At 57.8% G+C, this 226,610-nt stretch carries 220 protein-coding genes and 6 tRNA genes (2 of these 226 running past the window's edge); 123 read left to right on the top strand and 103 right to left on the bottom strand.

Annotated features, from left to right (window positions below; genetic code table 11):
- Both ACR0LN_RS05235 and ACR0LN_RS05230 read left to right on the top strand, forming a co-directional pair.
- Positions 1-1,038 carry the 3' portion of a VWA domain-containing protein gene (locus ACR0LN_RS05235; RefSeq protein ID WP_480428207.1) on the top strand. It extends 315 nt beyond the left edge of the window, so only the last 1,038 of its 1,353 coding nucleotides appear in the window; its start codon lies off the left edge, out of view; it ends in the stop codon at positions 1,036-1,038.
- Positions 1,035-2,267 carry a hypothetical protein gene (locus ACR0LN_RS05230; RefSeq protein ID WP_480428206.1) on the top strand — a complete coding sequence of 411 codons (1,233 nt, stop codon included), beginning with the start codon at positions 1,035-1,037 and terminating at the stop codon, positions 2,265-2,267. The genes ACR0LN_RS05235 and ACR0LN_RS05230 overlap by 4 nt, the downstream gene beginning before the upstream one ends.
- Before the next feature lie 3 nt (positions 2,268-2,270).
- Here ACR0LN_RS05230 and ACR0LN_RS05225 read toward each other — a convergent pair whose 3' ends face one another.
- Entirely contained in the window at positions 2,271-2,951 is a 681-nt protein-coding gene (locus tag ACR0LN_RS05225; RefSeq protein ID WP_480428204.1) for a Crp/Fnr family transcriptional regulator, read from the bottom strand.
- 200 nt (positions 2,952-3,151) lie between these two features.
- Here ACR0LN_RS05225 and ACR0LN_RS05220 point away from each other — a divergent pair, with 200 nt between their 5' ends.
- From ACR0LN_RS05220 to cls, 3 genes are all read left to right on the top strand, one after another.
- Entirely contained in the window at positions 3,152-4,762 is a 1,611-nt protein-coding gene (locus tag ACR0LN_RS05220; protein ID WP_480428202.1) for an arylsulfatase, read from the top strand.
- A gap of 68 nt (positions 4,763-4,830) precedes the next feature.
- A complete protein-coding gene (locus ACR0LN_RS05215) occupies positions 4,831-5,805 on the top strand; it encodes an HAD family hydrolase (protein ID WP_480428200.1) in 975 nt (324 codons plus the stop codon).
- Positions 5,806-5,828: 23 nt separating this feature from the next.
- The gene (gene cls, locus ACR0LN_RS05210) at positions 5,829-7,241 is read left to right on the top strand and encodes a cardiolipin synthase (RefSeq protein WP_480428199.1); all 1,413 of its coding nucleotides are present in this window, start codon (positions 5,829-5,831) and stop codon (positions 7,239-7,241) included.
- Here the strand turns inward: cls and ACR0LN_RS05205 are convergent.
- Positions 7,238-7,672 (bottom strand): ion channel, encoded by a 435-nt coding sequence (locus ACR0LN_RS05205; protein WP_480428197.1) that lies wholly within the window; start codon positions 7,670-7,672, stop codon positions 7,238-7,240. The two genes, cls and ACR0LN_RS05205, sit on opposite strands and share 4 nt — an antisense overlap.
- Positions 7,673-7,824: 152 nt before the next feature.
- On the opposite strand from ACR0LN_RS05205, the gene ACR0LN_RS05200 reads away from it, so the two are divergent.
- The 3 genes from ACR0LN_RS05200 to ACR0LN_RS05190 are packed head-to-tail and all read left to right on the top strand — an operon-like array spanning position 7,825 to position 11,913.
- On the top strand, positions 7,825-8,472 hold the full coding sequence (locus tag ACR0LN_RS05200) for an ABC transporter ATP-binding protein (protein WP_480428196.1): 648 nt from the start codon (positions 7,825-7,827) through the stop codon (positions 8,470-8,472).
- On the top strand, positions 8,469-10,883 hold the full coding sequence (locus ACR0LN_RS05195; protein WP_480428195.1) for an FtsX-like permease family protein: 2,415 nt from the start codon (positions 8,469-8,471) through the stop codon (positions 10,881-10,883). The genes ACR0LN_RS05200 and ACR0LN_RS05195 overlap by 4 nt, the downstream gene beginning before the upstream one ends.
- The gene (locus ACR0LN_RS05190; protein WP_480428194.1) at positions 10,873-11,913 is read left to right on the top strand and encodes a lipocalin-like domain-containing protein; all 1,041 of its coding nucleotides are present in this window, start codon (positions 10,873-10,875) and stop codon (positions 11,911-11,913) included. The genes ACR0LN_RS05195 and ACR0LN_RS05190 overlap by 11 nt, the downstream gene beginning before the upstream one ends.
- Before the next feature lie 2 nt (positions 11,914-11,915).
- On the opposite strand, the gene ACR0LN_RS05185 is transcribed toward ACR0LN_RS05190, so the two are convergent.
- The 3 genes from ACR0LN_RS05185 to ACR0LN_RS05175 form a co-directional block, all read right to left on the bottom strand.
- Entirely contained in the window at positions 11,916-12,347 is a 432-nt protein-coding gene (locus ACR0LN_RS05185) for a universal stress protein (protein ID WP_480428193.1), read from the bottom strand.
- Positions 12,344-14,953 (bottom strand): TRAP transporter permease, encoded by a 2,610-nt coding sequence (locus tag ACR0LN_RS05180; protein ID WP_480428192.1) that lies wholly within the window; start codon positions 14,951-14,953, stop codon positions 12,344-12,346. Before ACR0LN_RS05180 ends, ACR0LN_RS05185 begins: the two co-directional genes overlap by 4 nt.
- A 100-nt stretch (positions 14,954-15,053) precedes the next feature.
- Positions 15,054-16,022, bottom strand: coding sequence for a TAXI family TRAP transporter solute-binding subunit (locus ACR0LN_RS05175; protein WP_480428191.1), 969 nt, complete (start codon positions 16,020-16,022; stop codon positions 15,054-15,056).
- Between the two features lie 375 nt (positions 16,023-16,397).
- Between ACR0LN_RS05175 and ACR0LN_RS05170 the strand changes: the two genes are divergently transcribed.
- Entirely contained in the window at positions 16,398-17,891 is a 1,494-nt protein-coding gene (locus tag ACR0LN_RS05170) for a BCCT family transporter (RefSeq protein ID WP_480428190.1), read from the top strand.
- Positions 17,892-18,011: 120 nt separating this feature from the next.
- Here ACR0LN_RS05170 and ACR0LN_RS05165 read toward each other — a convergent pair.
- A tRNA-Leu gene (locus ACR0LN_RS05165) sits at positions 18,012-18,097 on the bottom strand.
- Positions 18,098-18,242: 145 nt separating this feature from the next.
- On the opposite strand from ACR0LN_RS05165, the gene ACR0LN_RS05160 reads away from it, so the two are divergent.
- Positions 18,243-18,821 (top strand): YqaA family protein, encoded by a 579-nt coding sequence (locus ACR0LN_RS05160; RefSeq protein ID WP_480428188.1) that lies wholly within the window; start codon positions 18,243-18,245, stop codon positions 18,819-18,821.
- Positions 18,818-19,285 (top strand): disulfide bond formation protein B, encoded by a 468-nt coding sequence (locus ACR0LN_RS05155; protein WP_480428187.1) that lies wholly within the window; start codon positions 18,818-18,820, stop codon positions 19,283-19,285. The genes ACR0LN_RS05160 and ACR0LN_RS05155 overlap by 4 nt, the downstream gene beginning before the upstream one ends.
- Here ACR0LN_RS05155 and ACR0LN_RS05150 read toward each other — a convergent pair.
- Positions 19,282-19,869, bottom strand: a complete 588-nt coding sequence (locus ACR0LN_RS05150) for an HNH endonuclease (protein WP_480428185.1) — start codon at positions 19,867-19,869, stop codon at positions 19,282-19,284. The genes ACR0LN_RS05155 and ACR0LN_RS05150 overlap by 4 nt on opposite strands.
- 213 nt (positions 19,870-20,082) lie before the next feature.
- Between ACR0LN_RS05150 and ACR0LN_RS05145 the strand changes: the two genes are divergently transcribed.
- Together ACR0LN_RS05145 and ACR0LN_RS05140 are read left to right on the top strand one after the other, a co-directional pair.
- A complete protein-coding gene (locus tag ACR0LN_RS05145) occupies positions 20,083-20,688 on the top strand; it encodes an rRNA large subunit pseudouridine synthase E (protein WP_480428184.1) in 606 nt (201 codons plus the stop codon).
- A gap of 31 nt (positions 20,689-20,719) precedes the next feature.
- A complete protein-coding gene (locus ACR0LN_RS05140; protein WP_480428183.1) occupies positions 20,720-21,145 on the top strand; it encodes a VOC family protein in 426 nt (141 codons plus the stop codon).
- A 4-nt stretch (positions 21,146-21,149) separates the two neighbouring features.
- Here the strand turns inward: ACR0LN_RS05140 and ACR0LN_RS05135 are convergent, their stop codons facing one another.
- Genes ACR0LN_RS05135 through ACR0LN_RS05125 form a run of 3 tightly spaced genes read right to left on the bottom strand, consistent with a single transcriptional unit; the run spans position 21,150 to position 22,949 of the window.
- The gene (locus tag ACR0LN_RS05135; RefSeq protein WP_480428182.1) at positions 21,150-21,653 is read right to left on the bottom strand and encodes an N-acetyltransferase family protein; all 504 of its coding nucleotides are present in this window, start codon (positions 21,651-21,653) and stop codon (positions 21,150-21,152) included.
- Position 21,654: 1 nt separating this feature from the next.
- Entirely contained in the window at positions 21,655-22,320 is a 666-nt protein-coding gene (locus ACR0LN_RS05130) for an alpha/beta hydrolase (protein WP_480428180.1), read from the bottom strand.
- Positions 22,317-22,949, bottom strand: a complete 633-nt coding sequence (locus ACR0LN_RS05125) for a DNA-3-methyladenine glycosylase family protein (protein ID WP_480428179.1) — start codon at positions 22,947-22,949, stop codon at positions 22,317-22,319. Before ACR0LN_RS05125 ends, ACR0LN_RS05130 begins: the two co-directional genes overlap by 4 nt.
- 98 nt (positions 22,950-23,047) lie before the next feature.
- Here ACR0LN_RS05125 and ACR0LN_RS05120 point away from each other — a divergent pair, with 98 nt between their 5' ends.
- Positions 23,048-24,277 carry an MFS transporter gene (locus ACR0LN_RS05120; protein WP_480428178.1) on the top strand — a complete coding sequence of 410 codons (1,230 nt, stop codon included), beginning with the start codon at positions 23,048-23,050 and terminating at the stop codon, positions 24,275-24,277.
- Between the two features lie 3 nt (positions 24,278-24,280).
- On the opposite strand, the gene ACR0LN_RS05115 is transcribed toward ACR0LN_RS05120, so the two are convergent.
- The 3 genes from ACR0LN_RS05115 to cysS are packed head-to-tail and all read right to left on the bottom strand — an operon-like array spanning position 24,281 to position 28,091.
- Complete coding sequence (locus tag ACR0LN_RS05115; RefSeq protein ID WP_480428176.1) at positions 24,281-25,063, bottom strand: squalene/phytoene synthase family protein; 783 nt, start codon at positions 25,061-25,063, stop codon at positions 24,281-24,283.
- Positions 25,060-26,694, bottom strand: a complete 1,635-nt coding sequence (cimA, locus tag ACR0LN_RS05110) for a citramalate synthase (RefSeq protein ID WP_480428175.1) — start codon at positions 26,692-26,694, stop codon at positions 25,060-25,062. The genes ACR0LN_RS05115 and cimA overlap by 4 nt, the downstream gene beginning before the upstream one ends.
- A complete protein-coding gene (gene cysS / locus ACR0LN_RS05105) occupies positions 26,694-28,091 on the bottom strand; it encodes a cysteine--tRNA ligase (protein WP_480428174.1) in 1,398 nt (465 codons plus the stop codon). Before cysS ends, cimA begins: the two co-directional genes overlap by 1 nt.
- A 265-nt stretch (positions 28,092-28,356) precedes the next feature.
- Between cysS and ACR0LN_RS05100 the strand changes: the two genes are divergently transcribed.
- Positions 28,357-29,565, top strand: a complete 1,209-nt coding sequence (locus ACR0LN_RS05100) for a pyridoxal phosphate-dependent aminotransferase (RefSeq protein ID WP_480428172.1) — start codon at positions 28,357-28,359, stop codon at positions 29,563-29,565.
- Here ACR0LN_RS05100 and ACR0LN_RS05095 read toward each other — a convergent pair.
- The gene (locus ACR0LN_RS05095) at positions 29,551-30,069 is read right to left on the bottom strand and encodes an outer membrane protein (RefSeq protein WP_480428171.1); all 519 of its coding nucleotides are present in this window, start codon (positions 30,067-30,069) and stop codon (positions 29,551-29,553) included. The two genes, ACR0LN_RS05100 and ACR0LN_RS05095, sit on opposite strands and share 15 nt — an antisense overlap.
- 414 nt (positions 30,070-30,483) lie before the next feature.
- Here ACR0LN_RS05095 and ACR0LN_RS05090 point away from each other — a divergent pair, with 414 nt between their 5' ends.
- A complete protein-coding gene (locus ACR0LN_RS05090; RefSeq protein WP_480428170.1) occupies positions 30,484-32,028 on the top strand; it encodes a trimethylamine methyltransferase family protein in 1,545 nt (514 codons plus the stop codon).
- Between the two features lie 47 nt (positions 32,029-32,075).
- Here the strand turns inward: ACR0LN_RS05090 and ACR0LN_RS05085 are convergent, their stop codons facing one another.
- Positions 32,076-32,321, bottom strand: coding sequence for an EF-hand domain-containing protein (locus ACR0LN_RS05085; protein ID WP_480428169.1), 246 nt, complete (start codon positions 32,319-32,321; stop codon positions 32,076-32,078).
- Positions 32,322-32,866: 545 nt separating this feature from the next.
- A complete protein-coding gene (locus ACR0LN_RS05080) occupies positions 32,867-36,487 on the bottom strand; it encodes a vitamin B12-dependent ribonucleotide reductase (RefSeq protein WP_480428168.1) in 3,621 nt (1,206 codons plus the stop codon).
- A 574-nt stretch (positions 36,488-37,061) separates the two neighbouring features.
- On the opposite strand from ACR0LN_RS05080, the gene ACR0LN_RS05075 reads away from it, so the two are divergent.
- Positions 37,062-37,457 carry a hypothetical protein gene (locus tag ACR0LN_RS05075; protein WP_480428167.1) on the top strand — a complete coding sequence of 132 codons (396 nt, stop codon included), beginning with the start codon at positions 37,062-37,064 and terminating at the stop codon, positions 37,455-37,457.
- A 10-nt stretch (positions 37,458-37,467) separates the two neighbouring features.
- Here the strand turns inward: ACR0LN_RS05075 and ACR0LN_RS05070 are convergent.
- The 4 genes from ACR0LN_RS05070 to pdxH all read right to left on the bottom strand — a co-directional run bounded on the left by ACR0LN_RS05070 (position 37,468) and on the right by pdxH (position 39,317).
- A tRNA-Pro gene (locus tag ACR0LN_RS05070) sits at positions 37,468-37,544 on the bottom strand.
- 44 nt (positions 37,545-37,588) lie between these two features.
- A complete protein-coding gene (locus tag ACR0LN_RS05065; RefSeq protein ID WP_480428166.1) occupies positions 37,589-38,056 on the bottom strand; it encodes a DUF192 domain-containing protein in 468 nt (155 codons plus the stop codon).
- 6 nt (positions 38,057-38,062) lie between these two features.
- The gene (locus ACR0LN_RS05060; protein WP_480428366.1) at positions 38,063-38,569 is read right to left on the bottom strand and encodes a cold-shock protein; all 507 of its coding nucleotides are present in this window, start codon (positions 38,567-38,569) and stop codon (positions 38,063-38,065) included.
- A 142-nt stretch (positions 38,570-38,711) separates the two neighbouring features.
- On the bottom strand, positions 38,712-39,317 hold the full coding sequence (gene pdxH, locus ACR0LN_RS05055; protein ID WP_480428164.1) for a pyridoxamine 5'-phosphate oxidase: 606 nt from the start codon (positions 39,315-39,317) through the stop codon (positions 38,712-38,714).
- 134 nt (positions 39,318-39,451) lie between these two features.
- On the opposite strand from pdxH, the gene fabI reads away from it, so the two are divergent.
- The 5 genes from fabI (at position 39,452) to trpE (ending at position 45,416) form a co-directional block, all read left to right on the top strand.
- Complete coding sequence (gene fabI, locus ACR0LN_RS05050) at positions 39,452-40,258, top strand: enoyl-ACP reductase FabI (RefSeq protein WP_480428163.1); 807 nt, start codon at positions 39,452-39,454, stop codon at positions 40,256-40,258.
- Between the two features lie 3 nt (positions 40,259-40,261).
- A complete protein-coding gene (gene gpt / locus ACR0LN_RS05045) occupies positions 40,262-40,771 on the top strand; it encodes a xanthine phosphoribosyltransferase (protein ID WP_480428162.1) in 510 nt (169 codons plus the stop codon).
- A 26-nt stretch (positions 40,772-40,797) separates the two neighbouring features.
- A complete protein-coding gene (locus tag ACR0LN_RS05040; RefSeq protein WP_480428161.1) occupies positions 40,798-41,973 on the top strand; it encodes an aminotransferase in 1,176 nt (391 codons plus the stop codon).
- Positions 41,974-42,050: 77 nt separating this feature from the next.
- On the top strand, positions 42,051-43,892 hold the full coding sequence (locus tag ACR0LN_RS05035) for a peptidyl-prolyl cis-trans isomerase (protein WP_480428159.1): 1,842 nt from the start codon (positions 42,051-42,053) through the stop codon (positions 43,890-43,892).
- Between the two features lie 12 nt (positions 43,893-43,904).
- Positions 43,905-45,416, top strand: coding sequence for an anthranilate synthase component I (gene trpE, locus ACR0LN_RS05030; protein WP_480428158.1), 1,512 nt, complete (start codon positions 43,905-43,907; stop codon positions 45,414-45,416).
- 45 nt (positions 45,417-45,461) lie between these two features.
- Here the strand turns inward: trpE and ACR0LN_RS05025 are convergent, their stop codons facing one another.
- Positions 45,462-46,853 carry a divergent polysaccharide deacetylase family protein gene (locus ACR0LN_RS05025; RefSeq protein WP_480428157.1) on the bottom strand — a complete coding sequence of 464 codons (1,392 nt, stop codon included), beginning with the start codon at positions 46,851-46,853 and terminating at the stop codon, positions 45,462-45,464.
- A 196-nt stretch (positions 46,854-47,049) separates the two neighbouring features.
- On the opposite strand from ACR0LN_RS05025, the gene ACR0LN_RS05020 reads away from it, so the two are divergent.
- From ACR0LN_RS05020 to lexA, 6 genes are all read left to right on the top strand, one after another.
- Positions 47,050-47,631: an anthranilate synthase component II gene (locus tag ACR0LN_RS05020; protein WP_480428365.1), complete on the top strand. Its 582-nt coding sequence runs from the start codon at positions 47,050-47,052 to the stop codon at positions 47,629-47,631.
- The gene (gene trpD / locus ACR0LN_RS05015) at positions 47,628-48,647 is read left to right on the top strand and encodes an anthranilate phosphoribosyltransferase (protein WP_480428155.1); all 1,020 of its coding nucleotides are present in this window, start codon (positions 47,628-47,630) and stop codon (positions 48,645-48,647) included. The genes ACR0LN_RS05020 and trpD overlap by 4 nt, the downstream gene beginning before the upstream one ends.
- Positions 48,644-49,456, top strand: a complete 813-nt coding sequence (gene trpC, locus ACR0LN_RS05010; protein ID WP_480428154.1) for an indole-3-glycerol phosphate synthase TrpC — start codon at positions 48,644-48,646, stop codon at positions 49,454-49,456. The genes trpD and trpC overlap by 4 nt, the downstream gene beginning before the upstream one ends.
- Complete coding sequence (gene moaC, locus ACR0LN_RS05005; RefSeq protein ID WP_480428153.1) at positions 49,456-49,929, top strand: cyclic pyranopterin monophosphate synthase MoaC; 474 nt, start codon at positions 49,456-49,458, stop codon at positions 49,927-49,929. The genes trpC and moaC overlap by 1 nt, the downstream gene beginning before the upstream one ends.
- A complete protein-coding gene (locus ACR0LN_RS05000; protein ID WP_480428151.1) occupies positions 49,926-51,098 on the top strand; it encodes a molybdopterin molybdotransferase MoeA in 1,173 nt (390 codons plus the stop codon). The genes moaC and ACR0LN_RS05000 overlap by 4 nt, the downstream gene beginning before the upstream one ends.
- Before the next feature lie 78 nt (positions 51,099-51,176).
- Entirely contained in the window at positions 51,177-51,875 is a 699-nt protein-coding gene (gene lexA / locus ACR0LN_RS04995) for a transcriptional repressor LexA (RefSeq protein WP_480428150.1), read from the top strand.
- A 7-nt stretch (positions 51,876-51,882) separates the two neighbouring features.
- Here the strand turns inward: lexA and ACR0LN_RS04990 are convergent, their stop codons facing one another.
- Both ACR0LN_RS04990 and ACR0LN_RS04985 read right to left on the bottom strand, forming a co-directional pair.
- On the bottom strand, positions 51,883-52,311 hold the full coding sequence (locus tag ACR0LN_RS04990) for a hypothetical protein (protein ID WP_480428149.1): 429 nt from the start codon (positions 52,309-52,311) through the stop codon (positions 51,883-51,885).
- 188 nt (positions 52,312-52,499) lie between these two features.
- Complete coding sequence (locus ACR0LN_RS04985; protein WP_480428147.1) at positions 52,500-53,927, bottom strand: ComEC/Rec2 family competence protein; 1,428 nt, start codon at positions 53,925-53,927, stop codon at positions 52,500-52,502.
- Between the two features lie 78 nt (positions 53,928-54,005).
- Between ACR0LN_RS04985 and gltX the strand changes: the two genes are divergently transcribed.
- Together gltX and gltA are read left to right on the top strand one after the other, a co-directional pair.
- Positions 54,006-55,406: a glutamate--tRNA ligase gene (gltX, locus tag ACR0LN_RS04980; RefSeq protein ID WP_480428146.1), complete on the top strand. Its 1,401-nt coding sequence runs from the start codon at positions 54,006-54,008 to the stop codon at positions 55,404-55,406.
- Between the two features lie 120 nt (positions 55,407-55,526).
- Positions 55,527-56,822 (top strand): citrate synthase, encoded by a 1,296-nt coding sequence (gene gltA, locus ACR0LN_RS04975; RefSeq protein ID WP_480428364.1) that lies wholly within the window; start codon positions 55,527-55,529, stop codon positions 56,820-56,822.
- A 39-nt stretch (positions 56,823-56,861) separates the two neighbouring features.
- Here gltA and ACR0LN_RS04970 read toward each other — a convergent pair whose 3' ends face one another.
- A complete protein-coding gene (locus ACR0LN_RS04970; protein ID WP_480428145.1) occupies positions 56,862-57,926 on the bottom strand; it encodes a PA0069 family radical SAM protein in 1,065 nt (354 codons plus the stop codon).
- 289 nt (positions 57,927-58,215) lie between these two features.
- Here ACR0LN_RS04970 and ACR0LN_RS04965 point away from each other — a divergent pair, with 289 nt between their 5' ends.
- Both ACR0LN_RS04965 and ACR0LN_RS04960 read left to right on the top strand, forming a co-directional pair.
- A complete protein-coding gene (locus ACR0LN_RS04965; protein WP_480428143.1) occupies positions 58,216-58,914 on the top strand; it encodes a corrinoid protein in 699 nt (232 codons plus the stop codon).
- 89 nt (positions 58,915-59,003) lie between these two features.
- Complete coding sequence (locus ACR0LN_RS04960) at positions 59,004-59,669, top strand: DUF1638 domain-containing protein (RefSeq protein ID WP_480428141.1); 666 nt, start codon at positions 59,004-59,006, stop codon at positions 59,667-59,669.
- Between the two features lie 6 nt (positions 59,670-59,675).
- Here the strand turns inward: ACR0LN_RS04960 and ACR0LN_RS04955 are convergent, their stop codons facing one another.
- Positions 59,676-60,086, bottom strand: coding sequence for a SufE family protein (locus tag ACR0LN_RS04955; protein WP_480428140.1), 411 nt, complete (start codon positions 60,084-60,086; stop codon positions 59,676-59,678).
- Positions 60,087-60,224: 138 nt separating this feature from the next.
- Here ACR0LN_RS04955 and ACR0LN_RS04950 point away from each other — a divergent pair, with 138 nt between their 5' ends.
- Positions 60,225-60,752 (top strand): hypothetical protein, encoded by a 528-nt coding sequence (locus ACR0LN_RS04950; RefSeq protein ID WP_480428139.1) that lies wholly within the window; start codon positions 60,225-60,227, stop codon positions 60,750-60,752.
- A 6-nt stretch (positions 60,753-60,758) separates the two neighbouring features.
- Here ACR0LN_RS04950 and rnd read toward each other — a convergent pair whose 3' ends face one another.
- The 3 genes from rnd to purM all read right to left on the bottom strand — a co-directional run bounded on the left by rnd (position 60,759) and on the right by purM (position 63,667).
- The gene (gene rnd / locus ACR0LN_RS04945; RefSeq protein ID WP_480428137.1) at positions 60,759-61,916 is read right to left on the bottom strand and encodes a ribonuclease D; all 1,158 of its coding nucleotides are present in this window, start codon (positions 61,914-61,916) and stop codon (positions 60,759-60,761) included.
- Between the two features lie 111 nt (positions 61,917-62,027).
- Positions 62,028-62,624 (bottom strand): phosphoribosylglycinamide formyltransferase, encoded by a 597-nt coding sequence (gene purN / locus ACR0LN_RS04940; RefSeq protein ID WP_480428136.1) that lies wholly within the window; start codon positions 62,622-62,624, stop codon positions 62,028-62,030.
- Entirely contained in the window at positions 62,621-63,667 is a 1,047-nt protein-coding gene (gene purM / locus ACR0LN_RS04935; RefSeq protein WP_480428135.1) for a phosphoribosylformylglycinamidine cyclo-ligase, read from the bottom strand. The genes purN and purM overlap by 4 nt, the downstream gene beginning before the upstream one ends.
- Positions 63,668-63,774: 107 nt before the next feature.
- Here purM and ACR0LN_RS04930 point away from each other — a divergent pair.
- From ACR0LN_RS04930 to ACR0LN_RS04885, 10 genes are all read left to right on the top strand, one after another.
- Positions 63,775-63,851, top strand: a tRNA-Ile gene (locus ACR0LN_RS04930).
- 111 nt (positions 63,852-63,962) lie between these two features.
- Complete coding sequence (locus ACR0LN_RS04925; RefSeq protein ID WP_480428134.1) at positions 63,963-64,979, top strand: GlxA family transcriptional regulator; 1,017 nt, start codon at positions 63,963-63,965, stop codon at positions 64,977-64,979.
- Positions 64,980-65,110: 131 nt separating this feature from the next.
- Entirely contained in the window at positions 65,111-66,250 is a 1,140-nt protein-coding gene (locus ACR0LN_RS04920; protein ID WP_480428132.1) for an aromatic ring-hydroxylating oxygenase subunit alpha, read from the top strand.
- The gene (gene betC / locus ACR0LN_RS04915) at positions 66,247-67,782 is read left to right on the top strand and encodes a choline-sulfatase (protein ID WP_480428131.1); all 1,536 of its coding nucleotides are present in this window, start codon (positions 66,247-66,249) and stop codon (positions 67,780-67,782) included. Before ACR0LN_RS04920 ends, betC begins: the two co-directional genes overlap by 4 nt.
- Positions 67,779-68,570 carry an SDR family NAD(P)-dependent oxidoreductase gene (locus ACR0LN_RS04910; RefSeq protein WP_480428129.1) on the top strand — a complete coding sequence of 264 codons (792 nt, stop codon included), beginning with the start codon at positions 67,779-67,781 and terminating at the stop codon, positions 68,568-68,570. Before betC ends, ACR0LN_RS04910 begins: the two co-directional genes overlap by 4 nt.
- Positions 68,567-68,962, top strand: a complete 396-nt coding sequence (locus tag ACR0LN_RS04905; RefSeq protein WP_480428128.1) for a cupin domain-containing protein — start codon at positions 68,567-68,569, stop codon at positions 68,960-68,962. Before ACR0LN_RS04910 ends, ACR0LN_RS04905 begins: the two co-directional genes overlap by 4 nt.
- Complete coding sequence (gene kce / locus ACR0LN_RS04900) at positions 68,959-69,888, top strand: 3,5-dioxohexanoate:acetyl-CoA acetone transferase (protein WP_480428127.1); 930 nt, start codon at positions 68,959-68,961, stop codon at positions 69,886-69,888. The genes ACR0LN_RS04905 and kce overlap by 4 nt, the downstream gene beginning before the upstream one ends.
- 11 nt (positions 69,889-69,899) lie before the next feature.
- Positions 69,900-71,318 carry a gamma-aminobutyraldehyde dehydrogenase gene (locus ACR0LN_RS04895; RefSeq protein ID WP_480428126.1) on the top strand — a complete coding sequence of 473 codons (1,419 nt, stop codon included), beginning with the start codon at positions 69,900-69,902 and terminating at the stop codon, positions 71,316-71,318.
- Positions 71,318-72,058 (top strand): SDR family NAD(P)-dependent oxidoreductase, encoded by a 741-nt coding sequence (locus ACR0LN_RS04890; protein ID WP_480428124.1) that lies wholly within the window; start codon positions 71,318-71,320, stop codon positions 72,056-72,058. The genes ACR0LN_RS04895 and ACR0LN_RS04890 overlap by 1 nt, the downstream gene beginning before the upstream one ends.
- Positions 72,058-72,984 (top strand): 3-hydroxyacyl-CoA dehydrogenase NAD-binding domain-containing protein, encoded by a 927-nt coding sequence (locus ACR0LN_RS04885; RefSeq protein WP_480428123.1) that lies wholly within the window; start codon positions 72,058-72,060, stop codon positions 72,982-72,984. Before ACR0LN_RS04890 ends, ACR0LN_RS04885 begins: the two co-directional genes overlap by 1 nt.
- A 53-nt stretch (positions 72,985-73,037) precedes the next feature.
- On the opposite strand, the gene ACR0LN_RS04880 is transcribed toward ACR0LN_RS04885, so the two are convergent.
- The gene (locus ACR0LN_RS04880; protein WP_480428122.1) at positions 73,038-74,357 is read right to left on the bottom strand and encodes an ATP-binding protein; all 1,320 of its coding nucleotides are present in this window, start codon (positions 74,355-74,357) and stop codon (positions 73,038-73,040) included.
- 43 nt (positions 74,358-74,400) lie between these two features.
- Between ACR0LN_RS04880 and ACR0LN_RS04875 the strand changes: the two genes are divergently transcribed.
- Together ACR0LN_RS04875 and ACR0LN_RS04870 are read left to right on the top strand one after the other, a co-directional pair.
- Positions 74,401-75,309: an MBL fold metallo-hydrolase gene (locus ACR0LN_RS04875; RefSeq protein ID WP_480428121.1), complete on the top strand. Its 909-nt coding sequence runs from the start codon at positions 74,401-74,403 to the stop codon at positions 75,307-75,309.
- A gap of 83 nt (positions 75,310-75,392) precedes the next feature.
- Positions 75,393-75,467, top strand: a tRNA-Asn gene (locus tag ACR0LN_RS04870).
- Positions 75,468-75,785: 318 nt separating this feature from the next.
- Here the strand turns inward: ACR0LN_RS04870 and ACR0LN_RS04865 are convergent.
- Complete coding sequence (locus ACR0LN_RS04865) at positions 75,786-76,376, bottom strand: TetR/AcrR family transcriptional regulator (RefSeq protein ID WP_480428119.1); 591 nt, start codon at positions 76,374-76,376, stop codon at positions 75,786-75,788.
- A 243-nt stretch (positions 76,377-76,619) separates the two neighbouring features.
- On the opposite strand from ACR0LN_RS04865, the gene ACR0LN_RS04860 reads away from it, so the two are divergent.
- Entirely contained in the window at positions 76,620-77,555 is a 936-nt protein-coding gene (locus ACR0LN_RS04860; protein WP_480428118.1) for an alpha/beta hydrolase, read from the top strand.
- A 232-nt stretch (positions 77,556-77,787) separates the two neighbouring features.
- Positions 77,788-77,862 (top strand) — tRNA-Asn (locus tag ACR0LN_RS04855).
- 16 nt (positions 77,863-77,878) lie between these two features.
- Here ACR0LN_RS04855 and ACR0LN_RS04850 read toward each other — a convergent pair.
- The 4 genes from ACR0LN_RS04850 to zwf all read right to left on the bottom strand — a co-directional run bounded on the left by ACR0LN_RS04850 (position 77,879) and on the right by zwf (position 83,392).
- Entirely contained in the window at positions 77,879-79,498 is a 1,620-nt protein-coding gene (locus tag ACR0LN_RS04850; protein ID WP_480428116.1) for a long-chain-fatty-acid--CoA ligase, read from the bottom strand.
- Positions 79,499-79,659: 161 nt separating this feature from the next.
- On the bottom strand, positions 79,660-81,270 hold the full coding sequence (gene pgi / locus ACR0LN_RS04845) for a glucose-6-phosphate isomerase (protein ID WP_480428114.1): 1,611 nt from the start codon (positions 81,268-81,270) through the stop codon (positions 79,660-79,662).
- A gap of 5 nt (positions 81,271-81,275) precedes the next feature.
- Positions 81,276-81,947: a 6-phosphogluconolactonase gene (gene pgl, locus ACR0LN_RS04840; RefSeq protein WP_480428113.1), complete on the bottom strand. Its 672-nt coding sequence runs from the start codon at positions 81,945-81,947 to the stop codon at positions 81,276-81,278.
- Positions 81,944-83,392 carry a glucose-6-phosphate dehydrogenase gene (gene zwf / locus ACR0LN_RS04835; RefSeq protein WP_480428111.1) on the bottom strand — a complete coding sequence of 483 codons (1,449 nt, stop codon included), beginning with the start codon at positions 83,390-83,392 and terminating at the stop codon, positions 81,944-81,946. The genes pgl and zwf overlap by 4 nt, the downstream gene beginning before the upstream one ends.
- Before the next feature lie 163 nt (positions 83,393-83,555).
- On the opposite strand from zwf, the gene ACR0LN_RS04830 reads away from it, so the two are divergent.
- Positions 83,556-84,509, top strand: coding sequence for a radical SAM protein (locus ACR0LN_RS04830; protein ID WP_480428110.1), 954 nt, complete (start codon positions 83,556-83,558; stop codon positions 84,507-84,509).
- Here the strand turns inward: ACR0LN_RS04830 and ACR0LN_RS04825 are convergent, their stop codons facing one another.
- Positions 84,510-85,205 carry a lipid-binding SYLF domain-containing protein gene (locus ACR0LN_RS04825; protein ID WP_480428109.1) on the bottom strand — a complete coding sequence of 232 codons (696 nt, stop codon included), beginning with the start codon at positions 85,203-85,205 and terminating at the stop codon, positions 84,510-84,512.
- Positions 85,206-85,310: 105 nt separating this feature from the next.
- Positions 85,311-85,580 (bottom strand): usg protein, encoded by a 270-nt coding sequence (locus tag ACR0LN_RS04820; protein WP_480428108.1) that lies wholly within the window; start codon positions 85,578-85,580, stop codon positions 85,311-85,313.
- Between the two features lie 194 nt (positions 85,581-85,774).
- On the opposite strand from ACR0LN_RS04820, the gene gyrA reads away from it, so the two are divergent.
- Entirely contained in the window at positions 85,775-88,498 is a 2,724-nt protein-coding gene (gyrA, locus tag ACR0LN_RS04815; protein ID WP_480428106.1) for a DNA gyrase subunit A, read from the top strand.
- Between the two features lie 135 nt (positions 88,499-88,633).
- The gene (locus ACR0LN_RS04810) at positions 88,634-89,386 is read left to right on the top strand and encodes a ParA family protein (RefSeq protein ID WP_480428105.1); all 753 of its coding nucleotides are present in this window, start codon (positions 88,634-88,636) and stop codon (positions 89,384-89,386) included.
- Positions 89,387-89,412: 26 nt separating this feature from the next.
- Here ACR0LN_RS04810 and ACR0LN_RS04805 read toward each other — a convergent pair whose 3' ends face one another.
- Genes ACR0LN_RS04805 through ACR0LN_RS04795 form a run of 3 tightly spaced genes read right to left on the bottom strand, consistent with a single transcriptional unit; the run spans position 89,413 to position 92,836 of the window.
- On the bottom strand, positions 89,413-90,882 hold the full coding sequence (locus ACR0LN_RS04805) for a carboxypeptidase M32 (RefSeq protein WP_480428103.1): 1,470 nt from the start codon (positions 90,880-90,882) through the stop codon (positions 89,413-89,415).
- Between the two features lie 4 nt (positions 90,883-90,886).
- Complete coding sequence (gene ctaA, locus ACR0LN_RS04800) at positions 90,887-92,032, bottom strand: heme A synthase (protein ID WP_480428102.1); 1,146 nt, start codon at positions 92,030-92,032, stop codon at positions 90,887-90,889.
- Positions 92,033-92,092: 60 nt separating this feature from the next.
- A complete protein-coding gene (locus ACR0LN_RS04795; protein ID WP_480428101.1) occupies positions 92,093-92,836 on the bottom strand; it encodes an RNA methyltransferase in 744 nt (247 codons plus the stop codon).
- 154 nt (positions 92,837-92,990) lie between these two features.
- Between ACR0LN_RS04795 and ACR0LN_RS04790 the strand changes: the two genes are divergently transcribed.
- The 4 genes from ACR0LN_RS04790 (at position 92,991) to ACR0LN_RS04775 (ending at position 96,227) form a co-directional block, all read left to right on the top strand.
- Positions 92,991-93,608 (top strand): thiamine phosphate synthase, encoded by a 618-nt coding sequence (locus tag ACR0LN_RS04790; protein ID WP_480428099.1) that lies wholly within the window; start codon positions 92,991-92,993, stop codon positions 93,606-93,608.
- Between the two features lie 75 nt (positions 93,609-93,683).
- A complete protein-coding gene (locus ACR0LN_RS04785; RefSeq protein ID WP_480428098.1) occupies positions 93,684-94,577 on the top strand; it encodes a PfkB family carbohydrate kinase in 894 nt (297 codons plus the stop codon).
- On the top strand, positions 94,574-95,491 hold the full coding sequence (locus tag ACR0LN_RS04780) for a pseudouridine-5'-phosphate glycosidase (RefSeq protein WP_480428097.1): 918 nt from the start codon (positions 94,574-94,576) through the stop codon (positions 95,489-95,491). The genes ACR0LN_RS04785 and ACR0LN_RS04780 overlap by 4 nt, the downstream gene beginning before the upstream one ends.
- A gap of 58 nt (positions 95,492-95,549) precedes the next feature.
- Entirely contained in the window at positions 95,550-96,227 is a 678-nt protein-coding gene (locus ACR0LN_RS04775) for a DUF502 domain-containing protein (protein ID WP_480428096.1), read from the top strand.
- Here the strand turns inward: ACR0LN_RS04775 and ACR0LN_RS04770 are convergent, their stop codons facing one another.
- Positions 96,228-97,253, bottom strand: coding sequence for a patatin-like phospholipase family protein (locus ACR0LN_RS04770; RefSeq protein WP_480428095.1), 1,026 nt, complete (start codon positions 97,251-97,253; stop codon positions 96,228-96,230).
- Between the two features lie 64 nt (positions 97,254-97,317).
- Positions 97,318-98,091, bottom strand: coding sequence for a 3-hydroxybutyrate dehydrogenase (locus ACR0LN_RS04765; protein WP_480428094.1), 774 nt, complete (start codon positions 98,089-98,091; stop codon positions 97,318-97,320).
- A 292-nt stretch (positions 98,092-98,383) separates the two neighbouring features.
- On the opposite strand from ACR0LN_RS04765, the gene ACR0LN_RS04760 reads away from it, so the two are divergent.
- Positions 98,384-100,198 carry an extracellular solute-binding protein gene (locus ACR0LN_RS04760; protein WP_480428093.1) on the top strand — a complete coding sequence of 605 codons (1,815 nt, stop codon included), beginning with the start codon at positions 98,384-98,386 and terminating at the stop codon, positions 100,196-100,198.
- A gap of 528 nt (positions 100,199-100,726) precedes the next feature.
- The gene (locus ACR0LN_RS04755) at positions 100,727-100,963 is read left to right on the top strand and encodes a hypothetical protein (RefSeq protein WP_170325112.1); all 237 of its coding nucleotides are present in this window, start codon (positions 100,727-100,729) and stop codon (positions 100,961-100,963) included.
- On the opposite strand, the gene ACR0LN_RS04750 is transcribed toward ACR0LN_RS04755, so the two are convergent.
- Positions 100,952-101,575, bottom strand: coding sequence for a helix-turn-helix domain-containing protein (locus ACR0LN_RS04750; RefSeq protein WP_480428091.1), 624 nt, complete (start codon positions 101,573-101,575; stop codon positions 100,952-100,954). The two genes, ACR0LN_RS04755 and ACR0LN_RS04750, sit on opposite strands and share 12 nt — an antisense overlap.
- Positions 101,576-101,640: 65 nt before the next feature.
- On the opposite strand from ACR0LN_RS04750, the gene ACR0LN_RS04745 reads away from it, so the two are divergent.
- From ACR0LN_RS04745 to ACR0LN_RS04725, 5 genes are all read left to right on the top strand, one after another.
- On the top strand, positions 101,641-103,158 hold the full coding sequence (locus ACR0LN_RS04745; RefSeq protein WP_480428090.1) for a class I adenylate-forming enzyme family protein: 1,518 nt from the start codon (positions 101,641-101,643) through the stop codon (positions 103,156-103,158).
- Entirely contained in the window at positions 103,155-103,814 is a 660-nt protein-coding gene (locus tag ACR0LN_RS04740; protein WP_480428088.1) for a DsbA family oxidoreductase, read from the top strand. The genes ACR0LN_RS04745 and ACR0LN_RS04740 overlap by 4 nt, the downstream gene beginning before the upstream one ends.
- A 75-nt stretch (positions 103,815-103,889) precedes the next feature.
- Positions 103,890-105,098, top strand: a complete 1,209-nt coding sequence (locus tag ACR0LN_RS04735) for a multidrug effflux MFS transporter (RefSeq protein WP_480428087.1) — start codon at positions 103,890-103,892, stop codon at positions 105,096-105,098.
- A 57-nt stretch (positions 105,099-105,155) separates the two neighbouring features.
- A complete protein-coding gene (locus tag ACR0LN_RS04730; protein ID WP_480428086.1) occupies positions 105,156-106,820 on the top strand; it encodes a tetratricopeptide repeat protein in 1,665 nt (554 codons plus the stop codon).
- Positions 106,817-107,491, top strand: a complete 675-nt coding sequence (locus ACR0LN_RS04725) for an SH3 domain-containing protein (RefSeq protein WP_480428085.1) — start codon at positions 106,817-106,819, stop codon at positions 107,489-107,491. The genes ACR0LN_RS04730 and ACR0LN_RS04725 overlap by 4 nt, the downstream gene beginning before the upstream one ends.
- Here the strand turns inward: ACR0LN_RS04725 and mfd are convergent.
- Positions 107,488-110,943, bottom strand: a complete 3,456-nt coding sequence (gene mfd, locus ACR0LN_RS04720; protein ID WP_480428084.1) for a transcription-repair coupling factor — start codon at positions 110,941-110,943, stop codon at positions 107,488-107,490. The two genes, ACR0LN_RS04725 and mfd, sit on opposite strands and share 4 nt — an antisense overlap.
- Before the next feature lie 21 nt (positions 110,944-110,964).
- Positions 110,965-111,489 (bottom strand): component of SufBCD complex, encoded by a 525-nt coding sequence (locus ACR0LN_RS04715; protein WP_480428083.1) that lies wholly within the window; start codon positions 111,487-111,489, stop codon positions 110,965-110,967.
- A gap of 119 nt (positions 111,490-111,608) precedes the next feature.
- On the opposite strand from ACR0LN_RS04715, the gene hemB reads away from it, so the two are divergent.
- The 4 genes from hemB to ACR0LN_RS04695 all read left to right on the top strand — a co-directional run bounded on the left by hemB (position 111,609) and on the right by ACR0LN_RS04695 (position 116,454).
- A complete protein-coding gene (hemB, locus tag ACR0LN_RS04710; RefSeq protein ID WP_480428082.1) occupies positions 111,609-112,607 on the top strand; it encodes a porphobilinogen synthase in 999 nt (332 codons plus the stop codon).
- Between the two features lie 141 nt (positions 112,608-112,748).
- A complete protein-coding gene (locus ACR0LN_RS04705; protein ID WP_480428081.1) occupies positions 112,749-113,324 on the top strand; it encodes a lipid-binding SYLF domain-containing protein in 576 nt (191 codons plus the stop codon).
- Positions 113,325-113,488: 164 nt separating this feature from the next.
- On the top strand, positions 113,489-115,951 hold the full coding sequence (locus ACR0LN_RS04700; protein WP_480428080.1) for a penicillin acylase family protein: 2,463 nt from the start codon (positions 113,489-113,491) through the stop codon (positions 115,949-115,951).
- Positions 115,952-116,058: 107 nt separating this feature from the next.
- Positions 116,059-116,454: an ester cyclase gene (locus ACR0LN_RS04695; RefSeq protein ID WP_480428079.1), complete on the top strand. Its 396-nt coding sequence runs from the start codon at positions 116,059-116,061 to the stop codon at positions 116,452-116,454.
- Between the two features lie 3 nt (positions 116,455-116,457).
- On the opposite strand, the gene hflX is transcribed toward ACR0LN_RS04695, so the two are convergent.
- The 4 genes from hflX to trkA all read right to left on the bottom strand — a co-directional run bounded on the left by hflX (position 116,458) and on the right by trkA (position 121,008).
- Complete coding sequence (gene hflX, locus ACR0LN_RS04690) at positions 116,458-117,729, bottom strand: GTPase HflX (protein ID WP_480428078.1); 1,272 nt, start codon at positions 117,727-117,729, stop codon at positions 116,458-116,460.
- A complete protein-coding gene (gene hfq / locus ACR0LN_RS04685; protein ID WP_010440340.1) occupies positions 117,729-117,968 on the bottom strand; it encodes an RNA chaperone Hfq in 240 nt (79 codons plus the stop codon). The genes hflX and hfq overlap by 1 nt, the downstream gene beginning before the upstream one ends.
- Before the next feature lie 125 nt (positions 117,969-118,093).
- On the bottom strand, positions 118,094-119,632 hold the full coding sequence (locus ACR0LN_RS04680) for a TrkH family potassium uptake protein (protein WP_480428077.1): 1,539 nt from the start codon (positions 119,630-119,632) through the stop codon (positions 118,094-118,096).
- Positions 119,632-121,008, bottom strand: coding sequence for a Trk system potassium transporter TrkA (trkA, locus tag ACR0LN_RS04675; protein ID WP_480428076.1), 1,377 nt, complete (start codon positions 121,006-121,008; stop codon positions 119,632-119,634). The genes ACR0LN_RS04680 and trkA overlap by 1 nt, the downstream gene beginning before the upstream one ends.
- Before the next feature lie 408 nt (positions 121,009-121,416).
- On the opposite strand from trkA, the gene ACR0LN_RS04670 reads away from it, so the two are divergent.
- Positions 121,417-121,587, top strand: coding sequence for a hypothetical protein (locus ACR0LN_RS04670; protein ID WP_480428074.1), 171 nt, complete (start codon positions 121,417-121,419; stop codon positions 121,585-121,587).
- A 12-nt stretch (positions 121,588-121,599) separates the two neighbouring features.
- Here ACR0LN_RS04670 and ntrX read toward each other — a convergent pair whose 3' ends face one another.
- The 5 genes from ntrX to dusB form a co-directional block, all read right to left on the bottom strand.
- Positions 121,600-123,009, bottom strand: coding sequence for a nitrogen assimilation response regulator NtrX (gene ntrX / locus ACR0LN_RS04665; protein WP_480428073.1), 1,410 nt, complete (start codon positions 123,007-123,009; stop codon positions 121,600-121,602).
- Complete coding sequence (locus ACR0LN_RS04660) at positions 123,006-125,294, bottom strand: sensor histidine kinase NtrY-like (RefSeq protein ID WP_480428072.1); 2,289 nt, start codon at positions 125,292-125,294, stop codon at positions 123,006-123,008. Before ACR0LN_RS04660 ends, ntrX begins: the two co-directional genes overlap by 4 nt.
- A 99-nt stretch (positions 125,295-125,393) precedes the next feature.
- Entirely contained in the window at positions 125,394-126,761 is a 1,368-nt protein-coding gene (locus ACR0LN_RS04655) for a response regulator (protein WP_480428070.1), read from the bottom strand.
- A gap of 37 nt (positions 126,762-126,798) precedes the next feature.
- The gene (locus ACR0LN_RS04650; RefSeq protein ID WP_480428069.1) at positions 126,799-127,866 is read right to left on the bottom strand and encodes a two-component system sensor histidine kinase NtrB; all 1,068 of its coding nucleotides are present in this window, start codon (positions 127,864-127,866) and stop codon (positions 126,799-126,801) included.
- Positions 127,863-128,921: a tRNA dihydrouridine synthase DusB gene (gene dusB / locus ACR0LN_RS04645; RefSeq protein ID WP_480428068.1), complete on the bottom strand. Its 1,059-nt coding sequence runs from the start codon at positions 128,919-128,921 to the stop codon at positions 127,863-127,865. The genes ACR0LN_RS04650 and dusB overlap by 4 nt, the downstream gene beginning before the upstream one ends.
- Before the next feature lie 109 nt (positions 128,922-129,030).
- Here dusB and ACR0LN_RS04640 point away from each other — a divergent pair, with 109 nt between their 5' ends.
- The 6 genes from ACR0LN_RS04640 (at position 129,031) to ACR0LN_RS04615 (ending at position 135,017) form a co-directional block, all read left to right on the top strand.
- Entirely contained in the window at positions 129,031-130,161 is a 1,131-nt protein-coding gene (locus tag ACR0LN_RS04640) for a bifunctional 2-C-methyl-D-erythritol 4-phosphate cytidylyltransferase/2-C-methyl-D-erythritol 2,4-cyclodiphosphate synthase (RefSeq protein ID WP_480428067.1), read from the top strand.
- On the top strand, positions 130,158-130,655 hold the full coding sequence (locus tag ACR0LN_RS04635) for a phosphatidylglycerophosphatase A family protein (RefSeq protein ID WP_480428066.1): 498 nt from the start codon (positions 130,158-130,160) through the stop codon (positions 130,653-130,655). Before ACR0LN_RS04640 ends, ACR0LN_RS04635 begins: the two co-directional genes overlap by 4 nt.
- The gene (locus ACR0LN_RS04630) at positions 130,652-131,128 is read left to right on the top strand and encodes a CinA family protein (protein ID WP_480428065.1); all 477 of its coding nucleotides are present in this window, start codon (positions 130,652-130,654) and stop codon (positions 131,126-131,128) included. The genes ACR0LN_RS04635 and ACR0LN_RS04630 overlap by 4 nt, the downstream gene beginning before the upstream one ends.
- 159 nt (positions 131,129-131,287) lie before the next feature.
- Positions 131,288-132,469 (top strand): ammonium transporter, encoded by a 1,182-nt coding sequence (locus tag ACR0LN_RS04625; protein ID WP_480428063.1) that lies wholly within the window; start codon positions 131,288-131,290, stop codon positions 132,467-132,469.
- A gap of 141 nt (positions 132,470-132,610) precedes the next feature.
- Positions 132,611-133,288, top strand: a complete 678-nt coding sequence (locus ACR0LN_RS04620; RefSeq protein WP_170489178.1) for an orotate phosphoribosyltransferase — start codon at positions 132,611-132,613, stop codon at positions 133,286-133,288.
- Between the two features lie 238 nt (positions 133,289-133,526).
- Positions 133,527-135,017, top strand: coding sequence for a replicative DNA helicase (locus ACR0LN_RS04615; protein WP_480428062.1), 1,491 nt, complete (start codon positions 133,527-133,529; stop codon positions 135,015-135,017).
- A gap of 1 nt (position 135,018) precedes the next feature.
- Here ACR0LN_RS04615 and ACR0LN_RS04610 read toward each other — a convergent pair whose 3' ends face one another.
- Entirely contained in the window at positions 135,019-135,558 is a 540-nt protein-coding gene (locus ACR0LN_RS04610; protein WP_480428060.1) for a GNAT family N-acetyltransferase, read from the bottom strand.
- A gap of 216 nt (positions 135,559-135,774) precedes the next feature.
- On the opposite strand from ACR0LN_RS04610, the gene alr reads away from it, so the two are divergent.
- The 11 genes from alr (at position 135,775) to ACR0LN_RS04555 (ending at position 145,867) form a co-directional block, all read left to right on the top strand.
- Entirely contained in the window at positions 135,775-136,809 is a 1,035-nt protein-coding gene (alr, locus tag ACR0LN_RS04605) for an alanine racemase (RefSeq protein ID WP_480428059.1), read from the top strand.
- Positions 136,806-137,588: an MlaE family ABC transporter permease gene (locus tag ACR0LN_RS04600; RefSeq protein ID WP_480428058.1), complete on the top strand. Its 783-nt coding sequence runs from the start codon at positions 136,806-136,808 to the stop codon at positions 137,586-137,588. The genes alr and ACR0LN_RS04600 overlap by 4 nt, the downstream gene beginning before the upstream one ends.
- Complete coding sequence (locus tag ACR0LN_RS04595) at positions 137,585-138,331, top strand: ABC transporter ATP-binding protein (protein WP_480428056.1); 747 nt, start codon at positions 137,585-137,587, stop codon at positions 138,329-138,331. The genes ACR0LN_RS04600 and ACR0LN_RS04595 overlap by 4 nt, the downstream gene beginning before the upstream one ends.
- Before the next feature lie 14 nt (positions 138,332-138,345).
- Positions 138,346-138,999, top strand: a complete 654-nt coding sequence (locus ACR0LN_RS04590) for a hypothetical protein (protein WP_480428055.1) — start codon at positions 138,346-138,348, stop codon at positions 138,997-138,999.
- Positions 138,993-139,442, top strand: coding sequence for a paraquat-inducible protein A (locus ACR0LN_RS04585; protein ID WP_480428363.1), 450 nt, complete (start codon positions 138,993-138,995; stop codon positions 139,440-139,442). Before ACR0LN_RS04590 ends, ACR0LN_RS04585 begins: the two co-directional genes overlap by 7 nt.
- A 149-nt stretch (positions 139,443-139,591) precedes the next feature.
- Complete coding sequence (locus ACR0LN_RS04580; RefSeq protein ID WP_480428054.1) at positions 139,592-140,377, top strand: DNA repair protein; 786 nt, start codon at positions 139,592-139,594, stop codon at positions 140,375-140,377.
- A 121-nt stretch (positions 140,378-140,498) separates the two neighbouring features.
- Entirely contained in the window at positions 140,499-141,860 is a 1,362-nt protein-coding gene (radA, locus tag ACR0LN_RS04575; protein WP_480428362.1) for a DNA repair protein RadA, read from the top strand.
- A 41-nt stretch (positions 141,861-141,901) separates the two neighbouring features.
- Positions 141,902-142,513, top strand: coding sequence for a CvpA family protein (locus tag ACR0LN_RS04570; RefSeq protein ID WP_480428053.1), 612 nt, complete (start codon positions 141,902-141,904; stop codon positions 142,511-142,513).
- Positions 142,514-143,145: 632 nt separating this feature from the next.
- On the top strand, positions 143,146-144,669 hold the full coding sequence (gene purF / locus ACR0LN_RS04565) for an amidophosphoribosyltransferase (RefSeq protein ID WP_480428052.1): 1,524 nt from the start codon (positions 143,146-143,148) through the stop codon (positions 144,667-144,669).
- A 262-nt stretch (positions 144,670-144,931) separates the two neighbouring features.
- Entirely contained in the window at positions 144,932-145,180 is a 249-nt protein-coding gene (locus ACR0LN_RS04560; RefSeq protein WP_480428051.1) for a hypothetical protein, read from the top strand.
- A 42-nt stretch (positions 145,181-145,222) separates the two neighbouring features.
- Positions 145,223-145,867 (top strand): SDR family NAD(P)-dependent oxidoreductase, encoded by a 645-nt coding sequence (locus tag ACR0LN_RS04555; RefSeq protein WP_480428050.1) that lies wholly within the window; start codon positions 145,223-145,225, stop codon positions 145,865-145,867.
- A 61-nt stretch (positions 145,868-145,928) separates the two neighbouring features.
- On the opposite strand, the gene ACR0LN_RS04550 is transcribed toward ACR0LN_RS04555, so the two are convergent.
- The 4 genes from ACR0LN_RS04550 to ACR0LN_RS04535 form a co-directional block, all read right to left on the bottom strand.
- Positions 145,929-146,771: an ATP-binding protein gene (locus ACR0LN_RS04550; RefSeq protein WP_480428049.1), complete on the bottom strand. Its 843-nt coding sequence runs from the start codon at positions 146,769-146,771 to the stop codon at positions 145,929-145,931.
- Between the two features lie 120 nt (positions 146,772-146,891).
- A complete protein-coding gene (gene tatC, locus ACR0LN_RS04545) occupies positions 146,892-147,767 on the bottom strand; it encodes a twin-arginine translocase subunit TatC (RefSeq protein ID WP_480428047.1) in 876 nt (291 codons plus the stop codon).
- Positions 147,764-148,222, bottom strand: coding sequence for a Sec-independent protein translocase protein TatB (gene tatB / locus ACR0LN_RS04540; RefSeq protein WP_480428046.1), 459 nt, complete (start codon positions 148,220-148,222; stop codon positions 147,764-147,766). Before tatB ends, tatC begins: the two co-directional genes overlap by 4 nt.
- 6 nt (positions 148,223-148,228) lie before the next feature.
- Complete coding sequence (locus ACR0LN_RS04535) at positions 148,229-148,444, bottom strand: twin-arginine translocase TatA/TatE family subunit (RefSeq protein WP_298382271.1); 216 nt, start codon at positions 148,442-148,444, stop codon at positions 148,229-148,231.
- A gap of 219 nt (positions 148,445-148,663) precedes the next feature.
- Here ACR0LN_RS04535 and ACR0LN_RS04530 point away from each other — a divergent pair, with 219 nt between their 5' ends.
- Together ACR0LN_RS04530 and ACR0LN_RS04525 are read left to right on the top strand one after the other, a co-directional pair.
- Positions 148,664-148,969 (top strand): hypothetical protein, encoded by a 306-nt coding sequence (locus ACR0LN_RS04530; RefSeq protein ID WP_480428044.1) that lies wholly within the window; start codon positions 148,664-148,666, stop codon positions 148,967-148,969.
- Positions 148,970-148,990: 21 nt separating this feature from the next.
- A complete protein-coding gene (locus tag ACR0LN_RS04525) occupies positions 148,991-149,662 on the top strand; it encodes a helix-turn-helix transcriptional regulator (protein WP_480428043.1) in 672 nt (223 codons plus the stop codon).
- A gap of 60 nt (positions 149,663-149,722) precedes the next feature.
- On the opposite strand, the gene ACR0LN_RS04520 is transcribed toward ACR0LN_RS04525, so the two are convergent.
- From ACR0LN_RS04520 to ACR0LN_RS04485, 8 genes are all read right to left on the bottom strand, one after another.
- Positions 149,723-150,889: a peptidoglycan DD-metalloendopeptidase family protein gene (locus ACR0LN_RS04520; RefSeq protein WP_480428042.1), complete on the bottom strand. Its 1,167-nt coding sequence runs from the start codon at positions 150,887-150,889 to the stop codon at positions 149,723-149,725.
- Between the two features lie 64 nt (positions 150,890-150,953).
- Positions 150,954-151,604, bottom strand: coding sequence for a protein-L-isoaspartate(D-aspartate) O-methyltransferase (locus tag ACR0LN_RS04515; protein ID WP_480428041.1), 651 nt, complete (start codon positions 151,602-151,604; stop codon positions 150,954-150,956).
- Entirely contained in the window at positions 151,601-152,383 is a 783-nt protein-coding gene (gene surE / locus ACR0LN_RS04510; protein ID WP_480428040.1) for a 5'/3'-nucleotidase SurE, read from the bottom strand. The genes ACR0LN_RS04515 and surE overlap by 4 nt, the downstream gene beginning before the upstream one ends.
- 122 nt (positions 152,384-152,505) lie before the next feature.
- Entirely contained in the window at positions 152,506-153,627 is a 1,122-nt protein-coding gene (locus tag ACR0LN_RS04505) for an ABC transporter ATP-binding protein (RefSeq protein WP_480428039.1), read from the bottom strand.
- A gap of 45 nt (positions 153,628-153,672) precedes the next feature.
- Complete coding sequence (locus ACR0LN_RS04500) at positions 153,673-154,731, bottom strand: methyltransferase domain-containing protein (RefSeq protein ID WP_480428038.1); 1,059 nt, start codon at positions 154,729-154,731, stop codon at positions 153,673-153,675.
- A gap of 96 nt (positions 154,732-154,827) precedes the next feature.
- Positions 154,828-155,940: a hypothetical protein gene (locus ACR0LN_RS04495; RefSeq protein ID WP_480428037.1), complete on the bottom strand. Its 1,113-nt coding sequence runs from the start codon at positions 155,938-155,940 to the stop codon at positions 154,828-154,830.
- Between the two features lie 2 nt (positions 155,941-155,942).
- On the bottom strand, positions 155,943-156,722 hold the full coding sequence (locus ACR0LN_RS04490) for an SDR family oxidoreductase (protein WP_480428361.1): 780 nt from the start codon (positions 156,720-156,722) through the stop codon (positions 155,943-155,945).
- A gap of 72 nt (positions 156,723-156,794) precedes the next feature.
- Positions 156,795-157,157, bottom strand: coding sequence for a nuclear transport factor 2 family protein (locus ACR0LN_RS04485; protein ID WP_480428036.1), 363 nt, complete (start codon positions 157,155-157,157; stop codon positions 156,795-156,797).
- Positions 157,158-157,266: 109 nt separating this feature from the next.
- Here ACR0LN_RS04485 and ACR0LN_RS04480 point away from each other — a divergent pair, with 109 nt between their 5' ends.
- The 3 genes from ACR0LN_RS04480 (at position 157,267) to ACR0LN_RS04470 (ending at position 161,367) form a co-directional block, all read left to right on the top strand.
- Complete coding sequence (locus ACR0LN_RS04480; protein ID WP_480428035.1) at positions 157,267-158,871, top strand: peptide chain release factor 3; 1,605 nt, start codon at positions 157,267-157,269, stop codon at positions 158,869-158,871.
- A gap of 18 nt (positions 158,872-158,889) precedes the next feature.
- Positions 158,890-159,831: a glycosyltransferase family 2 protein gene (locus ACR0LN_RS04475; RefSeq protein ID WP_480428034.1), complete on the top strand. Its 942-nt coding sequence runs from the start codon at positions 158,890-158,892 to the stop codon at positions 159,829-159,831.
- 186 nt (positions 159,832-160,017) lie between these two features.
- Positions 160,018-161,367: a DEAD/DEAH box helicase gene (locus tag ACR0LN_RS04470; RefSeq protein ID WP_480428033.1), complete on the top strand. Its 1,350-nt coding sequence runs from the start codon at positions 160,018-160,020 to the stop codon at positions 161,365-161,367.
- Here the strand turns inward: ACR0LN_RS04470 and ACR0LN_RS04465 are convergent.
- From ACR0LN_RS04465 to ACR0LN_RS04455, 3 genes are read right to left on the bottom strand one after another with little or no spacing between them, the layout of a single operon-like run.
- Positions 161,364-162,266, bottom strand: a complete 903-nt coding sequence (locus tag ACR0LN_RS04465; RefSeq protein WP_480428032.1) for an EamA family transporter — start codon at positions 162,264-162,266, stop codon at positions 161,364-161,366. The two genes, ACR0LN_RS04470 and ACR0LN_RS04465, sit on opposite strands and share 4 nt — an antisense overlap.
- A gap of 21 nt (positions 162,267-162,287) precedes the next feature.
- Positions 162,288-163,172, bottom strand: coding sequence for a fatty acid desaturase (locus tag ACR0LN_RS04460; protein ID WP_480428031.1), 885 nt, complete (start codon positions 163,170-163,172; stop codon positions 162,288-162,290).
- The gene (locus ACR0LN_RS04455) at positions 163,165-163,368 is read right to left on the bottom strand and encodes a DUF2061 domain-containing protein (protein WP_480428030.1); all 204 of its coding nucleotides are present in this window, start codon (positions 163,366-163,368) and stop codon (positions 163,165-163,167) included. Before ACR0LN_RS04455 ends, ACR0LN_RS04460 begins: the two co-directional genes overlap by 8 nt.
- A gap of 107 nt (positions 163,369-163,475) precedes the next feature.
- Between ACR0LN_RS04455 and ACR0LN_RS04450 the strand changes: the two genes are divergently transcribed.
- Together ACR0LN_RS04450 and ACR0LN_RS04445 are read left to right on the top strand one after the other, a co-directional pair.
- Positions 163,476-164,342 carry a helix-turn-helix domain-containing protein gene (locus ACR0LN_RS04450; RefSeq protein ID WP_480428029.1) on the top strand — a complete coding sequence of 289 codons (867 nt, stop codon included), beginning with the start codon at positions 163,476-163,478 and terminating at the stop codon, positions 164,340-164,342.
- Between the two features lie 82 nt (positions 164,343-164,424).
- Complete coding sequence (locus tag ACR0LN_RS04445; RefSeq protein ID WP_170489271.1) at positions 164,425-164,607, top strand: hypothetical protein; 183 nt, start codon at positions 164,425-164,427, stop codon at positions 164,605-164,607.
- 6 nt (positions 164,608-164,613) lie between these two features.
- On the opposite strand, the gene ACR0LN_RS04440 is transcribed toward ACR0LN_RS04445, so the two are convergent.
- The 3 genes from ACR0LN_RS04440 to bcoG form a co-directional block, all read right to left on the bottom strand.
- Complete coding sequence (locus ACR0LN_RS04440) at positions 164,614-165,372, bottom strand: SDR family oxidoreductase (protein WP_480428027.1); 759 nt, start codon at positions 165,370-165,372, stop codon at positions 164,614-164,616.
- Positions 165,369-166,832, bottom strand: a complete 1,464-nt coding sequence (locus tag ACR0LN_RS04435; RefSeq protein ID WP_480428026.1) for a carnitine 3-dehydrogenase — start codon at positions 166,830-166,832, stop codon at positions 165,369-165,371. Before ACR0LN_RS04435 ends, ACR0LN_RS04440 begins: the two co-directional genes overlap by 4 nt.
- Positions 166,833-166,915: 83 nt before the next feature.
- Positions 166,916-167,833: a 3-dehydrocarnitine:acetyl-CoA trimethylamine transferase BcoG gene (bcoG, locus tag ACR0LN_RS04430; RefSeq protein WP_480428025.1), complete on the bottom strand. Its 918-nt coding sequence runs from the start codon at positions 167,831-167,833 to the stop codon at positions 166,916-166,918.
- Positions 167,834-167,964: 131 nt separating this feature from the next.
- On the opposite strand from bcoG, the gene ACR0LN_RS04425 reads away from it, so the two are divergent.
- Positions 167,965-168,951, top strand: a complete 987-nt coding sequence (locus ACR0LN_RS04425; RefSeq protein WP_480428024.1) for a GlxA family transcriptional regulator — start codon at positions 167,965-167,967, stop codon at positions 168,949-168,951.
- A 69-nt stretch (positions 168,952-169,020) separates the two neighbouring features.
- On the opposite strand, the gene ACR0LN_RS04420 is transcribed toward ACR0LN_RS04425, so the two are convergent.
- From ACR0LN_RS04420 to ACR0LN_RS04410, 3 genes are read right to left on the bottom strand one after another with little or no spacing between them, the layout of a single operon-like run.
- Positions 169,021-170,067: an aldo/keto reductase gene (locus ACR0LN_RS04420; protein ID WP_480428023.1), complete on the bottom strand. Its 1,047-nt coding sequence runs from the start codon at positions 170,065-170,067 to the stop codon at positions 169,021-169,023.
- A 37-nt stretch (positions 170,068-170,104) separates the two neighbouring features.
- Positions 170,105-170,563, bottom strand: coding sequence for a DNA polymerase III subunit chi (locus tag ACR0LN_RS04415; protein ID WP_480428021.1), 459 nt, complete (start codon positions 170,561-170,563; stop codon positions 170,105-170,107).
- Positions 170,564-170,567: 4 nt separating this feature from the next.
- Positions 170,568-172,034, bottom strand: a complete 1,467-nt coding sequence (locus ACR0LN_RS04410; protein WP_480428019.1) for a leucyl aminopeptidase — start codon at positions 172,032-172,034, stop codon at positions 170,568-170,570.
- Between the two features lie 240 nt (positions 172,035-172,274).
- On the opposite strand from ACR0LN_RS04410, the gene lptG reads away from it, so the two are divergent.
- From lptG to rsmA, 5 genes are all read left to right on the top strand, one after another.
- A complete protein-coding gene (gene lptG / locus ACR0LN_RS04405; protein WP_480428018.1) occupies positions 172,275-173,375 on the top strand; it encodes an LPS export ABC transporter permease LptG in 1,101 nt (366 codons plus the stop codon).
- Positions 173,375-175,537: an LPS-assembly protein LptD gene (locus tag ACR0LN_RS04400; RefSeq protein WP_480428017.1), complete on the top strand. Its 2,163-nt coding sequence runs from the start codon at positions 173,375-173,377 to the stop codon at positions 175,535-175,537. The genes lptG and ACR0LN_RS04400 overlap by 1 nt, the downstream gene beginning before the upstream one ends.
- Positions 175,528-176,781, top strand: a complete 1,254-nt coding sequence (locus ACR0LN_RS04395; RefSeq protein WP_480428015.1) for a peptidylprolyl isomerase — start codon at positions 175,528-175,530, stop codon at positions 176,779-176,781. The genes ACR0LN_RS04400 and ACR0LN_RS04395 overlap by 10 nt, the downstream gene beginning before the upstream one ends.
- Entirely contained in the window at positions 176,778-177,743 is a 966-nt protein-coding gene (gene pdxA, locus ACR0LN_RS04390) for a 4-hydroxythreonine-4-phosphate dehydrogenase PdxA (RefSeq protein ID WP_480428014.1), read from the top strand. Before ACR0LN_RS04395 ends, pdxA begins: the two co-directional genes overlap by 4 nt.
- Before the next feature lie 84 nt (positions 177,744-177,827).
- Entirely contained in the window at positions 177,828-178,670 is an 843-nt protein-coding gene (rsmA, locus tag ACR0LN_RS04385) for a 16S rRNA (adenine(1518)-N(6)/adenine(1519)-N(6))-dimethyltransferase RsmA (protein WP_480428013.1), read from the top strand.
- Positions 178,671-178,723: 53 nt separating this feature from the next.
- Here rsmA and ACR0LN_RS04380 read toward each other — a convergent pair whose 3' ends face one another.
- The 3 genes from ACR0LN_RS04380 to prfA all read right to left on the bottom strand — a co-directional run bounded on the left by ACR0LN_RS04380 (position 178,724) and on the right by prfA (position 181,440).
- A complete protein-coding gene (locus ACR0LN_RS04380) occupies positions 178,724-179,302 on the bottom strand; it encodes a DUF4167 domain-containing protein (RefSeq protein ID WP_480428012.1) in 579 nt (192 codons plus the stop codon).
- A 240-nt stretch (positions 179,303-179,542) separates the two neighbouring features.
- Positions 179,543-180,388 (bottom strand): peptide chain release factor N(5)-glutamine methyltransferase, encoded by an 846-nt coding sequence (gene prmC, locus ACR0LN_RS04375; RefSeq protein WP_480428011.1) that lies wholly within the window; start codon positions 180,386-180,388, stop codon positions 179,543-179,545.
- Positions 180,385-181,440 carry a peptide chain release factor 1 gene (gene prfA, locus ACR0LN_RS04370; RefSeq protein WP_480428360.1) on the bottom strand — a complete coding sequence of 352 codons (1,056 nt, stop codon included), beginning with the start codon at positions 181,438-181,440 and terminating at the stop codon, positions 180,385-180,387. Before prfA ends, prmC begins: the two co-directional genes overlap by 4 nt.
- A gap of 62 nt (positions 181,441-181,502) precedes the next feature.
- Between prfA and ACR0LN_RS04365 the strand changes: the two genes are divergently transcribed.
- Positions 181,503-181,805 (top strand): hypothetical protein, encoded by a 303-nt coding sequence (locus ACR0LN_RS04365; RefSeq protein WP_480428010.1) that lies wholly within the window; start codon positions 181,503-181,505, stop codon positions 181,803-181,805.
- Here ACR0LN_RS04365 and ACR0LN_RS04360 read toward each other — a convergent pair.
- From ACR0LN_RS04360 to ACR0LN_RS04345, 4 genes are all read right to left on the bottom strand, one after another.
- Positions 181,731-182,138 carry a DUF1499 domain-containing protein gene (locus ACR0LN_RS04360; RefSeq protein WP_480428359.1) on the bottom strand — a complete coding sequence of 136 codons (408 nt, stop codon included), beginning with the start codon at positions 182,136-182,138 and terminating at the stop codon, positions 181,731-181,733. The genes ACR0LN_RS04365 and ACR0LN_RS04360 overlap by 75 nt on opposite strands.
- A 63-nt stretch (positions 182,139-182,201) precedes the next feature.
- Positions 182,202-183,149 carry an agmatinase gene (gene speB / locus ACR0LN_RS04355; RefSeq protein ID WP_480428009.1) on the bottom strand — a complete coding sequence of 316 codons (948 nt, stop codon included), beginning with the start codon at positions 183,147-183,149 and terminating at the stop codon, positions 182,202-182,204.
- Positions 183,150-183,212: 63 nt separating this feature from the next.
- Positions 183,213-184,178, bottom strand: coding sequence for an agmatinase (speB, locus tag ACR0LN_RS04350; protein ID WP_480428007.1), 966 nt, complete (start codon positions 184,176-184,178; stop codon positions 183,213-183,215).
- Between the two features lie 12 nt (positions 184,179-184,190).
- The gene (locus ACR0LN_RS04345) at positions 184,191-185,354 is read right to left on the bottom strand and encodes a M20 aminoacylase family protein (protein WP_480428005.1); all 1,164 of its coding nucleotides are present in this window, start codon (positions 185,352-185,354) and stop codon (positions 184,191-184,193) included.
- Between the two features lie 66 nt (positions 185,355-185,420).
- On the opposite strand from ACR0LN_RS04345, the gene mazG reads away from it, so the two are divergent.
- The 3 genes from mazG to ACR0LN_RS04330 all read left to right on the top strand — a co-directional run bounded on the left by mazG (position 185,421) and on the right by ACR0LN_RS04330 (position 187,729).
- On the top strand, positions 185,421-186,278 hold the full coding sequence (gene mazG / locus ACR0LN_RS04340; RefSeq protein ID WP_480428358.1) for a nucleoside triphosphate pyrophosphohydrolase: 858 nt from the start codon (positions 185,421-185,423) through the stop codon (positions 186,276-186,278).
- 63 nt (positions 186,279-186,341) lie between these two features.
- Positions 186,342-187,283: a nucleoside hydrolase gene (locus ACR0LN_RS04335; protein WP_480428004.1), complete on the top strand. Its 942-nt coding sequence runs from the start codon at positions 186,342-186,344 to the stop codon at positions 187,281-187,283.
- The gene (locus ACR0LN_RS04330) at positions 187,280-187,729 is read left to right on the top strand and encodes a GNAT family N-acetyltransferase (protein WP_480428002.1); all 450 of its coding nucleotides are present in this window, start codon (positions 187,280-187,282) and stop codon (positions 187,727-187,729) included. The genes ACR0LN_RS04335 and ACR0LN_RS04330 overlap by 4 nt, the downstream gene beginning before the upstream one ends.
- Here ACR0LN_RS04330 and ACR0LN_RS04325 read toward each other — a convergent pair.
- From ACR0LN_RS04325 to ACR0LN_RS04300, 6 genes are all read right to left on the bottom strand, one after another.
- Entirely contained in the window at positions 187,726-187,893 is a 168-nt protein-coding gene (locus ACR0LN_RS04325; protein WP_480428001.1) for a hypothetical protein, read from the bottom strand. The two genes, ACR0LN_RS04330 and ACR0LN_RS04325, sit on opposite strands and share 4 nt — an antisense overlap.
- 151 nt (positions 187,894-188,044) lie before the next feature.
- Positions 188,045-188,569, bottom strand: coding sequence for a GNAT family N-acetyltransferase (locus ACR0LN_RS04320; RefSeq protein ID WP_480428000.1), 525 nt, complete (start codon positions 188,567-188,569; stop codon positions 188,045-188,047).
- A gap of 39 nt (positions 188,570-188,608) precedes the next feature.
- Positions 188,609-189,886 (bottom strand): phosphopyruvate hydratase, encoded by a 1,278-nt coding sequence (gene eno / locus ACR0LN_RS04315; RefSeq protein WP_480427999.1) that lies wholly within the window; start codon positions 189,884-189,886, stop codon positions 188,609-188,611.
- A gap of 145 nt (positions 189,887-190,031) precedes the next feature.
- Positions 190,032-190,913 (bottom strand): DMT family transporter, encoded by an 882-nt coding sequence (locus ACR0LN_RS04310; protein ID WP_480427997.1) that lies wholly within the window; start codon positions 190,911-190,913, stop codon positions 190,032-190,034.
- A gap of 134 nt (positions 190,914-191,047) precedes the next feature.
- On the bottom strand, positions 191,048-191,461 hold the full coding sequence (locus ACR0LN_RS04305) for a Fur family transcriptional regulator (RefSeq protein ID WP_480427996.1): 414 nt from the start codon (positions 191,459-191,461) through the stop codon (positions 191,048-191,050).
- 72 nt (positions 191,462-191,533) lie between these two features.
- Positions 191,534-192,238 carry an endonuclease/exonuclease/phosphatase family protein gene (locus tag ACR0LN_RS04300; RefSeq protein ID WP_480427995.1) on the bottom strand — a complete coding sequence of 235 codons (705 nt, stop codon included), beginning with the start codon at positions 192,236-192,238 and terminating at the stop codon, positions 191,534-191,536.
- Between the two features lie 218 nt (positions 192,239-192,456).
- Here ACR0LN_RS04300 and ACR0LN_RS04295 point away from each other — a divergent pair, with 218 nt between their 5' ends.
- A complete protein-coding gene (locus ACR0LN_RS04295) occupies positions 192,457-193,344 on the top strand; it encodes a DMT family transporter (RefSeq protein WP_480427994.1) in 888 nt (295 codons plus the stop codon).
- 18 nt (positions 193,345-193,362) lie between these two features.
- Here the strand turns inward: ACR0LN_RS04295 and ACR0LN_RS04290 are convergent, their stop codons facing one another.
- On the bottom strand, positions 193,363-194,781 hold the full coding sequence (locus tag ACR0LN_RS04290) for a protein adenylyltransferase SelO (RefSeq protein WP_480427993.1): 1,419 nt from the start codon (positions 194,779-194,781) through the stop codon (positions 193,363-193,365).
- 87 nt (positions 194,782-194,868) lie between these two features.
- Here ACR0LN_RS04290 and ACR0LN_RS04285 point away from each other — a divergent pair, with 87 nt between their 5' ends.
- A complete protein-coding gene (locus ACR0LN_RS04285) occupies positions 194,869-195,288 on the top strand; it encodes a cupin domain-containing protein (protein ID WP_480427992.1) in 420 nt (139 codons plus the stop codon).
- Between the two features lie 3 nt (positions 195,289-195,291).
- The gene (locus ACR0LN_RS04280) at positions 195,292-196,182 is read left to right on the top strand and encodes a fatty acid desaturase (protein ID WP_480427991.1); all 891 of its coding nucleotides are present in this window, start codon (positions 195,292-195,294) and stop codon (positions 196,180-196,182) included.
- A 24-nt stretch (positions 196,183-196,206) separates the two neighbouring features.
- On the opposite strand, the gene ACR0LN_RS04275 is transcribed toward ACR0LN_RS04280, so the two are convergent.
- Positions 196,207-197,328 carry an anhydro-N-acetylmuramic acid kinase gene (locus ACR0LN_RS04275; protein ID WP_480427990.1) on the bottom strand — a complete coding sequence of 374 codons (1,122 nt, stop codon included), beginning with the start codon at positions 197,326-197,328 and terminating at the stop codon, positions 196,207-196,209.
- Positions 197,329-197,510: 182 nt separating this feature from the next.
- Between ACR0LN_RS04275 and tyrS the strand changes: the two genes are divergently transcribed.
- A complete protein-coding gene (gene tyrS, locus ACR0LN_RS04270) occupies positions 197,511-198,764 on the top strand; it encodes a tyrosine--tRNA ligase (protein ID WP_480427989.1) in 1,254 nt (417 codons plus the stop codon).
- Positions 198,765-198,838: 74 nt separating this feature from the next.
- Here the strand turns inward: tyrS and ACR0LN_RS04265 are convergent, their stop codons facing one another.
- A complete protein-coding gene (locus ACR0LN_RS04265) occupies positions 198,839-199,876 on the bottom strand; it encodes a hypothetical protein (RefSeq protein ID WP_480427987.1) in 1,038 nt (345 codons plus the stop codon).
- 210 nt (positions 199,877-200,086) lie between these two features.
- Between ACR0LN_RS04265 and ACR0LN_RS04260 the strand changes: the two genes are divergently transcribed.
- Together ACR0LN_RS04260 and ACR0LN_RS04255 are read left to right on the top strand one after the other, a co-directional pair.
- Entirely contained in the window at positions 200,087-200,842 is a 756-nt protein-coding gene (locus ACR0LN_RS04260; RefSeq protein WP_480427985.1) for an SDR family NAD(P)-dependent oxidoreductase, read from the top strand.
- 9 nt (positions 200,843-200,851) lie between these two features.
- Positions 200,852-201,403: a sugar O-acetyltransferase gene (locus tag ACR0LN_RS04255; protein WP_480427984.1), complete on the top strand. Its 552-nt coding sequence runs from the start codon at positions 200,852-200,854 to the stop codon at positions 201,401-201,403.
- On the opposite strand, the gene ACR0LN_RS04250 is transcribed toward ACR0LN_RS04255, so the two are convergent.
- The 3 genes from ACR0LN_RS04250 to ACR0LN_RS04240 form a co-directional block, all read right to left on the bottom strand.
- Positions 201,400-203,208 (bottom strand): ABC-F family ATP-binding cassette domain-containing protein, encoded by a 1,809-nt coding sequence (locus ACR0LN_RS04250; RefSeq protein WP_480427983.1) that lies wholly within the window; start codon positions 203,206-203,208, stop codon positions 201,400-201,402. The two genes, ACR0LN_RS04255 and ACR0LN_RS04250, sit on opposite strands and share 4 nt — an antisense overlap.
- A gap of 68 nt (positions 203,209-203,276) precedes the next feature.
- Positions 203,277-204,011, bottom strand: a complete 735-nt coding sequence (locus ACR0LN_RS04245) for a GNAT family N-acetyltransferase (RefSeq protein WP_480427981.1) — start codon at positions 204,009-204,011, stop codon at positions 203,277-203,279.
- A 98-nt stretch (positions 204,012-204,109) separates the two neighbouring features.
- The gene (locus ACR0LN_RS04240) at positions 204,110-204,586 is read right to left on the bottom strand and encodes an outer membrane protein assembly factor BamE (RefSeq protein ID WP_480427980.1); all 477 of its coding nucleotides are present in this window, start codon (positions 204,584-204,586) and stop codon (positions 204,110-204,112) included.
- Positions 204,587-204,671: 85 nt separating this feature from the next.
- Between ACR0LN_RS04240 and ACR0LN_RS04235 the strand changes: the two genes are divergently transcribed.
- From ACR0LN_RS04235 to ACR0LN_RS04200, 8 genes are all read left to right on the top strand, one after another.
- A complete protein-coding gene (locus ACR0LN_RS04235) occupies positions 204,672-205,208 on the top strand; it encodes a YceD family protein (protein WP_480427977.1) in 537 nt (178 codons plus the stop codon).
- Between the two features lie 206 nt (positions 205,209-205,414).
- Positions 205,415-205,621, top strand: a complete 207-nt coding sequence (gene rpmF, locus ACR0LN_RS04230; protein WP_008756996.1) for a 50S ribosomal protein L32 — start codon at positions 205,415-205,417, stop codon at positions 205,619-205,621.
- A gap of 23 nt (positions 205,622-205,644) precedes the next feature.
- Positions 205,645-206,733, top strand: coding sequence for a phosphate acyltransferase PlsX (gene plsX / locus ACR0LN_RS04225; RefSeq protein WP_480427976.1), 1,089 nt, complete (start codon positions 205,645-205,647; stop codon positions 206,731-206,733).
- Positions 206,734-206,754: 21 nt separating this feature from the next.
- Positions 206,755-207,726, top strand: a complete 972-nt coding sequence (locus ACR0LN_RS04220; protein ID WP_480427974.1) for a beta-ketoacyl-ACP synthase III — start codon at positions 206,755-206,757, stop codon at positions 207,724-207,726.
- Positions 207,727-207,822: 96 nt separating this feature from the next.
- The gene (ihfA, locus tag ACR0LN_RS04215; RefSeq protein ID WP_008755922.1) at positions 207,823-208,125 is read left to right on the top strand and encodes an integration host factor subunit alpha; all 303 of its coding nucleotides are present in this window, start codon (positions 207,823-207,825) and stop codon (positions 208,123-208,125) included.
- A gap of 18 nt (positions 208,126-208,143) precedes the next feature.
- Positions 208,144-208,773 (top strand): MerR family transcriptional regulator, encoded by a 630-nt coding sequence (locus tag ACR0LN_RS04210; RefSeq protein ID WP_480427973.1) that lies wholly within the window; start codon positions 208,144-208,146, stop codon positions 208,771-208,773.
- A 61-nt stretch (positions 208,774-208,834) separates the two neighbouring features.
- Positions 208,835-208,911: transfer RNA gene (locus ACR0LN_RS04205), tRNA-Pro, on the top strand.
- A gap of 61 nt (positions 208,912-208,972) precedes the next feature.
- The gene (locus ACR0LN_RS04200) at positions 208,973-210,055 is read left to right on the top strand and encodes a 2'-deoxycytidine 5'-triphosphate deaminase (RefSeq protein WP_480427972.1); all 1,083 of its coding nucleotides are present in this window, start codon (positions 208,973-208,975) and stop codon (positions 210,053-210,055) included.
- Here ACR0LN_RS04200 and ACR0LN_RS04195 read toward each other — a convergent pair whose 3' ends face one another.
- The 6 genes from ACR0LN_RS04195 to argS form a co-directional block, all read right to left on the bottom strand.
- Positions 210,056-210,268 carry a hypothetical protein gene (locus tag ACR0LN_RS04195; protein WP_480427970.1) on the bottom strand — a complete coding sequence of 71 codons (213 nt, stop codon included), beginning with the start codon at positions 210,266-210,268 and terminating at the stop codon, positions 210,056-210,058.
- A gap of 63 nt (positions 210,269-210,331) precedes the next feature.
- Positions 210,332-210,982, bottom strand: a complete 651-nt coding sequence (gene scpB / locus ACR0LN_RS04190; RefSeq protein ID WP_480427969.1) for an SMC-Scp complex subunit ScpB — start codon at positions 210,980-210,982, stop codon at positions 210,332-210,334.
- Positions 210,975-211,769, bottom strand: a complete 795-nt coding sequence (locus tag ACR0LN_RS04185) for a segregation and condensation protein A (RefSeq protein ID WP_480427967.1) — start codon at positions 211,767-211,769, stop codon at positions 210,975-210,977. Before ACR0LN_RS04185 ends, scpB begins: the two co-directional genes overlap by 8 nt.
- A complete protein-coding gene (gene nagZ / locus ACR0LN_RS04180) occupies positions 211,759-212,766 on the bottom strand; it encodes a beta-N-acetylhexosaminidase (protein WP_480427966.1) in 1,008 nt (335 codons plus the stop codon). Before nagZ ends, ACR0LN_RS04185 begins: the two co-directional genes overlap by 11 nt.
- On the bottom strand, positions 212,763-213,827 hold the full coding sequence (locus ACR0LN_RS04175; protein ID WP_480427964.1) for an SPOR domain-containing protein: 1,065 nt from the start codon (positions 213,825-213,827) through the stop codon (positions 212,763-212,765). The genes nagZ and ACR0LN_RS04175 overlap by 4 nt, the downstream gene beginning before the upstream one ends.
- 88 nt (positions 213,828-213,915) lie before the next feature.
- Positions 213,916-215,661: an arginine--tRNA ligase gene (argS, locus tag ACR0LN_RS04170; RefSeq protein ID WP_480427963.1), complete on the bottom strand. Its 1,746-nt coding sequence runs from the start codon at positions 215,659-215,661 to the stop codon at positions 213,916-213,918.
- 132 nt (positions 215,662-215,793) lie between these two features.
- Here argS and ACR0LN_RS04165 point away from each other — a divergent pair, with 132 nt between their 5' ends.
- Positions 215,794-216,345: a putative pterin-binding protein gene (locus ACR0LN_RS04165; RefSeq protein ID WP_480427960.1), complete on the top strand. Its 552-nt coding sequence runs from the start codon at positions 215,794-215,796 to the stop codon at positions 216,343-216,345.
- Here ACR0LN_RS04165 and ACR0LN_RS04160 read toward each other — a convergent pair whose 3' ends face one another.
- Positions 216,346-217,488, bottom strand: a complete 1,143-nt coding sequence (locus ACR0LN_RS04160) for a deoxyguanosinetriphosphate triphosphohydrolase (protein ID WP_480427959.1) — start codon at positions 217,486-217,488, stop codon at positions 216,346-216,348.
- Between the two features lie 76 nt (positions 217,489-217,564).
- Here ACR0LN_RS04160 and ACR0LN_RS04155 point away from each other — a divergent pair, with 76 nt between their 5' ends.
- Entirely contained in the window at positions 217,565-217,888 is a 324-nt protein-coding gene (locus ACR0LN_RS04155; RefSeq protein ID WP_480427958.1) for a HesB/IscA family protein, read from the top strand.
- 282 nt (positions 217,889-218,170) lie between these two features.
- Positions 218,171-218,950, top strand: coding sequence for an exodeoxyribonuclease III (gene xth, locus ACR0LN_RS04150; protein WP_480427957.1), 780 nt, complete (start codon positions 218,171-218,173; stop codon positions 218,948-218,950).
- A 4-nt stretch (positions 218,951-218,954) separates the two neighbouring features.
- Here xth and ACR0LN_RS04145 read toward each other — a convergent pair whose 3' ends face one another.
- Together ACR0LN_RS04145 and dksA are read right to left on the bottom strand one after the other, a co-directional pair.
- Positions 218,955-220,100 (bottom strand): FAD-dependent monooxygenase, encoded by a 1,146-nt coding sequence (locus ACR0LN_RS04145; RefSeq protein ID WP_480427956.1) that lies wholly within the window; start codon positions 220,098-220,100, stop codon positions 218,955-218,957.
- Positions 220,101-220,177: 77 nt separating this feature from the next.
- Positions 220,178-220,600: an RNA polymerase-binding protein DksA gene (dksA, locus tag ACR0LN_RS04140; RefSeq protein ID WP_039531267.1), complete on the bottom strand. Its 423-nt coding sequence runs from the start codon at positions 220,598-220,600 to the stop codon at positions 220,178-220,180.
- Positions 220,601-220,970: 370 nt separating this feature from the next.
- On the opposite strand from dksA, the gene ACR0LN_RS04135 reads away from it, so the two are divergent.
- The 6 genes from ACR0LN_RS04135 to ACR0LN_RS04110 form a co-directional block, all read left to right on the top strand.
- On the top strand, positions 220,971-221,816 hold the full coding sequence (locus tag ACR0LN_RS04135) for an AAA family ATPase (protein WP_480427955.1): 846 nt from the start codon (positions 220,971-220,973) through the stop codon (positions 221,814-221,816).
- Positions 221,817-221,933: 117 nt separating this feature from the next.
- Positions 221,934-222,383: an N-acetyltransferase family protein gene (locus ACR0LN_RS04130; RefSeq protein WP_480427954.1), complete on the top strand. Its 450-nt coding sequence runs from the start codon at positions 221,934-221,936 to the stop codon at positions 222,381-222,383.
- Positions 222,380-223,744, top strand: coding sequence for a DUF2927 domain-containing protein (locus ACR0LN_RS04125; protein WP_480427953.1), 1,365 nt, complete (start codon positions 222,380-222,382; stop codon positions 223,742-223,744). Before ACR0LN_RS04130 ends, ACR0LN_RS04125 begins: the two co-directional genes overlap by 4 nt.
- 3 nt (positions 223,745-223,747) lie before the next feature.
- The gene (locus ACR0LN_RS04120) at positions 223,748-223,918 is read left to right on the top strand and encodes a hypothetical protein (protein WP_480427952.1); all 171 of its coding nucleotides are present in this window, start codon (positions 223,748-223,750) and stop codon (positions 223,916-223,918) included.
- 3 nt (positions 223,919-223,921) lie between these two features.
- Complete coding sequence (locus tag ACR0LN_RS04115) at positions 223,922-225,106, top strand: vWA domain-containing protein (RefSeq protein WP_480427951.1); 1,185 nt, start codon at positions 223,922-223,924, stop codon at positions 225,104-225,106.
- Between the two features lie 169 nt (positions 225,107-225,275).
- Positions 225,276-226,610, top strand: partial view of a hypothetical protein gene (locus ACR0LN_RS04110; protein ID WP_480427950.1) — the 5' portion only. Its footprint extends 372 nt past the window's final position; the window shows 1,335 of its 1,707 coding nt (coding positions 1-1,335); it begins with the start codon at positions 225,276-225,278; its stop codon lies off the right edge, out of view.

Here is a 226,610-nt window from a genome sequence, read left to right as displayed (position 1 = left end):
ATCCTTCGCCCTTTGCTGGAGGGATTGACCCCCGCCGTCATGCCCACGCAAGGGGATGCCGCCGCGGACGCTCTGACATTGGCGCAAGGTATTTTGGACGACAGTGAAACCCCGGGCGCCGTGTTGTTTGTGCTGGACGACCTCGATCCTTCCCAGATGCCGGAATTCGAGAACGCATCCTCACAAATCTTCTTTCTGACAATGCTCCCTGACAGCCAAGAAATTGTTCAGTTGAACAGCCTGAAGAATGCAGGCGTCGTTGCGTTTTCGAATGACGATCAGGATGTCACTCGGCTTTTGCGGCAAATCCAAACAGCCTATGTCGATGCGCTGGATGATGATGACAGGCTCGACTGGCAGGACAAAGGGTGGGTTCTGGCCTGGCCCGCGGCCCTGCTGTCCTTACTTTGGTTCAGACGGGGTTGGGTCATCAGGTGGGCGTTGCTGGGATTGTTCGTTACGCAACCCGCAGGCCCGGCCAAGGCGGAAGGTTGGCGGGGTTGGTTTCTGACACCGGATCAACAAGGTCAGATCGCCATGAACCAAAAACGGTTTTCTGATGCCGCGGAACTGTTCGAGGACCCATACCACGAAGGGTACGCGCGCTTGAAAGCTGGGCAGTACCCTGAGGCTGCGGCGATCTTTGCGGAACTCAATACTCCAGAAGCGGCTTTTGCCGAAGGCATGGCGCGTATCCGTAACCGAGAGTATCGACCTGCCATAAACGCATTCGACACTGCTTTGGAACGGCGTCCCAACTGGGCGGAAGCACAACACAATCTTGAAGTTGCCACCGCCATTCTGGATTACGTCGAAGCAACTCGCGAACAGTCAGACACCGGTGAAGAAGCCGGGATCGGTGCGGACGACATAGTGTTCGACAACGAAGCCGGGCGAGGTGAAAATATAACCATTCAGGCCCCAGCCGAGGGGACCAAACCCCTGCCCGCCGATCAGTGGATCAGCGCCATCGACACGGACATGCAGGATTTTCTGCGAAATCGGTTCTTGTTGGAAAACCAGGAGAAACAGCAATGAGGCACATCCTGTTTCTCCTGCTAATGTTGCTGCCCGGCCTAGTGTTCGCGCAAGGCAATGCAGCGATCCAACCACTGGTCACAGTCGACGCGCCAACCGAGGACGTAATCGTTGGACAACCGGCCTCGGTGCTTATCAAGGTACTGGTGCCGACCTTCATGCCATCGCCCCCTGTTTTTCCGTCGCTGGAGCAGGAAAACGTCCTGGTGCGCCTGCCCGAACGCGCCTCCGGCCCCGTTAGTGAGCCCGTGGACGGCGAAACCTGGTCTGGCGTCCAACGTCGCTATCGCATCTACCCTTTGACCGATGGGCCGCTCGAACTCGGCACTACAGAAATGACCGTCACGTATGCCAACCCTGACACGAATGATCCGGTTCAGGTGTCGGTCCCGTTATCTCCGATTACGATCAACGCGGTGGTCCCTGATGCTGCGGCTGATCTGGATCCCCTGATCATCGCCACGCAGTTTGAGCTGGAACAGGAAATCGAGGGCTCGACCGAATTGCAGGCCGGAGATGCCATCACGCGGCGGTTAACGGCGCGAATTTCCGGCACAAGCGCGATCCTGATACCCGAACTTATTGCGGAAAATCAGGATTCTCTGTTGCGATCTTATCCAAAGGAACCCCGATTGACCGAAACAGAGGATCGAGGTGTTCTTTCTGGGCAGCGGGTCGACGAAACCACCTATCTTGCACAAGATGGCGGCCAAACGCAGCTTTCGGCAATATCCTTCCAATGGTACAACCTGTCGGCCAACTCGATCGAAACCGCTGAGGTCGACGCCGTGGACCTAACGCTTAACGCACCCATGCCCGGCCCTCCGTCAACAGAAAAGCTGGTTGGTTACGTTTTTTGGGGCGGGCTGTTGGCATTGGTCGCTTTGGCTTTTGCGCGGTGGGGATTGCCCCGCTATCAAGCATGGATCGACGTCCGGCAAAAAGCCTATCAAACGTCGCCTGAATATGCCCTTGCACAATTACGCCGCGCACTGAGAGCGCAAGACCTTTCAGGTGCCTATTCCGCACTTGAAAGGTGGAAGAAACGGAGCAGTAATCCACAGGATTCAAGTGACCTTGAGGCGCAGTTGATTAAGATTGGATCATCGCGTTACACTACTGATTGCGCTGGAAAAACACCAGACTGGTCCGCGGCGATCTCGGCCTTGGCTAGCTTGGCAAGTTCACCCAGAAAACCACCCCGGGCGCTTCCATCGCTGAACCCCTGACGGTCAGGTCTGGCAGTTGGCGATCAGTGCTTGTCTGTCTTTCAATCGCACCCGCCCATATCCAAGCTCGATCAAACCCAAATCCGCAAGATGATGCAAACTGCGATGTAACGTCGGTTGTGAAACAGCGATCATTTCGGCCAATTCTTCTTGGCTAACCACGATCCAGCCGTCACTTTTTGAGGTTCCTTCGTCCAGGTGGAGCAGACGCAATACAAGCCTTTTTTCACTGCCGGTAACGGCCAAATTTGCCATTATGCGCAAGGCCGTCTGCATGTTCTCTTGGGTGAGTGCATAAAAGTCTCGAATATACTGAGGATTTGCCTTCACCAACTTGGCAATCCGTGTATTCGGAAAAAACAAGGCTTGTGTCTCTTGCGTCGTCACCACGCTGACAAGCCGTGGAGCATCGGCGAACAATGCCAAATCCCCGATCCAGAAACCTGCACCTTCGCGATGCAAAACAAACTCTTGGCCGTCATCCGCCGGAGCCGTAATCTGTACGCCACCATTTACGACGGCAAATATCCCGTTCGCTGGGTCTCCATGGTGATACAGGGTTTCCCAAGCTTCAAAATTTTTTGCGACACCGCATTCCAGCAAATCACGCCGAAAAACCTCGGAACGTTTGCTGAACCACCCGCTCTCTCGCAAGAGCTTCAAATTATTCGCTTTGTCAAACATTAGTATTTTTCAATATCATCATATGATGAGTTTTCAATCCCACTGATACCATAAGCTACGCGTGTTCGATTCCCGGAACAGTGAAACCTCACCGTTCAGAATTCGACAGATTTTTAGGAAGCTTATTGGCTGATTTGCCAGCCACCTAACAAAAACAAACTTCCGGGTTTTCAGGACCCTTTTCAGATCAGGAGCACATCATGTCACCACCTCGTTCGATTGCAGACAGTTGGCGAACCACTATACGCCGCGTTGCTGTGGCAACTGTCGCCGTTGCGTTGGCAATTCCCGCGTGGGCGCAGGAACAGAAACCCAATATCCTGGTCATCTGGGGTGACGATATCGGGCAGTCAAACATCTCGGCCTACACAATGGGGCTGATGGGTTATCAGACACCCAACATCGACCGCGTCGCGAAGGAAGGCATGATCTTCACCGACTATTATGGTGAACAATCCTGTACCGCAGGCCGCTCGTCCTACATCATGGGGCAGTCAGTGTTCCGGACGGGCCTTTCCAAAGTCGGCCTTCCCGGTGCCGATCTGGGTATGCAAGTCGAAGATCCAACCATTGCGGGCCTACTGAAGGACCATGGTTACGTTACCGGTCAATTTGGTAAAAACCATTTGGGTGACAAAGATGAACACCTTCCGACAAACCACGGATTCGACGAGTTTTTTGGCAATCTTTACCACCTGAACGCCGAGGAAGAGCCGGAAAACGAAGACTATCCCGGAGACGCTGTTCTTGCTGATGGCCGAACCTTCCGCGAAGCCTATGGCCCGCGCGGCGTGATCAAGTCCAAAGCTGATGGCACGATCGAAGACACCGGTCCGTTGACACGCAAGCGTATGGAGACGGTAGACGACGAAACCGTCGCTGCAGCGATCGACTTTATCCAACGTGCGCATGAGCAAGGCCAACCCTTCTATGTCTGGTGGAACGGCACACGCATGCACTTCCGTACGCATGTAAAGGATGAAATGCGCGCCCAAGCGAATGAGATCGCCGGTCGTGTCGCCGATGAATACACGGCTGGCATGATTGAACACGACATGCATGTGGGGCAATTGCTCGACCTGCTGGACGAGCTTGGCATCGCTGACAACACCATCGTGCACTATTCCACAGACAACGGCCCGCACATGAACACGTGGCCGGATGCCGCCGCGACACCGTTCTGGGGTGAGAAAAACACCAACTGGGAAGGCGGATGGCGCGTTCCGTCGATGGTACGTTGGCCCGGCCAGATCGAGGCCGGTTCGGTTACCAACGAAATCGTGCACCACATGGACTGGTTGCCAACTTATCTGGCCGTCGCTGGTGATCCCGACATCAAGGAAAAACTGAAAGCGGGCTATAGCTCGTCGGGTATGGGCCGTGAATACAAGGTTCATCTGGACGGCTACAATATCCTGCCACTTTTGACGGGTGAAGCGACTGAAAGCCCCCGCCGCGAAATCTTCTATTTCTCGGATGATGGCGACCTGACAGCGCTGCGCTTTGACGATTGGAAACTAATTTTCCTTGAGCAGAAAGCATGGGCAACCCTGCGCGCCTGGATCGAACCCTGGACCGAGCTTCGTATTCCGCTGATCGTGAACCTGCGTCGCGACCCCTATGAGCGCGCCTATCGGACGTCCAACACCTACTATGATTGGCTACTGGATCGCGCATACTTCCTTGTTCCTGCGCAGCAGTATGTTGGGTCTTTCCTTGAAACATTCCAGGAATTCCCGCCTCGTCAGAAGGCAGCCAGTTTTAACCTGGATCAGGTGATGGAGAAACTGGCCTCACCCACCAATAACTGATCCCTGCAACAACGAAGGGCCGCTGGTTAAACAGCGGCCCTTTACAGATTGCCAAAAAGGAATTTCTCATGAAAGCCGCTCTTCTGTCCGCCGTCGTTTTCATGGCTCCGATTGTTGTATCCGCAGATCCATTGCCCAGTTGGGCGACTTCGGATTCCAAAGGCCGGATTATAACCTTCGTTGAGGCAGTTACCGACCCACTCAGCGCCGAATATGTGACGCCTGCAGAGCGAATTGCGGTCTTCGACAACGACGGAACCCTTTGGGCCGAACAGCCCGTCTATTTCCAACTGACCTTCGCGATGGATCGCTTGGCCGAAATGGCGGCGGCTGACCCCTCGATCTTGTCTACCCCAACATTGGAAGCAGCGGCACAAGGTGATTTGAAATCCATCCTGGTGGGCGGTCATGATGCCTTGATCGAGGTTCTGAACGCCTCGCATTCCGGGCTTAGCGTGGAAGAATTTCAAGCCTCGGTCGCCAAATGGTTAAGCACAGCCCGCCACCCTGACACTGGTCTAGCTTATGACCAGATGACTTATCAGCCGATGGTGGAACTTCTACGCTATCTCAGGGATGAGGGGTTTCGGACATACATCGTTTCGGGCGGCGGCCTGCATTTCATGCGCGTGTTTGCCGAAGACGCCTATGGCATCCCACCCGAACAGGTTCTGGGAACCTATACTGGCACGACCTATGAGACAGCCGATGGCACACCAACCATCCTCAAAGCCCCTGGTATCGCCTTTGTGGACGACAAGGAAGGTAAACCAATCAACATCGAACGCACCATTGGCCGACGGCCCATTATTGCGGGCGGTAACTCGGACGGGGATTTCGCCATGCTGGAATGGACAACCGCAGGGCATGGGCCGCGTTTGGGCATTCTGGTTCACCACACAGATGCCGAACGTGAATGGGCCTATGATCGGGAAAGCCCTATTGGAAAACTGGTCGATGGGCTGGACAAAGGTCCGGGAAAAGGCTGGATAATCGTTGATATGGCGCAAGACTGGGAACGCATCTACACTGGCGGTGACTAAGACACTCAGAGACCGATAACCCCATGTGGACATTACTTGTTTCCGCGGCCGTCTTCTTCCTGTACGTGACGGCCGTTGTCTTTGCGATCCGGGCGGCACAAACCGCGCGCACACCTCAAGGCGCTGTTGGATGGGTGGTGTTCCTGATCTCGGCCCCGATGTTCGGCGTGCCGATGTATCTGTTTCTGGGTCACCACCGCTTTCGCGGGTATCGCATTGCGCGAAAGCACAGCGAACGTGTGGTTGAAGGGATCAAGAGCTTTGCAGACTTTTCGATGCCCGAACCCGGCTCCATGCCATTCAACCCCCGACCATTCGAGGCATTGGCTCATTTACCGGTTTCTCGTGGCAATGGGGCAAAATTGCTGATCGATGGGCAGGCCACGTTCGACGCCATCTTCCAAGCCATCGATAAGGCGCAAAACTATGTCTTGATCCAGTTCTACATCGTGCGCGACGACAAGTTGGGTAAACAACTAAAAGACAAGATGATTGCAGCTGCCAATCGCGGCGTGTCGGTCCGCTTCATGACCGATGCCGTGGGCAGCTATGGCCTTCCAACGTCTTATCTGGACGACTTACGCGCTGTGGGGGTCGAGATCGCAAACCCTCGTGATCGGCGGGGTCCGCAATATCGTTTTCAACTCAATTACCGCAACCACCGCAAGACCGTCATCATTGATGGAGAGATCGGTTTTATCGGCGGGCACAACGTCGGCGTCGAGTATCTGGGGCAAAGCGAATATTTCGGACACTGGCGCGACACGCATATCGAAATGACCGGCCATGTGGTGCGGCAACTACAACTGATATTCGTCGAGGATTGGAACTGGGCGCATGGAGTTGACCTGATCGACAAGTTGGACTGGGCCGGATCGGTGTCTGACCAGGATATGAACGCGTTGCTTGTGGCAACGGGACCAGGGGATGACACAGAAACCGGCGCAATGATGTTTTTTGCTGCTATCACCGAAGCGAGAGAGCGGGTTTGGATCGCATCCCCGTACTTTGTGCCGGACATCGACATCATTACTGCACTGCAACACGCGGCCCTGCGTGGTGTGGACGTGCGTATTCTAGTGCCAGATGTGATCGACCACCGCCTGCCCTGGCTGGCGGGCTTTGCCTATTTCGACGAAATTCGAGACTGCGGCGCACGGATATTTCGGTATACCGACGGCTTCATGCATCAAAAGGTCTTTGTGGTCGACGACACTCTGGCGGCCGTGGGCACCACGAATCTGGACAACCGATCCTTCCGGTTGAATTTCGAAGCAATGGCGCTGTTTTTTGACACGCGTGCAGCCGAGGCCGTGGACAAAATGCTAAGCGCCGATTTCAAAAACAGCTATGAGCTGACCCGCAACTTGTCTGAGCAACCGGCTTACATCCGGTTCGGGTCACCCTTGGCACGGTTGTTTGCGCCGATCCTCTAGGACATCAGCTCTTCTTTGAACACCTGCGTCATCAGAGCAACCATGAAGGCGGTCGAAAGACCAAAGGCCAGCAGCCCGGTGACCGAGGCAAATGCTCCGAAAATGCGTAGCGGCTCACCCAGAACGATGTCGCCATAGCCAAGCGTGGTGAATGTCACCAACGAAAAATAGAGTGCCGAGTTCCAATCAGGCAGGACGTCCCCAAGCACCCAGACGATCGCCCAAAGCCAGACCTGAAAGGTATGAATCGCAACGATGAAACCCAACGCGATACAAATCGGCGCGGCGATTGAGACGAACCGCTTGCTGTTTTCCAACCGCAAAGACATTCGCCGGATCATCTGCGTGCACCACGTCAGAAGGATAATCTCGATCAGAAAGCAAATGCCGAGATAGACGCTGCCCCAAACAATCTGCTGCGCTAATGTCATGAATTCCTGCCCCGGACTAAAGAAGTCGTGCCACAATGGCGGCTTAGCCGACAAAGGACAAGGCTGCGACGAATGGAAACGGATGCGGCTGGGTGCTGGACTCTGGCGGTTGGCGTTGCACATTGTTGCAGGCACCATCCAAGGGGTTTTGAATGCTGCTGAATATAGAAAAGGTCCAGAAATCCTATCCGGGTGGGCGGCCGGTTCTGCGGGACGTTTCGCTGAGATTGGACCACGGACAGACGCTGGCCCTGACCGGCGAAAGCGGCAGCGGCAAAAGCACGCTTTTGAACCTTGCCGCCGCGCTCGACAGCTTTGACAGAGGCGAGATCACTGTGGACGGAACGGCCCTGTCCGGGCTGGACGATCGCGGTCGTGCCGCGTTGCGCCGTCAAAGCGTGTCGATGGTATTTCAGCAGTTCAACCTGATCCCCTCGCTGACGGTTGCCCAAAACCTGTCGTTCCACGCACGGCTTGCAAACCGTGAGGACACCGAATGGACAGCCCAACTGGCCGAAAGGCTTGGTTTATCCGACCTGCTGAGCCGCTACCCGGAAAACCTGTCTGGCGGCCAACAGCAACGTGTTGCCATCGGGCGCGCCATGGCACCGCGACCTAAGCTTCTGCTTGCGGATGAGCCGACAGGAAATCTGGATGAAACAGCAAGCGCCACTGTGCTGGACTTGATGCTTTCACTAGTCGCAGAAACCGGTGCGGCCCTTCTGCTGGTCACACACTCACACGATATTGCGGCGCGGCTTGACCGGCAGGCGCATTTGGCTGGCGGTCACATCGGATGAACAGTGCGATCATACAGGCCCTTTTGTCACACTGGTGGCGGCATTGGTTGCAATTGGTCACGCTGCTGATCGGCATCGCCTTGGCAACAGGGCTGTGGTCCGCCGTCCAAGCCATCAATACCGAGGCCCGTGCCAGCTATCAGCGTGCCAGTGATCAACTTGCTTTGGGTTTGTTTGACGCGTTACGTGATCCCTCTGGTCCAATCTCGATTGAACGCTATGTTTCACTGCGCCGCGCGGGTTGGCAGGTGGCGGCAGTGCTGGAGGGACCGCTGCGCGTGGCAGGTGGTACTGTGCAGATCATGGGCGTCGACATGGTCGCCTATCCTCCTCTGCCCGCCGTGACTCAGATTGAACAAAGCGAAGCGCCCCCGGACCCAGCGGCCATGTTGACCGCGCCCGGTCGTCTTATGGCCGCGCCCGAATTAGCCCGGATATTGGAGGGGCAAAACGACCTGCCCCCGGTTCTGACATCCACTGTGGTTCCCCCCGACCTGGTCCTGACCGATATCGGAGTGGCCGAGACCCTATTTGACAAACCGGGACAGATCACTCGGTTGATGGTATTGCCATCTCAGCCACGCGGCATACCTCAGCTATCCAAAATTGCGCCCGAGCTGGAACTGGTCGAGGCTGCGGAACAACTGGATACCGCGCAGTTAACCGACAGTTTTCACCTGAACCTGACAGCCTTTGGCTTGCTATCGTTTGCGGTTGGTTTGTTCATTGTTCACGGCACAGTTGGGCTCGCTTTTGCTCAGCGTCGCGCAATGATCCGAACCCTGCGGGCACTGGGTGTTTCGATGCGGCGTCTGGTCTGGATTGTCACCATGGAACTGGCCTTGCTGGCCCTGATCGGCGGCCTGATCGGGCTGGTTCTTGGTTTTCTGTTGGCCGGAATCCTTTTGCCGGATGTCGCCGCCACGCTGCGCGGTCTGTATGGTGCGCCCGTCGACGGCCAGTTGTCGCTGCAACCGCAGTGGATTTTGGCAGGGCTTGCAATGGCTTTGGGCGGCACGCTGCTTGCCAGTGGTCAAGCTCTGGTCCGACTGTCCCTTATGCCACTGCTGACCGGGGCCGGATTGCAATCATGGCGCGGGTCCGGCAAGGGGCAACGTTTTTCCGGGCTTGTCGGGATGGCCTTGATCATCGGCGGCCTAGTCATCGGCTTCGCGTTCGAGGGGCTGTTCGCCGGATTTGCGATGGTGGGCGGAATACTGACCGGCGCCGCGCTGATCCTGCCCTATCTGCTATCCCTTGCTTTGTCCGCTTTCGAAACCCGAGCGAGAACGCCCGTTGCTCAATGGGTATGGGCCGATATGCGCGCTCAATTGCCTGGCTTGTCCCTGGCCCTGATGGCACTTCTGCTTGCTTTGGCAGCAAATATCGGTGTGGGTACAATGGTTTCAAGCTTTCGCCTCACCTTTGTTGGCTGGCTGGATCAGCGCCTGACATCCGAGCTGTATGTGACCGCAACCGACAACCAACAGGGTGTGCAAATCGCCCAATGGCTGGAACCCAAAGTGGACGCTGTTTTGCCCATCCGCAGTGTTGAGCTGGCGCACGATACCGGACCGCTGTTTTTGTACGGAGTTGTGGACCATCAAACTTACCGTGATCACTGGCCGATCATCGCCTCTTCTGAAGGCGTCTGGGACCGGGTACTGGCAGGAGAGGCTGTACTAATCAACGAACAGCTTGCCCGGCGATCCGACCTGTGGCCCGGTGACACACTGACCCTGAACACAGATCACACTCTGTCTATCGCGGGTGTGTATTCCGACTACGGCAATCCGACCGGTCAGGCGATCGTGTCAATGTCGCAACTGGATCAGATTTCACCGGGTGCCGAAACACGCAGATTTGGCATTCGCATCGCGCTAGAGCGCGCGACCGAAATGGCTCAGGCTTTGCGAAATCAGTTTGACCTACCCCGCCAGTCTGTCGTGCATCAGGCCGCTATGAAGGCGCAATCTCTGGCAATTTTCGACAAAACCTTTGTGATCACTTCGGCGCTGAACGTTTTGACCCTGGGCGTCGCAGGGTTTGCCATCCTGACCAGCCTGCTGACGCTTTGGACCCAGCGACTGCCGCAGATTGCTCCGGTCTGGGCGCTTGGGCTGACGCGGGCACAACTGGCACGTCTAGAGTTGCTGCGCAGTTTGCTGCTGGCCGCGCTGACGGCAGTTTTGGCTCTGCCACTCGGGCTAGTTCTGGCTTGGGCGCTTTTGGCGGTGATCAACGTGCAGGCATTCGGCTGGCGATTGCCGATGTTCCTGTTCCCTTTGGACTGGGCCTATCTTTTCGCACTGACCTTGCTGGCCGCCTTTGTCGCTGCCGCCTTGCCCGCTCTGCGCCTCTTGCGCCTGCCGCCCGCCGACCTGCTAAGGGTGTTTGCCAATGAACGTTAAAATCTGGCTGATCGTTCTGCTCTTATTATTGCCCCCGGCCCTTCGCGCACAGGGGTACGCCGGTCTGGGCGGATCGGCCGAAGGATTCGCCATCCCAAAACCGGGATACCAGTTCGAATTCCCCAAGGACCATGGCCCCCATCCGACTTACCGGATCGAATGGTGGTATCTGACCGCCAATCTGTCCGGCGAAGATGGGCGCGACTATGGCATACAATGGACCCTGTTCCGGTCCGCCCTGAAACCGACCGAGACCGAAGGTTGGCAGAGCCCTCAACTGTGGTTGGGGCACGCCGCAGTGACAACTCCAGAAAAACACTACTTTGCCGAGCGCCTTTCACGCGGCGGGATCGGTCAGGCCGGGGTCACAGCCGAGCCGTTCGAGGCCTGGATTGACGAATGGACAATGCGTGGACCTGATCCCAATGCCGTGACCTTGACCGCAAGCGGAGCCGACTTTTCGTACAATCTGACGCTCAACGCCCAAGGCCCGTTTGTGTTTCACGGCGACGCTGGATATTCGGTCAAATCCGCAGATGGCCAAGCCAGCTATTACTATTCTCAGCCGTTTTATACCGCCGAAGGCGTGCTGCATTTGCCTGATGGCGATGTCAAAGTCACTGGGCAGGGTTGGCTGGACCGCGAATGGTCCTCGCAACCCTTGGCCGACGATCAAAGCGGCTGGGATTGGTTTTCGTTGAGTTTCGATGATGGTGACAAGTTAATGGCCTTTCGCCTGCGCGGCAGGCGAGGAGATTTCACGGCAGCCACGTGGATCACCCCGGACGGAACCGCAACCCCCCTGCCCGACGGGGCCGCGACCTTCGCACCGCTGGATACCGAACGTGTTGCCGGGCGGGATGTTCCGGTGCAATGGCGGGTCACATTGCCTGATCGAAATTTGGACGTCGAGGTTTCAGCCATCACACCTGACGCATGGATGGCCACTCGGTTCGAATACTGGGAGGGGCCTGTTACAGTATCCGGCAGCCATACAGGCCGCGGATACCTTGAGATGACAGGCTACTAGCTTTAGCGCACCACGTAGACCGAGACCGAAGAATGCCGGACCACTCGCGCTGCGTTCGGGCCAAGCAGATAATCTTTGAGATCCGGTTTATGCGCACCGATCACAATCAAGTCACTATTTGCGCTTTCGGCGGTTTTCAGAATTTCCTGATACGCCGTGCCGGTGGCCACGACGTGACGGATTTTCTCGTTCCGCTCTGCGCCTAGCGCCGACTCGCACAACTCAGTGAGTTTCGAATGCGCCTCTTCCAACGCCTTTTCGTGAAAGTCCGGTTGGAAAAAGCCCGAAACCCAGCTTTCCCCGAAATCGGGCAGCACTGTCACCACATCCAACTGCGCGTTGTCCTGATCAGCCAACGCTGCTGCCGTTTTCAGAACATTCAAGTCCAGATCGCCGTTGCTGATATCGACAGCACAAAGAACTGAGTTTGTCATGCGGGCACCTCTTGTCTTGCGGCTCGACCGCGTTGGAGGAAGGCGATCAGACCCAACAGGATCAGCGCAGGGATATAGATCAGTTGCTTGGGCGGCTGGCTGGACGGCAGGCTGACCGAGGTCAGGCGCACGGCCTCATCGCCATAATAGTCGAAGATGTCCAACTCATCGGCAACCGGAGTGCCGAAAAGTGGTTCTTCCACTTTGATCAAACCGTCTTCTTCCAGCAGCAGCAGACCCATTGCATCCACGCGGGCCTCTCCGCCTTCTTCGCTGCCGACGGCGACCACAACGGTCGTGTCGGTCATTTCCAGAGTGTCAAAGTCCGGCCCGCTAATCACAAGGCGCACTTCTGTCCCGGGCGGCGTTTGTCCGATCGTCTCAACAAAGGCTGCTGGTTCAACGGACTCATAGGGCGGAGATACCCGGTCCATGAAAAAGTCCGGCCGGAACAGCGCAAAGGCCACGAAGATCAGCGCGATGCTTTCGTAGATACGGCTATGGGTCAGGAAATAGCCCATTGTTCCCGCAGTGAAGACAAGGATGGCTATTGTTGCGAATATCGCGACAGTTATCCCCTCAACCCACGTCACGTCGATCAGCAGTAGATCGGTGTTGAAGATGAACACGAATGGCAACGCAACCGTCCGCAGGCTGTAGAAGAACGCGGTGAACCCGGTTTTGATTGCATCACCACCCGATACAGCGGCAGCGGCGAAACTTGCCAATCCAACCGGAGGCGTCACGTCAGCCATGATCCCGAAGTAGAACACGAACAAGTGCACAGCGATCAGCGGTACGATCAACCCGCTCTGCGCGCCAAGCTCAACTACAACTCCGGCCATCAGCGAGCTGACCACGATATAGTTCGCCGTGGTCGGAAGGCCCATCCCAAGGATCAGGCTGAGGATACCGACCATGATCAGCATCAGGATCAGGTTTCCGCCTGACAGGAACTCAACCAGATCAGCCATAACCTGACCAACACCGGTCAGGGTCACAGTGCCCACAATCACGCCCGCGGTTGCGGTTGCCAAGGCAATCCCGATCATGTTGCGCGCGCCGTCAATCAGGCCTTGCCACAGGTCCGCTACACCGTCGATAAAGCTGGCGTTCAGGTTGCTCTGCCCACGAAACAGCGCCTTGAGAGGCTTTTGCGTCAACAGGATCACAAACAGCAGCGCAGTGGCCCAGAAGGCCGACAGACCCGGGGATTTCTGTTCGATCATAAGGAAGTAAACCAGCACGATGATCGGCAGCAAATAGTGCAGACCGGCCTTATAGATGTCGGCGATGACCGGCAGTTCAACTTCTTTGGCGTTTGGATCATCGGGTTCCAGATCAGGCACTTGCGCGGCCAAGTACAGCAGCACCACATAAACTGCGCAGACGATAAGGCTGAGAACCAGACCTGCCGCCGAGGGCGCCCAGCTTGTCACCGCTTCGACCGGGAATTGCGACCCGTAGCAGAGACCAGCAAAGACCACAAAGAAGGACAGCATGCCTACGACCGTTCGCGCCAGATGCACTTCGCGGTTGCCCAGAGTTGGCATGTTCCGCTTCACCGCCTCAAGATGCACGATATAAACCAGCGCGATGTATGAGATCGCGGCAGGCAGGAAGGCGTGAGTGATCACCTCGACATACGAAATGCCCACGTATTCAACCATCAGGAAGGCCGCAGCGCCCATGACCGGCGGCATGATCTGACCGTTCACAGACGAGGCCACCTCGACCGATCCGGCCTGCTCGCTGGAAAAGCCAACACGCTTCATCAGCGGAATAGTGAACGTCCCGGTGGTGACAACGTTGGCGATCGACGAGCCCGAGATCAGACCGGTTGCAGCTGAACCCACAACCGCAGCCTTGGCCGGACCGCCACGCAGGTGCCCCAGGGCACCGAAGGCCATCTTGATGAAGTAATTCCCCGCCCCGGCCTTATCCAGCAACGCCCCGAACAGCACGAACAGGAACACGAATTTCGTAGAGACGCCGAGCGCGATACCAAACACACCCTCGGACGTGATCCACATATGACTCATTGCCTTTTTCAGGCTTGCGCCCTTCCAGCGGATAACTTCGGGCACCCATTCCGAAGAGCCGAAGAACACATAAGCCAAGAATATCGTCGCGATGATCGCCATCGCCGGGCCAAGCGCACGCCGCGCGGCCTCGAACAATAGAAGCAGACCGACCAAGGCAACCCACTTGTCCGTATCATCGGCAAGACCGCCCGCATCGACGATCTTTTGGTAGAAGAAATAGCCGTAAAGCGCGACAAACGCGCCCAACAGCCCCATGATCCAGTCCTGAACCGGGATATAGTCGCGCGGGCTGGTTTTCAGCGCAGGATAGGCTGCAAAGGCCAGGAACATCGCGAAGGCCAGATGAAACTGCCGCGCATTGTTAACAACGCTGCCGGGCAGCACATAGTTTGCCAACGGCGAGGCCAGCACGACCTGAAAGACCGACCATGTCGCCGCCACAACGGCCAGAAAAACCCCGACATTACCGACCGGATTACGCCCACCCGCATCGGACGAGGCTACAAGTTCTTGTAGCTCTTCTTCGGATAGCGGACGATTGGATTGTGTGTCGGAACTCATGAAATGTCTCCCCGTCGCGGCCGTTTTCGGCCTTCTGAAACACCCGTTTTCCTACGGGTTTGATGCAGGGCGCCCGTGGGCACCCTGCTGTAGGTCTGGCTTACTGAACCCAGCCTTTTTCTTTGTAGTACTTCTCGGCACCCGGATGCAGCGGAGCCGACAGGCCGTCTGCAATCATTTCTTCGGGCTTGAGGTTGGCAAATGCCGGGTGCAGCTTTTTGAAGTCATCGAAGTTTTCGAAGACTGAGCTGACAACCGCGTAAACCGCATCTTCCGACACGTCAGCCGAGGTCACGAAGGTCGCGCCAACACCAAAGGTTGCGGTGTCGCCGTCCGAACCACGGTACATGCCACCGGGGATGGTTGCGGTGCGGTAGAACGAGTTGTCGTTGACCAGCTTGTCCACCGCGTCGCCGCTGACGTTCACCAGGACCGAGTCACAAGCCGTGGTGGCTTCCTGAATCGACCCCGAGGGGTGACCTACGGTGTAGACCATCGCATCGATCTGGTTGTCGCACAGAGCTGCGGACTGTTCGGCCGCTTTCAGCTCGGTCGCCAGCTCGAAATCGTCGGTTGTCCAGCCCATCTCGCCCAGCAGAACCTCCATGGTGCCGCGCTGACCGGAACCGGGGTTGCCGATGTTGACGCGCTTGCCCTTCAGGTCCTCGAAGTTGGCGATACCGGAATCGGCACGGGCAACGACGGTAAACGGTTCAGGGTGTACCGAGAATACGGCGCGCAGGTTTTCGAAGGGTCCAGCCTCTTCAAATTTCGAGCTGCCGTTATACGCGTGGTACTGCCAGTCGGACTGTGCAACGCCGAACTCCAGCTCGCCTTCGCGGATGGTGTTGATGTTGTACACCGAACCACCCGTGGACTCGACCGAGCAGCGAACGCCGTGCTCTTTGCGGCCTTTGTTGACCAGACGACAGATCGCGCCACCCGTCGGGTAATACACGCCGGTCACACCACCAGTGCCGATCGTAATAAACTCTTCTGCATACGCTGCCGGAGCCATAAGGGCTGCGGTGACGACCGCGCCGAGGCTAAGCTTGCTGCTGTTTTTCATTTTTGAGAACTCCCACTTCTTTTTGCGGATGGGAGACTGCTAGCGGTCCCATCCGGGACCCGCCGGTACGCCAAGCGCACCCGTCTTGCAACAGGTACAAGCGACTGAATTTCCAAAATCTCCCAACACCTTCGACGTTTCATTCAGACACTCCACTTGTCAACCCCTGCGGGCCCAGGAACGGGCCAGAGCCGCAAATCTGAGGGGCTTTTGGGATTTTTCCCCCTGAAACACCACAAGGGGGCTACGCCTTGCCGGAACAAAGCTTTGAAAGTCAGCCATCCACCATTTACTGTTATCTAAAAATTGGAATGTCTTGGGTAAGCCCTGAGCACCAAGAAGAAATATACCGCATGCCATAAAGGGTCGTCATTGATGAAGCGCACCTCACCCAGCCCGCTCCTTGTGATTGCCCTCGCGCTCAGCGCGGCGATAGCCGCTTGGGGTATCGCCGACCCGCATGGGCTGGGAAGGCTTGCCGCAAGGGCGGTGGCCATCCAGTTCAATAGCCGCGGCTGGTTCATCATGCTGGAAGTCAGCGCTGTGCTTTTCGCGGCCCTCTACTTGGCTTTGTCGCGGTTTGGCGACGTCCGGTTGGGGCCCGATGGTGCCGAGCCCGAATTTTCGACCCCAGCCTGGATTGCCATGCTCTTTGCTGCAGGCATGGGCGTTGGTCTTTTGTTTTATGGCGCGGCCGAGCCACTGACCCATTTCGAAGTATTGCGCCAATACAGCCCAGATCCCATGGCCGCCAGCCATGCCCTGTTTGTAACCTATTTGAACTGGGGCTTCCACGCCTGGGCCATCTACGGAATCGTCGGGTTGGTCATTGCCTATTTCGCCTATCGCCGACACCGCACGCTGTTGTTGAGCGCGCCATTGACCGACGCACTTGGCGAGGCGCGCTGGACCAAGACCATGGGGTGGATTTTCGACCTGCTTTCGATTGTTGCAATTGCCGTTGGTTTGGCTGGCTCGATGGCGATGGGTGTGTTTCAGATTCAGACCGGATTGGCGGGGTTGATCGGAGTAGAGTCACCCGGAGTGCTGACTATTCCCGTATTTGCAGCACTTTGCGTGGCGTTCATCATCCCCTTGCGACGCGACCTTGGCGAGGGGATGTCCCGTCTGTCAAACGCAGCCATGCTGATCGCCGTTGCAATGATGGTCTATCTTCTAGTCCTCGGCCCAACGTCCTTTCTGATGGATGGCATCGTTTCAGGATTCGGGCGTTATTTCTTCGGCGTCCTGCCCGCCGGGTTTTCCACAGCGGAGTTCTTTGATGACCTCCTGATCGACTGGTTTCACGGCTGGACGCTGAACTACATGATCTGGTGGATGGCATGGTCCCCGTTCGTCGGTATCTTCATCGCCCGCATTTCGCGCGGGCGCACCATTCGTGAATTCCTGATCGGAGTGATAGTCGCACCTACCCTGTTCTCGATCCTATGGTTCGGAATATTTGGTGGCCTGGGTTTCTATGATGCGCTTCGACAGGACGGGGCCTTGTCGGCCATCAATTCCGATAACCTGGACGCCACAACTTTTGCCCTGCTCACCAAATTCCCACTTGGCGGAGTGACACAAATCGCGACCATCGTGGCCGCTTTCCTTTTTGTGGTGACCAGCGTCGTAAGCGCAGGTTTCACGCTCGCCATGATCGGAACGGGCGGAGACGAAAACCCCTCGCCCCGTGTGCGAACGATATGGGGCGTCATTCTGGGCGCATTGGGACTCGCGATGATTTTGGTCGGAGACATCGGACTGGTCAGGTCGATCATTGCGCTGTCAGCAATGGCGTTTGTTTTTATCGTACCTATCCTCGTGATCTGCCTATTCAAAAGCCTAGCCCGAGAGGACCGGACATGACCGGCCAATTCACTGACACAATACTGAACCTCAGCGTATTTGCCTATATCGGCTTCCTGATTTGGCTGAGTTTGAGGCGCGATCCGTGATCGCACAGCGAGTTCGCGCATGTTTTTGTGGTGGTGCCCAAGGAGAGACTCGAACTCTCACGATGTTACCATCGGGGGATTTTGAATCCCCTGCGTCTACCATTCCGCCACTTGGGCCACGAACACTGGATTAGCCTTCATAGCCGGGAAGGTCCAGAGGCAAAAAACAACCCAATTCCAGAATGTTTTTACGCCAGCGGTTGACGCCCTACCGGGCGCATGGTTTGGCTTGAGCAACGATTAAACGGGATTTTAGCACCTTATGTTGCGATCGCTCTATGACTGGACCATTCGTCTGGCCGAACATCCTCATGCTCTTTGGGCATTGGCCGTCGTGGCTTTTATCGAAAGCTCGTTCTTTCCGATTCCCCCCGATGTCTTGATGATTCCCATGATCCTTGCCCGTCCATCGCGCGCATGGTTGATCGCAACGGTTGCGTTGGTCGCATCGGTCCTTGGCGGATTGCTGGGCTATGCTATCGGTGCGTTCTTCTACGAAAGCCTCGGGCAACCGATCCTGGAATCCATGGGCAAGGCGCATGCCATGGAAGAGTTCAACACCCGTTTCAACGACTTCGGGTTCTGGGCTGTGCTGGCGGCAGGCGTAACACCGTTCCCTTACAAGGTCATAACGATCATGTCTGGCTGGACCGGCATGCCGTTAGGAACGTTCATCGCAACATCCATACTGGCCCGCGCCCTTCGGTTTTTCCTTGTGGCTGGTCTGCTTTGGAAGTTTGGTGAGCCTATCCGTGACTTCATCGAAAAACGGCTGGGCCTGATGTTCACCCTGTTCATCATCCTACTGTTTGGCGGTTTCCTAGTGGTGAAATACCTATGATACGAAAAAACACTCTGGTCCTGATTGCCGCAGGCGGATCCGCGGCCATGCTGCTGGGGGCGTGGGGGTTTCAGCATCTCGGAGGCATGGCGCCTTGCAAAATGTGCATCTGGCAGCGTTATCCGCACGGTGCCGCTGTCGTGATCGGCGCATTGGCGCTGGCTTTGCCGCGTGTGAACCTATTGCCTTTGCTTGGCGCTCTGGCGGCGCTGACGACGGCGGCGATCGGCGTTTTCCACGCCGGGGTCGAGTTGAAGTGGTGGGAAGGCCCCTCCAGCTGTACCTCCGGCGATATTGGCGGACTGTCAACGCAGGAACTGATGGATCAGATCATGTCTGCTCCATTGGTGCGCTGCGATGAGATCCCGTGGGAGATGTTCGGGCTGTCCATGGCCGGTTGGAACGCCGTAATCTCGGGCGGCCTTATGTTGGTCTGGCTCGCCGCGTGGCGTAGTCGCGGTTAGAACTCGTCCAGTTCCGCATCCCAGTACAGGAAGTCGATCCAGCTGTCGTGCAGGTGGTTCGGCGGGAACTTGCGCCCGATATTCCTCAGCGCCTCAGCATCGGGCTGGCGCGGTGGCTTGCGCAGCGTCATGCCTGCTTGGCGCAGAGACTTCGACCCCTTTTTCAAGTTGCACGGGCTGCATGCCGCCACCACATTCTGCCAGCTTGTGACACCACCCGCAGCGCGCGGAACCACGTGATCAAAGGTCAGGTCTCCACGGCTGCCGCAGTACTGGCAACGGAATTCGTCCCTTAGAAATAAATTAAAGCGCGTGAAGGCCACGCGCTTTCTGGGTTTTACATAGTCTTTGAGTACAACGACCGAGGGTATTCGTATCTCGGTACTCGGGCTTCGGACGACCTCGTCGTATTCCGCCACGATGTCCACCCTGTCCAGCCAGGCCGCCTTGATCGCCTCTTGCCACGGCCACAGGGAAAGCGGGTAGTAAGACAAGGGGCGATAGTCGGCGTTCAAAACCAATGCCGGATGATGCTTAAGCGCACCGGGTTCCCTGACAAATTCGGTCCTGAAGTCTCCATCCATATCAGAATCGCTCCTCGCTCTGCTCTGCCCGTTTTTGACATCAGAGCGGGGAACACCCGCCCCGGCCTTAACTTAACTATATATCGTGTTAAAACTCTGACAAGCCCTGAGTTTCCACAATATCTCGGGGATTGGTTAAGCCGAATCCGTAACAACATCGTGACAGTTATCCACAGCTTGCGCCGATGTGGCCCGCGGGCTATGGCGGGAAACATGAGCTGGTTCATCCGATTCAACAAACCCTTTGACGTGCTGCCGCAGTTTACAGACCACGCCAACGCAGAGTCGCCGCGCAGTACCCTGTCTGACTACATTGACCTGCCCGGTGTCTACCCGGCCGGGCGGTTGGATAGGGACAGCGAAGGGCTGATGCTGCTGACAGATAACGGGCGCTTGCAGGCCCAAATTTCCGACCCAAAGCACAAGATGGCTAAAACTTACTGGGTTCAGGTCGAAGGGCTGCCGGATACTGCCGTTCTGAAAGCGCTGCGCGATGGGGTTGAACTGAAGGATGGGCTGACCCGCCCCGCCAAGGCGCGTCTTATGGATGAACCTGACAGCTTGTGGCCCCGCAACCCTCCGATCCGGGTGCGCCAGACTGTACCGGATTGCTGGATAGAACTGACCCTGCGCGAAGGTCGAAACCGACAGGTCCGACGGATGACGGCGGCAGTTGGTCACCCGACACTGCGTCTGATCCGGGCGCGGATTGGGAATTGGTCGTTAGACGGGCTTGAGCCGGGCCAATGGGACAGCTTACCCGCGCCAGCCGTAAGTGCCGCGCCGCAGCGCAAACGGGATCGTCGCCCACGTCGGTGACAAAAACCGCGTGTTGTGATATACTTACCGAATGAAAGTCACACCTGACATACCGGTGCCCATCGGCATTCTCGAAGCTGCGCTTTACGTTGATGATCTGAACGCAGCCGAACGGTTTTACGGAGAAATACTGGCCCTAGAGAAAATCCAGCGCGTAGCCGAACGGCACGTTTTCTTTCGGGTCGGAGGGTCAGTGCTGCTGTTGTTCAACGCCTCTGAGACTGAAAAACCACCCGGCAACCCGGATCTGCCAGTCCCGCCGCATGGCGCGCGCGGTCCCGGTCATGTGTGCCTGACTCTGACCCGCGACGAGATCGACGTGATGCGCAAGCATTTGCTGGACTGGAACATTCCCGTAGATGCCGAATTCGACTGGCCCGGCGGCGCGCGCTCGCTTTATGTGCGCGACCCTGCTGGAAATTCTGTCGAGTTTGCCGAAGGGCATCTTTGGGGCTGACACATCAGAACGTCGCACCAGCCTTCAGATCATACCGTTTGGAGATTCTGTCGACCGGAGTACCATTCCGCAGCGGCACGCCATAGGCAACCGAATAGTCCTGAAAACCCATCTTGTCGTAGTAACTTAACCCCATCCGATTATCGGCCCGGATGGTTGCATTGATCGCGGCAAACCCCATTGCTGCAGCGCTTTTTTCTGATTCCGCGAACAAGGCGCGGCCGGCGCCCTTCAAAATAGGTGCGCGCCGGGTAAAGGTGGCGATGTCGGCACAGTCAGCAGGCAAATCCTCATGCGTGCCCAGCCATTGAAAGCCTGCCACCTCGCCCTGATCATCCAAGGCGACGTGGCAACAAATCTTGTCTGCCCCATCAAGAAAACTCTGCTTGAACAAGGCGTCTGAGAACGGGGTTTCAAACGCGGTCGATCCCCCGATCTCAATAATCTCGTTCAGAATGCGGCACGCCGTAGCCACATCTTCGGGCATCATGGGGCGGACCGCGATCATCCTAAAGGTTCAGTTTGTCGCGCATGAAGGCCAACGCAACACTTAGGCCGTCAGGTGCGATTCCGTGACCCGTGCCCTTCATCACGTGGGCATAGACCTCTTTGAATCCCGCCTCTTGCAGGGCTTCGGCAGCTCCGGGCAACGATTGCGGCGGCACCACGTCATCCGCATCACCATGCACCAGCAAGACCGGCATGCGGCTGACGGTTTCGTCGGGCAGCAGATCAGGCTCCAACAACCTGCCCGAAAAGGCAACTATTCCGGCCACGGGGTCTTCGCGACGTGGAGCGACGTGCAAGCTCATCATGGTGCCTTGTGAAAAACCGAAAAGAACCACCTGTTCCGGCAGGACATCTTCGTCCACCATCAGCGCATCGAGGAAGGCGTTGAAATCCTCGACCGCCATTTCCATACCGCGCCGGGCCTCTTCTTCGGACGAGCCGTCGATCCAAGGGATTGGAAACCACTGGAAACCATTGGGCATGCCGGGGATTTGTTCTGGCGCGTCGGGGGCAACGAACAGCGTATCCGGCAAATGCTCGCCCAAAGGATCAGCCAACCCGAGCAAATCGGCCCCATTGGCCCCGTAGCCGTGCACAAAAACCACGACCGAGCGTGTGTCGCCCGAAACCGGCTCTTTTCGGAGCGCATTCAAAACCCGTGTCATCTGATCCCTTCTCGTTCTTTGGCCACCCGGTAATAGGCCCACAAAACACGCGCTGCAACCGACCGCCAGGGCGACCAAGCCTCGGCCATCTGTCGCAGTTCCTTATCCGTTGGCCGTTTGGGCAAGTCATAGAGGACACGCGCGGCCTCTTGCAGGGCCAAATCACCCGGCGCGATCACATCGGCGCGACCAAGTGAGAACATGGCGTAAATCTCGGCAGTCCAGACACCAATACCCGGCACTTCGGTCAGAGTGGCGATAACACCTGCATTAGGCGTGTCGCGTAAAGCTTTGTAATCAATACGCGCCTCAGCAAGTGCGCGGGCGTAACGTATCTTTTGACGGCTTAGCCCAGCCGCCCGCAAATCATCATCTGTGGCCCACATAATCTTGCGCGGGCCGGTCAGTTTTGCATCCTGCAACCGTTTCCAGATCGCATTGGCCGATGCCACACTGACCTGCTGGCTGACAATGGCGCTGAGAAGCTGGGCAAATCCGTCCGGGCGACGTCGCAAGGGCAGAGGTCCAGTTTGCTCCATCGCATACGCCATTCGCGGGCAGGTCTTGGCCAGCCAAACAGCGCCTTCCGCAACACAGTCAGAAGTCTCAATGATGCGTCCGACGGACATAGGCGCTCCGGCTCGTTGGCGATGCGCTCACGTTAGGTTGCTTTGTCGCAGATGCAACCCGCTTGTACGACAGGCAATTCAAAGCTACGCATGGCCACATGACACTTGCCGCTGCCACCCCGCCCGACAACAGTCAGGCCAAACGCAACGTCGCCGTACTGGTAGCGGCGCAGGCGGTGCTTGGCGCGCAGATGCCGATGATTTTCATCGTCGGCGGGCTGGCGGGTCAGTCTTTGGCGTCGAATCCCTGCTTGGCGACCCTGCCCATTTCGCTGATCGTTCTGGGGTCGATGCTGGCGGCGACACCTGTCTCGGCAATCATGCAGCGCTGGGGGCGTCGCGCGGGATTTCTGATCGGCGCAACCGCCGGGGCCTGCGGAGGGGTCGTCGGAGCATATGGTTTGTTTCTGGGCTCGTTCCCGGTCTTCCTGGTCGGAAGTCTGCTGACCGGCATCTACATGAGCGCGCACGGGTTTTACCGTTTTGCCGCCGCTGACACCGCTTCGGACGAGTTCCGCCCCAAGGCAATTTCCTATGTCATGGCAGGCGGTTTGGCTGCAGCCATCATCGGCCCGCAGATCGTAAAACTGACGTCCACGGCCTATGTCATTCCGTTCCTCGGCACTTACTTGGCCGTGATAGCGTTGAATATCTTCGGCTCGGCGCTGTTCTTCTTTCTGGACATCCCCACTCCTGCGAAACCCAAGGAAAACACACCCAAAGGCCGGACCAGACTTGAGATGCTCAGAACGCCGCGCATCGCCGTGGCGATCATCTGCGCAATGGTTTCATACGCGCTGATGAACCTTGTGATGACGTCGACTCCGTTGGCGGTGGTGGGTTGCGGGTTTACCGCCAATGACGCCGCCGATGTCGTCACCAGCCACGTTCTGGCGATGTATATACCCAGCTTCTTCACCGGCCAACTCATCGCGCGATTTGGTGTGGAAAGGATCGTGGCTTTGGGTTTGGTTATCCTTGCCGGAGCTGGCGTGGTCGCCCTACGAGGTGTCGAACTCGGGAATTTCTTCGTCGCCCTGATCCTGCTTGGTATTGGCTGGAACTTTGGCTTTATAGGCGCCACAACCATGCTGGCCGCTTCGCATGACGTGAGCGAGCGTGGTCGGATGCAAGGATTAAACGATCTTCTGGTATTCGGAGGCGTCACCGTCGCCTCGCTTGCCTCGGGCGGCTTGATGAATTGCTCTGGCGGCTCTCCGGTGGAAGGCTGGACCGCAGTGAACCTCGCCATGATCCCGTTGCTGACACTGGCGGGTGGTGCATTGTTGTGGCTGGTTCTCAAACCGTCCGAGCCGGAAACGGTTTGACAGCTACCAACGGCCTCTGGCAACAGTCCACATCAGAGATAAACGACGCCGCAACTCCCCCTGCACTAGATCACCAACAGCAACGCGTTCAGGTCTTTCTATGACCTGCCGTAAAACCCATTCAGCCTGCCATCCAGAATAAAGCGCAGGCCGTGCCTCGACCGACACGGACGACGAGCACGAGCGTGCGTTTTGCAGCCTGCCTAACGCCTTCTGCGCAAGGGAGCGAACGCCCTCGGGCGATCCGTCCAACAACGGAATCCGCCCCCGCGCCTCAAGATCGGGAATGGCCCGAAACCAGTTCGCAACTCCGACGGCATAGCCGAAATCTCGCAGCACCGCATCGTCAGCAGATCCCAAAATCTGAGCTGCGGCAACCATCAGAGATCCAGCGCTGTGGTCTATATAAGCATCGAAATGCGCCTCGTCCTCAAACGGATCACGGTAAATATCCCAACGCCTTACGGCCACATATTCATCTAGCATGGTAGCCAGATCAGGCGACAGAACCTGTGTCAGAGGTGTCACGACCTCATGCCGACGCACGGCCTGACCCTCGGCGATTTCCTGCAGCGCATCGCGCCACCATTGCAGACGCATTTCAGCGATCATCGTCTCTTGCGTGACCCAAGGGGCGCGCGCGACCTCGATATTCAGCGCATAGAGCGGAAACAACAAAGGTCTGACCGCAACGGGTGCTGCCATAACGGCCATGAACCGATCCGGGTCGGCGCGATGAACAAGCGCCGCGCAAGCTTTGACATCGTCGTCGAATTCTACAGTCACTCGGCCACCGCAGCTTGCGACCCGCAATCACGAACCAATTTCCACTGGATTGCGTCCAGCAATGCTTCGAACGAGGCATCGACTATGTTCGCACTGACGCCCACGGTCGACCACCGGCGCCCCCGCCCGTCTTCGCTGTCAATTATGACGCGTGTAACGGCCTCGGTGCCGCCCTGAGTGATACGGACCTTAAAGTCGACCAGCTTCATATCGGCGAGAACCTGAGAATACTGACCCAAATCCTTGGCCAGCGCCTTGGACAGCGCGTTCACCGGCCCCCGATCGCTGCCGTTTTCGTCCATGGATTCACTGACCGACAGCTTCTTTTCCCCGTCGACCTTCACAACAACCACGGCCTCGGACAGACTGACCATCTTGTTGTATTTGTTCTTGCGCCGCTCAACGGTCACCTTGTAGCGCTTGACCTCGAAGAACTCGGGCAGTTGTCCCAGTTCATCCCGCGCCAGCAGCTCAAAACTAGCCTGCGCGGTGTCATAGGAATACCCCTCGGCCTCGCGCTGCTTGATCCGGTCCAGTATGCGCCCCAGCGCAGGGTCGCCTTTTTCCACGACCAAACCGGCCTCGGTCAGGCGTTTGCGCAGGTTCGACTGCCCCGCCTGGTTCGACATCGGGATGACCCGTGCGTTCCCAACCGCAGCCGGATCGACATGCTCATAGGTTGATGGGTCCTTGAGGATCGCGCTGGCGTGCAGCCCTGCCTTGTGGGCAAAGGCCGACGCCCCGACATAGGCCGATTGCTTGCTGGGCACCCGGTTCAGAATATCGTCCAACATCCGGCTGACGCGGGTCAGACCGGCCAGAGCCTGCTTCGTGACACCAATATCGAAGCACGAAGCATAAGGTTCCTTCAACAGCAGCGTCGGGATCAGAGCTGTCAGGTTCGCGTTCCCACAGCGTTCACCCAAACCATTCAGCGTTCCCTGAATCTGCCGCGCCCCCGCATCGACTGCCGCCAGAGAACAGGCTACCGCGTTCTCGGTATCGTTATGAGTGTGAATGCCCAGATGGTCACCAGGCAAACCAGCGGCGATCACTTCAGAGACGATCTTCGAGATATCAGCGGGCAGCGCGCCACCATTTGTGTCGCACAGCACGACCCAGCGCGCGCCAGCGTCCAGTGCGGCCCGACAGACCTCAACCGCGTAAGCAGGGTTGTCCTTATAGCCATCAAAGAAATGCTCGGCATCAAACAAGGCCTCACGCCCCTGCGCCACGATATGAGCAACCGACGCGCGGACGTTCTCGACATTCTCTTCCAGCGTTGTCCCGAGTGCATGAGTTACGTGGTAGTCATGCGACTTACCGACCAGACAGACGGCCTGCGTCCCGGCATTCATCACCGCAGCCAGAACGTCGTCATTCTCGGCCGACCGGCCCGAGCGTTTGGTCATACCAAACGCTGTCAACCGCGCCGCAACCTTGGGCGCAACCTCAAAAAAAGCGCTGTCCGTCGGGTTCGCCCCGGGCCAGCCACCCTCGATGTAATCCACGCCCAACTCATCCAGCGCCTGCGCGATCTGCACTTTCTCGGCGGTCGAAAACTGAACTCCCTGCGTTTGCTGCCCGTCCCGCAAGGTCGTGTCGTAGAGGTATAAGCGTTCCTTCGACATCACACCTCCTCCAGCTTGGCCGCATCGAAGCCAGCGCCCGGAACCAGTTCAACGCCGTCCTTACTCATGCGAACTTCCAGACCGGCAGCCAGATACGCTGCCTTCAGACGATCCACTTCCGAGAAGTCCTTGCTTTCCATCGCCGTGGCCCGCGCCTCGGCCAATCGGTCCGCATGCACCGTTAAGTCTATGGCAGCGGTATCCGCCCAAGCGCCCATCTCAGGCGCAAGCAATCCCAGCAATTGCGCGCTCGCCAACAGACTCGCAGCATCTCCGTCCGCAGCCAGACGGTAGAGTTCCGCCAAAGCGCCCGCTGTATTCAGGTCATCACTCAGCGCTGTAATCACCGAGGGCGCCGCGTTGGCGGCGGGCTCGATGCCCGCTGTCAACGCCCGCCATTTGCGCAGTGTTGTCTCGGCCTCTCGCGCCTTCTTCTCAGTCCAGTCCATCGGCTTGCGATAGTGGGTTTGTAAAAAGACAAAGCGGATCACTTCCCCTGGAACACCCTGTTCCAGCAGATCATGCACGGTAAAGAAATTGCCCAGCGACTTGGACATTTTTTTACCTTCCACCTGCAGCATCTCGTTGTGCAGCCAGACCCGCGCGAACTCCCCCTCTGGGTGTGCGCAGCAACTCTGTGCGATCTCATTCTCATGGTGCGGGAACATCAGATCATTGCCGCCGCCGTGAATGTCAAAACTGTCGCCCAGCAGTTCATAGCTCATGGCCGAGCATTCGATATGCCACCCGGGGCGCCCACGACCCCAAGGCGACTCCCAGCCCGGCAGTTCATCGGTCGACGGCTTCCAAAGAACAAAATCCATGGGGTTTTTCTTGTAGGGCGCAACCTCGACCCGCGCGCCCGCGATCATATCATCGACCGAGCGACCTGAGAGCTTGCCATACCCCTCTTTCCAACTTTCGACCGCGAACAAAACATGCCCTTCGGCCGCATAGGCATGCCCCTTCTCGATCAGCCCTTCGATCATCGCGATCATCTGATCAATGTACTGCGTGGCACGTGGCATCTCATTGGGTTCCAAGGCCCCCAGCGCACCCATGTCGTGCAGATACCAGCCGATCGTTTCGTCCGAACGTTCCTGCACCAACTGCTCCAACGTCCCCTCAGCACCGGCCTTTTGACGCGCCAAAGCGGTCGCGTTGATCTTGTCGTCCACGTCCGTGAAGTTTCGAACATAGGTCACATGATCCGCGCCATATGTATGCCGCAGCAACCGATAAAGCACGTCGAACACCACCACCGGACGCGCGTTCCCCAGATGGGCCCGGTCATAAACCGTCGGTCCGCAGACATACATCCGCACATTGTCGGCACTGATCGGCACGAAATTCTCTTTCGTCCGCGTCCGGGTGTTGTGCAGTTTGATCGTCGTCATCGGTCGGCTCCTAAACACAGCGTGGCTTCTCGCGTTGGCGCGGGCTTAGCAACTTGTCTCAGGGATGAAAACGAAAGAAACCGGCCCGCTTGATAAATCAGCAGGTAATGCAGCAAATAATGATGCAGTTCATCGGGTTCATGTCATTCCCCTAACACGTGGCTTGCTCTGAGCCAAGTGCTGAGTGATTTGCCTCAGCGCCGATGATTGACATTCCCGAACACCTCTGGCCCATTCTGCGCACAAGACTTAACGGAGGCGGGCCATGAAGTTGTCGGAGCGTATCACTCACCTGACCGGCGGTGGAAGCGATGGGTGGGATGTATTCTATCGTGCCCGCAGGATGATCAGCGAAGGGTACGCCGTGACCGAGTTGACGATTGGCGAACATGACATCCGCACTGATCCGTCTATCTTGGAGGCGATGAATCTTTCGGCGCAGCAGGGTCACACCGGATATGCCATGGTTCCTGGCACCGATCTGCTGCGCGACACGGTCGCCGCGCGACTACAGGCGCGCACCGGGATACCAACGTCGCGCAACAATGTGCTGATCACGCCCGGCGGCCAATCCGCCTTGTTCGCAGTCCATGTTGCGGTTTGCGATCCCGGCGACGTGGGCCTTTACCTTGATCCGTACTACGCCACCTATCCCGGCACGATCCGTGGCGCAGGCGCTACCGCCCGCGCTATCAAAACCTCAGCAGACAACGCTTTCCAACCGATTGCCGAACAGATCGACGCCGCCGCCGAGGGCGCTGTTTCTTTGCTTATTAACAGCCCGAACAATCCAACCGGAGTGGTCTATTCGCGCCCAACCCTGGAAGGAATCGCAGATGTCTGCAAGAAACGAGACCTTTGGCTGATTTCGGACGAAGTGTACGATACTCAGGTTTGGGAAGGTGAACATATCTCACCACGTACCTTGCCGGACATGGCCGAGCGCACCTTAGTCGTGGGATCAATGTCCAAGTCCCATGCCATGACCGGTTCTCGCTGTGGGTGGGTCGTCGCCCCAGAGGAGGTGATCTCTCATCTGATCAATCTCGCCACACACACCACTTATGGTGTTCCAGGGTTCATTCAGAATGCGGCGAGTTTCGCCCTGAATGCCGGAGACGCGTTGGAGGAAAAAATCGCCGAACCGTTCCGCAGGCGCCGTTCGCTTGCCGTGGGCATTCTTGGCAGTCAGAACACGGTCGTTCTTGTTCCCGCACAGGGTGCGATGTACCTGATGTTGGATATTCGCGCCACGGGCCTCAGCGGCGAAGCGTTTGCCAATGCTTTGCTGGACACGCATGCAATAGCCGTAATGCCCGGTGAAAGTTTTGGTGCTTCGGCTGCGGGCCATGTCCGCGTCGCAATGACAATCGAGGATGACCGTTTCGCAGATGCGCTGACAACTATTTGCACATTTGCTGCCGAGGTGGCGGACCGCCACGCCTCTGAACTCCAGAGCTTAGAATCGGAATGAAGTGCGCAGGTTAAATACGCTTGTATCCAATGTACCGTTCGAGCGGGTGACGTCATCGAATTCCTGCCGCAAGGCTTCACCGCTTACGATCAAACGGTCATTTATTGGGTATGCCAAGCCAATCCCGTAAACGGCGGCGGTGTCGTTATCAACTGAGGAGTCTGCCCTGGCTGCCCCAACCACCACATACCCCAATGCCGCGCCGAAATCGTATCCGCCACGCAGTTTCAAGCTGGCTATGCTATCTAAGCTTCCCTCGCCCTGACCAAGGTCCAATGACAAGCGATTATATTCAAATTCGCCACCTAAAATAAAACTTCCGAAGTCTCGATCATATCCAGCGTGAAGGCCAAAACTTAGGTCATCGCCGCCCGAGCCCCTTGGCCCATCCGCATCGGCGTACCCGAAGCTGAAGCCAGCATAAGACCCCGTCCAATCATCAGCCATTAACGGGGTCGCGAGCGACATAACCATTGTGAGACTGAGGGCCTTAAGGGCTTTCATAAATCTCTCCTAAAAACCTTTCGACACCATTTCGGTCTTTAGAGTTGTCTTACCTTAGAAACTTGGCTCACCATCCTTAAATTTCAATTTAGATCACGAGCCGTTCTTAAATAACTAAAGGCACTATAACAGATTTTTGCCTGCTTCGAAAAAAATTGTGCAGACAAATAAACAGTGTGACATTCGCGTGTTTACTTCGCTTTTTGACCCCTAGGTCGCAAATAGAACAGAATATGACAATGCACATCGGAATACTGCGCTTCACAAGGTGAGGACCTGAATGCAAAACGACGTTTGGAAAATTCGACTAGTCGTTCGCACCATTGGTGCGGAACGAGGTCGTGCGGCTCGTGGGCGGCCAATGGAACTGTAATACAGCCACCTTGCCCTGAATACACGACCGGAACAAAAACCATGAACGATCATTCCCGAAACTCCTCCCGCAGTGGCGGACGCGCCGCGCGTCGTGCTGCCCGCGCCACCGCCCTGCCCGAGCATCTGCGCCCTGTCCGACCCGGAATGGAGGGTGGCGTTCTCAATGTACTGACCCCCACTCAGGTCGAGCAAATCCACCAGGCCGCGCTGACCGCGCTGGAAACCATCGGGCTGGCCGACGCCCCGCAAAGCGGGATCGACTATCTGGTCGCCGCAGGCTGCACCTTGGGTGACGACGGCCGTATCCGTTTCCCCCGTGCCTTGGTTGAGGATACAATCGCCAAGGCCAACCGGTCGGTAACCCTGTTCAGCCGTGACGGGAAAACCGATCTGGACCTGTCCGGCGCCAAGGTTCACTACGGCACTGCGGGCGCTGCGGTCAGCATGGTCGATGTTCACGGCAACGAATATCGCGATTCGACCGTTCAAGATCTGCACGATGCGGCGCGCATCTGCGAGCAGCTTGAAAACATTCACTTTGTTCAGCGCCCCATGGTTTGCCGCGACATCGCCGACAACCTTGAGATGGACCTGAACACGATTTACGCCAGTTGCTCGGGCACCTTCAAACATATCGGCACATCTTTTACGGAACCGCACCACGTGGCGCCCGCGATGGAAATGATCCACATGATTGCCGGTGGCGAAGACACGTTTCGCGAGCGGCCTTTCGTATCGAACACGAACTGTTTCGTCGTGCCTCCGATGAAATTCGCGACCGAAAGCTGCGAAGTGATGGAGGAATGTATTAAAGCCGGAATGCCCATCCTGTTGCTCTCTGCTGGGATGGCCGGGGCAACTGCGCCGTCGACCATCGCCGGGGCCATTACCCAGGCCACCGCAGAATGCCTCGCCGGTTTGGTTTACGTAAATGCCGTAAGTCCCGGTGCCCCAGCGATTTTTGGCACCTGGCCATTTGGTTTGGACCTGCGCACAGGTGCCATGTCTATCGGTTCGGGTGAACAAGCCCTGTTGACCGCTGGCTGCGCACAGATGCACCGCTTCTACGACCTGCCGGGCGGTGCCGCGGCCGGAGCGACGGATTCTAAGCTGCCAGACATGCAGGCCGGGTGGGAACAGATGTGCTCGAACGTCATGGCAGGCCTAGCAGGGTTGAACATGGTGTACGAAGCTGCGGGGATGCACGCGTCTCTGCTGGGTTTTTGCCATGAAAGCCTTATCCTAAGCGACGACCTGATTGGTCAGGCGCAGCGCTGCGTACGCGGGATCGAAGTCACGGATGAAACGCTGGCCTTGGATCAAATCGCCGAGGTCTGCATGGGCGGACCGGGCCACTATCTGGGCACCGACGCGACCCTCAGCCGGATGCAAGCGGACTACGTTTATCCCAATTTCGGAGATCGGACATCACCCAAGGAATGGGCTGAGTTGGGCAAACCAGATTTGATCGAGAAGGCGATCAAACGGAAAGAGGAAATTCTCTCAACCCCATCTCCGGCCCGGTTCGATCCTTTGTTGGATGCCGAAATCCGAGGCAAATTCAACATCCACCTCGGATCGTAAAGTATTATAAAAGCGGCCAGAACACCTCTGGCCGCTTTCTTGCGCGATTAGCCGTCGGTCGCGGGCAATATACCAGCTTCCTGCGCTACGGCGATTTCGGCCTCATCCAGCGAACCGTCGCCATTTGCGTCCATTGCTGAAAACGTGTCTGCATCGACACCAGGCACGACGGCCTGAACTTCTTCGATGGTCAGAACACCATCCCCGTTGGCGTCCGCTGCTGCTTGTGCAACGGCCAGCGCGGGCAGTCCAAGAACAACGGCGGTCAAAGCGGCCATAGTTTGCGGTTTCATTGTGATGCCTCCTGATTGAGTTTTTTGCGTGTTTGCGTCCGGACAAGCATCAAAAACACCGCAAACGCCGACGCTGTCACCCGTATTGATTGTCCAAGCCCCTTTCGCGCCAATCTCCGCGTGTTTGCCAGAGTCGCGTCTGCGGCGAGTCGCTGGGCAAAACTCCCCCAAACGGCTTCGGCGAATCTTCCCCGATTTCGGACCAACAATCCGGCAAGGCTCTGCTCAATTTCGAAAAAGGTCTTTGAAAAAAGAAAGGGGGCCGAAGCCCCCTGTCAGTTTCGCCTTCCAGGCTCATTTCGTTGACCGCCCGGTATTTTTTTGCCTGCGGCCTGGACTGCGCATGGGACGAGCGCACCCGTCCCGTGAAAGAGTGGGAGGGAGCACGTATTCCGCCCCACCCTGTTCCCGGCCAACACGGGCATGTCGACCGAGTGGAGCAAGGCAAACTTGGTAAGTCTCAGTGCCTTGCTCCGTATTCGTCGGGACCGGAAGTCCGGGGGGGAAATCCAGGTCCCTACACCCCGCCTGGCGGGGCGTTTGCCTTAGCTACACCCGCTGGTCGCGCCGCAGGTGTTGCATTTCATGCAGGTGCCGTTGCGCACCAGCGTATAGTTTCCGCATTCTCCGCAGGGATCGCCCTCGTACCCCTGCATCTTGGCTTTGGTCCGTGCGTCCATGCCGGTTGCCACGGCGGTTTCCGCTGCCGGGGCCTCAAATGTGGGCGCGGCTTCGGCCATGCCGTTCACTTCGGCCTGCCCTCCGTTGAAAACCATCAAATCTTGCGGAAGACGCTTGCGTAGATACCCGGTCGAACTGATTTGTTTCAGTACTTCCAGAGACTTGGTCGCTGCGCTGTCACTGATTTCCGATACGTTGGACAGACCGTCCTCTTCACCCCGGCCCAGATCGTCGAAGGTCGCACCCTCGGGCTTCACATGGGCCAGATCGGTGCGGTCCAGATACGACACGGCCAGTTCGCGGAAGATGTAATCCAGGATCGACGTCGCGTTCTTGATCGAGTCGTTGCCCTGCACCATCCCCGCCGGTTCAAATTTGGTGAACGTGAAGGCGTCGACGAATTCCTCCAGCGGCACACCGTATTGCAGGCCGACCGAGACTGCGATGGCGAAGTTGTTCATCATCGCCCGGAAGCCAGCGCCTTCCTTGTGCATGTCGATGAAGATCTCGCCCAACTTGCCGTCTTCGAACTCACCCGTGCGTAGATAGACCTTGTGGCCGCCCACGATCGCCTTTTGGGTATAACCCTTGCGGCGATGAGGCAGTTTCTCGCGATGGCTGCGGATCATTTCCTTGACCACAACCTTCTCGATCACCTTCTCGGCCAGAACGACGGCTTTCTCATGAGTCGATCCGCTTTCCAGCACTTCTGCTGCTTCGTCATCATCCTCAACCAGCGCCGCCGCCAGAGGTTGCGACAGTTTCGAGCCATCACGATAGAGCGCATTGGCCTTCACACCCAGCGACCAACTGAGTTCATAGGCCTTCTGGCAATCCTCAATGGTCGCGTCGTTCGGCATGTTGATCGTCTTCGAGATCGCGCCCGAAATGAAGCTCTGCGCTGCCGCCATCATGGTGATGTGGCTATCAACCCCAAGGAAACGCTTGCCTTTCTTGCCGCACGGGTTGGCGCAGTCGAAGATTGAATAGTGTTCCTCTTTCAGGTGCGGTGCACCTTCCAAGGTCATGGTTCCACAAACGTGGTCGTTCGCTGCGTCTATATCCGCCTTGGTAAAGCCCAGATGGCGCAAAAGGTCGAAGGTCGGGTCGTTCAGCTTGGTGGCCGGGATGCCCAGAACGCCAGTGCAGAAATCCTCGCCCAGCGTCCACTGGTTGAACACGAACCGGATGTCGAACGCGCTTTCCAGCGCTGCGTCCACCTTGGCCAGTTCGTTTGGGCCGAAACCATGACCGGTCAGCGAAGTGTGGTTGATCCCCGGCGCGTTACCGATGGTTCCGTGACCGACCGCGTAACTCACGATTTCTTCGATCTGAGCCGAAGAATAACCCAGCTTCTCCAGCGCCGACGGTACTGAGCGGTTGATGATCTTGAAGTAACCGCCACCGGCCAGCTTCTTGAACTTGACCAGTGCAAAGTCCGGCTCAATTCCCGTCGTATCGCAATCCATCACCAGACCAATGGTGCCGGTCGGCGCGATCACGGTTGCCTGTGCGTTGCGGTAGCCGTTCTTCTCACCAAGGCTCAGCGCCTCGTCCCAAGCCGACATGGCCAGATCGACCAGACGCTTGTCCGGGCAGTTGCCGTGATCCAAGGGGACCGGCTTGACCGCCAGTTTCTCATAACCCTCGGTCACGCCCTGCGACGCACGGCGGTGGTTGCGGATAACGCGCAACATGTGATCCGCGTTCCGTTCGTACCCCTTGAACGGCCCCAGTTCACCGGCAATCTCGGCCGAGGTTGCATAGGCCACACCAGTCATGATCGCAGTCAGCGCGCCACAGATCGCCCGACCCTCGTCCGAGTCATAGCTGTAGCCCATGTTCATCAGCAGACCGCCGATGTTGGCGTAACCCAGACCCAGTGTGCGGAAGTCATAAGACAGCTGCGCTATTTCCTTCGACGGGAACTGCGCCATGGTCACTGAAATTTCCAGTGTCAGGGTCCACAGACGCGAGGCGTGCATATAGTCCGCCGCCTGGAACTCACCATCCTTCAGGAAGGTCAGCAGGTTCATCGACGCCAGGTTACAGGCCGTGTCATCAAGGAACATGTATTCCGAACAAGGGTTCGAGCCGCGGATTTCACCGTCTTCGGGGCATGTGTGCCACTCGTTTACGGTGTCGTGGAACTGAATGCCTGGATCGGCACAGGCCCATGCGGCGTGGCCGACTTTCTCCCACAGATCGCGCGCCTTGACGGTCTTGGCGACCTTGCCATCGGTCCGATTGATCAGCTCCCAATCAGCGTCTTTCTCAACGGCGGTCAGGAAGGCATTGGTCACACGGATCGAGTTGTTCGAATTCTGGCCCGAAACAGAGCTATAGGCTTCCGAATCCCAGTCCGTATCGTAGGTAGGGAATTCGATGCTATCGTGCCCCTGCCGCGCATAATCCAGGACGCGTTTGATGTAAGTCTCTGGGATCGCAACCTTTTTGGCTTCACGAACCGCTTTCTTCAGGCTGTCATTCTTGTTGGGGTCATACGCATCGTCTTGCGCACCGTCCCAGCTGCGGATGGCCTCGAAAATGCCGTTCAGCATCTTCTCGTGCATCTTCGATCCGGCAACGATCGAGGCCACCTTCTGCTCTTCGATCACCTTCCATTCGATGAATTGCTCGATGTCGGGGTGATCAGCATCGACGATTACCATCTTTGCTGCTCGACGGGTTGTCCCGCCTGATTTGATCGCGCCAGCGGCGCGGTCGCCGATCTTGAGAAAGCCCATCAGCCCGGAGGACTTGCCGCCACCTGACAGCGCTTCGCCTTCTGCACGCAGATGGCTGAAGTTGGTCCCGGTGCCCGAGCCGTATTTGAACAGGCGCGCCTCGCGCACCCACAGATCCATGATGCCGCCTTCGTTCACCAGATCATCATCGACGGACTGGATGAAGCAAGCATGCGGCTGTGGATGTTCATAAGCCGATTTCGATTTGGTCAGCTTGCCAGTTTGGTAATCAACGTAATGGTGCCCCTGCGCCGGGCCATCGATCCCGTAGGCCCAGTGCAGACCGGTGTTGAACCACTGCGGGCTGTTCGGCGCAGCACGCTGGGTCGCCAGCATGTAACGCATCTCGTCAAAGTAAGCGCGCGCATCATCCTCGGTCGAGAAATAGCCGCCCTTCCAGCCCCAATACGCCCAGGCACCTGCCAGACGATCGAACACCTGCTTGGAAGAGGTTTCTCCACCAAAGTCAGCGCCGTCAGCTGGGACCGAGCGCCACAGGAATTCAGGAACGTCCTTTTCCTTTACCTTTTTTAGGGCCGAGGGAACGCCTGCCTTACGGAAGTACTTCTGTGCGATAACGTCGCTGGCCACTTGGCTCCATTTCGCGGGGACTTCTATTTCATCCAGACGGAATACGATGGTGCCATCTGGATTCCGAATCTCAGACGTCGCTGAAACAAAGTCCAGATCTGCGTATGCGTCTTGCCCTGATTTGGTGAATTTTCTGTCAATCTTCATGTCCGCAGTCCTAGATTCAAACAACTTGTCCGTTGGCATCAGGTATTTTCAACGACCCGTCCGCCGTGCCAGAAAATTTGGGCGCAAAAGACCGGTCGCTGCCATGGACAGCGCAAAACCGTCTTATTTACGGCTGCACGTTAAATTAATGTGCTTTCCGACCCTCGCCCTATGCCTCTTTCTGATTTTCCTACCAGATTTAGTGGCATCCCTTTCGGCTCATACAATTTGGCGTATTCACCCATAGGACGTCAACGCCATTTTTCAGTCATTTTTGAAAACTTTTATGTTGACCGAATTCTTGTAAGGGCACCCCGGGCACTGCTTTCCGATTCCTCCACAGATTCATCCACCCCGCAGCGCGCGCGGTTCCTCCACCACTCAGCGGAATTAACTGTTATTCTCGGCAGAGTTACCAGCACTTGGTAATCCAGCGGTAAGATGAATAGGCTGTACAAGAATCGGAATCCTCTCACTTGGCTGACTAGACTGGGGGCGCCATGAGAAAATCGACAACGAAAAGGACAAAGGCGTGCTGACAACGTTTCGCTTACTTCCCGTTCTGTGTTTGATCGTGGCCTGCACGCCACAAGATGCGCCCCCGGCTTCGCGCAGCGCACAGTTCGACAGCTACCCTTCACGGCTGTTCGACACATTCGAAACGGAGTGTGACGGGCCCGGTGAGGAGTTCAACAAAACCGGAAACCGGGTTTTCGAATGTGCTGAATTTCTGCCGCCTGAAACCACCGCCTACCTGATTCTAAATTACGACGGATACCCGCAGGATTTGCCTAAAAGCGTACTACGGATGACTTCAACCAAGAATACATCGGGCTACCGGGTAGATGCGGAGTTGTTTTTCAACGTTCCGCAAAAAAAAGGAAGTTCGGTTCAGGTTCCGGTGGAAAGTAAAGATTTGGATGAGGCGCTCGGCGCCTTGTTCCAAAGCATGGGCGGTTCACCAACATAATGAGAAGAAGTGGTCGGGGCGGCAGGATTCGAACCTACGACCCCCTGTACCCAAAACAGGTGCGCTACCAGACTGCGCCACGCCCCGGACCGTGCGCCGTTCCTAACGATGCCGATCTGATTTGAAAAGCCCTAACAGGGCCAAATTGCGGGACCTTGTGAAAAAATTTCGTGCTGCATCTGCGTTCCGGGCGAAATCAGGTAACGCGAAGCCAGCCCGGCATTGATTTCAAGCACCGCATAGATCGAATTCCCGCCATCGATCACGGTTTCGTCGCCGGGAATCGCATTTTCGTGCACGTGGACAACCGTACCTGTGCGGTCGACAAAAATGATGTCCAAAGGAATCAGTGTGTTTTTCATCCAGAACGCAACTCGTTGCGGCGGGTCGAACACAAACAACATGCCCGAGCGTTTCGGCATCGACTCGCGGAACATCAATCCGCGCGCTCTTTCTTGCGGGGTGATCGCCAATTCAACGTTGAAATTGATCTGAGTCTTGTCGTTACGCAGATTAACGCGGTCATTCTGGCATGCGGCTACAACCTCACTGGTCCATAGCATCGTCAATCCAGCAAGAACCGTGAGAAATCTCAGCATGTTAGATCAGTCGTCCAGGGCCGCTTCCCAGGCCAACACCTGGGCCGCCATACGCCCACGTTTGCCGTCAATGACGCGCATAGCGAGCGCTTCACCCGGTTGAAGATCGGCAAGCCCTGATCGGCGCAAGACTTCAATATGCAAGAATACGTCCTCGCCCCGCCCAAAGACATTGGCAAAGCCAAAGCCCTTGCCCTTGTCGAACCACTTCACCCGGGCGGCCTCTAAAGGCGCTTCCGCAATAACGACCGGGTCCAACTCGGCAAAGTCCGCCAGCATCATTGAGTCGGCGCGCACTGGAGGATCAACGCTAATAATCTCAACCGCCTGAACACCACGATCAGTGCGGTGCGTCATGATCTCGATCCCAGCGCCATCCGCGACCGAGCTTTGACCAAAATTACGCAACACGTTCACATGCAACAGAATATCCGGACCGCCTTCGTCAGACACAACGAATCCGTACCCCTTGGCAGGGTCGAACCATTTCACGTGTCCACGGACGCGGTACATATTGTTCAGGTCTTCTGGCACGGTTTTCCCATCGCGAAAGTTAACTGTTCGTTAAGGGTCCGATGTGTATGGGATTGGCGCGCAAATTCAAGTTGAAAAAACCCTTTGGTTTCTATGTGTTGCATTTCACGATACGCGAACGTCATGGATTCAACCTCTGCACTTCCCACGCCGAGCCTACGTGATCCCGGCACCACTTGAACCTGTCGTGCAATCTGAATGCACCATCGGCCCAAAACTCGATCTCGGTCGGCACCAGCCTGTATCCCCCCCAGAAAGGTGGCCTCGGAGGATTCGGGCCCAGCTTCGCAGTTACCTTAGCAACCTCAGCCATAAGAGCTGAGCGACTGCTCAGAGGCTTGGATTGCTTCGATGCCCAAGCCCCCAAACGGCTTTTCAGCGAGCGGGACGCGTAATATTCATCCGCCTGTGGTCCGCTTTCCCGTGTAATTATACCACGAACACGGATTTGGCGCCGCAATGATTTCCAATGAATCACAAATGCTGCCTTACCCGCTGAATCAAGCTCAACCGCCTTGGCGCTTTCGTAATTGGTGTAAAAGACAAAGGCGTCAGATTCGATTTCCTTCAACAGCACCATACGAACATTCGGCATGCCCCCCGAATCCACTGTTGCCAACGCGATAGCATTGGGATCGTTTGGCTCGCTGTCTTTGGCTTCATCCAGCCACCGTGCCGCAATTTCAAACGGATCTTCGCCGGCGAATATGCCGTCTCGCTCGGTCATTTCCATCCCCCGGAAACTTTTGTCGACCACCCTAGGGCGAGAACCTGCCACGGGCAAGAGTCCACGGCCTTGAAGCAGCGCATCCAATGGCATAAACCAACCCAACATGACGCGAAGAAGGCGGAGAACCGAACATGTCAAATCAGTTGATGGCCGGAAAGCGCGGCCTCATCATGGGACTGGCCAATGATAAATCAATCGCATGGGGAATCGCCCGCGCGCTATCCGAAGCCGGGGCCGAGTTGGCCTTTTCTTATCAAGGCGATGCCCTGAAAAAACGGGTCGACCCGCTGGCGGCCCAATTAGGCAGCGAAATCGTCCTGCCCTGCGACGTCAGCGACGAAGAATCAATTGATGCCTTATTCACTTCGCTGGAAGAGAAATGGGGCAAGCTGGACTTTATCGTTCACGCCATCGGCTTTTCCGACAAGAACGAGCTGCGCGGTCGCTATGTCGACACCAGCCGTGCGAATTTCAAACTGACAATGGACGTGTCAGTCTATTCCTTTACCGCCGTAATGCAGCGCGCCGAGAAGATGATGTCTGAAGGCGGTAGTGCAGTTACCCTTACCTACTATGGTGCGGAACAAGTTATGCCGCACTATAACGTGATGGGCGTCGCCAAAGCTGCGCTGGAAGCGTCGGTCAAATATCTGGCCGAGGATCTGGGCAAGGACGGTATCCGCGTCAATTCAATCTCGGCCGGTCCAATCAAAACGCTGGCCGCCAGCGGCATTGGCGACTTCCGCTATATCATGAAGTGGAACGAGTACAATTCGCCCTTGCGCCGCAACGTGACCATTGACGATGTGGGCAAGTCGGCACTTTATCTGCTGTCCGATCTCAGCAGCGGCGTAACCGGTGAAAACCTGCATGTGGATTCGGGTTATCATATCGTCGGCATGAAGGCCGTCGACGCCCCAGATGTTGAAAAGGGTTAAGTCATGAGCGCCAAAGACCGCCTGCCCCACGAAAAAGGTTTTCACATCAGCTGGGACCAGATTCACCGTGATTCCCGCGCTTTGGCGTGGCGGCTGGACGGTCAGGGCCCGGATGAGGGTGCGTGGCGCGCCGTCGTCGCGATTACGCGCGGCGGCATGGCCCCTGCGATGATCGTCAGCCGTGAACTGGACATCCGTACCGTCGACACGATCAGCGTGCGCTCCTATCACCATCAGGCGCAGGGCGAAGCCGAGGTGCTGAAAGCCCCCGACGCCGAACTGATGGGCGATGGTGAGGGTATTTTAATCATCGACGATCTGGTCGACAGCGGCAAAACGCTGGAACTGGTGCGCGCGATGTATCCCAAGGCGCATTTCGCCACCGTTTATGCCAAGCCCAAAGGCCGTCCGATGGTGGATACGTTCATCACCGAAGTCAGCCAGGACACGTGGATCTTCTTCCCGTGGGATATGGCCCTGCAATATGTCGAACCCTACCGCGGCACCGACTGATCCCCTTCAAGCATTTAGGACCACGCATGACACGGACCCGCACCGCCGCAACCTTCGCCCCTCCGGTGATGGAGGCGCGGCGTTGGCTGGAAGGCGTGGTTTTCCCAGAAGACCGCCCTCTGATTAATGTCAGTCAGGCCGCTCCGGTCGACCCACCGCCTCTGGCCCTGCGTCAGGCCATGGCCGATTTTGCCGTGACCGAAGATCAGGCGCATTTGTACGGGCCGGTTTTGGGTAACCCGGACTTACGCTCAGCACTAGCGGCTCAGATCGGCCAGCACTATGACGCCACAATCGTTGCGGATCAGGTTGCGATCACCTCGGGGTGCAATCAGGCATTTGCGGCAACCATCTCGGCCATCACCGATGAAGGGGATGAAGTCATCCTGCCGACTCCATGGTATTTCAACCATAAAATGTGGTTGGATATGGCGGGCGTTCGCGCAGTTGACCTGAAAACCGGCGATGACCTGTTACCTGATGTTGATGCGGCCCGCGCCCTCATCACAGCCAAGACCCGCGCCATTGCTCTGGTGACGCCGAACAATCCCGGCGGTGTTGAATACCCTGCTGAACTAGTCCGCGCTTTCTACGACCTCGCTCGCGAAACCGGATTGCGACTGTTGGTAGACGAAACTTATCGCGACTTCGACAGCCGCAGCGGCCCCCCGCATGATCTATTCCAGCAACCGGGTTGGGATGAGACGCTGGTCCACCTCTATTCCTTTTCCAAAGCCTACCGCTTGACTGGTCACCGCGTCGGCGCGATCGCGAGCGGGGCCGATTTGCTTGCCGAAATCGAGAAGTTCCTCGACACGGTCGCAATTTGCCCCAGCCAGATTGGACAGTTTTCGGCCCTTTGGGGGATGCAGCATCTGTCACAATGGGTGGCCGGTGAACGCGATGAAATCTTGGACCGACGCGCTGCGATTCAGGAACATTTGCCAAACGTGACCGACAAGGGTTGGCGCTTGCTTGGGCTGGGCGCGTATTTCGCTTATTTCGAGCATCCATACGACATGCCATCAGACGAACTGGCCCGCCGCATGGTGTCTGAGGCCGGCGTTCTGGTGCTGCCCGGTACGATGTTCATGCCCGAAGGTGACCCTGCCGGAAAACGTCAGGTTCGCGTGGCGTTTGCCAATCTCGACCGGGCAGGAATCGCGCAGTTGTTCGAACGGCTTCAAGCACTATCCTTCTGAGCTTGCCCCCCGGTCGCCCGCGTCGTATTCAGGGCCGCAACCGACAGGGCAGTTTTGCCAAAGAATAAGAGGGCACCATGGCCGCAGGCATGAAAAACCTATCGAAGACCTTTGTCTGGATTCTCATGGGCCTATTGATGCTGGGCCTTGCTGGCTTTGGCGCTACCAGCCTGACCGGCACCGTGCGCACCGTTGCGCAGGTCGGTAACGAGGATATCTCGATCAACGAATATGTCCGTGAACTGCAACGCGAAATCCGTGCTGTGGAACAACAAACCGGTCAGCCCCTGCAAATCTCGCAGGCGCATGAGTTCGGGCTGGACCAACTGGCTCTGTCGCGCCTGACCGCTCTGGCCGCGCTGGACAATGAAGTGGGTGAGCTGGGCATATCTATCGGCGACGAGAACCTGCAAAAGGAAATTGTCGCCATTCCGGCCTTTCAGGGCGTCAATGGAACCTTCGACCGCGAAGCCTATCAGTTTCAGTTGGATCAGGTTGGCATGACAGATACCGAGTTCGAATCGGACCTGCGCAAGGAAACCTCGCGTACCATCGTGCAGAACGCTGTTGTCAGTGGGGTCGAAATGCCCTCGACCCTGACACAGGTGTTGACCGACTATGTTGGCGCACGCCGCAGTTTTACTGTGGCGACGGTTGGGCCAGATGCTTTGGCTACGCCAGTAGCTGAACCAACAGATGAACAAGTTCAGGCTTTTTACGACGAGAACCAGGATCAGTTCACCCTGCCCCGCACGAAACAACTGACCTATGCCATCCTGTCACCCGACATGTTGCTGGACAGTGTCGAGGTTGACGAGGACTCGGCACGTCGCCTTTATGATCAACGCGCTGCCGAGTTCTATCAGCCCGAACGCCGTTTGGTGGAACGCCTGACCTACCCGAACCAAGAAGCAGCCGAGACTGCAAAGGCCCAGCTTGAGGCTGGCGGTGCCTCTTTCGAACAACTGGTGCGGGATCGTGGGCTTGAGCTCAGCGATATCGACCTTGGCGATGTGACGCGTGATGACCTTGGCGAGGCTGCCGAAGCTGTTTTTGCTGCCGATCTGGACACTGTGGTAGGCCCGCTGCCTTCGACCTTTGGCCCCGCCTTGTTTCGCATCAACGGCTCTCTGGCGGAAAACAACACTCCGTTCGAAGATGCGGCCCCGGCCCTGCGTGAGGAACTGGCCGCTGATCGCGCCCGTCGTCAGATCGAAGCGCAAGCCGAAGACATTGACGATTTGCTGGCCGGTGGCGCAACGCTGGAAGAGCTGGCAGGTGAGACCGAGATGGAACTCGGCCAAATCGACTGGACCCGTCAAAGCGACGACGGCGTTGCCGCATATGATGGCTTCCGCACAGCCGCCGAAGCGGTGAACGAAGGCGACTTCCCCGAGGTTGGTTTTCTGGAAGACGGTTCGATCTTTGCTCTGCGCTTGAACGAAGTGCTTCCTCAGCGGCCCGAGCCCCTGGAATCCGCCCGCGATCGCGTGGCCGCAGCGTGGACACAGGCTGAAACCGGAAAGGCGCTGGAAGAACAGGCCAATTCTGTGCTTGATCAGTTGAACGCGGATGGTGATTTCACCGCAACCGGATTGCCGTTCCGTGTGGAAAACGCCCTGACCCGTACAGCGTTTTTGGATGACGTGCCCGCTGACTTCATGGTTCAGGTGTTTGAGATGGAACCCGGTGAACTGCGCGTCGTGCCCGGTGATGGCACCGCCTTTATTGTTCGATTGGACGAAGAGTTGCCCCCGGCCGAAACGGACGAACTGCGCCAAGCTCAGGCAGCGTTGGAAGCTCAGTTGAACCAGGCACTGGCCCAAAACATCTTCGACGTCTATGTGCGCGACGCGCAGACACGCGCGCGTCCCGTTATTGATCAGCGCGCGCTGAATGCCGTTCAGTCAAGCTATTAAAAGAGACCGAAAATGGCCCTGACCCCCGAGTTTGACAGCTTCGCCCGCGCTTATGAGGCAGGTGAAAATCAGGTCGTTTACACCCGTTTGGCGGCGGATTTGGATACGCCTGTCTCCTTGATGCTCAAGCTGACGGGCGCTCAGAAAGACGCCTTCATGCTTGAATCCGTAACCGGTGGAGAGGTGCGCGGACGGTATTCGATCATCGGGATGAAGCCGGACCTGATCTGGCGTTGCCGGGGGGAAACGTCCGAGCTGAACCGATCCGCCCGGTTTGATGCCGAGGCATTCTCGGCCCAGGACGGCAATCCGATGGATAACCTGCGGGCGCTGCTGGCCGAAAGCCGCATCGAGTTGCCCGACGATCTGCCGCAGGCCGCAGCGGGGTTGTTTGGCTATCTGGGTTACGACATGGTGCGGTTGGTCGAATATCTGCCGGACGTAAACCCTGATCCGCTGGACCTGCCCGACGCGATCATGCTGCGGCCCTCGGTGATCGCCGTCTTGGACGGCGTTAAGGGCGAGGTTACTGTTGTCTCTCCCGCTTGGATCGCCGAGGGGCAGTCGGCCAAGGCCGCCTATGCGCAGGCTGCTGAACGTGTGATGGACGCCGTCCGCGATTTGGAACGCGCCATGCCCGCCGAAACCCGCGATTTGGGCGATGCGTCCGAGGTTGCACCGCCGGTGTCGAACTTCACCAAATCCGGCTATATGGAAGCGGTTGAGAAAGCCAAGGAATACATCCGTGCAGGAGACATTTTTCAGGTCGTCCCTGCACAGCGCTGGACGCAGGATTTTCCGCAGCCGCCCTTCGCGCTCTATCGTTCTCTGCGCCGCACCAACCCGTCGCCGTTTATGTTCTATTTTAACTTTGGCGGTTTTCAGGTCGTGGGAGCCAGCCCCGAAATTCTGGTGCGTGTGTTCGGCGATGAGGTGACGATCCGCCCAATTGCAGGCACCCGTCCGCGCGGTGCGACACCCGAAGAAGACAAAGCGAACGAGATTGACCTGCTGGCCGACAAGAAAGAGCTGGCCGAGCACCTGATGCTGCTGGATCTGGGTCGCAATGATACCGGCCGTGTCGCCAAGATCGGCACTGTCCGCCCCACCGAAGAGTTCATCATCGAACGCTACAGCCATGTGATGCACATCGTGTCGAACGTGGTCGGAGAACTGGCCGAAGACAAAGACGCGTTGGATGCCTTCTTTGCCGGGATGCCTGCAGGCACCGTCTCGGGCGCGCCCAAGGTGCGAGCGATGGAGATCATCGACGAGTTGGAGCCCGAAAAGCGCGGCGTCTATGGCGGCGGTGTCGGATATTTCAGCGCGGGTGGCGACATGGACATGTGCATCGCCCTGCGCACGGCCATCGTGAAGGATCAAAAGCTGTATATTCAGGCCGGTGGCGGCGTCGTCTACGACAGTGACCCCGAGTACGAATATATGGAGACCGTTCACAAATCGAACGCCATCCGGCGGGCCGCGGCCGATGCGGCGCGGTTTACGGGTTCGGGCAACTCATAAAAAAGCGGCTGACCTGATGGGTCGGCCGCTTTCCCAGTTCAGACCTTACTGAACTTCTTTCATCATCACTGCGGAAATCGGGGCCATTGCGACACGGTTGCCGCGATCTTCCAGCCCCCACAGCAACAGGGCCGAGATTGTGTCTGGGCGCAACCGCCCCAACATCACCACGGTCCCCTCTTGGCCAGCGCGGAACGCTGCTTGGTCCAAAAAGCGGCGCATGATCTTAGGATCCTGACGGGCTCCATCGATGTCACGGAAGATCACGCCGGATGGTACGCCATTTCGCGCAGCCAGCTTTTGCACGGTGTTCAAACCGTTATCCTGAGTGATCAGACCCCTACCGGTGCCAGCGGCAATCGCAGCCACCTGATCAGCCAGTTTGCGGTTGCCCTGAATGCCTGTTTCCACCCCCTCAAGGATACCTACCGTTTCAGGCAAAGTATCAAACCAGACGGCCAGCGACACCTCAGCATCCTGTGCGCTGGCAGCTTCGGGAAGGTCGGCCAAGGCCAAAACTTCAAACCCGGCCTCACGGTGACGTGCCATCTTTTCAGCGGCCTCAGGGTCCGAAGGGCTAACGGCAAAACTAAGCGGATAGGGGAAGTCGTGCAGCGCTTCGGCGCCATAGGCCCCCTCGTCATCAATCAGAATGATCGACATCAATGGCTTCGCTTCGGGGTTATCGAAGTCTGCCGCGAAGGCTTCGATAGGTTTCCCTGGAACGACCAACCCCGCGTCAGTTGAATTTGCCTGAGCGGCATCGTCGCGCTCGGTCAAAGGCACCACGCGCTTTCCAATGCTTGATGCTACGGGTGAATCACCATCAGTGCCGATCTGTGGCACCGAAGCGATCCGGGGCAAGTCGCGCGGAGCGGTATCTTCGTCCCCCTCTACAGCAATCGGACTGTCTTCGAACGGGTTTGCCTCGGTTTCCTGAGTGCTGGGTTCAGCTATAGGCGCAGCCTCGTCGGTTTCTGGCTTGGCCTGTACGGCAGGCGCCTCCAGCGACACGTCTGGAAGGCTTTCAGTGTTCGGCGAAGCCTGCACCAGCGGCGGAGACTGCGGTGCAATCGGTGCCTCGGTCATCACGCTAACCGGTGCTGCCCCAGGAGCCTCGGGCGCTTGGACTTTTACCGAGGCATCCTGTACTTGTGGTTGCGCGTCTGGTTCAACCTCGACATCCGTCAATTCAGCGAGCGTATCCGACTGCTCTGTATGAGATTCCGGCTCCGCCGGAGGCAAATCAAGCACGTCACTATCACCGATCGCCTTAGTGGAAGCTGACGCCACGTCCGGAGCCTCGACAACTGCCGGTTCCGGCGCCGAGATCGCCACGTCAGGTTTGTTCGTCAGGGGAGTGTTCAGCGACAATACTGCCGCTAACGCAAGGACGACGATCGTTCCCACGATCAATCCGCTGACAAATCCGCCCATACCTTTTTGCCTCTCGTACTGGCTCTGCTTCGATCACATTCTCGCCGTCTGTTGCGGCATTTGCTTACCAGAGCATCAAGATCGGGATGTCCCCTTGACGCTGCCGCGCAAGCCTGAGCATGTATGTTCCGACATTATACCGTGGCTCGGGGCTGCATCGCCAGTCCCAAATGCCCAAGCCGAGACAAGTGCCCAAATGCTGCTGCTGATCGACAACTACGACTCGTTTACCTACAATCTGGTACATTATTTAGGCGAACTTGGCGCCGAAATGGTCATTCGGCGGAATGATGCCTTGGATGTTCAGGAAGCCATGGCCATGAACCCCTCTGGGATACTTCTAAGCCCCGGCCCTTGTGACCCGGATCAGGCCGGTATCTGCCTTGCCCTGACCGAAGCGGCCGCCGAGACAAAGACGCCACTGATGGGGGTATGTTTGGGACACCAGACCATTGGACAAGCTTTTGGAGGCGACGTGATCCGCTGCCACGAGATTGTGCATGGCAAGATGGGCACTATGCACCACACTGGCAAAGGCGTTTTCGCTGGGCTGCCCACTCCATTTGAAGCAACGCGCTATCATTCGCTGGTTGTCGACCCGAACACCCTGCCCGACTGTCTTGAAATCACAGCCGAATTGGAAGACGGCACCATCATGGGTCTTCAACACAAAGAGCTTCCCATTCATGGCGTCCAGTTCCACCCGGAATCCATCGCCTCCGAGCACGGCCACGCTCTGCTCAAGAATTTCCTGTCCGAGATGAAAGTTCCTGCATGAGCGACGCTCTGAAACCATTGATCGGGGCTGCCGCCGACCGGCCTCTGACCCGCGCCGAGGCCGAACAGGCCTTCGGCATTCTGTTCGAAGGTGAGGCCACGCCCAGCCAGATTGGCGGACTGCTGATGGCCATGCGCACCCGTGGCGAAACCGTCGAAGAATACGCCGCTGCCGCTGCCGTGATGCGGGCCAAGTGTAACGCCGTGACAGCGCCTGCCGGTGCGATGGATATCGTTGGCACCGGCGGTGACGGCAAGGGCACGCTGAATATCTCTACCGCCACAGCCTTTGTGGTTGCTGGTGCTGGCGTCACTGTCGCAAAGCATGGAAACCGCAATCTCAGCTCCAAGTCCGGCGCAGCGGATGCTCTGGGGCAGCTTGGAATTAACGTGATGGTCGGCCCGGAAGTCGTTGAAAAGGCTTTGAAAGAGGTTGGAATCGGGTTCATGATGGCCCCGATGCATCACCCCGCCATTGCCCATGTTATGCCGTCCCGGCAAGAACTGGGAACTCGTACAATTTTTAACATCCTCGGCCCGCTCACCAACCCGGCCGGTGTCAAACGCCAATTAACCGGCGCGTTCAGCCGTGACCTGATCCGCCCGATGGCGGAAACGCTGGGCTTGCTTGGCTCGGACCGCGCATGGCTGGTCCATGGATCGGACGGCACTGATGAACTGACCATCACCGGCATCAGCTGGGTCGCCGCGCTGGAAGACGGTATCGTCAAAGAGGTCGAGCTTCACCCCGAAGACGCAGGCTTGCCGGTTCATCCGTTCGAGCACATCATCGGGGGTACGCCTGAAGAAAACGCCGTAGCGTTTCGCGCGTTGCTGGACGGTAAGCCCTCGGCCTATCGCGACGCAGTTTTGCTGAACTCGGCTGCGGCGCTGGTGGTTGCTGACGCCGCCGCGGATCTACGCGAAGGCGTCGCCAAAGCCGTCGAAAGCATCGACAGTGGAAAAGCAAAAGAAAAAATCGCGGCACTGGCCCGAATGACTCAGGAGGCCGCATGACCGAGACGGTACTGGACAAGATCAAAGCCTATAAGCTGGAAGAAGTTGCCGCAGACAAGGCCGAGAGATCGCTGGACATTTTGGAAAGTGAAGCGAGGTTCGCACCAGAAGTTCGCGGCTTTGCCGAGGCGCTGCAAAAGGCAACCCGGCGCGGCTATGGCTTGATCGCTGAGGTCAAGAAGGCCAGCCCGTCAAAGGGTCTGATCCGCCCGGACTTTGATCCGCCGGTTCTGGCAAAAGCCTATGAAGAAGGCGGCGCAGCGTGCTTGTCCGTGCTGACCGACACACCCAGCTTTCAGGGCGCCAAGGAGTATCTGACCGCCGCCCGTGCGGCGACCTCGTTGCCAGCTCTGCGCAAGGATTTCATGTATGACCCTTATCAGGTGGTCGAGGCACGCGCATTGGGGGCCGATTGCATATTGATCATCATGGCCTCGGTCGAAGACGCTCAGGCGGCTGAGCTGGAGCAGACCGCGTTTGACTGGGGTATGGACGTTCTGATCGAGGTTCATGACGAGGCTGAACTGGATCGCGCGACCAAGCTGAAAAGCCCACTGATCGGGATAAACAACCGCAATCTCAAGACCTTCGAGACATTGCTTGATACTACGCGCCGGTTGTCGAAACTGGTACCGGGCGACCGGACTATCGTGTGTGAAAGCGGCCTGAGTACGTCCGAAGACTTGGCTGATATTGCTCGCTACGGCGCGCGCTGCTTCCTGATCGGTGAAAGCCTGATGCGTCAGGATGACGTTACGGCTGCCACGCGGCACCTGCTGTCAAACCCTCTGATCCCCGGAGTAATGTAATGCCGCTGACCCATTTTGATGCGCAAGGCCAAGCGCATATGGTTGATGTCTCGGACAAGGCCGTGACTGATCGAGTGGCTGTCGCGGCAGCGCACATCAAGATGACTCAGGAAACCTTTGATTTGATTTCAGAAGGTCGCGCCAAGAAGGGTGATGTTCTGGGCGTTGCACGTCTGGCAGGTATCATGGGTGCCAAAAAGACGCCGGATCTGATCCCGCTATGCCACCCGCTGCCGGTTACAAAGGTTGCGGTCGAATTGACGCTGGACCCGGAATTGCCGGGCGTTCAGATTGAAGCAACCGTCAAGACCTCGGGTCAGACCGGGGTTGAGATGGAGGCGCTGACCGCAGCTTCGACCGCGGCGCTGACCGTTTATGACATGACCAAGGCTGTTGATAAGGCCATGGAAATCGGCGGCGTTCGCGTTCTGCTGAAAGATGGTGGTAAATCTGGACGTTACGAGGCGAAATGATCACCGTCGAAGACGCCCGGGCGCTGCTTTTTGATCTCGTTTCTCCGCTAGAGGCTGAAGCGGTTCCGCTCCCTGAGGCCACTGGGCGAGTGCTGGCGCAAGACGTAAGCGCAACCCGCGACCAACCTCCGTTTGCGGCCTCATCAATGGACGGCTATGCCCTGAAATCGACCGAGGTCGAACTGCATGCGATGTTCAAGGTCATTGGTGAGTCCGCCGCCGGTCGTCGGTTCGATGGCAGCGTCGGCGCAGGGCAAGCGGTCCGTATCTTCACCGGCGCGCCGGTTCCTGAAGGGGCTGATTTTGTAGTGATTCAAGAGGACACAGAGCGTCGCGGTGACCTTCTGACAATTGCTGACGACCCCGGCACAAAATCAAATATACGTCCAGCGGGTGTCGATTTTACCGCCGGGACAAAGATCACCGCACCGCGCCGGTTGCGCCCCGAAGACATCGCCCTGATGGCGGCCATGAATATCCCCATAGCGCCGGTGACCCGCAAGCCTGTGGTCGCGCTCATCTCGACCGGAGATGAACTGGTTATGCCCGGTGAAACCCCGGGGCCGGACCAGATAATCGCGTCCAACACCTTCGGCTTGAAAGCCATGCTCGAAAATGCGGGGGCTCAGGTTCGTATCCTTCCGATTGCGCGCGACACGGTCGCATCGCTGGAAACCGCCTTCGGATTGGCCCAAGGCGCCGATTTGGTGGTCACCGTCGGCGGCGCATCTGTAGGAGAATACGATCTGGTCGCTGACGTTTCGCAGGGGTTGGGAATGGAACGGTCGTTCTACAAGATCCGAATGCGCCCCGGAAAACCTCTGATGGCCGGTCGTCTGGGCAATGCCGCGATGGTTGGATTGCCGGGGAATCCTGTAAGTGCAATGGTTTGCGGGTATCTGTTCTTGGTGCCGATGCTGCGAAGGATGCTGGGTGTTGATCAAACGTTGCCCTCTTTCCAACGTGCCCAGTTGGCCGAGCCGATTGGCAAAAACGGTCCACGCGAACATTACATGCGAGCTGTATTGGGCACAGACGGAATCCGGGCCTGTGCGGATCAGGATAGCTCGTTACTAAGCGTACTGGCCGAAGCCAACGCACTGCTGGTGCGCGAACCGCATGATCCGGCACGCCCTGCGGGGGATGAAGTTCTGTACCTTCCGATTTAGGTGCTCCGCAAATCCGTTGACACAAAACGTGAACATGCGTAGAACAAAAGAAAACGCATGACCGACGAGGTGTGAGCAATGCTGACCAAGAAACAGTTGGATTTGTTGGAATTCATCCACAAACGCGTTCAGGCGGACGGTGTTCCGCCCAGTTTCGACGAAATGAAGGCCGCGCTGGATTTGCGCTCCAAATCCGGTATCCACCGGCTGATCACCGCGTTGGAGGAACGTGGCTTTATCCGCCGCCTAGCCCACCGCGCACGCGCAATTGAAATCGTGAAGTTGCCTGAAAGCCTTGGAGGTGAACCTACCGCCGCTTTCAAACCTCGCGTGATCGAAGGCGACAGACCCGAAGGTCCGCGTCCGGCGAACTTTGAACCCGTCTCGGTGGATGCTCTGGAACTGCCCGTAATGGGGCGTATTGCAGCTGGCGTGCCAATCGAGGCCATAAGCCACGAATCCCATCGCGTTGCCGTGCCCGGCAGCATGGTCTCGGGCAAAGGCGATCACTACGCGCTTGAGGTGCGCGGAGATTCGATGATCGACGCCGGCATTAATGATGGCGATGTCGTGGTCATTCGCGAAACCAGAGTGGCGGATAACGGCGACATCGTTGTGGCATTGGTCGAAGATCAGGAGGCTACGCTGAAACGCTTTTTCCGGCGCGGCAATGCCATCGCGCTTGAAGCGGCCAATCCTGCTTATGAGACCCGCGTTCTGCCCGAAGACAAAGTCAAGGTTCAGGGGCGACTGGTCGGTTTGATACGCAGCTACTAAGCGCGTTTTATCGGCGATCTCTGGCTAGTTCCGGCGACCATAGGCGGTGGCCCGTTGTTTCCCTGCTGGTTGTCACCTGCCCTTTTGACAAGGCGAGGCTTCCGGTTTCTTTCAGTCGTTCAGGATCAAACAGGCCACAGTCGCCGACCAGGTCCAGAGCAATTGATGAAACGATTATCTGGTTCTTGTGGCATTCGGAAAACCCCTGAGCAGCTCGTTTACCAGTGATGTGCACCAGCTCCTTTCCGCGCCACACGTAGCGCCGAAGCGTGCCCATTTGGTCTGGCCACCGATCGGCAGCACTGAGCTGACTGACGCCATCGCCATCATTCTCCAACCAAACAGTGGCAATGAATCCACTACCTTTTTCTTTACTCAGTGCCCTGCCGCTTTCGGTCATGACGCCAACCAATCCACCGGAATCGGCGATCAACACCTCAGGCCGCTGTCCTTGACCCCACATCAAAAAGGCCGCCGCGACCGGTACCAAACCAACCCATTTTGCCCAGCCACGCCACAAGGACAACCACAACGCACCCAGTGCAAACATCGGCAAGACATGGTGCGGTGGGCTGACAACGTATCCTTGTGCGCCATCCAGACCCGCAACTTTGTCCGAAACAATCAAGATCCACTGCAGTCCCCCCCCCCCATGACGTTTAACGCAATCGCCTCTAACCCGAATGGGGCCAGCAGCGCGGCGGTAAACGCTGCGGGGACGACGACAATGCCCATGACTGGCACCGAAAGCATATTGGCCAGCAATCCATAGTGAGACATGGTATTAAAATGCGCCGCACCGATCGGAGCGGTCGCCAATCCTGCGATCGCAGACGACAACAACAATCCCATCACGGGTTTCAGCCATTTTGGTCCCGGCAACGGCCCGACATCCCGCAGCCATCCAAACACGGCAACCAGAGCCGTCGTTGCCGCAAAAGACATCTGAAATCCGGGGCTCAATAAGGATTCGGGCCTCAGCACCAAAACGATCAGAGCAGCCACCGCCACAACGCGCAGTGAAATGGCACGACGGTCAATTAGAATGGCCCCCAGCATCACACTGGCCATAACAAAGGCCCGTTCTGTGGCAACGTTTCCACCAGACAACATCAAATAGATTACCGCCGCAACAAGCGCAAAAACCGCCGCCAGTTTGCGAACTGGCACTCTTAAAGCGACGAAGGGAATAGCAGACAAACCCATACGGCAGACCAGAAACACGAAGCCGGTCAATAGCCCCATGTGAAGGCCGGAGATTGCAAGAAGATGGGCAAGGTTCGACGCCCTTAGCGACTTTAACGTCTCTTGCCCCATGCCACTTCGGTCACCAGTGGTTACAGCTGCTGCAAAGCCACCAATCTCTCCGGGAAGGATCTCTCGTACCCGTTTCGAAATTGCCATCCGCCACGCTGTGACACGCACCCCTTCGGCCGCCCTATCCGCAGGCGCGACGGTCATGACCGGCACCCGGGTATAGCCAACAGCACCCAGACGCTGAAACCATGCATGGCGACGAAAATCGAATCCTCCGGGTTCAACCGGACCTTGCGGAGGGGACAGGTGCCCGGTGGTCATGATCCTTTGGCCCGGCTCCAGTGAAAGTGAAACGTCTCCGCCGTGCAAAGAAAGCCGGACGCGCTGCGGCCGGCGGTCTTCGGGCACATCCCCTATACGTACCCGGTCCAGCGTCACCCGCAGCGCATCCGACGCAGACCGATCCAGGGCTACAACCCTCCCCTCGATAGGGCCGTAGTAACGCCATGACAGGACCGGCTCTGCGACCGAGTGGGCCCGCGCACCCGCCAGGACAAACCCAGCCGCGACAAGCGCGCCCCCAATTGCCAACGCAGCCCAGCCTGAACGCAACCTGCGACCGGCCCAGACCAGCGCAGCGACCACGATCAGAAGGCAGACATAGACCTGCCAACCCGGTTCGAACCGGAGGCTGAAATACAGGCCGATGCCGACAGCCAAAAAAATCGGAGACCATTGGAACAGATATCCCGTCTGGTTAAGCAATGCGGCCTCGACCCGTGGCAGAACACGCATGGTTGCCCCCGTCCTTCGGGCTCGTTAGACAGGCGCCAAACTAAGCCCGACACGGTTACCAAAAGGTTAATCCACACAATGTCCGATCAGGTCGTCACCCGTTTTGCCCCCTCTCCCACTGGCTTTCTGCATATCGGCGGCGCGCGCACTGCGCTGTTCAACTGGCTTTATGCCCGTGGTCGTGGGGGTAAATTTCTGCTGCGGATCGAAGACACCGACCGCGAGCGTTCAACGCCTGAAGCAACGGCAGCCATTCTTCAAGGGATGGAGTGGCTTGGATTGGATCACGATGGCGACGTGATCAGCCAATTCGAGGGCGCGGCGCGTCACGCCGAAGTTGCACATCAGCTGCTGGCCGAAGGCAAGGCGTACAAGTGCTTCTCGTCGCAAGACGAAATCGCGGCGTTCCGCGAGCAGGCTCGTTCCGAAGGTAAATCAACCCTCTTCCGCAGCCCGTGGCGAGACGCCGACGCTGCAACGCACCCAGATGAGCCGTTTGTGATCCGCATCATGGCCCCGCAGGATGGCACGACTGTGATCTGCGATCAGGTGCAGGGGGATGTGACCATCCGTAATGATCAGTTGGACGACATGATCCTGCTGCGTTCGGATGGCACTCCGGTCTATATGCTGGCAGTGGTGGTGGACGATCACGACATGGGCGTGACACACGTGATCCGGGGTGACGACCACCTGAATAACGCCGCACGTCAGATGATGATCTATGAAGCGATGGGCTGGGACGTTCCGGTTTGGGCGCATATCCCGCTTATTCACGGCCCCGACGGCAAGAAACTGTCGAAACGTCACGGAGCCTTGGGTGCGCAGGAATATCAGGCGATGGGCTATCCGGCTGCCGGTATGAGGAACTATCTGGCCCGTCTGGGCTGGAGCCACGGGGACGATGAGTTCTTTACCGACGAGCAAGCCAAAGAGTGGTTCGATCTGAACGGAATCGGCAAAAGTCCGGCCCGTTTCGACTTGAAAAAGCTCGAGAATCTCTGCGGCCAGCATATCGCAATTTCAGATGACGCTGCGTTGCGGCAAGAAATCGAAGCCTACCTGGCTGCGGCAGAGCGTCCCGCTCTCACCCAGACACAATCCGGTGATTTGGAGCGCGCGATGTTTTGCTTGAAAGATCGCGCCCGCACATTCCCGGAATTGCTTGAAAAAGCACACTTTGTACTCGCGTCACGGCCGATCGAACCGGATGAAAAAGCAGCTAAAGCCCTGCAATCTGTATCCGACGGTATACTGAAAGAATTGACGCCGCACGTGCAAAATGCTAGCTGGACGCGGAACGAACTGGAGGAAGCCCTTAATGCCTTCGCTGAGGCGCAGGGCGTTAAGTTCGGCAAGCTTGCCGGCCCACTTAGGGCGGCGCTGGCAGGTCGCGCTGTGACCCCTTCAGTCTTTGACATGATGCTTGTGCTGGGGCGCGATGAAACCTTGGCGCGGCTTTCCGACGCAGCAAACTAATCCTGACTTCATATTCAGGTAACGCTGCTCCGCTACGACCGGTCGGCACATTGGTGCATGACCGGAGACCGCGTTACCGATCACTCGCTTGGTGCGCGCATGAACGAAGAAGGGACAAAGATGACCGACAACAATAAATCAGCCACTCTCACCGTACATGGCGAAACATATGAGTTGCCGGTTCACTCGCCAACTGCTGGTCCGGATGTCATCGACATTCGCAAACTGTACGGCCAGGCAGGCGTGTTTACCTATGATCCGGGCTTTACGTCCACCGCAAGCTGCGACAGCACCATCACTTACATCGACGGTGAAAAGGGTGAGCTGCTGCACCGTGGGTATCCGATCGATCAACTTGCAGAAAAATCGCACTTCCTCGAAGTCTGCTACCTGCTGCTGTACGGAGAGTTGCCTGCTGCCAAGGACCTGGAAAAGTTCGAAACCACCATCACCCGCCACACAATGCTGCACGAGCAGATGCAGTATTTCTACCGTGGCTTCCGCCGTGACGCGCATCCAATGGCGATTATGGTGGGTGTGGTTGGTGCCATGTCCGCATTCTATCACGACTCGACCGATATCTCGGACCCGCGTCAGCGCGAGATCGCCTCGCACCGCCTGATCGCAAAGATGCCGACCATCGCGGCATGGGCCTATAAGTACCACACCGGTCAGCCCTTCGTTTATCCGCGTAACGATCTGGACTATGCGTCGAACTTCCTGCGTATGTGCTTCAGCGTTCCAGCCGAGGAATATGAAGTCAACCCGATCCTAAGCCGCGCGATGGACCGTATCTTTACCCTGCATGCGGATCACGAGCAGAACGCCTCGACCTCGACCGTGCGTCTGGCGTCTTCCTCGGGCGCGAACCCATTCGCCTGTATCGCGGCTGGCATCGCTTGCCTGTGGGGTCCGGCCCACGGTGGTGCGAACCAAGCCTGCTTGGAAATGCTGGAGGAAATCGGGTCGGTGGATCGCATCCCCGAATACATCGCCCGCGCCAAAGACAAGAACGATCCGTTCCGTCTGATGGGCTTCGGCCACCGCGTCTATAAGAACTTTGACCCGCGCGCCAAGGTTATGAAGCAGTCCGCCGACGAGGTGCTGGACCTGCTGGGTATCGAAGACAATCCGAAATTGCAGGTCGCTAAGGAACTGGAGCGCGAAGCGCTGGAAGATCCCTATTTCGCCGAGAAGAAGCTGTTCCCGAACGTCGACTTCTATTCGGGCATCATCCTCGAGGCGATGGGCTTCCCAACCTCGATGTTCACTCCGATCTTTGCGCTGTCGCGGACCGTTGGCTGGGTCAGCCAGTGGAAAGAGATGATCGCAGATCCGCAAAACAAGATCGGCCGTCCGCGCCAGCTGTATCTGGGCGAGACCATGCGCGACTACGTTGATATCGAAAAACGCTGAGATTGAATGCGAAAGCCCCGGACCAACGTCCGGGGCTTTTTATATTAGCCTTAACTGATCACCAACCTGAGCAGGCCTTTGAAACAGGTCACATCGCAGCGGTGGTGTTTTTGTTGCGAGACCCAGCCGTTTCACCGCCAAATTGAATCGCTTGGCGATAAGCCCTGCATATTCCCCCTCACCCCGCATGCGATGGCCCCAACGCGGGTCATAGTCCCCGCCCCCATGCATCTCGCGCAGTTTGGACATGATCTTTTCGGCCCGCGCGGGTTCGTGATCTTTCAGCCAGTCCTGCCACAGCTCGGACACTTCACGTGGAAGGCGCAGCATGATCCAGCTGGCGGCATCGGCCCCAGCTTCGCGGCCCGCTTCCAGCAACTGTTCCAGCTCATGATCTGTTAAGCCCGGCACCACCGGAGAGGTCATTACCCGCACTGGCACCCCCGCCCTTGTCAGGCGGCGAATGATGGTCAATCGACGCTGGGGCGATGGTGCGCGCGGCTCCATTCGACGGGACAAATCGGCATCCAGTGTGGTCAGCGAAATCCCCACCCGCACCAGTCCCTTTTGGGCCATTGAGGCCAGAATATCCAAATCCCTTTCAATCAGCGCCCCTTTGGTGACAATCCCGATGGGGTGATTGAAATCTTGCAGCGCCATCAGACAATTGCGGGTGATTTCACGAACCTTCTCAACCGGTTGATACGGGTCAGTATTGGTTCCCAGCGCAATCGTAGCCACTTTGTAAGACTTGCTGGACAACTCTTTGCGCAGGACGTCCGCCGCGTTCGGTCGCGCGATCAATCTCGTTTCAAAATCCAATCCGGGAGATAGCCCGAGGTACGCATGAGACGGGCGCGCAAAACAGTAGACGCAACCGTGCTCACACCCACGATACGGATTGATCGAACGGTCAAACGGCAGATCAGGCGAGCGGTTATAGGTAATCAGGCTGCGTGCGACCTCATCGCGAACATCAGTCCGCAATGTTGGGAGGTCCTCTTCTATATCCCAACCATCATCGCAAGAAACGGTCTCGAATTGTTCGAACCGTCCTGTGACATTTGTGGCGGCTCCCCGGCCCCGGATATGCGGTGCACCCATGTCTGTTCTCTTTTTGTTCCCTCTTGAGGTATAAAGATTACGACACGTTCAGGCAAGCGTCTCATGAAATTTCAGAGGTTTGCTGCAGGATTTACCAAATGCAAACCGTTGAGAGGATTGCAGGATCATCATGCAGAAAATTCTGTCGTGTGGAGTGAAAATCTGACGTATAGGTCGGTCCCGAAACCACTGAGGTCGCAATCGTCACAGTCAAGCTGCGGCGTTTTGGCCAAAAACGAAAAAAATGCCACCACGGGCCTATGGTCCGCACAGCTCAGGGAATTGCCCCATGTCCGATGAAGAAGACATCGTCCTGTCCGAACTAAATGACGACGAACTTGTCGAACAGATGTTCGACGATCTTTATGACGGCCTGAAAGAAGAAATCGAAGAAGGTGTGAACATCCTGCTGGAACGCGGATGGACCCCCTACGACATTCTGACCAAGGCTCTGGTCGGTGGTATGACCATCGTTGGCCACGACTTCCGCGACGGTATCCTGTTCGTGCCCGAAGTTCTGCTGGCCGCGAACGCCATGAAAGGCGGGATGTCGATCCTTAAGCCTCTGTTGGCTGAAACCGGTGCCCCGCGCGTCGGTAAGATGGTCATCGGCACTGTCAAAGGCGACATCCACGACATCGGCAAGAACCTTGTGTCGATGATGATGGAAGGCGCTGGCTTCGAAGTTGTCGATATCGGCATCAACAACCCGGTTGAAAACTATCTGGAAGCGCTTGAGACCGAAGAGCCTGACATTCTGGGCATGTCGGCCCTGCTGACCACAACCATGCCGTACATGAAAGTCGTGATCGACACACTTGTCGAACAAGGCAAGCGCGACGACTATATCGTACTGGTAGGCGGAGCGCCGCTGAATGAAGAATTCGGCAAAGCCATCGGCGCAGACGCATATTGCCGTGACGCGGCCGTGGCAGTTGAAACGGCCAAGGATTTCGTCTCACGCAAGCACAACCAACTGGCCGGCTGATCAGACGAACAATAAGTTCATGGGCCGTCCGGTTTTCGGGCGGCCTTTTTTGTTGATAGGTTGCCGTACAGTTTCCGAGAGGACATCAAATGCAGCAGGAAAAATTGCCAGACGATGCGAGCCTCACAACAAAGGGCTACGAAACCGGCGCACAAGGACAAATCCTGCTGCTGGCGTGTGGTGCTTTGGCGCGCGAAATACTGGATCTGAAGCGCCGGAACGGCTGGGATCACATGGCGCTGACCTGCCTGCCCGCGATCCTCCATATTCACCCGGAAAAGATCACGCAAGCGGTTCAGGACGCCATTGCCAAGAACCGCAATGACTATGACCAGATTTATGTCGTGTACGCAGATTGCGGCACCGGTGGCTTACTTGAGAAAGCCTGCGCGGAACTTGGTGTTGAGATGGTCAAAGGCCCGCATTGTTATTCCTTTTTCGAAGGGAATCAGGCCTTTGAGGCAAGGGGCGACGATGAAACCACTGCGTTTTACTTGACCGATTTCCTAGCCCGGCAGTTCGACGCCTTTGTCTGGAAACCCCTTGGCCTGGATCGCCATCCCGAACTGCGTGATATGTATTTTGGCAATTACACCAAGCTGGTCTATCAGGCGCAAATCGACGACCCGGAACTCACGTCCCGCGCCCGCGACTGTGCCGAGAAAATGGGTTTAGAGTTCGAACGCCGCTTTACCGGTTATGGCGATCTTGAAACGACATTGACGGAATGGGCGACCCGCAATCCAAACACCTGATCCGTGTCAGGCGTTTTCTTGCGCGACTTCGCGGATACGTTCGATCATGGACCGCAGCCCGTTCGAGCGTTGCGCCGACAAGTGATCATTCAATCCCAGCCTTGCTAGTTCTCCGCCAGCGTCGACCTTCGGAACCTCGCTGACGGGCAACCCGTTATACAGCGACCGCAACACCGCGATTAGACCGCGAACGATCAACGCGTCGCTGTCACCATCGAACCGGAAAACCCCGCCTTCGATGATCGGGTGTAGCCAAACCTGGCTAGCGCAGCCATGAACCTTCGTGGCCGGTACTTTCAACGCGTCGTCCAGCGGGTCCATCGCCTTGCCCTGATCGATGACATGACGGTACCGGTCTTCCCAATCCTCGAGAAACTCGAAATCCTCAACGATTTCTTCAAAGGCAGGCGTTGCCATTTGCGGCGGTCCTTTTGTTGCGATTACAATTGTGACCTATGCCTCCCATCAATGCCTGTCCACCCCCCAGTGTGGCTTTTCAAGCTTCAGAATTTACGGTAACCCATTGCTGGAATTACTGCACTGGACGTGGAGACCATGAAAAAATCATTTACTGTTCTATTGGTTGCCACCCTGCCCCTGTCCGCTTGCAGTGGCTGGAGCGAGTCTCGGGTCAATCCGTCCAACTGGTTTGGTTCCAGCGCACCGGCTGCTCCGGTTGCAGTGTCAGCAAATGACCCCAATGCACTTGTTCCGCAAGACAAGGAGCGCCGGGGCCTGTTTGCAGGATCAGAGGCCCCCGACACGAGTGTTCCAATCGCCAAGATTGATGAACTCCGCATTGATCCCACACCATACGGGGCAATTGTGTATTCGGCCGGCACCGCATCCCGGCAAGGGGCTTATGACGCGCAGCTTGTGCGCGTTGAAAGTGAAGAAAATCAAAAGAACGGCGTTCTAGAGTTCACCTTCCGGGTGACATACCCCGAAAGAGCTACCAATCAGGGAACCGAGCGCTCTCGCATGGTTTCAGACGCCATCAATGTTAGCCGCGAAGACCTGCAGAATACTCGATTGGTACGAGTTGTAGGGCAACAGAACGCTCTGGAATCGCGGCGCCGATAGTCGGCTTTAAAGCGCTACTACTTTGACGTTTTGGCCCTTGGCGGCCAGTGCGATCTTGCCCTCACAGAGTTTCAGGGCATCCTCACCGAACACCTCGAACCGCCAGCCTGACATGGCAGGCAGCTCGCGCTCTCCTGCGGCAATCTGGTCCAGTTCGGAACTGGTGGCGATCAGCTTGGCGGCCACGCCTGAGCTTTCGGTTTTGGATTTAAGCAGCACACGCAGCAAATCGGCCAGCGCAGGGTTTACCTTTAGCTTGTCCCTACTGTTATCGACGCTTGGCAACTGATCGGCAGGGCAGTTCACCCCTTTTTGCACCGCTGCCAAAATACCATCGGCAATCGCGCCCCTCCGCGCCTCGCGTAGCAACAAGCGCGATCCGCCCAGATCGGACGGGGATTTGGGTTTGGTCGAGGCCAACTCAATCAGCGCGTCGTCCTTGAAAACCCGGCTGCGCGGGACGTTGTTTTTCTGCGCATAAGCCTCGCGGAATTGCGCAAGCTCCCGCACCACGGCCAGAAACTTGCCCGAGTTTGTCCTGGTTTTCACGCGTTTCCACGCGTCCTCGGGGCGAATATCATAGGTTCCGGGCTGCGTCAGCGTCTGCAGTTCCTCGGCCACCCAATGGCTGCGCTGAGTCTTAATCAGTTGCGCGGCCAGGAATTCGTAGATCTGACGAAGGTGGGTTACATCGGCCAAGGCGTAAGTCTTTTGCGCCTCGGACAGAGGTCGCCGGGACCAATCCGTAAAGCGAGAGGTCTTGTCGACTCCCTGCTTGCAGATCTTACGCACCAGCGTCTCATATCCGACCTGTTCACCAAACCCGCAGACCATTGCCGCCACCTGCGTATCGAATAGCGGCTTGGGGAATACCTCTGCTTCGACCCAGAAAATCTCAAGGTCCTGACGCGCGGCGTGAAAGACCTTTACTACGTTTTCATTACCGAACAGTTCGTATAGCGGGTCCAGCGACAAACCATCAGCCAGCGGATCGACCAATACGGCGCTGTCTTCGTCGTCGGATGGGACGGCCAACTGAACCAGACAGAGTTTCGAATAGTAGGTTCTTTCGCGCAGAAACTCGGTGTCTACTGTAACATAGTCGTATTCCGCGGCGGCCTTGCAGAAATCGGCCAGCTCTTGCGTCGTTGTCAGGGTTTTCATGCGCCGTGCTGTTCTTGCTCTTGTTTTCTTTGGCTGATCATCTCATCCGTACCCAGCCGTAGTGCAGACCATAGGCCGATTATGACGCACGTGTAAATCACCCCGAGACGTTCAAGGCAGCAACACCGGAGTCCGATCCCCACTGGCGTAACGGCGCAACACTGCGGGGTAGAGTTTATGTTCCCAAACCAACACTCGTGCGGCCAATGCGCCGGGCGTGTCGTCAGGTTTGATGTTCACCCGCGCCTGCCCCAGAATAGGGCCGTCATCCAGCGCTGCCGTAACCTCGTGAACCGAACATCCATGCTCTGCATCCCCGGCCTCTAACGCGCGAGCATGAGTGTTGAGACCTTTGTATTTCGGCAGCAGTGACGGATGGATGTTCAGCATGCGGCCCTGAAAGTGCGAGACGAAATCACCTGTCAAAACCCGCATAAACCCTGCAAGGCAAACGATGTCCGGTTGCGCCGCCTCCAGCGGCTTCAGCAACTCGGCCTCAAAGGCCGCGCGGTCACCCTTGAACGGGCGGTGATCGACCGCGGCCGTCTGAATGCCGCGCTCGGCGGCCTTTTTCAGCCCGCCCGCCTCGGCGTCATTTGACAGCACCAAACAAGGACGTGCCGGGTGGTCGCCGACCATGCCGTCGACCAACGACACCATGTTGGACCCACCCCCAGAAATCAGGATGGCGACACGCTTGTTGCTCACAGCAATTTGCCCGAATAGGCCATACCCGGCGTATCGGTGACGGTGCCGAGACGCGAAACCGTTTCACCAGCCTCAGCCAGCAGCACGGCCAATTCGTCGGCGCGGTCTTCGGCACAGACGACGATCATGCCAATGCCGCAGTTGAAGGTCTTCAGCATCTCGGCCTCGGCGATGCCACCGGTTTCGGCCATCCAGCGGAAGACTGGCGGCAAGTCCCACGCGTTCAGGTCAATCTCGGCCCCCAGCCCTTTGGGCAGAACGCGCGGCAGGTTCTCGGTCAAGCCGCCTCCGGTGATATGGGCCAGCGCATGCACACCCCCTGCCCGGATCGCCTGCAGCGCCTGCTTTACGTACAAGCGCGTAGGCGTCAGCAGCGCCTCACCCAGAGTACCCTCACCAAAGGGCGACGCCGCATCCCAGCCAAGGCCCGACATTTCAACAAGTTTGCGCACCAGCGAATAGCCGTTGGAATGCACCCCGTTCGAGGCCAGACCTAACAGAACATCGCCCTGCTGCACGTCGGCAGGCAAATGCGTGCCCCGCTCCATCGCGCCGACCGAGAACCCGGCCAGATCGAAATCACCATCGGGGTACATGCCGGGCATCTCGGCCGTCTCTCCGCCGATCAGGGCGCAACCGGACTGCACACAACCCTCGGCAATGCCTTCAATGATCCGCGCTGCGGTGTCGGTGTCGAGCTTACCGGTGGCGAAATAGTCCAGGAAGAACAGAGGCTCAGCCCCCTGACAGATCAAGTCGTTTACACACATCGCCACCAGATCGATGCCAACGCCGTCAACCACGCCAGTGTCGATGGCGATCCGCAGTTTGGTGCCCACACCATCAGTCGCGCCAACCAGAATCGGATCCTGATACCCGGCATCCTTCAGATCGAACAGGGCACCAAATCCGCCCAGCCCGCTCATCACGCCAGAGCGGTTGGTCCGCTTGGCCGCAGGCTTGATCCGGTCGACCAGAGCGTTGCCCGCATCAATATCAACGCCTGCATCGGCATAGGTGATTCCGTTCTTGCCCGTCGTCATGGCCAGCCCCTTATGAATGGTTCTCGCGCGGGTTAGTCGATTGTGCGACATGTTGCAACGGTCAGGCTTGACGCGGCTGTTCACCGTGGTAGTCAAAGCTCCATGGCGGGCCTGTAGCTCAATTGGTTAGAGCAGAGCGCTCATAACGCTTTGGTTGCGGGTTCAAGTCCTGCCGGGCCTACCAAATCCTCGCCTTTTGTGATGTTTCACCAACGTACGAGTCGCGCCGTTCTTGTGTCTTGCGCTCAAATCGCTTTCTCTAAACTTGAGAGGCGACAAGCGAGGTCATTCGGACATGGTTGAAACGACTCAGCCCACGACCGACCTTTTCATCATCGTCACGCCCAGTTTCAACATGGCGGCCACGATGGACTTCATCGACCCCTTTCGGGCCGCTAACTATCTGGATGGTCGGGTCTACTTCAAATGGCAAATCGTTTCGGAACCCGGCGGGGTTTGCGTATCCAGCAACGGTGTTGGCGTTGAAACGCAGGCGCTGAGCGATCTTAAGCCCATACAGCCCGACATCGCCATTGTCTCAACCAGTTGGAACCCGGAAAAGCACATGACCGACCGCCTTGGCAGCACGCTGCGCCAATGGGCGCGATCAGGGGCAACTTTGGGTGCGCTGGACACAGGCGCATTTGTGCTGGCTCAGGCCGGATTGTTGAAGGGGCGGCGCGCAACAGTTCACTATGAACATATCGACGCGTTTCAGGAGCTTTATCCGGAAATTGAAGTGGTCGAGAATCTATATGCTCTGGACGGAAACCGGATCACGTGCTGCGGCGGTTCGGCGTCGGTGGATTTCGCGCTGCAGATCGTTCAGGGAATCCATGGCAGTGCGCTGGCAAACGCAGCCGCTCGGTACGTCTTTCACGACCGGTTGCGGGGACCTGCGGCCATGCAGCAGCCCGAAGGCAGCGAGCCGTTGGGAACTCTGGTACCAGCGACACTGAAAACGGCAATTCAGGTGATGGAGGCCCACCTGGAAGACCCCCTGCCCATTCCTGAAATCTGCGATCTGGCCGGTATCTCACATCGCCAACTTGATCGGCTGTTTGCGACCTACATAAAGAAGACCCCGGCGCTTTATTATCGCGATATTCGGCTGGATCGGGCGCGCGGGTTGGTAACGCAGACCGAGCTGCCAATCGCTCAGGTCGCGATGGCGTCGGGCTTTGCCAGCCAAGTTCATTTCAGCCGGTCCTACAAAGATCGTTTTGGCTTACCGCCCAGTCAGGACCGGATCGAGGGCCGCGTGCCCTTCGAATACCGCGCCTGGCCGATGCACCGAAAGCCAAAGGCATAACTTTGCCGAACGGCCATTTAAGTCAACTGGGTGGCGCAAAAAGTTAAGCGCCAGTCTGAATTTGCGAGGAACATACACCGAGAAATAATCTTCCGGGCCCGTCCCGGGCGAGTTACGTGGAGCCCCCAACAATGACCGCGCTACCGTCCAAAGAGCAATTCGACAGAATCTCCGATGGGTTCAGCACCGACCCGTTCAACACGCAGTCCTTGAAGGCTGAGGCCTATGTGGACCCGGCGTGGCATCAGGTGGACCTAAACGGCATTCTCGCCAAAACGTGGCAATGGGTGTGCCATGTAGAAAAGTTGCGCGCGCCGGGGTCATTTGTGACCGTCGAGATAGCGAACCGTCCGATTGCGGTGGTCCGCGACCGCGAGGGCACGTTGCGCGCCTTCTACAACGTCTGCAAACACCGCGCCCATCATCTACTGTCTGGCGAGGGCGAAACGACCCGCATCATGTGCCCCTATCACGCTTGGGTCTACAAGCTGGATGGTCAGTTGGTCCGCGCGCCCGAAACCGAGAGCCTGACCAATTTCAACACAAAAGACATTTGTCTGGATCAGGTGCAGGTCGAGGAGTTCGCAGGTTTTGTATACGTCAACCTCGACCCTGACGCGCGGCCCTTGCACGAGGTCTCAGGCAATCTGGAAACCGAAATTCGCCACTGGGCACCGGATATCGAGAACCTGACCTTCGGCCACCGGTTGACCTATGACATTAAGTCGAACTGGAAAAACGTCGTCGACAATTTTCTGGAATGCTACCACTGCCCGACCGCACATAAGGACTTCTGCGATCTGGTCGACATGGACACCTACAAGGTGACCACCTACGGCATCTATTCCAGCCATATGGCCGAGGCGGGCAAGGGCGCGAACACTGCCTATGATGTCTCGAATGCAACCGTGCGGACGCACGCCGTGTGGTGGTTGTGGCCCACGACCTGCTTGATGCGCTATCCGGGGCGGTCGTCGATGATCGTTCTGAACATCATTCCGATAGGCCCGGATCGGACGCTGGAAACCTATGACTTTTTCCTGGAAACTCCCGAACCGGACGAGGCAGAACTGGAAGCGATCCGCTATCTCGACGAGGTTCTACAGCGCGAAGACATCGACATCGTCGAAAGCGTTCAGCGCGGGATGAGCACGCCTGCCTTCACCCAAGGGCGGATCGTACATGACCCGAATGGCTCGGGCAAATCCGAGCATGCTGTGCACCACTTCCACGGGCTGGTTCTGGACGCCTACACGCAGGCCGCGCCGTGAGACAGCCCAATATCGTTGTGGTCATGGCCGACCAACTGGCGCCGCACTTCTGCGGCGCTTACGGCCATCCGACGGTGAAAACACCCCACATGGATGCGCTGGCTGCGCGAGGCATGCGCTTTGATGCAGCCTATTGCAACTCACCGCTCTGCGCCCCGTCGCGCTTTGCCTTCATGTCCGGGCAACTGATCAGCCGCATCGCCGCCTATGACAATGCCAGCGAGTTTCGCGCTTCGGTGCCGACCTTTGCACATTACCTTCAGGCGTTGGGCTATCGCACCTGCCTGTCGGGCAAGATGCACTTTGTCGGCCCCGACCAAAAACACGGATTTCAGGATCGGGTGACCACCGACATCTATCCGTCCGACTTCGCCTGGACCCCGGATTGGGAGGCCGCGGACGAGCGCATCGACAAGTGGTATCACAACATGCAGACGGTCAAGGAAAGTGGTGAGGCCATCGCCACCTTCCAGACCGACTATGATGACGAAGTCGAATTCGCCGCCCGTCGTTGGCTGATCGACCGGGGCCGCGACCGGGCTGCTGGAGATGAGTCTCCGTTCTGTCTGGTGGCCAGTTTCATCCACCCACATGATCCCTATGTGGCGAAGCCGGAATGGTGGAACCTTTACACCGACGACGACGTTCCCATGCCGGAATTTACCCTGACCCCCGACGAACAGGACCCATTCTCTCGCCGTGTGATGGACGGGATTGAGGCGAGCCATATCCCCCTGACCGAGGAGGAAGTCCGCCGTGCCCGCCGCGCCTATCTGGCGAATGTCAGCTATTTCGACAGCAAGCTGGGCGCGATTGTTAAGGCTTTGAACGAGATCGGAGAGTTGGGCAACACCATCGTCATCGTCACCGCCGACCACGGAGACATGCTGGGCGAGCGTGGGCTGTGGTACAAGATGAACTTCTTCGAACACTCTGCCCGCGTGCCACTGATTATGGCCGGTCCCGGAGTTGCGCAGGGCACGGCGTCGAACGCTTGCTCGCTGCTCGATTTGCTGCCGACTTTCGTTGAAATCGCCGGGGGAAGCGAAGCGATGTTCGGAGAGCCGGTGGACGGCCGCTCACTGATGCAATTAGCGCGCGGAGAAGCCGACGCGGTTGACGAGGCCATCGGTGAATATTGCGCCGAGATGACGCCCTACCCGGTTTTCATGATCCGCACCGGGCCGTTGAAATATATCCACTGCGACCCTGACCCCCCGCAACTTTACGACCTGTCCATTGATCCACTGGAAAAGGTGAACCGCGCGCAAGACCCGGATTACGCCGACCAAACCGCGCAATTCGCAGCCCGCGTCGCGCAGCGCTGGGACAGTGAAAAACTGCGCGCCGACGTAATTGCCACGCAAAAATCCCGCCGCGCCCTGCATGCCGCGATGGAGGCCAACCCGGTCGAAAGCTGGGACTACAACCCGCCGCGCGATGCCACCCAGGAATATGTGCGCAACCACATGGATTGGACGGTTGCAGCGACGCGCTATCGCTATCCCCCGTTGAAGGAGACAGAAGAATGATGCTGAAAGGCAAAACTGCCCTTGTCACCGGCGGACGAGGTGGGATCGGACGCGCCATCGTCGCCCGATTCCTGCGAGAAGGCGCGCGGGTTTACGCGGCTGATTTAACGCCCCAAGGGTCGTTGGCCATGCATGACGATGACGGCAGCATCTTCGTCAAACTTGACGTGACGCAGGAGGCCGACGCCATATCGGCGATGGAACGGGTGTCAAACGACGCGGGCCAGTTGGACATTTTGGTCAACGCCGCCGGGATTGAGATCGAGAAAACCATCGAAGAAACCTCGCTGGAGGAATGGAACCTGTCCTTTGCGGTTAACGTGACAGGCACCTTTCTGACCTCGAAACACGCCCTGCCCCTGATGCGGAAGGCGACGACGAACGGAACCGCCTCGATCATCAACTTCGGCAGCTATGACGGGTTTATTGCTGATCCCGGACTCGCCGCCTATTGCGCGACCAAAGGCGCGGTGCACGCGTTGACCAAGGCGATGGCCTGCGATCACGGCCCCGAAGGTATTCGCGTCAATGCCATCTGCCCCGGCTATGTCGACACCCCCATGCTGCAAAGCTTTTTTACCGGTGACGGATCGGGCGGCGGAGGTAAAACCATCGACCAACTTCAACAGGCCGTGCGTGATGTGCACCCGATGCGCACCTACGGCACACCCGAGGATATCGCCAATCTGGTCAACTGGCTGGCCTCGGACGAGGCCCGCTATGCCAGCGGACAACTCTGGGTTCTGGACGGAGGGCTGAGCGCACAAGTTCAGCAGATGAAGCTATGAAAGTTGTGAAATCAAGCCAAGCCAACACCAAACCGGCATCCGGTGATCTATTCCTTGGTGACGGGATCACCTTTGCCCCTCTGGCTGGTCTCTCGGAAACCAAAGACGTCGAACTCTACATCGTGAACTTTGGCGCTGGTGAGCGTAACCGGGTGCATATCCACAAAGTTGATCAGGTTCTGATTGCAACGGTTGGCCGCGGCATCATCGCTGACGAGAATGGTGAACAGATCATGGAGCCCGGTGATGTGGTGACGATACCTGCGGGCCATCCGCATTGGCACGGCGCAACGTCGGACAGCGCCTTTTCTCACATCACTGTAGCGCGGCCCGGCGATGTCATCACAATCGTGGATCAAGACCCGCGCGGCGCGTGGGGCGCGCCCTCATGACCAAACCAGTCATCATTACTTGTGCCCCGACTGGCGGCATCCACACGCCGACTATGTCGGAATACCTGCCGATCACGCCGACCGAAATCACCGACGCCAGCATTGGCGCGGTCGAGGCCGGAGCCTCGATCATCCACCTGCACGCCCGCGATCCCGAAACCGGCAAACCCGACCCGGACCCCGAATTGTTCATGCAATTCCTGCCACGGATCAAACAGGCGACCGGCGCTGTGATGAACGTCTCGACTGGCGGCGGCTTGGGCATGACGCGCGAGGAACGCCTGCGTGCCGCCCTGCGGGCCAGTCCCGAAATGGCCAGCATGAACATGGGGTCAATGAATTTCGGCATCTTCCCGATGATGCAGAAATACTCGGGCTGGAAACATGATTGGGAACCCGAGTTTCTGGACATGACCCGCGACTTCATCTTCCGCAACACTTTCGCGGATATCGAATACGCGATGAAGGAACTGGGCGACGGCCACGGCACCAAGTTCGAGTTCGAATGCTACGACCTGAGCCACCTCTACAACCTCGCCTGGGTAGTTGATCAGGGCTGGGTTAAACCGCCGTTCTTCATCCAGATGGTGTTTGGAATTCTGGGCGGCGTCGGAGCAGACCCCGACAACCTGATGCACATGCACACCATTGCCGAAAAGCTATTCGGCGGCAGCTATGAATGGTCGGTTCTGGCCGCGGGTCGTCACCAGATGGCGTTTACAACACAGGCCGCGATCCTTGGCGGCAATGTGCGGGTTGGGCTGGAGGACAGCTTGTATATCGGCCCCGGCGAAAAGGCGAAATCTAACGCCGATCAGGTGCGCAAAATCCGCTCGATCATCGAAAACCTTGGCCTGACAGTCGCGACACCGGACGAGGCACGCCAACGGCTGGGACTGAAAGGCAGCGACCAGACCGCGTTCTGATGGGGGATGACATGCAGACAAAGATGCTGATCAACGGAGAGATGGTCGAAGGTAACGGCGACGCACTGCCCGTTCTGGACCCCGCGACCGGGGAAACCGTCGCGCAGGTGCCCGAGGCCACACCGGAACAGATCGAGGCCGCAACTCGCGCAGCGCATGAGGCGTTTGAAACCTATCGCTTGGTGACACCAGCTGAACGTGCCGGATTCCTGCTTGCGATTGCCGATGTGATTGAAGCCAACATCGAAGAACTTGCCGAGTTGGAAACTCTGGACGTCGGCAAACCCTGGCCCATGGCCCGCGACGAAGAGATGCCGCTGACCATCGACACGTTCCGCTTCATGGCCGGAGCCTCGCGCACCATGAGCGGGTCGGTGACCGGAGAATATGCGGCGGGCCACACTTCGATGATCCGCAAGGACCCGATTGGCCCTGTGGCCTCGATTGCGCCATGGAACTATCCACTGATGATGGCCGCGTGGAAGATCGCCGCACCATTGGCGGCGGGCTGCACCATCGTCATGAAACCGTCCGAGATCACGCCTTTGGCTACGCTGCGGCTGGCAGAATTGCTGGCCGATGTGCTGCCCAAGGGCGTGTTGAATGTGGTCCACGGTCAAGGGGCCTCGGTCGGTGACCGCTTGATCAATGACCCGCGGATTGAGGGGATTTCAATCACCGGATCGCCCGCCACAGGCATGGCCGCGATGCGAGCGGCCTCGCAGCAAATTCGACATGTGCATCTGGAATTGGGTGGGAAGGCACCGGTCATTGTCTTTAGCGACGCCGATATCGACGCATTGGCCGAAACGATCCGGTATGGTTCCTTCTTTAATGCCGGTCAGGACTGCGCGCAGCCCTGCCGGGTGATGGTGCAGGACGCCGTTTACGACAAGGTGGTTGCAGCGGTTGCGGATCAGGTCAGCCAAATCAAGATCGGCGCCCCCAAGGCAGACGGGACTGAGATGGGACCCATTGTCTCTGCCGTCCAGCGTGATCGAGTCGCAGGCTTCGTCGACCGCTCCCGCAGCAGCGCCGAGATCGCCGTGGGCGGTAAAGTCGGGGATGGCGGGGGTTTCTTCTATCACCCGACCGTTGTTGCCAATGTCGACAACGACGCCGAGATCGCCTGCCGCGAGGTGTTCGGTCCGGTCGTCACTCTCTCACGTTTTTCCGAAGCCGAAGACGCTTTGCGGATCGCCAATGCGGGGCGTTACGGGCTAGCCTCGTCAATCTGGACCAAGGACGTGTCGACCGCGATGAAAATGACCGCGCAACTGCGATACGGCATGACTTGGGTGAACACGCATGGAATGCCCGCAGCCGAGATGCCTTGGGCCGCGATGAAGGGCTCGGGCACCGGCTGTGATATGTCGATCTACGCACTGGATGCTTATACATCGGTGCGGCATGTGATGGTGGCCCACTGATGCGGCTGGCAGAGAAACAGGCGCTGGTTACCGGCGGACGGCAAGGCATAGGCCGCGCGATTGTCGAGGCCTTTGTTCGCGAAGGCGCTTCGGTCACTACCTGCGGGCGCGGCCCCAGACCCGAGGGGCTGGATCAGAACATCAAATGGTATCCGCTGGACGTCACCGATGTTGCAGCGGTCGAAGAACTGGCGACAGCAAAAAATGGCACGGACATTCTTGTCAACAATGCCGGTGTTCAGGTTGAAAAGACAGTCGCCGACAGCACAGATACAGATTGGGACACGGTGATCGGCACCAACTGCAAAGGTGTATTCAACCTGTGCCGCGCCTTTATTCCGCGAATTCCGCAAGGCGGGGTGATCATCAATATCGGTTCGATCTCAGGCACAGTCGCGGACCCATCGATGGCTCTCTACAATGCTTCAAAGTCCTTCGTGCATGGTCTGACCCGGTCTATCGCAATCGATCACGGCCCCGATATCCGCTGCAACGCGATCTGTCCGGGTTGGATCGAGACCGGCATGCTGGACGCAGGTTTCGATCTGGCCGCTGATCCCAAGGCGGCAAAGCAGGATGCGTTGGCACGCCACGCGGTGCGCCGGTTCGGCAAGCCGGAAGATATCGCAAGTATGGCCGTCTGGCTGGCCTCGGATGAGGCAAGCTTTGCCACCGGCCAATTGTTCACTCTGGACGGCGGCATGACGGCGGCCTCTCCTCTTAACCCGGGATTGTTCTGATGGAGTTTCAACACACAGCCTGCCTTGGTGGAGGCGTAATTGGTGCCAGTTGGGCCGCGTTGTTTCTGGCCTCGGGGCGTTCCGTCGCAATGTTCGACCCGGACCCCGAAACAGAACGCAAAGTGCGCAGCTACATAGAAACGGCTTGGCCCACGATGACCGATCTGGGACTGACGCGAGACGGTAATCCAGACGCAATAACCTTCCACCACAGCGCAGCACGCGCTGTCGAGGGTGCAGCGTTCGTGCAGGAAAGCGTACCAGAACGCCTGCCGATCAAACATGCCACCTTTGCCGAAATCGAACCTGCGCTGGAACCCAACGCCATCGTCGCCAGCTCTGCCTCGGGCCTGACACTCAGCCAGATGCAGCCCGGATGGAACGACCCATCGCGCTTTGTTCTGGGCCATCCGTTCAATCCACCTCATCTGATCCCCTTGGTCGAAGTTTTGGGGAACGAGAAAACCACAAACGGCGTGGTCGAGGACGCACAACGTTTTTACGAGGACGTCGGAAAAACGACGATCCGGCTCCGTAAAGAAGTGCCCGGGCACGTCGCCAACCGCCTACAAGCCGCGATCTGGCGTGAGGCGATCAACCTTGTGGTGACGGGCGTTGCATCGGTCGAGGACGTTGACAAGGCCGTTTGGGCTGGCCCCGGTCTACGTTGGGCAGCGATGGGTCCCACAATGCTGTTCAACCTTGGGGCGGGTGAAGGTGGTCTGCAAGCATTCTGCGATCATTTCACTGATACGTTCAACGGCTGGTGGGATGACCTCGGTCAGGTTCACCTGACCGATGACGTAACGCGAACGCTGACACAGGGAGTAGAAGCCGAAGCCGCAGGAAAGTCTCAGGCCGAATTATCCCAAATGCGAGACGCGCTGATCGTGGCGATCCAAAAATCAATTGTCGGCTTGCGATAACTTCCCGAAAGCTGCTTCAGCCGAATCTTGTACAGCACGTGACAAACGATTTGTCAGCGTCCGATAATAATATCGGCGCATAGGCCACCCAGACGATCACTCTTGCTCAGGCGCAGAACCCCGCCATGCGCTCGCGCAATGTCGGACACGATGGCCAACCCCAGACCCACGCCACTGCCCTGATTCTGATTGCGGGCAGGATCGAGGCGCGAGAATGGCTTGACGGCTTCAAGACGCTGATCCGGTGGGATACCCGGCCCGTCATCTTCAACGCGGATACGAACGGATTTGGGCGTGATCGACAGGCTGACATCAGCGCGCTGGCCATAGCGAACCGCGTTTCCGATCAGATTTTCTACGGCACGCCGTATGGCTGTGGGGCGCAGCGACACCGTCCCCTCGCCCTCGACGGAAATGAGGTCGGCCTCATGACCAGCCCTACGCGCATCTTTTACGATCTGCTTTAACAACGCGTGAGGATCGACGGTTTCTGGCGCTCCCTCCGACGCCCCGCGCGAAAATTCGAGGAACGCATCCAGCAACAGCTGCATCTCATCCACATCCTGTTGCAGAGGGGCGGCCTCATCCTCGGGCAGCATAGACAGGCCCAATTTAAGACGGGTCAGCGGAGTGCGAAGATCATGACTGACGCCCGACAGCATCATGGTGCGCTGTTCCATCTGGCGTTCGATACGCGCACGCATGTCCAGAAACGCACTGCCCGCCGCGCGCACTTCAATCGCGCCACCGGGCGAATATTGCACTACCCTACCCCGGCCAAAAGCCTGTGCGGCCTCGGCCAACCGCGTAATCGGACGCAGCTGATTTCGCATGTATAGAAAAGAAATCGACGTCATGATGATGGCAAAGAACACCATCGTCACGATCAACTGATGCGGCGCCGCCGGAGACAAGCGACGGCGATCAAATGACAGCTGCAACACTCCGAGTTTCGTTTGCATATACACCCGCGCCTCTTGCCCGCTTGGCAGGGCAACGGCGACGAGTTCGGGAAGCAAAGCTTGTAGATCCGCTTCGACCCGTGGCGCTATGAAATCGTACCAGCGGCGATGCCCAAGCAGCGGCTCTTCGTTGAACTCCAAGAAACGGGCTTTCATGTCCAGCGCTTGCAAATCAAGGCGCACGGCCGCAAGCGCCTGTTGCTGGGTTTCGGTCTCGTCCATGACTTCCACCACCAGCATCACCTCGCGCGAGGCGGCGCGCGTCATTTGCGCAGTGACGTCTTCAAGGTGCTTTTGCAGAAACGCAACGCCGACCACCAACAGCAGAACAACCACTGGAAGAACCAGTATCAGCGCAGCCCGGGTATAGAGGCTGCGTGGCATATAAGGTTTGAGCCATTGCGAGGACATGCGCTAAACCTAACGGGCTGAACCGACAAGAGAAAGGCGCAGAATGCAGGCCCCTGACGATTTCGACCCACCGGCAGGTCCCGCCGTAGAACTACAGCAGGGATTGCGGCGCATTTTGGCACCGAATCCCTCACCCATGACCTATCGCGGTACCAATACTTACCTTCTTGGCACCGATGAGCTGGCCGTGATTGACCCTGGCCCCCTCAGTGAATCGCATCTGGACGCGATTCTGGATGCGGTGCAGCCAGGCCAGCGGATCAGCCATATCGTTGTCACGCACAGTCATCTGGACCACTCGCCACTGGCACGACCACTTTCTGAACGCACGGGCACAAAGGTTATGGCATTTGGCGGGCCCGAGGCCGGGCGCAGCGCAGTCATGAGTCGCCTGGCGCAGGATGGGCTTGTGGGCGGCGGCGAAGGGATCGACACCTCGTTCCGCCCGGATATCGAACTTTCTGACGGTGAACAGATTGTTGGCGATGGCTGGCGGCTAGAGGTGATTCACACACCGGGACATCTGGGTAATCATATCGCTTTGGCCTGGGGGGATATTTGCTTCACCGGAGATCACGTCATGGGTTGGGCCAGTTCTCTGGTTTCGCCACCGGACGGTGATTTGACGGACTTTATGGAGGCTTGCCATCGGCTACGAGCTCGCGACTGGTCGGTCTTTCACGCGGGTCACGGAGCACCAATTGGCGATCCCGCTGCACGATTGGATTGGCTGATCAATCATCGCCTGACCCGCGAAGCACAAATTCTGTCGGCACTAGAAGACAAACCCGGCACGGCGCAAGAATTAGCCGAACGCATCTATCTTGACGTCCCCGCTGCGCTGTTGCCCGCAGCCGAAAGAAACGTGTTTGCACACCTCATTGATCTAAATGGAAAATCTCAGGTCACACCGGTTGGAAAACTATCTAAAGACGCCAGTTTCAAAAGGTAAACCGGCACTCTGAAAAGTTTTTTGCGAAAACGTCACATTCCCCTCTGGACGACGAGAATCCGTGTTGCTATACGCCCCTCAGTTCCGGCGTAGCTCAGCGGTAGAGCAGTTGACTGTTAATCAATTGGTCGTAGGTTCGATCCCTACCGCCGGAGCCAAAACTTCCCATTAAAATCAACGCCATGATAGAAAATTTCACATTCGGGTTGTGGAGTTCAGGGGCTATGCTGCCAGTTTTTTTGCCCAGAATCGGGCGGCAAAACCATCAATCAGCCTGTAACTACTTGTTATTAATTTATTTTCAGCCAGATCAAAATGCTAGATCTACTGCTTCGAGATCAATCGATCATAGAAGGCCTCACAATTGAATATTACGGCAGATTTCGCCAACATCCAGAAACGAGGAAACCTGTCGTTTACCGCGGCCCGCGCGGAGGGCTGCTTTGCATAACGAAGCTACCGTTCGCAATGGCTAGTTAAACGTCAGCTTTGTAATGTGCCAGGAACATCGCAACACAATCGTCCATTTTGTCTTTAGGCGTCGGGTTCTGGCCAAGGAAAAACTCTGGCCAAAAGAAGAAGTTCTTTACGAGGGCCAAAAGCTGGTTGGTCGCGAAAACCGGATCGGCTTTACGGATCACACCTGCGTCCATGGCTTCGCCGATCATCCTTGTCATTGGGTAATCGTGCGTTTCAGTTTCCGTGAAAAACTGCCGGGATCGATCAAGGTCTCGAATTAGTTCTGACAAGACCATCCGGTTCAAACCAATGGCTGTTTCTTCCGTAATCACCCCAACATAACGCCACAAAGCGTCCTTCAATTGCTCGACGAAGTCGCGATCTGGGTCATAGGACACCGGCGCCATACTCCTATTCCGCTCTACCATGATCTCCGAGATGGCCTCGAACAGGGCTTCCTTGTTCTCGAAGTGATTGTAGAGCGTGCGACTCGATACGTTCGCTTTTTTGGCAATTGATGTTGTCGTTGCCCCGAGGAAGCCTTGCTCACGGAACTCATCGATGGCCGCATCGATGATATCTTTTCGTTTTTTTTCTGTGCGTTTCACGTTTCCAGCCTCAAAAGTAAATAGAGCTATTTACAAATTTCATTCGATATCATAAGTAAACACCATCCTGTACTTTTACAAGGCACGATGCCGACCAACACAAGAAAGCGGATCACCATCAAGACCAACCTTTCACGACGCAACGTCCTGCAATCCGCCTCCTTAACTTCCTTGCTGCCCCTCATGGGCTTGCGAGCAAATGCAAAACAAACCCCACAATCCTCCATCGAAGGACTTTCTGACATGGCTCTCACTGCTGGCAAAAACAAAGTAACGTTCAAATCCTTTGGCGTGGATTTGGCGGGCGATCTTTATCTTCCCGAAGGTTTTGATGAGACCAAGAAGTACAAAGCAATCGTGGGCGCTAGCCCGTTCCCACAGGTCAAAGACCAAATCCCGGCAACCTACGGGCCCGAAATGGCGGCCCGTGGCTTCATCTACCTAGGCTTTGACTACCTTGGCATGGGCGATAGCCCCGCGCTGCCCGGCGAATTCAAGCAATCGCGCTACAATTTCCGCCTGATCGAAAACACCTGGGATGCGGTGTCGTACCTGAGTACGCTGCCCTTCGTCGAAGAAATCTATGGCCTGGGCGTCTGTCAGGGCGGTCAGACCATCGCATCGGCCGCCGTGACTGACCACCGCATCAAGAAAATCGCCATGGTCTCGGGCATGATGGCCTCGGACGCGTTCCAGTGGACCGACCGCGACATAGCCAACCAGATGATCGACGCCGCAAACGCCTCGATGCAGAAGCAATATGAAACTGGCAAGCCGGACTATGTCGCGCCCTTCGGTCTGAACGACGAGATGTCCCGTCAGGACTTCATCGACCTAGGCATCAACCCAATGGCCGGCGAAACCTATGACTACTACGGTCGTGATGGGGCTAAAGGGCCGATTGCGGTGCCGAACTACACCAACATGCATATCGGCGATCAACCCATGCAGTCGCTGTTCTCGATCTGTGAACACTATGCCGACAAGATTGTGCAGCCTTCGCTGACAATCTACGGCACAACGGCCGTAACGGCGATTTGCTCAACCGCATTTGTCGAGAAGCTGACCAATGACCATATAGAGTTGGCGCTTGACGATTTCAGCCATGTGGACTTCTACTACAAGCCCGAGGCCGTCAAGGCGTCCACTGACGCCGTGGCTGAGTTCTTCAACAAGTGAATAAGCTAGGCAGAGGTCAAGGTATGAACTCTGCCTGCCCTAAAAAGTAAGCGGAAATAGGTGCGATGCGCAGTATCGGTCAATATGGACTCAACAACGCCGAGGGCTGAGCTGTAAGGGAAGGTCTGCTCCGTATCGCTGTCGGAACAGTAGAGAGGCGTCGTACCGGCCCCGCAAAAAAACTTTTTTGCGTCTGGACCTCCACCTCACCTGTTGATACATGCCCCTCAGTTCCGGCGTAGCTCAGCGGTAGAGCAGTTGACTGTTAATCAATTGGTCGTAGGTTCGATCCCTACCGCCGGAGCCAAATTCCAATTCAAAGATCAGCCACTTAAGGCGTTTTCAAAATCCGCCCTTAGTTTCCGCTTCAGAATTTTACCGGTGGCATTCAGTGGCAAGGCATCGACGAACACCACCTTGTCCGGCACCTGCCACTTGGCGATCTTTCCGTCGAAGAAATCCAGCAACTCGTTTTCTGTAGGGTCTTCGCCTTCCGCTTTGACCGCTACCAGCAAGGGACGCTCATCCCATTTCGGGTGCGGCACCCCGACTACAGCGGCAGTCGCCAGCTTGGGATGCGCGACAGCGATGTTTTCCAGCTCTACCGAGCTGATCCACTCACCCCCGGATTTGATAATGTCCTTCGAGCGGTCCCGGATGGTCATGTAACCGTCGGGATCCAGCGTGGCCACATCACCGGTGGCGAACCAGCCATCCTGCAGCAATTCTTCGTCCTGCATTTCGTAATAGCTGTCCAACACCCAATAGCCTCGCACCAACAGGTCGCCCTGAGTTTCACCGTCATGCGGCAAGTCATTGCCGTCATCATCAACGATTTTCAGCTCGACCCCATAACAGGGCCGGCCTTGGCTTTCGCGGACCTTGTGCTGATCCTCGATCGGCAGGTCCCGGTGCTTGGCCAACGGATGGTTGGCTGTACCCAAAGGGCTCATCTCGCTCATCCCCCAGGCGTGGACTGTATCGACGCCATAGGTTTCGCGGAAGGTTTCAATCATCGAGGGCGGGCACGCGGCGCCGCCAATCACCGTTCGCTGCAGGCTGGAAAGCGTGCTGCCGGATTGTTCAGCGTGGGTCAGCAGCCCCTGCCAAATTGTCGGCACCCCCATCGCGAGTGTCACACCGTAGGTATCGATCAGGTCCACAAGCGCTTCGCCGTGCAGGTTTGGCCCCGGAAGCACCATTCGCGAACCCGACATGGCGCAGGCATAGGGTGACCCCCAGGCATTCACATGGAACATCGGCACCACAGGCATCACCACGTCCATCGCGGAAAACCCGATCACATCACGCGTGTTTGATCCAAAACTATGAAGAACGGTCGAACGGTGCGAATACAACACCCCTTTGGGGTGGCCGGTGGTCCCAGAGGTGTAACACAGGCTGGAGGCGGTGTTCTCGTCGAAACTTGGCCACTGAAACCCGGAATCGCCCGTTTCGATCAGCTCATCATAGAACTGCACTCGGGGAATCTGAGCAACGACGTCCTCGTTCCGCGGCCCCATCAGCACGAAATGCCGCACATCCGGCAGATGTTCGTGCAAGGCCGCGACCAGAGGTATGAAGGTCGCATCAAAGAACAGGGCCCGGTCCTGCGCGTGGTTGATGATATAGGTAAGCTGCTCGGGAAAAAGACGCGGATTGACGGTATGACAAACGAATCCAGCCCCAGACGTTGCGTAGTACATCTCAAGATGCCTGCGGTTGTTCCAGGCCAGTGTCCCGATCCGCGCCTGTGGCTCCAGTCCCAGCCTGGTCAAGGCTGAAGCCAGTTTGCGCGCGTTTTCGGCCACCTGTGCCCAACTGGTCTCGGTCACCGTACCGTCAGTTTCGACCGAGTATATTTCAGTCTGACCATGGTACCGATCGGCGTGATCTATCAGCGACGAGATCAGCAGCGGCTGCGTCATCATCTGTCCCAGCATGGGCGTCCTCCCTTTGGTGGTGCCACTTATAGCCTCCCGCAGGCGACAGCCCGCATTGAGAGGTATGGCATTTCCTCGGGTAGAACCCTGCCAATCATTTAATTGTCTGACAATAAGAGAATGCAACCTGCCTCTGCGGCAGGCCACAAATTTATCCGACCTTAATCCCGGTGACGCAGGGCGTATGCGACAAGTGCAGCAGTCGATCCGTCCTTGCCAGCTGCGCTTTCATCCCCATCCACAATCGGACCTAACGAGGTCGCCAGCTCCTTGCCCAGTTCCACGCCCCATTGATCGAATGAGTTGATACCCAGCAGAACCCCTTCGACAAAAACCCGGTGTTCATAAAGGGCGATGATCTGGCCAAGAACGTAAGGCGTGAGTTTTGGGTAGATCAGGGTCGAAGACGGCCGGTTCCCCGGGAACACGCGGTGGCGGGCCTGACGCTCCAACTCATCACCCGATAATCCTTTGTCGGCCATGCGCTGGCGCGCCTCATCCAAGGATCTGCCACGCATCAGCGCCTCGGACTGTGCCAGACAGTTGGCCAGCAGCAGGCGGTGGTGATGCGTGAGTTCGGGCTCATGCCCTTCGGCGGCCACCATAAACTCGCAAGGGATCACATCGGTACCCTGATGGATCAATTGGTAGAATGCGTGCTGGCCGTTGGTACCGGGCTCACCCCAAACCACAGGGCCGGATGGAACGGTCAGAGAGCTGCCGTCCATGGCAACAGATTTGCCGTTCGACTCCATCTCCAACTGCTGAAAATAGGCTGGAAGGCGCAGCAAACGTTGATCGTAAGGCAATACCGCCCTACTCGCGTGGCCCACTACCTGACGGTTCCAAACACCGACAAGGGCCAGCATGACCGGCATATTTTCAACCCAATCAGCAGCCCGAAAATGCACGTCCATCGCCTGCCCGCCACGCAGGAAGGCGTCAAAGGCATTCGAGCCAACAGCTATCATCACCGGCAGCCCAACGGGACCCCAAACCGAATAACGCCCGCCGACCCAGTCTGCGAATCCGAACACACGATCTTCGGGGATGCCAAAGGCTTCGGTCTTGTCTACGGCGCTGGACACGGCGGCAAACTGTTTGGTCGGATCACCACCGCCATCCACCATCCACGCCCGTGCGGTCCGGGCGTTGGTCATCGTCTCGATGGTTGAGAATGTTTTGGACGCCACGATTACCAGCGTCCGGGTCGGATCAAGCTGTCGCAGCGTGTCCGCAATATGCGCGCCGTCAACGTTAGAGACGTAATGCAGGCGCGGTCCATCGTGATAGGGGGCCAGCGCATGTGTCGCCATGACAGGGCCCAGATCAGAGCCGCCAATACCGATGTTCACCACATCCGTAAAGCTGCCCCCTGCCCCTGCAATTGCACCGCCCCGCACCTCTTCGGCAAAGACACGCATCCGTTGCAGGGTGTCCAGCACATCGGGCATAACATCCAACCCGTCGACCTCGACCGAACCGCCGTCCAGATTGCGCAGCGCTGTGTGCAGCACCGCGCGCCCTTCGGTTTCGTTGATCTTCTCGCCAGAAAACATCGCCGCACGGCGCTCGGCTAATCCTGCCTGTTCGCACAGGTCGATCAGAGCATCCCGGATGTCTTCGTCAATCTGAGTTTTCGAATAATCAAACAACAGATCACCGGTCGAGGCTGAATACGCCTCGGCCCGGTTTGCGTCCTTGTCGAAAAGGTCAAGGATCGTTTGGTCTTTTCGATCTGTGGCCAGCGTTTTAAGGGTGTCCAGTTGCATCGTATCTACTCCGCCCAGTGTACCGTCATGCCGCCCAGTACTGCGGCGATGGGGGCTTCTTCGGGGGGCAAAGACATAGCGCGTTCCAGCGCGTCCCGTTTTGCAGCCCCGAAGATAATCAGATGTTTCGACAACGCGCCATCCAGCACAGGTGCCGTCAGAGTAATTCGGGCTTCTGGCTGAACCTCGGGTCGCGCCACGGCCAATGGCGGCGCGCGGTGGTCCAGCGCGGCTTGCAAACCGTCCATACCCGGAAACAGAGAGGCCGTGTGCATGTCATCGCCCATTCCAAGCACCAGAACGGACAATGGCCGGATCGGCGTGATCAAGCTTTCGAGTTCGGGCAGAACGTCCTCGGGTTCCTTCCCTGGCACATACAGCGGGATGTACTGTGCGACCGACGCTCGATTGGTCAGCAACCGTTCGCGGATCAGCTTTTCGTTCGAGCGCTCGTGATCGCCCGGCACGCAACGTTCGTCGGTGGGCAGAACTCGCACTCTGTCCCATTCCAGGTCCGCCGCGCAGAGTACGTCAAAAACCGGACCTGGCGTAGTACCCCCTGGTACAGCTAGCGACGCCATATCGTGGTGCAGCAACGCCGATTCCAGATCACCTGCAAGCACGTTTGCAACGTCGATGGCCAGCATATCCCTGTCGGCGTATTCCTGTAGTTTCATGGGTTTATCCCTTGCCAGCGGCGACCATCTCGTTTCATCAGCAGCTCGGCGTCGCCCGGCCCCGTGCTGCCACTTTCATAAGGTTTGGGGACATCCCCACGTGCTTGCCAACCCGCGATGATCGGATCGGTCCAAGCCCAGGCGGCCTCGACCTCGTCGCCGCGCATGAACAGGGTCTGATTGCCCCGGATCACATCCATCACCAGCCGCTCATAGGCATCTGGCGGGTCTTGGTTTTCTGCCCCCAGCGCCTCGGCAAAACTCATGTCCAGCGGTACATCGACCAGTCGCATCCCGCCCTGCCCCGGTTCCTTGATCGTCACCTTCAGCGTGATGCCTTCATTCGGCTGCAGGCGGATCGACAATACGTTGGCGTGCCGCCCGGCGTCGGCCCCAAAAATCGAGTGCGGTGCGTCCTTGAACATCACGTTAATCACCGAAGACCGCGCCACCAACCGCTTGCCCGTGCGCAGATAGAACGGAGTACCCGCCCACCGCCAGTTGCTGACATGAGTGCGCAGGGCCACATAACTTTCCGTGGTCGAGCGCGGATTGCCAACGGTCTCGCGATAGCTGGGGCCGTCACCTTCGAACTGGCCACGCACGATGTGATGCGGTTCGACGGGATCCAAGGCGCGGATCACCTTTAGCTTTTCGTCGCGTACTGCATCAGGATCGAACTTTGCCGGAGGCTCCATTGCAATCAGGCAAAGCAACTGCATCAGGTGGTTCTGCACCATGTCACGCATCGCGCCTGCGCGCTCATAATATTCCTCGCGCCCGTCAATGCCGACAGATTCCGCGACCGTGATCTGGATGTGATCGACGTATTGGCTGTTCCAAAGCGGCTCGAACAGCATGTTTCCAAACCGAACAGCCATCAGGTTCTGAACCGTTTCCTTTCCCAGATAATGGTCGATCCGGTAAATCTGACTTTCGGTAAAATGCTCCGCTAGTGTCGCGTTCAGCGCCCGTGCGCTCTCCAAATCGTGCCCGAAGGGCTTTTCAACAACAATCCTTGTCTGCGTCGTGGCAAGGTCATGGGCCTGAATCCGTTCGGCCAAAGGGCCAAATAGGCGCGGACCGACTGAGAAATAGAACGCTCGAACCCGATCCGTAGTCAGCTTTGCGGCAAGCTGCTCCCAACCCTCATCCGACAAAGCATCCAGCGGTACATAGTCCACCCGTTGAAGAAAGGTCTCAAGAGCATGTACATCCCGGCACTGCTTGGTCGCATGCACACGCAACGATTCGGCGACGATAGTACGGAACCCGTCCCGGTCGTAAGCCGCGCGCGCCGCACCGATGATCTGCACATCTTCGGGCCATTGCCCTGCGCAAAACCGTCGGAACAGCGCCGGTAGGATCTTGCGTTGCGCAAGATCGCCAGTACTGCCGAAAATGACCAGATCGAACGGGTCAACAGGTATGACGCGAGAAACCATGTGTTTCCCCTACCTTACCCCTGCGGACATGTCTAATGTTAGCGCAATCATTTCTGAATTTTTTCCGCTCATCAAAACTCTGTCAGGACGGGTTTGTTGCCCTTAACTAAACCGCACGGAAGGGCTAAGTCAGGTTGAAGAATTCAAAGAACCGGACACCGGAATGAAAGACAACGCCTCTCAGAGCGCCAATATCGGCAAGTTTCAAAACAAATTGGTGACAGCTGACGGGCAAACGCGGGCATCCGTGTCGCTTACCAACCCCGAGACGCTTTGGTTCAATACCGGCACTCTGTGCAACATCGAATGCGTCAACTGCTATATCGAAAGCAGCCCGACCAACGATGCGCTGGTCTATATCACCGCCGCTGAGGTTCGGGATTACCTTGATCAAATCGAATCCCGCAACTGGCCAGTGCGCGAAATCGGGTTCACCGGCGGCGAGCCGTTCATGAACCCCGAGATGATCGACATGACCCGCGCCGCGCTGGAACGTGGGTACGACGTGCTGATCCTGACCAACGCCATGCAACCGATGATGCGCCCAAAGATGCGCGATGGCCTGTTGGAACTGCATCGCAACTACGGTGCTAAGTTGACCCTGCGAATCTCGGTCGACCACTACCGCCCCGACCTACACGACGAAGAACGCGGCAAAGGCAGCTTTGCCAGGACGGTGACGGGAATGCAGTGGTTGCGCGACAATGGCGTTAACATGGCCGTCGCCGGGCGTACCGTTTGGGGTGACACCGACGCCGAAAGCCGGGCCGGCTACGCACAATTCTATGAGCAGCACGGCTTTAACATAGACGCGCAAAATCCCGGCAAAACAGTCCTGTTCCCCGAGATGGATGAGACCGTGGAGGTACCCGAAATCACAACTGCTTGCTGGGGCATCCTGAACAAATCACCCGACGCGGTGATGTGTGCCAGCGCTCGGATGGTGGTGAAACGCAAAGGCGCAGACCACCCTGCTGTTCTGGCCTGCACTCTGTTGCCCTACGCGCCTGAATTCGAAATGGGCCATTCTCTGGCCGAAGCTGAGGCGGACGTTCACCTCAACCACCCCCATTGTGCCAAGTTCTGCGTTCTGGGCGGGGCCAGTTGCTCGGGCTGATCAATTGAGCTCCGGGGACCTCCAGAATTTTGTGCCCGACGCCCCTGCCGAAACGCGCCAGCCTTTTTTGCCCAGCACAAAGAACGACCGACCATCCGTAAATCGTACGGTTTCTCCGCTGCTTTCTTCACCATACATGGCTCCGGTTTCGGCAGTCGCGTCGTATCCTTGATCGATGAATTTATTCAGATCGACAGAGGTTTCGAACAGAATCACGAACTTGGTTTCAAAACCACCTATGCCGATGGCCGCGCCAACACCGCCCGTTCCCATGTTCATGTAAGTGTGCTGGCCTGTATCCTTGGAAACCGCCACGCCGCGCCCGTAACCGGCGGTAACCGGAAACACCGAAACCTTGCGCGAGTCGAACACCCCATAGCCAGCGCTGACATCATAAAGCGCCTTCGCTTCGGGGTTTTCCGCCAGAAGCTGGGTCAGGATTTCGCTGGCCATTGCGTCCAGCTTGGCGCGTGTCTCTTCGGGTGTGGCCTCATTCGTCACAAGATCGGCTGTTGAGTTGATAGTCTCGTCAACCACATCCGCGCCTTTTTCAACGGTGTTGCCGACAGCATCCGCCCCTCGCCCGATGGCGTCTGCCGTGTTTTCAGCACCCTTTTTGATTTTGTCCAGTACGCCTTCGGCAACCGCAGGCCCGCTGATAACTAGTCCAGCGGCAAGAAAGAAAGCTCTGAGCATAAATCGATTCCGTATGTGGCCAACAATTTGGCCGACACCTTAGCCCAAGCACCTAAAAATATAACCGGTCTCAATCATAACCGGCCGAAAAATTCAGCCGTACGCTTAATTCACCCGGAACTCGCCCACAACGTTCCGCCATTCACCGGGCGCGATCATCTTGCGGTGCGTGAAGCGGACCGAATGCAGTGGTCCTTCGATCTCGCGCTGCCAGAACTCGACAAATTTAAAAAGTTTCGGATGGTCCGGCGCCAGATCGTAATCCTGCCAGATGAACGTATTCAGAACGTGGATGTAGTCGGGCATGTGATAGAAGAATTCAGCCGTTGTCAGCCCGTATCCTTTAAGCATCAATTCGGTTTCGCTTCGCTCCATTCAGACCTCCAATTTTGTTGCAAGGTCTCTTTAGAGTAACACGAAAACCCCCTAATCCTTAGTTAACAATATGTTACTTGGATGTTACGGGGGTTTTTCGCAAGCAAAAGAGTTGCTTGCTTGCACCTTATGTGCCGGGTCTGATAAGGTACATCCACAAGATATAGACCCAGAACAATACACGGGCAGTTTACGTGAGCGATACGCCAGAAACCCCAGAAAACATGGATGAAACCCCGCCCGAGCGCCCAGTCTATGACGGCCCGACGGTGTCCATCGAATCCGAGATGCGCACGTCCTATCTGGACTACGCCATGTCGGTCATCGTCTCGCGCGCGATCCCTGATCTGCGTGATGGATTGAAGCCGGTGCACCGGCGGATTTTGTATGCCATGCACGAAACCGGCAACACGCACGACAAGGCGTATCGCAAATCGGCACGCCCCGTTGGCGACGTGATGGGTAAATACCACCCGCATGGTGACAGCGCGATCTATGACGCGCTAGTGCGGATGGCGCAGGATTTCTCGATGTCACTGCCACTGTTGGATGGTCAGGGCAACTTTGGCTCAATGGACGGCGATAACCCGGCGGCCATGCGATACACCGAAGTACGGATGGACAAGCCCGCTGCATCCCTACTGGCCGATATCGAAAAAGAGACGGTCGATTTTCAGGATAACTACGACGGCAAGGACCGGGAACCGACCGTCCTGCCTGCGCGTTTCCCGAATATGCTGGTCAATGGTGCAGGTGGTATCGCCGTGGGTATGGCAACGAACATCCCGCCGCACAATCTGGGCGAAGTGGTCGACGCCACGCTGGCGCTGATCGACGACCCGGACCTGACATCCGAGCAGCTAATCGAATACGTCCCCGGCCCCGATTTCCCAACCGGCGGTGTTATGCTGGGGCGATCCGGCGCGCGCAAAGCTTACCTAGAGGGTCGCGGCAGCGTCATTATCCGCGCCAAGACCCGCGTGGAAGAGATCCGCAGGGACCGTTACGCCATTGTCGTGGACGAGATTCCCTATCAGGTGAACAAGGCCGCGATGATCGAAAAGATCGCCGAGGCCGTGCGCGAAAAGCGCATCGAAGGCGTGGCCCATGTGCAGGACGAATCCGACCGCAACGGCGTACGCGTCGTGGTCGAGTTGAAGCGCGATGCCACGCCCGAGGTGGTTCTGAACCAGCTTTACCGTTTCTCGCCGATGCAGACCTCGTTTGGCTGCAACATGCTGGCGCTGAACGGTGGCCGGCCCGAACAGCTGACTCTGCGCCGGTTCTTAACCTCGTTCATCGACTTCCGTGAAGATGTCGTTGCGCGCCGTACGGCCTATGACCTGCGCAAAGCGCGCGAACGCAGCCACATTCTGTGTGGTCTGGCCGTTGCTGTTTCGAACGTTGACGAAGTGGTTGCCACCATCCGTTCGTCGGCCGACGCCGCTGAGGCCCGCGAAAAGCTGATGACCCGCCGCTGGCCTGCATCTGAAATCGAAGGCTATCTGCGCCTGATCGACGATCCTCTGTCCAAGATGAACGACGACGGCACCTATAACCTGACCGAAGTTCAGGCCCGCGCCATACTCGATCTGCGCCTGCAGCGCCTGACCCAACTGGGCGTCAAAGAGGTCACGGACGAGCTGGAAGAACTGGCAGCCAAGATCAAGGAATACCTAGGTATTCTCTCCTCGCGCGAGCGCATAATGGCAATCATCGGTGATGAGCTGCGCAGCGTCCGCGAACAATTTGCCGTTCCGCGTCGTACCGAGATCGTCGACTGGTCCGGCGACATGGAAGACGAAGACCTCATCGAGCGCGAGGACATGGTCGTGACCGTCACCTCGGGCGGTTATATCAAGCGAACCCCGCTTGCCGACTTCCGGGCGCAAAAGCGCGGCGGCAAGGGCCTGTCGGGAATGCAGACCAAGGAAGAGGACGTGGTCACTAACCTGTTTGTGGCCAACACGCATACTCAATTGCTGTTCTTCACGACCGAAGGCATGGTCTACAAGCTCAAGACTTGGCGCCTGCCGCAGTCCAGCCGCACCGGCAAGGGCAAGGCGATCGTCAACATCCTGCCAATCCCCACAGGTGTCTCTATCGCGGCGATCATGCCCGTGGATGTGCCGGATGACGAGTGGGAAAACCTGCAAATTGTCTTCGCCACCAGTGCAGGCGACGTGCGGCGCAACCGCCTGTCGGACTTCACCAATGTCCGCCGCAACGGCAAGATCGCAATGAAACTGCCCGAGGACGTGGAACTGGTGAACGCTCGAATTTGTTCCGAGGATGAAGACGTCATGCTGGTCACCAATTCGGGCCGCGCAATCCGCTTCCGCACCACCGATGTGCGTGTCTTTAACTCGCGCGAATCTACCGGTGTGCGCGGTATTAAGCTGACCAATGGCGACCGCGTCGTGTCGATGTCGGTCATCCGCCACTTTGAGGCCGGACCGGACGAACGCGCTGCGTACCTCAAGATGCGCCGTGCTGTGGCTGGGATTGCTGACGACGGTGAGACCGATGAGGACGAAGCCACACCCGGCACCATCACCCAAGAGCGCTATGCCGAGATGTCGGCTGCCGAGAACCTCATCCTGACCATCACGTCAGGTGGTTCGGGCAAGCTGAGCTCCAGCCACGACTATCCGGTCCGCGGACGCGGCGGCATGGGCGTTGCTGCAATGGATAAGGCCATGCGTGGCGGTGAGCTGGTTGCCTCGTTCCCGGTCGAAATCGACGACCAGATCATGTTGGCCACCTCGAAAGGTCAGTCGATCCGTGTGCCGGTCGATGGCATTTCCTTCCGCTCCCGCAGTGCGGGCGGGGTGAAGGTGTTCAACACCGGCAAGGGCGAAGAGGTCGTCAGCGTTGCATGGATCGCGGATCAGGGCGACGAAGAAGCCGAAGAATAAGCTATCAAAAGGTCCCGAAATAAAGTTTCCGGGACCTTTTTCCATCTACAAGTTGACTTGCCCCACACCACGCCCTGAAACTCCGGGCTAGATTACGTTGTTTTGTTCGGTGGTTTGATCGGGGGTCGGTTCCAGATGAAGGTCATTGCCTGCTATTCCAACAAGGGTGGAGTGGGTAAGACTGCGACTGCGGTAAATCTGGCCTACGCCCTATCGACCGCCGGTGTCAGGACCTTGCTGTGCGATCTCGACCCGCAGGGTGCTGCAGGATTTTATTACCGGCTCAAGCCTTCCAAATCCTTGACCAACGCGCGTTTTTTTGAGGATGCAACCCGGCTAAAGAACGCTATTCGCGCGAGCGATTTCGAAAATCTGGACATCCTGCCCTCGAACCAGAGCTATCGCGGTTTTGACGTTCTTCTGTCGCAAATGAACTCAGGCCAATCTCAGCTGAACAGGGCATTTTCAGGGGTACAAACGGACTATGAAGTTGTCGTGCTGGATTGCCCACCCAACCTGTCGCAATTGTCCGATCACATCTTTGAATCGGCTGATGCTGTCGTGGTGCCGGTGATCCCCTCAACCCTGTCACAGCGAACATTAGAGCAACTCGTCAAAGTCTTTAAGAAAAAGGGTTTTCCAACAAAAAAACTCCATTGCTTCTTTTCTATGGTCCAACGCGCAAAGACCCTGCATCGAGACACCATGGAGGACATGAAAAACACCTATGGCAAGCGTTTCCTTAACGCACAAATTCCCTTCGCCACGGATGTGGAGAGGATGGGCATTCACCGCGCGCCAGTGATGGTGACGGCGCGCGGCGGACCCGCAAGCCAAGCGTATTTGTCGCTATGCGAGGAGGTGGTCTCGCGTGTGTTCAGTATTTGAACGACGTTTTTTTGGACCGGCCTGACTTAAAGCCCATAAAGGCCGCTGAATTTTTGCTCGAGGTAAGCCAGTAGAGGCTCCGCGCCCGGCTCCATCCCACTTGCACGTTTGATGGTTTCCCGCGGCGCATACAGACCACCGTGACGCTGTAGGTTTTCCCGCAACCAGCCGGTTGCGACAGTGGTGTCACCTTCAGCCAGTTGCGCATCAAGATCCGGAACCGCAGCGCACAGCGCCTGATACAGGCACCCGGCATAAACGTTTCCAAGCGAATAAGTCGGAAAGTACCCAAACAGCCCAACCGACCAGTGAACATCCTGCAAACACCCGTTCGAGGGCTTGTCGACTGCATAACCGAAATCAGCCTTGAAGCGGTCATTCCATGCAGCCTCAAGATCACTGACCTGAAGGTCCCCACTCATCAAAGCGCGCTCCAGATCGAAGCGCAGCATGATGTGCAGGTTGTACTGCACCTCGTCCGCCTCAGTCCTGATAAAGCCGTTATGGACGCCGTTCACCGTTGCATAAAACGCGTCGGCATCTGCGATCCCGAAATCGCCGAACGTCTCGACCATCTGACCGTAGAGCCAGCCGGTAAAGGCGCGAGATCGGCCAAGTTGGTTCTCGTAAATGCGGCTTTGGCTTTCATGCACGCCCATCGACGCGCCCTGCCCCAGCGGCGTCAGCAAATAGGTAGAGTCGATGCCCTGCTCATAAGCGGCGTGACCTACCTCGTGAATGGTAGAATAAAAACAATTGAACGGGTCAGTTTCGCTGGTACGGGTGGTGATCCGCACATCCAGCCCGCTGCCTGAACTGAACGGATGCACGGCCTTATCCACGCGACCGGTGTTCAGGTCATAGCCAAAGGTTGTCGCCAGTTTCTGGGATAGTCGCATCTGGGCCAACTCGTCGAACTTACCCGCCAGAGACTGTGGTGCGGGTTTCTCCAGAACTGCTGCTCGCAAAGCGACCAGACGCGGGCGCATCTGGTCGAAAATCTCAGCGATTTGGGCACCAGTGGTGTAGGGTTCATAGTCTTCGACCATGGCATCATAAACGTCACCGCCTTGCGCAAGAGCAGCACCTTCCTCGCGCTTTAGCGCCACGACTTCTTGCAGGACAGGCAAGAAAGCCGCGACGTCTTCGTCGGCACGGGCCTGCGCCCACGTGCCTTGAGCGGCGGATGTAACGCGCGCAATGGCTTTCGCCAAGTCGGCGGGTACCTTAACTGTTCGTTCGTACGATCGGCGAATATCGCGCAGCTGCGCGCGGGCAACGTCATCCTTCGGATCAGCCTTGTCTAACCACTCTGCCACGTGCGGGTCGGATCGGCGGGCATGAAGAACGGCTTCGATTGCAGCCATTTCCTCGGCGCGCTGGGGCGCCGCGCCGCGCGGCATCACCGTTTCCTGGTCCCAGCCCAGCCGCCCGGCGATTTGCCCGAGGGCCGAGGTTTCGCGTTGAAAGGCCATCAGGTCGTCATAGGCGGTCATAAGGTCAGGCTCCGCGGATTGAGGTGGCGACCGGGTACGCGGTCAGGAAACGCGCGCGCAGGATCAGGGTCCATACGACAACCGCCATGAACTGGTGCAAGATGGCGATCTGCCAAGGGGCGGCATAGACAACTGTGACGATGCCGATAACCACTTGCAGCGACAGGGTCGCGAAGGCTGCGTTAAAGGCAAAGCGCGTCTGCGCGTGCGCGCTGGTGCTGCCACGCCGCCAGACGATAAAGGCGAAAATGAACAGCAAATAGCCCGCGCACCGGTGAATGAACTGCACCAAACCCGGGCTTTCAAAGAAATTGCGCCACATCGGCTCCAACATCGTGGCGTCGGGCGGCAGCAGTTGCCCGCCGATCAGCGGCCAGTCGGTGTAAGACCGACCAGCGTCGATCCCGGCGACGAGTGCGCCAATGAGTATTTGCAAAAAGGCGAAGTGCATCAGGCCGGTCGAAAGCGAGAAGAGTTTTGCCTCTTTCGCGCGGCGGGTCTGCATCAGGTCTCGTTCCTCGCGGCCAAGTTCGAAAATGTACCAAGCCAGGAACCCAAGGATCACAAAGGCCAGTCCCAGATGAGCGGCAAGGCGATAGCTGGCTACCGCAGTCATACCCTCGCCCTGTGTGACGCCCGAGGCGACCATCCACCAGCCGACCGCACCCTGCACACCGCCCAAAGCACCGGGGATCAGCAGCTTACCGGCCCAACCGGTCGGGATTTGGCGTGCGATCAGGAAACCAAAGAATCCACTTGCCCAGACTAGACCGATCACGCGGCCCAGCTGGCGATGACCCCATTCCCACCAGTAGATGAATTTAAAATCACTCAGTTCCATCCACTGGTTCTGGATGCGCCACTGGTCGATCTGTTTGTACTTGTCAAACTCAGCTTGCCAGTCGGCCTCGGTCATCGGCGGGATGGCTCCGGTGATCGGACGCCATTCAGTGATCGACAATCCACTGTCGGTCAGACGGGTCAGACCACCGACGGCGATCATCACCACGACCAGTGCAAACAGGATCATCAGCCAGACACGGATCGCTTTGCGCGCGCCGCCCCGGCCCCGGTCGATCATGCCCGGCTGCACCGCTTGTTGCTTCTCGGTGTCCGAGACCTCTTCGAAGATGCTGCGCTTACCGCTCATGCCGTCCTCATGTCCTGATTTTCGTCGCAAGCTAGGGCTATGGCGGGCCGAGGTCCAGTCTCAGCCCTTCTCCTTCCAGCGGACCATCTGCCGCATGATCCCGTGCAGCATCTGCACATCCGCCCGCGTCATCCGCATCCGCGACCAAAGATTGCGCAGGTTGGTCTTCATCCCTTCGGCTTTTTCGGGCGGGTAAAAGAAGCCCGCTTCCTCCAACCGATCCTCATAATGTTCGACCAGCTTTTCGACCTCGATCCCCGTGGCCCAGTCGCCCTTGCCCAAATCGGTGGCCTCATGCACCACGTCCCCGGTCTGGCGCATCCATTCATAGGCAGTCAGCAAAACGCACTGCCCAAGATTCAACGAGGCATATTCCGGGTTCACCGGCACCGAGATGATGGCATTGGCCTTGGCGATGTCCTCATTCTCAAGCCCTGCCCGTTCCGGCCCGAACAGAACCGCCACCTTTTCACCCGCCGCAACCTTTTCGGCAGCGATCTGCATGGCGCGTTCGGGGCTGTAGACCGGCTTGGTCAACCCGCGCTGTCGCGCCGTCGTCGCAAACACAAAGGTACTGTCGGACAGTGCCCCGGCCAGATCATCGTACAGTTGCGCTTCATCCAGCAGCCGCCCGGCACCGCTGGACATCGCCACTGCCTTGGGGTTCGGCCATCCATCCCGCGGGGCCACGATCCGCATCCGGTCCAGCCCGAAATTCCACATCGCCCGCGCGGCAGCGCCGATGTTTTCCCCCATCTGCGGGCGCACGAGCACAAAGGAAGGCTGAGAAGTATCGCTGGGCATGGTTGTCTCCGAAAAACTGCGCTTGCTGTAATCGGCGGACAGACGCAGGGCAAGGCGTCCGGTGGCTCAATTGTCCATTAAACAGCCATAAAAGTTTGCTTCACCGGCGCAATCCGCTAAACCGCGCCAAAGACTGAAAGCGAAGGACGCGCCGATGGACACCCCCGAGCAGCCGCAGATTTACCTGATCACCCCACCCTCGATCACCCTGAGCACTTTCCCCGATCAACTGGGCCGCGTGCTGGACAGTGCCGACATCGCCTGCATCCGGCTGGCGCTGGCAGGCAGTGACGAGGACACTATCGCGCGCGCCGCTGATGCCTGCCGCGAGGTGGCGCATGCGCGGGACGTGGCCATTGTAATCTCGAACCATGTGCTGCTGGCGCAGCGTTTGGGTCTGGACGGGGTGCATCTGGACGACGCTGCCCGTTCCATTCGCGCCGCGCGCAAGGAACTGGGCGCAGATGCTATTGTCGGCAGCTTCTGCGGTGTCTCCAGCCATGACGGCATGACTGCCGGTGAGGCCGGCGCGGACTACGTCGCATTTGGACCGGTTGGCGCATCTACACTGGGCGATGGCACCACGGCAGAAAAAGACCTGTTCCAGTGGTGGTCCGAAATGATCGAGGTTCCGGTCGTCGCCGAAGGTGGCCTGACCCCAGACCTGGTCCGCGATCTTGCCCCCCACACCGATTTCTTTGGCATCGGCGATGAAATCTGGTCGCAGGACGACCCAGTTGCCGCATTGAAAGCCCTGACCGACGCGATGTGAGCGTTAACTCTTGCGCAAGCGTCAGGGCTGCGGTTAACCCTTGCGCAAGCGTCAGGGCTGCGGCATGTGTTCGGCATGACTCAGAACAGTGAAATCCTGTGTATCGGTTCGGTCCTGTGGGACATTATCGGTCGCTCTGCCAGTGCCATGCGGCAAGGTTCGGACGTGCCGGGTCGGATCACCCGCCTGCCCGGTGGCGTGGCCATGAACATCGCCATGACGCTTGTGCGTTTTGGAATGACGCCGACTTTGCTGACCGCCGTTGGCCGGGACCCCGAAGGCGACGAACTGGTCAATGCCTGCGCGCGGTTGGGAATGGTAACGGACCACATCTATCGCTCGCAGGACTTACCGACCGACCGGTATATGGCCGTCGAAGGGGCTAACGGGCTGATCGCTGCGATTGCTGACGCCCATTCGCTGGAAGCCGCCGGAGCCAAAATCCTGCGCCCGCTGATGCACGGGCCTTTGGGGTATGAGAATGCGCCGTTCGAAGGTCCGATTGCGCTGGATGGCAACCTGACGCTGACCCTGTTGGAAGAAATCGCCCAAAGCCCAACCTTTGCCAAAGCAGACCTTCGCGTGGCCCCCGCCTCACCCGGTAAGGCCGAGCGCCTGCTGCCGTTCCTGAAACACGCCCGCGCAACGCTTTACGTGAACCTCGAAGAAGCCGGCATCCTGTGCCAACGAGAATTCGCGGACTCGGAAAGCGCCGCCAAAGGCTTGCTGGACCGCGGCGCGCTGCGCGTGCTGGTCACCGACGGGGGTAACTCGGCCACCATCGGCGACGCTGACGAGATTCTAACCCAAAAACCTCCGTCCGTTCTGGTCACGCGCGTGACCGGAGCCGGCGACACCTTCATGGCGGCCCATATCGCGTCCGAAGCCGGAGGCGCCTCAAGCAACGAGGCCCTGACTCGCGCCCTGCATGCTGCCGCAACTTACGTTTCTGGAGAAACCCCACTGTGATCGACATTCAATACTCAGCCGAGGTCCGCGCCGCCAAAGACGCAGGCCAGCCCATCGTCGCGCTGGAAAGCACCATTATCACGCACGGGATGCCCTATCCGCAGAACATCGAGGTGGCGGCGCAGGTCGAACAGGATATTCGCGATACGGGCGCGGCTCCGGCCACCATTGCAGTGATCAACGGCAAGCTGCACGTGGGGTTGGAAGCCGATGAGTTGAAATCTCTGGGTCAGGCACAAGGCGTTGCCAAACTGTCCCGCGCGGACATGGCCGCCTGCATCGCAACTGGCGGCACCGGGGCCACCACAGTTGCAGCCACGATGATCGCCGCCCATCACGCGGGGATCGAGGTTTTCGCCACGGGCGGCATTGGTGGCGTACACCAAGGGGCCGAAACTTCGTTCGACATCTCCGCCGATCTGCACGAATTGGCACAAACACCGGTGACAGTCGTGGCTGCGGGTGCAAAGGCCATCCTCGACCTCGCCAAAACGCTTGAGGTTCTGGAAACTCTGGGCGTACCCGTCATCGCGCATGGTCAGGACGAGTTCCCCGCCTTCTGGTCGGCTAAGTCTCCTTATGCCGCGCCTTTGCGCATGGATAGCGCCGAGGATATCGCCAAGGCTCACGCCACCCGCCGCGCACTTGGCCTGCCCGGAGGCCAGCTTGTTGCCAACCCGATTCCAGCAGCGGATCAAATCCCGGCGGAAGAGTTGGCCCCTATTATCGCATCAGCCCAATCAGACGCGGACGCGCACCGCATCAGCGGAAAGGGCGTCACGCCTTACCTGTTGCAGCGAATTTACGAACAAACCGAGGGGCGTTCACTGATCGCCAACATTGCGTTGGTTCGTAACAACGCCCGGCTTGCGGCGGTGATTGCGACGGCTCTGACAAAAGGTAGTAAAGATTAACCTATTGCACCAAGACCCCAGACTGCTTACCTAAATCCGCAAACCACTCAGGACCGCAATGAACACACCGTTTGACGAAGAACCTCATCGCCGCCCCGGCCTGTTTTCCCGGCTGCGCGCGTCGTTTTTGACGGGCATCGTCGTCATTGCACCTGTCTGGCTGACGATCTGGTTGATTTGGTCGGTGGTTGGCTGGATCGACAGTGCGGTCTTGCCGCTGATCCCGCAGCAATTTCAGCCCCAACAATATGTCGGTATCAACCTGCGCGGCGTGGGCGTCGTCATCTTTTTGGTGTTCACCGTGCTCGTGGGCTGGATCGCCAAGGGCATTCTGGGGCGGTCCTTCATCTCTTTCACGGAAAGCCTGGTTGATCGGATGCCCGTCGTCCGTTCGATCTACTCCGGGATCAAACAAATTTCCGAGACGGTATTCGCTCAGACCGAAAGATCGTTCGAGAAAGCCTGTCTGGTACAGTATCCCCGCCGCGGCATCTGGGCCATCGGCTTCGTTTCAACGACCGCAAAGGGTGAAGTCACACAGCGCGCTGAAACCGCTGGAGACCTGCTGAGCGTATTCATCCCAACGACACCCAATCCAACCTCGGGCTTTTTGTTGTTCTTTCCCGCCGAAGACGTGATCCTGCTGGATATGTCCATTGAGGACGCCGCCAAGCTGGTTATCTCTGCCGGGCTGGTCTACCCCAATGAAAAAGACCCGACACAACCGCCTGAATGATCAACCGAACATCTCGGGCAGGTTTACGGTGCTGGACTTGCCCAAATCCGTCTTGTGATCGTTGATAAACCGATGCGCCGCAGCGCGCCCAGCCTCTTTCAGCTTGTGCAAAACAATCGGATTAGGAACCGTTTTGGTCGCCACAGACAGATCGTTCATCAGTTCATCATCGGCGATCATGTGGACCAGAACGCGGCTCATCTCGCCCGCATTCAATTTCCCTTCAGCCAGCAAGCGCTGAACGAAACTGATCGCCCGCAATTCGCGGAACAGGGATGAGTTGAAACTGATTTCGTTGATCCGATTCTGAATCTGCTGCGGTGTCTTCGGCACCTCGTCCCGTTCCAGCGGGTTGATGTTCACGATCACCACATCATCAGGCAAGTCGTTGTTGAACAAGGGATACAATGCCGGGTTGCCGGTATAGCCCCCGTCCCAATACGCCTCGGTACGCCCGGACTTGGGATCGAAAATCTCCACTGCTTGAAACAAATTCGGCAGACAGGCCGACGCAAGGATCGCATCGGTTGAGACCTCTTCGCCCGTAAACACCCGGATCTTACCACTGCGCACGCAGGTTGCGCACACAAACAGGCGCGGGCCTTCGTCCGCGCAAATCTCATCAAAATTAAACCGGTCCACGACCGGCTCCAGCGGGTTGCGATAAAACGGGCCATACGCATAAGGCGACACCAGACGGGACCACGCATCACCCACGGAAAACGGCAACGAATACTCCATCGCGTGGGCAATCTGTGCGGGCTCGATCGCTTGCATCCAATTGGCAAGGCGCATGTCACCAACGGCCCCCATACGCTCCCACAGTCCGTCCAGATTGGCCCTGGCGCCATCGCGACCATCACGCACCATACCGGATTTGAAAGCCGCACCATTCAGCGCCCCGGCAGAAGTTCCGGTGATCGCCGCAACCTCAATGTCTTCTTCATCCAACAGACGATCCAGCACGCCCCAGGTAAATGCCCCATGCGCCCCGCCACCCTGCAAAGCCAGATTGATGCGTTTCATAAATGCACCCCTTCATCTTTCTTAAAATACTCCGGGGGCTTGGGGGCAGTGCCCCCGTGCAACCTCACAAGGCCGTCCAGCCCCCATCTACCGAGATTGTCGTCCCCGTAATCTGCGCCGCCGCGTCCGAACACAGGAAGATTGTCGTGCCTCCTAGTTGCTCAACTGTCGCAAACTCTTTCGAGGGCTGACGCTCTAGCAGAACGTTTTTGACCACGTCTTCGCGGCTCATATTGTATTCCTTCATCGTATTCGGAATCTGCGCCTCGACCAGAGGGGTCAGCACGTAACCCGGGCAGATGGCGTTGCAGGTGATCGGTTCCTGCGCAGTTTCCAGTGCCACGGTTTTCGTCATTCCGACCACGCCATGTTTGGCTGCGATATAAGCCGCCTTGAAAGGTGAAGCCGTCAAACCATGCGCCGAAGCGATATTAACGATCCGCCCCCACCCGGCCTTGCGCATCATCGGCAAAGCCGCCGCCATGGTGTGATAAGCCGAGTTCATGTTGATCGCGATGATGGCATCCCACTTGTCGACCGGGAACTGATCAATGGGCGCCACGTGCTGGATGCCCGCGTTATTCACCAGGATATCGCAGGCACCCGCTTTCTCGACCAACGCGCGGCATTCGCCGCCGTTGGACATATCGGCTTTGATGTAGCGCGCGTTGGTTCCGGTCTCTTGCGCAATCTCAGCCGCCAGAGCGTGATCTTCGTCTCGATCAGTGAATGAGTTCAAAACCACGTCGGCCCCGGCTTTCGCCAACTCGCGCGCAACTCCCAACCCGATACCGGAATTCGACCCTGTGATGATCGCTGTTTTACCCGACAGATTCATGATCTTTCTCCCTCAAAATTCACTTTGACGGAACTGTGCCATGCTGCACCTGCAAAGAAAACGGGGAAACGCCTTGGTTCTTCCTCAGCGAGAAAATCCGCCAAAAAAAACGCCCGCGCGAAGCGGGCGTTAAGTTATTGAGGCAGGTTTCATACAGGCAAGAAACCTATCGAGCAGTGCATCCTTTATAAGCAATTCCTTGCATCCGTCCAAGCTAAAAGTTTGAAAATAAGAAAAATCATCGGTACGGTGAATCCCAACAAAATAAGGCCTGAGCAGGATTGTTTCCAAAATGCGCCCCGATTTTCTACGCCCCGTCCGTCCTGTGATCGCGGGAATCACCTCCGTTTTTGCCGTTACATTTGCCCATGCAGATTCGGCTCATGGCATAGCTATGTACGGAGACCCCGCACTACCACCGGATTTTGTGTCTTTGCCCTACGCAAACCCAGATGCGCCCAAGGGCGGAAAAGTCGTTTTTGGAAATACCGGCGGCTATAACAGTTTAAACCCGTTTGTGCAAAAAGGGACCTCGCCCTGGCAATTGCGATTTTGGACCCATGAAAGCCTGATGGGCCGGTCTTGGGACGAACCCTTCACTCTTTACGGGTTGTTAGCCGAATCAGTTGAGACTGCGCCGGACCGGTCTTGGGTCGAATTTACCCTGCGCGAGGACGCCCAGTTTTCAGATGGTTCTCCTGTAACCGTAGACGATGTCGTCTGGTCATACGAGACTTTGGGCACCGAAGGGCATCTTCGTTACCGTGGCCTTTGGGGCAAGATCGACAGCATAGAACAGACCGGTCCACGCACCGTGCGCATTACATTCAATGAACCTGATCGGGAACTGGCGCTGATCGCCGGTCTCCGTCCGATCCTCAAAAAGGCACAATGGGAAGGAAAGAACTTCGCCGACGCCGCTCTGCACGATATTCCCATGGGCACTGGTCCATACGTTGTTGATGACTACGAGGCCGGGCGATACGTGAACCTGCGTCGCAATCCGGACTATTGGGGCGCTGACATTCCCTTGCGACGCGGCACCATGAACCTCGATGACGTCCGGATCGAATTCTATGGCGACGGCACCGTATTATTCGAGGCATTCAAGGCCGGCGAACTGACCGCCGTGCGCGAATTCAACGCCGACAAATGGGACACTCAATACAACTTTCCCGCTGTGCAGCGCGGCGATGTCGTCAAAACCGAAATCCCGCACGGCAAACCTTCGGGCATGACCGGGTTCGTCATGAATACCCGAAATGCACCGCTTGACGATTGGCGCGTGCGAGAAGCGCTTTTGCTGGCGTTCAACTTCGAATACATCAATGACACGATTACTGGTGGTGCGCAGCCAAGGATTACCTCGTACTTTTCCGGGTCCGACCTCGGCATGCAGTCCGGTCCCGCGACCGGTCGTGTCGCGGAATTGTTGCAGACATATACCAATGATCTCCCCCCCGGTGCGCTTGAAGGATACGCTCTGCCCGTTGGTGATGGCTCAGCGCGCAACCGTTCCAATATCCGTCAGGCCAACAACCTTCTGGCCGAGGCTGGTTGGACCGTCCAGGATGGTGTTCTGCGCAATCAGAACGGCGAAGACTTCACTATCACCGTCATGCTGCAGCAGGGGGACAGTGAAAGCCAGACCGCCATTGAAATTTACTCCCGGGCTCTGGAGCGTCTTGGCATTCAGGTCAACGTTGAGCAGGTGGACAGCGCCCAATTCACGGGTCGCACTGCGGAACAGGATTTCGATATGACCTTTTTCCGACGCGCCTTGTCTTTGTCGCCCGGCAACGAACAGAGCCTGTACTGGGGCAGCGAAAACGCAGACACGCCCGGTACGCGCAACCTGATGGGCGTCGCATCTCCCGCGGTGGACGGTCTGATCGACACGATGCTGAAATCGGAAAGCCATGAGGACTTTGTGGCCGCTACCCGCGCGCTGGATCGTGTGCTGACCGCTGGGCGCTATGTGATACCGATCTGGAATTTCGACGTCGGACGCATCGCCCACGCTAAGGAACTAAAGCACCCCCAAACCCTGCCGATCTATGGCGATGGACCCGAATATATGCCGCAGGTTTGGTGGTTCGAAGACTAACAGCCTCTTGCATCAATGCATTTGGAACCTTTGGCATGCCAGAATCTTATCAGCGTGGTTTGATATGCGCTTTAAAGCTCAGTCGGACGTCGACACTTTTCGGCGGATTTTGGCACACCAATCAAAAGCAACCAAATATAGTGTAATAAACAAACGCGTTTCGCTATAATTTGCGACCGCATCTAGTTCCAGCGAAAATTCAAAAAACAAATACAAGGGGCTTTACTGAACGCCCCCTGACGATATAGCCTATTGGTATTAAGACGCGCCGTGTAAACGGATTAATTCTGAGAATTTCGTTAGATAGCTTTTTACTCGACGCGCAACAGTTGTATTTTGCGGACCGGCCTCCACTCACTCAAACCTCAGGTCCGTAGGCCCGTTGTGCGTCGTGCGCGGCGGGCCTTTTTACCTTACGTCAGAAAGGCAGGGGTGCGACATTTTGTCATGCACTTGGTTCTCTGCACCCTCCGTACCCTAAAAAGGGGGCCGAGCAGCCGTGGAACACGAAAAAACGGAAGCTGACTGATGTTGAACTGGACTGACCTGACGCAAGACTGGGACGCTATGTACTCGCGCGCGAAGCGGCGTTTTCCGAACCTGCGGGATCAGGACAAGGTACGGCTGAGTAAAGATCGAAAAGGGTTTGAAGCGTATCTGGCCGAACGCCACCACCTGACCGTGAACGAAGCGCACGAAGAGCTTGAGGACTTTCTTTTCACCGAGGGGCTGAATCGCGAATTCAGCCGATCTTTAAGTAAGTGATGTGACCCAAAGGATTGTCGCATCCTCGTCACTGACAGAAATAACATTGTGACCCATGCTACCGTCGTAATAGGCGCTGTCTCCGCGGCGCATTTCGACAGGTTCATAAAACTCGGTATACAGTTTCACAACTCCGGTCAGCACATACAGGAATTCCTCGCCGTCATGGCGCACCCAGCCGTCGAACTCGTCCATCGAGCGGGCACGCACGCGGGCACGATACGGCAGCATCTGCTTCTTTGTCAGCGTCTCGGCCAGCAACTCGTGTTCATATGTCGCCGTTGCGTGGGCACCACCCTCTCCTACCCGGGTCACGGCCATACGACCAATTACCTGATCGCGCTGCGGAGGAGTAAACAGCTGCGGCACCGAAATTTCCAACCCGGTCGCTAGCTTTTTCAGCGCGTCATAGGTTGGCGACATTTGCCCATTTTCGATTTTACTAAGGGTCGAACGCGCCAATCCCGCTTGAGTAGCCGCCTGTTCCAACGTCCAGTTCCGCGCCTTACGCAGCTGACGCACGCGTGCGCCAAGGTCCAGCGGTTCAAGCTCGGTATAATCGCCCGAGTCCCGCGCGATACGGATCAGGGATGGCTGTTCATTGGTGGTCATGCGCCACTCTATAGGCGCAGCCCGCCCCGCTTGCAACGCGCCAAGCAGCACGATAGCCAGTTGCCATGCTTTCTGTTTTTGATCAGGGGCCACCACCGGCCTGTCCCGCACCCTTTAATTTGGCCGCGCATGTATTGCGACGGGCAGATGACCATCCGGACAAAATCGCGCTGTCGGTACTGCGCGGTGAGGGTTCCGACGACTGGTCCTATGACGCGCTGAAGGCGGCGATTTTGGGCACTGCGTCGGGATTGCTGAGTGCCGGTCTGAAATCTGGGGATATCGCGCTGATGCGGCTGGGAAATACCGTAGATTTTCCCATTGCCTATCTTGGCGCGATTGCAGCCGGAATCGTGCCCGTCCCCACGTCCTCACAACTGACCGAACCTGAAACCGCGCGGATCATCTCAGACTTGAAACCTGCGGCCATTCTGCGCGACCCCGCGGTTGCCTGCGCTGCACACGCGCTGCAGATAACGCTGCCTGACTTGACCGAAATGCGCGCCCTGCACCCGACAGAGTTCCAGTTCGGCGACCCAAACCGGCTGGCCTATGTTGTCTATACTTCAGGAACGTCCGGCAAACCGCGCGCCGTGGCCCATGCACACCGGGCCATCTGGGCGCGGCAGATGATGGTTGACGGTTGGTACGGTCTGCAGAATTCGGACCGCCTGTGCCACGCCGGGGCGTTCAATTGGACCTATACGCTGGGCACTGGATTGATGGATCCGTGGACCATCGGCGCCACCGCTCTGATCCCCGAACCCGGCACCGACCCGGACGCACTGCCCGGACTGTTGCGTCGGCACGGAGCAACCATCTTTGCTGCCGCGCCCGGTGTATTTCGCAAAATCTTGAAATCGCCGGAAAACCTGCACCTTTCGACCCTCCGCCACGGCCTCTGTGCCGGGGAAAAACTGTCTCGGCACCTGCACGCGCAATGGGCTGAGGCAACCGGGACCGAGTTGTATGAGGCTTTCGGTATGTCAGAATGCTCGACCTTCATTTCGTCCAGCCCTGTCCACCCGGCACGAGGTGAAGCTTTAGGTCAGCCGCAACCGGGGCGGCGCGTGGCGATCCTTGGGCCGGACGGCCCTGTACCACAGGGGCAAGAAGGCACCATCGCCATTCACCGGTCCGACCCCGGCTTGATGCTGACATATCTCAATGCGCCGGACGAGGCTGAGGCGCGCATGCAGGGCGACTGGTTTCTGACTGGCGATCAGGGCGCCATGGCCGTCGATGGTCAGATCACCTATCTGGGCCGCGATGACGACATGATGAACGCGGGCGGCTATCGTGTGTCACCGGTCGAGGTCGAGGCAGCGCTTTCCAAATTCCCTGGCATTGCTCAGGTGGGCGCTGCCGCCGTTGAGGTTAAACAGGACACGTTTGTGATCGCCGCCTTCTATACCGGGCCGGAAAAGCTGGACGAGGCCGGCCTGCGCACCTATGTGGAAGCAAATCTGGCGCGGTATAAACAGCCGCGCGCATTCATTCACCTGCCCGAGCTGCCAACCGGTGGCAACGGCAAGCTTCTGCGCCGGGCACTACCGGCCTACTTTAAGGCGAATACACCATGACCCAGACCGTCAAACTCGACATCATGTCCGATCCGATCTGCCCGTGGTGTTATATTGGTAAAACCCATCTGGATAAGGCTTTGGCTGCCATCCCGAACCATCCGTTTGTGATCGAATGGCATCCGTTTCAGTTGAACCCCGACATGCCAGACGAAGGCATGGAAAGGCGCGAATATCTGGAGCGTAAATTCGGCGGCAAGGATGGTGCCATCCGCGCCTATGCACCGATTGTGGAACACGCCGAAAAGGCTGGGCTAAGCATCGACTTTGAAGGAATGAAGCGCACCCCCAACACGTTGGACGCGCACCGCTTGATCCACTGGGCAGGAATCGAAGGCAAGCAGAACGCCGTCGTGGATGCCTTGTTCGATGCCTATTTCGTGCAGGCCCGTGATATTGGTGACCATGAGGTTCTGGCGGATATCGCCGACGGTGTTGGAATGGACGCCGCCGTCGTGTTGAAGCTGCTCAAATCCGACGCCGACCGTGCAGACATCAGTGCGCGTGACACGCATTCGCGTGAGATGGGTGTGAACTCGGTTCCTACCTTTATCGTGGCCAACCAGCACGCGGTTCCCGGTGCGCAACCGCCTGAAATGTGGGAAAAAGTGATCGGTGAGATCATGTCTCAGCTTGAGGCTTCCTCTGCAAATTAGCACAGAGCTCTGTGCGATTTGATCCCTAGCGACGTCTGACGCTTCGTGATAGCGCCAGAAGGTCAGGAGGCGACTATGGCAAATCGCATGTCACTGGGAGAGTTCATCGCGCTCATCGCTATGATGTTTGCGACGATCGCGTTTTCTATCGATTCAATGCTGCCCGCACTTCCCGAGATTGGCGCGCAGCTTAGCCCGGGTGACATTAACCGAGCGCAGTTGATCCTGACCTCTTTCGTGTTGGGCATGGGGATCGGAACGTTTTTTGTCGGCCCCATCTCGGACGCGTTCGGGCGCAAACCCGTGATTTATGTGGGCTCTGCGCTGTATATTGCAGCGGCAGCCGTGGCCTGGGCCAGTTCATCGCTGGAGTTGCTTTTGATCGCGCGGGTGGTTCAGGGGGTTGGCTGCGCCGCGCCACGCGTGGTTGCTATGGCCATAATCCGCGACCTGTACTCCGGTCGGGAAATGGCCCGGATCGTGTCCATCGCAATGATGATCTTCACACTGGTGCCTGCCGTCGCGCCGATGTTGGGCGCCGGTATAATCGCAATAGTGGGCTGGCGAGGTATCTTCGTCTCATTCATTCTGTTCTCGATGATTACCGCGATCTGGATGGGCCTGCGCCTGCCAGAGCCTTTGAAGCCAGAAAACAGAAGACCCCTGCGCCTGCCGTTGATGGCTGCAGCCGCGCGCGAGATGTTCGCGCATCCAACGGTGCGGGTGTCGATCTTTGTGCAAACCCTGTGTCTGGGCATGCTGTTCACCACCCTAACCATGGTGCAACCGGTCTATGACGTCATCCACGACAGCGCCCACAGCTTCCCGTTCTGGTTCGGTTTTGTAGCCCTGATGGCAGGGTCGGCCAGTCTGCTGAACGCAGCCCTCGTCATCCGCGTCGGTATGCGGCGGTTGGTGACATGGGCTTTGGGGGCGCAGATCGTAATCACGATGGGCGTTTTTGCGCTGGATATGATGCCTCTGTCGCCCAACCTGTCATTCGCGGTGTTTGTCTTCTGGCAGACCTCGATCTTTTTCATGGCGGGTATGACAATGGGCAACCTGAACGCCATAGCAATGGAGCCGATGGGCCACATCGCTGGCATGGCAGCATCGGCGATCGGTGCTGTTTCAACTGTTCTGGCCGCAGCCATTGCCGCGCCCATTGGGCTTTTGTTCGACGGTACCCTTACACCCTTGACCACTGGCATCCTTGTCATGAGTCTGATCGGCTTCGGATTGATGCTTCACATGGGCCGGATCGAAAACAGACTGCCAGCTTGATCTGTGCAGCCTGAGCGAATCCCGCTAACCTCCCCTTGATCCGAGGGGAGATTATCAATGAGCGATTATTACGATCTGGGCACGCATTCCTGTCCGGTCAGCACGTCCGTTCCCGAGGCGCAACTTTGGTTTGATCGCGGTCTGATCTGGACCTACGGCTATAACCATGACGAGGCTGTAGCCTGTTTCCAGCGCGCCGCCGAGCATGATCCGAACTGCGCCATGGCCTATTGGGGCATCGCTTACGCCGCTGGTCCGAATTACAACCTGCCCTGGGATTTGCGGGACGAGCGCGGTCAGCAGAAAGCCCTGGCTCAGGCGTATGACTCCACGCATAAAGCATTGAATTTGTTGGATATCTGCACTCCGATTGAACAGGCACTGATCCGCGCCCTGCCCGCGCGATACCCTCAACGCGACCCAATCCCGGACATGCATGCATGGGATCACGATTTCGCAGACGCCATGCGCGCGGCATTTGCCGAGCACTCCGATCAATTGGATTTGCGCACCATCTATGTCGAGGCGCTGTTGAACCTCACCCCCTGGCAGATGTGGGATCTGAAAACCGGCCAACCCGCCGAGGGTGCGGCGACACTGGAAGCCCAGCAGGTGTTAGAGGACGCGATGGCCCACGACCCCGCTGCCATGTCCCATCCGGGCCTGCTGCACCTCTACGTCCACTTGATGGAGATGTCGCCGACGCCCGAAAAGGCGCTGAAGGCCGGGGACGTTCTGCGCACTTTGGTTCCTGATGCCGGGCATCTGGTGCACATGCCGACCCATATTGACGTACTCTGCGGCCATTACCAAAACGTCGTCTACTGGAACGAAAAGGCTACCGAGGCTGACCTGAAATATTACGAGCGTGAGGGCGCGTTCAACATCTACACCGGTTATCGGCAGCACAATTACCATTTCGCCATCTATGGCGCTTTGTTCCTTGGCCAGATGGAACCCGCCCTGCGCGCCAACAAGGGCGTTTGGGACACCACCCCCGAAGAGTTGCTGCGTATCGAAAGCCCGCCCATGGCGGACTATTTCGAAAGCTACATGTCGATGGGGCCGCATATCCTGATCCGCTTTGGTAGGTGGGAAGAGGCCAAGGCGCTGGAAATTCCAGACGATCCCGACCTGTTCCGCACTTTGACGGCCACGATCCACTACGCCCGCGCCATCGCCAATGCGGCCACCGGACAGGTCGCCCAAGCAGAGGCAGAAGAACAGCTGTTCCTCTCAGCCAAAGCCTGTGTTCCTGAATCCCGCCTACTACACAACAACCGCGTCGTAGACCTGCTTGAAATCGCACAGGAAATGTTGCGCGGTGAAATCGAGTACCGCAAAGGTAACTTCGAAATTGCCTATGCCCATCTGCGCCGCTCGGTCGAGTTGGACGACACGCTGCCCTATGATGAACCATGGGGTTGGATGCAGCCCACCCGCCACGCGCTAGGGGCGCTGCTGTTCGAACAGGGACATGCCGACGAGGCCGAAGCCATCTATCGCGAAGACCTCGGGCTGGGCGGCGATCTCAGTCGCGCGTCGATCCACCCGGACAACGTCTGGAGCCTGAAGGGATTGCACGACTGCCTGAAGGCGCGCGGGGAAGGTTTTGAAATCGTTCAAATTAAACAACGCCTTGATTTGGCCCTTGCTCGCGCGGACCGGGTTGTCGGTGCGTCTTGCTTCTGCGCTCAAGCCGCGATGAGAGCCGCCGAATGAGATACGCCCTTTTGCTGGCCGCCTTGATCTGCGGCCCCGCATTGGCAGACCGCCAGTCCTTCCCTCCGCTTGACGAAGCCGCCGCTGATCCGTCGCTATTGGCGTTTCGCGAAGCTTTGCTGGACCAAGTGGCCGCAAGGGACGTCGAAGCTGTAATCGCATCGGCCTGCCCTGACATTTACCTCAGCCATGACGGTGAAGGCGGCCCCGAAGAATTGCGGGCCAATCTGATCCTCGATCCCGAGACGCTTTCCGAGGAAATCCGTGACGACGCTGATTCTATGCGGGATCAATACTGGGCTGATCTTGAGAACACCGTGTCGCAACCCGGCTATTTCGACGAAGAAGGCGAGTTCTGGATGCCGCATCAATGGCAGATCATCCTGCCTGCCTCCTTGGACCCCAGTTTAGCTTATTTTGTGACAGGTCAGGATGTCTCGCTGCGCCAGCAACCAACGCGGGACGCACCTATTCTAGGACTTATCAGCCACGAAGTCGTCATCATCCGCACATATACGGAAACGACTGAATATCAGCGCGTTTTGCTGACAGACGGAACACAGGGCTATATGCACCGCGACTTTCTGTGGCCCATGACCGGCAATCGCGCCGCGTTTGTAAAGTCGGACGCGGGCGATTGGCAGCTGTGCACCTTTGTCAGCGGTGACTAGGCTTTGGCCTTTTTCTTCTCGGCCACAACCTTTTCGGCCAGATCGCGGGCAATGGCGAAGGCTCCTTTGATCTTGTCGCTGTCCTTCTTCCAGTCACGGCGCACGACGATCTTGTTGTCTTTGACCTTGGCCATCCCGCGTTGGTTCTGAATAAACTCGACCAACCCCTGCGGCGACGCGAACTTGTCGTTGTGGAACTGGATCGTCGCACCCTTCGGCCCGCCATCCAGTTTGGCAATCCCGGCCCGTTTGCACATCGCCTTGATACGCACGACCAGCATCAAGGTGTTCACCTCTTTTGGTAGTTTGCCAAACCGGTCGATCAGTTCGGCGGCAAAGCCCTCCAGCTCGACTTTGGTCGAGAGTGAAGACAGACGGCGATAGAGGCCCAGACGCACATCCAGATCGGGCACGTAGTCTTCGGGGATCAGGACAGGCACGCCCAGATTGATCTGCGGCGCCCATTGGTCATCGGCGTCCGACAGGCCCTCCAACTCACCGGCTTTGATCTTGGCAATCGCTTCTTCCAGCATCGACTGGTAGAGTTCGTATCCCACGTCGCGCATCTGACCGGACTGTTCCTCGCCCAGCAGGTTGCCTGCGCCGCGAATGTCCAGATCCTGCGAAGCCAGCGTGAACCCGGCCCCCAGAGTATCCAACGAGCCCAGAACGCGCAGGCGTTTATCGGCCGCAGAGGTCAGTTTTTGACGGGGTTTTGTGGTCAGATAGGCGTAGGCGCGCGTCTTGGATCGCCCCACTCGGCCCCGTATTTGATAGAGCTGCGCAAGCCCGAACATATCCGCCCGATGCACGACCATCGTGTTCGCGGTCGGAATATCCAGCCCGCTTTCCACGATCGTCGTGGCCAGCAGCACATCGTATTTGCCGTCATAAAAGGCATTCATCCGGTCGTCGAGCTCTCCCGCGGCCATTTGCCCATGCGCCACGACGTATGTCAGCTCGGGCAGTTGCTCCTTCAGGAACTCTTCGATCTCAGGCAGGTCCGAGATACGAGGCACCACATAGAAACTCTGCCCGCCACGGTAATGTTCCCGCAGCAGCGCCTCGCGGATGGTGACCGCGTCGAACTCGCTGACATAGGTGCGGATCGCCAGCCGGTCGATGGGCGGCGTGCCGATGATCGAAAGGTCGCGCACTCCGGTCAGCGACAGTTGCAGCGTCCGAGGGATCGGCGTGGCGGTCAGGGTCAACACGTGGATGTCCGAGCGCAGCTGTTTCAGACGTTCCTTATGACCAACGCCGAAATGTTGCTCCTCGTCGATAATCAGCAGGCCCAGATTGTTGAACCGTATCCCCTTTGCCAGCAGCGCGTGGGTGCCGATCACGATGTCGATCGTTCCGCGAGCCAGCCCGTCGCGGGTCTGCTGGGCCTCTTTCGCCGAAACAAAGCGCGACAGTTGCCGGACCTCAAGCGGGAAACCCCGGAAACGTTCTTTGAAGCTGGCGGCATGCTGACGCGCCAGCAGCGTTGTCGGCGCGATCACAGCCACCTGAACGCCCGACATGGCCGCAACAAATGCCGCACGCATGGCGACCTCAGTTTTGCCGAACCCCACATCGCCGCAGATCAGACGATCCATCGGCGCGCCCGAGTGCATGTCTTCCATCACCTCGGAAATCGCACGCAATTGGTCATCAGTTTCCTGATACGGGAACCGCGCGCTGAACTCGTCCCACGCATGCGGCGGCGGGTCCATGACCGGAGCCTTGCGCAGCGCACGCTCAGCCGCGATACGGATCAGCTTATCCGCCATTTCGCGGATCCGCTCTTTCAGCTTGGCCTTTTTGGCCTGCCATGCGCCGCCGCCCAGACGATCTAACAGACCTTCATCGTGGCCGTACTTGGACAGAAGTTCGATGTTCTCGACCGGCAGATATAGCTTGGCCTGTTCTGCATATTCCAGCAGCAGGCATTCATGGGCGGCACCTGCGGCGGTGACGACCTCCATCCCCATATAGCGCCCGATCCCGTGGTCCACATGCACCACCAGATCACCGGGGCTAAGCGATTGTGTCTCGGTCAGGAAATTCTCGGCCTTGCGGCGTTTCTTGGGCTGGCGGATCAGCCGGTCGCCCAGCACGTCCTGCTCGGCAATGACTGTCAGATCAGGCGTTTCGAACCCGTGTTCCAGCGCCCATACGGCCAGATGCAATCCGCGTTTCCCGATGCGGGTCCCATGGGAAACAGGGATCGCCTCGGCCAGACCTTCATCCTCGATCAACCCGGTCAGACGCTCGCGCGCGCCTTCGGAATAAGAGGCAATCAACACCGGCGCCTTAGCAAGCTTGTCGGTGATATGGCTGGCCAGAGCCCCAAACAAACTGATGTTTTCCTGCTGACGCTCTGGGGCAAAGTTGCGCCCGATCCGCCCCCCCGCATCGATCACGCCGGGGCCGCTGGCTTGCGGCAGAGGGCTGAACTGCAAGACGCGCCGATCGCCCACCGCCTGTTCCCAAGCGGTGTCATCCAGGTACAGCAAACCGGGCGGCGTTGGCTTATAAACCGTGTCCATGCGCGAGCGGTTTTCCAGCGCAAGCCGCCGGGTTTCGTATTGATCGGCAATCGTGTCCCACCGGGCAAGCCGTGCCGGTGTGACCTGATCATCAACGGTGATGGTCGCATCCGGCAGATAGTCGAATAAGGTTTCCAGCTTTTCATGGAAAAACGGCAGCCAATGCTCGATGCCCTGATGTTTGCGGCCCGCGCTGACCGCTTCGTACAGCGGATCATCGGTGCCCGCCGCGCCGAATTCGATGCGATAGTTCTGGCGGAACCGGGTGATGGCGGCATCATCCAGAATGACCTCGGAAACCGGAGCCAGTTCTACCACGTCCAGCTTCTCGGTGGTGCGTTGTGAAACCGGATCGAACCGGCGCGCACCGTCAAGTACGTCACCGAACAAGTCCAGGCGCACGGGGCCGGATTCTCCGGGCGGAAAGATGTCGATGATCCCCCCGCGAATGGCATAATCACCGGGTTCCATCACCGTCGGGCTTTGCGTGAACCCCATGCGCACCAAGAAATTCCGCAGCGCGGTCTCATCGACACGATGATCTACGCGCGCCGTAAAGGCGGCCTCGCGCAGCACGTCGCGCGCGGGCACCCTCTGTGTTGCGGCGTTCAGCGTGGTCAGCAGCACAAACTGATCGGGCATCTGATGCACAAGCGCTGCCAATGTCGCCACCCGCGCCGCCGCGATATCAGCGTTGGGCGAGACCCGGTCGTAAGGCAGACAGTCCCACCCTGGAAAAACAAAGACCGGCATATCCGGTGCAAAGAAGGCGAGTGCTGCGCGCATCGCTTCCATCCGCTTGTCGTCTCGTGCAACATGACAGACCGGCCCACCAGAGCGAGCGATTTCGTTCAGGACAAGCTGTGCATCAAACCCTTCAGGGGCGCCGCCAACTGTTACGTGGTTCGGAGCCGTCATCTTCGTGCCTTTCCGAATTTCCTACCCCAGAACTCCAATAGAGAAGTTCTGATACATGCCCCAAAATGACGTGATCAGGATCGAGCACATACCGATGATCTGCGTATAAATCCTGCACCGTGTCAAAGTCTTGCCAACAATCTCAAGCGTCCCGTCGCAGCGTTTCAGCTTACGCGCTGCTCTGATATTGACGAGCATCACAATACTCATCGGAAAAAGCAGTAGGAACACCGCCTGTGCGAACTCAACCCCGTAGTAAAAACCAAGCATCGCCAGACCTGCAAATACGAAGCAAGACAATCCCAGAATGATCTGCCCAGATACGTCAACGATATAAAGTAAACGGTTACTGTTGATCCGAACGATGTCTAACAGATCACGTTCCGCCTGACCACCGACACGACGTGCGCGCACCAACAGGTCAAACGGCACCCCCATCGCCCAATGGCTGGCCGATGACCACACAACGGCCAATCCGATCCAATACCACAGATTCGAAAAGCTGCGCATGTCGATGATTTCGAAAAGCGATGAGTATAAGTCCAAGCGTCAGCCCTTTGTTCACTGTCCTTGGGGCTTTGTTTGCGCAACCGCGTCTATCGTTACCCTTGAGACCTTGTGGAATTCATGCCACCCAATGCGGGAATATTCAAGGAGAGCGCGACATGAAACCGACCATCGCCCCCTACCCCCTGACTCGTTTTCGCAGAGCGCGGCAATCGCGGGCCGTCCGAGGACTTGTCAGGGAAAACACGCTGACCACAGATGACCTTATCTGGCCGGTTTTTGTGCGCGATGGTGAAGGGATTGAGGAACCTGTACCGTCTATGCCGGGCGTGATGCGTCGCTCGGTCGATCTGATCGCAAAAGCCGCGATTGAGGCGCAGGCACTGGGTATCCCTGCAATTTGCATCTTTCCCTATACCGATCCCGGCCTGAAAACCGAGGATTGCGCGGAGGCGTGGAACCCGGACAATTTGTCGAACCGCGCCATTCGCGCGATCAAGGCGGCAGCCCCGGACATCGCGGTGATGACCGACGTGGCGTTGGACCCCTACAACATCAACGGGCATGACGGTTACGTCGTCGATGGCGAGATCGTGAACGACCAGACCGTCGAGGCGCTGGTCAAGATGACGCTGGCCCAGGCCGAGGCCGGAGCAGACATCATCGGACCCTCAGATATGATGGACGGACGGATCGGCGAAATGCGCCGCGCATTGGAATCGGCGGGACACCAGAATGTTATGATCCTCAGCTATGCCGCGAAATACGCCAGCGCCTTTTATGGGCCCTTCCGTGATGCGGTGGGCGCTTCGGGCGCGCTGACCGGGGACAAGAAGACCTATCAGATGGACCCGGCCAACTCGAACGAGGCCTTGCGGCTGATCGAACGCGACCTGACCGAAGGTGCCGACATGGTGATGATTAAGCCCGGTATGCCTTACTTGGATATCTGCCGACGGGTGAAAGACACATTCGGCGCGCCGACCTATGCCTATCAAGTGTCAGGCGAATACGCGATGATCCAGGCAGCAGCGCAGAATGGCTGGGTTGACGGCGAAAAGGTGATGCTGGAAAGCCTTCTGGCCTTCAAGCGTGCTGGCTGTGATGGCATCCTGACCTACTTTGCCCCAGAAGTCGCGCGCGTCCTTCAGAGCTAAAACCCGAAATTGTCGCAATTTTTCGCCGATTGTGATGTGTCGTCGCGCAGCTTTCCCGTGACACACAGCCTCAATCGGCGTATTCTTGCACATAAGATCGGGCCTACCCGACACATCAGGCAGCAATACAGAGAAAAAAACATGAGCAGTTCCAATGCACCCCGACTAAGCCGTCGTGGCTTTGCCTTTGGCATGGCCGGCTTGACAGTAACCGCAGCCTGCGGCAATGGCGTCGGCAATTCCAATGCGGCCAAGATCGACGCCCGCGTCGATGCCACTCTTGCCCAGATGTATGCGACCTATCCCAACACAGTTGAGATCGCGAACAAAGCCAACGGCATGTTGGTTATGCCCCTGATTACCGATGCCGGACTAATCTTCTTTGGCGGTGCCTACGGCCAGGGCGCGTTGCGTATTCAGGGCGCAACGGTTGACTACTATTCGGCAGTGTCCGGAACCGCCGGTCTGCAAATCGGTGCCCAGCAATATGCGCATGTCCTGTTTTTCATGACGCAGGATGCGTTGAACGATTTCCGCCGTTCCAGCGGATGGACCGCCGGCGCTGATATCGGCTATGTGGTTGACGCAACTGGAAATTCCTTGTCCACCGACACAACGACACTACGTTCGCCAGTGCTGGCTGTGGTTTTCGGGCAAGCCGGCCTGAAATTTGGCGCCACGGTCGAAGGTACAAAATACACACGGATCATTCCGTAACTTTGGGCTACCACGCCCCTATCAAGACGAACCCCGCCACAAGCCCACCTGTGGCGGGGTTCGTCTTGTAAACATGAATATTCCCGGGCTGTTCCTCTTTCGGTCAGCCCGCCCATCAACTAGTCTTGCCGCAACCGGAACAGGATCAGGGTAGTAGGCCGCAGATGGCTCTTGTATTTCGCTGGCTCGTGCGCATTACCACAGGTCTGATCCTGCTGGCTTTGGCCGCCGTGGCTCTTGTGTACTTCTTGGCCAGCCAATCGCTGCCGGACTACGATCAGACGGTTGAAGCCGAAGGTTTGAGCGCACCGGTCGAAATTATTCGAGACACCGCCAACGTTCCGCACATTCTGGCCAATAATGACCCAGATGTATTCTTTGGCCTGGGTTATGCCCATGCTCAGGACCGGCTGTGGCAGATGACGGTCATGCGCCGCACAGCTCAAGGACGCTTGTCCGAAATCTTTGGCCCACGCACTGTCCACATAGACAAGCTGCTGCGCCGACTGGACTTGTACGGATTGGCGCATCGCTCGGTCGAGGTGCAGGACGACTACACCAAAGCGGCGCTGCGGGGCTATGCCGCCGGCGTGAATGCGCGACTGGATGAGATCAACGAAGCCGCCCTGGGCCGAGGCGCGCCCGAGATGTTCTTGTTCAATGCACCTGTGTCCCCGTGGCAACCCGGCGACAGCATTGCGGTGATCAAACTAATGGGCCTCCAATTGTCCGGGCATCTGCAGGATGAGGTTCTGCGCGCACGTACATCTCTGATGCTGGATGATCCTGCGCGTTTGGCCGATATTCTTCCCGACGTTCCGGGTGCTGGCATTGCCGCCCTGCCGGAATACGCGGCGTTGTTTCCAACCGTACCCCGCTATGCCAGCGGTACGCCGATGCCCGACACACCGCTATCGCCCTTCCCAAAACGAGGGTTGGCTGGCGCTTCAAACGCATGGACGGCCGCACCTTCACGATCAGCCAGCGGTGGCACGCTATTGGCCAACGACCCACATTTGGGGTTCACCGCACCTGGTATCTGGTATCTGGCGCGACTTGAACTGGCCAAGGGCGGCGTCATTGGTGCCACCATTCCCGGTATACCCGCCGTAATGACCGGACGCAGCGACCGTCTGGGCTGGGGCCTGACCTCATCCTACCTGGACGATCAGGACGTTCATATCGAACAACTCAATCCCGACAACCCCGAGGAATACCTGACCCCAGACGGGTTCCAGAAATTCCGCACCCGTCCGTCGATCATCGAGATCAAGGACGAGGCCCCGATCACCCTGACTCTACGCTGGACGGAAAACGGCCCCGTCCTGCCCGGCAGCCACTATGATCTGGATACGATTACTCCGCCGGGTCACGTCGCCTCGTTGTCTTGGACCGCACTCAGCCCGCGTGATACGTCGATGACCGCGTCGATGGCGCTGATGAACGCGGATACCGTTCGAGAGGCTATTGATGGGGCAGAACTGTTCCTCTCACCATCACAGAACCTGTCCTTGGTTGATAAAAACACGATCGGCATGAAGCTGATCGGGGCCATGCCCAAGCGCGACCTGCGCAACCAAAGCCGGGGCCGCATTCCGACGCCAGGTTGGCTGGCCGAAAACCTTTGGCAGGGCCGCTTGCCCTATGAGGACAACCCGGAATTCGTCGCCCCCGCCGGTGGTATTCTGGGCAATACAAACAACAAGATCATCGACCGCCCCTTCCCGGAACATGTGTCCTATGAATGGGGCGACACCCAGCGCGTGCATCGCTGGGAGCGCCTGATGCAATCGCGCGAGGTCCACACCCGCGACAGCTTTATCGAGGCGCAATTGGACACTGTCAGCTTTACGGCCCGTTCACTGCTGCCGCTGATCGGTGCAGATCTGTGGTTCACCGGAGCCTCAGCCCCCGAGGGAACCCCAGAACGTCAACGCCAGATCGCGTTGTCCCTACTGGCCGAGTGGAATGGCGAGATGAACGAACACCTGCCCGAGCCACTGATCTATGCCGCTTGGTTGCGGGCGCTTCAGATCAGGCTGATCTCGGACGAATTGGGACCGCTGGCCGCCGAATACAAGCATGTTGAGCCACTTTTCATCGAACGTGTTTATCGTGACGTGGATGGCGCTTCGGTCTGGTGTGACGTACGCCAAAGCGCACCAAGCGAAACCTGCACGGATATGGCTCGTCTGGCGCTGGATGACGCATTGATATGGATCGCCGAGAACTATGGAACAGCGCTGGAATCGCTGCGCTGGGGCGACGCACATCAGGCCACACATGACCACCCGGTTCTGGGCTCGGTCCCCGTGTTACGGTTCTTCGTCAATATCCGTCAGTCCACCAGTGGCGGCGACAATACTCTGCTGCGTGGCCGAACCTCTGGCGAAGGCAAGGACCCGTTCCAGAACGTGCATGGCGCAGGCTATCGCGGTGTCTATGATTTCGCCGACCCCGATAGCTCGGTTTTCATCACGGCCACCGGCCAGTCTGGCCACTTCCTGTCACGCTACTATGACGATCAGGCGCAGCTGTGGCGGCGCGGAGAGTACATCCCCATGTCGCTGGATCTGGATCTGGCGCGCGCTGCCGCCGTTGGTATCACAAACCTGATCCCGCGCTGAATTTCGCGCTTCGGCAAGACCTTGCCCCTTTTTTGACCAGTCGTGGACGTCGGTACGCCTTTTCGCCTACGATCTTACGGGTGACAATTTGGGACCGGGGGACGCAGATGGCCAGTATTCGGGATAGGCTAAACAATCTTGCGCGCGATTATGCAATCGCCTGGAGTTCGGGCGATCATGATGCTGTCGCCAGCTTTTTTACTCCTGACGGGCAAATGGTGATGAACCGATCGGAAACCCTGCAGGGACGCGCGGCAATAGCCGAGATGGCTCGTAGTTTTCAGTCCGACTTTCCCGACCTTGAACTGCGTTGCGACATGATGCGTTGGGCCGGCAGTCATGCGATCTTTGTCTGGACGTTCGAAGGTCATCACGCCAAGACCGGGAACCACGTGGTAACACGAGGTTGGGAAGAATGGGACCTGAACGAGGATCACAAGGTCATGTCATCCCAGGGCTGGTTCGACGTCGAGGATATGAAACGACAAATAGACGGAGGTTGACGTCTATAGCCCTGCGAACTTTGCGGCCTGCTTGTCCGTCCACAAAACGCTAATCTCAAATCCATCGTCGGTCTGTTTTTCTGATCGAACGACATCCTGCCGGAATAGCCACGCACGTTTGTTGCCTTCCGCAAAACTGAGCAAGAGTGTCTCTTCGTGACGAACCCCTTGTAGCTTGGTTGCGATCTCAACCAACAGGGGTTCGACGCCTTCACCCGTCACGGCCGAGATGGCAAAAATCGAAGGGTCACGGTCTGCCCGCTTAAAGGCGGCCTCACGCTCGTCTTCGTTCAAAAGGTCAATCTTGTTCCAAACCTCCAGCCGCGGGCGTTCATCATCCACTCCTAACGAGGTCAGAATCGCCTCGACATCTTGTGCCTGAGCGTCGGTGTCCTCGTGGCTGATGTCACGAACATGAACGACGATATCAGCCCCTAAAACCTCTTCGAGAGTCGCCCGGAAGGCCGCAACCAATTCCGTCGGCAGGTTTGAGATAAAGCCCACCGTGTCAGACAGGATCACCTCGGGGCCGTCAGGCAGTTCGACCCGCCGCATAGTTGGGTCAAGCGTGGCGAACAGCATGTCTTTGGCCATCACTTCGGCCCCGGTCAATCGGTTGAACAGCGTCGATTTGCCTGCGTTGGTATAGCCAACAAGTGCCACTATCGGATACGGCACCTTGGCGCGCGCAGCGCGGTGCAGGGTTCGGGTTTTGACCACCTTCTGCAGTTGTCGTCGCAGGCGCACCAATTGCTCGTCGATGGCGCGACGGTCGGCCTCGATCTGGGTTTCACCCGGACCGCCGACAAACCCCAAACCACCACGCTGACGTTCAAGGTGGGTCCAGGCCCGCACCAATCGCGTCCGCTGATAGCTGAGCGCGGCCATCTCGACCTGCAACACACCTTCACGGGTTCGGGCGCGGTCGCTGAAAATCTCAAGGATCAGGCCGGTGCGGTCGAGGATTTTAACCTTCCATGCCTTCTCAAGGTTTCGCTGCTGAACCGGAGTCACCGGCCCATCAATCAGAACCAGCTCGACTTCGTTGTCATGTAACCGTTCGGCAAGTTCTTCGATCTTACCGCTGCCGAACAATAGGCCCGGTTGCGCCCGTTGCAGGCGCACAATTTCAGACCCGACCACATCCAGATCGGGCAAAGCGGCAGCCAATGCCACCGCCTCTTCCAGCGCCGGTTGGGGGACACGGCGCTGTTCATCTGATTTGATTTCCGGATGCAGCACCCAAGCGCGGGTGTGCATCCTTTCATGTTCCATCAAGAGGCGTCTTCGCCCTCATACAGGCTGATCGGCTGTGACGGCATGATGGTCGAAATCGCATGCTTGTAGACCAGCTGCGACTGTCCGTCGCGGCGCAGCAGCACGCAGAAATTGTCGAACCAGGTGATCACACCCTGCAATTTCACACCGTTGATCAGGAAAATTGTGACCGGGACCTTTGCTTTCCGTACATTGTTCAGGAACGCGTCCTGCAGATTCTGTCTGTCCGAAGCCATATTTTGTTATCTCGCCGTTGTTCTTGCTACGCGCTGCGGACCAACGCGCTCCCTCTGGCAGAGTATGGAGTGGGATTAACTGAGTTTCCAGATCAAAAAATCAGTCCTTCCACATATGTTGAATCTTAGTCGCGCCAGAGGCTTGGCGTAATCAGCGCAATGATCGCCAGCGTTTCCAACCGCCCGATCACCATAGCCGCACACATTGTCAGCTTTGCACCGGCCGACAGGTCCACCAGCCGGATTGTCATATCCGTGGCCAGTTCGATCAATGGACCCGTTGTGCTCAGCGATGCGACAGTCAGAACCATCGCCTGTTCGAACCCTGCCCCCATCATTGCCAGAAGCAAATTAAAAAGTGCCGCCGTCAGAGCGAACATCATCAAAAAGATCCACGCAATAAAGGCTCCGTCGCTTTGAATCCGACGATTGCCACCGCCAACACCACTGACCGACGAAGGGTATATCAGCCGGTCAATCTCGCGCGCGCCGTTCAGGTATAGGGCAAACACCCGCAGCAATTTGACCCCGCCAGCGGTCGTTGCAACGCCGCCACCGATCAGGGCCAAGCCCATTAGGATCAACCCAGGCGTGCCCAGCCCTGACAATTGCTGCGCATCGTTCCAGTTTGAACTTTCAAACCCGGCGGTAGTAAGGAATGACAGAACCGTAAACAGCATGCCCCAGAACACTTGCACCGCTTCTATCGGACGCACAGTCCCGCCGATTTCGTTTACTCCGGCTAAGACGCGGAAAAACAAAAGAATGGCCACGGCGATAACGATCAACATACCGATCCGAAACTCAGGATCTTTATCCAGGCGCGAATACCCCGTGGTGGCAGTGTCCGTTGAAAATGTCAGCCGGGACAGGGCGAAAAACAGGAATAAGAAAAGGATCGCCTCGCCGGTGATACCGGCCTGCGCCCCCTCAAGCCCACCAACCGGCGAAATGCCCGACGTCGCCATCGTCGACATCGCATGACATATGGCCGTCAGCCCTTGTTCACCTGCGATCATCAGCAGCAGCCAAATTACAGCCGTCAGGCCTGCGTACACAGGCGTAAGAGTGCGCGTCACGCGGATCAACCGCCCGCGCGGGTCAACTTTTTCACTTTGCGCCACACCCGTGACCGGACGACCGGGCTGACCACGCGCGGTGACCTCAAAGCCACCCAACGAGAGCGGCGCCAGAATAGCCGCCGCTGAAATCCACATCAGCAGGCCACCCATCCAGCCAACCAGTGCGCGCCACAGGTGCAACGGTGCAGTCAGTCGGTCGGGGTTGGGGAAAATATCGGCCCCTGTGGTCGTCATTGCGCTGACCATATCGAAATAGGCATTCAGGAAGGTCGTATTGCCCAACGCATCATGCAGCGGGATCGCCAGAAACACCGGCAAAACGGTAAAACACGCCAACAAGACCGCAAGCTGCCCAAGCGTGCCCCGGCGCGGCACCCGGTTCGAGGATGCCAGCGAAACCGACGCCACCACGAACAGCCCCGACAAGCCGGAATAGAAAAAAGATCGCGAAGTGTCGTGGTCATCCAGCGCCAAAGCGTAGATCGCCGGAATCCACATCGAAACAGAAACCACGCCCCAGATCAGCAGAAACAGCGGCAATCGCCGCACCAGCCCGATCTGTTGTGTTCCCGCGCGTATCATCAGAAGAAATCGATTGAGACCTGCATCAACCGCTCGACCTCGGGCACGTCTTTCGCCATTGCAAAGATCGCCACCACGTCTTTTTCTTCAATTCGCAAACTTCCAGAGGGACGCACGACTTCATCCCCTTTACGCACCGCACCCACCAGAACACCTTCGGGGAAATCAATGTCACGCAGTCTTTGTCCAGCCATGGGCGAGGTCGACAAGACTTCGGCTTCGATCACCTCAGCCTCGGCATCGCCGATGGAATAAACCTGCCGCACACGCCCTTGACGGATATGGCGCAGGATCGAGCTGACCGTAGTGGCCCGCGGGTTGATATAGGCGTCGATCCCCAGCGGCCCCATCAGCGCGACCATGCTTGGATCATTGATGAGCGCAATAGCCAAAGCACAGCCTTCAGACTTGGCGCGTACGGCAGCCAGCATGTTTGCGCGGTCATCGTCGGTGACCGCCAGCATCGCGTCTGCGCGCTCGATCCCTGCCTCGCGCAAAAGTGCAGCGTCCAGCCCATCGCCGTTCAGAACGATCGTCCGCTCCAACGTCTCAGCCGCCAATTCGGCACAGTGGCGATCCCGTTCAATGATCTTGGCGCGGACGCGGCTTTCGCGCTCTTCCAGCGTACGAGCGACTTCAAGCCCCACATTGCCGCCACCGACGATCACCACCCGATCTTGTTTCTTTTGCGCCTTGCCAAAGACCTCCATCGTACGTGCAACGTCTTCGACATGACTGAACACGTAGCACTCATCGCCCACAAACAGCTGATCCTCGGATTCCGGCGCAAAAAGGCGGCCGTCTCGGCGAACGCCCACCACAATCGAGCTGAGCGTAGAAAACAAGTCCGTGAGTTGCCGCAGCGGCGTGTTCACGATTGGGCAGTCCTCATCCAAGCGGATGCCCAACAACTGCGCTTTGCCGTCCATGAACATCTCGGTATCAAAAGCAGACGGTGCTGACAGGCGTTGCATCGCGGCGGCTGCAACCTCGCGCTCGGGGCTGATCACCACGTCAATGGGCAGGTGGTCGCGCCGAAACAGGTCCGAGTGGATCGCCTGCAGATAGGATTTGGATCGTAGACGCGCGATCTTACGCTGGATCGAAAAAATCGAGTGCGCCATCTGACAGGTGACCATATTCACCTCGTCCGAATGGGTCGCTGCAATGATCATATCGGCGTCTCGGGCCCCTGCCCGATCCAACACATCAGGGTAGCTGGCGAACCCGGCAATCCCCTGCACATCCAGTGTCTCGGTCGCGCGGCGCACCAGATCGGGGTTGTTATCCACCACCGTTACGTCGTTAAGCTCGCCCGACAGGTGCCGTGCAATCTGCCAGCCAACCTGACCAGCACCGCAAATGATGACCTTCATGTTCTTGGCCCTTCTGCCTGAATTGCTTGAATGACAGATGCCCCCAAAACGGTCAATTGATTTGTCATACTCGCCCGCCTGGGGCAAGATAAGTCCATGAAAACAGTGCTTCGTTTGCTACTTCCGATAATGGTTTTGTCCTCATGCAGTGGTCCGCTCTCCCTGTATTACCGCGAGGGTGAGAGCGTATCTCGCCTACAGAGCGAGACCACTCAGTGTCAGGTTCAGGCCGTGAACGAGGTGCCGATTGCCACTCAGATTCGCCAAAGTCCCCCCACCTACTGGCCCGGCCGCACTTATTGCGACGGCAGAGGGCGGTGTTATCGTTCGCCCGGCTGGTGGCAGCCCGGACAGGTTTATACAGTAGACGTCAACCAAGGTCTACGAAGTGAGGTCGAGGCGCTATGCATGGCCAAGAAAGGATTCCGCCCCGTCAGCTTGCCGCCTTGCAAACAGGGTGAAAAATCCCGCGTACCGGCCGTGCCGACGACGACTTTGCCACCGCTGACGACCCAGTCATGTTATGTGAAATTTGACAACGGGTCGTTCCAGATCATCTCTCCCGGCCAGGCCGGATAACGACCCGGCGATTTATTCCGCCGGTTCCGGTTCGTCCAACTGCGCCACCCGCGCACCGGACTTGTTCGAGGTCACAACTCCAAGCGATTTCAGTTTGCGGTGCAGCGCGCTGCGTTCCATCCCGACAAAGCTGGCGGTGCGACTGATATTTCCGCCAAAGCGGTTAATTTGAGTCAACAGATATTCCCGCTCGAACGCCTCTCGCGCTTCGCGCAGCGGCAAGGTGGCCAGCGCACCCGAAAGAACAACACGCCCCGTATCGTCCGCCTTTTCCTCTTCTGCAGGCAGTTCTTTGGCTTCGATCGGTCCGGCCCCATCCCCAAGGATCAGAACGCGTTCGATCAGGTTTTTGAGCTGCCGAACATTCCCCGGCCACGTCATAGTCTGCAGCAACGCCACGGCCTCTTCCGAGATTTCACGTATCGCAAGCCCCTGAGTTTCATTGCACATCTCAATGAAGTGTTGCGCCAGAACCGGGATATCTTCGCGCCGCTCTTCCAGCGATGGAACCGCCACTGGAACGACGTTCAGGCGGTGATAGAGTTCTTCGCGGAACCGGTCTGCGGTGATTTCCGCTTCGAGGTCCCGGTTGGTGGATGAGATCACCCGAAGATCAACGCGAACTTTGTCAGATCCACCAACGCGCTGGAATTGCTGATCAACGAGAACGCGCAGAATCTTGGACTGGGTGCCAAGAGGCATGTCCGCAACCTCATCGAAATAGATCACGCCACCATGAGCCTCTTCCAGAAGCCCGGACTCGATCCCCCGTTCCGAGGATTCTCGTCCAAACAGAACCTCTTCGACACGCTCGGGTTCGATTCCTGCACAGTTTACGGTCACGAAGGGGGCGTTGGCGCGATTGGAATGCGCATGGATATAGCGCGCGGCGATTTCCTTGCCCGACCCGGCCGGGCCGCTCAGCATGACACGACCGTTGGACTTTGTAACCTTGTCTAACTGGCTCTGCATCGTGCGGAACGCCGCGGATTTACCGATCATGTCCGAATTGGTGACTTCCTTGCGCTTCAACGAGGCGTTCTCGCGACGCAGGCGCGAGGTTTCCATTGCGCGGCGGATTACAACCATCAGCTGATCAATATTAAAGGGCTTTTCGATAAAGTCGTAGGCACCCTGCTTAATCGCAGCCACCGCGATTTCAATGTTGCCGTGGCCGGAAATAATCACCACCGGAACATCAGGGTTATCGCGCTTTACCGCCTTTAGAATGTCGATCCCGTCCATCCGGCTGTCTTTCAACCAAATGTCCAGGATCAAAAGCCCCGGCGGTTCCGAATTGATTTCAGCCATGCACTCGTCCGAGTTACCAGCCAGCCGGGTTGAATAGCCTTCGTCCTCCAGAATGTCGGACACCAGTTCGCGAATATCGCGTTCGTCATCTACGATCAGAATGTCGCTCATCTTTGGCCTGCTTTCAGTTTGTTGGTTTTAATTGCCTGCTTTTGTGGCGCTGCGGTCGGGGATAGATTGGCCCCCGGTAAACGGATCACGGCCATTGCACCAAAATGGTCCTGTCCGTTAAAAACGGGCGCGTCCTCCAAGGTCAGCGCTCCGCCATGTTCTTCGATAATCTTTTTGACGATAGGCAGCCCCAAACCGGTGCCCTCGTCGCGTGTGGTCACGTACGGCTCAAACAGTCTTGCCCGGTCTTCGGGCAAACCGATGCCGTTGTCCGCGATGGTTATTACCGTACCCGCGTCATCGCTGGTCACGTCCACTTTGATCTGTGGCTTCAGATCTTCCGGTGGGCCTTTTTGTTTAAGTGTTTCAATGGCCTCACCGGCATTCTTGATCAGGTTCGTCAGCGCCTGATTTAGCATCGTCGCATCCAGTTCCGCCAGAATGGGTTGATCCGGCAGGGTCACGTCGATCTCAACGTCCGGCTGCCCGGCTTGCTGCAAAAGCACCGCCTCTTTCACAAGACCGACAACATCTTCTTCGTGGCGATCCGGCTCGGGCATCCGGGCAAACTTCGAGAATTCATCCACAATGCGCCGCAGGTCGTTGGTCTGCCGCACGATAACGTCGGTCATGGATTCGAGGCTGTCGCAATCCTCTTCATCCAGCTTGCGCGAGAATTTTCGTTTGATGCGCTCGGCGCTCAATTGGATCGGAGTCAGCGGGTTCTTGATTTCATGCGCAATCCGCCGGGCAACGTCGCCCCAGGCTGCCATCCGCTGGGCGCTGACCAGATCAGTCACATCGTCAAAGGCAACCACATACCCTTCGAGCCTGCCATCCTCGCCGCGCCGCGTCGCCATTCGGACCAGCAGGTTTTCCAATCGCCCCTTCCGAGTAACCTTGATCTCCCCCTGCACGGCTTCCTGCCCGCTATCTTTAAGGCTTTCGAACAGAGGCAGAAACTCTGGCACCGCGATACCTATAGCCAGTTGATCATCGACCTTCGCCCAGTCAAGCAACCGTTCCGCTGAACGGTTCACGAATGTCACGCAGCCATCGGGATCAACGCCAACCACGCCAGACGTCACCGAACTGAGAACCGAATCAAACAAGCGACGCCGACGCTCAATATGGCGGGTATTATCCAGAAGAGTGTCGCGCTGCGCTTTAAGTTGCCGTGTCATCTGATTGAAATACCGGCCTAACATGGCGATTTCATCATCGCTGGCCTCTTCGATGACCTGCACGCTCAGATCACCTGCACCAACCCTTTGCGCCGCAGTCGTCAACCGACCCACCGGGCGCGAAAGGCGTTCAGCGAACCACATTCCCAAGGACATCGCTGCCAGAATCAAGATCACAGCAAAGCCCAAATACAATAACCCGAACTCGAACAGCACTCTGCCCCGATCACTTTCAAGCTGCTGGTAGAACTGAACCGTTTCCTTGGTATCGTCCAGCAGAGTCAAAAGCTGACCGTCCACTTCACGGCTTACGTACAGATACCGATCAAGATAGGCCCGCAAGGGCACCAGTGCCCGGAACTCACTGTTTTGCCAATCTGCAATAATGAGCAGCCCAGTATCGGACGCTTCGACAATTTGTTCGGGTGTTGGGGTTTCGTAATTAAAAAGGTATGATCGATCCCCGCGAGAGCGGATTTCACCACTACCATCAATGACATAGGCTTCTTTCAGACCACGCTGAATTTGTGATTGCCCTTGCGCCAGAACCTCACGCAGTTCCGCGTCTGAGATGTAGAAGTCCAGCGCGCGGGCATTGTTCAAGAACCTCGCCAGAACGGCTGCGTCCTGAGTCAGGCCCTGCCGGTGTTCCTGCTCATAGGCTTCGGCAGCCGTAAGGGACGAGCCAACGACCTGCCTTACGCGATCCGAAAACCACCCTTCCAAGCCAATATTCACCGTCAACCCAGCGAAGATCGCAACAGTGACCGTTGGCACCAGAGCCAAAAGCGTGAAAGCGCCGATCAATCTCAGGTGCAGCCGGGATCCTGCGGACTTCGCCCGGCGGGCAGCGATCAGACTGAAGACTTGCCCCAACACCAACGCGGCGACGACCAGCACATAAACAAGGTCTGCCAGTAGGATCAGGCGAAGCGTGGGGGCACTCGCCCCCAGGTCAAATGGACCAATGACAAGGTAGGTCGCCAACGCCAAAGCAGGGCCTAGAAGAACCAGCCCCAAAGTGCCGAAATTGCGCAGTTTTCGGGATTTCCGCCACCGATTGATCGCTGGAATCGGCCCGCTCTGTGCCCGGGTTGCCACCGTCTGCCCTCATTCTGATGTGTCGCTTGCGCGACGTACCGCCATATGTCGTGGTCGTTGCCGGATGCGAACCCAGATGCCACGGCTTGTGTGGCGATATTACATCAGTTTGCGGCGGCGTGTCACCTGAATATCGAGGTCAGTTATCTTTTTGCGCAGCGTATTCCGGTTAATCCCTAGAAGATCTGCACATTTTGCCTGATTTCCGCCTGTTGCATCCAAAGCAAGTTCGATCAAAGGCGCCTCAACTTCGCGCAAGATGCGCTGATACAGGCCCGGCGGCGGCAACAGATTGCCATGAAGGTCGAAATACCGACGCAGATGGCGCGCTACTGAGGCCGACAGTTTTTCACGCTCACCATCGCCCAGAACGGGTTCCGCTTCGGGCTGGCTGCCCAACACCATCTCTACCTCAGCCTTTGAGATTTCATCGGCGCGGCTGGTCAGGCTCAGGCGACGAATGGCGTTTTCCAACTGTCGCACGTTGCCGGGCCAGGAATACCGGCGAACCAGTTCCACGGCATCTTTGCTGAGCCACCGCTTTGCACCATGATCGCGCTCTTCCCGCGCCAGGAAGTGATCGGCCAACAAGGTGATGTCGTCCACCCGTTCTCGTAAGGCGGGAACATGCACCGTCGCGCCGCACAAGCGATAATACAGGTCCTGACGCACGCGACCGTTCTCCATCGCCTCGGTCAGGTCTGACTGGCTGGTCGCCATAAAACGTGGAACGTGATCGCCGGGCGTGTCCATCATCCGCACAATGCGGGCCTGCAGTTCGTCCTCGATATCCGCGATCTCGTCGATCAAAAGCGTGCCACCTCGGACCCGCGCCATGACGCGAGCGGGGCCTTCCAGATCGCGCAAGTCCGCTGCCGTCGCCGTCACAAAGGGCAATGTACGACGATCCGAGAAGTCATGGATCGCGCGCGCAATCAATGACTTACCGGTGCCACTTTCACCCGAAATCATAACCGAGAGGTCGGTGTTCATCACCCGCGCCACTAACCGATACAGTGCCTGCATCACCGGCGTCCGCCCAACCAAAGGCAACTCCTCGGGGCGATCCTCATTTGGTTCGACAACTTCGGCCTGCACGCGCTGCTTCTGCTCAAGCGCCCGTGCGGTGCGTTTCATCAGGTCAGGCAAATCGAACGGTTTAGGCAGATAGTCATAGGCATCAGCTTCGGCCGCCTGAATCGCCGTCATGATCGTATTCTGGGCCGAAATAACGATGACCGGCAAACCGGGGCGATCCTGCGCGATCTTCGGCAACATCTCCAACCCATTCCCGTCCGGCATGACCACGTCCGAGATCACGACGTCACCCTTGCCCTCACCAACCCAACGCATCAGCGTCGTCAGCGAAGATGTCGCATGAACCTTGCAGCCTGCCCGCGTCAGGGCCTGCGTCAGTACAGTGCGAATCGTGCGGTCGTCATCTGCGACCAATACTGTGCCATCCATCGGGTGCTCTCCATTTTCTCTGCTCTTTTTGGCAGTTTTAAGTTACGTCCTTCGGCGCCCGCCTCAGCGAGATGCGGAACACCGTGCGGCCCGGAACCGAGTCGGCGGAAATCCAACCGTCGTGGTCCGAGATGATCTTGCTCACCAGCGCCAGCCCAAGACCGGTGCCGTTTTCCTTGCCCGACACGAACGGGTCAAAAATATCGCTGCGGATTTTCTCGGGCAGGCCCGGCCCGTCATCGATGATCTCGATCTGCAGCGGCAGCGAGTGACCTGAACCGTCACTGCGGCGCAGTCGGAAAGAATGCTCAAAATAGGTGCGCAGCCGAATTGTTCCGCCCTTCGGATCAGCAGCCTCTGAGGCATTCTTGAGCAAGTTCAGGATCACTTGCAGGAATTGATCCGGGTCTCCGTAAGCCAGCGGAAGCGAGGGGTCATAATCCTCGATAATCTTCATATGCGCGCCAAATCCCAACAGCGCCGAGCGCCGCGCGCGATCCAGAACGTCGTGAATGTTGACCGGCTTAAAGTCGGGCTGCGAAAGGTTTCCGAATTGCTCCACCTGCTCAAGCAGCTTAACGATGCGACGGCTCTCTTCAACAATAAGATCTGTTAATTCAAGATCTTGCTGCGAGATATTCATGCTCAGCAGCTGCGCGGCACCGGTAATTCCAGCCAAGGGGTTCTTGATTTCATGCGCCAGCATCTCAGCCATGCCGATGGCCGATTGCGCGGCCGACTTCACCGTGTTGCCTCGGGTCATTCGCCCTGCCAACTCTCGTGGCGAGATGATCATGATCATCGACCCCGGATGACCGACCAGAGGCGCAATCTGCAACGCACATTGCAGTGGTGCTCGGTTGCCGGAGCCGGCATCCACGTCGTTGACAAACAACGGCGTGCCCTGCGCGCGCGCGCGCTCGAACGCTTCTTCCAGTGGGGCATCCACGGCGATCTGGTCCCATACCGGATGCCCGATCACCGACTTGCGCGAGGCGTTCAGAAACCCCTCACCTGCGGAGTTCACATCCGCGATCCGATCATATGAGTCGATAACGAATGCCGGTACAGGCAGCGAGGTCCAGATACTATGATCCGAAGTCATGCCGCCACCTCTGCGGTAGCGCAAATCGCATCGCCCAATAGGCGCATAACTTCGTCTGTATCCCGAGAGGTCAGCACCGCGCGACGCAGGGCAGCAGGCGTTGCCGCTTCGTCCATATACCAGCCCAAATGTTTGCGTGCGACGCGTAGACCAAGATCAAAGCCGTAGAATTCCAGCATCGACTGGTAATGCGCTCGGACCATATCTACCAGATCATCGCTTGTTGGGATCTCCGGCCCTTCAGAACCGTATAGGTCATGGCAAATCTGAGCCAACAGCCACGGCTTACCCTGCGCCCCACGTCCGACCATAACGCCATCGGCGCCGGATTCTTCCAATGCTGCGCGTGCGGCAGTCGAATCAACAATGTCGCCATTGGCTATAACCGGGATAGAGACCGCCTCTTTCACAGCGCGGATCGCCTGCCAATCCGCGTTGCCTTTGTAAAACTGACACCGTGTACGACCGTGGATCGTGACCATGGAAATTCCAGCATCTTGCGCACGTCGCGCAACGTCCGGGGCGTTCAATAGGCTATCGTCCCATCCCAGACGTGTTTTCAGTGTCACCGGAACATTGACGGCGTCCACCACAGCTTTGATCAGGGTCAACGCGTGGTCAGGCGTCTTTAGCAAAGCAGAACCAGAATAGCCGTTTGTTACTTTTTTAGCCGGGCACCCCATATTGATGTCGATCACCCGTGCGCCGCGATCAGCAACCTGACGGGCGGCTTCGGCCATCCAATGCGCCTCACGCCCGGCCAGTTGCACGGCGGTATTTTCAACATCCGCCGACAACTCGGCCCGCTCGCGCACTCCGGGTTTGGCCTGCACCATCTCTTGGCTGGCGACCATTTCGCTGACAACCATGCCGGCGCCAAAGCGCATCACCAGATCGCGGAAGGGCCGATCTGTGATTCCAGCCATCGGTGCCAGCATGACCGGCGGGTACAGAGCTTTGTCAGCGAGTTGCAGGGTCAACGTGCTTAATCCTTGGGCAGTTGCGGCTGTGATATCGAATTCAGGGCATATGAACAACAAATCGGCGGCCATCAAGCCCGCAAAATCATCACTTGCCTATTTTTTGGGCATTCTTTCACGGGTGATTGCCTCTGCATTCACCGCACCCTAAACATTGCCCTCAAATCACCGGAGACCTCACCCAATGACAACCGCCGCCATCATCGTTGCCGCAGGACGCGGATTGCGTGCCGGAGGAGGAGTTCCGAAACAATGGCGCACGCTTGCGGGGCGCCGTGTTGCCGATTGGACCCTTGACCGGTTTCGCGGACAGGTGGACCATATCGTTCTGGTGCTTTCCGAAGACGATCAAAGAGCATGGGACGAATTCGCAGGGTCCGATCTGATTTTGGCCGCTGGCGGAAACGACCGCGCCACATCTGTGCGTAACGGCTTGCGGGCCCTTGAGGCACTGGGCGTCCAAAGTGTTCTGATCCACGATGTCGCGCGCCCCTGTGTAAACCAGACAACCATTCGGCAAGTCCTTGAAGCATTGAACGCACACCCCGCAGCCGCTCCGGGGTTGGCAGTGACGGATGCGCTGTGGACAGGCAACGGAACATTAGTGTCCGGCACTCAGGATCGGTCGGGTTTGTTCGCAGCACAAACGCCACAAGGCTTTCACTATGACGCCATCGTCGCGGCCCATGCGAACCATCCCGGAGGGGCCGCCGATGACGTCGAAGTTGCCCGCGACGCTGGGCTGGATGTGACCATCGTGCCGGGCGACGCGGACAACATCAAAATCACACAGCCCGAGGATTTTGCCCGGGCGGAACGCATTTTGGGAATGGATATGGATGTAAGGCTGGGCAACGGGTACGACGTGCATCGGTTTGGCGAAGGGGATCATGTGATCCTGTGCGGCGTAAAGGTCCCACATGACCGGGGCCTTCAGGGCCATTCTGACGCTGATGTAGGCATGCACGCGGTCACAGACGCGATCTATGGCGCACTGGCGCAAGGCGATATTGGTCAGCATTTCCCGCCGTCGGACCCGCAGTGGAAGGGTGCCGAAAGCCAAATCTTCCTGCGCCACGCGGTCGAGCTTGCTGGACAGCTGGGCTATCGGATTTCGAATGTCGATTGCACGCTGGTCTGCGAGCATCCCAAGATCGGCCCCCACGCGCCTGCCATGCGGGACGAGATGGCACGGATTATGGGTCTGCGCGTTGATCAAGTTTCGGTCAAAGCAACCACGTCCGAACGTTTGGGCTTTACAGGTCGCAGCGAGGGGATTGCGTCGCTCGCTACAGCCTGTCTGGTGAAGTCATGAACGCCGCACGTCTGATCGGCACTGTCGGCGGCGTTGGCTATCTGCGTCCTGCGCCCGGCACATGGGGTTCATTGGCCGCCCTGCCCCTCGCCTGGGTGCTGCATACGTTGGGCGGATTCCCGTTGCTGGTCTTCGCAACGCTAGCGGTATTCTTCAGCGGTCTCTGGGCAACTCGCGTCATAACGGCGGGACAGGAAAACCACGACCCTTCCGAAATCGTCATTGACGAGGTCGCCGGGCAATTCATCGCATTGTGGGCCGTCTCCTATCCTTCGTGGGCGCATGGGATCGAGATTACGGCCCTTTGGCCCGGCTGGGTCGCCGGCTTCCTGCTGTTCCGCCTGTTCGACATCACCAAACCTGGCCCCGTGGGTTGGGCAGACCGGCGCAACGATGCAATGGGCGTTATGTTGGACGATGTGATCGCCGGTGTCTTCGCGGCGATCGGCGTCTTGATCCTTGCGGGCATTGCGCATGGGATTATGGGCCTATGACTGTTGCCGACGTACTCAACCTAGCTAAGGCGCGAGGTGTGATGATCGCCACTGCAGAGAGCTGCACCGGGGGCATGGTGGCTGCCGCATTGACCGATATCCCCGGCAGCTCTGCCGTGGTTGAGCGCGGCTTCGTCACCTACACCAACACGGCAAAACAGCAGATGCTGGGGGTGCGGGCTGAAACGCTGGCAGCCCACGGTGCTGTGTCGGAACAGGTTGCCGCTGAAATGGCTGAAGGTGCCCTGACGCATTCCGACGCGCAACTCACGGTTTCGGTCACCGGCATCGCGGGACCGGGCGGGTCCGAGTTCAAACCCGAAGGCCGCGTCTGTTTCGGGCTGGCCACCCAAGGTTTGCCGACCCGCACAGAAACAGTGGAGTTCGGCGCAATCGGTCGTGACCAAGTTCGTAACGCTGCCCGAGATCATGCGCTCGGCCTTCTCTCACAGGGCCTTTTTCTTCTTGCCTAAGAATAAGGCAAAGTACATCAATTGACGCCCATTTAATCATCCGTTTGCCAAAAGCACTTAAAATAAGCACCTAATTCCGCTTGTGCCTCTTTTTTCCACGCACACTCTCCGCTTCAACGCGCGCCACGCAAGTTCGAGACGCAAAGAGGAGACCGGCTGATGAATGGAGCCGATACCGCCTGGATCATAGTGGCAACTGCCCTGGTCCTGTTCATGACACTGCCGGGCCTGGCCCTGTTCTATGGCGGCCTCGTGCGCGCCCGCAACGTGCTGAGTGTCTTCATGCACTGTTTCAGCATCGCCTGTTTGATGAGCATCTTGTGGCTGGTCGCTGGTTATTCGATTGCCTTCGGCGAAGGTGGATCTGGCCTATGGGGTGGTCTAGGCAAAGCGTTCCTGAACGGCGTCGACGTTGACAGCCTGTCGGGCACCCTGCCCGAGATTCTGTTTTTTGCTTTCCAGATGACATTCGCCATCATCACACCTGCCCTGATTGTGGGTGCATATGTGGAACGCGTGGGCTTTGGCTTTGTCCTAACATTCTCGGGCCTGTGGATGCTGCTGTGCTACGCGCCGGTGGTTCACTGGATCTGGGGCGGCGGCATGCTGACCGACGGCGGCATTTTGGGTGAGATCGGCGTTCGAGACTTTGCGGGCGGTATCGTGGTTCACGAAACCGCCGGTCTGGCCGCGCTGATAATCGCCGTGGTTCTTGGCCCGCGCCGCAACCGCACGACACCTCCGCACAACCCCGGTTATGTCATGATCGGTGCAGCGATGCTGTGGGTTGGTTGGTTCGGCTTCAATGGCGGTTCGCAATTGGCGGCTGACGGTGGAGCCGCGATGGCAATGACTGTGACACATATATCTGCCGCGACCGCCTCGCTGACCTGGGCGCTGTGGGAACGCATTCGCTTTGGCAAGGCGTCGATCGTGGGTCTGGTGACCGGCACGATTGCTGGTCTCGCCTCGATTACCCCGGCCTCGGGCTTTGTGGGTCCGGTCCAGGCACTGATCATCGGTGCCGTTGCAGGCGTCCTGTGTCAGGAAGCCGTGAATGTCATCCGTAACAAGCTGAACATCGACGACACGCTGGACGTCTTCGCCGTGCACGGTGTTGGCGGTATCTTTGGCACCATCATGATCGCTGTCTTTGGTTTGGGTGCCTGGACCGCGCAGCTGGGCGGGTTGCTGATCGTGGGTGTCTTTACGTCAGTTGTCACATTTGTGTTGATTAAGGCGGTTGCGCTCATCACGCCGCTTCGCGTAGACGCCGAGACCGAAACAAACGGGCTCGATCTGTCGGTACACGGCGAACGCGCCTATGACATGAGCAGCTAAGCCCACCTTGGCATGCTCTGCCCGTAAGGGCTAAAAGCGGACCTCTTGAGGGTCCGCTTTTCTTTTGGGCGATCGCCTCTCGACACCGGGGGCGTCGGCGGGCTATCAGCCCGCAACGTCATTTTGTCCCGAGGTTGCACCATGATCCCCAGCTCATTCCCCGATAGCACCGAAATCGCCCGCCTGACCGCGCGGATGCTGCTGGAGATCAAAGCCGTCCACTTCAATTCGCGCGAGCCATTCACGCTGGCCAGCGGCCTGCCCAGCCCGACCTATATCGACTGCCGCAAGCTGATCTCGTACCCGCGCATCCGTTCGACTTTGATGGATTTCCTGACCGTCACCGTCATGCGCGACGCGGGGTTCGAGGCGTTCGACAACATCGCGGGCGGTGAGACTGCAGGCATCCCGTTTGCCGCCATGGTCGCCGAACGTATGGCCCTGCCGATGACATATGTGCGCAAGAAACCCAAAGGTTACGGCCGCAACGCCCGGATCGAAGGCGCGATGAGCGAAGGGGAACGTGTGCTGCTGGTCGAGGACCTGACCACTGATGGCGGTTCGAAACTGTCCTTTGTCGACGCGATCCGCGAAACAGGCGCGACCTGCGGGCATACGGCGGTGATTTTCTACTACGGCATCTTCCCCGAGACCGAAAAAACCCTCGGCGACCACGGTGTGCAGTTGCACCACCTGTGCACCTGGTGGGACGTTCTGGCCGAAGCCAAAGCGCAAAAGGCCTTTGACGAAGAAACCCTTAGCGGGGTTGAAGCCTTCCTGAACGACCCCCGCGGATGGCAAGAAGCCCACAAATCTTAATAAAGCTCCTGTGCATAAGCTGGGGGTAACTTGGTCCAGAATCGCCCCCACACCTCTTGCATCTTGTGTGATTGCCAGCCGGTCGCACAAAATGTTGCGCAAAGCGGTGTTTTTTGGCAGAGTTGTCCAAAGTTATCCCAAGCTGAAGCAAAGTTATACGCGACTTATCTTCAGAAATTTACAGATAGCCCTAACAGGGTCTGATTGATTAGAACTGCCGCAGGGCAGCGGGGACAAAATGAACGAGATAAGCAGTATCGAGCAGGCGGCGGCACAGATTCAGAATGCCGAAACCATGCCGCACTCTATCGAGGCAGAGCAGCAGCTTCTGGGTGCGATCCTTACCAATAATGATCTGTATGATCGGGTGGCCTCGATCATCGGGGCCGAGCATTTCTATGACCCGGTCCACGCCCGGATTTACGAGGTGGCAGCCACACGCATCGCCAAGAATGCGCTGGCTTCCCCCGTCACTTTGAAATCTTTCATGGCCGAAGACGAAGGCCTGAAGGAACTGGGTGGTCCCGCTTATCTGGTCAAACTGGCGGGCGCGTCGATCAGTGCATTTGCGGTGCATGATTATGCCCAGATGATCTATGACCTCGCCATCCGGCGCGAACTGATCCGGCTGGGTCGTGACATCTCGGACAAGGCGGCGCGGGTCGATGTATCCAGCGAACCCAAGGAACAAATCGTAGAGGCCGAGCAGCAGCTTTATCAGTTATCCGAGCAGGGCCAGACCGAACAGGGATTTCAATCCTTCCTCAAGGCGGTCACAGAAGCCGTCAACGTCACCAACGAAGCGTACCAGCGCGGTGGTGGCATGGCAGGGATTTCCACCGGTCTGGCCGACTTGGACAAACAGCTTGGCGGTCTGCACCCGTCTGACTTGATCATTCTTGCGGGGCGTCCGTCGATGGGTAAGACGTCTTTGGCGACCAACGTGGCGTTCAACGTGGCCAAAGCTTACAAGCGCGGCACCAAGCCCGATGGCACCGAAGGCGCGATTGACGGCGGCGTGGTGGGCTTCTTCTCACTCGAAATGAGCGCAGAACAGCTGGCCGGTCGTGTTCTGGCCGAAGCGTCCGAGATTTCGTCGCACAAGATCCGTCAGGGCGATATGACCGAATCCGAGTTCCGACGCTTCGTGGACGCAGCCAAGGATTTGGAAGCCTGCCCGCTGTTCATTGACGACACCCCTGCCCTGCCGATCTCACAGCTTGCCGCCCGCGCGCGGCGGCTGAAGCGGACGCATGGGTTGGACCTGCTGGTCATCGACTATCTGCAGCTCTGCCGGGGTATGGCGGATAACCGCGTCAACGAGATTGCCGAGATTTCGATGGGCATGAAGGCCATCGCCAAAGAGTTGAACATCCCGGTTATCGCTCTGTCTCAGTTGTCCCGTCAAGTCGAAAGCCGGGACGACAAACGCCCTCAGCTGTCAGACCTGCGGGAATCGGGCTCGATCGAGCAGGACGCTGACGTGGTCATGTTCGTGTTCCGCGAAGAATACTACAAAGAGCGTGAAAAGCCCGGCGATCACGAGCTGGAAAAAATGGAAGAGTGGAAACAGGCCATGGAGCGCCTGCACGGCAAGGCCGAGGTCATCGTCGGCAAGCAGCGCCACGGCCCCATCGGCACGGTCGAACTGTCCTTCGAGGCGCAATTCACCCGGTTCGGCAATCTGGTCAAACCCTGGCAACAGGACGGTCAGATCGAGAGTTACTAATCTACCACATATCGGGCTTGTTAAACGCGCTAACGCAGTTCGACGGGCCTTCGATCGGAGTCTCCACTCCGGTCAAGGATTGTCCCAGCCATCCATGCGGCATGCTCAGCGGCATGGGGGGACGAGCAAAGGTTTCGGCGATCTGTTGGAAACCGGCCTTTTCATAATAAGCCGGGTCGCCATAAGTCACAGCAAAATCTATCCCTTGCAGGCGCAACTCTTCCAACCCAAAACCGATCAGTTTCCGACCAATGCCCGCTTTCTGACGGTCCGTACGCACAGCCACCGGAGACATCAGAAAAACCTGACGTGGATCTTGGTCGTAGCTCAAGCGCGAGAACAAAACGCAGCCTGCCAACACGCCCGCGTCCAGCGCCAAAACGCCTAGCAAATCGTCATCAGATGTCGTGTTCAACAAATCCTGAACCAAACCACCAACAGCGAGGCCCTCATCTTTGCCTTCTGAGTCGGTGAAGACGTCGCGATAGAAACCGGGCAATTCTGGCGCTCGGGATTTGTAATCAACAGTCAGGTTCAGCATTGTCAGCCTCCTTCAGGTAGATCAACGATCCTGCCTTGGAACCTTCAGTTGATCACAGTCCAGACACAATGACGAGACGTCAACCTGTGCCACAAAGGCCTTTTTCTGCCAAGGCCTTGCAAGATTGGCCGGAACCTGCACGTGATCGCTACGATATCTACAAGAATTGATGCCTACCCCCTTGACCTGCCGCGATCCAATGTCATGAACAGCACCATGAGTACCGCACGTTTAACGATCAATCTTCACGCTCTGGCCAGCAACTGGCAGGCGCTCGATTCAAAAACGGATGTCGAAACCGGCGCCGTGGTCAAAGCCGACGCTTATGGCTTGGGGGCCGGACCGGTTTCAGCGACCTTGGCCGAGGAAGGCGTGCGCAAATTTTTTGTCGCCGTCGCCGAGGAAGGCGCTGTCGTGCGTCAAGCCGTGGGTCCCGGTCCGATGATCGGCGTATTCTCGGGTCACATGGAAGGCGACGCCGAACTGCTGCGAGATCACGATCTTACACCGTTGATCAATTCGCCGGAACAATTCCTGCGTCATCAACAGGCGCTACCGGACCACTCCTTTGGCATCCAGTTGGATAGCGGCATGAACCGTCTGGGGCTTGAGCCTGCCGATTGGGCCGAACTGCGCCCAAAAGCCGAAGCGCTGAGCCCATCGGTGGTGATGTCGCACCTCGCCTGCTCAGACGAGCCGGAACACCCGATGAACCGTCAGCAGTTGAAGACCTTCCGCGAGATGACGGACGGCGTAACCGCCCCCCGATCACTTGCAGCAACCGGCGGCACGCTGCTTGGCCCCGAATTCCACTTTGACTTCTGCCGCCCGGGCGTCGGCCTTTATGGCGGCATGCCCTTTGCAGACGCAAAACCCGTTGTGACTGCAGACCTACCCGTTGTTCAAGTACGCCCCGTCGAAGTCGGCGAATCCGTAGGATACGGAAACACATGGGTCGCGCGACGGCCGTCACGTGTTGCTACCGTGGCCGCTGGATACGCGGATGGTCTGCACCGGGCTATCGGCGGAGGCATCGACGTATTCGCAGGTGGCAAGCCCTGTCCCGTAGTCGGGCGCATCTCGATGGACCTGATTACCGTTGACGTCACTGACCTGCCGCAGGACCCCGAGCGCCTGCGCATTCTGAACGGTCACCAGACCGTGGACGATCTGGCCGAGGCCGCCGGAACCATCGGGTACGAAATCCTCACATCGCTTGGCGCGCGTTACTCGCGAGGCTACGTGGAATGAACCCCTTGCATCTGCTGGGCGGGCTGGGCCGTGCGGTTCTGGCGTTGTTCGCCACTTTCGGCAAAGTCGCCCTGTTCTCGGTTGATGCGATATCTCACCTCTTCCGGCCGCCCTATTACCCGCGTGAATTTGCCGTGGCGCTGATGAATATCGGCTGGCTGTCCTTGCCGGTTGTTGGCCTGACGGCAATCTTCACTGGCGGCGCGTTGGCGCTCCAAATCTACGCCGGTGGCGCCCGCTTCAACGCCGAGGCTGTGGTGCCACAGATCGTCGCCATCGGCATGGTACGCGAGCTTGGCCCCGTTCTGGTGGGCCTGATGATCGCGGCCCGCGTGACTTCATCCATCGCGGCCGAGATCGCGACCATGAAAGTGACCGAGCAGATCGACGCGCTGGTCACTCTGTCTACCCACCCGATGAAATACCTGACCGCGCCGCGTGTGCTGGCGGCCCTGCTCACCGTCCCTCTGCTGGTCGGGATCGGCGATATCATCGGCATCGCGGGCGGCTACGTGGTTGCTACGCAAAATCTGGGCTTCAATCCGGCCACCTACCTGTTGAACACGGTCAATTTCCTTGAAACGCGGGATATCGTGTCATCGCTTGCCAAAGGGGCCGTCTTCGGCCTGATCGCCGCATTGATGGGTTGTTACTACGGTATGAACTCGGGTCGCGGTGCCCAAGGTGTGGGCCGGGCCACCAAATCTTCGGTCGAGTCTGCGGCCATCATGATCCTGGCCGCCAATTTCATTCTGACAGGGGTGTTCTTCTCGCTATGATCCGGATGGAGAACGTACACAAGGCTTTTGGTGACAATCACGTTCTGCAAGGCATGAACCTTGAGATCCCCAAGGGCACCTCGATGGTTATTATCGGAGGGTCAGGCACCGGGAAATCGGTCGCGCTGAAGTGCATTCTGGGCCTGATCAAACCCGACAGCGGCATGATCTATGTCGATGACAAGGACTCAACCAAAGGCGACCGAGATGCCTTTCTTGCCCGGTTCGGGATGCTGTTTCAGGGCGCGGCGTTGTTTGACTCCCTGCCTGTCTGGCAGAACGTCGCCTTCCGCCTGCTGCGTGGCCCGCTAAAGCGCCCGCCGGAATACGCCCGCGAGATCGCCATCGAAAAACTGCGCCGCGTGGGTCTGAAATCCGACGTGGCCGACCGCTTTCCGTCCGAGCTGTCAGGCGGCATGCAGAAACGTGTTGGCCTCGCCCGCGCCATCGCCGCCGAGCCCGAGATCATCTTCTTTGACGAGCCCACCACGGGGTTGGATCCGATCATGTCCGGCGTCATCAACGACCTGATCCGCGAGATTGTGACCGAGATGGGCGCCACCGCAATGACCATCACCCATGACATGAGTTCCGTCCGCGCCATTGCCGACAACGTGGCCATGCTGCACGGAGGCGTCATCCAGTGGACCGGTCCGGTGAGCCAGATGGATGCCTCGGGCGATCCTTATGTGGAGCAGTTTATCAGCGGCAGCGCTGAAGGGCCGATTGAGGCGGTGCGGTAATTTAGGTGAATTAGATGGATCCATTTGAAGACTTGGAAGCCGTTATTCTTGAGATCAAGAGGATTAACGGTGGACACTTGGGCGGCACAAAAGACCATGCCCATGCTACACAGATTGCTGGAAGACTCTTTGAGCAATATGGGAAAGCCATAGAGCTCGCAAAAAAAATGGGGCAACCGATTCAAATTTTAGACCCATCTAGAGCTGAAAACGTTGAAAAGGCATGTGACAGGGTCCTTTTTCAAATCCAGCAATTAGAATTGACCTTTAAGATTTATAAGGGGTCTAGAAGTGTTTTAGCCGATTATGAGAACCATCTTGTACGCTTAACAAAAGAACAGGTCGAGGAAATTGAAAGGCACATAAATGAGGCTCGACAGAAAATTCGGTCCTCAAGTGCATTTGAAGAAAAACACAAGCGAAGGCTTCTGAACCGGCTGGAGAAACTCCAATCCGAGATCAACAAGAAGATTAGTGACTTGGATGTCATGTTGGCAGGCGTCACTGAAGTGACTGCCGTGGCGGGTCAAAGTGCCAAGAACCTGAATCCAGTAGTCGATTTATTTAAGAGAATTTTCCTGATAGCCGAAGGAGAATCTGACGAACCGCTTGGACTTCCAGCACCTCCCAAACAAATCGAAGACAAAACTGGAGAAACGGAATCTTAAAGATCGCCACCCTCTCCCTCCTGATCCTCTACCCCATCGCGTGGTTCGCCCCTCTGATGCGCGCGGGGCTCCTCCCGATCTTCGGTCTCAGCGAGATCAGCGTCATCACTGGCCTGCAATCCCTCTGGAAATCGGACGTCTTTCTGGCGCTGATCGTCACCATCTTTGCCCTCTTCGCGCCCTACATCAAAACCATCGGCACCGCCCTGATCCAATGGGATCTGCTGGATGCCCGCGTTCAGCCCGCGCTCAACATCCTCGGAAAACTGGCCATGGCCGACATCTTTCTGATCGCGCTGTACATCACTTTGGCCAAGGGAATTTCCTACGCGACCATCGAAACTGCATGGGGTCTCTACCTGTTCACAGCCTGCATTCTGGCCTCTCTCGCACTGGGCCACATTACCGAAATGACACGCAGTTCACGAAATACTCAGAACTAATTGATTGAAAACACTCATCTGAGTATCATCTTTATATTTCGAGCAGTGACAATTTGTAGTTTACGGGTCCGCAGCGGATCATTCTGCGTGTTTTAGGTGTTCTCCGCTTGGGCCTGGTGTGTACCGGTTCCAGAAGGAGTTCGTCGATCATGACCGCCCTCCATACTATGACATTGCAATTTCAGAATGCCTTTTTAAGACTGACTTTTTTCCTCATATGCGCATCTGCCCTATTCGCTGTTTCTGCGACGCTATTGGCTGCATTGGGTGTGTTGCCCTGGCTTTCGATGCAGGCCGGATTTAGTGATGGCGCGGTCGTTGATGCCGGCATGTACATCCAGATCGGTGTGACAGCATTGATTCTGATGTTGGCGTTTTACCTTCCCGCCAATGCACGAATGATGGCTTTGGAAAACAACCATCGCAAGTTCACTCTGACCATGCACGATGTCACCGAGGCCTATCACATTGCCCATGCCGCCGACCGAGGCGGGCTGTTCATGATGTCATCTGAATTCGACGGTGTGAAAGAGCGCATGGCCTTTTTGCGGCAACACCCAAACCTGCAATCTCTGGAACCAGAGATCCTGGAACTGGCAGCTCAGATGAGCCAGATCAGTCAGGAATTGGCGGAAACCTACGGAGACGCGCGCGTCACCCGTGCCCGGACCTTCCTGCAACAGCGTCAGGAAGAGATCGAGTTGTTCCAAAAACGGCTGGAAGAGGCGCAGGTGATCCAGAACGAACTGCGCCAGTGGACGCATGATGTCGAAATTGAAGAGGCAATCGCCAAATCCCAGCTAGGACGTCTGCGCGACGAGCTGTTTGAATTACTTCCCGAACTCTCGGTACAGTTGCAAACGCCGCCAAAGGACAGCGATTCAACAACATCCAGCGTTGTTGCAATGTCGCCCCCGCCCCGCGCCGCAGAATAGGCGCGTCAGCGCCCGCTGCGGACGATGGCCCCATGGGGCCTGAGGACGCGGCCCCCGACCGGCGGAGATGAAAGCCCTGCAGGGGCTTGAAGAACCGCCCGACCTCGGGCACCAAGGCCGCATGGCAAAGACGACTTTCTCCTGCTCGGCCTGCGGCGCGTCGCATTCGCGCTGGTCCGGGCGCTGCGACGCATGCGGTGAATGGAACACAATCACACAGGACGTCCCCCTTTCGGCTGGTCCCGCGAAGAAATCCCTTGGGGGCAAACGCGGTCAGTCCATCGCGCTCACGGACTTATCCACTGAGGAAACACCACCGCCCCGCACGCTCTGCGGGGTTGAGGAGCTGGACCGTGTGTTGGGCGGCGGACTTGTCCCTGCCTCGGCCCTGTTAGTTGGCGGAGACCCAGGCATCGGCAAATCCACCCTTCTGCTTCAGGCCGCTGCGCGGTTTTCCCGAGCGGGCGTCAAAACCATCTATGTCTCGGGCGAAGAGGCCAGCGCACAGGTGCGCATGCGCGCACGCCGTTTAGGGCTTGAGGATGCTCCGGTCCAACTTGCCGCCGAGACCAACTTGCGCAACATCCTGACGACGCTCGAGGCGGAAAAGCCCGGCCTCGCTATCATCGACTCGATTCAGACCATGTGGGCCGACAACGTGGACAGCGCCCCAGGCTCGGTGTCACAAGTCCGGGCCGCTGCGCATGAATTGACCACGTTTGCGAAACGGCACGGTGTCTCGATCATCATGGTCGGCCACGTCACCAAGGAAGGCCAGATCGCAGGCCCGCGCGTCGTCGAGCATATGGTCGATACCGTCCTCTATTTCGAAGGGGAACGCGGCCACCAGTTCCGCATCCTGCGCGCTGTTAAGAATCGCTTTGGCCCCGCTGATGAGATCGGCGTGTTTGAGATGACCGGTAAAGGCCTCGCTCAGGTCACCAACCCTTCAGCCTTGTTCCTGTCGGAAAGGGGCACGCCCAGCCCCGGATCAGCTGTGTTTGCCGGGATCGAAGGCACCCGCCCCGTGCTGGTAGAATTGCAGGCGCTGGTCGCTCCCTCTCCTCATTCCCAACCCCGCAGAACGGTTGTTGGATGGGACAGCGGGCGATTGGCGATGATCCTCGCAGTGCTCGAAGCCCGTTGCGGCATCCCCTTCGCTGGGCTCGATGTGTACCTGAACGTGGCCGGAGGATTGAAGGTGAGCGAACCCGCAGCAGACCTTGCTGTTGCTGCCGCGTTGCTCAGTGCCCGCGAAGATACTGCACTGCCCGCTGATACAGTGGTTTTCGGGGAAATCTCTCTATCAGGGGCCCTTAGACCAGCCCCGCAAACTGAAAACAGGTTGAAAGAAGCACAAAAACTTGGTTTCACGTCCGCAATTGCTCCGGCGGGCGGCAAAACCGGTACTGTGGCAGGTCTGTCACTCACCCGACCCTCTGATTTAGTGGGGTTTGTTGGCGAAACCTTCGGAGCAGGTTAAGGTAACGCCTTGAGGGGCAGATAAAATTACAGGCGAGGGCCATGGAAGGTTTTACAATTGTCGACGGGGTGGTTGCCCTGATCATCGTCGTGTCGGGCTTGTTGGCCTATTCACGCGGCTTTTTGCGCGAGGTTCTGGCTATAGCAGGCTGGGTCGCGGCTGCAGTTCTGGCCTTTATTTTTGCGCCTCAAGCAGTACCTCTGGTCAAAGAAATTCCAGTGGTTGGAGATTTCCTGCGTGACAGCTGTGAATTGTCAGTGATCACAGGTTTTGCAGCCGTCTTCGCCATTGCGCTGATTGTGGTCAGCATCTTCACACCACTGTTTTCGTCGATCGTACAGCGCTCTGCCATCGGCGGGCTGGATCAAGCGCTTGGCTTCTTCTTCGGTATCGCGCGCGGCATCCTGTTGGTCGCCATCGCGTTCTTTGTGTACGACACGGTGATGACCGGTCAGTCCTATACGATTGTGGATGAAAGCCGCTCGGCCAAAGTCTTCGAGCAGTTCAGCGACAGGATCGAAGAACAGAACCCGGAACAAGCGCTGGGTTGGGTCACGCAGCAATATGAAGAGTTGGTGGCAAGCTGTGGCAGCAGCTCTGAAACAGGCACCGAAGCCTCGGAAGAGCCAACAGCCCCAGCCACCACGGAATAAAGAAAAATGCCCGGTTTTGACCGGGCATTTTTTCGGGGGCGGTATGCCAGATCGGATCAGACGAACCCCTCGCCCCCGCAGACCGAACATCTGATGGTTTTTAAGCCGAAACAACCGTCGCAACGCCCCATAATCGGTTTGCCATGAATGTCCCGGCTTTTGACCACCTCACCGGCCCCGTTGCAAATTGGACAAGGCGCACGCCCCATGCCACGACACCGATGACAGCGGCGCTTGACGGGCTCTTCCTTCTTTTTTCCTTGCTTGTGTTCCCACATGGCTCGGTTCCAATCTGCACTAGAAAATAGGACTAAAATCGATACTCGCGACATGACAGCACAAGCCCGCAAACATGTCACCTTTTGATACTGTGTTCAGTAAAATCCACTTGTGACAACGCACAAATGTGATCCTTTGATGACACAGGCTGCATTAGGCATTATGTGGAGGCCGAACTGACATGGAATCGGAGCCGCCGATCTTGCTGTACCTGTTTTCTTTCGCGCTCGCCCTAGTGACGATGACGCGTCTGTACCAACAGCCAGGTTTGGTAACTGCACGTGCAAGCACACCCATGCGGACGTTCCGACCGTCACTGCTAATCAAAACGTCATAGAAATTGGAGCCCGTAAATGTGTGGGATTTTGGGGATCGCAAGCAGGACGCATGATGTCTTTGCGGAAATCTATGACGGGCTGCTGATGTTGCAGCACCGGGGTCAGGACGCCTCGGGTATCGTCACTTATAATGATGAGTTCTTTCGCGAGAAAAAGGCCAACGGCCTGGTAAAAGACGTGTTTAATGCGCAGGACGCCGAGACCCTTCTGGGCAAAATCGGCATGGGACATGTACGCTATCCGACTGCGGGCTCGCTCAGCGCGGCCGAGGCACAGCCGTTCTTCGTGAACGCGCCGTATGGCATTTATCTGGTCCACAATGGCAACATCACCAACACCGCCGAACAGCGCGAGAAGGTGACGGCCAAGTACAGCCGCCACCTGCGTACCACATCAGACTCGGAAATCCTATTGAACGTGCTGGCCGACAAAGTGGCTGACGCGATCAAGGTCAACGGCAATGCCGAGCCCATCCGCAACATCTTTGCCGGTGTGAAGATGACGATGGAGCGAATTCAGGGCGCGTATTCGGTGATCTGTCTGATTGCCGGAGTGGGCATGCTGGCATTCCGCGACCCTTATGGTATCCGCCCTCTGTCCGTCGCCAAGCGTGAAGTGGACGGAGAAGGCGACGACTACGCCTTTGCTTCCGAAGACGTGGCCTTTGGCATCAACGGTTTTGACAAGCTGCGTGACGTGAAGCCCGGTGAGGCGATCCTGATAGATCTGGACGGCAACATGCACACGTTCCAGGCGGTCGAAGGTCAGCTGACGCCCTGTATCTTCGAGTATGTTTATCTGGCACGCCCGGATTCGCTGTTGGATGGTGTGTCTGTCTACAAAACCCAGATGCGCATGGGGCAAACCTTGGCCCGCCAGATCGAGGCCGCCGGTCTTGAAATCGACCGCATCATCCCGGTGCCGGACAGCGCCCGCCCCGTAGCACTGGAAGTCGCCAAGGCGACTGGCATTCCCTACCGCGAAGGTCTGGTGAAGAACCGCTATGTTGGCCGAACATTCATCATGCCGGGTCAGGAAGAGCGTCAGAAATCGGTGCGCCGAAAACTGAACGCCGTTCCGCTGGAGTTCAAGGATCAGAACGTATTGCTGATCGACGATTCGATCGTGCGCGGTAACACGATCAAGAAGATCGTTCAGATGTGCCGTGAGGCCGGAGCCAAAAAAGTCTACATCGCCAGCGCCTCGCCGCCGGTCAAATTTCCGAATGTGTACGGCATCGACATGCCCACCAAGCATGAGCTGATTGCTAACGGTAAAGAAATCGAGGAGATTCGGCAGGAGCTGGGCGCGGATGCCTTGTTCTATCAAAACCTCGACGATCTGATCTGGGCCGCTAAGGAAGGCAATCCCGATATCCAGGCCTTCGATTGTTCCTGCTTTGACGGCAACTACATCACCGGCAGCGTAAGCCATGACTACCTGGACAGTCTGGAAAACAGCAGCCGCGTCAGCAAAAAGAAAAAAGACATGCAGGTTCCCGGCGGATCGTGGAACCGTGCGAAGCTGGCGTCTGGGTAAGCTTGAAACCGAATCAAACCAGCATTTAGCCCGCGTCGCCTATGCGATGCGGGCATTTTTGTACCCGCTTTAAAAACCGCATGAGTGCATTTCCGCCCACAACCCTTCGATGAAGAAAATGGAATCGCAAGGGCTTCGTTGGGTCAGCAAAGCCGACTAGCTCTGGGATGCCGGATCGCACTTTTCCTATTTGGGCTGGTTTGATAACCCCGGCCCAGCCACTCATAAAAGGGGTCGAGCCGCTGCGGCTGGACCGATAATCATGTCGAACGCAACCGTCAAAAGCGCGGCCACCCAAAAGGGCGCGCTGAACAAAAGTACCATCTCCGTTCTGGGCGTTTTTGGCCCGAAATCGGAAATGCGCGCGTTGATGCGTTTGTCATCGGGCCGCGTGAAAGAGGTCAAGCTGGGCAGCCGAGTGTCCTCGGGCACGATAGTCGCCATTGATACGGAAGGCGTCATGCTGCGACAAAGCGGCCAGACCAAGCGGATCGCCATCCCCGGCAGCTAATCCTGTCTTGACGCCCCGCGCGCAGGGGTTCAAACCGCTGACATGACCGATCAGACCAAAATCGCCCTCATCACCGGGGCCTCTCGTGGATTGGGCGCTGCGCTGGCCGAAGCGCTGGCACCCGAATACCACATCGTCGCCGTCGCCCGTACAACCGGCGGGCTGGAAGAGCTGGACGACCGCATCCAAGCCAAAGGCGGCGCGGCCACGCTTGCTCCGATGGACATTGCCGATCCTAACGCCATGGCGACCCTGTGCCGAGGCATTCATGACCGGTGGGGCAAGGTGGACCTTTGGCTGCACACTGCTGTCCACACGTCGGCCCTGACGCCCACACATTTCGTTGATCCGAAAGAATGGACCAAGGCGATTAACACAAACGCTACAGCCACGTCGGTACTGATCCCTTACATCGCGCCTCTGTTGGGCGAGACTGGACATGCCGTGTTCTTTGACGACCCCAAGGGCGGTGAGAAGTTCTATGGCATCTATGGTGCCACCAAGGCTGCTCAGATGGCTTTGGCGCGCAGTTGGGCGCGCGAGACAGAACGCACTGGTCCGCGGGTGACAATTGTCGAGCCCGCACCGATGCCGACCGCTGTACGCGCACGGTTCCATCCTGGTGAGGATCGAGATGCGCTGACCAGCACGGCGGATGAGGCCGCGCGTATTCTGGCACTGCTGTAAGGAATGGCCCTTTGGGCCATGCCTCCGGCGGGAGTATTTGGAAAAAGATGAAGCGGGCGGGTTAGGCGATATGCACGCCGTTGCGCCCGGCCAGATCAACAAAGAATTGCCAGGCTACGCGGCCTGAACGCGCGCCGCGTGTGGCCTGCCATTCAATGGCTTCGGCGCGCAGCGTATCAGCGTCGACCTTGACGCCGTAGGCGGCGCAATAGCGGTCGATCATCGCCAGGTATTCGTCCTGATCGCAAGGGTGGAATCCCAGCCACAGACCGAACCGATCGGATAGCGAGACCTTTTCCTCGACCGCCTCGGACGGATTGATGGCGCTGGAGCGTTCGTTCTCGATCATGTCCCGCGGCATCAGGTGGCGACGGTTCGAAGTGGCGTAGAAAACTACGTTTTCCGGGCGACCTTCGATACCGCCGTCCAGCACGGCTTTAAGGGACTTGTAGTGCTGATCGTCATGGCTGAACGACAGGTCGTCGCAGAACAGGATGAAGCGGTGAGGCGCGGCCCGCAGGTGGTTCAGCAGGCGCGCGACCGAGCCCATATCCTCGCGCTGGAGTTCCACCAGTTTCAAGTCTGGATAGTCTGCCTGCAAGGTGCCGTGGACCGCCTTGACAAGGCTTGATTTCCCCATTCCCCGCGCGCCCCAAAGCAGCGCGTTGTTGGCCTTGAAACCGGCGGCAAAGCGGCGCGTGTTGTCCAGCAGAGTATCGCGGGACCGGTTGATACCGACCAGCAATTCCAGATCGACGCGATTGACCTCGATTACAGGCTCCAAACGATCTGGCTCGACATGCCAGACAAACGCAGGGGCCGAAGCAAAATCCGGCGTGGCCAGAGGGGCCGGTGCCATACGGTCCAGCGCGTCGGCGATGCGGTTAAGGGCTTGGTCGTCCATCGGAGCCTCCGGGTCTTCTTTTGGCAGTTTTCAAACCATGTTCCACCCGGCGCAACAAGGGTTAAGAACAAAAAAGGCGCGCCAGCCGAGGACGCGCCTTTTTCTTAATATTCAGCAGGATTACTTGCCGTCTTCTTGGCGAACGATCTCCTCATCCGCTTCTTCTTCATCGTCATAGTAACCGTCAGCGCGTAGTTGCTCTTCGCGCTTTTTATCGACCCGGCCCACAAGGAAGATCGACACCTCGTAAAGGCCATAGACCACAACAAAGAGAATAACTTGGGTGATCACGTCCGGTGGTGTCACCAGCGCCGCCAGCACCAAAATAGCGACAACCGCGTATTTGCGCACCGAGCCCAGCCCTTCGGCGGTGACCAGGCCCGCTTTGCCCATCAAGGTCAGCAATACCGGAAGCTGGAAGCACAGGCCAAACGCAACAATGAACTTGATGGTCAGGTTCAGGTATTCCTGTGCCGATCCCTGGAAGACGACGCTCAGCGGGGCAGCGGTTGCACCTTCGGTCACTGCCTCACCCTCTGCCCCGAACTGCTGGAACCCAAGGAAAAAGTCATAAGCAAGCGGAGTAACCACATAGAAGGCAAAGCTTGCACCCAGCAGAAACATGAAGGGTGAGGCCACCATGAACGGCAGAAACGCGTTCTTTTCTGAACGGTAAAGCCCCGGCGCCACGAACCGCCACATCTGCATGCCGATATATGGAAAGGCCAGAATGAAGCCCCCCAGCAGTGCAACCTTGATTGCGACAAAAAACCCTTCCTGCGGAGAGATAAAGATCAGGTCGCAATCCTGACCACGTTCGGCCAGAACGTCACAAAGCGGGTGAGTGAGAAAGTTGAAGATCGGCGTAGCCACAGAAAAGCAGATCACCATCCCGACCAGAAACGCCACGACGGAATGGATCAGTCGCGTGCGCAGTTCAGCCAGATGCTCGATCAATGGGGCCGAGCTGTCTTCAATCTCGTCGGATTTGGTCATGTCTTGCTTTCAGTCTTTAGCGCAGCCTCGGCCTCTTCGGCTTTGGCAAGAGCTTCCGCGGCTTCCTTGGCCTTGCGCTCAGCTGCGGCGCGGGCGGTCGAGGCCTGGATCTTCTTGGCCTGTTCAGCCCGTTCAGCGGCCAGCTTGCCGGTTTCGCTTTCGGGGTCGAACTTGGTCGGATCCATGCTGCGGGCCATTTCCTGCGCGGCTTCCTTAACGCCGTCCATCGCGGAACCCACAGGGTTTGTGGCCGCGTTCAGACCCTTTTTGATCTCGTTCACGCCAGCCTGATCCGCCGCTTCGTTCATGGCGCTGCTGAACTCGCGCGCCATTCCGCGCGCCTTGCCGACAAAACGGCCAACATTGCGGAACAGCACCGGCAAATCCTTTGGCCCCACAACAATGAGGGCAACGATGCCGATGACCAGAAGCTCGGTCCAGCCCAGATCAAACATCTGGTCTTAGACCTTGTCTTTGTCGGTCTCGGGCGTGACGTCCTTGGCCACTTCGGCAGCGTCCTGCTCCAGCTCGTCCGCGCCTTCTTTGACGCCCTTTTTGAACGATGTGATGCCCTTGCCCACTTCGCCCATCAACGAACTGATTTTACCGCGGCCAAACAGCACCAGCACCACAACGGCGATCAGCAGCAGGCCGGGAAGGCCGATATTGTTGAGCATGTCTTTTCTCCTTTTACGTCGGCGGCGTGCGCCGGGAATGTGATCTGGTCCCGTGTGTACGCCTGCAAAGCGGTTCGCAAAAGTGAGTCAGATCAAATCCGCCTTCAATTTTGACCGCATCTCACATTTTTTACGGTCTGGATTTCTTCAACTGACAGGTTTATGTCAGTTGAAGGCGACTAGGAACATAACATCGAAACCTGGTCAACGGAGACTCACATGACCCATGTCGCTGAAATCGTCACCTTCACCCTCGCCAACGGCATCACACCGGAAGAGTTTGTGAAACTAAGCCAAGCCACCGAAGCGTTTGTGCGCTCAGCTCCCGGCTTTACTCACCGCCAGCTGAGTCAGGGCGCGGACGGTCGTTGGACCGATTACGTCATCTGGCAGGATATGAAAGCCGCACAAAACGCGGCAGATCAGTTCCCGCAGCAGGACTTTGCCCCTGCCCTTATGGCAGCCATTCAGCCTGACAGTGTCCAGATGCGCCATGAGAACGTCCTATGGAACATGTCCGCCTAAACCCTGCCAGAACGGTCTGCCATGCGCCGCAGTGACCGTCTGTTCGATATCATACAGATTCTGCGCGACGGCAAACTGCACCGCGCACAGGACATTGCGGATCGGCTCGAAGTGTCGGTCCGCACGATCTATCGCGATATGGACACGTTGGTCGCATCGGGCGTCCCGGTTGAGGGCGAGCGCGGCGTTGGATACATGGTGCGCGATCAGATCACGTTGCCCCCATTGAACCTGACGCCTGCCGAGCTCGAGGCATTGAACCTCGGTATGGCCATTGTCGCCGAGGCCGCCGATCCAGATTTGAAGGCCGCAGCAGAGAAACTGGCCGAGAAAATTGACGCTGTGCTACCAACTCAGGTCGTGGCCGAGGCGGATACGTGGAAATTTGCTGTCTATCCCTTTGCCGATGCTGCACGCGGCTTGGCACAAATGGGCCCGATAAGGGCTGCCATCAAATCCCGTCAGAAACTACATCTGTCATATCGCCGAATTGATGGCATTCTGACGGAACGCACCATACGCCCTCTGCACATGGAATACTGGGGCCGCGTCTGGACGCTGACCGCCTGGTGTGAGCTGCGCGAAGGGTTCCGCGTGTTTCGCATCGACCTGATCGAGGCAGTCTCACCCCTGCCCGAAATCTTCGCCGACGAGCCCGGCAAACAGCTCAGTGACTTCGACCCACACACCTGAACGCATCATTTTTTTACAAATACTCCCGCCGGAGGCATGGCCCGGAACGGGCCAGTCTCCTCACTTCAGGTATAGCTCAGGGTCGACCGACTCAAATCCCTTGCGCACCTCGAAATGAAGGTACGAGTTGTCCCCGCCGCGCAATGATGCGATCTGCTGCCCACGACGGACACGGTGGCCTTTCTTGACGGCCGCGTTGTCGACATTCGCATAGACCGTCAGAAGATCGTTGTTGTGCTTGACCACGATGATCGGCACCTGATCCGCATCTGCGGTAATTGCCGCAACTGTCCCCGCCTCGGCAGCTTTCACTGGCGAACCGGGCGAGGCTGCAATGTCGATCCCCTCATTCTTACCCTTGTCATAGGTTCGAATGATTGTCCCAGTTACCGGCAGGCCGAGGGCCGAGTTACTTTGGTTCGTCGGAGCTTCTGCCGTCACGTCAGGTGCCGGAGTGGCCGGTGCAATCACTTCGTCCGGCAACGGCTGCGTAGCACTTGGCGGTGTTGGGGTCGGTGATCCCTGCCCCGGCTGCGTCACATTCGTCGCCGGTACAGCCGCCTGCTGCGGCGCAGGCTGGTTCTTGATTGGGATCAGCAGGAACTGATCCTCGCGCACGGTAAAGTCCGAATCCAAACCGTTCCACTCTGCCAGCGCATTGATCGGCACATCATAAAGCCGCGAAATGGTAAACGCTGTCTCTCCTCGTTTGACCTTGTGCCGGATCGGCTCAGGCCCCGACGCAACGGGCGGCGTCGGAACAGGAGCCGCAGCAGTTTGTGCGGGTTCCAGCGTCGATGTCCGGACCGAACCATCCGCTGGAGCCTCATCAATCGCCGTCCCGGCAATGGTAGCGATATCCACCGTGCTGGCTGCGGCGACTGTGCGCGGCAAGGCAATCACTTCGCCATCCCGCAACTGGTCGTTGGGTTGCAACCCGTTAAACCGGGCCAGTTCAGCCGGTGGCAGGCCGACACGTGTAGCCACGTCATTGACCGTGTCACCTCGCCGCGCAACAACCACTTGATAGTTCGGATAGGTGATCACACCCCGCGCATCGGGCGTAGGGCGATTAGCGGTCACAGACCGCGCGGCATCTGCCGTCGAAAATCCGCCTACTTCACCCCGCAGATCATAGTCGAACGGGCCTTCGCACCCGGCTACCAACGCCACGGCTGCTACCCCGGTCACACAGCGGATCATCGCTGATTTGGAAACTGCTCTCATCTTGCTGTCCTCAACACCTGCCCCTGTTTTCCGGGGTTTCAGCGCAACTTTGTACAATATTTCTTTACGCCCCGTCCCTGCCAAGCCCTTCTAACAGGGGCACGAAACGAACGGGCAACAATTCGTCATAGTCCAAGCCGGTCTCGGTACGCTTTACCCGGATCAGGGTCTGAACGGTATCCGACTGTCCCACCGGCAACACCATGATACCGCCGATTTTAAGCTGCGCCAAGAGCGGCCCTGGAGGGTCTTCTGCCGCAGCCGTCACAATAATCCGATCAAACGGAGCCTGTTCGGACAATCCGAAGGACCCATCCGACAACATCGCCGTCACATTTGTCAGCCCCAACTCGCGAAACAACTGACCGGTTTCCCGGACCAAGCGCTTGTGGCGCTCCACCGTATAGACCCGGCGCGCCAGCTTGGACAGAATCGCGGCCTGATAGCCCGAGCCAGTTCCAACCTCCAACACCGTATCTCGGGGCCGCACGTCCAACGCCTGCGTCATCAGCCCAACGACCGAAGGCTGGCTGATCGTTTGACCGCACGCAATCGGCAGTGGCGTGTCCTCATAGGCACGCTCGGCAAACAGGCCTTTGACGAACCGACCCCGATCAATCTGTTCCATTGCCGCCAGTACACGCGCGTCCGTTACCCCACGAGACCGTAGGGCAAACAGGAACTGCATCTTTGTTTCGGGGTCTGGTCCGGTCATTCGATTGTCTTCAGTGCCTCAAGCGTATCATACGCCGTCAGATCGGCCCGCATCGGCGTAACCGAAATATAGCCCGCCAGATTGACCGCCGCATCCGTACCCGGCGCCGTCGGGTTGTGCTGATAGCCACCCTTGATCCACAAAAACCGCCGCCCCGAGGGCGAACTATGCGGTTCGACCGAAAAATGGGTATCACGGCGATAACCCTGCGGCGCGATCCGCGTTCCCAGCACGTCATCGGCAGCAACCGGAGGGAAGTTTACGTTGTAAAACAAGCGATAGTCGCCCTGCTCCACCGGAGTTGCGTCCAGGATTTTCCGAACCAGATCAGCTCCGAACCGAGTTGCTGCTTCGAATGGATCGTCCAAACCAAGATTGCCCGGGCCGAAATATTGCGACAAGGCAATTGCCGGAATGCCCTGCAACGCGGCCTCCATCGCGCCGCCGACGGTGCCAGAATAAAGTGTATTTTCCGCGGAATTGTTTCCTCGGTTCACACCGGATAGAACCAGATCAGGCGGCGCATCCTTCATCACGTCATGCAGCCCAGCCAGCACACAATCGGCGGGCGAGCCTTCGGCGGCAAAGCGACGCTCGCCCAGCTTGGCGACCATCATCGGATGGGTGTAGCTGATACAATGGCCAACGCCTGATTGCTCAAATGCAGGGGCAACCACCCAAATTTCACCATCCGGCCCAGCCAGATCGGCGGCAATCGCCTCCAAGGCGATCAGACCCGGTGCATTTATACCGTCATCATTGGTCAGAAGAATACGCATTTGCCCCATCCACCGCAGCGTTTTGACCTTGATAGACGCGCCCCTGCGCGGCGGCAAGCAAAGCACACGCGCAATCTGAGGCTTTCGCGCACCACTTTGACCTAAACTGTAACCTTCAGACCCTAAACCGGGAAAACAAAGCACCGGTCACGTCGAACGGTCAGCCACATGACCCGCCCCGGATTGGGCACAAAAACATTCGGCACCGTCGCTTTAAGGATCGAGCCATCGTGGTCCATTCGAAACTCGACCAAGCTTTCGTTGCCAAGAAAACGCGCGCGCTCAACCACGCCACGGGCCGCGACCCCATCGGTGGCCGTCGGCAGCGGCCCCTTGCCATTGCGGTCAAAGTCCAACCGAACATGCTGAGGCCGAAAGACAATCTCAACGTCCGTACCGTTTGGAACACCTGGCGCCAAGAACTGTCCAAATGGGGTTTCCGCCAAAGCGCCATTAACCTGCGCATGCAACACATTGACATCACTGAAAAATGCCACCGCCGCCTTGTCCGCCGGTCGGGTATAAACGTTATACGGCGCACCCTGCTGAACGATCTTGCCCCGGCGCATCAAAGCGATCTCATCGGCCATGCGCATGGCCTCTTCGGGCTCATGCGTTACCAGAACGACAGCGGCATCTTCTTCCTTCAGGATCGCCAGCGTTTCATCCCGGATACCGTCGCGCAATCGGTTGTCCAGACCCGAGAACGGCTCGTCCATCAGCATGATCCGCGGACGCGGAGCCAACGCGCGCGCCAAGGCAACGCGCTGCTGCTCACCGCCGGACAAATGATGCGGAAACTTGTCGATGAAACGGATCAGGTCGACCTTGCGTAGCAACTCATCGACGCGCAGACGCTTTTCTTCCTTGTGCCCTTTCAGGCCGAAGGCAACGTTGTCAGCAACGCTCAGGTGGGGAAACAGGGCAAAGTCCTGAAACATCAGGCCAATCTCGCGGCGTTCTGGCGGCACCCTAAAAACCGTGTCGCAGATCAGCTTGCCGTCGACAAAAATCTCACCGGATTCCTGCATCTCAACCCCGGCGATCATGCGCAGGGTGGTCGACTTTCCGCAGCCGGACGGGCCCAGCAAACAGGTCACTTGCCCCGCTTGCACGGTCAGCGAGACATTGTCGACAACAACCCGCCCCTCATACCGGGCGATCAGATTACGGATTTCCAACCGAGGAGGAGTTGCGTCTACTGTCACCGATGGACCCCATTGCCTTTTCCCGATCAATTTCATCGGGCTTAGGCGGGGATAGCAACCCCGCCCGTCAGGCGCAAGGTATCAGCAGCAACCGCCCGGGGCAGCCTGACCCCCTGCTTCACCCGTGGCCTCGAACGGGCTTTCGCCGCCGCACCCCTCGAAAATGCCGTAGTGGGTCGAGAAATCGCCGATAAAGTCGAAATGCCGTGCAAAACGAGTGTCTTTCAACATCATCCAGGTGTTACCGCAAACCGGAAAGACCTTGCCCGCTTCAATCGCGTGGTGGTCGTCCAATTCAAACAGATGCGGCGCGTTGGGAATGGTTCCCTTGTAGATCACAGCCTGACCGTAATCTTCACAGGCCGGTTCCAGTTCCGACAGTTTGAACAGACGGTACGTGGCCGAGAGGAATTTCAGCGGCGCAACACGTCCCTCCAGTACCGGGTTTTCGATGGTTAGCGGGCGATGCGTGACCCGGCGCGGATCGCCAAATCCTGCTTTGCGCGAGATCGACAGGAAATCGTTCCAATACAACGCGCCCGAGAGGCATTCGCCGTACAAAACTTCGTCCTCAGCCATAGCCTGCGGCACGCGACGGTCAGCATAGACATCCGAGAAATACATCTCGCCGCCCTCTTTCAGCAGTCGATGTGCGCCACGCAAAACAGCCTCTTTATCCGTCGCAAGGTTGATCACGCAGTTTGAGACGATGATGTCAAAGGACCCTGGTTCCAGATCCAGTTCATCCAGCTTTTCGATATAGCCGTGGTGGAACTCCACATTGCTGGCGGCATAGCCAAACGCCTCAGCATGATAGTCCTGATGCGCACGGGCGACGTCCAACTGCTCGGGCGTCATATCGACGCCAACGACCCGGCCCTTTTCACCGACCATCGCCGACAGGGCATACACGTCACGACCCGCGCCACAGCCCAGATCAAGAATGCTCATGCCCTCCAAATCCAGTGGCGCGATCAGACCACAGCCATAGTAGCGGGTCAGAACTTCGTCATGCACTTTGGACAGAATGCGTTTCAGATGATCCGGCATGTCATCAGGTGTGCAGCACGCGTTGGTCTGCAAATCTGAACTGCTTTGCAGCACTTCACCATAGTAGTTCTGCACAGATTCATGCTTCATCGCGGCACTCCTTTTCCCTTGGGCTGGAAATGCAGCTAATGCAGCAACGTTGTCGGCGCAATGCTGTCGACGGAAATCTGACAAAAGCGTGAGAGACTACGCCAACAGATCGAAATCCACACCGGCGCGAACGCGTCCGTTCACCTGAATCTCCAACCGATGCAGACCCGGCACAAGTTTGAACGTGGTCGCATCGCCCTTGAGCTTGTGTTTTTTGGACAAGCTCAACGTCCCGCCGCGCAGCGCGGCCTGTTTCAGCTTATGAACCTTAGCTGAGGTTTTGCCGCCAGGGCGTTGAAAATGAATGATATAGTCAACCAATACGGGTTGATCATCCTGACCATGGAGGGTGACATCAAACTCAAGCGCCTCACCGATCCGGGCGTCGCCTCTGACCACTACAGTGGTCGCGATTTCAGCTTCTGGATCAAATCCCAGCATCTTCATCGCACCCGGATGCCCGGCCTTCACCAGCCCTCGCAGGGTATGAGAGGTCATCCAACGGATCTCATCCGCGTGCTGTTCCCCCGACGACGCCCAGTTCCGTAAGCGACCCAGCACCAGCTCTGGGTCTTTTTTGGTGATGTCGTTCAAGTGGTTCGCCACCGACCGCGTGACATAGCGCGTCGGATCACTGTGCAAACGATCCAGCAATGGTAACGGGTCAGACAGGTCCAACCCAACCGCCTGCCCCCAGGGCAAGCGCGGCCGCGTACCTTCGCTAACCAGACGGCGCACGTGATAACTGTCATGCGCGCACCATTGCTGCATACGCTCCAACACTTGATCAGGATAGCGATTGAGGAACGGGCGGATGGCCCATTCCATCGAGAACCTCTGTGTCAGTTCAGCCAACACATCCAAGGCCAGATCGGAATGATCTAGCCCAACCGACGCGACCCAATCACCCAAGGGCGCAAAGATGAAATCTCCGAAATCATCATCGGCCTTGTTCGGATCCAACGGCGGCGGCAGCGCACGCAGAAGGATCGGCGCAATGTCTGGCAACCCTCCCGGTAAGGCCGATTGCAGACATTCGGCTATCCAGGCCATCCGCTCTTTCAACTCAAGCTGCAACAGGCGCGACATGACCTGTGCCTCAAAGTCCCTTGCGTCAAAAGAAGGCTCAGCCGCAGCGAACAACCCGGCCAAGTACCGGGTCTTTTCGGCGTTGAAGAGTTGATCCTTTAGCGAAAATCCCTGTGACATGGTTACATCGTCATATTTCCGGCACCGCCATCCAACAGGATGTTCTGGCCGACAATGAAACCGGCGTGCTGCGAACACAGAAAGGCGCAGGCGGCGCCGAATTCCTGCCGCGTACCATAGCGACGCGCCGGGATTGTTTCACATCGCGCAGCGCGGGCTGCATCCAGCGAAATACCCTTCTGCTCTGACACATTGCTGTCCAGCGACAGGGCGCGATCCGTATCGTGAATACCTGGCAGCAAGTTATTGATGTTCACACCAAATTGCGCAACCTGCCGCGACGTGCCCGCCACATATCCGGTCAGACCAGTGCGCGCGGCATTCGACAGGCCCAAAGCGGCAATTGGCGCGCGCACGGATTGCGAGGTAATATTTACCACCCGGCCCCAGCCCTTGTCGATCATCCCAGGCAGCAGTGCCTTCATGAAAGCGATCGGCGTTAGCATGTTGGCGTCCAATGCTTTAATGAAATCCTCACGGTCCCAATCCGACCACAGACCGGGTGGCGGGCCACCGGCATTTGTCACAAGAATATCAACACCCTGCGCCACGTCGACCACCTGCGCCTGGCCTTCGAAAGAGGTCACATCACACGCTACCGCCTGAACCTCCACACCGTATTCTGACCGCAAACGGGCAGCCTCGGTCTCCAACGCGTCAGTCCCGCGTGCGTTCATCACCAGATCGACACCCGCTTCGGCCAGCGCCTCGGCGCAGCCCAGACCCAACCCCTTGCTGCTGGCGCAGACCAGAGCGCGTTTTCCCCGAATTCCCAGATCCATCCGATCTTCTCCATCTGTTGTCGCCCGCATGTCTAGCACCGGCCAGACGGAGAAGACCAGCAGTCAAACCCTTTAGTAGAAGAACTCTTCACGCACGATTTTTCCGTTTGCCACGTGATAGATACCTACCTCGCGCATATCAAAACTTTCTCCGGTTTCCTTTACCTTGCCCTGTACCTCGAAGATCACGGCAAAGCGGTCGTCTCCGTGGGGGAAAGGGTCACTGACGGACGCACCGGACACCTCGTGCGCCCCTTCCCACCATTCATGTTTACCTCGAATGGCTTCGATACCGTGCGTTTCGCGTCCCATGTCCATGAAATCCTGCGCCTCAACCGAAACAGCGTCCGGCGCATAGAGTTTTTTCAAGTTTTCCTTGGCGCGATCCTCGCGGCATCCGGCCACCAGTTCGTCGGCAATCTCTTTCAAATTCATTGATCTTCTCCATTATTTGTTCACTATATGTTCTTATTGCCATAGTCGTACGATTCGAACCAGCCCCTTTGTCTTGCCTCGGCAGGATTCCCCGCCTATACGCGCCTTCATGCTTGATACCTCGAACCAACCCACCTTGCCGCCCGAGATCGCCCGCCGCCGGACCTTCGCCATCATCTCGCACCCCGATGCGGGCAAGACGACGCTGACGGAAAAGTTCCTGTTGTACGGGGGTGCCATTCAGATGGCCGGTCAGGTGCGCGCCAAGGGTGAGGCGCGGCGCACGCGGTCGGACTTCATGCAGATGGAGAAGGATCGGGGCATTTCGGTCTCGGCATCCGCGATGTCGTTTGACTATGGGAACTTCCGGTTCAATCTGGTCGACACGCCCGGTCACTCGGACTTCTCCGAGGATACTTATCGCACGCTGACCGCCGTGGACGCGGCCGTAATGGTGATCGACGGCGCGAAAGGTGTAGAAAGCCAGACGCAGAAACTGTTCGAGGTTTGCCGCCTGCGCGACCTGCCGATCCTGACCTTCTGTAACAAGATGGACCGCGAAAGCCGTGATACGTTCGAGATCATCGACGAAATCCAAGAGATGCTGGCGATCGACGTCACCCCCGCCGCGTGGCCCATTGGCGTGGGACGCGATTTCATCGGCTGCTATGATATGCTGCGCGACCGGCTTGAGCTGATGGACCGGGCCGACCGAAACAAGGTGGCCGAGAGCATTCAGATCGACGGTCTGGACGACCCCAAGCTGGCCGAACACGTGCCCGAGCATCTGCTGGACAAGTTGTTGGAAGAGGTCGAGATGGCGCGCGAATTGCTGCCAGCACTCGACCCGCAAGCGGTGCTGGAGGGGCACATGACCCCGATCTGGTTCGGGTCAGCCATCAACTCGTTCGGAGTTAAAGAACTGATGGAGGGCATCGGTGCTTATGGCCCTCAGCCACAAGTTCAATCTGCCGAACCTCGCCAGATTGCACCCGATGAAAAGAAGGTCGCAGGCTTTGTTTTCAAGGTGCAGGCCAATATGGACCCCAAGCACCGCGACCGGGTGGCCTTTGTCCGTATGGCAAGCGGTCACTTCAAGCGCGGTATGAAGCTGACCCATGTGCGCTCGAAGAAACCGATGGCCATCTCGAACCCTGTGCTGTTCCTCGCATCCGACCGGGAACTGGCCGAAGAGGCGTGGGCTGGTGACATCATCGGTATCCCCAACCACGGCCAGCTACGCATTGGCGACACGCTGACCGAGGGTGAAGCGCTGCGCGTGACCGGCATTCCGTCGTTTGCGCCGGAACTGCTGCAAGGCGTCCGAGCGGGTGATCCGATGAAAGCCAAGCATCTGGAAAAAGCGCTGATGCAATTTGCCGAAGAAGGCGCGGCCAAGGTGTTCAAGCCCTCAATCGGCTCGGGCTTTATCGTCGGTGTCGTGGGTGCGCTGCAGTTTGAAGTGCTCGCCAGCCGGATTGAGATGGAATACGGCCTGCCCGTGCGGTTTGAGGCGTCTCAGTTCACCTCGGCCCGTTGGGTCAGCGGGGACAAGGCTGAGGTCGAGAAATTCGTCAACGCCAACAAGCAGCACATCGCCCATGACCATGACGGTGACATCGTGTACCTTACGCGCCTGCAATGGGACATCGACCGTGTCGTGCGCGACTATCCGGCGCTGAACCTGACGGCCACCAAGGAAATGATGACTTGATCGGCCCAAGAGCCGCATATGACAATTAGGGCTGCAAGCTGGGGTATCGTTTCGACGGTCCGGGGATCAGCCCCGGACATCCTGCGATTTGTGGCCTATCACCTCGATCTTGGGGTCGACCGGATGTACATCTTCCTGGACGAACCCAACCCCAAGGCATTCAGCGCACTAAAGCAGCACCCGAAAATCTCGGTTCGCATTTGCGATGATAAATTCTGGGCCTACCGCAAGCGCGCAAGGCCGGAAAAACACCAGACCCGCCAAACCGCAAACGCCACCTTTGCCTACCGTAAGGCCGACGAGGATTGGCTCGCCCATATCGACCTGGATGAATTTCTGTGGTCGGAACGGCCCATTGGACAGTTGCTGGCCGAGGTTCCCGGCGACATCCCCTGCGCCCGCGTCCGCCCGATCGAAGCGATGGCTGGCGCCGACGACTTATACAAGGCGTATATCCCGACAGGGGCAAACCGTGAGGGTATCATCCAGTCGGTTTATCCGAATTTCGGAGCGTTTGTACTGGCCGGTTTCTTTAGCCATGTACAAGGCAAGCTGTTCGTCCGCACCGGCCTGCCCAAAGTCAGCTTTCGTATCCATAACCTGTTTCAAAACGGTGAAATCGTTCCTAGCAAGGTTGAACTGCCCGGTGTCGACCTGTGCCATCGCCATGCCCTCGATTGGGATCATTGGATGTCTCTCTTCAGGTTCCGGCTTGAGCGGGGCTCGTATCAGCCCGGAATGTCCCCCAACGTCCCCCGTGACCGTGGGGGGATGAATATGAACGAGTTGCTCAGCTGGATCGAAGCGGAACAGGGCATGGACGGCCTGCGCGCCTTCTTTGATGAGATCAGCGGCGCAGATCCCCTAGTATACGCGCGTTTGGAGCAGCAAGGCTTGATCCGGCATCGTCCTTTGGACCTTGAGAGCAAACTAAGGAAACATTTTCCGGGAAGTATCTGAATTGTTGCGAAAAACCTGCACCCTTTGAATGCGTCGGACTCTTAAGGGGAGTTCATTTGACCCTGACCAACGATTTTGTTATGTCCCCCTCCAAGCCGAAATTACGCAATGCAGCGTATGGCCATCCGGGCCCGGCAAACCTTTGACGCGCGGGCCAGGTCTAATGTCCGCATGAACCGGACATACATGACAAAGTTTAACGAACTGAACCTGAACCCGAAGGTCCTCAAAGCCATTGAGGAAGCCGGATACGAAACCCCCACCCCGATCCAGGCAGGGGCCATCCCGCCCGCTCTTGAGGGTAAGGATGTACTGGGGATCGCCCAGACCGGCACCGGCAAAACTGCCAGCTTTACGCTGCCAATGATCACCCTGCTGGCGCGAGGCCGCGCGCGTGCGCGGATGCCGCGTTCGCTGGTCTTGTGTCCGACGCGGGAACTGGCTGCACAGGTGGCCGAGAATTTCGACACCTATACCAAACACCTGAAACTGACCAAAGCGCTGCTGATTGGCGGCGTCAGCTTCAAAGAACAAGAGGCACTGATCGATCGCGGTGTCGACGTTCTGATTGCTACTCCGGGTCGTCTTCTGGATCATTTCGAACGCGGAAAACTGCTGTTGACCGGCGTTCAGATCATGGTGGTGGACGAAGCCGACCGGATGCTGGATATGGGGTTCATCCCAGATATCGAGCGCATCTTCTCGCTGACGCCGTTTACGCGCCAGACCCTGTTCTTCTCGGCCACCATGGCGTCTGAAATTGAGCGCATCACCGATACGTTCCTGTCCGCTCCTGCCCGGATCGAGGTTGCCCGTCAAGCCACCGCCTCCGAGACCATCGAACAGGGCGTGGTCATGTTCAAAGGCGGACGCCGTGACCGTGAAGCCAGCAACAAACGCAAGGTTCTACGCGCGTTGATCGACGCCGAGGGTGACAAGTGCACCAACGCGATCATCTTCTGCAACCGTAAAACCGACGTGGATATCTGCGCGAAATCGCTGAAGAAATACGGCTATAACGCCGCTGCCATCCACGGCGATCTGGACCAGTCGCAGAGGATGAAAACACTGGACGGGTTCCGCGATGGCTCTCTGCGCCTGCTGGTCGCGTCGGACGTTGCTGCGCGTGGTTTGGACATTCCGTCGGTCAGCCATGTGTTCAACTTCGATGTTCCCGGCCATGCCGAGGATTACGTCCACCGCATCGGACGCACCGGTCGTGCCGGGCGTGAAGGAAAGGCCATCACGATCTGCGCGGGTCGCGATGAAAAGGCACTGGATGCCATCGAAAAGCTGATCCAGAAAGAAATCCCGCGGCTTGACAACCCCGTCAAAGAAGAACCCAAGGTCGAAAAACCGAAGCCTGAGAAAAAGGCGAAATCTTCCGAGACCAAAAAGAGTGACGAGCGCAAGGATCGGGAGCCCAGAGGTCGCAGCCGTGGGCGCAGGGACGAGAGCGGTCCCGCTGTTGTTGGCATGGGGGATCACCTGCCCAGCTTCATCGCCCTCAGCTTTGATGAGCGCCGCGCTGGCTAAATTGCCAACACCAGTGCCAGTATCGACACGCCAAGCAACATCATCCCGGCGATTTCACGCCGGGTGATGGTTTCACGAAAAAACAGGATCGAGGCGAACAGGCTGAGCAGCAGTTCCACCTGCCCCAGCGCCTTGACGTAAGCTGCGTTTTGCAGCGTGAAGGCAAAAAACCAGCAAAACGATCCGCACAGGCTGGTCAGTCCGACAAAAACACTGGTCCGACGTGTATTCCATACCGCCAGCAGCTCGGCACGGTCACGCCACAGCAGCCAAATCCCCATGCTGAGGAACTGAAACGTAACCACCACGGCCAGCGTCACCAGTGCGCGGAACCACGCGTCTATATCGCCCAGTTCCAGCGAAGCACCGCGATAACTGACCGAGGAAAACGCGAACAGAACCCCCGACCCCAGCCCCAAGTGTGATACTCGATTGGTTAGGTGTTTCCACCACGCCCCGTCCCCGCCCGGCGATTTCGACAGCAGCAAAACGGCCAGCAGGCCCAAAAGGATCGCCCCCAGCGCTCCGGGCGAAATTTGATCACCCAATACCAGAAAGCCAACGATGGCGGTCTGAATGACTTCGGTCTTTTTGAAGGTTATCCCCACCGCAAAGTTGCGCTGTTTAAACAAAGCAACCACACAGATGGTGGCCAGTATCTGCGAAGTCCCGCCAATCACTGCAAACAGCCAGAACCACCCCGTCAATGACGGCAGACTTAGCCCTGTCACCTGCAACGCCACGATCAGCCCCAGCAAAGCCAATGGCATGGAATAGGCAAAACGGGCAAAGGTTGCGCCTGCCGCGCTCAGCTTTATGGTGCTGAGCGACTTTTGCAGCATAAACCGCACCGTCTGGAACGAGGCGGCGGCGATGGTGACGGGTATCCATAAACTCATGGACACTCTTGTGTCGTCAAATCAACGCTTTGGCCAGAGAGGATGCGCCACCGGGTCTTTCGCGCGCCAGAAATACTGCCTGAACACATCGCCGTAAGAGCGATAAACATAGGCCTCATTTCTGGCCAGAAACTGATCCTTGCCAGCACGGTATAGGGCGGGCAACCGGTACCATGGCGCGCCGGGGTTCATGTGATGAACGACGTGCAGGTTGTTGTTCAAAAACAGAAAAGCCAAAGGCCCGCGATCCTCGATAATTACCGTACGCGCGTGGGCATTTTCATGCGCGCGGTGTTCCAGAAAGGTGCGGATTTTAACCAGCCCAAGACCGAAATATGCTGATAGCACATAGGCCCAGATCGGCATCGCAGACTGCGCGACCACCCACAGAACCACCGCTACACCCGGCAAATGCAACGCCCAGGCCAAAAGGATTTTTCTGTCACCGCGCAGAGCACCAATCAGTTCGCTACGCAAAAACATGAACTGACCTATTGCAGGACCTAACACGATCCGCCCGAGCAGCGTATTATTCGCGGCCAGCAACCGCCACTGCCACGCACTCAGCGCACCCCAAACCTTTGGGTCCAGATAATTCGATTCAGGGTCATCGTACGGGTCGGTCAGCGTTTCGTCGCGGTGATGGTCCAGATGTAGATCCCGGAACCTTTGGTACGGAATAAACAGCGTCAGTGGCAGCGCCATCAGCGCTTCATTCAGCCATCTAGCCTGAAACGGGTGACCATGAAGCGCCTCATGTGTCAGAGAAGAATGCAAAGCCGCCACGAACGCCATAGCCGGTATGGCCAACCAAAGCGGCAGCAGGAAAATCACGGCCAGCCAAGTTGCGTAACATGCCGATATCAGCGCGAGGGTGCCCCACTCGGGTGTCCTGCGCCTAGACATTGCGACCCCATGAGATACCTGCCCAGACACGCTCGTAAATTACGTACATCGTCAGTCCGATGGCTGTATTCACGATTGCCAGCGTCCCGCCGACAGCAGCAGACCCGGTGGCCACCAACCCCACCAACGTCATCACGCACAGGCCCATGACATTCCACAGCACCGCTTTCACGACAGATCTTCGTCGCGTTTCCATTCCGTCACCCATATTATTGTTATCTCATCAAGATTACGGGCCGCTGTACGCTTTTAAAATTCTGATTATGATTAACAAAACTCATCAAATGTGATATTTTCAAACACATGCAGGATAAAATAGACAAACGGGACCGCGCTGCGCAGTTCCGCGCACGTCTGGCCCGGGCCATGGAAGAAAGACACGTCAGTCAGAGCGCGCTGGCCCGACATATCGGCGTCGACCGCTCGACCGTGTCGCAACTTTTGACCGATGCAGGCGCACGCCTGCCGAATGCCCATGTTGTTGGCAGCTGTGCCTCGGCGTTGGGAGTGTCAGCGGACTGGTTGCTCAGCATCTCAGACCGGCCGGAAAGTGCGGCTGAATTGCTCGCCAGCTCTTTGACCATGACCGAGGCTCCTCGTGCGCTGGTCGATGAGCGAATCTTTGAGTGGCACCAGGAAGCCGCGGGTTATAAAATCCGTTATGTTCCAGCCACTTTGCCGGACATGTTAAAGACGCGCGCGGTGTTGGAGTGGGAATACGCCCCGCATCTGGGGCGCACTGCGGATCAGGCGATTGGAGCGTCAGCGGACCGTTTGACTTGGATGCGAAGTGCGCAATCCGACTATGAAATTGCCATGCCGATCTTCGAAATCGACAGTTTTGCTCTTGCGACTGGCTACTACGAGGGGCTGTGCCCCAAAATCAGGCTGGAACAGATCGACCACCTGTTGGAAATCTGCGAACAGCTTTATCCCCGCCTGCGCATTTACTTGTTCGATGCCAAACGTCTTTATTCCGCTCCGGTCACGATATTTGGGCCTTTGCTCTGCGTTTTCTACGCGGGCAGCCACTATATGGCCTTCCGCGACCGCGACCGGGTTGAGACGTTCACCCGCCATTTCGACCGCCTCGTACGCGAGGCTGACGTGACCGCCCGCGACTTTCCCCGGCGCCTGAGACAGCTGCGCGCAACGATCTCTGACAACTAAGTATGCACCGAAGGCTATCTTGTGTTATCGTCGGTCGGCGCGAAACTTCGGGTATTCCGATCTTTGACGGAGGACAACAGGAATGGACGCACTACAAACCGCTCAATACGCACGGGCTCTTTACACCGCTCATGGTGATCAGGCTGAGGCCGAAGCCGCACAGAAAATGCGCGAATGCGAGGCCGCGGGTAACGTTCAGGAAGCCAAGGACTGGCAAGCGGTTCGCCAGACCATCCGCCAGATTCGCGGACCAAATCAGGGCTGACGCCAACTAAATCTTCGGGTCAGGGTTGACCGTATGGCCATCCACGGCGATCACCTGACCCGACACCAACCGCGCCGCATCCGAGGCGAGGAATACGGCCATATTGGCAATGTCACGCCCTTCGACAAACCGCCCCATTGAAGTCCCCGAGGCATAGCCTGCGTAGACCTGATCTCGGCTCATCCCCTTGGCTGCGGCTTCACGCGCCAGCACACCTTCCATCCGAGGGCCTTCAACAGCCCCCGGGCAAAGCGCGTTGGCGCGGATGCCGTGCGGGCCTAGTTCCATCGCCAGTGTTTTCATCAATCCAATCACCGCCCATTTCGCCGAAGCATATGGCGCACGGTACGGATAGCCGAACTGCCCCGCAGTCGATGACATCAGAATGATGCTGCCGGATTGTGCGGCTTTCATTATCGGCGCTGCGTGTTTAGCAGCCAGAAAAGCGCCGTCCAGATTGACCGAGACACAGGACCGCCAGTCCGACAGCTCAATATCCTCAATAGCATCTGTCGGGCCCGCGACCCCGGCATTGGCGCAAAGTACGTCCAGCCCACCTTCGGCCTCGACGGCCTGAAAGATGGCACTCATATCAGATTCGCTCGACACGTCAGCCCAATGACACGACCAGTGCTCTGGCGTGGATCGCAGCGCGGCTTCGTCAATATCGGTGATGCAGACGCTGTACCCGGCTGCATCAAACGCTTCGGCCATAGCACGGCCGACGCCAGAGGCACCGGCCGTAATCAGAACACGCTGCTTCATGCCGGTTTGCGTATCGCGGCACCCGCGCCTTCGGGGTATGGCAACCCGGCTTGCGCTTCGGCAATGCGTGCCATTGCAGCTTCGATTTCAGGCGATGGCGCGCTGGGACGACGGGTCTCAAGGCTGACATGCAGGAGGAAGCTTTCGCCCGTGGCCAGAAGCTTGTCTCCTTCATACATGCTGTGGAACAGGTGCAGCTTCTTGCCCTGTCCCAGCAACATCTGCGTACGGATTTCAATCCTGGCGCCCGCGTGAACCTCATCGATATAGCGGATGTGGTTTTCGGCAGTGAAATAGCTGCCACCCGAGGCTATATAATCTGCGTCACAGCCGATGATCTCCATGAAACGATCGGTTGCATCGGCAAAAGCCTGAAGATAACGCGCCTCGTTCATGTGGCCGTTATAGTCGGTCCAATCCAGCGGCACAGCACGCGAAACGGTCAGAATGGGCTGGCTCAGGTCAGCCTGCTCCATCGTCGGCAAAGCACCCGATTTCAGTGCTGCGTCATGCTGATTCAACACCGCACCCGCGCCCCAGTTTTGCGCCTTCAAAGCCCGCATCATACCTACAAGGTTGTTGTCGCGGATGCGCTCCAACTCGCGGATCGAATGCATACCGGACTGCGCGTCAGACTGGTCAGCAATCATATCGACCAATTCATCGGTGAACTCGGGCACATCCATCAACTTGGTCCAGGGCCACTTCAGAGCCGGGCCAAACTGCGCCATGAAATGCCGCATTCCGGCTTCACCACCCGCCACGCGGTATGTTTCAAACAGCCCCATCTGCGCCCAGCGGATGCCAAAGCCCATGCGGATCGCCTCGTCGACCTCCTCGGTCGTGGCGATGCCGTCCTTGACCAGCCACAGCGCCTCGCGCCAGACGGCTTCGAGGAAACGGTCAGCAATATGCGCGTCGATCTCTTTCTTGATGTGCAGGGGGAAGAAACCAACCGATTTCAACAACTCCTGCGCGCGCTCAACCATCTCGGGCGGGTTTTTGTCAGTCGGCACCAGTTCGATCAGCGGCAACAGATAGACCGGGTTGAACGGGTGCGTCACCACGATCTGTTCAGGGCGCAACGCGCCGTCTTGCAACTCAGACGGTTTGAACCCGCTGGTCGAAGAGCCAATGATCGCATTTGGATCACACGCCTCTTGCAGCCCCTTGTAGACCTTCAGCTTCAGGTCCAGCCGTTCCGGCACACTTTCCTGAATCCAAGAAGCCCCTTGCACGGCTTCGGCTAAGTCCTCGTGAAAGGTCAGCTTGCCTTCTGGCAGCAAAGGCACATCACTTAACCCCGGCAGAGACCGCCGCGCATTGTCCAGAACCTCACCAATCTTACGCTCGGCTTCTGGATCGGGGTCGAACACCCGCACATCCCAGCCGTTCAGAAGGAACCTAGCAGCCCAACCGCCGCCGATTACACCACCACCAACAATCGCTGCCGTTTTCATGCCAACCCGCCTGTCAAAGAAACAGTCTTCATCTTTCCAAAAACACTCCGGGGGATTGGGGGCTGGCCCCCAATCCACTTCGATCACTTCGCGACCGGCGCGCGCTTCACTAGCCCCAGCTTCTCGCGCACTTCCTGCGGTCCGATCACCCGCGCACCCATGTTCTCGATAATGGTCCCGGCGCGTTCGACCAGTTGCCAGTTCTCGGCCAGAACGCCTTTGTCCAGCCACAGGTTGTCTTCCAACCCGACGCGCACGTTACCACCGGCCAGCACGGACGCCCCGACATAAGCCATCTGATTCCGACCCAATGCAAATGCGCTGAACGTCCAGTCATCCGGAACGTTGTTCACCATCGCCATGAAGGTGTTCAGATCATCTGGCGCACCCCACGGAACCCCCATACACAGCTGCACCAGCGCAGGACTGTCCAGCACGCCATCCTTCACCAACTGCTTGGCGTACCACAAATGACCGGTATCAAACGCTTCGATCTCAGGCTTCACGCCTAGATGCGTCATCATCCGCCCCATGGCCTGCAACATGCCCGGCGTGTTGGTCATGACATAGTCTGCTTCGGCAAAGTTCATGGTGCCACAGTCCAAGGTGCAAATCTCAGGCAGGCATTCGGCCACATGTTCAACCCGCGCTGCCGCGCCGATCATATCGGTGCCATCCTCGCGCAAAGGCAGAGGCGCTTCGGTCGGGCCAAACACCATGTCCCCGCCCATCCCGGCCGTCAGGTTCAAAACGACGTCGACCTCGGCCTCACGAATGCGTTCAGTCACCTCGCGATACAGGTCCAACCGGCGGCTGGGCGCGCCGGTCTCAGGGTCGCGCACGTGGCAATGAACCACTGCTGCCCCGGCCTTGGCGGCAGCAATCGCGCTGTCTGCTATTTGCTGCGGTGAACGCGGCACATGCGGGCTGCGATCCTGTGTTCCGCCCGACCCGGTGACGGCACAGGTGATGAAGACTTCGCGGTTCATTTCCAGAGGCATGACGTTTTCCCCAAGTTATACCCGGTTTTGCCATAGGTTTTCCCCAGGCTTCTCCCCGGATTCCGATTTGCGTTGCGCCCAACTCTGACGCAGCCTTGTGAAAACACTTGCCAGAATGCGAATCGAACTTGATGAAATCCGCAAAAAACATACTCCAACCCGAACATCGCGCCCTGAAAACGGCGGTGCTGGTGCTGGACGAATGCAACACTCTCAGCTTTGCATCGGCGGTTGACCCAATGCGTGCAGCGAACCGCCTTGCGGATCGCCCAGCGTTCGATTGGGACTATGTAACCGCCACTGCGGACCCTGCGACATTGACCAGCGCGCTTAACGTGCCCGGCATCCCCTTGGCAAGGCTGCAAGGCTGCGATCTGATGATTGTGGTGGCCGGGTTCCAACTGGCCCGCCACGCCACCCCCAGCCTATTGGCTGGCCTGCGCCGCATCGCCGGCACCGGCGCGACAATGGCCGGCATCGACGGAGGCCCCTGGCTATTGGCCGAGGCAAGCTTGCTGGACGGCCACGCTGCCACCACCCATTGGGAGGACCTCGACAATTTCGCCGCCCGCTTTCCCGAGGTCGACGTGCGCCCTGACCGTTTCACTGTATCGGGCAACCGCCTAACATCGGGCGGAGCCATCCCGGCGGTCGAGATGATGCTTCATATCATTGCAGCACGCCACGGCGCAGGATTTGCCGCACGTGTGTCGGGCCTATTCCTCTACGATGGCGCGCCCGAACCCACCAAACCGCAAAGCCGGACAGGCGCCCCGCATCGCCACACTGCGCTGACGGCCAAGGCAAATGCGCTCATGGAATCCTCTCTCGACGAACCGCTTCCACTGGTCGACATCGCGGACACTTTGGGCACCAGCCCGCGCACTTTGCAGCAACAGTTCCGCCTGCGCCTGAACACAACACCGCAAGACCACTACCTGCAACTGCGCCTGGCCGAGGCTCGCCGTCTGGTTACCGACACGGATATGTCCCTGATGGACGTCGCGCTGGCGACCGGATTCGCGTCACAATCCAGCTTTGCCCGCGCCTTTCGTACAGCCCACGGCCTGTCGGCCCGCGACCTGAGGCAGGAACGCACTTACCCCACCCATCACTGAGGGTATCCCCTTCATCTGGCTAAAAATACCTCGGGGGAGGCGCGCAAAGCGCGGCGGGGGCAGAGCCCCCTAAAACGGCATCGGATGCGCGCGATGCGCCTGACCAATCTCGGCCAAGACCTCATCCGATAGCCGCACATCCTTACCGTTCAGAATATGCTCCAACTGCGCCACCGACGTTGCTCCGAAAATGGCCGACATCATGAATGGACGTGACCTGCACCAGGACAGTGCCATATGCACCGGGTCCAACCCATGCCTCTCGGCGATTTCCAGATACGCCGCCACAGCTTGAAACACGCGCGGCCCCTTGCGCCCGCCCATTTCAGCCACCAAAGACATGCGCGATCCTTCCGGCACCGCTCCGCCCTGATACTTGCCGGTCAAGAACCCGACCCCCAAAGGCGAATACGCCATGAGACCCACATCCTCATGCACGCTCAGCTCGGCCATATCCGTATCGAAATGACGGCATAGCAGCGAATATTCATTCTGCACCGAAGCCACTCGTGGCGCACCCATCTGCTCGGCGATCCGTAGCCATTGTGCAGTCCCCCAAGTGCTTTCGTTGGACAGACCAAAGGCACGAATATTCCCCTTGTCTACCTGCGCCTGCAGGACCTCGAGGCATTCCTGCATGTTGTCCAAAACTTCATTCGTATTGTGCCCCGCCGGTGCATAGTTCCAGTTTTGACGGAACATGTAGCTTCCGCGGTTCGGCCAGTGGAATTGGTACAGATCAATGCATTCGGTCTGCAACCGACGTAACGATCCTTCAATGGCCACCGGGATAGTCTGAGCCGAGATTGGCGCGCCATCACGGGCATGGTTGAACCCTGCACCGGAATGCTTGGTCCCCAGAATATAGTCACCCCGCCGCGCCGGGTTGGCTGCGTTCCAGTTGCCCAGAATCTCTTCGGTCCGCCCAACGGTTTCCTTCCTGATCGGGTTCACCGGATACATTTCGGCGGCATCAACGAAATTGATCCCACCGTCCAGCGCCATATCCATCTGCGTATGCGCATCCGCCTCGGATGTCTGCGTACCAAAGGTCATCGTACCCAGACACAGGTCCGACACCGTGATCCCAGTACGGCCCAAGGGCTTCATTTCCATCAGTCACTCTCCAGAGGTTTACTTTGAAGCCGGCGGCTTATGCCTCGGCCTTCTTTTCCCAACGGCCCGCTTCCTCGGACCAATATTGCGCCGAACATCCCGCGCCCGTCAGGGCTTTCCACTGCCCCCGCGCGTGCTGGACGGCCTGATCGTCATTGCCATCGAATAGGATGCACACCCGTTCCAGCGCGGCAACCTCGACCGGGTCAACCTCAGCGCCATCTACAGCCATGACACACGCCGGCTCGTTGGCGGCCTTTGGCCCGGTCGTCAGCAAAATCGGCTGCGCTGCGTCATGCGGGCCGCCCTCTCGGCCATGTGGCAGGAACCCTTCTTCCGGTCCCAGCCACAGTTTTTCATCCAGCCAGTCCATCCGCGCAGGGTCGGTTCCCCGCACGGCGATCTTCCACCCGGCCTGCCGCGCCTTGTCCAGCAGAACCGGCAAAGTACGCTCCAAAGGCTGACGGGTCAGGTGGTAGAAATAGACGGCGCCCATCGGATTACTCGAAGTGATCCTGAACCATCCGGCTTAGCGCGCGAACGCCCCAGCCGGTGGCCCCTTTGGGTGCATAGGATGTTTCCGATGCCACCGAGGCCACACCCGCGATGTCCAGATGAATCCAAGGCGTTTCTTCTTTCACGAACCGCTGTAGGAACTGCGCCGCCGTGATCGAACCCGCAGGACGACCGCCAACGTTCTTCATATCTGCAATGCGCGATTTCAGTTGCTTATCATAAGCCTCACCCAGTGGCATCCGCCATGCGCCCTCATCCTCGGCCTTGGCTGATTTCAGGAATGCATCGCAGAATGTGTCGTTGTTCGAGAAGACACCGGCATTCTCATGCCCCAGGCCGATTATGATCGCGCCGGTCAGTGTGGCCAGATCAATCATGCCCACCGGCTTGAACCGCTCTTGCGCGTACCACATCACGTCGCACAGAACCAAACGGCCCTCGGCGTCTGTGTTGATGATCTCGACCGTGTCACCCTTCATCGACTTGACCACATCACCCGGACGGGTGGCGTTACCCGAGGGCATGTTCTCGACCAGACCAACCAGACCTACGACATTGGCCTTGGCCTTACGCTTGGCCAGCGCGCGCATGGTGCCCGCAACAACACCCGCGCCGCCCATATCCATGGTCATGTCTTCCATGCCACCGGCCGGTTTCAGCGAGATACCACCGGTGTCGAACACGACACCTTTACCCACCAAAGCCAACGGCGCGTCGTTCTTGTCGCCACCGTTCCACTGCATCACCACAACCTTCGACGGACTGACCGAGCCCTGCCCGACGCTCAGCAGCGTGCGCATGCCCAGTTCTTCCAGCTTGTCCTCTTCCAGAACCTCGACCTCAAGGCCCAGTTCTTTCATTTCAGCCAGACGGTCGGCGAATTCGGTAGTGGTAAGAACGTTGGCAGGCTCATTGGTCAGGTCGCGGGTCATGCGTACGCCATCGGCCACAGCGTATTTCGGGGCAAAGGCGGCCTCGACCTCATCGGCCTTTTGGTGGCTGATGGTGACGGTGCCAGCATCATCCGCTTCCTTGGTCTTATGCGCGTCAAAGTCATAGCTGCGCAGGGCGATGCCCATCGCAAGATCCTCAGTTCGAACCTGATTGCCTGCCATCACCAGCATGTCCTTGCCGCCCGCCAGCTTTGCCAGCGCGGCACCGGCCTTTCGTGCCTCAACCGGATCAGGGCGACGTGGCAACACCACGATATCCAGCGCCTCGGCCGCCATGCCGCCGGGCCACGCCAGCGAGATCACGTCGCCCGTTTTAACCTTTTCGAACCGGGGGCTTTCCACCAGCCGCGCCACCGCACCACGGGTTAGGCGGTTGGCTCGGCGCACTGCGGGGCTCATCTTGCCGTCAGCCGGGACGATCACCGCCACCCGCCCTTCGGCCTGCGCCATTGCGTCCACTTCAAAAGGCTGAAACCGGATCGGTACAAGACTGCTCATTGCAAACTCCTCAAAATCTGTTCCCCAAGACCTAGCCCGCACTGCGCGGCTTGACCAGATAGCAGTTTTCCCCGCGCGCCAATTGCATTACAGTCCCGAAAAAATTCCGACCGGATCGGGGGAGAACGAATTGGCGAGACAGGGCAGGCATATGCCGTCGCGCATCCGCGCAGGCGAAAGTGATTCCAGTCCGGTGACCGCCCGATACAATCGGCATGTTGATGGGGCGGAGGCACACCCGTGATCCTCGACCGTTATTTCGCCCGCAGGTTCATGCAGAGCTTTCTGGTCATCGGTGGCATTTTTCTGGCTTTGTTGATTCTGATCGACCTGGTTGAACAGGCCCGCCGTTTCGAGTCGGAAAACCTGTCCTTCGGTCGCCTGCTGCACCTGACCTTGCTGAACACACCAGCAGCCATCAGCGAGATGCTGCCCCTTTTGGTCATCTTGTCCACAATTGCGTTGTTCGTAGGGCTGGCGCGTAGTTCTGAATTGGTGGTGACACGCGCCATCGGGCGATCAGGCATCCGGGCGTTGCTGGCTCCGGTCACATTGGCCCTGCTGATAGGCGGGCTGGCAGTAGTTCTGTTGAACCCGATCAGCGCTGCGACGTCTGCGGAATTTCAACGATTGGCGGACTCGTACAAAAACAAAGGGAATTCTGCGCTGTCAATTACCCGCGAAGGTTTGTGGCTTCGTCAGGGTTCGGCCGAGGGGCAATCGGTTATCCATGCTCGCGGCACGACGAATGCCGACTCGTTGGAGCTAACCGGCGTTACGATTGTAACCTTCTCACCAGACGGCAAACCAACGCAGCAGATTTTGGCTGATCGCGCGCAGCTTTCCAACGGGTCGTGGATTCTACAGGATGCAAAGATTTGGTCGGTGAATGAAGACGTAAACCCAGAGATCACTTCTGAAGTACACCAAAGTATCGAACTCCCGACCTCGCTGACGCGGCAGCGCATTCTGGACACGCTCGGCCAGCAAAGTTCGGTTTCAGTCTTCGATCTTCCCGAGTTGATCCGCGACCTCAGAGAGGCAGGATTTTCCACCAAGCAGTATGAAGTCTGGTTGCAGGTCCAGTTAGCCAGGCCTCTATTTCTAGTGGCGATGGTAATGATCGGAGCCGCCTTCACCATGCGTCATGTTCGTTTTGGCGGCACGGGCATCGCGGTTTTGTCTGCCGTGCTTCTGGGCTTCGCCATCTACTTCGTTCGAAACTTTGCCCAAATACTTGGGGAAAACGGTCAATTGCCAATTTTAATCGCAGCTTGGGCACCACCATTTGCAGCCATTCTCCTGTCGCTCGGCCTTTTGCTCCACGCGGAGGACGGCTAATGCGGATCATATCCAGCCTTTTGCTGTCCGGCGCGGTTGCACTGGCATTGCCCACGGGCGTTTTGGCGCAAGTCCAAACTGCTCCCTCACAGACGCAAGAGCCGCAACAAGAGGATCAACCCGCGCTGTTGGTGGCGGATCGGATATTTATCACACCTGAACGTGTCCTCGTGGCCGAGGGCAATGTCGAGGCTTTCCAGGGCGACGTCAAACTGACTGCGGACCGTATCACTTTCGACCGTGAAACAGGCGCGCTAACCTTGGAAGGACCGATCCGCATTGATCAGGCTGGCGAAACCACGATTTTGGCCGATTCTGCCGAGTTAGACGATGGCCTTCAAAACGGGCTGCTGACCGGCGCGCGGATGGTGTTCGAACAACAGGTGCAAATCGCCTCGGTTCAGGCTACGCGTGCCGGTGGCAGGTACACACAGTTCAGCAAGGTCGCCGCCACCTCCTGTCATGTCTGCGCAAACGGCAAACCGCCTCTATGGCAAATCCGCGCCCGTAAGGTCACCCATGATCAACTGGAACGACAGTTGTACTTTGAGGGGGCACAGTTCCGAATTCTGGATTTTCCCGTTTTCTACCTGCCCTACTTGCGACTGCCTGACCCGACACTTGATAGAGCCACCGGTTTTCTGGTGCCGTCGGTACGAACCACGTCGCAGTTGGGAACCGGCCTTCAGGTGCCCTATTTCATAAAGTTGGGCGATCACAGAGACCTGACACTGACACCTTATGTGTCATCCAAGACCAAAACTCTTGGGCTACGCTATCGCCAAGCATTCAAAAACGGGCGCATCCAACTGAGAGGCGCCTACACGCAGGACGACCTGCAACCTGACGACGACCGGGGATACCTGTTCGCTAACGGCTGGTTTGACCTACGGAACGATTTTCGGTTTACGTTTGACATTCAAACCACGTCCGACGACGCATACCTAGCCGACTATGGCCTGCCGGACCTCGACCGGTTACGCAGTGAAATCGCGCTGGAGAGGATCAAGCGCGACACGGCGTTCCGCACCAGTTTTATTCACTACAAAACCCTGCGCGACAGTGAAGATCAGGATGAAATCCCGTCGCGTGTGTTCGACCTGTATTATCAAAAGCGCCTGTTTCCGACCGCAGTCGGAGGTGAAGTTCGGCTGGGTTTTGATGCCCACGCTCACGAACGAACCAGCGACGAAGATATTGTTGGCCGTGACATCGCGCGCGCTACCCTCGATGCCGAATGGCTGCGCAGCTGGACTTTCGCGTCGGGTCTGCGCACCGACGTGCAAATCGGCGCTTCGGTGGATACGTTCGACATTCGCAATGACAGCGAGTTCCCCGAAGAGGTAACACGGACGACCCCTCGCGCCGCGCTTACTTTGCGCTTTCCGTTGCGCAAGCGCGAGGCCTCGGGCGCGGTTCAGGTTCTGGAACCAATTGCCCAGATTGGGTGGACCCATGTATCTGACGACAACGTCCCAAACGACGAAAGCACCTTTCAGGAGTTTGATCAGGGTAACCTTTTGTCTCTGTCCCGTTTCCCTGCGCCGGATCAGCGCGAAGACGGCCTGACCAGTGTGGTTGGCGTCAACTGGTCCCGCTATGCCGCTGGAAGATGGCGCGCCCTTGCAACCGTAGGGCAGGTTTTTCGTGCCGAAGCGGATCCTAACTTTAACCTGACATCAGGGCTACAGGGCACGGTTTCCGACTTACTGCTAGCTGCGCAGCTTCAGACCAATAATGGTTGGACCGTAGCAGGGCGCGGCCTGTTGAACGGTGATTTCAGTTTTGCCAAGGCCGAACTCCGTGCCGGCTGGCAGCAACAAACAGCTGCGGTTACCGGAAGTTATCTGTGGCAAGAACCGGATCCGGCGGAAAACTTGGATGATGAAATTTCAGAAGTTCGCTTAACCGGAAGATACCAAGTGGATCAAAACTGGAATACCAGAGCGCTTGCTCGGTATGACTTCGCCGAGTCCGAACCCATCCGATATGGCTTGGGAGTTACGTATCAGAACGAATGCGTACAAGTTAAAATGGATGTCAGCAGGCGCTTTACCTCATCATCAAGTATTGAGCCTTCGACAGAATTCGGCTTTACCGTAGCCCTGACGGGATACTCCGTTAAAAGTGGCGGCCAAGAATACAAGAGAAGATGCAGTTGATTTCAGGTTTCACCCGTTTCCTCCGCTCCGGTTGGCTTAAACCAGCCGCGCCCCTTCTTGCCGGGGCGATGTTGACTATTACGACCTTTGAGGCCGATGCTCAAAGCCTGTTTTCTCCGGCAATCAAGGTGAACCAAGACATCATAACTTGGTACGAATTAAACCAACGCCAACAATTCCTGACCGCATTGGGTGCACCTGGCGCATCCGAGAGCGAGGTGCGTAAGGCCCTGATTGACGAGCGGCTGCGCCGTCAGGTCATGCGTGAAGCAGGAATTGTGGCCGCCCCAGAGGATATTCAGGTTGGCATCGACGAATTTGCGTCACGCGGGCAGTTGTCGTCCGACCAATTCCTGCAGTTGCTGGCGGACCAAGGAGTTGATCGCGAAACCGTCCGCGACTTCGTGGCCAATCAGGTTTCGTGGCGTGACTATATCAGCGCACGGTATCTGTCCCAGGCACGCCCCACAGAGGACGAGATAAACCGGGCCTTGGGACAATCCGGTGGCGGCGGCCTGCAGGTACTGCTGTCCGAAATCATTATCCCCGTAAATCAGCAAACCGTGGCACAGGCCGAACTTCTGGCCCAAGAAATCGCGCAACTTGAAGGTTATGACGCCTTTGCGGCAGCCGCGACGCAGTATTCGGCGGCAGCCACACGCGACAACGGCGGACGGTTGGACTGGCTGAACCTGTCCAGCCTGCCCCCTGCTTTGCAACCTGTGATCTTGGGGCTGAAGAATGGGGACATCACTCAACCTCTGTCGCTGCCCAATGCCATCGCCCTGTTCCAGATGCGCGGCCTGCGCGAAGTTGCGGCCGGCGCCACCAATTATTCCGAGATTGACTACGCGATCTACAGCATGCCGGGCGGCCGAAGTGCCGACACGTTGGCCCAAGCTGCCAAACTAAAAGAGCAGATCGACACCTGCGATGACCTTTATGGCATTGCCAAGGATCAACCGGCCGAAGTTCTGCAGAGAATTCAATCCAGCCCGTCTGAAATACCGCGCGACGTGGCGCTGGAACTTGCCAAACTTGATATCAATGAGGTTTCAACAACATTGACCCGTAACAACGGGCAAACCCTTCTGTTCTTGATGTTGTGCACCCGCACCCGCGACCTGGGTGAAGAGACATCCCGTGTCGACGTGGCCAATGCGCTTACTCAAGCGCGCCTCACAGCCTTCGCGGACAGCCTGCTCGCACAGCTGCGCGCCGAAGCCACAATTGTCGAGCAATGACCGCCCCAATCGCGCTGAGTTGTGGAGATCCAGCCGGAATTGGCCCGGAAATTTCTGCCAAAGCGTGGTCTGAGCTACGCGGCAACTGCCCCTTCTTTTATATCGGCGACGCAAGTCACCTGCCGCCGAACACACCTTTTTCGGGAATCTCACACCCGTCCGAGGCCATTGATATTTGCGCCTCTGCTCTGCCGGTGCTGCAACTGGATTTTCCAGCGCTCAGTGTCCCGGGCAGGCCGGACCCGGCCAATGCACCTTCGGTGATCGCCGCTATCGAACGCGGTGTCTCACTGGTGCAGTCTGGTGCCGCCTCAGCTTTATGCACAGCTCCAATTCACAAAAAAGCACTGATCGACGGGGCCGGGTTTGCCTATCCCGGCCATACTGAATTTCTGGCTGCCCTCGCAGGCTGCGACCGTGTCGTGATGATGCTCGCCAGCGATCAGTTGCGCGTAGTTCCCGCGACAATTCATATTGCACTGTCCGAGGTCCCCACAGCTCTGACTCCAGACCTGCTGCGTGAAACGATCGCCATTACCGCCGAGGGTTTGCGCCGCCAGTTCGGTATCGAGCACCCTCGTATCGCCATTGCCGGCCTCAACCCACATGCGGGCGAAGGCGGCAAGATGGGTCAGGAAGAACTAGACTGGATCGCCCCGCTGATCGGAGACCTTCCAAACGACAGCTATACTGTCACCGGCCCGCACCCGGCGGATACGATGTTCCACGCTTCTGCCCGCGCCCGCTACGACGCAGCGATCGCGATGTATCACGACCAAGCCCTGATCCCGATCAAAACGCTGGATTTCGACCGTGGTGTTAACGTGACACTGGGCCTGCCTTTCATCCGTACCTCGCCTGACCACGGCACGGCACTGGATATTGCAGGCAAAGGCGTCGCCACCCCCACCAGCCTGATCGAGGCTCTGAAACTTGCCCAACGCATGGCACTAAGCACTTGATCCTTCACCTGACTGAAAATATCCCCGCCGGAGGCAAAAAATCTCTGGCGCATCACCCCAAACCCGCGCCACGGTAATCGGATCATGAGCGCAATCGACCATCTCCCCCCTCTTCGCGACGTCATCGCGACACACCAGCTCTCGGCACGCAAGTCGCTGGGTCAGAACTTTCTGCTGGACCTGAACCTGACCGCCAAGATCGCGCGCCAGGCCGGAGATTTGACGGAATGCGATGTGCTGGAAATCGGCCCCGGCCCCGGAGGGCTAACCCGCGGGCTTTTGTCTGAAGGCGCACGCAAGGTCGTGGCGATCGAGAAAGACACCCGCTGCATCGACGCCCTGAACGAGATCGCCAACGCCTATCCCGGTCAGCTTGAAGTTATCAACGGCGACGCGCTGGAGATCAATCCGCTTGAGCATCTGAAACCCCCGATCCGTATTGCGGCCAACCTGCCCTACAATGTCGGCACCGAACTGCTGGTGCGCTGGCTGACGCCCCCGGAATGGCCCCCTTTCTGGCAGAGCCTGACCTTGATGTTCCAGCGCGAAGTTGCCGAGCGTATCGTCGCTCAACCTGGCAGCAAAGCCTATGGTCGCCTCGCAATCCTTGCGCAATGGCGGGCCGAGGCGCGCATCGCGATGTCGCTACCGCCCGGAGCCTTCACCCCGCCCCCCAAGGTTTCGAGCGCGGTGGTCCATCTGACCGCCCTGCCCCAGCCACGCTACCCCGCCGACGCTGCAACCCTAAGCCGCGTCGTCGCCGCCGCCTTCAATCAGCGCCGCAAAATGTTACGCGCCTCACTGAAAGGTGTGGCTACTGATATTGAAGATCGGTTACTGGCCGCTGGTATCAAACCGACGGAACGCGCCGAGCAGGTTCCGCTTGAGTTGTTTTGCGCGTTGGCGCGCGAGATTCAAAAAACCTAAACGCAAGAAAGCCCCGGGCAACCCCGAGGCTTTCGCAATTTCAACCTCAGCAACTATTCAGCTGCTTCTGGCGCATCACCATCGGTTTTGGGCGCTTCTTCAGCCGCCGGTGCGGCTTTGGGTTTCCGCGCCCTTGGTTTGCGCGCTGGCTTTTCCTTTTTCTCCGGCGCTGCAGTGTCAGCCCCTTTGCTTTCGGGCGTTTCTACCAACCCGGATTCGGGGACGGACGCTTCGGCCTCGAAATCCATGACATCGGGTTGCGGTGCCTCAGCCGGATCGGCCTGACGGGCAGCTTCACGCTCCTGACGCTCGGCGCGTTCGCGGTCGCGTTCGGCCTGGCGTTCGCGGTTCTGGCGCTCCTGCTCTTCGCGGCGCGCTTCGATTTCACGCTGCGCTTCGCTCAGCAGGCGCAGATAATGCTCGGCATGCTGCTGAAAGTTTTCAGCGGCCACGCGGTCATTCGACAGCTGAGCATCGCGCGCCAACTGGTTATACTTGTCAATGATCTGCTGGGGCGTACCGCGCACTTTACCCTCGGGACCCGAGCTGTCGAAAACCCGGTTTACGACGTTGCCCCCGGAAGGACGATTGCGGTTGTTCTTGGCCCGCGAGCGGGATTTGGAAGATCTCATCTTACTTTACGTCAGCCTTGTCACTCGATGCCGATCACGTCGCGTCTTGCACTGCTCAAGGGCTGTAGCCGTCACACGATGTCGACTTTTTTGGGCTTGGCGTCAGGGGCCCGCTGAAACAGCGTCAACCTCTCCGACTGACTCTGAGTAAGCATGTCCAGAGCCCGCAGACAAGAGGGTTGTCCAAAAATTCGCAGCTTTTTTACATTTATCGGCACTTTTCAGCCTCAGTTTAGACCTCTACTGCGGTATTCTGGCGACAACGACCCGGTCGCGACCGTCCAGATCGGGGATGATCCGGGCTTCGGCCAGCCCCGCAGCTTGAAACAACGCGGCGACGCTTTTGCCCTGCGTGGGTCCGATTTCAACCAATAGACGCCCCCCGGGGGTCAAGAAATCAGGGGCCGAGGCTGCAATATGACGGTAGGCCCCAAGCCCGTCGCCTTCATCAGTAAGCGCCATGCGCGGCTCATGCTCGCGTACTTCTGGGGACAGCTCGTCCATCTCTGCCAATGAGATATACGGCGGATTGGAAACAATGAGGTCAAACTCACCCCCAATGTTCTCGAACCAGTCAGAGCGCGAAATCTCAACCCTGCCCTGAACATTGTGCTGAACTGCATTCGCGCTGGCCTGCAGGCATGCGGATTCACTCAAGTCGACACCAACGCCAGAGGCGCTCGTTCGTTCAGCCAAAAGTGTAATCAGGATGCAGCCGGAGCCGACCCCAAGATCCAGAACATGGTCAAACGGCTCGCTCAACGCCGCTTCGATCAACGTCTCGGTTTCGGGTCGCGGGTCCAACACGTCTCTGCTAACGCGAAAGCGGCGGCCATAAAACTCACGCTCGCCCAACAGATGCGACACCGGCACACGAATAGCCCGAAGCGAGATCAACTGATCATAGCGTTCGGCAATTTCCGGCGACAGTTCCTCGGGTGCGATCAAGGTGACCCGGCTTGCCTCAATGCGTGCGGCGTGGGCCAGCAAAACGCGCGCATCGCGCGCCGGATCGTCCACACCTGCCGCACGCAGGCGTGCCGTGGCGGCAACCATCGCCTGCGCTGCTGTCAACGCCGCGATCATTGCGCCATCTCGGCCAGCAACCGCGCCTGATCATCAGCGGTCAGCGCATCTATTACTTCGTCCAGATCGCCCTGCATCACCTGATCCAGCTTGTAGAGCGTCAAGTTGATCCGGTGATCCGTCATGCGGCCCTGCGGGAAGTTATAGGTTCTGATCCGTTCAGACCGGTCGCCGGATCCCACTTGGCTGGCGCGATCTGCCGAGCGTTCGCTGTCGATCCGCTGACGCTCCAAATCATACAGGCGCGTTTTCAGCACCTGCATCGCGATCTCTCGGTTCCGGTGCTGTGACTTTTCCGAACTCGTCACCACGATGCCGCTGGGCAGGTGGGTGATCCGCACCGCCGAGTCCGTAGTGTTCACGTGCTGCCCGCCCGCGCCCGAACTGCGCATGGTATCGATGCGAATGTCATTGGCGTCGATCTGGATGTCGACATCCTCGGCCTCGGGCAGAACCGCCACAGTCGCCGCCGAGGTGTGAATCCGCCCGCCGCTTTCGGTTTCAGGCACGCGTTGCACACGGTGAACGCCGGATTCGTATTTCATCCGTGCAAAAACATTGTCGCCCTTGATATGCGCGACAACTTCCTTGATGCCGCCCAGATCAGACGCCTGTTCTTCGATGATCTCGAACTGCCAGCCGCGACCTTCGGCATAGCGCTGATACATGCGCAGCAGGTCTCCGGCGAACAAGGCGGCTTCGTCGCCTCCGGTGCCGGGACGAATTTCCAACATCGCCGGGCGTGCATCCGCTTCGTCACGGGGCAACAGCGCTAATTGCAACGCGTTTTCTGCCTCGGGGATGCGGACCTGCAGGCCGGGAATTTCCTCTTCGGCCAGTTCCTTCATGTCGGGATCGGCCAGCATCGACTCGGCCTCGGCCAGATCAGCGACCAGCTGGCGCCATGCCATGATCTGATCGACCACCGGCTTGAGGTCCGAATATTCTTTAGCCAAAGCCGCTATATCGCCACCCGATGCGCCATCAGCCATGGCAGCTTCGAGGTACTGGAATCTCTGAGTTATCTGTTCAAGGCGTTCTTCGGGGATCATCCGCGCGGTGTCTATCAATCCGAGGCTTTGGTCAAGGCCCGTCCCTGTGCTAAGCTGACGCTATGACACGTTTGGCACTTGTTTTTTTACTGTGCGCGGCCCCGGCCATGGCTGATGTAGTCGGCCCGGGAGGCAAGGTTCAGGACTGCTATTGCACCGATAAATCCGGCACACGCGTCGAACTGGGTGAGATGATCTGCCTGCAAGTCGATGGCCGTATGTTCACAGCGCAATGCCAGATGTCGCTGAATGTGCCCATGTGGCGTGAGGTGCAAGAAGGGTGCCTGTCGTCAGGGCTGCAATTCAGCCAGCCACCCGTCGACCCGGGTTCTGTTCACTCCGAAGTCGCGTCGTCCAAATCTTAAACGTCCGTAGATTCTCAAGACGTCACCGTCCTGTTGAACTGTCGTGTAGTCGGGAAAGCCGATAACTTTGGTTCGGGTAATGTACGTGATCATCCCCTCTTCCACCGACCCGGTCAGTACGGTCGTGCTCGGAGACATGCTGACAATTGCGTTGAGACGTGCCAGACCCTCGGGTCCGGTTTCGACAACGCGAAACACGCCATCATCATCGTCTCGGTCTGCCTCACCAACCGGTGCCACGTTCCACCGCGCGGGGTCCGAAGGTGCCAGCCGAACATAGGCGCCAAGTACCAACACCAGACCCACAATCAGTAAGAGCACCATTTTCATCATCCCAAGCCCGTTCTTTTCAGAAACCATATGCGGATCAGCGCGACGGGCAAGGTGACGGCCTTCTTACCGTGACGTCACGCCCGGCAGGATACACAACATCTCGAACAACAGATTCGCCGCCGTCAGCGCCGTGTTGCCCGAGGGATCATAAGGCGGAGAGACCTCGACCAGATCACACCCCACGACATTCATACCGGCCAGCGCATGGATCAACTGCAGTGCCTGCGGCGTCGTAAGGCCGCCAATCTCGGGCGTGCCGGTGCCCGGCGCAAATGATGGGTCCAAGCTGTCGATGTCATAAGTGATATAGACAGGATGATCTCCGACAGTTTTGCGGATTTGCGAGCCGATCTCGGTCAGGTTCTGCTGCCACAAGTCCCACGCCGGGAACTGGCGGAAGCCCCAACCACTGGCCTCGGTGAAATCCGACGCTGCATAGCCCGAGCCGCGAATACCGATCTGAAAAGTTTTGTCGGGAACGATCAGCCCCTCTTCGTAGGCGCGGCGGAACACAGTGCCATGGGTTTCTTTCTCGCCAAACATCTCGTCATTCACATCCGCATGAGCATCCACATGCACCAGAGCCACCGGTCCGCGCTTGGCCGCAATCGCGCGCAGGATCGGCAACGTGATCGAGTGATCGCCTCCCATCGCAACGGGTGTCACACCCTGCGCCAGAATGGCGTCATAGCTTTCCTTGATGATCTTGAGGCTATCGGCCAACGAAAACGTATTGATCGCCAAATCGCCGATATCCGCGATCTGCAGACTGTCGAACGGCGCGGCAGAGTTTGCCATGTTATAAGGCCGGATCATCGCGCTTTCGCTGCGGATTTGCTTGGGCCCGAACCGCGTGCCCGATCGCCACGACGTCCCGATATCCATCGGAATTCCCAGCACGGCCACATCCAGCCCGGCCAACGTATCCGCCTGCGGCAGGCGCATGAACGTGTTCGGCCCCGAAAACCGCGCTAGATCATTGCCGCTGATCGGTTGGTTAAAGTCAGTCATGCCCGTTATTCTCCCGTCCGGCCTTTTGGTTAACGTGATAGCGGAAAGATGGCTAACCAAAGGTTAAGGCTGCAGTTTGTTCCACCCCAACAAGCAGATAATCTGCGTCGCCACATGCGCACCCGCAATCGCCGTCGCACCGGATGTGTCATAGGGCGGAGAGACCTCGACCACGTCCCCACCCTTGATATTGATCCCGGCAATGTCGCGCAGAATGATCTGGGCTTGGATCGAACTCAGACCGCCCCAGACCGGCGTACCGGTTCCGGGGGCAAAGGCCGGGTCAAGGCCGTCGATATCAAAGCTCAGATAGACGGGGCTGTCGCCCAGTATGCCTTTGATCTTTTGCGCCACGGCTGCAGGGCCGGATTCGTAAACCTCACGCGCGTCGATGATGTTCACACCCAACGTGTCCTCGTTCGTGGTGCGGATGCCGACCTGAACCGAGCGTTTCGGGTCCACGATCCCCGACTTCACCGCTTTGTAAAACATGGTCCCGTGATCCACACGGGTCATGTCGTCGTCAGCCCAGGTGTCTGTATGCGCATCGAATTGCAGCAAGGACATCGGACCGTATTTTTCGGCATAGGCTTTCAGGATCGGGAAACTGATATAGTGATCGCCGCCCAAGGAAACCGAGGCCACGTTTGCGGCCAATATAGTGCGGATGTGATCAGTCAACGTATCTGGAAAGGCGGGGATGTTGGCATAGTCATAGGCCACGTCTCCATAATCCACGATTGCCAATTCACTGAGCGCATCAAACGGCCAGCCATAAGGTGCATCCGGCGATTGCAGCGCGCTGGCCTCTCGAATGGCGCGGGGACCAAGGCGGGTGCCGGGGCGATTGGTCACCGCCTGATCGAAGGGCACACCTGTCACGGCGATATCCACGCCCTTGAGGTCTTTGGTGTAGAGCCGCCGCAGAAACGAGGTTGCACCGCCGAAGGTATTCTCAAACGATAACCCCTTGAGATCCGGGTTGGTAAAAGCCTCATCCACTTGGTTTTTTGCGTCTTCCAGTGCCATATATTTCCCCCATCAGCCCAGCGGCTGCGCCTTTTCGACAATCCGCGCAAAGAACGACGCGCCGACCGGCGCGATCTCGTCGTTGAAGTTGTATTTCGGATGGTGCAGCCCGGCACTTTCCCCCTGCCCCAGGAACAGATACGCGCCGGGACGCGCCTGTAGCATGTAGGAAAAATCCTCGGCCCCCATCTCGCGCCCTGTATTGGCTGTTACGCGGTCGGCTCCCGAGACTTCGCGCGCCACATTGGCCGCGAACTCGGCTTTGCCCGCATCGTTGATCGTCGCCGGGTAATTCACCTCATAGTCCAGCCGTGCCTCAACCCCATACGAGGCCGCCTGCCCCTGCACGATCTGCTCCATCCGTTCCATCACCATCTTCTGAACGGTTGGATCGAAGGTGCGTACCGTGCCGTTGATATAGGCCGTATCCGGGATCACATTGTTTACCGTACCGGTGTGGATCTGCGTGACCGAGACCACGAGATCATCCAGTGCATAGTGGTTGCGGCTGACGATGGTCTGAATCGCCTGCGCAATACCACAGGCCGCCATCACCGGATCACGCGTTTCATGCGGCATGGCCCCGTGGCCGCCGACGCCCTGAATATGCACATGGAAGGTATCCACTGCTGCCATGATTGGTCCGGGTGTGGTGTGGAAATCTCCGACGGGTATCCCCGGTGCGTTGTGCAGCGCGTAAACCTGAGAGATATCGAACCGGCCCATGATCCCCTCTTCGACCATCACACCGGCCCCGCCTCCGTCTTCTTCGGCAGGCTGGAAGATCAACGCAACCCGACCCCGGAAATTCCGCGTTTCGGCCAGGTATCGTGCGGCGCCCAGCAACATCGCAGTGTGACCATCATGGCCGCAGGCGTGCATCTTGCCGGGGTGTTTCGATGCATACTCTACACCCGTTTCTTCGGGGATGGGCAGCGCATCCATGTCAGCGCGCAGGCCGATGGTCGGGCCTTCGCCCCGCCCGTTGATGATTGCAACAATCCCTGTCTTGGCGATCCCTTCATGCAATTCATCCACGCCGAATTCGCGCAAACGGTCCGCCACAAAAGCCGCCGTTTCATGGCATTCGAATTCCAGTTCCGGGATCGAATGCAGATGCTGGCGCCACGCGGCCATATCGGTCGAGAATTCGGCAATTCGGTTCACGACGGGCATCTGGGGTGGACTCCTGATCCTGACTACGGAATGGATGCATCTGACACCGGAACGAAAGGGTTCGCAATGGCCGAAAATCCTCTGATCCACGACAGCGATGCGGGTATCGAGCGTCTGCTGGAAATCATGCGCCGATTGCGTGACCCGGATACAGGCTGTCCGTGGGACATCGAACAGGATTTCGCCACCATCGCCCCCTATACGATCGAGGAAGCCTACGAAGTCGCCGACGCAATCGAACGCGAGGCGTATGACGAGTTGAAAGGCGAGCTTGGCGACCTGCTGTTCCAATCCGTCTTTCACGCACAAATGGCCGAAGAAGCCGGGCATTTCACCTTTCAGGACGTGGTCCGCACCATGTCGGACAAGATGGTTGACCGGCACCCGCATGTCTTCGGCGACGAATCCCGCGATAAGTCCGCCGAGCAGCAGACTGCAGATTGGGAAACCATCAAGGCCGCAGAACGCGCGGGGAAAGAGCAGAAGGGCGCATTGGACGGTGTAGCTGCCAACCTGCCTGCCCTTCTGCGCGCCCATAAGCTGCAAAAACGCGCCGCCCGCGTGGGATTCGACTGGCCCGATGCCAGCCATGTTCTGGCCAAAATCACCGAAGAGGCCGCCGAGTTGGAAGAGGCGCGCAACAGCATGGATGCAGACGCACTAGAGGATGAATTCGGCGATCTGCTGTTTGTGATGGTCAATCTGGGCCGCCATCTGGGCATCGAACCCGAGGCAGCCCTGCGTCGCACCAACGCCAAATTCACTCGCCGGTTCGAACAGGTCGAGGCGCGTTTGGCCGCCCGTGGAAAAACCCCGTCGCAAAGCGATTTGGCCGAGATGGACGCGCTGTGGTACGAAGTGAAAACTGAAGAGCATCTCGCCAACGGCAAACTCCCGCCGGTGGATGCAGTAGCCGATACGTAAATCGCCTAGACAAGTGCGGTGACACTTGCGAGTGTCCGCCCTTCAAGATTCCGGAGACAAAGCATGGCACCGCGTAAGATCATCATCGACACCGACCCCGGTCAGGATGACGCTGTCGCCATTCTTCTGGCTTTGGCCAGCCCCGAAGAGATTGACGTACTGGGTATCACTGCCGTAGCCGGAAACGTACCGCTCGAACTGACCGCAAAGAACGCCCGCATTGTCTGCGAACTGGCCGGGCATACTCACATCCCGGTTTATGCCGGGTGCGGCACCCCTTTGAAACGACCTTTGATCACGGCCGAACATGTGCATGGCAAAACCGGGCTGGACGGGCCTGTCTTGCCCGATCCGGAAATGCCTCTGGCCGATGGGCACGCAGTTGACTTCATTATCGACACCCTGCGCGCGCATGAGGCTGGCACGGTGACGCTCTGCCCGCTGGGGCCGCTGACCAACATCGCCACAGCCATTCAGAAAGCGCCTGATATCACGGATAGAGTGCAGGAGATCGTGCTGATGGGAGGGGCGTATTTTGAGGTCGGGAACATCACACCCGCCGCCGAATTCAACATTTACGTCGACCCGGAAGCTGCTGAAATTGTGTTCAAATCTGGCGTACCTATAGTCGTCATGCCGCTAGACGTGACCCATGACGCATTGGTCACACCACACCGAACCGACGCGTTCCGGGCGCTGGACAGCAAAGTCGGTCATGCGGTCGCCGAAATGACCGACTTCTTCGAACGCTTCGACAAGGAAAAATACGGCTCGGAAGGAGCGCCGCTACACGATCCCTGCGTCACCGCCTATTTGATAAAGCCAGCACTGTTCTCGGGCCGATATATAAATGTTGAAATCGAAACGCAGTCCGAGCTGACAATGGGCATGACCGTGGCCGACTGGTGGCGGGTCACCAACCGCGCTCCGAACGCCATGTTCATGGGCGACGTAGACGCCGCCGGATTTTTCGACCTGCTTACAGAAAGGCTGGCTCGCCTATGAGCGCCGCACTGAAACTCGCCCGTCCTGAAGACCTTGACCGTTTAATGGGGCTGGTCACAGCCTTTCATACAGAATCCGGGATCACGCAGGATTCGGATCAAACCCGCAGCGCGTTGGCCCCCTTGCTTGAGGGCATCCCCCACGGTTGCGTCTATCTGATCGGCCCGGGCCGCGCGCCTCTGGGCTATATCGTTTTGACCTTTGGCTGGTCTGTGGAATTCGGCGGCATGGACGGCTTTGTTGACGAAATATACATCCGCCCCGCAGTTCGCGGGCGCGGTATCGCAACCGAAGTTCTGCTCGCCTTGCCGAAAGCCCTGGCCGGAGCGGGGCTGACGGCCTTGCACCTTGAAGTCGACCGCACGAACGAAGCCACGCAGAACCTGTACTTGCGCACAGGCTTCAAACCGCGTGACCGGTATATGCTAATGAGCAAAACGCTTTAACGCGCTTCTATCCCCATATCCATACCTGGTACGTCCATGCTCATGACGGGATCACTCGACGAGGCCGACATACCGGTAAGCGGATAGGTACCTGGACCTGAACAAGCGGCCAGCACCCCAATTGAGAGAACGGAAATCGTCAGAAGCAACTTTGAAACAGGCATCGTATTCTCCTCTCTGCAATAGAGATTGAATAGCAAGATTACTTTACCATACGTTAGGAACTAGTTCACACATAACGGACATTAAATTGCCAATATTTGGACATTATGTTGTGAATCAAAGACTTGGGTTGCCAAAAAACTCGCAAAAAAATCAATCCGAACTATCCGATCGCAATGGCATCTCGAAAAATAGCAGATGGCCTTCTGCAATTTCCGGGATCTCCGCATATGCGTCCCTCAGGTGAAACCCCATTGAGAGGTAAAGGCGGGTTGCCGCCAGCAGCGGCTTACCGGTGTCCATGCGGATTAAGTCAAACCCCTGATCGCGGCATTTCTGGATCAAAGACAGCATGATGGCACGGCCTGCCCCAGTACCGCGCGCGCTGTCCCGGACGAAAACGCGTTTGATCTCGGCCACGCCCGGTTCGATCGTATGGAACATGCCGCATCCGACGGGCTGGTTATCTTTCAGCGCCAGACAAGTGCCACCATTCGGTGCGCTGTGTTCAACCTCGATGGCTTCCATTACGCGGGCATACTTGTCCCGTGAATAAATGGTTTGAACAATCCGCTGCGATTTCTCATCCAGTGTCAGCAAGAATTCGCGGTATTCCCAACACAAACGCCGGACCGCATCAAAGTGGTCCGGCGTTCTGGGTTCTATGATGCTAAGCAATAGCTGATCCTCAGATAGATTTGAGGATCAGATTAACACTCAGCGCTTCAGGATCGAAGCCCCGGCATATTCGGCAACCTCACCCAGCGATTCCTCGATGCGGATCAGCTGGTTGTACTTGGCCAACCGGTCCGACCGCGCCAGCGAGCCGGTTTTGATCTGACCGCAATTGGTCGCCACAGCCAGATCGGCAATGGTGGCGTCCTCGGTCTCGCCCGAACGGTGCGACATCACGTTGGTGTAACGCGCGCGGTGGGCCATATCGACAGCGCGAAGGGTCTCGGTCAGCGAGCCGATTTGGTTCACCTTGACCAGCATCGAGTTCGCACAGCCGCGCTCGATCCCCTCGGCCAGACGCTCGGGGTTGGTCACGAACAGGTCGTCGCCTACCAGTTGGACCTTGTCGCCGATGGCATCGGTCAGAGCTTTCCAACCATCCCAGTCATCCTCGGACATGCCGTCCTCGATCGAGATGATTGGGTAGTCGTTGACCAGCGCCGCCAGATAGGCCGCGTTTTCGTCGGACGACAGCGAAATCCCCTCGCCCGCCAGTACGTATTTGCCATCTTTGAAATACTCGGTCGCGGCGCAATCCAGCGCCAGATGGATTTCCTCACCCGGTTTGTAGCCCGCCTTTTCGATGGATTTCAGAATGAAATCCAGCGCCTCACGGGTGCTGGCGATGTTCGGCGCAAAACCGCCCTCGTCACCCACACCGGTGGCCAGACCAGCAGCGGACAGCTCTTTTTTCAATGTGTGGAACACTTCCGAGCCCATACGCACCGCTTCGCGGATATTCGCGGCGGCGGTCGGCATGATCATGAATTCCTGAATGTCGATAGGGTTGTCGGCGTGCTCACCGCCGTTGATGATGTTCATCATCGGAACCGGCAGAACGCGGGCCGAGGTACCACCAACATAGCGGAACAGCGGCTGCGTGGTGAAATCCGCCGCCGCCTTTGCGGTTGCCAGAGAAACACCCAGAATGGCATTTGCGCCCAAGCGGCCCTTGTTCTCGGTCCCGTCCAGTTCGATCATGGCTTGGTCGATGGCCACCTGCTCGGTCGCGTCAAACCCCACCAGTTCCTCGGCGATTTCACCGTTTACGGCGGCGACGGCTTCCAGCACGCCCTTGCCCATGTAACGCGATTTGTCACCGTCGCGCTTTTCGACCGCTTCGTAAGCACCGGTCGATGCACCCGACGGCACTGCGGCGCGGCCCATTGTGCCGTCTTCCAGGATCACGTCCACCTCGACGGTCGGGTTGCCCCGGCTGTCCAGAATTTCGCGTGCGTGGATGTCGATGATGGTGCTCATGAGGCCCGTCCCTGTGGCTGCAATCAGTTGCACGCCTCTTAGCATCACAGGGCGAAAAGTAAACCGTTCATGTTAACGCTAACACAAATATTGCCGAGCCTTTGGGGCTAACAGCCTGTTGTTTGCGCAAACCTGCGACGATCCGTCAGGCAGCAACCGCCAGTTCGCGCGCCAGCTTGCGTTCCCGCAGGAACGTATACATCCCCGAACCAATGATCAGAGCGGATCCGGCCAATGTTATCACATCCGGGCGCTCACCAAACATCAGCATGCCTGCCATGATCGAGAAAACCAGCCGCGTATAGCGGAATGGCGTCAGGGCCGAAGCCTCACCAAGCCGAAGGGCTGTGACGATGCCGTAATAGCCCAGCACACCAAAGCCAACAGCTCCCAGATACGGGCCAATCTCAGCAGCCTGGAAAGCAACAATGGGTTGCGCTGTAAACAGCATCAACGCCGCACCTGACAAGGCCACAGCAAGGTACGCCTGCAGCGCCACGACAGAGGACGCAACCCGGCTGTCCAGCTTGCGCGTGATCAAATCCCGCGCGGCAATGGCGATCACAGTGGCTACGACAAACAGGGACTCGGGCTGAAACCCTTCGAACCCCGGGCGGATAATCATCAGAACGCCTATGAAGCCTATGCCGATCGCGCTCCACCGCCGCCAACCGACAGTTTCGCCCAGAAACAGCGCAGCCCCCATGGTCACGGCCAGCGGTAATGCCTGAAACACGGCGGCCACAATAGACAGTTCCACCATCGACAGAGCGGTTACAAAAGTCAGCGCGCCAATCGTTTCGGTCCCGGCGCGTGCAAGCGGCAACGATTTCCATGCCAGAGGGTCAAAGATACGTTTGCGCGTGACCAACGCCAAAAGCGCAAACAGAAACCCGCAAACGACACCAAGCACAAGCATGATCTGTCCGGTCGGTACCGTCACCGAAAGGAGCTTGATGAACATATCCTCAAGCGCAAAAGCAGCCATCGCGCCGACGACCAGCAAAATGCCGTTTACGTTATTCATAGTCATGTCCGTAAGTATATGCGGCTCGTGCCGCCATTTCCTTCACCAAAATCGCATGACAGAGGCTTAGGCAAGCACTATCCCTTGGGAATTCATGAATTCCCGTGGGCTTGGCCTTCGAATTTTGTGATGGATTAATCCTGTTCCAAAGGTACGCCGTACAGTTCCAACCGATGGCCTTTCAGCTTGTAACCCAGCTTGGCGGCAATCTTTTCCTGTAGCGCCTCAATCTCGGGGTCGACGAATTCGATCACCTCGCCTGATTGCATGTCGATCAGGTGGTCATGGTGGTCCCGCTCGGCATCCTCATACCGCGCGCGCCCGTCGCCGAATTCCAGACGTTCCAAAATCCCCGCCTCTTCGAACAGTTTGACCGTGCGATAGACGGTGGCGATGGAGATACCCGAATCCACCTCGGAGGCACGGGAATATAATTCCTCGACATCCGGATGATCGTCGCTTTGCTGCAGCACCCGCGCAATCGTGCGGCGTTGCCCCGTCATACGCAGGCCTTTGGCTTCGCAACGGGCGATGATCGTGTCGGACATGAGTGATCCTCGGAGTAGTTCGGGTCTCTGTCTTAATACGTCCGCGCGGATCACGCCACAGGGATTTGCACCCTAAGCCACACGTCGCAGGTCAGCCCAGATCGGCAAGTGATCCGAGGCGATATGCGCCGGACGTGCGCTGTGAACGCCGTGTAGCACCGCCTCAAGCCCTTCGCCCAGCGCGATCCGGTCCAGCGCGCCCAGCGGCTGTGCAGCAGGAAAACTGGGAACCGGTGGCAAGAACCGCATATCGGGGGCCAGATGGTCCAGCACCGGCTGACGCGACCATTCGTTGAAATCCCCGGCCCAAACGGTGGGCATATCGGCCAATTCATTGTCGAAATGGCGAATATGAGTGATCTGCTGGCGCCGGGAAGCTGGCAACAGGCCCAGATGCATTCCCATGACCCGCAGCGGGCCGATCGGTGTGTCAAACTCCACACGCACCGCCCCTCTAGGCTCAAGCCCCGGCAAATCATGGTGACCGGTTTGCCGAACGTGAATTGCATCGCCACGCCAGATCACCGCATTCCCGTGCCAGCCCAGACTGCCCGCCCCGCCCAGATCGACGATTTGCCAACCAGCCTCATCCAGCATGAAGTGGGGCAAAGCGGCTGGGCGCGGAGGCAGGCGTTTGTCTGCCTCTTGCAGCACCACAATATCAGCCTGCATGCTGTCGATAACCTGCATAATGCGCTGAGGCTGCCGTCGGAAATCGAGGCCAACACATTTCTGGATGTTATAGCTGGCAATGCGCAGGGTCGATTGGGGTTTCATGAGGCTCTGATCACTCTGGTTCATTCAAAGTGCCATGCCTGTCGCTGGGTGCAACCCCTCTGGCATTCACAATGCCAAAGAAACCCAGTCTTTACCGCCGAAGCCGATCATTTGCCCGTGAAACGACCTGCGACAGACGGTTTTGCTTGATACGTCGCCACCCTTATCTCTATCCCGAAACAAGAGCCTTGGCAGACCGCCAACGCAACGGGGGATCAATGGTTTCAAGCAATATCCAGTCAGGCAACACCACGCGCGCCAGCCTCGTGTTGGTGATCGGCGGCATGATGTGGGGCCTCTATTGGATACCCGTCCGGTTCTTCTATGACCTCGGGTTGACCGGTCCGTGGCCGGGTATAGCGATGTATAGCTCTGCCCTTCTTGTTCTGGTTCCTTTGGTCTGGCGTGAACGATTAACGCTTGCCCTGCAATGGCGTGATCTTGTCGTCAGTGGCATGTTCACAGGCGCAGCTTTCAGCCTGTATTCGATCAGCCTTGTCTACACCGACGTCGTCCGTTCGATCCTATTGTTCTATCTGACGCCCATCTGGGGCACGATGTTGGGTGTCATTTTCCTGAATGAGCGCATTGGCATCGGACGCATCATTGGCCTGCTTTGTGGGATCGGAGGGCTTTTCGTCGTCCTTGGTGACGCAGGCCATCTGCCCTGGCCACAGAATATCGGCGACTGGTTGGCACTTGCCTCGGGCATGTGCTGGGCACTGGGGACGCTGGGCCTATATCGCACAAGCAGCATATCTGTATCTGGACAGGTTCTATCCTTCGTCTTGGGAGCAATGATCCTGTCGCTGATCGGTCTTGTGCTTTTACCAGGCCCGATCCAACCAGATGTCGCCGAGACAGACAGACTCTTATTGCTCGTCTTCGTTTTGCTCTCAGCCCTTTACGTCCTGCCGATGATCTTCATGACCATCTGGCCTGCCACAAAGCTGTCCCCCGCGCGAGTCGGCATATTGCTGATGAGCGAAGTGGTGGTCGGGCTTGCCTCGGCTGCAGTGCTGTCCGGCGAACCGTTCGGCCTGCGCGAACTATTTGGGGCGGCCCTGATCGTCAGCGCCGCCGCGTTAGAGATTGTCCGGGATTAAGGACGCACCATAACCAAACTACGTCCCACAGAACGTCGCGTGGACCACTTCCTTCTCAGTCGGAGGGTGTGTGAGGTCACTCGCTTCCGGCTGATCTTCGTAAGGCCGAGCAAGCACGGCATTCAGCCTGTGGAAAGGCGCATAGTCCCCCTGAACAGCGGCCTGTATCATCTGTTCAACCCGGTGATTGCGCGGAATGAAGGCCGGGTTGGCGGCACCCATCACCGCTTGCGGGTCTTTTTCATGCTCTAGCCGAACGCGCCAGCCTTTGGCCCATTCATCATAGGCTTCTGGGTCCAAGAACTGATCGCGGGCTTTATCACCGCCCAGCGCCCGGAAGGTGTTGGTAAAATCCGCACTGTTATGCGCCATTCTCGTCAGCAGGTCGGTGATCAGCGCCTCGTCGCCCTCTTCTTCGGTGGTCAGGCCGATCTTGGCGCGGAAGCGCCGCAGCCATTCCTGCTGGATCAGGCCCGGCATGGCTTGCACGATCTCGGTCGCTTCTTGAACGGCACCTTCAGGATCGTCCAATTGCTGGATCAAGGCCGTCGCCAGTTGGGCCAGATTCCACACTGCGATATCCGGCTGGTTGGAATAAGCATAGCGCCCCATCCGGTCGATCGAGCTGTAGACCGTGTTCGGATGATAACTGTCCATAAAGGCACACGGGCCATAGTCGATCGTCTCACCCGCAATCGAGGAATTGTCGGTGTTCATCACCCCATGAATGAAGCCAACGCTCATCCAGTGCGCAATCAGCCGGGCCTGTGCATCCCGCACCTCGCGCAATAACCCCATCGGCCCATCGGCCTGCGGATAATGTCGGTCAATCGCGTATTCGGTCAGCCGCTTTAGGTTATCGACCTGCCTGCGCCCCGCGAACACCTGAAACGTACCCACGCGCAGATGGCTTTTTGCGACACGGGTCAGAACCGCGCCCGGCATCGGACCTTCGCGCAACACGACCTCGCCGGTCTCGACCGCGGCCAAGGCGCGGGTCGTGGGGACGCCCAGCGCATGCATCGCCTCGGACACAACGTATTCCCGAAGTACCGGACCAAGCCACGCGCGGCCATCCCCTTGGCGGCTGAAAGGCGTCTGGCCGGAACCTTTCAACTGGATGTCCCGCCGCACCCCATCCGTACCAACCGTTTCCCCCAACAGAACGGCACGTCCGTCCCCGAGTTGAGGGTTGTAGGTTCCAAACTGATGCCCCGAATAAAGCTGTGCAATCGGCTCGGCCCCTTCAGGCAGCGCGTTGCCTGCAAAAGTCTCAGCCATCTCTTGCACATCACCGGGTGAGACGCGCAGGATCTTTGCCAGTTCTTCGTTGAACACCACCAAACGGGGCGCACGCACAGGCGCAGGTGCCTGCCGCGCATAGAAACTGTCGGGAAGGCGCGTGTAGCTGTTGTCGAACGGGATCGTCAGGGTCATGTCGCAAACATATTGTCGAAACACGCAATTACCATAGCGGATCGAACGCCTGCGTGCATAATCCCCTTGAACGGAACAGAGGCCCCCATGACCCCGCAACAGATCATCGAGCACCTGAACCTTCAACGCCACCCCGAGGGCGGCTGGTTCCGCGAAACATGGCGGGCCAACAATGAAGGGCGCGCCACTGGCACTTGCATCTATTTCCTGCTGCAAGCGGATGAGCGCAGTCACTGGCACCGCGTCGATTCAACTGAGATCTGGCTGTACCACGCGGGCGCGCCGTTGACCCTATCGCTCAGCCCCACCGAAGACGGCCCCGCTACCGACCACCTGTTGACGCCGGACCTGACGAAAGGCGCGCCGCAAGTGATCGTGCCTACGAACCACTGGCAGTCGGCGCAAACCACCGGAGACTACACTCTGGTCAGTTGCACAGTCTCACCGGGGTTCGAGTTCGAAGGCTTTGTGCTGGCCGAGCCAGGTTTCGATATTCCACGCGGCTGAAGCATGGACCATCGCGCCCTCATATCGTCGATACCGGCTGAGGTGAAAGACGACCTCCAGAAACGCTCTGATGTGGCGGGGCTTCGGCACTTAGCGCTCTATCTTTTACTACTTGCAGGAACGTCCACCTGCATCGCTTTCAGAGTTCCTCTTTGGCCCCTTTTCATACTTCCGCAGGGTGTTCTTCTGGTCTTTCTTTTCACCCTGAGCCACGAGTGCACACATAAAACGCCGTTTCGCAGCGAATGGTTGAATGATGTCGTCGGGCACGTGGTCTCAATACCGATCACCCTGCCCTTTACCTGGTTTCGCTATTTCCACCTGGCCCACCACAAATGGACCAACCACACAAAGAAAGACCCCGAACTGGACGGTAAACCTCGGCCCGGAAATTGGCGCGACCTGCTGATATATCTCAGCGGCTGGACCTATTGGACGGGGATGGCAAAAGTTCTGATCCGAAACGCCTTTGGCCGGATCGACGCACCCTACCTGCCTGCGCGCCAGCATAGAGCAGTGCGGCTGGAGGCGCGGTTGATGCTGGGTGTTTACACATTCGCTGGTTTCAGCCTGTTCTTTTCATCAGCGTTATTCTGGCTATGGCTTTTACCGGTGCTGATCGCGCAACCGTTCTTGCGCCTCTACCTGCTGGCCGAACACGGCCTGTGCCCACCGGTCGCCAATATGCTTGAGAATTCGCGCACGACATTCACCAACCGCATCGTCCGGTTTCTGGCATGGAACATGCCCTACCATGCCGAACACCACGCATTTCCCAATGTACCGTTTCACCAATTGCCTGCCCTGCATCACTGGACCCGGTTGCATTTGAAATCGACCATGGACGGGTATTCTGAATTTACAGTGGCCTACGTCAAATCCCTTGAACGTTGACGAGACCGAATGCGGAAGCCTCACTTAGCCGGGCGCATCCCTGACAACAGCACTCACCACGCCCCCGCCAACCAGCGCCTGAACCCCCGTTGTTCCCGGGCACGAAGTCGGCAAGCCCCGCGCCACACGCACCGCAAGATAGGCGAAGGCTTGGGCCTCCAGCATGTCTCCGTCCAGGCCCACGGCCTCGACCGGTTCAACCGGGCAATCCAGTGAAACACGCAGCATCTCCATCAACACCGGGTTGCGCCGTCCTCCGCCGGTGACCAACACGCGGGACGGTGGTTTTGGGCAATGCTCCATCCCCTGCACCACGCCCGCTGCGCACATGCCGGTCAGGGTTGCAACAGCGTCAGCGTCGGACAGTTCTTTCACCAGTCCGATCATTTCGGCAAAGTCGTTTCGATCCAACGATTTCGGCGGCATGCGGGCAAAGAATGGTTCCGCCAGAAACAGCTCAAATGCACCCATTTCCACAGAACCGCCGCGGGCCACTGCACCATCGCGGTCCATCGGCAAGCCCAAACGCGCCTGCATCAGGTCGTCAACGGGCGCATTGGCAGGACCGGTATCGAAGGCCAACAGCGCGCCAGGGGCTTCCGGCCCGTCAAAGCTGGGGTCGACATAAGTCAGATTGCTAACACCGCCGAGGTTCAGGAAACACACAGGCTCAGTTGCGCCGATCCATTTGGCGCAGGCGAAGTGGAAGAACGGCGCCAATGGCGCGCCTTCGCCCCCCATAGCTACGTCATCGCTGCGGAAATCCCAGACCACAGGCACGCCCAGAGCTTGCGCCAGCCCCTTTCCATCGCCCACTTGCAAGGTCCCGCGCCCGCGCGGTTCATGCGCAAGAGTTTGACCATGGAAACCGATCAGGTCGATCTCTTCGAATTCTGACAACGCCTCGGCATGGGCAATGGTGACTAGTTCAGCAGCCGCATCCACGTCTGGCCCGTGCCACTGCCCAAGCGCCGACCGCAGGATGCCTCTTTCCTCGTCCGAATAAGCCCTGTATCCGCTGGGGCCAAAGCCCTGTATCCTGTGCCCGTCAGTCTGGACTACAGCAGTGTCCACTCCGTCAAGTGACGTCCCGGACATTGCCCCCAATGCGCTGATCGTGCCTGTTTTGCTAATTGCCCGGCCCACGTTAGCCCTCTTGCAGCTTTTCGCACCCGTTTATCGGCGCTTTGCCCACAACCTGCACGTTATTCCAAAGCCAAGGCAAGCCACATCGTTTGTACCGCACGTTTTTCTTGGAAATGGTGCCTTTTCCTTGCCACCCCCACCGCCTATACACTGCCCCGCAACATTAACCCAAAGGGCACGATATGACCTACCACCCCAAATCGGATTTCATCGCCACGATGATCGAGCGCGGCTTTCTCGCCGACTGCACCGATTATCAGGGCCTTGACGAAGCGCTGATCAGTGGGTGCAAACCGGCCTATATCGGCTTTGATGCAACGGCAAAGTCGTTGCACGTGGGAAGCCTGATCCAGATCATGATGCTGCGCTGGTTCCAGAAAACCGGCCACCAGCCGATCACCCTGATGGGCGGCGGCACCACCAAGGTGGGCGATCCGTCCTTCCGCGCCGATGAACGCCCCCTTCTGGGCCCCGAACAGATCGACGAAAACATCGCGGGCATCAAAAAGGTGTTCTCGGCCTACATCGACTATGACACCGACGCCAAAAACAAGGCGCTGATGCTGAACAATGCCGAGTGGTTGGACGAGCTCAACTACCTCGATTTCCTGCGCGATATCGGGCGGCATTTCTCGGTCAACCGGATGCTGTCGTTCGAGTCCGTGAAATCGCGGCTGGATCGCGAACAATCGCTGAGCTTCCTTGAATTCAACTACATGATCCTGCAGGCCTATGACTTCCTTGAACTGAACCGCCGCTATGGTTGCGTTCTGCAGATGGGCGGCTCAGATCAGTGGGGCAACATCGTCAACGGTATCGACCTGACCCGCCGCGTGCTGGATCATGAGATCTACGGCCTGACATCGCCCCTGCTGACCACCAGCGACGGCAAGAAGATGGGCAAATCTCAGGACGGTGCAGTCTGGTTGAACGCCGATATGCGCTCGCCCTACGAGTTCTGGCAGTTTTGGCGCAACACCACCGATGCGGATGTGGGACGGTTCCTGAAGCTCTACACCGAAATGCCGGTGGATGAGTGTGACCGTCTGGGCGCGCTACAAGGGTCCGAGATCAACGAGGCCAAGATCCGTCTTGCCAACGAAGTGACAACCCTTGCCCACGGTGCCGAGGCTGCGGCAACCGCAGAAGCCACCGCCCGCGAGGTGTTCGAGAGAGGCGGCGTGGGCGGAGACCTGCCGACCCTGACCCTCAGCCCTGATGAGCTGGGCGACGGGATGTCCATCGTTCAGATCATCGTCAAATCGGGACTGGCGAAATCGGGCAAAGAGGCAAAGCGCCTGATCGCCGAAAACGGTGCTAAGCTGGATGATGCGCCGCTGACCGACGCGGGGCTTATGATTGACGCGGGCGCTTTGTCATCGCCGATCAAGTTGAGCGCCGGTAAAAAGCGCCACGCCTTGGTTCAGCTGGGCTGATCAGGACCGAGAGATTTATGATTAACGGCCACCTGATCGGGTGACCGTTTTCTTTTCAGCTGGCGTAAATACAATTACCGCTTGCCGCCTTTTCCGCCACCTTTGCCGTCGCCGCCTCCGTGGCCACCTTTGCCGCCACCTTTGCCGTCGCCGCCTCCGTGGCCACCTTTGCCGCCACCTTTACCGTCGCCTCCTTTACCGCCACCATGGCCACCTTTGCCATCGCCGCCTTTGCCACCGCCGTGGCCTCCTTTGTCGCCACCTTTACCGTCGCCATTACTGCCACCATTGCCATGACCGCCACCGCCGTTACCGGAACCGTTACCTTGGCCGTTGTTCCCGCCACCATTACCAGTGCCGGGACCGGACCCACCATTGTTGCCCCCCCCGTTCCCGGAATTCCCGTTGTTTCCATTGCCGTTGCCCGGACCGCCGCTGTTCCCGCCGTTGCCGCCACCGCTGTTCCCGCCGTTGCCGCCACCGTTGTTCCCGCCGTTGCCGCCGCCGTTGTTCCCGCCGTTGCCGCCGCCGCTGCCACCGCCGTTGTTCCCGCCGTTGCCGCCGCCGTTGTTCCCGCCGTTGCCGCCACCATTGTTCCCGCCGCTGCCGCCGCCGTTGTTCCCACCGTTGCCGCCACCGTTGTTCCCGCCGTTGCCGCCGCCGTTGTTCCCGCCGTTGCCGCCACCGTTGTTCCCGCCGCTGCCGCCGCCATTGTTCCCACCGTTGCTGCCGCCGTTGTTCCCGCCGTTACCGCCGCCGTTATCTGGGTTAAACTGGGCGAACTGCTCGTCTCCAAGGTCTTCTCCAGAATTCCCGGACGTGCCAATCGAACCTGTAGGAATATCTGTCAACAACGCTGCCAATCCAGGGCATTGTGCTGACGTGTTGCGCAGTGTGGTCGCAAAATCCGACCGTGTTTGCAGGCGCTCCAAAAAGCTGGGAGTAACCTGCTGGCAATCGCACATCGCCTGATAATCCCCACGATTTGCAGCATCCCGCGCGGTTTTCCAGTTACACACTTCTGGTGCCGCAGACGCGCTGCTTGCTGCCATAACTGTTAACAAAGGGGCTGCCACCAGCGCCGGGATTCCAATCCTTAAACTCTTGCTCATATCTTTAGTCTCCTTAAACGGCGTTTGTTCGACTCGCCATTTCGCTAAATGTCGATGTGAGACCTGAGCATTAAGCTTGGTTAAAGAGCGTCTGAGAATGGCTTGAGAAAAGGCATAGACCTCAAGAAAATAAGCGCCCAAATTATGGACAGCACCTAAATTTGGACGTTAAATGAACGAATGTTCATATCCCATATGTAAGGATCCGCAATGCAATTGGCCAACACATGCGCAATCATCACTGGCGGCGCTTCAGGACTGGGCGAAGCAACCGCACGCTACTTCGCGGAGCTGGGCGCGCAAGTCACCATATTGGATCGAGATACCACCCGTGGCCCGCAAGTAGCCGCTGAAATAGACGGACATTTCGCGGAAACGGACGTGACTGACGAAACTTCGGTCGCGGCCGCTGTGGCTCATGCAAAAAAGAAGATGGGCCGCATCACAGCCGCCGTGAACTGCGCAGGTATCGCCATCGGCGCCAAGACGGTTGGTAAGGACGGCCCCCACCCCCTGGACGCGTTTCAACGCACGATCGACATCAACCTGGTGGGCACCTTCAACATATCGCGCCTCGCTGCAGCCGAGATGGCAAAGAACGAGCCAGAGCTCGACGGCGCGCGCGGGGTGATAATCAACACAGCATCCATCGCCGCGTTTGACGGTCAAAAGGGACAGGCGGCCTATGCGGCCTCGAAAGGTGGGGTCGTCGGCATGACGTTGCCCATGGCGCGTGATCTGGCCGCAAGCGGAATACGGGTAATGGCGATTGCCCCCGGTATCTTCATGACCCCAATGCTGGCAAGCCTGCCCGAAGACGTGCAGCAGCAGTTGGCCGCCGACGTTCCCAACCCTGCCCGGCTGGGCGATCCACGCGAATACGGACGGCTTGCAGGTTTCATCGTCGAAATGGGTTACCTGAACGGAGAAGTTATCCGCATCGACGGTGCATTGCGAATGCGGTAAGTCTGCGTCATGACCGAACGGGAAAAGATGCTTTCCGGGCAGTGGTATTGCTGTTTGGACGCGGAACTTGAGGCGTTGCGCTCGCAAGCCCGCCGCGCCGTTCACGCGCATAACACCTGCCATCCAGACAACCGCGGCGCCATGGCACCTGATTTGCAGGCATTGTTTGCGGCAACTGGCCCGGATTGCTTTATCGAAGCTCCGTTTCATTGCGCCTATGGGATGAACATTCACCTTGGCGCGCGGGTCTATTTCAATGCGGGCTGCGTGGTTCTGGACACCGCAACAGTTCGGGTCGGAGACGATACGATGTTTGGCCCGCACGTACAGATCTATTGCGCCCAGCACGCCAAGGACCCTGACGAGCGTTCACAGGGTCTGGAAATCGGGCTCCCCGTGACCATTGGTCGGAACGTATGGGTGGGCGGTGGCGCCATCCTGATGCCCGGTATCACCATTGGCGACAATGCCACCATTGGCGCGGGAAGTGTCGTCACCAAAGACGTTGCAGCAAATCAAACCGTGGTCGGGAACCCAGCCCGTCCCCTTGCTTACTGCTAAACACTTTCGGCTTTTTCTTCCAAAATCAGCCACTCTTCCTCAGCTGCCGCCAGCTTTTCCTGCCGTTCAACCAGCGCTTCGGTCGCCTTCTGAAATTTCACAGGTTCGCGGGTGAACAACTCGGGATCTGACATGAGTTCTTCCAGCTTGCCGATCTCGGCCTCAAGTCGGGCGATTTCGGCTGGCAGTTTCTCAAGCCGGTGCTTCTCCGAGAATGACAGGCCGGATTTGGGTTGGCTTTCCTGCTTTATCTTCGGCTTGGAAGATTTTGTTTTTTCAGTCTTCTTATCAACCACATCTCCACGCTGGGCAATATAGTCAGACCATCCGCCCGCATAGACAGTGGCACGGCCATTGCCCTCCATTGCGATGGTCGTGGTTGCCACACGATCCAGAAAATCCCGGTCGTGGCTGACCAACAGAACAGTGCCGTCATAGTCGTCCAGCAGCTCCTGCAACAGGTCCAGCGTCTCAACATCCAGATCGTTGGTCGGTTCGTCCAACACCAGCAGGTTCGAGGACTTGGCCATCAACTTGGCAAGCAGTAATCGCGCTTTTTCTCCACCTGACAGAGATTTAACGGCCGCTCTTGCCTGCCTCTCGTCAAACAGGAACTCCTTAAGGTAGCCAACAACATGCTTGGGTTGCCCACCGACCATCACCTGATCGGCCTTGCCGGATACCCGCATCTCGGGGTCGCCAGTCAGGCTGTCCCACAGGCTCATTTCGGGGTCCAGTTGCGCGCGCGTCTGGTCGAAAACGGCTATCTCAAGGTTGGTGCCTAATGTCACCGAGCCATCATCCGGCTGTTCCTGACCCAACAACATTTTCAATAGCGTCGTCTTGCCCACACCGTTTGGTCCGACAAAGGCCACCCGGTCGCCGCGCTGCACCAGCAGATCGAAATTCCGAACGATCTGTTGCGCCCCAAAAGACTTAGCCAACCCTTTGGCTTCAATCACCTTTCGCCCGGATTTCGGCCCGGCCTCCAGCGTCATCGCAGCTGAACCCTGACGCTTGATCTGCGCCGCTTTCTCGGCCCGCAGTGCCTGAAGAGCGCGAACCCGGCCCTGATTGCGTTTGCGACGGGCGCTGATGCCTTCGACGGCCCACTTCGCTTCGGACTTGATCAGGCGGTTCAGCTTGTGGCGTTGCTGATCCTCTTCTTCCCAAATCTTGTCACGCCAGGATTCGAACGCGTCGAACCCCTGTTCCTGCCGACGCACTGCCCCGCGATCAATCCAAAGCGTGGCACGCGTCAACGCACGCAGAAACGCGCGGTCGTGTGAAATCAGCACATAGGCAGTCCGCGTCGCGCCCAACTCACGTTCCAGCCACGCGATGGCTTCGATGTCCAGATGGTTTGTCGGTTCGTCCAGCAGCATCAGGTCGGGCGCTTCGGCCATCAGCTTAGCCAAGGCCGCCCGCCGCCGTTCCCCGCCCGAGGCGGTTTCAATCGGGCGTGAAGGATCGAACTTCAGCCCCTCACCGGCGCGTTCAACCTTATACAACTCGCCGGGCTCCAACCCGCTAGAGGCATAGTCGCCCAGCGTGGCAAATCCCTCCATACTGGGGTCTTGTTCCATGTATCCAACGGATTTTCCGGGAGGAATCACGATGTCGCCGCGGTCAGGTTCGACCAGGCCAGCCATAACTTTCATAAGGGTGGATTTACCTGACCCATTCCGCCCCACCAAGGCCACGCGATCACCCGGCTGAACCACCAGATCCAGCTCGGAAAACACCGGGTCGCCCCCAAAGGTCAGGGAAATGCCGGACATCTGCAACAAAGGAATTCTCGCCATACCCGCCAGCTAAACCGGCTGACACAACGCGTCAACGCCTCTGCTTCACCTTTTCCAAAATACTCAAATTACCCGGCCACCGCTCGCAGCAAACGTTTCCTTGCCGGGGGAATCGCCCTGATTTCCAGCCCGGTGAAGACATGCAGCGTGTTCATGCTGCGATCGACCACTGCGTGATCACTGACCCAGCCGCCCATCATCAGATAGGTACGCAGCAAAGGTGGCATCCGCAGCATAGCTTTTTTGGCATCCGGCCTCCGGCGCAGTCGCGCCGCAAAGCGGAATACATCTGGTGCCTTGACCCGAGGCAACCAGCGTTTGGGAGCCAAATGCCGGTGCTTCAGCATGGCGAAGGCGTCCAAATAGTCCCCAGTCTCGGTTCCTGCAAAGGACGAACACCCAAACAGCATCTCGACGTTATTCTGATCCACATAGGCCGTCATTGCCCCCCAGGCGACACGCAGGATGTCTGGGTCACTCCAGTTGGGATGGATGCAAAACCGCCCCATCTCGACCATCCGCCCCTCGAACCTTTCAAGGGCCGACAGATCATAGAATTTCGCTGAATAACTACGACCGATCTGGGTCCCGTCATTCATGGTCAACATGCGAAAGCAGCAGACCAATTGCCCCTCACTACGCAAATCTTCAACCAGAATATGCGCACAAATCTGATCGAACTCGTCATGATCAGTCTGCTCTGTCCCGAAGGCCAAACTCCGAAGTCGCTGCGCCGCCGCCAAATCCGCAGGCGTCTGCGCCAACCGGGCGCGATACCGCCCCTTGCCGAGCAATAGTGCCATGGTCGCATCCTCCGAGGTTGCTGACCTGTTTCCTCTTGCCGCGTCCTTACCACACACAGTGTGACCGTCTTATGACCATCGCAAGATGTGGCTCTTTATTACTGGGTCGCCCCTGGAATATTGGCTGGGTTGAAGTTGCCGATGTTGCCCAGCAGCTGACGCAGGAAGCCCGACTTTTCAATCGACGACTCGGTCACGCGGCGATCCAGTTGAACAACGATTCCGTCCTCAAGCCCAAATCGTTCGATGTTTCGGACGACACCGCGACTATCAAAGCTGATCGCCACCAACTCGCGCGAGATAACCTCGGGCCTTTTCGGACCATAATGACGAATACGTGATCGGACGTAATAAAAACCGGAATCACGAACCACGCCAGACGAACTTGGGGCTCCGACCGTTTCCAGCACGGTGTCGCGGGTATCGACGCCCACTTTGATCTCGGCCAGATCTTCAGGTGTCGGGATATAGCCATGATTTTTGAAGACCGGTGTACATGCCGCAGTCACAACCAAACAGGCCGCAAAGACAAGCGTTTTTGACGCCGGTTTCAACCTGTTCACAACCTTCAACATTTACACCCTCTTGCCTTGGCCCCGTGCGGGCCCTATCCGCTTACATCAAACCGCAGCCCCGGTTCAACACAGGAAAGGGTCACGAATGAGCAACCAAACATCTTTGCGGGTGGCCGACCTGCCCCAGAATGCCCCCACCCCCTTTGACTTGCGCCCAGATGCCAAGGCTTTGGAGGCAATCAAGCACGACCTTGGCCTACTGGGCCTGCGCAAACTCAGCTTCATAGGTGACGTTAGGGCACAGGGCAAACGCGACTGGACGCTGAATGGAAAATTGGGTGCCACGGTGATTCAGCCATGCGTCGTGACGCTTGAGCCTGTTACCACGCGGATCGACATTCCGGTTGCACGGGTCTTTGTCGCCGACTGGGTCGACCCTGATGAGCCTGAATTCGAAATCCCCGAAGGTGATGAGACTGAACAGTTGGGCGCCGAAATCGACCCCACACTTGTGATGATCGAAGCGCTGTCTCTGGCCCTGCCCCAATATCCGCGCAAAGATGGTGCCGAACTTGGGCAGGCCGACTTTACCGAACCGGGCAAGCAAGCGATGACAGACGAAGATGTAAAACCCTTTGCCGGTCTGGCCGGTTTGCGCGATGCGTTGAAAAAAGACGAGTGACATAGGTCTGTTTTCCTGTCATAGCAGGCGCTCAGAAAAATCGCTTGAACATGTCGAGAATCGCAGTATTTTCGCGCGCTCATCGGAATTTGGGTTGGACAACGTAGGGCGTGTGCCCTAAACGCGCGTCAAACCACGAGAAAAACGAAGAATGAAACCCGGCCCACAGCGAATCTGTTGGCCCTCAGTAGACAAAGGTTGAGACCATGGCCGTCCAACAGAACAAAGTTTCCAAGTCGCGTCGCAACAACCGCCGCGCACACGACGCTCTGGTTGCTGCAAACCCGAACGAATGCCCCAACTGCGGTGAGCTGAAGCGCCCGCACCACGTGTGTGCATCCTGCGGCCACTACGATGACCGTGAAGTCGTCGCGCAGGCCGACGAAATCGACCTGGACGAAGACGCGGCCTAAGCCTTTCAAAGCGCAGGCAAGGCATGACAGAACAGCCCTCGCAGGCCGGACGGATTACCATCTCGGTTGACGCTATGGGCGGAGACTCGGGGCCCGCTGCCGTGGTGGCGGGCGTCGCCAAATCGGCGGATAAGAACCCTGACATCGCGTTCATCCTGCATGGGCCTGAGCAGACGCTGCGCAAACTTGTCGCCAAACGGCGTGTCCTGAAAGGGCGCGTCGTTTTTCGTGATTGCCCCGACGTGGTCACGATGGAGGACAAGCCCAGCCAAGTTGTGCGCAACGGTAAGCAGACCTCGATGTGGTCGACGCTGGAATCGGTGCGCCAAGGCGAGGCACATGGCGCCGTTTCCTGCGGCAATACCGGCGCGCTGATGGCTCTGTCGATGATGCGGCTGCGTAAATTGCCGGGCGTGAACCGTCCGGCGATTGCGATTCTGTGGCCCTCGCGCAACCCGCAGGGGTTCAACGTTATGCTTGATGTAGGTGCGGATGTCCGTGCCGACGCCAAGGATTTGCTGCAATATGCGCTTATGGGTGCCTCTTATGCCCGCAATGGTATGGCGTTGGAACGTCCGCGCATCGGCCTGCTGAATGTCGGCACCGAAGAACATAAAGGCCGCGCTGAGCTGAAAGAAGCACACGCGCTGATCGCGGAATTCGCGGAACAAGCAAACTTCGAATTTGTTGGGTTCGTGGAAGGCAGCGATATACCCGGCGACAAGGCAGATGTCATTGTAACCGATGGGTTTACCGGCAATGTCGCGATCAAGACCGGCGAAGGAACGGCAAGCCTGATTGGCGACCTGCTGCGTCAGGCGTTCAAGTATTCCCCATTGTCGCGTTTGGCATCAATCCTCGCGATCACTTCACTAAATCGCTTAAAAAAACGTATCGATCCACGCCGTGTAAATGGCGGGGTTTTCCTTGGCCTCAACGGAACTGTGGTCAAGTCGCATGGTGGTGCCGACGCCACCGGAGTCTCAGCGGCAGTCAAATTGGCCTTCACTTTGGCCCAGTCTGGTTTTGCCGAAAAATTGGCGGCACGGGTTGCATCGACAGCCGAGCTTGCACAAGATGCCGCCCACCCGCCGTCCAAGGCCGGCGAATAACAAAAAAGGCAGTACCCTAACATGGCAGGCCGTTCAGTTGTCGTAGGAGTCGGACATTATTTGCCAGAGCGCATCGTTCCGAATTCTGAGTTTGAAAAGACGCTTGATACAACGGATGAGTGGATCAGAACCCGCTCGGGGATCGAACGCCGCCACTTTGCTGCTGATGATGAGACGACTTCCGATCTGGCCACCAATGCAGCCGAAGCCGCGCTGGCTGACGCAGGGCTGACCGCCGACGACATCGATGCGATTGTTTTGGCGACCTCAACCGCCGATCTAACCTTTCCGTCCGCCGCCACCATGGTTCAGGCCCGGTTGGGCATGACCAAGGGATTCGCCTTTGACGTTCAGGCCGTCTGCGCGGGTTTCGTGTTTGCGCTTAGCAACGCGAATGCGTTGATCCTGTCTGGTCAGGCTAAACGTGTTTTGGTGATCGGTGCCGAAACCTTCTCTCGAATCATGGATTGGTCGGACCGTTCCACCTGTGTGTTGTTTGGTGATGGGGCCGGTGCGCTGGTCCTTGAACTGCAAGACGCCGAAGGCACATCGGACGATCGGGGTATCCTGGCGACCGACCTAAACTCAGACGGCCGCTATAAGGATCTGCTTTATGTCGATGGCGGCGTGTCGACGCAATCGACCGGCCATCTGCGAATGCAGGGCAATCAAGTCTTCCGCCATGCCGTTGAAAAGCTTGCAAAAACAGCCAACACCGCTTTGGATAGCGTCGGGCTCAACAGTTCGGACGTCGACTGGATCGTGCCACATCAGGCAAATATTCGGATAATTCAAGGCACTGCCAAGAAAATGGGCTTGCCGATGGAGAATGTCGTGGTGACAGTTCAAGACCACGGCAACACCTCGGCAGCGTCGATTCCCCTTGCCCTGTCTGTGGGCAAACAGCGTGGGCAGATCAAGCAAGGTGATCTGATCGTGACCGAGGCTATCGGTGGCGGCCTGGCCTGGGGTGCAGTTGTTCTTCGGTGGTAACCGGCGCAATTCAGCTTACACGCCGTCCTGCAATTCATTGATATTGACAGTGAATTTCCCCCCGCCATATTCTATGGCATCAACAGGGGAAAAGGTATGGGCGATAAAACACTGACCCGAATGGATCTGAGTGAGGCCGTCTTCCGTGAGGTTGGCCTGTCACGCAACGAAAGCGCGCAGTTGGTTGAAAGCGTTCTGAACCACATGTCCGACGCGCTGGTGCGCGGCGAACAGGTAAAGATTTCGTCTTTCGGCACCTTCAGCGTTCGGGACAAGACCGCCCGCATTGGCCGCAACCCCAAAACCGGCGAAGAGGTTCCGATTCAACCCCGCCGCGTTCTGACTTTCCGCCCGTCGCACCTGATGAAGGATCGCGTCGCCGCAGGGAACCGCAAGTAAGATCAGGACGGCACGGTCATGAGCAAGTCCCCCGACGCCTTTCGCACGATCAGTGAAGTCGCGGACTGGCTGGGCGTTCAGGCTCATGTGCTACGATTCTGGGAAAGCCGCTTCACTCAGGTTAAGCCAGTAAAACGCGCCGGGGGGCGGCGTTATTATCGCCCCAACGACATGCGTCTTCTGGGCGGCATCAAGAAACTGCTGCACGAGGATGGAATCACTATCAAGGGCGTTCAACGCATCTTGCGCGAACAAGGGGTGAACTACGTCGCCTCTCTGTCTCAAGGGTTGGATGAATCGGCTGATCCGGCACCATTGGCGAACGACAATGTGGTTGTGCCGTTCACCTCCAAACCTGCCCCGGTGAGCGAACAGACCAAGCTGGATTTGGGTGAATCCGCGCCCGCACAAACCAAGCCAGAGCCGCCCGCCCCCCCAGCCCAAGCTCGACCGCATAGGCCCGAGCCTGAATCCCCCGCACTAAAACCCGAACCAGAATTTTTGGATGAGGCGCCTTTGCTTGGCGGAATCGCAACGCAGGCGTGGGAACGCACGGATTTCGATGACCAACTGTTGAAACAGATAGCACCAGTGGCAAAAGACTTGCGCGCCGTTTTGGATCGCATTGAAAACCGAACGGCGGGTTAAGAAAAAAGGCGATGATTTCCTCTTGCCCCTGCCGGGAAAGTCTTTATGAACACCTCAACGTCGGGCTATGGCGCAGCCTGGTAGCGCGTCCGTCTGGGGGACGGAAGGTCGCAGGTTCGAGTCCTGCTAGCCCGACCAAATCACACCGACGTTTATGGCAGACAGGCCAGATCCCGCTCTGGCATCAGGGGGGATCGGAATGACAGGCGTATGCCCAAACCAACAGATCGAAGCGATGATTGCGCGCGGTGAGATTGCCGCGAGCCCCGAAATCATTCCCGCTCAGGTCCAACCCGCCAGCCTTGATTTGCGCCTTGGAACAGTCGCTTACCGCGTTCGCGCGTCTTTTCTGGCCGGCGAAGGGCGCTCGGTTGCGGATCGCCTGGCCGAGTTCGAAATGCACCGCATCGACATCTCGGACGGAGCGGTTCTGGAAAAAGGCTGCGTCTATCTGGTGCCACTTATGGAATCGTTGGCCCTGCCCGAAAATGTGACAGCTGTGGCCAACGCCAAAAGCTCGACTGGGCGACTGGACCTGCTGACACGCACCATCACCGATGGCGGCACTGAATTCGACCGGGTGCCTGCGGGTTATACCGGTCCTCTCTACGCCGAGATTTGCCCCCGCTCCTTCTCGGTTCTGGTGCGTCCGGGCATGCGCCTGAACCAGATTAGATTCCGTCAGGGCCAAGCAGTACTGAGCGACGCGGAACTGAACGCGCTTCACACCGAGTCGCCTTTGGTGGACGGCCCAGCAGTTATTCAGGACGGGCTCGGGTTCTCAGTTGATCTGCAACTGCCCGATACCGATTTGGTCGGCTATCGCGCCAAGCCACATACCGGAGTGATCGACCTGGACCGGATCGGCGAATACGACCCACAGGAATATTGGGAAGAAGTACGCACCACTGATGGCCGCATCATACTTGACCCCGGGGCGTTCTACATTCTGGTCAGCCGTGAGGCCGTCCATATCCCACCCATGTATGCCGCCGAAATGGCCCCCTATCTGGCGATGGTAGGTGAGTTCCGGGTGCATTACGCAGGCTTCTTCGATCCCGGTTTTGGCCACGCCGCCGCCGGAGGAGCCGGTTCGCGTGGCGTGCTGGAAGTCCGCTGTCATGAGGCCCCTTTCGTGCTGGAACACGGACAGGTCGTCGGGCGGCTGGTCTATGAGAAAATGGCCGAGATGCCCACGCAGCTATACGGTGCGGGCATTGCGTCAAATTATCAGGGACAGGGGCTAAAGCTGTCGAAACATTTCAAGGCTGCAGGCGGCTGATCAGAACTTTGTAAATCGGCGCATTTGGCGCGTGATCCGTTGCGCTTGTTTCAGGTTCTGTGACGGGCGCGGCCCTTTATTCTTCGCGCGATTGGGTTCATCGGACTGACCTCCCATGCGGCTTGCCATGTCATATCCCTTGTTCACGCCTTTGTTGACAAGGCGGCGCATGACCTGACGTACGAGCATGTCTATGATCCGATTGGCGTTCATTGCTCAACTCCGTTTCCTGAGCCTCAACATAGGTGTTTCGCACTGCAACAAAAGGGGTGCGGATCACTCTTCCTCGAACAGTTCGGTCTGATCTTCGTTTTCTTCGTCGTCGCGCCCCTCGCCCAGCGGGATGGTGCCCGGAGGTGGACGGTTTTCCAACAGACCAGCGGCGCGCAGCTCTTTGAGACCCGGCAGGTCACGCGCGTTCTCCAGCCCAAAATGGTCCAGGAATTGCGGTGTCACCACAAAGGTGACCGGGCGACCCGGTGTCATGCGGCGACGGCCTAGCCTGATCCACTCCATCTCCAGCAATTGGTCGATTGTCCCGCGCGAGACCGAGACCCCTCGGATTTCCTCGATCTCGGCCCTTGTGCAAGGCTGGTGATAGGCCACAATTGCCAGTGTTTCGATCGCAGCCCGGCTGAGTTTCCGGGTCTCGACCGTTTCCTTCTGCATCAGAAAACCCAGATCCGGCGCAGTGCGGATCGCCCAAGCTTCACCCACGCGAACCACGCGTACGCCGCGCCCCTCATAACGTTTCTGCAGCAATTCAACAGCTTGCGCCGCGTCGCTGCCATGAGGCATCCGGGCTTCAAGATCACCCATCGTCACTGGCTCGGCGCTGGCAAACAGCACCGCTTCGACCATGCGTTCCTGTTCCGCCAGGGGCGGCGCTTCGAACAGGGTACCTGTCTCTTCAGGGGCGTCAGTCACGAGTTTCAGTCCTTTTGCGCAGATGGATCGGAGCAAAGGTCTCGCTCTGCTTGATCTCCATATGTCCTTCTTTCACCAGTTCCAGCGAAGCCGCAAAGGTCGCAGCCGTCGCCGACCGCTTGCGAACCGGATCAGCATCCCAGCCGTCGGGCAGATACGTCTCCATATCCGTCCACGTTCCGGCGAACCCGATCAGTGGGCGCATCCGCTCCAGCGCCTGCTCCATCGTGAACACCGAGTCGCGGTCCATTACAAAGGGGCGGAACTCGTCGCGCGTGCGAATGCGGGCATAGCCCTGCATCAGGTCCAGCAAGGTCGCCGAATAGGTCACGGTGCGGATTCGGGTGATATCCTCGCCCTGCCCGCGCTTGAAGAAATCGCGGCCCAACTGATCGCGCGCCATTAATCGCGCTGCAGCATCACGCATAGCCTGCAGGCGTTCCAATTGGAACGCCAGATGCGCAGCCAGTTCCTCGCCCGAGGGCCCTTCGTCATCGGGATCAGGTGGCAGCAGCAGGCGGGATTTCAAAAAAGCGAGCCAGGCCGCCATGACCAGATAGTCGGCGGCCAGTTCGATCCGCAGTGCACGGGCCTTTTCGACAAAGGCCAGATACTGCTGCGCCAGCGCCAGAACCGAGATTTTTCGCAGATCAACCTTTTGCGTGCGCGACAAGGTCAGCAAAACGTCCAACGGACCTTCAAACCCGTCGACGTCAACAATCAACGCCTCGGCGGCAAGACGATCCGCGACCGAGACCGGATCTTCGCTAAATAGGTTATCGTTCATATACCTGCCCGCCCATTAGGGCAGATAGTTCCGCCTCGGCGGCTTGGATGTCAAGTTCCGCCGGCTTTTGCCGCATAGCCAACGCCTTTTCCGCACGTTTTTGCGCCAGATCGGTCATTTGCCCCGCAGCCTCCAGCACTTTGGCACGCGCTTCGAATGTGCCGTTGCAATGTAGAACCACATCGCATCCGGCGGCCAGCGCTTGTATGGCGACCTCTTCAGGCGCCCCGCTAAGGGCTTTCATCGAAATGTCGTCGGTCATGATCAGGCCGTCGAACCCGATCTTTTCGCGGATCAGGCCAATCATAGTGGACGAGATCGTCGCAGGCTGCGGGTCGATTTGGTCATAAACCAAATGCGCGGTCATCCCCATCGGCAGATCGTTCAGCGCGCGAAACGGAGCGAAGTCAGCCTGCTCCAGCGCATCCTGCGGCAAGTCCACGTGCGGAAGATCGTGGTGGCTGTCCAATGTCGATAAACCGTGGCCTGGCATGTGTTTCATGACGGGCAAAACACCACCATCCAAGTGCCCTTTGGCAACTGCCCTACCGATCTTGGAAACGGCTTTGGGATCAGCACCATAGCAACGGTTCTTCAGAAAGGCATGCGTGTTTTCTCGTATCAGATCGACCATCGGGGCGCAGTTGCTGTCGATGCCCAGCTCAAAAAGCTCATTCGCGATCAGGCGATAGCGAAGGTACATGGCTTGCTCAACCTGATCCCCTGCTTGCAGCGCGTGATCCAATGGGGGCTTCCACTCGCGCGCCAGCGGTTCGCGCAGGCGCTGTACGCGACCGCCTTCCTGGTCAATAGTGATCGGACAATTGCGCCCTACAGCTTCGCGATAATCATCGCATAAGGCACGGACCTGATCAGCTGTGTCGATATTACGGGCAAACAAAATGAACCCGAACGGGTTCATTTCACGAAACAGAGCCTTTTCTTCGGGCGTCAGGCGCAAACCTTCGGCGTCGGTGATCGCAGCTCCAAAACTCACCGAGCGGCCACCGGAATACAGTCAGCTCCACGCGCTTCGAGCGCGGCGCAGAACTGGCGTGAATCGCTCAGGTCATCAAACCCCAAGACGCGCAGACGATAGAACGTCCGCCCCCCGCGTGAGGTTTTCTGGATAACACGCTGTTTTCCATTCATATAATCACCGAACCTATTGTTCAGACGATCCCATTCTGTGCGCGCCACGTCCGAGCTTTCATAAGCACCTAACTGCGCCATGCGGGTGCCCTTGGATAGGGAATTCGGGTCCACATCCAACCCAACAGCCGCTTTGACGGCAGCGTTGATCGCCGCTTCGGTGCTGCTGTTTGGGGTGATGCCGCTGGGTGTTGCACGCGCCGGGCGTGTGATCGGCCGCAGAGACCTGCGAACCCCAGGCTGCGCTGCCAGCTCTGGGTCGGGCAGTTGCGCGGCCAGATCGGCGGGGTCGATTGCTGGCTCGTCCTCGGGCGTAACTAAAGCAGCCAGTTGAACGCCCTGCTCTGCCGGTTCTTCAATCTTGGCCGCCTCGCCGGCAAGTTCGGCGACCAAGGCATCAACCGAGCCCTGGCGCAATTGCGCGGCTTCCTGATCTGAAATCTCTTCCTCAACCACATGCACGGCCGGAGTGGCTTTCAGAGGTTCCACGGGGATGTCTTCATCAGTCAAAGACACCGGGCGCGGGGCAAGGATCAATCGATCCGCCGGAGGTGCCGCAGTTCCAACCGCAGCCACCGCATTCACGGCCAGCCCCTGATGATCCGCAGGGGTTCCGCCGGGGTTTTCAGGCTGAATGCGCATCGGGCCTTCGATCGCCCGTACGACTGGCACGCCGCTGACATCGCGCATCACCAGCTTATAGCCCCACACACCAATCCCCGCGACCAACGCCAAAGAGGCCACCGCCCCCATCGCATTGACAATACGGCCAAGCCCCGCTGCGCGCGGCGCTTCCTCATACCCTTGCATGTCGTCGGAATATTCATACCCATCCTGCGGATGCGGTTGATTCGTGTAATGCATATGCTCGGGGCGGTCCTGCCCCGAGTAATCGTAACGTGCCATGTCCGCCTCACTGCCCGTTGAGCGCCTAAAAACATGGCGCGCGGGTCATTTCTTGCCTACCTCGTACCGGCGCGTCGGGCGGAGTTTGTTACCGCATCTCCTGCGCTGGGGTAACGCCAAGAATACCCAAGCCCGCTGAAATCACAACAGAAACAGCCCGGGCCAATGCGATTTTCGACTGGCTTGTGGCAACATCGCCATCCTGGATGAAACGCAGCTGAGTTTCATCGTTGCCCTTGTTCCACAGCGCGTGGAAATCCCCTGCGAGTTCATACAAGTAGAAGGCAACCCGGTGCGGTTCGTTGGTGCGCGCGGCAATCTCGACCAGACGCGGCCATTCCGCCAGCTTCTTGGCGACGGCCAGTTCCGAGGCGTGATCGTTCTTGCTCAGGTCCGCAGCGGACAAGGTCCCGTCGTCGGCAGCTATCCCGGCCTCGGCTGCGCGGCGCAGCACGCTCATGACGCGGGCATGAGCATATTGCACGTAGAACACGGGGTTCTCGCGGCTCTGCTCCAGCACCTTGTCGAAATCGAAATCCAAGGGCGCGTCGTTCTTGCGGGTCAGCATCACGAAACGGGTCACGTCCGGGCCAACCTGATCGACAACATCGCGCAGAGTTACAAAGTTCCCGGCCCGTTTGGACATCTTGAAAGGCTCACCATTCTTCCAAAGCTTCACCAGTTGGGTCAGCTTGATATCCAGCGGCACCTTACCATCAGACAGCGCCGAAACAGCCGCCTTCATCCGCTTGACGTACCCACCGTGATCGGCACCAAACACGTCTATCAGAGCGTCAAAGCCGCGAGTTACCTTGTCATAATGATAGGCGATGTCCGGGGCGAAATAGGTCCAGGCACCATCCGATTTCTTCACCGGGCGGTCAACGTCATCGCCATGCTCGGTCGACTTGAACAGGGTCTGCTCGCGCGGCTCCCAATCCTCGGGCTTCTTGCCCTTCGGCGGCTCCAACACGCCTTCATAGATCAGGCCCTTGTCGGTCAGCGATTGCAGCGCGGCCTCGATCCGGCCCGTGCCATAGAGCGATTTCTCTGAGAAGAACACGTCCATCTCGACGCCCAGCGCCTTCAGGTCAGCCCGGATCAGGTCCATCATCGCGTCGGTGGCAAAGTTGCGCAGATCTCCCAGCCACTCGCTTTCCGGCTTGTCGATAAGGCTGTCGCCGTATTTGTCTTTCAGCGCCTCACCAATCGGAATCAGGTAATCACCGGGGTACAGCCCCTCTGCGATCTCTGGGCTCAGCCCATTGGCCTCGCGATAACGTTCGTATGCCGACCGCGCCAGCACATCCACCTGTGCCCCACCATCGTTGATGTAATACTCACGGGTGACGTCATGACCCGAATAAGCCAGCAAGCTTGCCAAAGCATCGCCGAATACAGCGCCCCGCGTATGGCCCACATGCAACGGGCCAGTTGGATTGGCCGAAACATACTCGACGTTGACCTTCTGCCCCTGCCCCATGGTCGAACGGCCGTAATCTGTGCCCTTTTCCAGAACCGCAGCCAGAACGCCCTGCCAAACGACCGGTGCAAGACGCAGGTTCAAAAAGCCCGGCCCGGCGACCTCGGCACTGGTGACCCGGTCATCCGCCGCCAGTTTCCCGGCCAGCACATCGGCAATGTCGCGCGGCTTCATCTTGGCCGGCTTCGCCAACACCATCGCCGCGTTGGTCGCCATGTCCCCATGCGCCGCATCGCGCGGCGGTTCGACCGCCACGTTGTCAAAGCTCAGCCCTTCGGGCAGCGCGCCGTCGGACTGCATCTGCGCCAGCGCGTCCAGTACAAGGCCGCGGATCTCGGAAAACAGGTTCATTACGGATGTCCTTTTGCTTGCCCGGCGGTTTAACACGCAAAGCGGCAAGGTCAATGGAAGCGATCAATTTCCGCTTGGATTAGGCGTAAACAGGTCTAAGGTCACAGGAAATCCCTAATCGGAGACCTGTCCATGCGCCTCGCCCTGCCCCTTGCCTTTGTCCTGACCACCTCAACGCCGGTTTGGGCCGAGATGCCCGCGCCGACCGGACATGTTCTGCTAACACTGGGCGGCGCAGTGACGGAAACCAACCTTCCGGCCCGAGCGGAAAACGAGGGCGGCCTGCTGAGGTTCCTCGAAGTGCAGCACGAAGGGGCGGCTGGTTTTGATGCCTCGATGCTGGACGGGCTGGAACAGGTCGAGATCACCATCGCCTACGGCCCCGAAAGCAATCAGCGCGATATTGCGTTCTCGGGCCCACGCCTTTCTGACGTGATGACTATGGCAGGGGCCGAAGGAAAAATCGCCAGACCCATGGCTATGGACGGCTATCAATCCGAAATCCCGTGGGACAGCATCGCCACGCACCAGCCCATCGTGGCAACCCACGCAGATGGCGTCCCGATGGGAATTGGCGGTTATGGACCGACGATGATCGTTTTTCCACCCACCAGCGATGCTGAACTGGCTCAGGAACAAGCCGGGCAGCAGGTCTGGGCGCTGGCATACATCGCGATAGAGTAACTACCCGCCCGTCAGTTTTTTGTGATCCTGCAGCGCAAAGCGATCTGTCATTCCCGCGATATAGTCAGACACGATTCTTGCCAGTGCCGTCTCATCCGCGGCAGCCTCGATATCGCTGTGCCAGCGGGTGGGCATCTGCTTGGGGTCGTTGAGGTAAATCGGAAACAGCTCTTCAACGACCCGAGCAACTTCTTCCCGCACCTCCATCACACTGGGTGCGCGGTACATCCGCGTAAACAAAAAGGCACGGATTTCCTTGAGCTGCGCCCAAAGACCGGTTGAGAATTGGATCACCGGATATCCCAGATGCCGAATGTCTTCGACCGTTTGCGCCTCGGACTTGGAAATCAAGTCTTGCGATGTATCAATTACGTCCGAGACCATGACACCAAAGACTCTCCGCAACGCCTCATGCCTGCGGCGGTACGGGTCCAGACCTGGATAGGTTCGGTCGACCTCGGCATAACAGTCGCAGACAATCGGCAACTGCTGAATTTCCGCATCCGTGAATAAATTGGCGCGCAGCCCATCCAGCAAGTCATGGTTGTTGTAGGCAATATCGTCGGACAAAGCCGCCACCTGCGCTTCGGCACTGGCATGGGTGTGCAGCTCCAGATCAAAGCCGCCGTTACACTCGGCCAAGGCCCACGGCAAAACGCCGGTCAGTGGCCCATTGTGCTTGGCTATCCCCTCCAGACATTCCCAAGTCAGGTTACAGCCATCGAATTCTGCGTAATGCCGCTCCAGCTTGGTAACGATCCGAATGGCCTGCGCGTTGTGATCGAAACCACCATAAGGCGCCATCAGCGCATGTAGTGCATCTTCACCCGTGTGCCCGAAAGGCGTATGTCCAAGATCATGGGCAAGCGCCACGGCTTCGGTCAATTCCGGGTTCAGCCCAAGCGCCCCAGCAACCGTACGCGCCACCTGCGCCACCTCAATGGAATGGGTCAAACGAGTGCGGTAGCTGTCACCCTCATGTTCCACAAATACCTGGGTCTTATGCTTGAGCCGACGAAATGCGCTGGCGTGAATAATCCTGTCCCGATCACGCTGAAAGCATGACCGGAAACTGCTCTCCTCCTCTGGCACCAACCGCCCCCTCGCGCGGCCGGGATCCGAGGCAAAACCTGCTCTGTCCAAAGGTCTTGTCCTTGTCGCCTGTCCTTAGGTTTCATATATTGTACTGCGGTAAGGAAATAAACCTTTGGAGTCCGGCATGAATCTGCCCCCCACAGTCACAGAACGCGCCTTTGAACGTTTGGCCGAGATCGGCGCTGCGGATCAGGGTCAAGCCCTGCGCGTCGCAGTGGAAGGCGGCGGATGTTCCGGATTTCAATACGAAATAGCGCTGGATAAGCCGACAGAGGATGATCTTGTGCTGGAAGGCAAAGGCCAAAAGGTTATTGTCGACTCAGTTTCTCTCCCGTTTCTTGAAAATGCGGTGATCGATTTCACACAGGAACTTATCGGCGCGCGGTTTGTAATCGAAAACCCAAACGCAACCTCATCCTGCGGCTGCGGCACGTCATTCTCGATGTAATTTTTGATGGGGGCTTTGCCCCCAAACCCCCAAGGTATTTTTAGCCAGATGAAGCAGGGGATCCGCTCTCCGACCATCCATCGGAGAGCTTCACCTGGCGCGGTCATCGGCGCCTCCGCCTGTACCGCCCAATTCTTTTCTACCAAATTAGTTAATGATCCGTTTCTTCATCTGGCTAAAAATACCTCGGAGCGCGAGGCAGAGCCTCGCAAACCTGCCATCCGACTTGCCGTTGGGCCAGTTCTGGGCGATAGGTTTCGGCAAGCCACCGGAGGATCGCGCATGAAAATCGCCACGTTCAATATTAACGGCATCAAGGCGCGGGCCGAGGCTTTGCCCCGTTGGCTGGACGAGGCGCAGCCTGACGTCGTCTTGCTGCAAGAAATCAAATCGGTCGACGAAAATTTCCCACGCGAGTTGTTCGAAGAGCGCGGCTATAACGTCGAAACGCATGGTCAGAAAAGCTTTAACGGCGTTGCAATCCTGTCGAAGCTTCCGCTAGAGGACGTTTCGCGCGGCCTACCCGGTGACGATGAAGACGAACAGGCGCGCTGGATCGAGGCCACGGTAATCGGCAAGCAAGCTCTGCGGATTTGCGGGTTGTACCTTCCTAACGGCAATCCGGTACCGGGTCCGAAATACGACTATAAGCTGGCGTGGATGGAACGGCTGTATAGCCGCGCACGCGACTTGATGGCCGCCGAGGAACCGGCCCTCATGGCAGGTGACTATAACATCATCCCACAGGCCGTGGATGCTGCCAGACCCGATGTCTGGCGCGAGGATGCCTTGTTTCGCCCCGAAAGCCGCGCCGCGTTTCGCAAGATTCTCAATCTAGGCTTTACCGAGGCATTCCGCGCTCGCACACAAGGCCCCGGCCACTATTCCTTTTGGGACTATCAGGCAGGCGCCTGGAACAAGAATGACGGCATTCGCATCGACCATTTTCTGCTGACACCGCAGGCAGCCGACCTTATGCGTGATTGCCAAATAGACGCTGCCGTGCGCGGGCAAGAGAAGCCCTCGGACCACGTCCCCGTCTGGGTCGACTTGGACCTGTAGTGGATCACGCGGTCGCGTCGTAAGCGTAAATCCACTCGTATTTCTTAGAAAGGCGCGGGCCAATTGCCATCAGAGCCGCCTGCGCGGCGAGCCGCATCGGGCCCCGCAGATGGAAGTTGCGCGCGTTTGCACCGGCAGCAGCCACCACCCGCGTTGCTCTGAGGCGGCGGCGGGTTTCATAGGCGGCAAGAGCCTGTGCAACACCCGGCTGGTCTTTAAAAGATTGCGCCAGCACCCAGGCGTCCTCAAGTGCAAGACAAGCTCCTTGCGCCATGAAAGGGAGCGTCGGGTGGGCGGCGTCTCCCAGCAGCGCCAGACGCCCGTTCTGCCAGGTTTGCGCAACGGGGCGCAGGAACAAGGCCCAGAGGTTGACTTCATTTACATCAGACAGGATTTCGCGCACCGGCCCACCGAAATCGGAAAATCGCGCGCGCAGGTCGTCCGGATTACCGCGCAGGCGCCAGCCTTCTTCTTGCCAGTCGGATCGTTCTTCTATCGCAACCACGTTCATCAGGCGCTGGTCGCGCAGCGGATAGGTGACGACATGCCTACCCGGGCCCATGGTTAATGATGCACACGGCGTCTGATCGTGTTTTGACCAAGGGATGGTCGCGCGCCAGGCGATCTGATGGGTAAACTGAGGGGACTCAGCGCCATTCAGGATCGGGCGGATATCGCTGCGCCCCCCGTCAGCTGCGATTGCGCATTCGGAACGCACGCGCTCACCATTGTCGAGGACCACTTCGGCTTCCGCCGAGTGTTTTAGAACCTGTGCAACGCGCGCACCAAGACGGATATCAACCCCGGCCTCAACGGCTGCCCGATGCAACAGTTCCAGAAGATCGGCGCGGTGATAATAATAGGTCGGTCCAGCACTCGGCGGGGGAATTCGGCTGATAACACGGCCCTTGCGACAATCCCGCAGAACTGTGCCATGCGACAGTTGTCCGTCTTCGGGCACCGCGCCGACAACGTTCAGCGCCCGCAGAACCGCAATCCCGTTGGCGCTGATCTGCAATCCCGCGCCGACTCCGGTTAAGGCCGAGGCCTGCTCGAAAACCGTGACATGCGCCCCACGTTGCCTCAACGCCAGAGCAGCCGCCAACCCTCCGACACCACCGCCAACGACACTGAATTTCAGACCTTCCATATTCATGGCACCGGCTTAACGCAAAAACGCCGAGGCAACAGGCCCCGGCGTTTGTGTTTTCCCGATTTTCACAGCGATCAATCGTCGCGGTGTACCTTCTCGCGGCGCTCGTGGCGCTCTTGCGCCTCAAGCGTCATGGTCGCGATTGGACGCGCATCCAGACGCTTCAGCGAAATCGGATCACCGGTCATCTCGCAATAGCCGTACTCACCCTCGTCGATGCGGCGCAGGGCCGAGTCGATCTTGGCCACCAGCTTGCGCTGACGGTCGCGGGTGCGCAGCTCTAGCGCGCGATCGGTTTCCTCGCTTGCGCGGTCTGCAACGTCCGGAATGTTACGGGTGTTGTCCTGCAGCCCTTCGATCGTGTCGCGGCTGCCCGCCAAAAGTTCATTCTTCCAATCCAGCAGCTTGCGACGAAAATACTCAAGCTGACGGTCATTCATGAAAGGCTCATCTTCAGCCGGGCGATAGTCTTCCGGCAGAAAAACTTCCTGCTTCATCTTTGCTCCCTCGGTATGGCCAGAAACGTCGGTTGCTGTTGTTTCACCTGACATTTGGCTCCCCCTTCTGCGGAGCGTGTAACCGACGCGCGTGCGAATGTCACTACACAAACGTCGAGTTGACACGTTACGTTTCTGACTTGTCTAAATATGAGACATATAACAACAAAACGTTGTTTTTCTGTGGAAAATACAGGGCAGAACTTGGGCGTGCCACAACCGAAACGGCACCATGATGGGTTCGAATCACCCAAAAGAGATTGGACTCATTGCAAAAATCCCGCCGCGCGACGCGGCGGCGTGCTTGTCAAAATCATCGCCTCTCTGTAACCCGAACACCACAGTTCGCGTGAAACCACATGAGGGGCAGATGACCGCACGTTTCCAGGGCACCGCAGAATACGTTGCAACCGACGACCTTACTATTGCGGTGAATGCTGCCGTGACGCTTGAACGCCCCTTGTTGGTCAAGGGTGAACCCGGCACAGGCAAAACTGAGCTGGCCAAGCAAGTTGCCGGTGCGTTGGACCTAAGAATGATCGAGTGGAATGTTAAGTCCACCACGCGCGCGCAGCAGGGCCTGTATGAGTATGACGCAGTCAGCCGATTGCGCGACAGCCAGTTGGGCGAAGAGCGTGTGCATGACGTTTCCAACTACATTCGCAAGGGCAAGCTGTGGCAGGCTTTTGAAGCAGACGAGAAAGTCGTGCTGTTGATCGACGAGATCGACAAAGCCGATATCGAGTTCCCCAACGATCTGCTGCAAGAGCTTGATAAGATGGAGTTTCACGTCTACGAGACGGGCGAAACGATCCAGGCCAAGCACCGCCCTATCGTCATCATCACTTCGAATAATGAAAAGGAACTGCCCGACGCGTTTCTGCGCCGTTGTTTCTTTCATTACATCCGCTTTCCAGATGAAGCTACCATGCGCCGGATCGTCGAGGTTCATCACCCCGGCATCAAAGATGCTCTGCTGACGACCGCCCTGACCCAGTTCTACGAAATCCGCGAAACACAGGGTTTGAAGAAGAAGCCCTCGACCTCGGAAGTGCTGGATTGGCTGAAACTATTGCTGGCTGAGGATTTGACAGCAGAGGATCTGAAACGCGAGGGCACCAATGCCCTGCCCAAGCTGCACGGCGCGCTGTTGAAGAACGAGCAGGACGTTCATCTGTTCGAGCGGCTTGCCTTTATGGCCCGCGGCCAACGTTGAGTTTGTTGAACATCCGGTGATCGCTGCTTGCCTTGATAGGGGCCGGATGTCAGCATCGCAGGGTGGCCGCATGGGTGAACCGGGCTGGCTTCGACGCGAACGAATGGGACAATGTGATTGGCTGAAACTTTGACAATTCGCGCACTGCGAACCGAAGACCGCGCTGAATGGGCCGACATGTGGCGTGCTTATCTGGCATTTTATGAGACCGAGGTGCCGGATGAGACCTATGCCAGCACCTTTGAGCGGTTGCTCGGTAACGATCCCAACGACTTTTCATGCTTTGTTGCGGAACAGGATGGGCGGCTCGTTGGTCTGACGCACTATCTGTTTCACCGCCACGCATGGAAGATCGAGTCGGTCTGCTATTTGCAGGACCTCTTTGCCCGCCCCGAAGCGCGCGGCACTGGTGTCGGGCGTGCGCTGATTGAGGCCGTGTATGACGAGGCCGACCGTCAAGGCGCGCCCTCTGTCTACTGGCTGACACAGGATTTCAACCACACCGCCCGCAAACTTTATGACCGCATCGGCAAGCAGACGCCGTTCATTCGGTATCAACGCCCATGATGCGGTTGGCTGCACTTTTGGCTGGCATGGCACTGGCAGGCTGCGCGACGGTTGAACCGACCGAGGTGCCAACCCGTGTGAAAGCCATCGAAGAAACACTGCCTCCGGTTAAGGCGTTCACCCGTGCCGCCCCGGCTCCTCCGGCCCGGTCGAATGCAAATATCGCAGCGGATTTTGTGTCACTTCATTTCGCTTTGGAGGGGGGCGCACAACTTCCGGTGTTCACGCGGTTCGATGAACCAATCACTGTACGCCTGACCGGTTCACCCACGCCGTCAATGCACCGCGACCTTACCCGGTTGCTGAACCGTCTGCGCCGTGAGGCAAGGATCGACATTCGCCAGATTTCCGACGGCTCCGCCAACATTACGATCGAGGCCGTCAGTCAGGCTCAGATTCACGGAATACTGCCAAACGCAGCCTGTTTCGTGGTGCCGAACTCTTCCAGTTTCGAAGAATACCGCCGCGACCGACGCAAACAGAAAAGCAGTTGGAGCAGGCTACGCAGCCGCGAGCGGCTGGGGATTTTCATTCCGTATGACGTCAGCCCACAGGAAAAGCGGGACTGCCTGCATGAAGAAATCGCACAGGCATTGGGCCCTCTCAATGACCTGTACCACCTGCCGGATTCGGTGTTCAACGATGACAACATCCACACCGTTCTGACCGGTTTCGATATGTTGATCCTGCGCACGACCTATTCGCCCGAACTGCGCAGCGGCATGACACGCGAACAGGTAGAAGCCGCCCTGCCCGGCATCCTCAGTCGCCTGAACCCCCGCGGGAACAAACTGCCCGTACAACCGAAATCAGAGACACCGCGCGAGTGGATCATTGCGATTCAAAAATCACTGCGCCCACAGCTGGGCACGCAACGCCGCCAAAGGGCTGCGCGTAGGGCTGCGCAAATCGGACAGGAACAAGGCTGGACCGACCACCGCCGCGCTTATCCCTACTACCTGATGGGGCGCATGGAGCAGTTCGACAACCCGCAAGATGCCTTGCACAACTATCAGATAGCCCTTCAGTTCTTACGGGCCGCACCTGGCACCGAAGTCCATCAGGCATATATCACCACACAAACGGCCTCTTACGCATTGGCGCAGGGCAAAGGCCCGGACATCCTGCCGGAATTGGACCGGGCAATAAACGTGATGACCCGAGCGGAAAACGCTTCTCAACTGGCGACTTTGCTACTGTTGAAATCCGAGGCACTCAATCAGGCAGGTCGGACCGCTGAGGCACGCTCCGTCAGGCTGGACAGCCTGGGTTGGGCGCGCTACGGGTTCGGCTCGGAAACGGTGGTGCGATCGCTGATGCAGGACGTCGCTGAAGCGCCCCGGAATAACAGAGGCGGGTAACGCATGGTCGTAGTTTTGGGAATGGCTATACTGGGGGCAATCCTTGGGGCGTTAACAGCACGCAAACGCAACGGCAGCGGCGCTGATATGGCCCAGTATGCGGCAGGTTACGGCATTGGTTTTGCTCTGATCGGTCTGGTGCTGTCGCTGATCCTTGTCCGGTTCGTGGTGTAACTCATGTTCCTTCCCTTTTTCGAAAACCTTCGAAAGGCTGGCATTCCCGTTTCCTTGCGTGAATACCTGACCTTTCTTGAGGGCATGAAAAAGGGTCTCGCCACCTATGACGTCGAGGCGTTTTATTACCTAGCCCGTGTCTCGATGGTGAAAGACGAACGCAACATAGACAAGTTCGACCGTGCCTTTGCTGCCAGTTTCGAAGGGCTGGAAGAAATCAGCTTTGATCAGGTCCTTGAAGCAGTTGATATCCCCGGCGACTGGCTGGCCAAAATGGCCGAGAAACACCTTACGGACGAAGAAAAGGCCGAGATCGAAGCCCTCGGCGGATTCGACAAGCTGATGGAGACGCTGCGCGAGCGGCTGGCCGAACAACAGGGCCGACATCAAGGCGGCAACAAGTGGATCGGCACCGCTGGAACGTCGCCGTTTGGAGCTTATGGCTACAACCCCGAAGGCGTTCGGATCGGCCAGAAGGAAAGCCGCCATCAGCGCGCGGTCAAAGTTTGGGACAAGCGCGAATTCAAGAACTTAGACGACACTGTCGAACTGGGCACACGGAACATCAAGGTCGCCCTGAAACGCCTGCGCCGATGGGCGCGTGAAGGTGCGGCTGAGGAACTGGATCTGGACGGCACAATCCGCGCAACAGCCGAGCATGGCTATCTCGACGTCAAGACCCGGCCTGAACGGCACAACGCGGTCAAGGTGCTGCTGTTTCTGGATGTCGGCGGTTCAATGGACCCGCATATCAAAGTGGTAGAAGAGTTATTCTCGGCGGCCCGGACCGAGTTCAAGCATCTGGAATACTACTACTTCCATAATTGTCTGTACGAAGGCGTCTGGCGCGACAATCGCCGCCGCTGGGATCAGCAGACACCGACCCACGAAGTGTTGCGCACTTATGGCTCGGACTACAAATGCATCTTCGTGGGTGACGCATCAATGAGCCCCTACGAAATTGCCTATCCCGGTGGCGCAAACGAACATTGGAACCAAGAGGCCGGTCAAGTTTGGCTGCAGCGTGCGCGGGATCAATGGCCTTCGAGCCTATGGATTAATCCAGTGCCCGAGAAATACTGGGGATACACCCACTCGATCGGTATGATTCAAGAGATTTTCGAGGACCGGATGGTGCCAATGACGTTGGCCGGGTTGGAACAGGGCATGCGAGAGCTGACACGCTAGTACGGTTTTGGCCAGTCTTTAGCGCTCATTGTGTCCGCGCGCGAAACAAAACTCGAAAAACCCCGGAACTGCCGCCCCCTTATTGCCACCAGCGAAACAATTTAAGGAAAACATCCCTCCATCCGATTTTTGTGGTACATTTGGATCTGGTTGTGGCTGGGGGGCTCAAATGACCAAATTCAATCTGCGCGCATTTCTGATTTCCGCCGTGACGTCCGCATCTCTTGTTTTTACATCTGCGGCGGCTGTCACTTTTGTCCTAACTCCTGACGAGGCTTTTGCTAAAAGTAACAACGGTAAAGGAAATGGGAACGGCAAAGGTAAAGGTAACAGCAAGGGTGGCGGCAACAGTAAAGCCGGCAAGGGAACTGGACCAGACAAGAACAAGGCGGCGAAGATTGGAAACAAACGAAACCTAAAACAGAAAAACAGTAAGACGCGCGTATCTAAAGCGGGAAAAACCAATAAAGGAAAGATGCAGAGGTTTTCCTTGTCCGATGTTGGGCGCGAATTCAAACGCGATGTAGAACACCTGTTTGGCAAGCGTTCGAACACGAAGTCCAAACGAAATTCGACAAAGGGACCCAAGAAGACCTACTCGAAAGCTTCCATAGCTCCGATCGAACATTCGCCTCGCCCGGTGACGCGCAGTGCCAAACGTTACGGCTCATACGATAAAAAGAAACAGTCAAAGCACTATTACCGTGACCCGCTTGTTGCGGCGATTACCGATCCGTCCGGCTCAGACAAGTTGCGCAATCTGAACGCGTCCAATGCGGCCGCTCCGGCGTTCCGGAATGCATCGCCGAACAGCAACGTTGGTAAAATCGCGACGTACCAGGCGGCAGCAAACGAATACTACGGTTTGCGGTCTGATCTGAATGATGCCCGACGCGACCTTCGTGACCTGAACAAAAGTTATGTTGGGCGCAGCAGCGCCGAGATCGCGGATGATATCGACAACCTTGATCCGAATGACCCGGATTATGACGAAAAGCTGGGTGATCTGGAAAAAGAGCTTCAAGACGCAGAAACCTATGAAGAAGCCCGCGACGGTTTACGCGAGGACATTCGGGATCTTAAAGCTGAAACCGGGGATGCTCTGTACGACGCAGAAGCCGCTTTCTTCGATGCCTCCAAAGGGCGGACTTTAACCCGAGATTCACTTGGCGATTTTCATTCCAACCTGGGCTTGCCGCAGCCGAAAGATCGTCACTATGACAAGGTGTCTATACAGCCAGTAGGTTACGGCCCAAGTTATCACCAATACTCCCAGGATCGAATGTACCAACCGACCGAAACCGATTTTCGGCTTCGTTACGAAGATGCCGCTTCCAGCATAAAGACACGAGGGAAACGCTACTATGTGGACCCACTTGCAGCGGCTATTACCGATCCCAACGGTTCGGCGAAACTGAGAAATCTTAACGCCGCCAAGGCCGCCGCTCCGGCGTTCAGGAATGCAGCCCCAAATAGCAACGTTGGCAAGATTGCAACGTACCAA

The organism is Ruegeria sp. AA6, from assembly GCF_056542865.1.
The sequence above is the reverse complement of the archived record's forward strand: the minus strand, read 5'-3'. Positions and strand labels throughout refer to the sequence as shown.

Bases quoted from the DNA above. Each gene is read 5' to 3' on its own strand.
- ACR0LN_RS04235 (WP_480427977.1), top strand. From the start codon at position 204,672: ATGAGCAACCAAACATCTTTGCGGGTGGCCGACCTGCCCCAGAATGCC.
- ACR0LN_RS04220 (WP_480427974.1), top strand. From the start codon at position 206,755: ATGGCAGGCCGTTCAGTTGTCGTAGGAGTCGGACATTATTTGCCAGAG.
- mazG (WP_480428358.1), top strand. From the start codon at position 185,421: ATGGCCGAAAATCCTCTGATCCACGACAGCGATGCGGGTATCGAGCGT.
- ACR0LN_RS04305 (WP_480427996.1), bottom strand. From the start codon at position 191,461: ATGTCCGACACGATCATCGCCCGTTGCGAAGCCAAAGGCCTGCGTATG.
- ACR0LN_RS04535 (WP_298382271.1), bottom strand. From the start codon at position 148,444: ATGCTCAACAATATCGGCCTTCCCGGCCTGCTGCTGATCGCCGTTGTG.
- ACR0LN_RS04580 (WP_480428054.1), top strand. From the start codon at position 139,592: ATGACCGCCCTCCATACTATGACATTGCAATTTCAGAATGCCTTTTTA.
- ACR0LN_RS05020 (WP_480428365.1), top strand. From the start codon at position 47,050: ATGCTGCTGCTGATCGACAACTACGACTCGTTTACCTACAATCTGGTA.
- ACR0LN_RS04805 (WP_480428103.1), bottom strand. From the start codon at position 90,882: ATGACCGCCTATGACGACCTGATGGCCTTTCAACGCGAAACCTCGGCC.
- ACR0LN_RS04445 (WP_170489271.1), top strand. From the start codon at position 164,425: ATGGACGCACTACAAACCGCTCAATACGCACGGGCTCTTTACACCGCT.
- bcoG (WP_480428025.1), bottom strand. From the start codon at position 167,833: ATGCCTCTGGAAATGAACCGCGAAGTCTTCATCACCTGTGCCGTCACC.
- ACR0LN_RS04705 (WP_480428081.1), top strand. From the start codon at position 112,749: ATGAGCAGTTCCAATGCACCCCGACTAAGCCGTCGTGGCTTTGCCTTT.
- rnd (WP_480428137.1), bottom strand. From the start codon at position 61,916: ATGAAAACCCTGACAACGACGCAAGAGCTGGCCGATTTCTGCAAGGCC.
- hemB (WP_480428082.1), top strand. From the start codon at position 111,609: ATGAAACCGACCATCGCCCCCTACCCCCTGACTCGTTTTCGCAGAGCG.
- ACR0LN_RS04200 (WP_480427972.1), top strand. From the start codon at position 208,973: ATGACAGGCGTATGCCCAAACCAACAGATCGAAGCGATGATTGCGCGC.
- ACR0LN_RS04290 (WP_480427993.1), bottom strand. From the start codon at position 194,781: ATGACCCTGACGATCCCGTTCGACAACAGCTACACGCGCCTTCCCGAC.
- ACR0LN_RS04740 (WP_480428088.1), top strand. From the start codon at position 103,155: ATGACCCAGACCGTCAAACTCGACATCATGTCCGATCCGATCTGCCCG.
- ACR0LN_RS04625 (WP_480428063.1), top strand. From the start codon at position 131,288: ATGAATGGAGCCGATACCGCCTGGATCATAGTGGCAACTGCCCTGGTC.
- ACR0LN_RS04775 (WP_480428096.1), top strand. From the start codon at position 95,550: ATGAACACACCGTTTGACGAAGAACCTCATCGCCGCCCCGGCCTGTTT.
- speB (WP_480428009.1), bottom strand. From the start codon at position 183,149: ATGACTGACTTTAACCAACCGATCAGCGGCAATGATCTAGCGCGGTTT.
- ACR0LN_RS04335 (WP_480428004.1), top strand. From the start codon at position 186,342: ATGGCACCGCGTAAGATCATCATCGACACCGACCCCGGTCAGGATGAC.
- ACR0LN_RS04600 (WP_480428058.1), top strand. From the start codon at position 136,806: ATGAACCCCTTGCATCTGCTGGGCGGGCTGGGCCGTGCGGTTCTGGCG.
- ACR0LN_RS04475 (WP_480428034.1), top strand. From the start codon at position 158,890: ATGACAATTAGGGCTGCAAGCTGGGGTATCGTTTCGACGGTCCGGGGA.
- cls (WP_480428199.1), top strand. From the start codon at position 5,829: ATGTGGACATTACTTGTTTCCGCGGCCGTCTTCTTCCTGTACGTGACG.
- ACR0LN_RS05160 (WP_480428188.1), top strand. From the start codon at position 18,243: ATGTTGCGATCGCTCTATGACTGGACCATTCGTCTGGCCGAACATCCT.
- ACR0LN_RS04465 (WP_480428032.1), bottom strand. From the start codon at position 162,266: ATGAGTTTATGGATACCCGTCACCATCGCCGCCGCCTCGTTCCAGACG.
- alr (WP_480428059.1), top strand. From the start codon at position 135,775: ATGAGTACCGCACGTTTAACGATCAATCTTCACGCTCTGGCCAGCAAC.
- ACR0LN_RS04280 (WP_480427991.1), top strand. From the start codon at position 195,292: ATGGACCATCGCGCCCTCATATCGTCGATACCGGCTGAGGTGAAAGAC.
- ACR0LN_RS04960 (WP_480428141.1), top strand. From the start codon at position 59,004: ATGCAGCAGGAAAAATTGCCAGACGATGCGAGCCTCACAACAAAGGGC.
- ACR0LN_RS05100 (WP_480428172.1), top strand. From the start codon at position 28,357: ATGAAGTTGTCGGAGCGTATCACTCACCTGACCGGCGGTGGAAGCGAT.
- ACR0LN_RS04515 (WP_480428041.1), bottom strand. From the start codon at position 151,604: ATGACCGGACCAGACCCCGAAACAAAGATGCAGTTCCTGTTTGCCCTA.
- prmC (WP_480428011.1), bottom strand. From the start codon at position 180,388: ATGATCGCGGCGTTGACAGCAGCGCAGGCGATGGTTGCCGCCACGGCA.
- ACR0LN_RS04965 (WP_480428143.1), top strand. From the start codon at position 58,216: ATGTCCGATGAAGAAGACATCGTCCTGTCCGAACTAAATGACGACGAA.
- ACR0LN_RS04810 (WP_480428105.1), top strand. From the start codon at position 88,634: ATGAAGGTCATTGCCTGCTATTCCAACAAGGGTGGAGTGGGTAAGACT.
- ACR0LN_RS04460 (WP_480428031.1), bottom strand. From the start codon at position 163,172: ATGTCTAGGCGCAGGACACCCGAGTGGGGCACCCTCGCGCTGATATCG.
- trkA (WP_480428076.1), bottom strand. From the start codon at position 121,008: ATGAAGGTCATCATTTGCGGTGCTGGTCAGGTTGGCTGGCAGATTGCA.
- ACR0LN_RS04695 (WP_480428079.1), top strand. From the start codon at position 116,059: ATGGCCAGTATTCGGGATAGGCTAAACAATCTTGCGCGCGATTATGCA.
- ACR0LN_RS04250 (WP_480427983.1), bottom strand. From the start codon at position 203,208: ATGGCGAGAATTCCTTTGTTGCAGATGTCCGGCATTTCCCTGACCTTT.
- ACR0LN_RS05230 (WP_480428206.1), top strand. From the start codon at position 1,035: ATGAGGCACATCCTGTTTCTCCTGCTAATGTTGCTGCCCGGCCTAGTG.
- ACR0LN_RS05220 (WP_480428202.1), top strand. From the start codon at position 3,152: ATGTCACCACCTCGTTCGATTGCAGACAGTTGGCGAACCACTATACGC.
- ACR0LN_RS04470 (WP_480428033.1), top strand. From the start codon at position 160,018: ATGACAAAGTTTAACGAACTGAACCTGAACCCGAAGGTCCTCAAAGCC.
- ACR0LN_RS05135 (WP_480428182.1), bottom strand. From the start codon at position 21,653: ATGATCGCGGTCCGCCCCATGATGCCCGAAGATGTGGCTACGGCGTGC.
- ACR0LN_RS04770 (WP_480428095.1), bottom strand. From the start codon at position 97,253: ATGAAACGCATCAATCTGGCTTTGCAGGGTGGCGGGGCGCATGGGGCA.
- ACR0LN_RS04850 (WP_480428116.1), bottom strand. From the start codon at position 79,498: ATGCTGGGACAGATGATGACGCAGCCGCTGCTGATCTCGTCGCTGATA.
- ACR0LN_RS04825 (WP_480428109.1), bottom strand. From the start codon at position 85,205: ATGCTCAGAGCTTTCTTTCTTGCCGCTGGACTAGTTATCAGCGGGCCT.
- argS (WP_480427963.1), bottom strand. From the start codon at position 215,661: ATGAACCTGTTTTCCGAGATCCGCGGCCTTGTACTGGACGCGCTGGCG.
- ihfA (WP_008755922.1), top strand. From the start codon at position 207,823: ATGGGCGATAAAACACTGACCCGAATGGATCTGAGTGAGGCCGTCTTC.
- ACR0LN_RS04820 (WP_480428108.1), bottom strand. From the start codon at position 85,580: ATGGAGCGAAGCGAAACCGAATTGATGCTTAAAGGATACGGGCTGACA.
- ACR0LN_RS04925 (WP_480428134.1), top strand. From the start codon at position 63,963: ATGGTTGAAACGACTCAGCCCACGACCGACCTTTTCATCATCGTCACG.
- ACR0LN_RS04330 (WP_480428002.1), top strand. From the start codon at position 187,280: ATGAGCGCCGCACTGAAACTCGCCCGTCCTGAAGACCTTGACCGTTTA.
- purF (WP_480428052.1), top strand. From the start codon at position 143,146: ATGTGTGGGATTTTGGGGATCGCAAGCAGGACGCATGATGTCTTTGCG.
- ACR0LN_RS05215 (WP_480428200.1), top strand. From the start codon at position 4,831: ATGAAAGCCGCTCTTCTGTCCGCCGTCGTTTTCATGGCTCCGATTGTT.
- ACR0LN_RS05175 (WP_480428191.1), bottom strand. From the start codon at position 16,022: ATGAAAAACAGCAGCAAGCTTAGCCTCGGCGCGGTCGTCACCGCAGCC.
- kce (WP_480428127.1), top strand. From the start codon at position 68,959: ATGACCAAACCAGTCATCATTACTTGTGCCCCGACTGGCGGCATCCAC.
- gltX (WP_480428146.1), top strand. From the start codon at position 54,006: ATGTCCGATCAGGTCGTCACCCGTTTTGCCCCCTCTCCCACTGGCTTT.
- speB (WP_480428007.1), bottom strand. From the start codon at position 184,178: ATGGCACTGGAAGACGCAAAAAACCAAGTGGATGAGGCTTTTACCAAC.
- ACR0LN_RS04425 (WP_480428024.1), top strand. From the start codon at position 167,965: ATGAAATCCGCAAAAAACATACTCCAACCCGAACATCGCGCCCTGAAA.
- ACR0LN_RS04765 (WP_480428094.1), bottom strand. From the start codon at position 98,091: ATGAATCTGTCGGGTAAAACAGCGATCATCACAGGGTCGAATTCCGGT.
- ACR0LN_RS04255 (WP_480427984.1), top strand. From the start codon at position 200,852: ATGACCGAACGGGAAAAGATGCTTTCCGGGCAGTGGTATTGCTGTTTG.
- ACR0LN_RS04655 (WP_480428070.1), bottom strand. From the start codon at position 126,761: ATGGATGGCACAGTATTGGTCGCAGATGACGACCGCACGATTCGCACT.
- ACR0LN_RS05000 (WP_480428151.1), top strand. From the start codon at position 49,926: ATGATCACCGTCGAAGACGCCCGGGCGCTGCTTTTTGATCTCGTTTCT.
- ACR0LN_RS05130 (WP_480428180.1), bottom strand. From the start codon at position 22,320: ATGACACGGGTTTTGAATGCGCTCCGAAAAGAGCCGGTTTCGGGCGAC.
- ACR0LN_RS04120 (WP_480427952.1), top strand. From the start codon at position 223,748: ATGGTCGTAGTTTTGGGAATGGCTATACTGGGGGCAATCCTTGGGGCG.
- ACR0LN_RS04260 (WP_480427985.1), top strand. From the start codon at position 200,087: ATGCAATTGGCCAACACATGCGCAATCATCACTGGCGGCGCTTCAGGA.
- ACR0LN_RS04285 (WP_480427992.1), top strand. From the start codon at position 194,869: ATGACCCCGCAACAGATCATCGAGCACCTGAACCTTCAACGCCACCCC.
- radA (WP_480428362.1), top strand. From the start codon at position 140,499: ATGGCAAAGACGACTTTCTCCTGCTCGGCCTGCGGCGCGTCGCATTCG.
- ACR0LN_RS04790 (WP_480428099.1), top strand. From the start codon at position 92,991: ATGGACACCCCCGAGCAGCCGCAGATTTACCTGATCACCCCACCCTCG.
- ACR0LN_RS04725 (WP_480428085.1), top strand. From the start codon at position 106,817: ATGAGATACGCCCTTTTGCTGGCCGCCTTGATCTGCGGCCCCGCATTG.
- ACR0LN_RS05225 (WP_480428204.1), bottom strand. From the start codon at position 2,951: ATGTTTGACAAAGCGAATAATTTGAAGCTCTTGCGAGAGAGCGGGTGG.
- ACR0LN_RS05205 (WP_480428197.1), bottom strand. From the start codon at position 7,672: ATGACATTAGCGCAGCAGATTGTTTGGGGCAGCGTCTATCTCGGCATT.
- ACR0LN_RS04785 (WP_480428098.1), top strand. From the start codon at position 93,684: ATGACTCAGAACAGTGAAATCCTGTGTATCGGTTCGGTCCTGTGGGAC.
- tatB (WP_480428046.1), bottom strand. From the start codon at position 148,222: ATGTTTGATCTGGGCTGGACCGAGCTTCTGGTCATCGGCATCGTTGCC.
- ACR0LN_RS04365 (WP_480428010.1), top strand. From the start codon at position 181,503: ATGACACGTTTGGCACTTGTTTTTTTACTGTGCGCGGCCCCGGCCATG.
- rsmA (WP_480428013.1), top strand. From the start codon at position 177,828: ATGAGCGCAATCGACCATCTCCCCCCTCTTCGCGACGTCATCGCGACA.
- ACR0LN_RS04195 (WP_480427970.1), bottom strand. From the start codon at position 210,268: ATGAACGCCAATCGGATCATAGACATGCTCGTACGTCAGGTCATGCGC.
- ACR0LN_RS04115 (WP_480427951.1), top strand. From the start codon at position 223,922: ATGTTCCTTCCCTTTTTCGAAAACCTTCGAAAGGCTGGCATTCCCGTT.
- ACR0LN_RS04830 (WP_480428110.1), top strand. From the start codon at position 83,556: ATGAAAGACAACGCCTCTCAGAGCGCCAATATCGGCAAGTTTCAAAAC.
- ACR0LN_RS04560 (WP_480428051.1), top strand. From the start codon at position 144,932: ATGTCGAACGCAACCGTCAAAAGCGCGGCCACCCAAAAGGGCGCGCTG.
- ACR0LN_RS04985 (WP_480428147.1), bottom strand. From the start codon at position 53,927: ATGCGTGTTCTGCCACGGGTCGAGGCCGCATTGCTTAACCAGACGGGA.
- fabI (WP_480428163.1), top strand. From the start codon at position 39,452: ATGTCAAATCAGTTGATGGCCGGAAAGCGCGGCCTCATCATGGGACTG.
- ACR0LN_RS04495 (WP_480428037.1), bottom strand. From the start codon at position 155,940: ATGTCACAGGGATTTTCGCTAAAGGATCAACTCTTCAACGCCGAAAAG.
- ACR0LN_RS05180 (WP_480428192.1), bottom strand. From the start codon at position 14,953: ATGAGTTCCGACACACAATCCAATCGTCCGCTATCCGAAGAAGAGCTA.
- ACR0LN_RS04750 (WP_480428091.1), bottom strand. From the start codon at position 101,575: ATGACCACCAATGAACAGCCATCCCTGATCCGTATCGCGCGGGACTCG.
- ACR0LN_RS05080 (WP_480428168.1), bottom strand. From the start codon at position 36,487: ATGAAGATTGACAGAAAATTCACCAAATCAGGGCAAGACGCATACGCA.
- pdxA (WP_480428014.1), top strand. From the start codon at position 176,778: ATGACCGCCCCAATCGCGCTGAGTTGTGGAGATCCAGCCGGAATTGGC.
- ACR0LN_RS04890 (WP_480428124.1), top strand. From the start codon at position 71,318: ATGCGGCTGGCAGAGAAACAGGCGCTGGTTACCGGCGGACGGCAAGGC.
- tatC (WP_480428047.1), bottom strand. From the start codon at position 147,767: ATGACCAAATCCGACGAGATTGAAGACAGCTCGGCCCCATTGATCGAG.
- dksA (WP_039531267.1), bottom strand. From the start codon at position 220,600: ATGAAGCAGGAAGTTTTTCTGCCGGAAGACTATCGCCCGGCTGAAGAT.
- surE (WP_480428040.1), bottom strand. From the start codon at position 152,383: ATGCGTATTCTTCTGACCAATGATGACGGTATAAATGCACCGGGTCTG.
- ACR0LN_RS04550 (WP_480428049.1), bottom strand. From the start codon at position 146,771: ATGGACGACCAAGCCCTTAACCGCATCGCCGACGCGCTGGACCGTATG.
- ACR0LN_RS04455 (WP_480428030.1), bottom strand. From the start codon at position 163,368: ATGGAAACGCGACGAAGATCTGTCGTGAAAGCGGTGCTGTGGAATGTC.
- ACR0LN_RS04135 (WP_480427955.1), top strand. From the start codon at position 220,971: ATGACCGCACGTTTCCAGGGCACCGCAGAATACGTTGCAACCGACGAC.
- ACR0LN_RS04520 (WP_480428042.1), bottom strand. From the start codon at position 150,889: ATGAGAGCAGTTTCCAAATCAGCGATGATCCGCTGTGTGACCGGGGTA.
- ACR0LN_RS04635 (WP_480428066.1), top strand. From the start codon at position 130,158: ATGAACGCCGCACGTCTGATCGGCACTGTCGGCGGCGTTGGCTATCTG.
- ACR0LN_RS05065 (WP_480428166.1), bottom strand. From the start codon at position 38,056: ATGCTGAGATTTCTCACGGTTCTTGCTGGATTGACGATGCTATGGACC.
- ACR0LN_RS04950 (WP_480428139.1), top strand. From the start codon at position 60,225: ATGAAAAAATCATTTACTGTTCTATTGGTTGCCACCCTGCCCCTGTCC.
- ACR0LN_RS05085 (WP_480428169.1), bottom strand. From the start codon at position 32,321: ATGAAACCGCAAACTATGGCCGCTTTGACCGCCGTTGTTCTTGGACTG.
- ACR0LN_RS04640 (WP_480428067.1), top strand. From the start codon at position 129,031: ATGACAACCGCCGCCATCATCGTTGCCGCAGGACGCGGATTGCGTGCC.
- ACR0LN_RS04300 (WP_480427995.1), bottom strand. From the start codon at position 192,238: ATGAAACCCCAATCGACCCTGCGCATTGCCAGCTATAACATCCAGAAA.
- pdxH (WP_480428164.1), bottom strand. From the start codon at position 39,317: ATGACCGAGCGAGACGGCATATTCGCCGGCGAAGATCCGTTTGAAATT.
- rpmF (WP_008756996.1), top strand. From the start codon at position 205,415: ATGGCCGTCCAACAGAACAAAGTTTCCAAGTCGCGTCGCAACAACCGC.
- ACR0LN_RS04735 (WP_480428087.1), top strand. From the start codon at position 103,890: ATGGCAAATCGCATGTCACTGGGAGAGTTCATCGCGCTCATCGCTATG.
- ACR0LN_RS04860 (WP_480428118.1), top strand. From the start codon at position 76,620: ATGGCTCTCACTGCTGGCAAAAACAAAGTAACGTTCAAATCCTTTGGC.
- ACR0LN_RS04265 (WP_480427987.1), bottom strand. From the start codon at position 199,876: ATGAGCAAGAGTTTAAGGATTGGAATCCCGGCGCTGGTGGCAGCCCCT.
- ACR0LN_RS04310 (WP_480427997.1), bottom strand. From the start codon at position 190,913: ATGAATAACGTAAACGGCATTTTGCTGGTCGTCGGCGCGATGGCTGCT.
- ACR0LN_RS04125 (WP_480427953.1), top strand. From the start codon at position 222,380: ATGATGCGGTTGGCTGCACTTTTGGCTGGCATGGCACTGGCAGGCTGC.
- ACR0LN_RS04420 (WP_480428023.1), bottom strand. From the start codon at position 170,067: ATGGAAATGAAGCCCTTGGGCCGTACTGGGATCACGGTGTCGGACCTG.
- trpE (WP_480428158.1), top strand. From the start codon at position 43,905: ATGGCCCTGACCCCCGAGTTTGACAGCTTCGCCCGCGCTTATGAGGCA.
- ACR0LN_RS04955 (WP_480428140.1), bottom strand. From the start codon at position 60,086: ATGGCAACGCCTGCCTTTGAAGAAATCGTTGAGGATTTCGAGTTTCTC.
- ACR0LN_RS04395 (WP_480428015.1), top strand. From the start codon at position 175,528: ATGCAGTTGATTTCAGGTTTCACCCGTTTCCTCCGCTCCGGTTGGCTT.
- ACR0LN_RS04480 (WP_480428035.1), top strand. From the start codon at position 157,267: ATGCTTGATACCTCGAACCAACCCACCTTGCCGCCCGAGATCGCCCGC.
- zwf (WP_480428111.1), bottom strand. From the start codon at position 83,392: ATGGTTTCTCGCGTCATACCTGTTGACCCGTTCGATCTGGTCATTTTC.
- lexA (WP_480428150.1), top strand. From the start codon at position 51,177: ATGCTGACCAAGAAACAGTTGGATTTGTTGGAATTCATCCACAAACGC.
- ACR0LN_RS05155 (WP_480428187.1), top strand. From the start codon at position 18,818: ATGATACGAAAAAACACTCTGGTCCTGATTGCCGCAGGCGGATCCGCG.
- ACR0LN_RS04590 (WP_480428055.1), top strand. From the start codon at position 138,346: ATGGATCCATTTGAAGACTTGGAAGCCGTTATTCTTGAGATCAAGAGG.
- eno (WP_480427999.1), bottom strand. From the start codon at position 189,886: ATGAGCACCATCATCGACATCCACGCACGCGAAATTCTGGACAGCCGG.
- ACR0LN_RS04755 (WP_170325112.1), top strand. From the start codon at position 100,727: ATGTTGAACTGGACTGACCTGACGCAAGACTGGGACGCTATGTACTCG.
- ACR0LN_RS04345 (WP_480428005.1), bottom strand. From the start codon at position 185,354: ATGCCCGTCGTGAACCGAATTGCCGAATTCTCGACCGATATGGCCGCG.
- ACR0LN_RS04400 (WP_480428017.1), top strand. From the start codon at position 173,375: ATGCGGATCATATCCAGCCTTTTGCTGTCCGGCGCGGTTGCACTGGCA.
- ACR0LN_RS04185 (WP_480427967.1), bottom strand. From the start codon at position 211,769: ATGAACGATAACCTATTTAGCGAAGATCCGGTCTCGGTCGCGGATCGT.
- ACR0LN_RS04175 (WP_480427964.1), bottom strand. From the start codon at position 213,827: ATGGCACGTTACGATTACTCGGGGCAGGACCGCCCCGAGCATATGCAT.
- ACR0LN_RS05035 (WP_480428159.1), top strand. From the start codon at position 42,051: ATGGCCGCAGGCATGAAAAACCTATCGAAGACCTTTGTCTGGATTCTC.
- ACR0LN_RS04525 (WP_480428043.1), top strand. From the start codon at position 148,991: ATGCGCCGCAGTGACCGTCTGTTCGATATCATACAGATTCTGCGCGAC.
- ACR0LN_RS04435 (WP_480428026.1), bottom strand. From the start codon at position 166,832: ATGAAAACGGCAGCGATTGTTGGTGGTGGTGTAATCGGCGGCGGTTGG.
- ACR0LN_RS04530 (WP_480428044.1), top strand. From the start codon at position 148,664: ATGACCCATGTCGCTGAAATCGTCACCTTCACCCTCGCCAACGGCATC.
- pgl (WP_480428113.1), bottom strand. From the start codon at position 81,947: ATGAAACTACAGGAATACGCCGACAGGGATATGCTGGCCATCGACGTT.
- ACR0LN_RS04670 (WP_480428074.1), top strand. From the start codon at position 121,417: ATGGCCAAGAAAGGATTCCGCCCCGTCAGCTTGCCGCCTTGCAAACAG.
- ACR0LN_RS04360 (WP_480428359.1), bottom strand. From the start codon at position 182,138: ATGATGAAAATGGTGCTCTTACTGATTGTGGGTCTGGTGTTGGTACTT.
- mfd (WP_480428084.1), bottom strand. From the start codon at position 110,943: ATGACGGCTCCGAACCACGTAACAGTTGGCGGCGCCCCTGAAGGGTTT.
- ACR0LN_RS04620 (WP_170489178.1), top strand. From the start codon at position 132,611: ATGATCCCCAGCTCATTCCCCGATAGCACCGAAATCGCCCGCCTGACC.
- ACR0LN_RS05140 (WP_480428183.1), top strand. From the start codon at position 20,720: ATGAAAGTCACACCTGACATACCGGTGCCCATCGGCATTCTCGAAGCT.
- ACR0LN_RS04570 (WP_480428053.1), top strand. From the start codon at position 141,902: ATGGAAGGTTTTACAATTGTCGACGGGGTGGTTGCCCTGATCATCGTC.
- pgi (WP_480428114.1), bottom strand. From the start codon at position 81,270: ATGCAACTGGACACCCTTAAAACGCTGGCCACAGATCGAAAAGACCAA.
- ACR0LN_RS04490 (WP_480428361.1), bottom strand. From the start codon at position 156,722: ATGGATCTGGGAATTCGGGGAAAACGCGCTCTGGTCTGCGCCAGCAGC.
- ACR0LN_RS04295 (WP_480427994.1), top strand. From the start codon at position 192,457: ATGGTTTCAAGCAATATCCAGTCAGGCAACACCACGCGCGCCAGCCTC.
- ACR0LN_RS05145 (WP_480428184.1), top strand. From the start codon at position 20,083: ATGAGCTGGTTCATCCGATTCAACAAACCCTTTGACGTGCTGCCGCAG.
- ACR0LN_RS04165 (WP_480427960.1), top strand. From the start codon at position 215,794: ATGCGCCTCGCCCTGCCCCTTGCCTTTGTCCTGACCACCTCAACGCCG.
- cysS (WP_480428174.1), bottom strand. From the start codon at position 28,091: ATGACGACGATCAAACTGCACAACACCCGGACGCGGACGAAAGAGAAT.
- ACR0LN_RS05195 (WP_480428195.1), top strand. From the start codon at position 8,469: ATGAACAGTGCGATCATACAGGCCCTTTTGTCACACTGGTGGCGGCAT.
- ACR0LN_RS04905 (WP_480428128.1), top strand. From the start codon at position 68,567: ATGAAAGTTGTGAAATCAAGCCAAGCCAACACCAAACCGGCATCCGGT.
- cimA (WP_480428175.1), bottom strand. From the start codon at position 26,694: ATGTCGAAGGAACGCTTATACCTCTACGACACGACCTTGCGGGACGGG.
- ACR0LN_RS04875 (WP_480428121.1), top strand. From the start codon at position 74,401: ATGCAGGCCCCTGACGATTTCGACCCACCGGCAGGTCCCGCCGTAGAA.
- ACR0LN_RS04145 (WP_480427956.1), bottom strand. From the start codon at position 220,100: ATGGAAGGTCTGAAATTCAGTGTCGTTGGCGGTGGTGTCGGAGGGTTG.
- ACR0LN_RS05125 (WP_480428179.1), bottom strand. From the start codon at position 22,949: ATGTCCGTCGGACGCATCATTGAGACTTCTGACTGTGTTGCGGAAGGC.
- ACR0LN_RS04700 (WP_480428080.1), top strand. From the start codon at position 113,489: ATGGCTCTTGTATTTCGCTGGCTCGTGCGCATTACCACAGGTCTGATC.
- ACR0LN_RS04650 (WP_480428069.1), bottom strand. From the start codon at position 127,866: ATGACTTCGGATCATAGTATCTGGACCTCGCTGCCTGTACCGGCATTC.
- prfA (WP_480428360.1), bottom strand. From the start codon at position 181,440: ATGATCCCCGAAGAACGCCTTGAACAGATAACTCAGAGATTCCAGTAC.
- ctaA (WP_480428102.1), bottom strand. From the start codon at position 92,032: ATGAGCGGTAAGCGCAGCATCTTCGAAGAGGTCTCGGACACCGAGAAG.
- ACR0LN_RS04880 (WP_480428122.1), bottom strand. From the start codon at position 74,357: ATGTCCTCGCAATGGCTCAAACCTTATATGCCACGCAGCCTCTATACC.
- ACR0LN_RS04680 (WP_480428077.1), bottom strand. From the start codon at position 119,632: ATGATACGCGCGGGAACACAACAGATCGGGCTGGTGCGGCGATTGCCG.
- gltA (WP_480428364.1), top strand. From the start codon at position 55,527: ATGACCGACAACAATAAATCAGCCACTCTCACCGTACATGGCGAAACA.
- ACR0LN_RS04555 (WP_480428050.1), top strand. From the start codon at position 145,223: ATGACCGATCAGACCAAAATCGCCCTCATCACCGGGGCCTCTCGTGGA.
- moaC (WP_480428153.1), top strand. From the start codon at position 49,456: ATGCCGCTGACCCATTTTGATGCGCAAGGCCAAGCGCATATGGTTGAT.
- ACR0LN_RS04415 (WP_480428021.1), bottom strand. From the start codon at position 170,563: ATGGGCGCCGTCTATTTCTACCACCTGACCCGTCAGCCTTTGGAGCGT.
- ACR0LN_RS04895 (WP_480428126.1), top strand. From the start codon at position 69,900: ATGCAGACAAAGATGCTGATCAACGGAGAGATGGTCGAAGGTAACGGC.
- tyrS (WP_480427989.1), top strand. From the start codon at position 197,511: ATGACCTACCACCCCAAATCGGATTTCATCGCCACGATGATCGAGCGC.
- ACR0LN_RS04630 (WP_480428065.1), top strand. From the start codon at position 130,652: ATGACTGTTGCCGACGTACTCAACCTAGCTAAGGCGCGAGGTGTGATG.
- ACR0LN_RS04325 (WP_480428001.1), bottom strand. From the start codon at position 187,893: ATGCCTGTTTCAAAGTTGCTTCTGACGATTTCCGTTCTCTCAATTGGG.
- ACR0LN_RS05150 (WP_480428185.1), bottom strand. From the start codon at position 19,869: ATGGATGGAGACTTCAGGACCGAATTTGTCAGGGAACCCGGTGCGCTT.
- ACR0LN_RS04485 (WP_480428036.1), bottom strand. From the start codon at position 157,157: ATGAATTTGAAAGAGATTGCCGACGAACTGGTGGCCGGATGCCGCGAG.
- gpt (WP_480428162.1), top strand. From the start codon at position 40,262: ATGAGCGCCAAAGACCGCCTGCCCCACGAAAAAGGTTTTCACATCAGC.
- ACR0LN_RS04505 (WP_480428039.1), bottom strand. From the start codon at position 153,627: ATGAAATTGATCGGGAAAAGGCAATGGGGTCCATCGGTGACAGTAGAC.
- ACR0LN_RS04760 (WP_480428093.1), top strand. From the start codon at position 98,384: ATGCGCCCCGATTTTCTACGCCCCGTCCGTCCTGTGATCGCGGGAATC.
- ACR0LN_RS04920 (WP_480428132.1), top strand. From the start codon at position 65,111: ATGACCGCGCTACCGTCCAAAGAGCAATTCGACAGAATCTCCGATGGG.
- ACR0LN_RS04380 (WP_480428012.1), bottom strand. From the start codon at position 179,302: ATGAGATCTTCCAAATCCCGCTCGCGGGCCAAGAACAACCGCAATCGT.
- ACR0LN_RS04210 (WP_480427973.1), top strand. From the start codon at position 208,144: ATGAGCAAGTCCCCCGACGCCTTTCGCACGATCAGTGAAGTCGCGGAC.
- ACR0LN_RS04595 (WP_480428056.1), top strand. From the start codon at position 137,585: ATGATCCGGATGGAGAACGTACACAAGGCTTTTGGTGACAATCACGTT.
- ACR0LN_RS05120 (WP_480428178.1), top strand. From the start codon at position 23,048: ATGACACTTGCCGCTGCCACCCCGCCCGACAACAGTCAGGCCAAACGC.
- ACR0LN_RS05190 (WP_480428194.1), top strand. From the start codon at position 10,873: ATGAACGTTAAAATCTGGCTGATCGTTCTGCTCTTATTATTGCCCCCG.
- ACR0LN_RS04970 (WP_480428145.1), bottom strand. From the start codon at position 57,926: ATGGGTGCACCGCATATCCGGGGCCGGGGAGCCGCCACAAATGTCACA.
- ACR0LN_RS05060 (WP_480428366.1), bottom strand. From the start codon at position 38,569: ATGTACCGCGTCCGTGGACACGTGAAATGGTTCGACCCTGCCAAGGGG.
- ACR0LN_RS04245 (WP_480427981.1), bottom strand. From the start codon at position 204,011: ATGGCACTATTGCTCGGCAAGGGGCGGTATCGCGCCCGGTTGGCGCAG.
- ACR0LN_RS05090 (WP_480428170.1), top strand. From the start codon at position 30,484: ATGAACGATCATTCCCGAAACTCCTCCCGCAGTGGCGGACGCGCCGCG.
- ACR0LN_RS04615 (WP_480428062.1), top strand. From the start codon at position 133,527: ATGAACGAGATAAGCAGTATCGAGCAGGCGGCGGCACAGATTCAGAAT.
- ACR0LN_RS04795 (WP_480428101.1), bottom strand. From the start codon at position 92,836: ATGCCCAGCGATACTTCTCAGCCTTCCTTTGTGCTCGTGCGCCCGCAG.
- ACR0LN_RS05185 (WP_480428193.1), bottom strand. From the start codon at position 12,347: ATGACAAACTCAGTTCTTTGTGCTGTCGATATCAGCAACGGCGATCTG.
- ACR0LN_RS04610 (WP_480428060.1), bottom strand. From the start codon at position 135,558: ATGCTGAACCTGACTGTTGATTACAAATCCCGAGCGCCAGAATTGCCC.
- ACR0LN_RS04155 (WP_480427958.1), top strand. From the start codon at position 217,565: ATGAATCTGCCCCCCACAGTCACAGAACGCGCCTTTGAACGTTTGGCC.
- hfq (WP_010440340.1), bottom strand. From the start codon at position 117,968: ATGGCTTCGGACAGACAGAATCTGCAGGACGCGTTCCTGAACAATGTA.
- ACR0LN_RS04885 (WP_480428123.1), top strand. From the start codon at position 72,058: ATGGAGTTTCAACACACAGCCTGCCTTGGTGGAGGCGTAATTGGTGCC.
- xth (WP_480427957.1), top strand. From the start codon at position 218,171: ATGAAAATCGCCACGTTCAATATTAACGGCATCAAGGCGCGGGCCGAG.
- ACR0LN_RS04450 (WP_480428029.1), top strand. From the start codon at position 163,476: ATGCAGGATAAAATAGACAAACGGGACCGCGCTGCGCAGTTCCGCGCA.
- ACR0LN_RS04745 (WP_480428090.1), top strand. From the start codon at position 101,641: ATGCTTTCTGTTTTTGATCAGGGGCCACCACCGGCCTGTCCCGCACCC.
- trpD (WP_480428155.1), top strand. From the start codon at position 47,628: ATGAGCGACGCTCTGAAACCATTGATCGGGGCTGCCGCCGACCGGCCT.
- purM (WP_480428135.1), bottom strand. From the start codon at position 63,667: ATGACGACGGGCAAGAACGGAATCACCTATGCCGATGCAGGCGTTGAT.
- ACR0LN_RS05170 (WP_480428190.1), top strand. From the start codon at position 16,398: ATGAAGCGCACCTCACCCAGCCCGCTCCTTGTGATTGCCCTCGCGCTC.
- ACR0LN_RS05095 (WP_480428171.1), bottom strand. From the start codon at position 30,069: ATGAAAGCCCTTAAGGCCCTCAGTCTCACAATGGTTATGTCGCTCGCG.
- ntrX (WP_480428073.1), bottom strand. From the start codon at position 123,009: ATGAGCGACATTCTGATCGTAGATGACGAACGCGATATTCGCGAACTG.
- ACR0LN_RS05200 (WP_480428196.1), top strand. From the start codon at position 7,825: ATGCTGCTGAATATAGAAAAGGTCCAGAAATCCTATCCGGGTGGGCGG.
- ACR0LN_RS04240 (WP_480427980.1), bottom strand. From the start codon at position 204,586: ATGTTGAAGGTTGTGAACAGGTTGAAACCGGCGTCAAAAACGCTTGTC.
- ACR0LN_RS05040 (WP_480428161.1), top strand. From the start codon at position 40,798: ATGACACGGACCCGCACCGCCGCAACCTTCGCCCCTCCGGTGATGGAG.
- ACR0LN_RS04910 (WP_480428129.1), top strand. From the start codon at position 67,779: ATGATGCTGAAAGGCAAAACTGCCCTTGTCACCGGCGGACGAGGTGGG.
- ACR0LN_RS05025 (WP_480428157.1), bottom strand. From the start codon at position 46,853: ATGGGCGGATTTGTCAGCGGATTGATCGTGGGAACGATCGTCGTCCTT.
- ACR0LN_RS04500 (WP_480428038.1), bottom strand. From the start codon at position 154,731: ATGAAGCATGAATCTGTGCAGAACTACTATGGTGAAGTGCTGCAAAGC.
- ACR0LN_RS04410 (WP_480428019.1), bottom strand. From the start codon at position 172,034: ATGAGCAGTCTTGTACCGATCCGGTTTCAGCCTTTTGAAGTGGACGCA.
- hflX (WP_480428078.1), bottom strand. From the start codon at position 117,729: ATGGAACATGAAAGGATGCACACCCGCGCTTGGGTGCTGCATCCGGAA.
- ACR0LN_RS04730 (WP_480428086.1), top strand. From the start codon at position 105,156: ATGAGCGATTATTACGATCTGGGCACGCATTCCTGTCCGGTCAGCACG.
- plsX (WP_480427976.1), top strand. From the start codon at position 205,645: ATGACAGAACAGCCCTCGCAGGCCGGACGGATTACCATCTCGGTTGAC.
- ACR0LN_RS04440 (WP_480428027.1), bottom strand. From the start codon at position 165,372: ATGAAGCAGCGTGTTCTGATTACGGCCGGTGCCTCTGGCGTCGGCCGT.
- trpC (WP_480428154.1), top strand. From the start codon at position 48,644: ATGACCGAGACGGTACTGGACAAGATCAAAGCCTATAAGCTGGAAGAA.